203 protein-coding genes and 4 tRNA genes (2 of these 207 running past the window's edge) are annotated in these 226,255 nt (G+C 72.5%); 115 read left to right on the top strand and 92 right to left on the bottom strand.

What is annotated here, in order from left to right:
* A protein-coding gene (locus tag ACZ42A_RS04545) for an aquaporin (protein WP_468525639.1) crosses the window boundary here: on the top strand, window positions 1–662 show its 3' portion. The gene continues 136 nt to the left of window position 1, outside the view; the window shows 662 of its 798 coding nt (coding positions 137–798); its start codon lies off the left edge, out of view; it ends in the stop codon at window positions 660–662.
* Between the two features lie 77 nt (window positions 663–739).
* Window positions 740–1,984 carry an amidohydrolase gene (locus ACZ42A_RS04540; RefSeq protein WP_468525638.1) on the top strand — a complete coding sequence of 415 codons (1,245 nt, stop codon included), beginning with the start codon at window positions 740–742 and terminating at the stop codon, window positions 1,982–1,984.
* 93 nt (window positions 1,985–2,077) lie between these two features.
* On the opposite strand, the gene ACZ42A_RS04535 is transcribed toward ACZ42A_RS04540, so the two are convergent.
* From ACZ42A_RS04535 to ACZ42A_RS04515, 5 genes are all read right to left on the bottom strand, one after another.
* Window positions 2,078–2,890, bottom strand: coding sequence for an SAM-dependent methyltransferase (locus ACZ42A_RS04535; RefSeq protein ID WP_468525637.1), 813 nt, complete (start codon window positions 2,888–2,890; stop codon window positions 2,078–2,080).
* A 62-nt stretch (window positions 2,891–2,952) separates the two neighbouring features.
* Window positions 2,953–3,600, bottom strand: coding sequence for an endonuclease (locus tag ACZ42A_RS04530; RefSeq protein WP_468525636.1), 648 nt, complete (start codon window positions 3,598–3,600; stop codon window positions 2,953–2,955).
* Entirely contained in the window at window positions 3,597–3,929 is a 333-nt protein-coding gene (locus ACZ42A_RS04525) for a DUF3140 domain-containing protein (protein ID WP_468525635.1), read from the bottom strand. The genes ACZ42A_RS04530 and ACZ42A_RS04525 overlap by 4 nt, the downstream gene beginning before the upstream one ends.
* Window positions 3,930–3,968: 39 nt before the next feature.
* Window positions 3,969–4,451 (bottom strand): Dps family protein, encoded by a 483-nt coding sequence (locus ACZ42A_RS04520; RefSeq protein WP_468525634.1) that lies wholly within the window; start codon window positions 4,449–4,451, stop codon window positions 3,969–3,971.
* A gap of 155 nt (window positions 4,452–4,606) precedes the next feature.
* Window positions 4,607–5,428 carry an alpha/beta hydrolase gene (locus ACZ42A_RS04515; RefSeq protein ID WP_468525633.1) on the bottom strand — a complete coding sequence of 274 codons (822 nt, stop codon included), beginning with the start codon at window positions 5,426–5,428 and terminating at the stop codon, window positions 4,607–4,609.
* 164 nt (window positions 5,429–5,592) lie between these two features.
* Between ACZ42A_RS04515 and ACZ42A_RS04510 the strand changes: the two genes are divergently transcribed.
* The 3 genes from ACZ42A_RS04510 to ACZ42A_RS04500 all read left to right on the top strand — a co-directional run bounded on the left by ACZ42A_RS04510 (window position 5,593) and on the right by ACZ42A_RS04500 (window position 9,302).
* Window positions 5,593–6,780, top strand: coding sequence for a thiolase family protein (locus tag ACZ42A_RS04510; RefSeq protein ID WP_468525632.1), 1,188 nt, complete (start codon window positions 5,593–5,595; stop codon window positions 6,778–6,780).
* A gap of 161 nt (window positions 6,781–6,941) precedes the next feature.
* Window positions 6,942–8,447 carry a long-chain-fatty-acid--CoA ligase gene (locus ACZ42A_RS04505; RefSeq protein WP_468525631.1) on the top strand — a complete coding sequence of 502 codons (1,506 nt, stop codon included), beginning with the start codon at window positions 6,942–6,944 and terminating at the stop codon, window positions 8,445–8,447.
* An 81-nt stretch (window positions 8,448–8,528) separates the two neighbouring features.
* Window positions 8,529–9,302, top strand: coding sequence for a sulfite exporter TauE/SafE family protein (locus ACZ42A_RS04500; protein ID WP_468525630.1), 774 nt, complete (start codon window positions 8,529–8,531; stop codon window positions 9,300–9,302).
* On the opposite strand, the gene ACZ42A_RS04495 is transcribed toward ACZ42A_RS04500, so the two are convergent.
* Together ACZ42A_RS04495 and ACZ42A_RS04490 are read right to left on the bottom strand one after the other, a co-directional pair.
* Window positions 9,299–10,105 (bottom strand): HAD-IIA family hydrolase, encoded by an 807-nt coding sequence (locus ACZ42A_RS04495; protein ID WP_468525629.1) that lies wholly within the window; start codon window positions 10,103–10,105, stop codon window positions 9,299–9,301. The two genes, ACZ42A_RS04500 and ACZ42A_RS04495, sit on opposite strands and share 4 nt — an antisense overlap.
* 40 nt (window positions 10,106–10,145) lie before the next feature.
* Window positions 10,146–10,595, bottom strand: coding sequence for a MarR family winged helix-turn-helix transcriptional regulator (locus tag ACZ42A_RS04490; RefSeq protein ID WP_468525628.1), 450 nt, complete (start codon window positions 10,593–10,595; stop codon window positions 10,146–10,148).
* Window positions 10,596–10,674: 79 nt separating this feature from the next.
* Here ACZ42A_RS04490 and ACZ42A_RS04485 point away from each other — a divergent pair, with 79 nt between their 5' ends.
* Window positions 10,675–11,097: a PaaI family thioesterase gene (locus ACZ42A_RS04485; RefSeq protein ID WP_468526135.1), complete on the top strand. Its 423-nt coding sequence runs from the start codon at window positions 10,675–10,677 to the stop codon at window positions 11,095–11,097.
* Window positions 11,098–11,259: 162 nt separating this feature from the next.
* On the opposite strand, the gene ACZ42A_RS04480 is transcribed toward ACZ42A_RS04485, so the two are convergent.
* Window positions 11,260–11,736: a DUF6174 domain-containing protein gene (locus tag ACZ42A_RS04480; RefSeq protein ID WP_468525627.1), complete on the bottom strand. Its 477-nt coding sequence runs from the start codon at window positions 11,734–11,736 to the stop codon at window positions 11,260–11,262.
* Between the two features lie 107 nt (window positions 11,737–11,843).
* Between ACZ42A_RS04480 and ACZ42A_RS04475 the strand changes: the two genes are divergently transcribed.
* Entirely contained in the window at window positions 11,844–12,605 is a 762-nt protein-coding gene (locus ACZ42A_RS04475; RefSeq protein ID WP_468525626.1) for a cobalt-precorrin-6A reductase, read from the top strand.
* Here ACZ42A_RS04475 and ACZ42A_RS04470 read toward each other — a convergent pair.
* From ACZ42A_RS04470 to ACZ42A_RS04445, 6 genes are all read right to left on the bottom strand, one after another.
* Window positions 12,577–13,431 (bottom strand): hypothetical protein, encoded by an 855-nt coding sequence (locus ACZ42A_RS04470; protein ID WP_468525625.1) that lies wholly within the window; start codon window positions 13,429–13,431, stop codon window positions 12,577–12,579. The two genes, ACZ42A_RS04475 and ACZ42A_RS04470, sit on opposite strands and share 29 nt — an antisense overlap.
* 57 nt (window positions 13,432–13,488) lie before the next feature.
* Window positions 13,489–14,121: a hypothetical protein gene (locus ACZ42A_RS04465; RefSeq protein WP_468525624.1), complete on the bottom strand. Its 633-nt coding sequence runs from the start codon at window positions 14,119–14,121 to the stop codon at window positions 13,489–13,491.
* A gap of 14 nt (window positions 14,122–14,135) precedes the next feature.
* Window positions 14,136–15,566: an ATP-binding protein gene (locus ACZ42A_RS04460; RefSeq protein ID WP_468526134.1), complete on the bottom strand. Its 1,431-nt coding sequence runs from the start codon at window positions 15,564–15,566 to the stop codon at window positions 14,136–14,138.
* A 206-nt stretch (window positions 15,567–15,772) separates the two neighbouring features.
* Window positions 15,773–16,456 carry a response regulator gene (locus ACZ42A_RS04455; protein ID WP_468525623.1) on the bottom strand — a complete coding sequence of 228 codons (684 nt, stop codon included), beginning with the start codon at window positions 16,454–16,456 and terminating at the stop codon, window positions 15,773–15,775.
* 21 nt (window positions 16,457–16,477) lie between these two features.
* Entirely contained in the window at window positions 16,478–18,217 is a 1,740-nt protein-coding gene (murJ, locus tag ACZ42A_RS04450) for a murein biosynthesis integral membrane protein MurJ (protein WP_468525622.1), read from the bottom strand.
* Window positions 18,142–19,329 (bottom strand): lipid II:glycine glycyltransferase FemX, encoded by a 1,188-nt coding sequence (locus tag ACZ42A_RS04445; RefSeq protein WP_468525621.1) that lies wholly within the window; start codon window positions 19,327–19,329, stop codon window positions 18,142–18,144. The genes murJ and ACZ42A_RS04445 overlap by 76 nt, the downstream gene beginning before the upstream one ends.
* A 246-nt stretch (window positions 19,330–19,575) precedes the next feature.
* Here ACZ42A_RS04445 and ACZ42A_RS04440 point away from each other — a divergent pair, with 246 nt between their 5' ends.
* Window positions 19,576–20,778: a L,D-transpeptidase gene (locus tag ACZ42A_RS04440; protein WP_468525620.1), complete on the top strand. Its 1,203-nt coding sequence runs from the start codon at window positions 19,576–19,578 to the stop codon at window positions 20,776–20,778.
* A gap of 26 nt (window positions 20,779–20,804) precedes the next feature.
* Here the strand turns inward: ACZ42A_RS04440 and cobF are convergent, their stop codons facing one another.
* Window positions 20,805–21,578: a precorrin-6A synthase (deacetylating) gene (gene cobF, locus ACZ42A_RS04435; RefSeq protein ID WP_468525619.1), complete on the bottom strand. Its 774-nt coding sequence runs from the start codon at window positions 21,576–21,578 to the stop codon at window positions 20,805–20,807.
* Between the two features lie 63 nt (window positions 21,579–21,641).
* Window positions 21,642–22,184 (bottom strand): DUF309 domain-containing protein, encoded by a 543-nt coding sequence (locus ACZ42A_RS04430; RefSeq protein ID WP_468525618.1) that lies wholly within the window; start codon window positions 22,182–22,184, stop codon window positions 21,642–21,644.
* Window positions 22,185–22,282: 98 nt separating this feature from the next.
* On the opposite strand from ACZ42A_RS04430, the gene ACZ42A_RS04425 reads away from it, so the two are divergent.
* From ACZ42A_RS04425 to ACZ42A_RS04390, 8 genes are all read left to right on the top strand, one after another.
* Window positions 22,283–22,356, top strand: a tRNA-Pro gene (locus tag ACZ42A_RS04425).
* Between the two features lie 153 nt (window positions 22,357–22,509).
* A complete protein-coding gene (locus tag ACZ42A_RS04420; RefSeq protein ID WP_468526133.1) occupies window positions 22,510–23,190 on the top strand; it encodes a class I SAM-dependent methyltransferase in 681 nt (226 codons plus the stop codon).
* Window positions 23,191–23,698: 508 nt separating this feature from the next.
* On the top strand, window positions 23,699–24,931 hold the full coding sequence (locus ACZ42A_RS04415) for a CynX/NimT family MFS transporter (RefSeq protein WP_468525617.1): 1,233 nt from the start codon (window positions 23,699–23,701) through the stop codon (window positions 24,929–24,931).
* Between the two features lie 196 nt (window positions 24,932–25,127).
* Window positions 25,128–26,369, top strand: a complete 1,242-nt coding sequence (locus ACZ42A_RS04410; protein ID WP_468525616.1) for an aminotransferase class III-fold pyridoxal phosphate-dependent enzyme — start codon at window positions 25,128–25,130, stop codon at window positions 26,367–26,369.
* Window positions 26,366–27,748: an aspartate aminotransferase family protein gene (locus tag ACZ42A_RS04405; RefSeq protein WP_468525615.1), complete on the top strand. Its 1,383-nt coding sequence runs from the start codon at window positions 26,366–26,368 to the stop codon at window positions 27,746–27,748. Before ACZ42A_RS04410 ends, ACZ42A_RS04405 begins: the two co-directional genes overlap by 4 nt.
* Window positions 27,749–27,771: 23 nt before the next feature.
* Window positions 27,772–28,410 carry a thermostable hemolysin gene (locus ACZ42A_RS04400; protein ID WP_468525614.1) on the top strand — a complete coding sequence of 213 codons (639 nt, stop codon included), beginning with the start codon at window positions 27,772–27,774 and terminating at the stop codon, window positions 28,408–28,410.
* Window positions 28,397–29,983: an AMP-binding protein gene (locus tag ACZ42A_RS04395; RefSeq protein ID WP_468525613.1), complete on the top strand. Its 1,587-nt coding sequence runs from the start codon at window positions 28,397–28,399 to the stop codon at window positions 29,981–29,983. Before ACZ42A_RS04400 ends, ACZ42A_RS04395 begins: the two co-directional genes overlap by 14 nt.
* A gap of 97 nt (window positions 29,984–30,080) precedes the next feature.
* Window positions 30,081–30,998, top strand: coding sequence for a TauD/TfdA family dioxygenase (locus ACZ42A_RS04390; protein WP_468525612.1), 918 nt, complete (start codon window positions 30,081–30,083; stop codon window positions 30,996–30,998).
* Window positions 30,999–31,054: 56 nt separating this feature from the next.
* Here the strand turns inward: ACZ42A_RS04390 and ACZ42A_RS04385 are convergent, their stop codons facing one another.
* The 13 genes from ACZ42A_RS04385 to ACZ42A_RS04325 all read right to left on the bottom strand — a co-directional run bounded on the left by ACZ42A_RS04385 (window position 31,055) and on the right by ACZ42A_RS04325 (window position 48,205).
* Complete coding sequence (locus ACZ42A_RS04385; RefSeq protein WP_468525611.1) at window positions 31,055–32,626, bottom strand: carboxylesterase/lipase family protein; 1,572 nt, start codon at window positions 32,624–32,626, stop codon at window positions 31,055–31,057.
* A gap of 31 nt (window positions 32,627–32,657) precedes the next feature.
* On the bottom strand, window positions 32,658–35,549 hold the full coding sequence (locus tag ACZ42A_RS04380) for a helix-turn-helix transcriptional regulator (protein ID WP_468525610.1): 2,892 nt from the start codon (window positions 35,547–35,549) through the stop codon (window positions 32,658–32,660).
* Window positions 35,550–35,613: 64 nt separating this feature from the next.
* Window positions 35,614–36,363, bottom strand: a complete 750-nt coding sequence (locus ACZ42A_RS04375) for a FadR/GntR family transcriptional regulator (protein WP_468525609.1) — start codon at window positions 36,361–36,363, stop codon at window positions 35,614–35,616.
* 96 nt (window positions 36,364–36,459) lie between these two features.
* Window positions 36,460–37,548, bottom strand: coding sequence for a 3-dehydroquinate synthase (gene aroB, locus ACZ42A_RS04370; protein WP_468525608.1), 1,089 nt, complete (start codon window positions 37,546–37,548; stop codon window positions 36,460–36,462).
* The gene (locus ACZ42A_RS04365; protein WP_468525607.1) at window positions 37,545–38,060 is read right to left on the bottom strand and encodes a shikimate kinase; all 516 of its coding nucleotides are present in this window, start codon (window positions 38,058–38,060) and stop codon (window positions 37,545–37,547) included. Before ACZ42A_RS04365 ends, aroB begins: the two co-directional genes overlap by 4 nt.
* Window positions 38,057–39,241 carry a chorismate synthase gene (gene aroC, locus ACZ42A_RS04360; protein WP_468525606.1) on the bottom strand — a complete coding sequence of 395 codons (1,185 nt, stop codon included), beginning with the start codon at window positions 39,239–39,241 and terminating at the stop codon, window positions 38,057–38,059. Before aroC ends, ACZ42A_RS04365 begins: the two co-directional genes overlap by 4 nt.
* The gene (aroA, locus tag ACZ42A_RS04355) at window positions 39,238–40,518 is read right to left on the bottom strand and encodes a 3-phosphoshikimate 1-carboxyvinyltransferase (RefSeq protein WP_468525605.1); all 1,281 of its coding nucleotides are present in this window, start codon (window positions 40,516–40,518) and stop codon (window positions 39,238–39,240) included. Before aroA ends, aroC begins: the two co-directional genes overlap by 4 nt.
* Before the next feature lie 94 nt (window positions 40,519–40,612).
* A complete protein-coding gene (locus tag ACZ42A_RS04350) occupies window positions 40,613–42,523 on the bottom strand; it encodes an anthranilate synthase family protein (RefSeq protein WP_468525604.1) in 1,911 nt (636 codons plus the stop codon).
* A complete protein-coding gene (locus ACZ42A_RS04345; protein WP_468525603.1) occupies window positions 42,520–43,179 on the bottom strand; it encodes an isochorismatase family protein in 660 nt (219 codons plus the stop codon). Before ACZ42A_RS04345 ends, ACZ42A_RS04350 begins: the two co-directional genes overlap by 4 nt.
* 191 nt (window positions 43,180–43,370) lie before the next feature.
* On the bottom strand, window positions 43,371–44,573 hold the full coding sequence (locus tag ACZ42A_RS04340) for a 3-deoxy-7-phosphoheptulonate synthase (RefSeq protein ID WP_468525602.1): 1,203 nt from the start codon (window positions 44,571–44,573) through the stop codon (window positions 43,371–43,373).
* 337 nt (window positions 44,574–44,910) lie between these two features.
* Window positions 44,911–46,131, bottom strand: a complete 1,221-nt coding sequence (locus ACZ42A_RS04335; RefSeq protein ID WP_468525601.1) for an IS701 family transposase — start codon at window positions 46,129–46,131, stop codon at window positions 44,911–44,913.
* A 168-nt stretch (window positions 46,132–46,299) separates the two neighbouring features.
* Window positions 46,300–47,448 carry an IS701 family transposase gene (locus tag ACZ42A_RS04330; RefSeq protein WP_468525600.1) on the bottom strand — a complete coding sequence of 383 codons (1,149 nt, stop codon included), beginning with the start codon at window positions 47,446–47,448 and terminating at the stop codon, window positions 46,300–46,302.
* Between the two features lie 106 nt (window positions 47,449–47,554).
* A complete protein-coding gene (locus tag ACZ42A_RS04325; RefSeq protein ID WP_468525599.1) occupies window positions 47,555–48,205 on the bottom strand; it encodes a ScbR family autoregulator-binding transcription factor in 651 nt (216 codons plus the stop codon).
* A gap of 130 nt (window positions 48,206–48,335) precedes the next feature.
* Here ACZ42A_RS04325 and ACZ42A_RS04320 point away from each other — a divergent pair, with 130 nt between their 5' ends.
* Window positions 48,336–49,241 (top strand): ScbA/BarX family gamma-butyrolactone biosynthesis protein, encoded by a 906-nt coding sequence (locus tag ACZ42A_RS04320; protein ID WP_468525598.1) that lies wholly within the window; start codon window positions 48,336–48,338, stop codon window positions 49,239–49,241.
* A gap of 107 nt (window positions 49,242–49,348) precedes the next feature.
* Here the strand turns inward: ACZ42A_RS04320 and ACZ42A_RS04315 are convergent, their stop codons facing one another.
* Window positions 49,349–50,845 carry an MFS transporter gene (locus tag ACZ42A_RS04315; protein WP_468525597.1) on the bottom strand — a complete coding sequence of 499 codons (1,497 nt, stop codon included), beginning with the start codon at window positions 50,843–50,845 and terminating at the stop codon, window positions 49,349–49,351.
* 203 nt (window positions 50,846–51,048) lie between these two features.
* Between ACZ42A_RS04315 and ACZ42A_RS04310 the strand changes: the two genes are divergently transcribed.
* A complete protein-coding gene (locus ACZ42A_RS04310) occupies window positions 51,049–51,675 on the top strand; it encodes a TetR/AcrR family transcriptional regulator (protein WP_468525596.1) in 627 nt (208 codons plus the stop codon).
* Window positions 51,676–51,758: 83 nt separating this feature from the next.
* The gene (locus tag ACZ42A_RS04305) at window positions 51,759–52,553 is read left to right on the top strand and encodes an aminotransferase class IV family protein (protein ID WP_468525595.1); all 795 of its coding nucleotides are present in this window, start codon (window positions 51,759–51,761) and stop codon (window positions 52,551–52,553) included.
* A gap of 470 nt (window positions 52,554–53,023) precedes the next feature.
* On the opposite strand, the gene ACZ42A_RS04300 is transcribed toward ACZ42A_RS04305, so the two are convergent.
* Window positions 53,024–53,740: a ScbR family autoregulator-binding transcription factor gene (locus ACZ42A_RS04300; RefSeq protein ID WP_468525594.1), complete on the bottom strand. Its 717-nt coding sequence runs from the start codon at window positions 53,738–53,740 to the stop codon at window positions 53,024–53,026.
* Between the two features lie 206 nt (window positions 53,741–53,946).
* Here ACZ42A_RS04300 and ACZ42A_RS04295 point away from each other — a divergent pair, with 206 nt between their 5' ends.
* The 4 genes from ACZ42A_RS04295 to ACZ42A_RS04280 all read left to right on the top strand — a co-directional run bounded on the left by ACZ42A_RS04295 (window position 53,947) and on the right by ACZ42A_RS04280 (window position 60,115).
* Complete coding sequence (locus ACZ42A_RS04295) at window positions 53,947–54,855, top strand: quinone oxidoreductase family protein (protein WP_468525593.1); 909 nt, start codon at window positions 53,947–53,949, stop codon at window positions 54,853–54,855.
* 149 nt (window positions 54,856–55,004) lie between these two features.
* On the top strand, window positions 55,005–58,556 hold the full coding sequence (gene car, locus ACZ42A_RS04290) for a carboxylic acid reductase (protein ID WP_468526132.1): 3,552 nt from the start codon (window positions 55,005–55,007) through the stop codon (window positions 58,554–58,556).
* Entirely contained in the window at window positions 58,546–59,310 is a 765-nt protein-coding gene (locus ACZ42A_RS04285; protein ID WP_468525592.1) for a glucose 1-dehydrogenase, read from the top strand. Before car ends, ACZ42A_RS04285 begins: the two co-directional genes overlap by 11 nt.
* Window positions 59,311–59,467: 157 nt before the next feature.
* Window positions 59,468–60,115 carry a ScbR family autoregulator-binding transcription factor gene (locus ACZ42A_RS04280; RefSeq protein WP_468525591.1) on the top strand — a complete coding sequence of 216 codons (648 nt, stop codon included), beginning with the start codon at window positions 59,468–59,470 and terminating at the stop codon, window positions 60,113–60,115.
* 21 nt (window positions 60,116–60,136) lie between these two features.
* Here ACZ42A_RS04280 and ACZ42A_RS04275 read toward each other — a convergent pair whose 3' ends face one another.
* Complete coding sequence (locus ACZ42A_RS04275) at window positions 60,137–60,898, bottom strand: GntR family transcriptional regulator (RefSeq protein WP_468525590.1); 762 nt, start codon at window positions 60,896–60,898, stop codon at window positions 60,137–60,139.
* Window positions 60,899–61,108: 210 nt separating this feature from the next.
* On the opposite strand from ACZ42A_RS04275, the gene ACZ42A_RS04270 reads away from it, so the two are divergent.
* Genes ACZ42A_RS04270 through ACZ42A_RS04255 form a run of 4 tightly spaced genes read left to right on the top strand, consistent with a single transcriptional unit; the run spans window position 61,109 to window position 64,997 of the window.
* Window positions 61,109–62,143 (top strand): sugar ABC transporter substrate-binding protein, encoded by a 1,035-nt coding sequence (locus tag ACZ42A_RS04270; RefSeq protein ID WP_468525589.1) that lies wholly within the window; start codon window positions 61,109–61,111, stop codon window positions 62,141–62,143.
* Window positions 62,143–63,219 carry an ABC transporter permease gene (locus ACZ42A_RS04265; protein WP_468525588.1) on the top strand — a complete coding sequence of 359 codons (1,077 nt, stop codon included), beginning with the start codon at window positions 62,143–62,145 and terminating at the stop codon, window positions 63,217–63,219. The genes ACZ42A_RS04270 and ACZ42A_RS04265 overlap by 1 nt, the downstream gene beginning before the upstream one ends.
* A gap of 7 nt (window positions 63,220–63,226) precedes the next feature.
* On the top strand, window positions 63,227–64,093 hold the full coding sequence (locus ACZ42A_RS04260) for an ATP-binding cassette domain-containing protein (protein WP_468525587.1): 867 nt from the start codon (window positions 63,227–63,229) through the stop codon (window positions 64,091–64,093).
* Between the two features lies 1 nt (window position 64,094).
* Entirely contained in the window at window positions 64,095–64,997 is a 903-nt protein-coding gene (locus tag ACZ42A_RS04255) for a sugar phosphate isomerase/epimerase family protein (RefSeq protein ID WP_468525586.1), read from the top strand.
* A gap of 82 nt (window positions 64,998–65,079) precedes the next feature.
* Here the strand turns inward: ACZ42A_RS04255 and pgfA are convergent, their stop codons facing one another.
* Both pgfA and ACZ42A_RS04245 read right to left on the bottom strand, forming a co-directional pair.
* Entirely contained in the window at window positions 65,080–66,042 is a 963-nt protein-coding gene (pgfA, locus tag ACZ42A_RS04250; RefSeq protein WP_468525585.1) for a cell envelope lipid trafficking protein PgfA, read from the bottom strand.
* A gap of 142 nt (window positions 66,043–66,184) precedes the next feature.
* Window positions 66,185–66,814, bottom strand: coding sequence for a TetR/AcrR family transcriptional regulator (locus ACZ42A_RS04245; protein WP_468525584.1), 630 nt, complete (start codon window positions 66,812–66,814; stop codon window positions 66,185–66,187).
* Between the two features lie 118 nt (window positions 66,815–66,932).
* Here ACZ42A_RS04245 and ACZ42A_RS04240 point away from each other — a divergent pair, with 118 nt between their 5' ends.
* Genes ACZ42A_RS04240 through ACZ42A_RS04225 form a run of 4 tightly spaced genes read left to right on the top strand, consistent with a single transcriptional unit; the run spans window position 66,933 to window position 73,262 of the window.
* Window positions 66,933–69,206, top strand: a complete 2,274-nt coding sequence (locus ACZ42A_RS04240; protein WP_468525583.1) for an MFS transporter — start codon at window positions 66,933–66,935, stop codon at window positions 69,204–69,206.
* A gap of 32 nt (window positions 69,207–69,238) precedes the next feature.
* A complete protein-coding gene (locus tag ACZ42A_RS04235; protein ID WP_468525582.1) occupies window positions 69,239–70,444 on the top strand; it encodes a thiolase family protein in 1,206 nt (401 codons plus the stop codon).
* A complete protein-coding gene (locus ACZ42A_RS04230) occupies window positions 70,441–72,354 on the top strand; it encodes an AMP-binding protein (RefSeq protein ID WP_468525581.1) in 1,914 nt (637 codons plus the stop codon). The genes ACZ42A_RS04235 and ACZ42A_RS04230 overlap by 4 nt, the downstream gene beginning before the upstream one ends.
* Before the next feature lie 26 nt (window positions 72,355–72,380).
* Complete coding sequence (locus tag ACZ42A_RS04225) at window positions 72,381–73,262, top strand: MBL fold metallo-hydrolase (RefSeq protein ID WP_468525580.1); 882 nt, start codon at window positions 72,381–72,383, stop codon at window positions 73,260–73,262.
* Here ACZ42A_RS04225 and ACZ42A_RS04220 read toward each other — a convergent pair.
* From ACZ42A_RS04220 to ACZ42A_RS04180, 9 genes are read right to left on the bottom strand one after another with little or no spacing between them, the layout of a single operon-like run.
* Window positions 73,198–74,007: a thioesterase II family protein gene (locus ACZ42A_RS04220; protein WP_468525579.1), complete on the bottom strand. Its 810-nt coding sequence runs from the start codon at window positions 74,005–74,007 to the stop codon at window positions 73,198–73,200. The genes ACZ42A_RS04225 and ACZ42A_RS04220 overlap by 65 nt on opposite strands.
* The gene (locus ACZ42A_RS04215) at window positions 74,004–75,104 is read right to left on the bottom strand and encodes an alpha/beta fold hydrolase (protein ID WP_468525578.1); all 1,101 of its coding nucleotides are present in this window, start codon (window positions 75,102–75,104) and stop codon (window positions 74,004–74,006) included. The genes ACZ42A_RS04220 and ACZ42A_RS04215 overlap by 4 nt, the downstream gene beginning before the upstream one ends.
* A complete protein-coding gene (locus tag ACZ42A_RS04210) occupies window positions 75,101–75,292 on the bottom strand; it encodes a hypothetical protein (RefSeq protein WP_468525577.1) in 192 nt (63 codons plus the stop codon). Before ACZ42A_RS04210 ends, ACZ42A_RS04215 begins: the two co-directional genes overlap by 4 nt.
* On the bottom strand, window positions 75,289–75,528 hold the full coding sequence (locus tag ACZ42A_RS04205; RefSeq protein ID WP_468525576.1) for a phosphopantetheine-binding protein: 240 nt from the start codon (window positions 75,526–75,528) through the stop codon (window positions 75,289–75,291). The genes ACZ42A_RS04210 and ACZ42A_RS04205 overlap by 4 nt, the downstream gene beginning before the upstream one ends.
* Entirely contained in the window at window positions 75,525–77,474 is a 1,950-nt protein-coding gene (locus ACZ42A_RS04200) for an HAD-IIIC family phosphatase (RefSeq protein ID WP_468525575.1), read from the bottom strand. Before ACZ42A_RS04200 ends, ACZ42A_RS04205 begins: the two co-directional genes overlap by 4 nt.
* Window positions 77,471–78,496, bottom strand: coding sequence for a 3-oxoacyl-ACP synthase III family protein (locus ACZ42A_RS04195; RefSeq protein WP_468525574.1), 1,026 nt, complete (start codon window positions 78,494–78,496; stop codon window positions 77,471–77,473). The genes ACZ42A_RS04200 and ACZ42A_RS04195 overlap by 4 nt, the downstream gene beginning before the upstream one ends.
* A complete protein-coding gene (locus ACZ42A_RS04190; protein ID WP_468525573.1) occupies window positions 78,493–81,639 on the bottom strand; it encodes a type I polyketide synthase in 3,147 nt (1,048 codons plus the stop codon). Before ACZ42A_RS04190 ends, ACZ42A_RS04195 begins: the two co-directional genes overlap by 4 nt.
* Window positions 81,636–81,929 carry an acyl carrier protein gene (locus tag ACZ42A_RS04185; protein ID WP_468525572.1) on the bottom strand — a complete coding sequence of 98 codons (294 nt, stop codon included), beginning with the start codon at window positions 81,927–81,929 and terminating at the stop codon, window positions 81,636–81,638. Before ACZ42A_RS04185 ends, ACZ42A_RS04190 begins: the two co-directional genes overlap by 4 nt.
* A gap of 35 nt (window positions 81,930–81,964) precedes the next feature.
* On the bottom strand, window positions 81,965–83,776 hold the full coding sequence (locus ACZ42A_RS04180) for a fatty acyl-AMP ligase (protein ID WP_468525571.1): 1,812 nt from the start codon (window positions 83,774–83,776) through the stop codon (window positions 81,965–81,967).
* 209 nt (window positions 83,777–83,985) lie between these two features.
* On the opposite strand from ACZ42A_RS04180, the gene ACZ42A_RS04175 reads away from it, so the two are divergent.
* The 4 genes from ACZ42A_RS04175 (at window position 83,986) to ACZ42A_RS04160 (ending at window position 87,850) form a co-directional block, all read left to right on the top strand.
* Complete coding sequence (locus tag ACZ42A_RS04175; protein ID WP_468525570.1) at window positions 83,986–84,690, top strand: 4'-phosphopantetheinyl transferase family protein; 705 nt, start codon at window positions 83,986–83,988, stop codon at window positions 84,688–84,690.
* 132 nt (window positions 84,691–84,822) lie between these two features.
* Window positions 84,823–85,458, top strand: a complete 636-nt coding sequence (locus tag ACZ42A_RS04170; RefSeq protein ID WP_468525569.1) for a TetR/AcrR family transcriptional regulator — start codon at window positions 84,823–84,825, stop codon at window positions 85,456–85,458.
* 33 nt (window positions 85,459–85,491) lie between these two features.
* Window positions 85,492–86,709 (top strand): alpha/beta hydrolase family protein, encoded by a 1,218-nt coding sequence (locus ACZ42A_RS04165; RefSeq protein WP_468525568.1) that lies wholly within the window; start codon window positions 85,492–85,494, stop codon window positions 86,707–86,709.
* Between the two features lie 322 nt (window positions 86,710–87,031).
* A complete protein-coding gene (locus ACZ42A_RS04160) occupies window positions 87,032–87,850 on the top strand; it encodes an AfsR/SARP family transcriptional regulator (protein ID WP_468525567.1) in 819 nt (272 codons plus the stop codon).
* Between the two features lie 129 nt (window positions 87,851–87,979).
* Here ACZ42A_RS04160 and ACZ42A_RS04155 read toward each other — a convergent pair whose 3' ends face one another.
* Complete coding sequence (locus tag ACZ42A_RS04155; protein WP_468525566.1) at window positions 87,980–88,552, bottom strand: CGNR zinc finger domain-containing protein; 573 nt, start codon at window positions 88,550–88,552, stop codon at window positions 87,980–87,982.
* A 60-nt stretch (window positions 88,553–88,612) separates the two neighbouring features.
* On the opposite strand from ACZ42A_RS04155, the gene ACZ42A_RS04150 reads away from it, so the two are divergent.
* Window positions 88,613–89,542 (top strand): alpha/beta fold hydrolase, encoded by a 930-nt coding sequence (locus tag ACZ42A_RS04150; protein WP_468525565.1) that lies wholly within the window; start codon window positions 88,613–88,615, stop codon window positions 89,540–89,542.
* A complete protein-coding gene (locus ACZ42A_RS04145) occupies window positions 89,539–90,495 on the top strand; it encodes a GNAT family N-acetyltransferase (RefSeq protein WP_468525564.1) in 957 nt (318 codons plus the stop codon). Before ACZ42A_RS04150 ends, ACZ42A_RS04145 begins: the two co-directional genes overlap by 4 nt.
* Before the next feature lie 153 nt (window positions 90,496–90,648).
* Here the strand turns inward: ACZ42A_RS04145 and ACZ42A_RS04140 are convergent, their stop codons facing one another.
* From ACZ42A_RS04140 to ACZ42A_RS04130, 3 genes are read right to left on the bottom strand one after another with little or no spacing between them, the layout of a single operon-like run.
* A complete protein-coding gene (locus ACZ42A_RS04140) occupies window positions 90,649–91,653 on the bottom strand; it encodes a Gfo/Idh/MocA family protein (protein WP_468525563.1) in 1,005 nt (334 codons plus the stop codon).
* 35 nt (window positions 91,654–91,688) lie between these two features.
* Entirely contained in the window at window positions 91,689–92,456 is a 768-nt protein-coding gene (locus tag ACZ42A_RS04135) for an SDR family oxidoreductase (RefSeq protein ID WP_468525562.1), read from the bottom strand.
* A gap of 15 nt (window positions 92,457–92,471) precedes the next feature.
* Window positions 92,472–93,614 (bottom strand): phytanoyl-CoA dioxygenase family protein, encoded by a 1,143-nt coding sequence (locus ACZ42A_RS04130; RefSeq protein ID WP_468525561.1) that lies wholly within the window; start codon window positions 93,612–93,614, stop codon window positions 92,472–92,474.
* A gap of 106 nt (window positions 93,615–93,720) precedes the next feature.
* Here ACZ42A_RS04130 and ACZ42A_RS04125 point away from each other — a divergent pair, with 106 nt between their 5' ends.
* Window positions 93,721–94,752, top strand: a complete 1,032-nt coding sequence (locus ACZ42A_RS04125; RefSeq protein WP_468525560.1) for a LacI family DNA-binding transcriptional regulator — start codon at window positions 93,721–93,723, stop codon at window positions 94,750–94,752.
* On the opposite strand, the gene ACZ42A_RS04120 is transcribed toward ACZ42A_RS04125, so the two are convergent.
* Window positions 94,733–95,893 carry a Gfo/Idh/MocA family protein gene (locus ACZ42A_RS04120; protein WP_468525559.1) on the bottom strand — a complete coding sequence of 387 codons (1,161 nt, stop codon included), beginning with the start codon at window positions 95,891–95,893 and terminating at the stop codon, window positions 94,733–94,735. The two genes, ACZ42A_RS04125 and ACZ42A_RS04120, sit on opposite strands and share 20 nt — an antisense overlap.
* A 141-nt stretch (window positions 95,894–96,034) precedes the next feature.
* On the opposite strand from ACZ42A_RS04120, the gene ACZ42A_RS04115 reads away from it, so the two are divergent.
* Entirely contained in the window at window positions 96,035–97,039 is a 1,005-nt protein-coding gene (locus tag ACZ42A_RS04115; RefSeq protein WP_468525558.1) for a LacI family DNA-binding transcriptional regulator, read from the top strand.
* Here ACZ42A_RS04115 and ACZ42A_RS04110 read toward each other — a convergent pair.
* Together ACZ42A_RS04110 and ACZ42A_RS04105 are read right to left on the bottom strand one after the other, a co-directional pair.
* Complete coding sequence (locus ACZ42A_RS04110; protein ID WP_468525557.1) at window positions 97,029–97,373, bottom strand: cupin domain-containing protein; 345 nt, start codon at window positions 97,371–97,373, stop codon at window positions 97,029–97,031. The two genes, ACZ42A_RS04115 and ACZ42A_RS04110, sit on opposite strands and share 11 nt — an antisense overlap.
* Window positions 97,374–97,461: 88 nt before the next feature.
* Window positions 97,462–98,355 carry an EamA family transporter gene (locus ACZ42A_RS04105; RefSeq protein ID WP_468525556.1) on the bottom strand — a complete coding sequence of 298 codons (894 nt, stop codon included), beginning with the start codon at window positions 98,353–98,355 and terminating at the stop codon, window positions 97,462–97,464.
* Window positions 98,356–98,439: 84 nt separating this feature from the next.
* Here ACZ42A_RS04105 and ACZ42A_RS04100 point away from each other — a divergent pair, with 84 nt between their 5' ends.
* Window positions 98,440–99,294 carry a LysR family transcriptional regulator gene (locus ACZ42A_RS04100; RefSeq protein ID WP_468525555.1) on the top strand — a complete coding sequence of 285 codons (855 nt, stop codon included), beginning with the start codon at window positions 98,440–98,442 and terminating at the stop codon, window positions 99,292–99,294.
* Window positions 99,295–99,330: 36 nt separating this feature from the next.
* On the opposite strand, the gene ACZ42A_RS04095 is transcribed toward ACZ42A_RS04100, so the two are convergent.
* Together ACZ42A_RS04095 and ACZ42A_RS04090 are read right to left on the bottom strand one after the other, a co-directional pair.
* Window positions 99,331–100,962, bottom strand: a complete 1,632-nt coding sequence (locus ACZ42A_RS04095) for an ABC transporter substrate-binding protein (RefSeq protein WP_468525554.1) — start codon at window positions 100,960–100,962, stop codon at window positions 99,331–99,333.
* 1 nt (window position 100,963) lies between these two features.
* Window positions 100,964–103,141 (bottom strand): hypothetical protein, encoded by a 2,178-nt coding sequence (locus tag ACZ42A_RS04090; RefSeq protein ID WP_468525553.1) that lies wholly within the window; start codon window positions 103,139–103,141, stop codon window positions 100,964–100,966.
* 168 nt (window positions 103,142–103,309) lie between these two features.
* Between ACZ42A_RS04090 and ACZ42A_RS04085 the strand changes: the two genes are divergently transcribed.
* On the top strand, window positions 103,310–104,032 hold the full coding sequence (locus tag ACZ42A_RS04085) for an NAD(P)-dependent oxidoreductase (protein ID WP_468525552.1): 723 nt from the start codon (window positions 103,310–103,312) through the stop codon (window positions 104,030–104,032).
* Window positions 104,033–104,095: 63 nt separating this feature from the next.
* Window positions 104,096–104,169: transfer RNA gene (locus tag ACZ42A_RS04080), tRNA-Pro, on the top strand.
* A 164-nt stretch (window positions 104,170–104,333) separates the two neighbouring features.
* On the opposite strand, the gene absR1 is transcribed toward ACZ42A_RS04080, so the two are convergent.
* Entirely contained in the window at window positions 104,334–105,419 is a 1,086-nt protein-coding gene (gene absR1 / locus ACZ42A_RS04075; protein ID WP_468525551.1) for a beta-glucuronidase AbsR1, read from the bottom strand.
* Between the two features lie 98 nt (window positions 105,420–105,517).
* Here absR1 and ACZ42A_RS04070 point away from each other — a divergent pair, with 98 nt between their 5' ends.
* From ACZ42A_RS04070 to ACZ42A_RS04020, 11 genes are all read left to right on the top strand, one after another.
* Window positions 105,518–107,344, top strand: a complete 1,827-nt coding sequence (locus tag ACZ42A_RS04070; RefSeq protein ID WP_468525550.1) for a LuxR family transcriptional regulator AbsR2 — start codon at window positions 105,518–105,520, stop codon at window positions 107,342–107,344.
* A 404-nt stretch (window positions 107,345–107,748) separates the two neighbouring features.
* Window positions 107,749–108,069, top strand: coding sequence for a 50S ribosomal protein L21 (rplU, locus tag ACZ42A_RS04065; RefSeq protein WP_003990208.1), 321 nt, complete (start codon window positions 107,749–107,751; stop codon window positions 108,067–108,069).
* A gap of 14 nt (window positions 108,070–108,083) precedes the next feature.
* A complete protein-coding gene (gene rpmA, locus ACZ42A_RS04060) occupies window positions 108,084–108,338 on the top strand; it encodes a 50S ribosomal protein L27 (RefSeq protein ID WP_073938528.1) in 255 nt (84 codons plus the stop codon).
* A 149-nt stretch (window positions 108,339–108,487) separates the two neighbouring features.
* The gene (gene obgE / locus ACZ42A_RS04055) at window positions 108,488–109,933 is read left to right on the top strand and encodes a GTPase ObgE (protein WP_468525549.1); all 1,446 of its coding nucleotides are present in this window, start codon (window positions 108,488–108,490) and stop codon (window positions 109,931–109,933) included.
* A 145-nt stretch (window positions 109,934–110,078) separates the two neighbouring features.
* Entirely contained in the window at window positions 110,079–111,509 is a 1,431-nt protein-coding gene (locus tag ACZ42A_RS04050) for an FG-GAP repeat domain-containing protein (protein ID WP_468525548.1), read from the top strand.
* 54 nt (window positions 111,510–111,563) lie between these two features.
* A complete protein-coding gene (locus tag ACZ42A_RS04045; RefSeq protein ID WP_468525547.1) occupies window positions 111,564–113,075 on the top strand; it encodes an FG-GAP-like repeat-containing protein in 1,512 nt (503 codons plus the stop codon).
* Window positions 113,076–113,125: 50 nt separating this feature from the next.
* Window positions 113,126–114,607: an FG-GAP-like repeat-containing protein gene (locus ACZ42A_RS04040; RefSeq protein WP_468525546.1), complete on the top strand. Its 1,482-nt coding sequence runs from the start codon at window positions 113,126–113,128 to the stop codon at window positions 114,605–114,607.
* Window positions 114,608–114,812: 205 nt separating this feature from the next.
* Window positions 114,813–116,378 carry an alkaline phosphatase D family protein gene (locus tag ACZ42A_RS04035; RefSeq protein WP_468525545.1) on the top strand — a complete coding sequence of 522 codons (1,566 nt, stop codon included), beginning with the start codon at window positions 114,813–114,815 and terminating at the stop codon, window positions 116,376–116,378.
* 341 nt (window positions 116,379–116,719) lie between these two features.
* Entirely contained in the window at window positions 116,720–118,216 is a 1,497-nt protein-coding gene (locus tag ACZ42A_RS04030; protein WP_468525544.1) for a D-ribitol-5-phosphate cytidylyltransferase, read from the top strand.
* A 152-nt stretch (window positions 118,217–118,368) separates the two neighbouring features.
* A complete protein-coding gene (locus ACZ42A_RS04025; RefSeq protein ID WP_468526131.1) occupies window positions 118,369–120,447 on the top strand; it encodes a hypothetical protein in 2,079 nt (692 codons plus the stop codon).
* A 193-nt stretch (window positions 120,448–120,640) separates the two neighbouring features.
* Entirely contained in the window at window positions 120,641–121,867 is a 1,227-nt protein-coding gene (locus ACZ42A_RS04020; RefSeq protein WP_468525543.1) for a glycosyltransferase family 2 protein, read from the top strand.
* A gap of 61 nt (window positions 121,868–121,928) precedes the next feature.
* On the opposite strand, the gene ACZ42A_RS04015 is transcribed toward ACZ42A_RS04020, so the two are convergent.
* Window positions 121,929–123,341: a polysaccharide pyruvyl transferase family protein gene (locus tag ACZ42A_RS04015; RefSeq protein ID WP_468525542.1), complete on the bottom strand. Its 1,413-nt coding sequence runs from the start codon at window positions 123,339–123,341 to the stop codon at window positions 121,929–121,931.
* A 222-nt stretch (window positions 123,342–123,563) separates the two neighbouring features.
* On the opposite strand from ACZ42A_RS04015, the gene proB reads away from it, so the two are divergent.
* The 5 genes from proB to ACZ42A_RS03990 all read left to right on the top strand — a co-directional run bounded on the left by proB (window position 123,564) and on the right by ACZ42A_RS03990 (window position 128,607).
* Window positions 123,564–124,670, top strand: a complete 1,107-nt coding sequence (gene proB / locus ACZ42A_RS04010; protein ID WP_468526130.1) for a glutamate 5-kinase — start codon at window positions 123,564–123,566, stop codon at window positions 124,668–124,670.
* Window positions 124,671–124,941: 271 nt separating this feature from the next.
* Window positions 124,942–125,412, top strand: a complete 471-nt coding sequence (locus ACZ42A_RS04005; protein ID WP_468525541.1) for a hypothetical protein — start codon at window positions 124,942–124,944, stop codon at window positions 125,410–125,412.
* 60 nt (window positions 125,413–125,472) lie between these two features.
* Window positions 125,473–126,759: a glutamate-5-semialdehyde dehydrogenase gene (locus tag ACZ42A_RS04000; protein ID WP_468525540.1), complete on the top strand. Its 1,287-nt coding sequence runs from the start codon at window positions 125,473–125,475 to the stop codon at window positions 126,757–126,759.
* Between the two features lie 90 nt (window positions 126,760–126,849).
* Entirely contained in the window at window positions 126,850–127,419 is a 570-nt protein-coding gene (locus ACZ42A_RS03995; protein ID WP_468525539.1) for an SCO2584 family spore wall biosynthesis protein, read from the top strand.
* A gap of 111 nt (window positions 127,420–127,530) precedes the next feature.
* Window positions 127,531–128,607 (top strand): SCO2583 family membrane protein, encoded by a 1,077-nt coding sequence (locus tag ACZ42A_RS03990; RefSeq protein WP_468525538.1) that lies wholly within the window; start codon window positions 127,531–127,533, stop codon window positions 128,605–128,607.
* On the opposite strand, the gene ACZ42A_RS03985 is transcribed toward ACZ42A_RS03990, so the two are convergent.
* Window positions 128,604–129,692, bottom strand: coding sequence for a M48 family metallopeptidase (locus tag ACZ42A_RS03985; RefSeq protein WP_468525537.1), 1,089 nt, complete (start codon window positions 129,690–129,692; stop codon window positions 128,604–128,606). The two genes, ACZ42A_RS03990 and ACZ42A_RS03985, sit on opposite strands and share 4 nt — an antisense overlap.
* A 132-nt stretch (window positions 129,693–129,824) precedes the next feature.
* Here ACZ42A_RS03985 and ACZ42A_RS03980 point away from each other — a divergent pair, with 132 nt between their 5' ends.
* From ACZ42A_RS03980 to ACZ42A_RS03940, 9 genes are all read left to right on the top strand, one after another.
* Complete coding sequence (locus ACZ42A_RS03980) at window positions 129,825–129,974, top strand: hypothetical protein (RefSeq protein ID WP_468525536.1); 150 nt, start codon at window positions 129,825–129,827, stop codon at window positions 129,972–129,974.
* Window positions 129,975–130,084: 110 nt separating this feature from the next.
* Window positions 130,085–130,249, top strand: coding sequence for a hypothetical protein (locus ACZ42A_RS03975; protein WP_468525535.1), 165 nt, complete (start codon window positions 130,085–130,087; stop codon window positions 130,247–130,249).
* Between the two features lie 57 nt (window positions 130,250–130,306).
* Window positions 130,307–130,957, top strand: a complete 651-nt coding sequence (gene nadD, locus ACZ42A_RS03970; protein ID WP_468525534.1) for a nicotinate-nucleotide adenylyltransferase — start codon at window positions 130,307–130,309, stop codon at window positions 130,955–130,957.
* Window positions 130,958–130,973: 16 nt separating this feature from the next.
* The gene (locus ACZ42A_RS03965) at window positions 130,974–132,656 is read left to right on the top strand and encodes an LCP family protein (protein WP_468525533.1); all 1,683 of its coding nucleotides are present in this window, start codon (window positions 130,974–130,976) and stop codon (window positions 132,654–132,656) included.
* Between the two features lie 90 nt (window positions 132,657–132,746).
* On the top strand, window positions 132,747–133,190 hold the full coding sequence (gene rsfS / locus ACZ42A_RS03960) for a ribosome silencing factor (protein WP_468525532.1): 444 nt from the start codon (window positions 132,747–132,749) through the stop codon (window positions 133,188–133,190).
* Window positions 133,181–133,858 carry a histidine phosphatase family protein gene (locus tag ACZ42A_RS03955; protein WP_468525531.1) on the top strand — a complete coding sequence of 226 codons (678 nt, stop codon included), beginning with the start codon at window positions 133,181–133,183 and terminating at the stop codon, window positions 133,856–133,858. The genes rsfS and ACZ42A_RS03955 overlap by 10 nt, the downstream gene beginning before the upstream one ends.
* Window positions 133,859–133,978: 120 nt before the next feature.
* Window positions 133,979–134,051 (top strand) — tRNA-Ala (locus ACZ42A_RS03950).
* A 209-nt stretch (window positions 134,052–134,260) separates the two neighbouring features.
* On the top strand, window positions 134,261–134,437 hold the full coding sequence (locus tag ACZ42A_RS03945; protein WP_365758847.1) for a hypothetical protein: 177 nt from the start codon (window positions 134,261–134,263) through the stop codon (window positions 134,435–134,437).
* Between the two features lie 3 nt (window positions 134,438–134,440).
* Entirely contained in the window at window positions 134,441–134,674 is a 234-nt protein-coding gene (locus ACZ42A_RS03940) for a hypothetical protein (RefSeq protein WP_003976229.1), read from the top strand.
* On the opposite strand, the gene ACZ42A_RS03935 is transcribed toward ACZ42A_RS03940, so the two are convergent.
* Window positions 134,643–135,830 carry a glycosyltransferase 87 family protein gene (locus tag ACZ42A_RS03935; RefSeq protein ID WP_468525530.1) on the bottom strand — a complete coding sequence of 396 codons (1,188 nt, stop codon included), beginning with the start codon at window positions 135,828–135,830 and terminating at the stop codon, window positions 134,643–134,645. The two genes, ACZ42A_RS03940 and ACZ42A_RS03935, sit on opposite strands and share 32 nt — an antisense overlap.
* A 134-nt stretch (window positions 135,831–135,964) precedes the next feature.
* Between ACZ42A_RS03935 and ACZ42A_RS03930 the strand changes: the two genes are divergently transcribed.
* A tRNA-Ala gene (locus ACZ42A_RS03930) sits at window positions 135,965–136,037 on the top strand.
* A 57-nt stretch (window positions 136,038–136,094) separates the two neighbouring features.
* On the opposite strand, the gene ACZ42A_RS03925 is transcribed toward ACZ42A_RS03930, so the two are convergent.
* Both ACZ42A_RS03925 and ACZ42A_RS03920 read right to left on the bottom strand, forming a co-directional pair.
* On the bottom strand, window positions 136,095–137,708 hold the full coding sequence (locus ACZ42A_RS03925) for an NADH-ubiquinone oxidoreductase-F iron-sulfur binding region domain-containing protein (protein WP_468525529.1): 1,614 nt from the start codon (window positions 137,706–137,708) through the stop codon (window positions 136,095–136,097).
* Window positions 137,705–138,937, bottom strand: coding sequence for a cytochrome b/b6 domain-containing protein (locus ACZ42A_RS03920; protein ID WP_468525528.1), 1,233 nt, complete (start codon window positions 138,935–138,937; stop codon window positions 137,705–137,707). Before ACZ42A_RS03920 ends, ACZ42A_RS03925 begins: the two co-directional genes overlap by 4 nt.
* A gap of 408 nt (window positions 138,938–139,345) precedes the next feature.
* On the opposite strand from ACZ42A_RS03920, the gene leuS reads away from it, so the two are divergent.
* The 10 genes from leuS to ACZ42A_RS03870 all read left to right on the top strand — a co-directional run bounded on the left by leuS (window position 139,346) and on the right by ACZ42A_RS03870 (window position 151,836).
* Window positions 139,346–142,216 (top strand): leucine--tRNA ligase, encoded by a 2,871-nt coding sequence (gene leuS, locus ACZ42A_RS03915; RefSeq protein WP_468525527.1) that lies wholly within the window; start codon window positions 139,346–139,348, stop codon window positions 142,214–142,216.
* 293 nt (window positions 142,217–142,509) lie between these two features.
* Entirely contained in the window at window positions 142,510–143,256 is a 747-nt protein-coding gene (locus ACZ42A_RS03910; protein WP_468525526.1) for a hypothetical protein, read from the top strand.
* A gap of 82 nt (window positions 143,257–143,338) precedes the next feature.
* Window positions 143,339–144,184: a DegV family protein gene (locus ACZ42A_RS03905; protein WP_468525525.1), complete on the top strand. Its 846-nt coding sequence runs from the start codon at window positions 143,339–143,341 to the stop codon at window positions 144,182–144,184.
* A gap of 104 nt (window positions 144,185–144,288) precedes the next feature.
* Window positions 144,289–145,302: a ComEA family DNA-binding protein gene (locus ACZ42A_RS03900; RefSeq protein ID WP_468525524.1), complete on the top strand. Its 1,014-nt coding sequence runs from the start codon at window positions 144,289–144,291 to the stop codon at window positions 145,300–145,302.
* Between the two features lie 146 nt (window positions 145,303–145,448).
* On the top strand, window positions 145,449–147,965 hold the full coding sequence (locus tag ACZ42A_RS03895) for a ComEC/Rec2 family competence protein (protein ID WP_468526129.1): 2,517 nt from the start codon (window positions 145,449–145,451) through the stop codon (window positions 147,963–147,965).
* A 4-nt stretch (window positions 147,966–147,969) separates the two neighbouring features.
* Window positions 147,970–148,815, top strand: a complete 846-nt coding sequence (locus ACZ42A_RS03890; protein ID WP_468525523.1) for an arylamine N-acetyltransferase family protein — start codon at window positions 147,970–147,972, stop codon at window positions 148,813–148,815.
* Window positions 148,816–148,961: 146 nt separating this feature from the next.
* Window positions 148,962–149,861, top strand: a complete 900-nt coding sequence (locus tag ACZ42A_RS03885; RefSeq protein WP_468525522.1) for a YceI family protein — start codon at window positions 148,962–148,964, stop codon at window positions 149,859–149,861.
* 20 nt (window positions 149,862–149,881) lie between these two features.
* Window positions 149,882–150,127, top strand: a complete 246-nt coding sequence (locus tag ACZ42A_RS03880; protein WP_468525521.1) for a hypothetical protein — start codon at window positions 149,882–149,884, stop codon at window positions 150,125–150,127.
* 203 nt (window positions 150,128–150,330) lie between these two features.
* Complete coding sequence (holA, locus tag ACZ42A_RS03875; protein ID WP_468525520.1) at window positions 150,331–151,320, top strand: DNA polymerase III subunit delta; 990 nt, start codon at window positions 150,331–150,333, stop codon at window positions 151,318–151,320.
* A gap of 120 nt (window positions 151,321–151,440) precedes the next feature.
* Window positions 151,441–151,836, top strand: coding sequence for a nuclear transport factor 2 family protein (locus tag ACZ42A_RS03870; RefSeq protein WP_468525519.1), 396 nt, complete (start codon window positions 151,441–151,443; stop codon window positions 151,834–151,836).
* Between the two features lie 204 nt (window positions 151,837–152,040).
* On the opposite strand, the gene rpsT is transcribed toward ACZ42A_RS03870, so the two are convergent.
* Window positions 152,041–152,307: a 30S ribosomal protein S20 gene (gene rpsT, locus ACZ42A_RS03865; RefSeq protein WP_086168781.1), complete on the bottom strand. Its 267-nt coding sequence runs from the start codon at window positions 152,305–152,307 to the stop codon at window positions 152,041–152,043.
* A 239-nt stretch (window positions 152,308–152,546) separates the two neighbouring features.
* On the opposite strand from rpsT, the gene lepA reads away from it, so the two are divergent.
* The 4 genes from lepA to hemW all read left to right on the top strand — a co-directional run bounded on the left by lepA (window position 152,547) and on the right by hemW (window position 160,078).
* Window positions 152,547–154,415 (top strand): translation elongation factor 4, encoded by a 1,869-nt coding sequence (lepA, locus tag ACZ42A_RS03860; RefSeq protein WP_468525518.1) that lies wholly within the window; start codon window positions 152,547–152,549, stop codon window positions 154,413–154,415.
* 288 nt (window positions 154,416–154,703) lie between these two features.
* On the top strand, window positions 154,704–156,578 hold the full coding sequence (locus ACZ42A_RS03855) for an AMP-dependent synthetase/ligase (protein WP_468525517.1): 1,875 nt from the start codon (window positions 154,704–154,706) through the stop codon (window positions 156,576–156,578).
* Window positions 156,579–156,798: 220 nt separating this feature from the next.
* Window positions 156,799–158,799 (top strand): SpoIIE family protein phosphatase, encoded by a 2,001-nt coding sequence (locus ACZ42A_RS03850; protein WP_468525516.1) that lies wholly within the window; start codon window positions 156,799–156,801, stop codon window positions 158,797–158,799.
* A gap of 46 nt (window positions 158,800–158,845) precedes the next feature.
* The gene (hemW, locus tag ACZ42A_RS03845; RefSeq protein WP_468525515.1) at window positions 158,846–160,078 is read left to right on the top strand and encodes a radical SAM family heme chaperone HemW; all 1,233 of its coding nucleotides are present in this window, start codon (window positions 158,846–158,848) and stop codon (window positions 160,076–160,078) included.
* Window positions 160,079–160,098: 20 nt separating this feature from the next.
* Here the strand turns inward: hemW and ACZ42A_RS03840 are convergent, their stop codons facing one another.
* Complete coding sequence (locus ACZ42A_RS03840; protein ID WP_468525514.1) at window positions 160,099–160,902, bottom strand: DUF3097 domain-containing protein; 804 nt, start codon at window positions 160,900–160,902, stop codon at window positions 160,099–160,101.
* 32 nt (window positions 160,903–160,934) lie between these two features.
* Window positions 160,935–161,666 carry an MBL fold metallo-hydrolase gene (locus ACZ42A_RS03835; protein ID WP_468525513.1) on the bottom strand — a complete coding sequence of 244 codons (732 nt, stop codon included), beginning with the start codon at window positions 161,664–161,666 and terminating at the stop codon, window positions 160,935–160,937.
* A 163-nt stretch (window positions 161,667–161,829) separates the two neighbouring features.
* On the opposite strand from ACZ42A_RS03835, the gene hrcA reads away from it, so the two are divergent.
* From hrcA to ACZ42A_RS03810, 5 genes are all read left to right on the top strand, one after another.
* Window positions 161,830–162,846 carry a heat-inducible transcriptional repressor HrcA gene (hrcA, locus tag ACZ42A_RS03830; protein WP_468525512.1) on the top strand — a complete coding sequence of 339 codons (1,017 nt, stop codon included), beginning with the start codon at window positions 161,830–161,832 and terminating at the stop codon, window positions 162,844–162,846.
* Window positions 162,847–163,983 (top strand): molecular chaperone DnaJ, encoded by a 1,137-nt coding sequence (dnaJ, locus tag ACZ42A_RS03825; protein ID WP_468525511.1) that lies wholly within the window; start codon window positions 162,847–162,849, stop codon window positions 163,981–163,983.
* A gap of 100 nt (window positions 163,984–164,083) precedes the next feature.
* Window positions 164,084–165,157: a nitronate monooxygenase gene (locus ACZ42A_RS03820; protein WP_468525510.1), complete on the top strand. Its 1,074-nt coding sequence runs from the start codon at window positions 164,084–164,086 to the stop codon at window positions 165,155–165,157.
* Window positions 165,154–165,903: a 16S rRNA (uracil(1498)-N(3))-methyltransferase gene (locus ACZ42A_RS03815; protein ID WP_468525509.1), complete on the top strand. Its 750-nt coding sequence runs from the start codon at window positions 165,154–165,156 to the stop codon at window positions 165,901–165,903. The genes ACZ42A_RS03820 and ACZ42A_RS03815 overlap by 4 nt, the downstream gene beginning before the upstream one ends.
* Window positions 165,904–165,920: 17 nt before the next feature.
* A complete protein-coding gene (locus tag ACZ42A_RS03810) occupies window positions 165,921–166,313 on the top strand; it encodes a VOC family protein (protein WP_468525508.1) in 393 nt (130 codons plus the stop codon).
* Here ACZ42A_RS03810 and ACZ42A_RS03805 read toward each other — a convergent pair.
* Window positions 166,255–166,650 carry a hypothetical protein gene (locus ACZ42A_RS03805; protein ID WP_468525507.1) on the bottom strand — a complete coding sequence of 132 codons (396 nt, stop codon included), beginning with the start codon at window positions 166,648–166,650 and terminating at the stop codon, window positions 166,255–166,257. The genes ACZ42A_RS03810 and ACZ42A_RS03805 overlap by 59 nt on opposite strands.
* A 75-nt stretch (window positions 166,651–166,725) precedes the next feature.
* Between ACZ42A_RS03805 and ACZ42A_RS03800 the strand changes: the two genes are divergently transcribed.
* Complete coding sequence (locus ACZ42A_RS03800) at window positions 166,726–167,346, top strand: dihydrofolate reductase family protein (RefSeq protein WP_468525506.1); 621 nt, start codon at window positions 166,726–166,728, stop codon at window positions 167,344–167,346.
* Here the strand turns inward: ACZ42A_RS03800 and ACZ42A_RS03795 are convergent.
* Window positions 167,302–169,842, bottom strand: coding sequence for a SpoIIE family protein phosphatase (locus tag ACZ42A_RS03795; protein WP_468525505.1), 2,541 nt, complete (start codon window positions 169,840–169,842; stop codon window positions 167,302–167,304). The two genes, ACZ42A_RS03800 and ACZ42A_RS03795, sit on opposite strands and share 45 nt — an antisense overlap.
* 124 nt (window positions 169,843–169,966) lie before the next feature.
* The gene (locus tag ACZ42A_RS03790) at window positions 169,967–171,616 is read right to left on the bottom strand and encodes a hypothetical protein (RefSeq protein WP_468525504.1); all 1,650 of its coding nucleotides are present in this window, start codon (window positions 171,614–171,616) and stop codon (window positions 169,967–169,969) included.
* A 111-nt stretch (window positions 171,617–171,727) separates the two neighbouring features.
* Here ACZ42A_RS03790 and ACZ42A_RS03785 point away from each other — a divergent pair, with 111 nt between their 5' ends.
* From ACZ42A_RS03785 to ACZ42A_RS03765, 5 genes are all read left to right on the top strand, one after another.
* Window positions 171,728–172,267, top strand: a complete 540-nt coding sequence (locus tag ACZ42A_RS03785; protein WP_468525503.1) for a hypothetical protein — start codon at window positions 171,728–171,730, stop codon at window positions 172,265–172,267.
* Between the two features lie 45 nt (window positions 172,268–172,312).
* On the top strand, window positions 172,313–175,507 hold the full coding sequence (locus ACZ42A_RS03780; RefSeq protein WP_468525502.1) for a S41 family peptidase: 3,195 nt from the start codon (window positions 172,313–172,315) through the stop codon (window positions 175,505–175,507).
* A 255-nt stretch (window positions 175,508–175,762) separates the two neighbouring features.
* Window positions 175,763–176,116, top strand: coding sequence for a histidine triad nucleotide-binding protein (locus tag ACZ42A_RS03775; RefSeq protein WP_468525501.1), 354 nt, complete (start codon window positions 175,763–175,765; stop codon window positions 176,114–176,116).
* 20 nt (window positions 176,117–176,136) lie between these two features.
* A complete protein-coding gene (locus tag ACZ42A_RS03770) occupies window positions 176,137–177,042 on the top strand; it encodes a ribonuclease Z (RefSeq protein ID WP_468525500.1) in 906 nt (301 codons plus the stop codon).
* 33 nt (window positions 177,043–177,075) lie between these two features.
* Window positions 177,076–178,068 carry an adenosine deaminase gene (locus tag ACZ42A_RS03765; protein WP_468525499.1) on the top strand — a complete coding sequence of 331 codons (993 nt, stop codon included), beginning with the start codon at window positions 177,076–177,078 and terminating at the stop codon, window positions 178,066–178,068.
* Window positions 178,069–178,078: 10 nt separating this feature from the next.
* On the opposite strand, the gene ACZ42A_RS03760 is transcribed toward ACZ42A_RS03765, so the two are convergent.
* Window positions 178,079–179,329, bottom strand: a complete 1,251-nt coding sequence (locus tag ACZ42A_RS03760; protein WP_468525498.1) for an MFS transporter — start codon at window positions 179,327–179,329, stop codon at window positions 178,079–178,081.
* A 193-nt stretch (window positions 179,330–179,522) separates the two neighbouring features.
* Window positions 179,523–180,314, bottom strand: coding sequence for an IclR family transcriptional regulator (locus tag ACZ42A_RS03755; protein WP_468525497.1), 792 nt, complete (start codon window positions 180,312–180,314; stop codon window positions 179,523–179,525).
* Between the two features lie 105 nt (window positions 180,315–180,419).
* Here ACZ42A_RS03755 and ACZ42A_RS03750 point away from each other — a divergent pair, with 105 nt between their 5' ends.
* Window positions 180,420–181,730 (top strand): glucarate dehydratase family protein, encoded by a 1,311-nt coding sequence (locus ACZ42A_RS03750; RefSeq protein WP_468526128.1) that lies wholly within the window; start codon window positions 180,420–180,422, stop codon window positions 181,728–181,730.
* Window positions 181,731–181,881: 151 nt separating this feature from the next.
* Window positions 181,882–183,024, top strand: a complete 1,143-nt coding sequence (locus tag ACZ42A_RS03745; protein ID WP_468525496.1) for a carbohydrate kinase family protein — start codon at window positions 181,882–181,884, stop codon at window positions 183,022–183,024.
* Between the two features lie 31 nt (window positions 183,025–183,055).
* Here the strand turns inward: ACZ42A_RS03745 and ACZ42A_RS03740 are convergent, their stop codons facing one another.
* Genes ACZ42A_RS03740 through ACZ42A_RS03725 form a run of 4 tightly spaced genes read right to left on the bottom strand, consistent with a single transcriptional unit; the run spans window position 183,056 to window position 186,299 of the window.
* Window positions 183,056–183,415 (bottom strand): MmcQ/YjbR family DNA-binding protein, encoded by a 360-nt coding sequence (locus ACZ42A_RS03740; protein ID WP_468525495.1) that lies wholly within the window; start codon window positions 183,413–183,415, stop codon window positions 183,056–183,058.
* Window positions 183,412–184,716 (bottom strand): hemolysin family protein, encoded by a 1,305-nt coding sequence (locus tag ACZ42A_RS03735; protein ID WP_468525494.1) that lies wholly within the window; start codon window positions 184,714–184,716, stop codon window positions 183,412–183,414. Before ACZ42A_RS03735 ends, ACZ42A_RS03740 begins: the two co-directional genes overlap by 4 nt.
* A complete protein-coding gene (gene ybeY, locus ACZ42A_RS03730; protein ID WP_468525493.1) occupies window positions 184,713–185,210 on the bottom strand; it encodes an rRNA maturation RNase YbeY in 498 nt (165 codons plus the stop codon). The genes ACZ42A_RS03735 and ybeY overlap by 4 nt, the downstream gene beginning before the upstream one ends.
* A gap of 12 nt (window positions 185,211–185,222) precedes the next feature.
* Window positions 185,223–186,299, bottom strand: a complete 1,077-nt coding sequence (locus ACZ42A_RS03725; protein WP_468525492.1) for a PhoH family protein — start codon at window positions 186,297–186,299, stop codon at window positions 185,223–185,225.
* 127 nt (window positions 186,300–186,426) lie between these two features.
* Between ACZ42A_RS03725 and ACZ42A_RS03720 the strand changes: the two genes are divergently transcribed.
* Window positions 186,427–187,233: an alpha/beta fold hydrolase gene (locus ACZ42A_RS03720; protein WP_468525491.1), complete on the top strand. Its 807-nt coding sequence runs from the start codon at window positions 186,427–186,429 to the stop codon at window positions 187,231–187,233.
* 61 nt (window positions 187,234–187,294) lie between these two features.
* Here the strand turns inward: ACZ42A_RS03720 and ACZ42A_RS03715 are convergent, their stop codons facing one another.
* Complete coding sequence (locus ACZ42A_RS03715; protein ID WP_468525490.1) at window positions 187,295–188,734, bottom strand: MFS transporter; 1,440 nt, start codon at window positions 188,732–188,734, stop codon at window positions 187,295–187,297.
* A 155-nt stretch (window positions 188,735–188,889) separates the two neighbouring features.
* On the opposite strand from ACZ42A_RS03715, the gene ACZ42A_RS03710 reads away from it, so the two are divergent.
* The 3 genes from ACZ42A_RS03710 (at window position 188,890) to ACZ42A_RS03700 (ending at window position 190,836) form a co-directional block, all read left to right on the top strand.
* A complete protein-coding gene (locus ACZ42A_RS03710; protein WP_468526127.1) occupies window positions 188,890–189,711 on the top strand; it encodes a helix-turn-helix transcriptional regulator in 822 nt (273 codons plus the stop codon).
* Window positions 189,712–189,739: 28 nt separating this feature from the next.
* Window positions 189,740–190,093 carry a cytidine deaminase gene (locus ACZ42A_RS03705; RefSeq protein WP_468525489.1) on the top strand — a complete coding sequence of 118 codons (354 nt, stop codon included), beginning with the start codon at window positions 189,740–189,742 and terminating at the stop codon, window positions 190,091–190,093.
* Between the two features lie 266 nt (window positions 190,094–190,359).
* The gene (locus ACZ42A_RS03700) at window positions 190,360–190,836 is read left to right on the top strand and encodes a hypothetical protein (RefSeq protein ID WP_468525488.1); all 477 of its coding nucleotides are present in this window, start codon (window positions 190,360–190,362) and stop codon (window positions 190,834–190,836) included.
* A 33-nt stretch (window positions 190,837–190,869) separates the two neighbouring features.
* On the opposite strand, the gene ACZ42A_RS03695 is transcribed toward ACZ42A_RS03700, so the two are convergent.
* Window positions 190,870–191,208, bottom strand: coding sequence for a P-II family nitrogen regulator (locus ACZ42A_RS03695; protein WP_468525487.1), 339 nt, complete (start codon window positions 191,206–191,208; stop codon window positions 190,870–190,872).
* Entirely contained in the window at window positions 191,205–192,515 is a 1,311-nt protein-coding gene (locus tag ACZ42A_RS03690; protein WP_468525486.1) for an ammonium transporter, read from the bottom strand. Before ACZ42A_RS03690 ends, ACZ42A_RS03695 begins: the two co-directional genes overlap by 4 nt.
* A 174-nt stretch (window positions 192,516–192,689) precedes the next feature.
* Between ACZ42A_RS03690 and era the strand changes: the two genes are divergently transcribed.
* Window positions 192,690–193,643, top strand: coding sequence for a GTPase Era (era, locus tag ACZ42A_RS03685; protein WP_468525485.1), 954 nt, complete (start codon window positions 192,690–192,692; stop codon window positions 193,641–193,643).
* 27 nt (window positions 193,644–193,670) lie between these two features.
* Here era and ACZ42A_RS03680 read toward each other — a convergent pair whose 3' ends face one another.
* Window positions 193,671–194,384 (bottom strand): SGNH/GDSL hydrolase family protein, encoded by a 714-nt coding sequence (locus ACZ42A_RS03680; protein ID WP_468525484.1) that lies wholly within the window; start codon window positions 194,382–194,384, stop codon window positions 193,671–193,673.
* A 72-nt stretch (window positions 194,385–194,456) separates the two neighbouring features.
* Between ACZ42A_RS03680 and ACZ42A_RS03675 the strand changes: the two genes are divergently transcribed.
* Window positions 194,457–195,095, top strand: a complete 639-nt coding sequence (locus ACZ42A_RS03675) for a TetR/AcrR family transcriptional regulator (protein WP_468525483.1) — start codon at window positions 194,457–194,459, stop codon at window positions 195,093–195,095.
* 4 nt (window positions 195,096–195,099) lie between these two features.
* Here ACZ42A_RS03675 and ACZ42A_RS03670 read toward each other — a convergent pair whose 3' ends face one another.
* From ACZ42A_RS03670 to ACZ42A_RS03660, 3 genes are read right to left on the bottom strand one after another with little or no spacing between them, the layout of a single operon-like run.
* A complete protein-coding gene (locus ACZ42A_RS03670; protein ID WP_468525482.1) occupies window positions 195,100–196,419 on the bottom strand; it encodes a GH1 family beta-glucosidase in 1,320 nt (439 codons plus the stop codon).
* A 46-nt stretch (window positions 196,420–196,465) separates the two neighbouring features.
* Window positions 196,466–196,732, bottom strand: a complete 267-nt coding sequence (locus ACZ42A_RS03665) for a protealysin inhibitor emfourin (protein ID WP_468525481.1) — start codon at window positions 196,730–196,732, stop codon at window positions 196,466–196,468.
* Window positions 196,733–196,753: 21 nt separating this feature from the next.
* A complete protein-coding gene (locus tag ACZ42A_RS03660; RefSeq protein ID WP_468525480.1) occupies window positions 196,754–197,806 on the bottom strand; it encodes a M4 family metallopeptidase in 1,053 nt (350 codons plus the stop codon).
* Between the two features lie 345 nt (window positions 197,807–198,151).
* Between ACZ42A_RS03660 and leuA the strand changes: the two genes are divergently transcribed.
* From leuA to ACZ42A_RS03630, 6 genes are all read left to right on the top strand, one after another.
* The gene (gene leuA / locus ACZ42A_RS03655) at window positions 198,152–199,873 is read left to right on the top strand and encodes a 2-isopropylmalate synthase (protein ID WP_468525479.1); all 1,722 of its coding nucleotides are present in this window, start codon (window positions 198,152–198,154) and stop codon (window positions 199,871–199,873) included.
* A gap of 200 nt (window positions 199,874–200,073) precedes the next feature.
* Complete coding sequence (locus tag ACZ42A_RS03650; protein ID WP_468525478.1) at window positions 200,074–200,769, top strand: TerB family tellurite resistance protein; 696 nt, start codon at window positions 200,074–200,076, stop codon at window positions 200,767–200,769.
* 148 nt (window positions 200,770–200,917) lie between these two features.
* Window positions 200,918–202,993, top strand: a complete 2,076-nt coding sequence (locus ACZ42A_RS03645; RefSeq protein WP_468525477.1) for an MMPL family transporter — start codon at window positions 200,918–200,920, stop codon at window positions 202,991–202,993.
* Window positions 202,994–203,147: 154 nt separating this feature from the next.
* Window positions 203,148–204,320, top strand: coding sequence for a sensor histidine kinase (locus ACZ42A_RS03640; protein ID WP_468526126.1), 1,173 nt, complete (start codon window positions 203,148–203,150; stop codon window positions 204,318–204,320).
* A 16-nt stretch (window positions 204,321–204,336) separates the two neighbouring features.
* Entirely contained in the window at window positions 204,337–205,002 is a 666-nt protein-coding gene (locus ACZ42A_RS03635; RefSeq protein WP_468525476.1) for a response regulator, read from the top strand.
* 37 nt (window positions 205,003–205,039) lie between these two features.
* Window positions 205,040–206,230, top strand: a complete 1,191-nt coding sequence (locus ACZ42A_RS03630) for a sialidase family protein (protein WP_468525475.1) — start codon at window positions 205,040–205,042, stop codon at window positions 206,228–206,230.
* A 10-nt stretch (window positions 206,231–206,240) separates the two neighbouring features.
* Here the strand turns inward: ACZ42A_RS03630 and ACZ42A_RS03625 are convergent, their stop codons facing one another.
* The 10 genes from ACZ42A_RS03625 to ACZ42A_RS03580 all read right to left on the bottom strand — a co-directional run bounded on the left by ACZ42A_RS03625 (window position 206,241) and on the right by ACZ42A_RS03580 (window position 216,425).
* On the bottom strand, window positions 206,241–207,167 hold the full coding sequence (locus tag ACZ42A_RS03625) for a dihydrodipicolinate synthase family protein (protein WP_468525474.1): 927 nt from the start codon (window positions 207,165–207,167) through the stop codon (window positions 206,241–206,243).
* Complete coding sequence (locus ACZ42A_RS03620; RefSeq protein WP_468525473.1) at window positions 207,164–208,186, bottom strand: oligopeptide/dipeptide ABC transporter ATP-binding protein; 1,023 nt, start codon at window positions 208,184–208,186, stop codon at window positions 207,164–207,166. Before ACZ42A_RS03620 ends, ACZ42A_RS03625 begins: the two co-directional genes overlap by 4 nt.
* Window positions 208,183–210,111 (bottom strand): dipeptide/oligopeptide/nickel ABC transporter permease/ATP-binding protein, encoded by a 1,929-nt coding sequence (locus ACZ42A_RS03615; RefSeq protein WP_468525472.1) that lies wholly within the window; start codon window positions 210,109–210,111, stop codon window positions 208,183–208,185. Before ACZ42A_RS03615 ends, ACZ42A_RS03620 begins: the two co-directional genes overlap by 4 nt.
* Window positions 210,108–211,070 (bottom strand): ABC transporter permease, encoded by a 963-nt coding sequence (locus ACZ42A_RS03610; RefSeq protein ID WP_468525471.1) that lies wholly within the window; start codon window positions 211,068–211,070, stop codon window positions 210,108–210,110. The genes ACZ42A_RS03615 and ACZ42A_RS03610 overlap by 4 nt, the downstream gene beginning before the upstream one ends.
* 43 nt (window positions 211,071–211,113) lie before the next feature.
* The gene (locus tag ACZ42A_RS03605) at window positions 211,114–212,733 is read right to left on the bottom strand and encodes an ABC transporter substrate-binding protein (protein WP_468525470.1); all 1,620 of its coding nucleotides are present in this window, start codon (window positions 212,731–212,733) and stop codon (window positions 211,114–211,116) included.
* A gap of 169 nt (window positions 212,734–212,902) precedes the next feature.
* Window positions 212,903–213,787 (bottom strand): class A beta-lactamase, encoded by an 885-nt coding sequence (gene bla, locus ACZ42A_RS03600; RefSeq protein WP_468525469.1) that lies wholly within the window; start codon window positions 213,785–213,787, stop codon window positions 212,903–212,905.
* Window positions 213,788–213,868: 81 nt separating this feature from the next.
* Complete coding sequence (locus ACZ42A_RS03595; RefSeq protein ID WP_468525468.1) at window positions 213,869–214,348, bottom strand: cupin domain-containing protein; 480 nt, start codon at window positions 214,346–214,348, stop codon at window positions 213,869–213,871.
* Between the two features lie 101 nt (window positions 214,349–214,449).
* Complete coding sequence (locus ACZ42A_RS03590) at window positions 214,450–214,989, bottom strand: hypothetical protein (protein WP_468525467.1); 540 nt, start codon at window positions 214,987–214,989, stop codon at window positions 214,450–214,452.
* Window positions 214,990–215,316: 327 nt separating this feature from the next.
* On the bottom strand, window positions 215,317–215,610 hold the full coding sequence (locus tag ACZ42A_RS03585) for a DUF397 domain-containing protein (RefSeq protein WP_468525466.1): 294 nt from the start codon (window positions 215,608–215,610) through the stop codon (window positions 215,317–215,319).
* Window positions 215,592–216,425: a helix-turn-helix domain-containing protein gene (locus ACZ42A_RS03580; protein ID WP_468525465.1), complete on the bottom strand. Its 834-nt coding sequence runs from the start codon at window positions 216,423–216,425 to the stop codon at window positions 215,592–215,594. Before ACZ42A_RS03580 ends, ACZ42A_RS03585 begins: the two co-directional genes overlap by 19 nt.
* Window positions 216,426–216,597: 172 nt before the next feature.
* On the opposite strand from ACZ42A_RS03580, the gene ACZ42A_RS03575 reads away from it, so the two are divergent.
* From ACZ42A_RS03575 to ACZ42A_RS03560, 4 genes are read left to right on the top strand one after another with little or no spacing between them, the layout of a single operon-like run.
* Window positions 216,598–216,822, top strand: a complete 225-nt coding sequence (locus ACZ42A_RS03575; protein ID WP_365758959.1) for a hypothetical protein — start codon at window positions 216,598–216,600, stop codon at window positions 216,820–216,822.
* 43 nt (window positions 216,823–216,865) lie between these two features.
* A complete protein-coding gene (recO, locus tag ACZ42A_RS03570; RefSeq protein WP_365758962.1) occupies window positions 216,866–217,612 on the top strand; it encodes a DNA repair protein RecO in 747 nt (248 codons plus the stop codon).
* A gap of 26 nt (window positions 217,613–217,638) precedes the next feature.
* Window positions 217,639–218,472, top strand: a complete 834-nt coding sequence (locus ACZ42A_RS03565; RefSeq protein ID WP_468525464.1) for an isoprenyl transferase — start codon at window positions 217,639–217,641, stop codon at window positions 218,470–218,472.
* A complete protein-coding gene (locus ACZ42A_RS03560; RefSeq protein ID WP_468525463.1) occupies window positions 218,469–218,840 on the top strand; it encodes a hypothetical protein in 372 nt (123 codons plus the stop codon). Before ACZ42A_RS03565 ends, ACZ42A_RS03560 begins: the two co-directional genes overlap by 4 nt.
* A 13-nt stretch (window positions 218,841–218,853) precedes the next feature.
* Here the strand turns inward: ACZ42A_RS03560 and ACZ42A_RS03555 are convergent, their stop codons facing one another.
* The 4 genes from ACZ42A_RS03555 to ACZ42A_RS03540 form a co-directional block, all read right to left on the bottom strand.
* A complete protein-coding gene (locus tag ACZ42A_RS03555; protein ID WP_468525462.1) occupies window positions 218,854–219,276 on the bottom strand; it encodes a Fur family transcriptional regulator in 423 nt (140 codons plus the stop codon).
* Between the two features lie 61 nt (window positions 219,277–219,337).
* Window positions 219,338–220,240: a metal ABC transporter permease gene (locus ACZ42A_RS03550; RefSeq protein WP_468525461.1), complete on the bottom strand. Its 903-nt coding sequence runs from the start codon at window positions 220,238–220,240 to the stop codon at window positions 219,338–219,340.
* On the bottom strand, window positions 220,240–221,010 hold the full coding sequence (locus tag ACZ42A_RS03545; RefSeq protein WP_468526125.1) for a metal ABC transporter ATP-binding protein: 771 nt from the start codon (window positions 221,008–221,010) through the stop codon (window positions 220,240–220,242). Before ACZ42A_RS03545 ends, ACZ42A_RS03550 begins: the two co-directional genes overlap by 1 nt.
* Window positions 221,011–221,026: 16 nt before the next feature.
* Window positions 221,027–221,989, bottom strand: a complete 963-nt coding sequence (locus ACZ42A_RS03540; protein WP_468525460.1) for a zinc ABC transporter substrate-binding protein — start codon at window positions 221,987–221,989, stop codon at window positions 221,027–221,029.
* Between the two features lie 159 nt (window positions 221,990–222,148).
* On the opposite strand from ACZ42A_RS03540, the gene ACZ42A_RS03535 reads away from it, so the two are divergent.
* The 4 genes from ACZ42A_RS03535 to ACZ42A_RS03520 all read left to right on the top strand — a co-directional run bounded on the left by ACZ42A_RS03535 (window position 222,149) and on the right by ACZ42A_RS03520 (window position 225,973).
* Complete coding sequence (locus ACZ42A_RS03535) at window positions 222,149–223,531, top strand: glycine--tRNA ligase (RefSeq protein WP_468525459.1); 1,383 nt, start codon at window positions 222,149–222,151, stop codon at window positions 223,529–223,531.
* 83 nt (window positions 223,532–223,614) lie between these two features.
* Window positions 223,615–224,226 (top strand): LysE family translocator, encoded by a 612-nt coding sequence (locus tag ACZ42A_RS03530; RefSeq protein ID WP_468525458.1) that lies wholly within the window; start codon window positions 223,615–223,617, stop codon window positions 224,224–224,226.
* A 114-nt stretch (window positions 224,227–224,340) separates the two neighbouring features.
* Window positions 224,341–225,351 (top strand): aldo/keto reductase, encoded by a 1,011-nt coding sequence (locus tag ACZ42A_RS03525; protein ID WP_468525457.1) that lies wholly within the window; start codon window positions 224,341–224,343, stop codon window positions 225,349–225,351.
* Between the two features lie 25 nt (window positions 225,352–225,376).
* Entirely contained in the window at window positions 225,377–225,973 is a 597-nt protein-coding gene (locus ACZ42A_RS03520; protein ID WP_468525456.1) for a TetR/AcrR family transcriptional regulator, read from the top strand.
* Here the strand turns inward: ACZ42A_RS03520 and ACZ42A_RS03515 are convergent.
* Window positions 225,970–226,255, bottom strand: partial view of an MFS transporter gene (locus tag ACZ42A_RS03515; RefSeq protein WP_468525455.1) — the end only. It continues 1,175 nt past the right edge of the window; the window shows 286 of its 1,461 coding nt (coding positions 1,176–1,461); the start codon falls outside the window, past its right edge — the gene reads right to left on this strand; the stop codon is at window positions 225,970–225,972. The two genes, ACZ42A_RS03520 and ACZ42A_RS03515, sit on opposite strands and share 4 nt — an antisense overlap.

The raw sequence follows: 226,255 nt of genomic DNA, 5'->3' as shown, positions 1-226,255 counted from the left end.
CCCTGGTGGCCGTCGTCGTCGGCTCCGGGATCCAGGCCACCGACCTGACCCGGGACGTCGGCGTCCAGCTGCTGGCCAACTGCCTCGCCACGGTGTTCGGCCTCGGCGTGCTGATCACCCTGCTCGGCCCGGTCTCCGGCGCCCACTTCAACCCCGTCGTGACGCTGGCCGAGTGGTGGACCGCCCGACGGGACGGCACCGGCGTCACCCTCCGCGAGGCAGCGGCGTACGTCCCCGCGCAGACCGCCGGCGCGATCGCGGGCGCCGTGCTCGCGGACGCGATGTTCGGCGAGCCCCTGGTGCGCTGGTCCACGCACGACCGCTCGGCCGGGCCGCTGCTGCTCGGCGAGGTCGTCGCCACGGCCGGTCTGATCCTGCTGATCTTCGGTCTGGCACGCACCGACCGGCTGCGGTTCGCCCCGGTCGCGGTCGCCTCCTACATCGGCGCCGCCTACTGGTTCACCTCGTCCACCTCCTTCGCCAACCCCGCGGTCACGGTCGGCCGCGCCTTCAGCGACACCTTCGCGGGCATCGCGCCGGGCTCGGTCCCCGGGTTCGTCGGGGCGCAGCTGGCGGGCGCGGTGATCGGCCTGGGGCTGGTCGCGCTGCTCTTCGGGTGGACCTCCGTGCCGCAGCGGGCCGGCGGCGGCTCCTCCGCGTAGGCGACGGGCGGACGAGCGGGCAGGATGGTGCGCGAACCGCCGCAGCACCCGCCCGCCTGCCAGGGGAAGGAAGCAGCATGCGTGATTCGGTCGCCGTCGCCCGCCTCGCCCAGGAGCTGACCGCCGGGCTGAAGGCCGCCGAACTGGAGGACTTCTACCGGGACCTGCACCGCCACCCCGAGCTGTCCTTCCAGGAGCACCGCACTGCCGCCGTCCTCGCCGCCCGGCTGCGCGCGGCGGGTTGCGAGGTGACCGAAGGCGTCGGCAGGACCGGCGTGGTCGGCGTGCTGGCGAACGGGGACGGGCCGGTCGTGTGGCTGCGCGCGGACATGGACGCGCTGCCCGTGCGGGAGGCGACGGGCCTGCCGTACGCCTCCACCGTCGACGGTGTGATGCACGCCTGCGGCCACGATCTGCACGTCACCTGGCTCGCGGGCGCCGCCGAAGCGCTCGCCGCAGGCCGGGACGCCTGGTCCGGCACCCTCGTCGTGGTCGGGCAGCCCGCCGAGGAGTCCGGCGGGGGAGCGGCGGCGATGGTCGCGGACGGGGTGCACGAGCGCTTCCCGCGCCCCGACGTGCTCTTCGGCCAGCATGCCGCGCCCGGACTCGTCGGGTTCTACGCGCACACGCCGGGGCTGATCCTGTCGGCCTCCGACGACCTGGACGTCGTCGTGCACGGCCGCGGCGGCCACGGCTCACGTCCCGAGGCGGCCGTCGACCCGATCGTCACCGCCGCGCACGTCGTCACCCGGCTCCAGACCGTGGTCTCCCGGGAGGTCGCCGCGAAGGACTCGGTGGTGCTGACGGTGGGTCGGTTCCATGCGGGCGCACGGCACAACATCATCCCCGCCGAGGCCCGGCTGGGGCTGAACCTGCGCACCCAGGACGCCGGAGTGCGCGACCGGGTCCTCGCGGCGATCCGGCGCATCGTGGAGGGCGAGTGCGCCGCCGCCGGCTGCCCGGCCCCGCCCGACCTCGCCCTCGCCGGGGACGGCTTCCCGGTCACCGTCAACGACGCCGCCCTCGACGCCGAGATCGCCGCCGTCCACCGCGCGCTCCTCGGCGCGGACACCGTGCTGGACTTCGGCCGGGCCACCGGCAGCGAGGACTTCTCCCGCCTCGCCCCGGACGGGGTGCCGTACGACTACTGGTTCGTCACCACGACCCCGCCCGACGTGTGGGAGGCGGCGCCCGGCGAGGAGCTGGGGCAGAAGATCGCCGCCGTACCCGCGAACCACAGCCCGCTGTTCGCCCCCGATCCCGCCGCGCTCGTGCCGGGCGTACGGACCCTCGTCTCCGCGGCCCTCGCCCGGCTTGCCTGATTACCGAGCCCGGCTCTCCTGGTCACCTCGCCCGGCTTGCCTGATTACCGAGCCCGGCTCTCCTGGTCACCGCCGACGCCCGGTTGGCCGGAATCAGACCTTGCGCCCCACCGCGCCGTACAGCGACACCGGACCCGGGCCGAGGTCCGACTCGCCTTCCGCCAGATCCGGCCGCCAGTCGGCGACGGACACGATGCCCGGGTCCAGCAGTTCGAGGCCCTTGAAGAAACGGCCCACTTCGGCCTGCGAGCGGGCCACCAGGGTCATCCCGCCCGCGGTGTACGCCGCGATGCCGCGCCGCACGTTCTCCGGCTCGAAGTCGGCGGTCATCGCGGACAGCACCAGACAACTGCCCGGCGCGAGCGCGTCGACGAGGGTGTCCACCAGCTCGTACGCGCCGTCCTCGTCCGCGATGAAGTGCAGCAGCGCGATCAGGGAGAGCGCGACCGGCCGCTCGAAGTCGATGACCTGGGCGGCCTGTTCGAGAATGCGCTCCGGTTCCCGCGCGTCCGCCTGGACGTAGTCCGTGGCGCCCTCGCGGGTGCCGCGCAGCAGGGCCTCGGCGTGGGCGAGGACGATCGGGTCGTTGTCGACGTAGACGACCCGGGACTCCGGCGCGGCCGACTGGGCGATCTGATGGAGGTTGGGCTCGGTCGGTATGCCGGAGCCGATGTCGAGGAACTGGCGGATGCCCGGCTCCCGGACCAGCAGCCGGGTGGCCCGCTGCATGAACCAGCGGTTGGCGCGGGCGGCCCGCGGGGCGCCGTCGTCGATCGCCATGATCTGGCGGCCGAGTTCCTCGTCGACCGGGTAGTTGTCCTTGCCGCCGAGATACCAGTCGTAGACCCGGGCCGGATGAGGCCGGGTCGTGTCGATTCTCCGTACGGCCGGTCCGGTCCCGGTCACACGCTGCTCCTCAAGCTCGGCGGGCCCCGCGGACGCCCGGGGCTGCGAGCAGTCTGACACGATCACGCGGCGCGGCGGAGCGTGTCTTCGGCCACCTCCTTCTCCAGCGCCGCCCGCACCAACGCGGCGGCCAGCACGGCCGGTTCGGTGTCTCCGGCGGCCTTGACCAGCCGGTCCGGGTCCTTCGGCAGCCCGAGCCGCTGGGCGCCGGACAGCGCCTTGTCGTCGAGGTAGGGCGCCACTTCCGGCCAGACCCGCTGCACCTCGCGCAGGAAGATGTCCGCGCCGGCCGGGCCCAGGCCGGGCACCTCCTGGAGCAGCCGCCGCAGCTCCTTCGGATCGCCGTCGGCCTCCTTGCGCAGCCGGCGCAGATCCCCGCCCCAGCGCTCGGTCAGCAGCTCCGCGCCGTCGCCGAGCATGGTGGCCGTGCGCTCGTCGTAGCGCCGGTAGCCGCCCTCGCCCAGCGCGTCGACGCGCCGCTGCCAGTCGGCGTCGGCCATCCGGCGCGGGTCGCGCATCCCCGCCTCGTGCAGCTCGCGCGCCGCCGCGACGGCGACCGATGCCCGGATCCGCGCGCTGAGCAGTACCGACAGCACCAGCAGCCGGTACAGCGGCTGCGGGGTGTCCCGCAGCCGGATGCCCGCCTCCTCGGCGTATGTGCGCCCGTGCGCGCGCACCAGCTCGCGCACCACCCGCCGTTCGTCGCTCATGGCTTCAGCGGGTCATGGCCGATCGACATCAGCGCGTGGCGGCGACGCGTCTGCTCGGCATCGGGCTCGTTCGCGATGTCCGTCTGACCGGACACCATGTCCACGACCTTCGACATCACCCGGATGTCCTCGTCCGTGAGGTCCATGCGCCGCTTGCGCAGGATGGCGAGCACCTGCCGCCCGAGCGGCGGGCCCGCCTGGTCCGGCAGCGGCTCGGTGGCCTCGCCCGCGTCGCGGACCCGCAGCCAGGAGTCCAGCTCCTCGGAGGTCATGTTCACCACGCGGTGGAAGTTCTCCCACAGGGTGTCGAGTTCGGCGGAGTCCGTCATGGCCTGCCCCTTCTCGAAAAGTGGTGCCCGCGCGGTGGATCAGTCGTCGCGCGGGAAGTTCTCGGCGTCGAACATCCAGCGCTGCTTCTCCAGGTCGGCCGTGATGCCGATCAGCAGATCCTGGGTGACCGGATCCGGACGGTCGGTCGCCTCGATGCGTTCCCGCAGCCGTCCGATCGCCGCCTCCAGCGACTCCACCAGTACCTGGACCACCTCGGTGTCCCGCACCCAGCCCTCCTTCGGCCCGGGCAGCGTGAACCGCGCGGCGATGGTCTCCGGCCGCCCGTCCGGCGGTACGCCCAGTGCGGCGCACCGTTCCGCCACCGTGTCGGAGTGGGCACGGGCGATGGCGACCACCTCGTCCAGCTGGAGGTGGATCGAGCGGAAGCGGGGGCCGACGATGTTCCAGTGCGCCTGCTTCCCGATCAGTGACAGCCCGAGCAGATCCACCAGTGTCTCCTGGAGCGCGTCACAGGCGACCCGGCGGGCGTCGTCGGGCAGGGTGCTCTTCACGACGGTCATGGGGGCGCTTCTCCTTCTCACTCGTCCTCACTCGGGCTCGGTCGTCCGTGGGTGTCCTGGACGTACGGGGCGCGGGTGCCCCAGGCGTACCGGTACAAACCCGGCGTGTCTCAGGGGGTGAGAGGAGGTTCCGGTGGGTGAAGGGACCTGCCCGGTCAGTCCCCGAGCACCCGGTCCACGAACGCCGTCACCTCGGCGAAAGCCTCCGCGCGGTTCGTCTCGTGGAACACCTCGTGTCGCGCACCCCGGAAGATCCGCTCGGTCGGCGCCCCGCCGCTCAGCCGCTCCACGCCGGTGCGGCTGCCCGCGAGCGGCACCAGCCGGTCGTCGTCGCCGTGCAGCCACAGCAGCGGCAGCCGCCCCACGTCACCGCCCTTGGCGACGTCCTCCAGGGTCCGGACGAACGCCCGGAGCGTCGGCCGCTTCATCGGGCCGTGCCAGACCAGCGGATCCGCCGCGTACGCCGCCCCGACCGCCGGGTCGCGGGAGAGCGCGGCCGGGTTGATCGGGATGTCGGGGATCTCGCCGTGCGCCGCCTCGTGGGCGAGCAGCCGCCCCGGCGTCTCCCAGGCGCCGATCACCGGCCCGGACAGCACCAGCGCGGCGAGTTCACCGCCGTAGCGCTGGGCGTACCGGGCGGCGATCAGGCCGCCCATGGAGTGCCCGATCATCACCATCGGTACGTCCGGATGCGCGGACCGGGCCAGCGCCGCCACGGTGTGCACATCGCCGACCACGTCCTCGAAGTCCTCGATCACCACCCGCTCGCCCGCCGACCGGCCATGGCCCATGTGGTCGGGCCCGAACACGGCCGCGCCGTGCTCCGTCAGTACGCCGGCCACCTCGTCGTACCGGCCGATGTGCTCGCCGTAGCCGTGCACCACGAGAGCGGTGTACCGGGGCCGCGGGTGCGGCCACTCGCGGGCGGCGATCGTGCCCCGCGTTCCGGTGAGGGCGTGCTCGCGGGCGTCGGTCATGGCTCCTCCAGCCGCGTCGGGGAAGGATGCGAAGGGTTGGATCTTCCCAGGGAGCCGTCCGGAGGTCTATAGTCGAAAACTAGCAGTGCTAATTAATGCGGGCGCTCCACATCGCCCCCGGTACTGCCCTTGTCCGCTGAGCGATGACGGTCAGGAGTCCACTCGTGCGTCCCGTCCACTTCGCGGCCGCCCGCCGCACCCCCATCGGCAAGCTGCGCGGAGCCCTGTCCTCGGTACGGCCCGACGACCTCGCCGCCGCCGTGATCCGCGGCCTCGTCGCCGACGTGCCCGCGCTGGACCCGGCGCGCATCGACGACGTCTACTGGGGCGCCGCCAACCAGGCCGGCGAGGACAACCGCAACGTCGCCCGCATGGCCGCCCTGCTCGCCGGACTGCCCGACTCCGTGCCCGGCGCCACGGTCAACCGGCTGTGCGCCTCCGGCCTGGAGGCCGTCACCACCGCCGCCCGCACCATCGCCGCCGGAGAGGCGGACATCGTCCTCGCGGGCGGCTCCGAGTCCATGAGCCGCGCCCCCTTCGTGCTGCCCCGCCCCGACGAGGCGCTGCCCCACCGCATCGAGACGGCCGACACCCGGCTCGGCTGGCGCCTGGTCAACCCGGCGATGCGGGAGCTGCACGGCCTGCTCTCCATGGGCGAGACCGCCGAGGAGGTCGCGGCGCGGTACGGCATCACCCGCGAACGCCAGGACGAGTTCGCCCTGCGCAGTCACCAGCGGGCCGCCCTCGCCCGCAAGAACGGCCAGTTCGACGACGAACTCCTGCCCGTCACCCGCCCCGACGGGGTCGTCGTCGACAGCGACGAGTGCGTCCGCGAGGACACCTCCTACGAGAAGCTGTCCCGCCTCAAGCCGGTCTTCCGTGACGGCGGCACCGTCACCGCCGGAAACGCCTCGCCGATGAACGACGGCGCCGCGGGCCTCCTCCTGGTCAGCGAGGAAGCTCTGAACGAGCTGGGCCTCGAATCCCTGGGCCGCTATGTCGCCGGCGGCTCGGCCGGTGTCCACCCCGACGTCATGGGCATCGGCCCGGTCCCCGCCACCCGCAAGGTCCTCGCCCGGGCGGGCTGGAGCATCGGCGACGTCCAGGAGGCCGAGTTCAACGAGGCGTTCGCCGCGCAGGCCCTCGCCTGCGTCGACCAGCTCGGCATCGACCCCGACCTGGTCAACCCCACCGGCGGCGCGATCGCCCTCGGTCACCCGCTCGGCTGCTCCGGCGCCCGCATCCTGACCACCCTGCTGCACCGGATGCGCCGCACGGGGGCGGAGCGGGGCCTGGCGACGATGTGCGTGGGGGTCGGGCAGGGGAGCGCGGTGCTGGTCGAGAGGCACTGATCGCACCCCCACGGGGCGCCGATTCGCACCCCGGCGGGGCGCCGATTCGCACCCCGGCGGGGTGCCGACTCGCATCCCCGAGGGGCGCCGACTCGCTTCGCAACGGGCCCCGAGCCGGGCATTCGGAACCAGAGCCGCAACGAAACGGAGCAACCCTCTCCATGGCAACCCTGTCCGTCGCGAGCATCCTTGCCGAGAACGCGCGCCGCCGGCCCGCCAGGACCGCCCTCGTCGAAGGCGATCTGCGCCTCACCTTCGCCGAGGTCTGGCAGCGGGCCCTCGCCCGGGCCGGTGCCCTCGCCGGGCTCGGCATACGCCCCGGGGACCGGGTCGCCCTGATGGCGCCCAACGTGGCCGAGTTCCCGACGGCGTACTACGCGATCGCGGCGGCCGGCGGCGTGGTCGTCCCCGTCCATCTGCTGCTCTCGGCGCCGGAGGTCGAGCATGTGCTGAGGGACAGCGGCGCGACCCTGCTGCTGTGCCACCCGGCGCAGGCCGAGACGGGCACCGCCGCGGCACGGGCCGCCGGGGTACGGGTCGTGGTGCTGGGCGCCGAGTTCGACAAACTCGCCGCGGACGCCGAGCCGTTGCCGTCGTACGTCACCCGCGACGCCGACGACCCGGCCGTCGTCTTCTACACCAGCGGCACCACCGGCGTCCCCAAGGGCGCCGTCCTCACTCACCTCAACCTGGTGATGAACGCTACGGTCAACGCCTTTGACGCCAACGACATCCGCCCCGACGACATCGCCCTCGGCGCGCTGCCGCTGTTCCACGCCTTCGGCCAGACGGTGTCTCTGAACTCCACCTGGCGGGCCGGCGCGACGCTCGTCCTGATGCCCCGCTTCGACGCGGCGCGCGCGATCGAGCTGATGGTACGGGAGAGGGTGAACACCTTCCACGGCGTGCCCACCATGTACGTCGCCCTGGTCGCCGCGGCGGCCGAGGCGGCGGCCCTGCCCGCGCTGCGGGTGTGTATCTCCGGCGGGGCATCGCTGCCGGTAGCGGTCCTCGAACGGTTCGAGGAGACCTTCGGGGGACCGGTCTACGAGGGTTACGGGCTGTCGGAGACCTCGCCGACGGCGACCGTGAACCAGCCGGTGTTCGGCACCAAGGCCGGGACCATCGGGCATCCCCTGTGGGGCGTGGACGTGGAGATCGCCCGCGCCGACGTCGAGGACCGGATCGATCTGCTGCCGGCGGACGAGCTGGGCGAGGTCGTCATCCGTGGCCACAACGTCTTCTCCGGCTACCTCGGCCGACCGGAGGCCACCGCCGAGGCGCTGGTCGACGGCTGGTTCCGCACCGGCGACCTCGGCACCAAGGACGCGGACGGGTTCCTGCGGATCGTCGACCGGAAGAAGGACGTCATCATCCGCGGCGGCTACAACGTCTACCCGCGCGAGGTCGAGGAGGTCCTGATGCGCCACCCGGGCATCGCCCAGGTCGCGGTCATCGGCCTGCCGGACGAGCTGCACGGGGAGGAGATCTGCGCCGTGGTCGTCCCGGCGCAGGGCACCGCACCGGCCGCGGACGCCCTCACCGACTGGGCCAAGGAGCGCCTGGGCCGCCACAAGTACCCGCGGCGCGTGGAGTTCACGGACACGCTGCCGCTGGGGCCGAGCATGAAGGTGCTGAAGCGGGAGCTGCGCGCGCGGTACGCCTGACCGCGGCGCGGGGCGCCCGGTGTCACCAGGCGAGACAGCGCTTACCGCGGCCGGTTGCGTGCGCTTAGCATCGGTGCCCGCATGGACACGATGACGCTCTGGCACATCACCGGCTGGGAGTTCGCCGCCCTCGCCCTCGCGGCGCTGCTCGTCGGCTTCTCCAAGACAGCGGTGAGCGGTGCCAACACGATCAGCCTCGCCGTCTTCGCGGCGGTGCTGCCCGCCCGCGCCTCCACCGGGGTGCTGCTCCCACTGCTCATCGCCGGGGACGTCCTCGCCGTCCTCATCTACCGGCGGCACGCCCACTGGCCCACGCTGTGGCGGCTGTTCCCGGCGGTCGCGGCCGGAGTCGTCGTCGGCACGGTGTTCCTCATGTGGGCCGACGACGAGATCGTCCGCACCTCGATCGGCGCGATCCTGCTGCTGATGGCCGCGCTGACAGTATGGCGACGGCGTACGGCGGAGAGGGCGGCGGAGCCGGACTCGGTCAGCACCCGGGCGGGCCGGATCAAGGCCCGCTCGTACGGCGTGCTCGGCGGCTTCACGACCATGGTCGCGAACGCCGGTGGACCGGTGATGGCGATGTACCTGCTGTCGGCGGGCTTCCGGAAGCTGGGCTTCCTGGGCACGTCGGCCTTCTTCTTCCTGATCGTGAACGTCTCCAAGGTGCCCTTCAGCGCGGGCCTCGGCCTGATCGACGGACCCTCGCTGCTCCTCGACGCGGCGCTCGTGCTGTTCGTCGTACCCGGGGCGGTGCTCGGCACATGGGCCGTGAGCCGGATCAACCAGCGGCTCTTCGAGCAACTCGTGATCGCCGCGACGGTGCTCGGTGCCCTGCAACTCCTGCTGCGCTAGCGCGCCTTGCCGCCGTCGCGCAGCCCGAGCAGAGCGGGAAGATCCGCGAACGAGTCGACGACATGGTCGGGCTCGCCGCTCGCCGCCCGATGCGTCTCCGGCAGGTACTTCCCGGTCCGCACCAGCACCCCTGTGAGACCGGCGCGCTGGGCCGCGAGCACATCGGACTCGATGTCGTCCCCCACCATCACCGCCTCGCCCGCCCCGGCCCCGAGCCGCCCCAGCGCCGCCTCGAAGAACGCCGCCGACGGCTTCCCGGTCACCTCCGCCTCGGTACGCGCGGCCTGCTCGAGCCCGGCCAGGAACGCCCCCGCGTCCAGCCGCAGTCCCTGATCGGTACGCCAGTACAGATTGCGGTGCATGGCCACAAGCCGGGCCCCGCGCTGGAGATACCCGAAGGCCCGGTCGAGGGACGCGTACCCGAACTCGGGCCCGGCACCGCCGACGAGCACGACATCCACGCCCTCCGCGGTGTCCTCGCCGACCAGGGGCACCCCCTCCAGATCCGCCGCGATGTCCCCGCTGTTCAGCAGGAAGCAGCGCGCGCCCGGATACCGCTCGGCGAGATACGCGGCGGTGACGGCCGGAGCGGTGAGGATGTCCTCGGCGGTCACCGGAAACCCGGCGTCCGCGAGCGTCCCGGCGATCGACGCGCGGGTACGGGACGTCGTGTTGGTCACCAGCGCGAACGGCAGCCCTGCCTCCCGGACCTCCCGCAGCGCCTCGACCGCACCCGGCAGCGGCTGCCAGGAGACGGTCAGGACGCCGTCGATGTCGATGAGGGCGGCACGCACCGAGTCCATGACAGGACGATAACCACGCCGCGGCCGCTCCGGGGAGCCGTCACGACTCCCACTGGGCGAGGAGGTGCAGCGCGGCGGCCGTCCGGGTGAACCCCTGCTCGCCGAGCAGCGCGCGCAGCTCCCCGTTGAAACGGTCGATCTCCGGCCGCGCGGCGCGCAACGCGGCGACACCGTCCTCGGTCAGCTCCAGCACCACGGCCCGGTGCTCCCGCGGATGCGCCCGCTTCACGAGCAGCCCCGCCCTGACCAGCCGGGCGACCAGCCCCGTCACCGCAGACTCCCGCAGCCCGAGGACCCCCGCGAGCCGCTGCTGGGTGAGCCCCGGCTCGTCCTGTACGGCGAACAGCGCGCCGAGCTGCGCCGTGGTGACCCCGGCGGCGGCCACACAGCGCCGGTCGGCGTCCGTCCGCAGCCGGTGCGCGGCACGTTGCAGCAGAAAGAACAGACGCGGATCGGACGGATCGGCGGGGGGTTCGGCGGGCCGGCTCATGGAAGGGATCTTGACAGAAGACACGGCCGCGCGGGAGCCTCACTTCACTAGTGAAGTGAGCCTGACGGTGAGGTGGGAAGTGAACGGCACCCCGGATCTCGCGGCCGCCCAACAGGTGCTCGCCGACCAGCCCTTCAGCAAGCTCCTCGGCGCCCGCCTGGTGGCCTTCGGCGACGGCGCGGCCACCCTCGAGCTGGACGTCCGCGAGGACCTGCGGCAGCAGTACGGCTTCCTGCACGGCGGCGTCCTCGGCTACGCCGCCGACAACGCCCTCACCTTCGCCGCAGGCACCGTCGCCGGCCCCCGCCTCATCACCTCCGGCTACACCATCGACTACCTGCGCCCCGCCGTCGGCACCCTGCTGCGCGCCGAGGCCCGGGTGATCCGCGCCGGCCGCACCCGCGTCGTCTGCCGCTGCGACCTGACCACCGTCGACGACACCGGCACCGAGACCCTGTGCGCGGTCGCCCAGGGCACCATCGCCGTGCCGAACGGCACCTGACGGCGACTCAGGCGAACCGTCTAAGTTGTGAGCGCCGTAAGCCTCGATGAAGCCCTGAATCGCCTCCAGGTCGCCGGAGAAGGTGGCGGACCGCCACTTCGCCCTTCTCCGCTCCATGCCGGGCGCACGCCACTCCACCCTGCTGCCGGGGCTCCAATGCCGTCAGTCGGCGGCGGGGTCAGGCTCGTACTCGCTGATCACGTACTCCGCCTCGTCGTCCAGGGCGTTGGCGTCCCAGTCCAGTGAGATGCGTACGGGGTGGCCGTCGGTGGCGTAGTCCGCCTCCGCCGTGTCCGCGTCGTCCTGTCGGGCCTTGTCGAGTTCGCGCAGCAGGTCGCCCAGGGTGGGTATCTGGTCGGGGAGTCGGTCGACCACGCGTCGGGCGCTGTCGTCGAGGCCGACGGCGTCGGTCACCTTGCCGTCGCGGACGGTCACTCGGAAGGTACCGATGAGGGCCCGCTCTCCTTCGCCGGACGTCAGGGTGTAGGTGTAGGCGGCGGGTTCCGTCCAGGCGGGGGGTTTCGGCTTGGCGGCCGCGGTGGCGGCGGGGGTGTCGTCGCCGCAGGCGGTGGCCAGGGTGAGCAGGCCGCCGGCCAGGAGGAGCGCGGCGGTGCGGCGGAGGAGGGCCGGCGTGGGCATGGTGGTTCCTTTCGACGGACGGGCCGTGTGCTCGTGGCCACGGCGGGCGTGACGGCGGCACCACTGTGACGCCGCCGGGCCGTCAGACGTTCGATACGCTCGGCGCCATGTCCCGCCACGTCCTGGTCCTCGGCGGCACCACCGAGGCCCGTCGCCTCGCCGCCGAGCTGGCGGCGCGCCACGGGACACGGGTGACCACCTCGCTGGCGGGGCGGGTGACCCGGCCGGGAGCGATCGCCGGGGACGTGCGGGTCGGGGGCTTCGGCGGCGCCGAGGGGCTGGCCGACTGGCTGCGCGCCCACGACGTGGCCGCCGTCGTCGACGCCACCCACCCGTTCGCCGAGACGATCACGGCCAACGCGGCGCGGGCCGCGGCCGCGACCGGGCTGCCGCTGGCGGTGCTGCGCCGGCCGGGCTGGCGCCCCGGCCCCCTCGACCGCTGGCATCTGGTCGGCTCACTGACCGCGGCCGCGGACCTGTTGCCGAACCTGGGCCGCCGGGTCTTCCTCACCACCGGCCGTATGGACCTCGCGGCCTTCGCGCACCTGGACCGGCTGCACTTCGTCGTACGGTCCGTGGAGCCCGCCGAGCCGCCGATGCCGTCCGACATGACCCAGCTGCTGGCGCGCGGGCCGTTCACCGTGGCCGACGAGCTGGCACTGCTGCGCGAGCACCGGGTCGACGTACTCGTGACGAAGGACAGCGGGGGAGAGGCAACCGCCGCCAAGCTCACGGCGGCGCGTGAACTGGGGCTGCCCGTCCTGGTCGTACGGCGGCCGCCGTTGCCCGAGGGTGTGACCGTGGTCCCCGGCGTACCGGAAGCGCTCGCCTGGCTGGGGCTCAGTCCAGGTGACGGTACGCGGGGTTAGGTATCTCCTCGATCTCCCTCAGGGGCGCCTCCTGCGCCCGACTCTCGTCGCAGCGCTCGCAGACCACCAGGGACGCGCCGGGTCCCCACTCGGCGGAGGCGAGCCGCATGGTGCCGCCGCAGTGGGCACAGGGCGCGTACGGGCCGGGGGCCGGGTCGTAGCGGGGGATGCGCAGCAGGCGCGGCTCGGTGAACACGGCGGGCAGCACCTCGTCGCGCAGGGCGTCCGTCGGGAGGCGCAGGCCGAAGTACTCCGCCAGGATCCGGAAGAGCCGCGGCTCCCGGTCGACGTACTCCTCCTCATCGGCCGCCCAGTCGGAATCCCCCTCCTCCGGCACCGCCACACGCGCCTCGACCAGCCGCGCGTCGAGCCGTTCCGTATGACCGGGCACGTAGGTGTAGGTGACGCCCTCGTGGTACTGCCACACCGTGGTGCCGTCGACCGCGTAGACGATCTGGGGCGGGTCCATCGTGGTGTCGAGGATCGTCATGGAGCGGGTGCCCACCGGCATCCGGGGAGCCTCCTCCCCGAGGCGGTCGGGGCGGACCGGCGCCGTCGGCGGCTCCAGGGCGAACGCCCAGCCGCCGCACTCGCCGAACGTGGCGAGGTCCGGCGGGGTGTCCTGCCAGGGCACCTTCTCGTGCAGCAGCCGGCGCATCTCCGCCGTGCTGCGCGGCGCGTCGGCCTCCTCGGGCCGGGCGCCCAGACGGACGACCAGGTCCCGCGCCGACATGCCCTGCGCGAACGTCAGGTGATACCCCTCCACCGCGCCGTACTTCTCGATCCACTCCAGGCCGTCGCCCATCGCCGGACCCCCCTCGCGCACCGCTCCTCGAGCCGTTGGATCAAGTGAAGCACCCCCCACTGACAACGCCCCTCCCGTTCACCGCGCCCCGGTCAGCGCCGGCCCCTCGCTCCGGTTCAGGGGTTCGACGGCCACGGGAGCGGAGTCCGCGTTGACGTCCAGGTCGCAGGTGCCGGACGCCGACACGCCGTCCGTGCCCGTCATCCGTACCGTGGCCCGGCCGTCGCGGTCCTGGCTGTAGGCGGCCGTGCAGATCAACTGGCGCAGAGCGGTTTCGTCAAGTCCGTCCAGGGCCACGGGAAGTCCCATCAGGACCTCCCCGTTCCGGGAGGCCTTGACCCCGACGGTGCCGGCGGACACCCGGGGGAGCGAGGTGCTCAGCCCGGCGGCCTTGTCGGTCTTCCCCGGTCCGATGAGCAGCTCGGCGATCACGTGCTCCGTCGGGGCCGGCCGAGCCGGGCCCTCGGCCTCCTGGTAACCGGCCCCGAACGAGCCCGACGGCTCGAAGGTCCGGATCACGGGACTCAGGTCTCCGTCGGGCGAGCGGAAGAACAGCAGCGCGTCGTAGCCGGGATTGACGAAGGCCTGGACGGTGGCGGGGCCGCCCGCCTCGATCACGTCGGTCTCCTGGATGCCGCAGCCGCCGAGCAGCAGGGTCGCCGCCGGCAGCGCGGCGGCGACCGCCGGGAGGCGCCTCCGCCCCGGTCTCATCCGCCGCCCCCGCCTCATCCGCCGTCCCCCTCCGCGTGCAGCGGTATCTCGACGGTGAAGACGGCACCGCCACGGGGCAGGTTCCCCGCGCGGATCGTCCCGCCGTGCAGCCTGACGTTCTCCAGGGTGATCGCCAGTCCCAGTCCGCTGCCCGCCGAGCGGGTACGGGCCGCGTCGGCCTTGTAGAAGCGGTCGAAGATGTGCGGCAGCACCTCGGGCCGGATGCCGGGTCCGCTGTCGGCGACCTCGGTGACCAGCACCGGCACACCGTGGGAGCGCGCCTCGACGCGCAGTCGTACGGTCACGGGCGCGCCGCCGTGCCGCAGCGCGTTGCCGACCAGGTTGGCGACGACGATGTCGAAGCGGCGCGGGTCGAGCCGGGCGCGGATGCCCTCGGGCAGTTCGGTGCGGACCCGGCCGTCCGTCCAGTGCCGGCTCTCCAGGGTCTTGCGGATGGCCTCGGCCGCGTCGATCTCGTCGGTGTGCAGCTCGGCCGCGCGCGCGTCGAAGCGGGAGATCTCCATCAGGTCCTCGACGAGCACGGCGAGCTTTCCGGTCTCGGCGCTGATCAGCCGGACAGCCCGGGCCGTGTCGGGGTCCAGCCCGCCCGCGTCCTCGTCGAGGACCTCGGTGACCGCCAGCATCCCGGCCAGCGGGGTGCGCAGTTCGTGGGAGACGTCGGAGGCGAAGCGGCGGGCGCGCTGCTCGGCCCGGCGCAGTTCCCGCACGGAGTGCTGGAGCTTGCCCGCGGACTCGTTGAAGGTGTGGGCGAGTTCGGCCAGCTCGTCGCCGCCCCGCACCTGGATGCGGGTGTCGAGCCTGCCGCTGCCCATGCTCTGGGCGGCCTGGCGCAGTTCCCGCACCGGACGCAGCACGCTGCGCGCGGCGAGCAGGCCGGGCAGCAGGGCGATGGCCAGGCCGGGCAGGGCGCCGTCGCGGGCGGCGGTGAGCAGCGCGTCCACGTTGACCTGCTCGTCGGTCATCCGCATGACGGCGTAGAGGATCAGCCGGGTGGGCAGGACGCCCTCCGGGCCGGTCCGGAAGACCGTGGGCATGGCGATGGTCAGGTAGGGGACGCCGTCCTTGACGACCCGCTCGAAGCTGCCGTGCGGATTCGCCCGGGCGGCGCGGCGCAGCTCCGGGGTGATGACGGTGGAGACGGGGCTGGTGCCGGAGGAGGCGCGGATCGAACCGTACTCGGCGAACACCACCCAGGGATGCGGCTTGCCCTTGCGGGCGATGTCGCGCAGGACCTCCTCCAGCCCCTCCTCCTGCACGGGCAGCACGAAGCCGGTCTGCTGGACCTGGTCGCGGAACGACGAGACCGCGGTGTCCTGCGCGGTCTTCAGCAGGGCGTTGCGTGCCTCGCGGTAGGTCAGCGCGGCGGTGGTGCCGGCGCTGACCGCGGCGACCAGCAGGAACGCCAGGACCAGCCGGGTGCGCAGCCCGAAGGCCCGGGCTCGCCGCGCCGACCGCCGTCGGCTCGCGGCCCGGCGCCGGGCGGCGGAGGGCCGCCCGCCGTCGTGCTCCGGCGCGTGGCCGTCGGGAGCCGGGGCCCCGTCGGCCTCGCCGCCGCGGTCGGCCGGGTCGCCGTACGCCTCGGCCGCCGTGGTCGTGCCGCGGCGCACCCCACCGACGTCGATCCCCCCGCTCACAGCGGCCCGAAGCGGTAACCGAAGCCCCGCAGGGTCTGGACGTAGCGGGGAGTGCCGGACTCGTCCTCGATCTTGTTGCGGAGGCGGCGGACGCAGGCGTCGACCAGGCGCGCGTCGGCGTGGTAGCTGTGCTCCCAGACGTGCTCGAGGAGTTGCTGGCGGCTGAACACCTGCTCCGGGGCGGCGGAGAGATGGAGCAGGAGCTTCAGCTCGGAGGGCGCGAGCGCGAGGCGCCTGCCGGCCTTGGTGACCGTCAGTCCGACCCGGTCGATGGTGAGGTCGCCGTGGACCTCCGTGGCCGGCCGTCCCGGTCCGACGTCCTCGATACGGCGCAGCACGGCGCGGATACGGGCCTCGATCACCTCGGGACGCGCGGGCTTGACGATGTAGTCGTCGGCGCCCGCCTCCAGGCCCACGATCACGTCGAAGTCGTCGCCGCGCGCGGTGAGCATGATGATCGGCAGCTGGCTGTCCTCGCGGACGCGCCGGCAGACCTGGACGCCGTTCATCCCGGGCAGCATCAGGTCCAGCAGCAACAGATCGGGGCGGAACTCGCCGAGCGCGGCGAGTCCGGCCTCGCCGGTCGCGGCCGACCGCACCTCGTGGCCGCGGCGGCGCAGACCGAGCTCGACTCCTTCGCGCACGGCTGGGTCGTCCTCTATGAGGAGTACGCGGGGCATCAACATTCTCCTTGGTGGTGGTCAGCGCCGGGCCACTCGCCGGCGTACACCCGAGATGAGCGCGTCGAGTTCGGTGAGCCGCAGCGGACGGGCGAGCAGCGCGAAGGTCAGCACGACGACGGCCGCTCCGGCGGCCGCGGCGGCCAGGTCTCCCGCCCTCGCGGCGCCCGAGGCCGCCAGATGGCCCAGCAGGGTGGCGGGTACGGCGGCCAGCAGCAGCCGGGCGTGCGCCGCGACGGCGGACGACCGCCACGGCCGGGCGACGGCCAGCCGGCGGCTCAGCACCCGGCCCGTCACCGCCCAGCCCGCGCACAGCGCCAGCGAGTACGCCGCCGCCATCCCCGTCACGGCCCAGCGGGCCGGCAGCAGCTGCGCGGCGGCCACGGACAGGCCCGCGTTGACGGCGACGATCACCAGGTTGAGCAGGAAGGGCGTACGGGTGTCGGAGAGCGCGTAGAAGGTCCGGGACAGCACGTACTGGCCCGACAGGGCGACAAGACCGGGCGCGAAGGCCATGAGGATCCCGGCCATGGCTGCCGTGTCGTCCGCGCTGGTCCTGCCATGACCGAAGACGAGGGCCGTCACCGGCCCGGCGAGGGCGAACAGCATGCAGGCGGCGGGTACGACGGCGGCGGCCGAGGCGCGCAGGGCGTGCGAGACGTCGCGCCGCACGGCCGCGGTGTCCGCGTCGGCGGCCGCCGCGCTCATCCGCGGCAGCAGCGCGGTCACCAGGGAGACCGTGATGATGCCGTGCGGGACGACCCACAGGGCGTAGGCGTTGTTGTACGCGCTGAAGCCGGGACCGCCGTCGAGGCCCGCGGTGGTGGCCAGCCGGGTCGTGACCCAGTAGGCGGCCTGGTTGGCGAGGACCAGCAGCACCAGCCAGCCGGCCGACCGCAGCGGGCGGGTCAGTCCGCTGCCCCGCCAGTCGAACCGCGGCCGCCAGCGGAAACCGGCCGCGCGCAGGGCGGGGACGAGGGCGAGTGCCTGCACGGCGATGCCGGCGGTCGTGCCCCAGCCGAGCAGCGCGGTCTCGCCCGCGGTGAGCGTGTCCCCGCCGCCCGGGGCCAGGCCCAGATAGAGACCGAAGACGGTCATCACGACGACGTTGTTGAGGACCGGCGCCCACATCATCGCGCCGAACCGGCCCCGCGCGTTGAGCACCTGCCCGAGCAGCGTGAACAGTCCGAGGAAGAAGATCTGGGGCAGGCAGTAGCGGGCGAACGCGGTCGTCATCGCCGCCTGTTCACCGCCGTAGTCGGTGTACGCGTCGACGATCGCGGGCGCCGCCCACACCGCGGCGGCGGTGATCGCCAGCAGGGCGACGACGCAGACCGTGACGAGCCGGTCGGTGTAGGCGGTGCCGCCGTCGGCGTGCTCCTTGGCGGCCTTGACCAGCTCGGGCACGAAGACGGCGTTCAGCGCGCCGCCGAGGAGCAGCATGTAGACGATGGTGGGCAGGGAGTTGCCGACCGCGTAGCCGTCGGCGGTCGGCCCGATGGTGCCGATCGCCGCGGCGACCACGGCCGACCGGGCGAAACCGGTGCCCCGGGACACGAGCGAGCCGGCGGCCATGACGGCACTGCTGCGCGCCGCGGACACCGGCTTCCCGGCCTCGCCGGCAACGGCACGCGCGCCCGCGGCACCGGCACCCTCACGCTCCGCGGCCGTCTCCGTCGTCGGCCTCACCGGCGGTTCAGGTACGCCTGGAAGGCGCGGTACAGCGTCTGGTTGGCGGTGCCGCCCAACGGTTTCTCCCATTCCCCCAACGTCTCGACGACCTGTCCGCCGGTGCCGAGCTTCCACCGCAGCAGTCCGTACGCACGTTCGTCAGGATCGAGAGTGGAGGGTACCCCGCGCATGTCGTAGACGTCAGCGCCGAGGGCGTGGGCGTCCAGCAGCATCCGCCACTGCAGGGCGTTGGAGGGCCGGACCTCGCGGCGGTGGTCGGCCGAGGCGCCGGTCTGGTACCAGACCCTGCGGCCCACCGTGATCATCGTGTGGGCGGCGAGGATCTCCCCGCCGTGGCGGGCGAGATAGAGCTTCATCCGGCCCGGCTCCTCCGCGTTGAGCGCCGCGTACTGACGCTCGTAGTAGGCGAGCGAGCGGCCGAGCCGGAAACCGTCGCGCTCCTCGGTGATGCGCAGCAGCCGGTAGAACTCGGGCAGTTCGGCCGCGCTGCCCACCACGACCTCCACACCCTCCCTCTGGGCGCGCCGGACATTGCGCCGCCACTCCTGGTTGAGCCCGGACCACAGGTCCTTGGTGCCGCGTCCGGCGAGCGGCACCCGGAAGACGTGGCGCGGCTGGGCGTCCCCGTCGTCCCCCGTCCCGTCACCGCCGCAGCGGCGCCAGCCACGGGCCCGCAGCCGTTCGGCGACGGCGGTGCCGAGCGGGTCGACCTCGCTGGCCAGGACGTCGGCCAGCCGTCTGCCCGGGCCGGTGAGCGACTTCAGCAGGGCGGCGTCCCAGCGCCGGTACGCGGGCGAGGGGCCGATGCGTACGGCGAAGGCGCCCGCGCGGCGCAGATGCTCCAGCAGCGGGGCGAGCCAGCGGTCGATGTCCGGGTCCGCCCAGTCGGCGACGGGCCCTTCGGGAAGGTAGGCGAAGTACTTGCGGGTGCCGGGAAACTGACGCAGCAGCACCAGGGCGACGCCCGTCAGCTCGCCGGCTTCCGGATCCGGTCCCCAGCCGAGCAACCGGGCGCGCCAGCCCTCCTTGACGTCGGCCCAGGACGGGCACTGCAGAAAGCCGGCGCCGAGCGCCGCGCCGCCGGGGGAGGCGAGGAAGGCGCGGTAGGCCCCGGCGGTGACGGGTCCCAGCCGGATGTGCTTCTCACGAGGGCGGCCGGGCGGAACGAGCAGCGCTGACACGGTGTGAGCCTCTCCTTCTCCCCGGGCTGTCGCGGGGACGCGGAGGATGCTCACAGCCGCCCATGACCGTCCCGAGCGGCGAATGTGACAGGACCATGACCGTTCCTCACCAGTCGCCGTCACATTGGCCCTGACTCCGCTGACCTGGGCTTCCGCGGTTCTAGAGTCATGACATCGGCGGTCCGGTCCTTCTTTGCCGGGAACGCCCCCATCAGCCTCTTCCGCCTGTTCCTCACGGAGGTTCTGTTGCCTCGCACACCCGTACGCGCCCGCACCCTGGTCCGTACCGCCGTCGCCGCGGCCCTGCTGGCGCCGCTCGCCGCCTGTTCCGCGAACTCCGCTCCCGCCGGCACGGCGGACGCGGGCAAGGGCGAGAAGGACGGGGGCCGTCCCGTCACCGTCAAGGTCACCCCCACGGGACGACAGGCCACCGCCGGGGAGCCGGTGAAGGTCACCGCGGCGGGCGGCACTCTCACCTCGGTGACCGTCACCGACGCCAAGGGCCGCGGACTCGGCGGCAAGATCGCTCCCGACGGCAGGACGTGGATCTCGGACCGCAAGGCCGTCCCCGGCACGGAGTACGCGGTCACGGCGGCGACCCGGACGGAGGGCGGCACCGCCGGCACCGCCAGGGCCTCCTTCGCCACGGCCCCGGCGGACAAGGTCAACAAGGTCGACTGGCGACCCGGCACCGACACCACCGTCGGGATCGCCCAGCCGATCTCGCTCGTCTTCGACAACCCGGTCAAGAACCGGGCCGAGGTCGAGAAGCAGCTCAAGATCACCACCTCGAACGGCACCGAGGGCTCCTGGGGCTGGATGCGCGACTGGTCGGGCCGGGACCGGGTGGACTGGCGGCCCAAGACGTACTGGAAGCCCGGGACCAAGGTCACCCTGAACGCCGAACTGAACGGCACCGACTCGGGCGACGGCGGCTGGTTCGTCCGCGACTACACGACCACCTTCACCATCGGCGCACAGCAGGTCGTCAAGGTCGACCTCGACCGCCACCGGCTGACGCTCGTCCGCGACGGCAAGACCGTCCGGAACATCCCCATCTCCGGCGGCACGCCCGGCGGCGACAAGCGCTCCTGGCGCGGGACCGCCGTCCTCATGGCCAAGGAGGGAACCATCAACATGAACTCCGAGACCGTCGGTCTCGGCGACGCCTACGACAAGATGGTCGACTACTCGATGCGGCTGACCTGGTCGGGCATGTACGCGCACGCCGCCCCGTGGAACGCCGCCTACTTCGGCAAGGCCAACCGCAGTTCGGGCTGCATAGGGATGAGCGACGCGGACGCGGCCTGGTTCTACGACCAGGTGCGGCCCGGCGACCCGTTCGAGATCACCGGCAAGGACACCAAGGGCGTCGTCGCGCCGGAGAACGGCTTCGGCGAGTGGAACCTGTCGTGGAGCGAGTGGCAGCAGCGGAGCGCACTGCGCTGAGCGCGAGCGCGCCCGACGGGTCCCGACTAGCCCTGTGCCGGATTGCGACGCAGCAGATAGGTGTCCATGATCCAGCCCTTGCGCTCCCGGGCCTCGGCCCGCAGGCGCTCGATGCGCGGGGCGGCCTCGGCGATCGGTCCGGAGACGGTGATCTCGTCCGGGGTGCCGAGGTAGGCGCCCCAGTAGATGTGGATGTCCTGGTCGGCGTACTTCCGGAAGGTCTGGTGGGCGTCGAGCATCACGACCACGTCGTCCACCCCCTCCGGGAAGCCCTCGGCCAGCCGCCGCCCGGTGGTGATCTGCACCGAACCGGCCACCCGGTTCAGCCCGGTGCGATGCCGGGCGACCAGCGAGGAGACACTGCTGATCCCGGGCACGACGTCGCTCTCGAAGGCGACCGCACCCCGCCCCAGCACCTCCTCCAGAATGCCCAGCGTGCTGTCGTACAACGACGGGTCGCCCCACACCAGGAACGCGCCGGTCTCGTCCTCGCCCAGCTCGTCGAGGATGAGCCGCTCGTAGATGTCGGCGCGGGCGCTGCGCCAGTCGCCGACGGCCGGCGAGTACCCGGCACCGCCCGCGCGGCGGTCCCGCTCGGGGTCGCGGGCCTCCACAACCCGGTACGTGCCCTCCGGTATGTGCGTCTCCAGCATGTCCCGGCGCAGCCGGGTGAGGTCCGACTTCACCTCGCCCTTGTCCAGCAGGAAGAACACATCCGTGCCGCGCAGCGCCCGGACCGCCTGGAGGGTCAGCTGCTCGGGGTCGCCCGCGCCGATACCGATGACATGAATCTTTCGCACGCCCCGAGTCTGCCGTACGCCACTGACAACGGGATCACCGCCCGGGCGATCACGGCCCGTCCGTCACTGTCCGTACAGCCGAGGCGCCCGCGCCCGCGCGTCCACCACCGCGGCGCCGCCGACCCCGTCGGACCCGTCGGCCCCGGCCTCCACGACATCCGCCAGCTCCCGCGCCCATGCCACGACGCCCGCGAGATCCATGCCGTACGCCCCCGGCCGCCCGGACGCCGCGGCCCATTCCTCCACGGCTCCGGCGCCCCGCCGCAGCAGCCGCGCACCGCCGGTCACATTGCCGCGGGCCGCGTGCGTGAGCCCCACGGCGAGCTGGGCCAGGCCCCGCCACAGCGCGCGCTCCTCGTCAGGCCCCGACTTCCAGGCGTCCTCGAACACCTCGTGCGCGTGGAACGGCTTCCCCGCGTCCAGCAGCGCCTGCGCCTCGGCCACGGACTCCTCGGGCGTCCGTACGACCCCCTCGGGCTGCCGCTTCACCCCCTCGGCCCCGTACGGCAACGGCCGCCCGAGCCCGTCCCGCGGCCGCGCATTCCGCGCGCGCCCCTCCACGTCCCGATCCCGCGACGTGCTGCTTCCGCGTCCCGTTCCACCCATACGACGATTGTCCCGCCCGGTGCCCCCTTCGGCGTCGCCGGGCCGGTGGGGTAAAGTTCTGTCCGCGCGATCACGCGGGTCACCGCGGGACGGCGCATCGGGACGTGGCGCAGCTTGGTAGCGCACTTGACTGGGGGTCAAGGGGTCGCAGGTTCAAATCCTGTCGTCCCGACAGAGTGCCTGGGATGTCTTCCCAGGTCAGGGCCTTGTTCCACTTCGGTGGAGCGGGGCCCTCCGTCGTTTCGGAGCGTCGGTCCCCGCCGCCGACTGCGTGATCCTCGAGACCATGAGGCCGGCAGGCGGATTCCGAAGGGACTCGGACGACATGGTGGAGGACGGGCGGGATCTCGGGGAGGCGCAGCAGCGTCACTGGCAGGACACGTACGCCACGCATCCGGCCATGTACGGCGGGGAGCCCTCCGCTCCGGCCGTCCACGCCGCCGGCGTCTTTCGAAGGGCGGGCGCCGAAGAGATCCTGGAACTGGGCGCCGGCCACGGCCGCGACACGCTCTACTTCGCCCGCGAGGGCTTCACCGTCCAGGCCACCGACTTCAGCCGCGTCGGCCTGGATCAGCTGCGCGAAGCCGCTCGTGCCCAGGGTGTGGCGGAGCGGGTGACCACCGCTGTGCACGACGTCCGTGAGCCACTGCCGCTGCCGGACGCCTCGGTGGACGCGGTCTTCGCGCACATGCTGTTGTGCATGGCCCTGTCCACCGAGGAGATCCACGCGGCGGTCGCCGAGGTCCGCCGCGTCCTGCGCCCCGGTGGCGTGTTGGTGTACACCGCCCGGCACACCGGCGATGCCCACTACAACACAGGCATCGCCCATGGAGACGACATCTTCGAGCACGGTGGCTTCGCCGTGCACTTCTTCCCCCGCGACCTGGTCGACGCCCTCGCCGAGGGCTGGGTCCTGGACGAGATCCATGCCTTCGAGGAGGGAGATCTGCCCCGCCGCCTGTGGCGCGTCACCCAGCACCTGCCGAGAGGGGAGACAGGGCTGTGACTCCGTTCGCGCCGCTTCCGGCTCAGCTTTCCTGAGGACAAAGCGGCGCGTGAGGGCCCTTCTGCGGTCGCGTTGCGCCGCGGACCAGGGCACAGCGGTCGTGGTGGACACGGGGGACGCGCCAACCCGTGTGCGACGCGGGGGCGAGGCTGTGGTCGACACCGCCTTAGCGATGAGTCGTCCTCGGGGCGACCGACGCCGCTGTGGGCCAACGGCACGCTCCAGGAAGCGGCCCGGGCCTGCAGGGCCGCGATGAAGTCGAGTTCGCCCGCGTCGAAGTCCCAGGGCTCCTCGCCGTCCTCCTGAGGGTCCTCGACGACGAACCACTGGTTGTTGTCCACGGGGCGACTCCAGAACTGTTCGGGTCGGCGGATCACGTACTTACGGGATGCCCCGCACCGTATACGCGTTCACGGGATGGGCGCGCCCACACCGCCCGCGATGATCGTTGAGTCGGCAATGAGAGAGCGCTATCAGGCCCTCGCCAGCGAGGGAAGGAAGAAGTTCGGTGACTCAACAATCAAGCCCTGTACCAGGTCTCGCGCCGGTCCTCCCGGCGCCCGGGGCGCGCACCGCGCGCAAGGCCGGTCTGATCGCCGGAATCATCCTTGTCTCGCTCAACCTGCGCCCGGCGATCACGAGTCTGGGGCCGTTGCTTCCGCAGATCGAGGAGGATCTGCGGCTGTCCGGTACCGGGGCGGGGCTGCTGACCATGCTGCCGGTGCTGTGTCTGGGGGTGTTCGCGGGGCTGGGGCCGGCGCTGCGGCACCGGTTCGGCGAGGACCGGGTGCTGCTCGGGTGTCTGCCCGTGCTGCTGGCCGGGATTCTGGTGCGGCTGCTCGATCCGACCGCGCTGCTGTACGTCGGCACGGTGGTGATCGGCGGTGCGATCGCCGTGGCCAATGTCGTACTGCCCAGTCTGATCAAGCGTGAGTTCCCCGACAAAGTCCCGTTGATGATGGCCACTTACACGATGGCCCTCACCTTCGGCGGTGCCGCCGCGGCCGGTGCGGTGATCCCGCTGGAGGACGTCGTCGACACGGACTGGCGGGGATCGCTGGGGTTGCTCGCCGTGCCCGTCGTGGTGGGCATCGTCGCCTGGCTGCCGTTCGGGATGCGCCGGGTCGCCGGCAGCGAGGGACGGCGGGCTTCCGTCGGGCCCCTGCTGCGGGACCGGCTCGCCTGGCTCGTCACCGCCTTCGTGGGGCTGGAGGCGTTGCTCGCCTATGTGATCTTCGGGTGGCTGCCCGCCATCTGCGTCGACCGCGGGATGAGTGAAGAGGCCGCCGGGTACATGATGTCGGCGATCACCTTCCTGCAGGCCGCCGGATCGATGGTCGTCCCGTTCTTCGTCGACCGGGGCGGGCGCGGGCAGCGGGGCTTCTGTGTGGTCGTCTCGCTCGGCACCGCGGTGGGGCTGATCGGCGTGGTCGTCGCGCCGATGTGGACCATCTGGCTGTGGGCGCTGGTCCTCGGCATCATCGGCGGCGCCGCGTTCAGTCTGGCGCTGACCCTCATCGGGTTGCGCGCCGGTGACGGCGACAGTGCCGCCGGGCTGTCCAGCATGTCGCAGGGCGTCGGCTACGCGCTGGCCGCGGCCGGGCCGTTCGGCGTCGGTGCGCTGCACCAGCTGTCGGGCGGCTGGGGCGTGCCCCTGGCGGTCCTCGTCGGGCTCTGTGTGCTCATGGCCGTCATCGGGCTCGGCGCGGGGCGTGACGCGACCCTCTCCCTCAAGCGCTGATTCTGTCCCTCGAGCGCTGATGCCGTCCCTCAAGCGCTGAGCCTGGCCCGCAGCGTCAAGCCGCACCGCCGCTCGCCTCACCACCTGCACGTCTTCACACCCCTTAGACCCGTCCCGGCCGTGCACCACGCCGACCCGACCCAGGAACTCGTGCTGCCCGGCACCCGCTTGGTAACCGTCCGATGGGAAAGAGAAGATGAAACAAGCAGATCTACCCGATGTGGGCGTGGCCGGCCCGGCCGATCCCGTGGCCGTCGTCCACCGGCACCTGATCCGGGACTCGGCCCCCACCGCGTCCTCCGGCCGGCCGGTGCCCGTCGTGGCCCGGCAGCAGGGTGCCCGGATCGAGACGCGGGACGGCAGGGTGCTGCTGGACGCCGCGAGCGGCGGGTTCGGCGGCGCCCACCCGAGGGTCCGGGCCGCCATCGCCGACCAGGCCCGCCGGGTCGCGCTGTCCAGCCGGATCCTGGTCAGCCGTCCGCTGGCCGGGGCGGTGGCGGCGCTCGCGGAGTTCTGCCCGGGGCCGCTGTCCGTGTCGTATCTCTGCAACAGCGGTGACGAGGCGCTGGACTCGGCGTTCAAGCTGGCCAAGGGCACCCATCCGGACCGCCCGTACGCGCTCGGCATCCGCGGCGAGGACTTCGGTGCCCTCAGCCACGGCCGGTCGCTCGGCCGGGGGAGCGCCGTGCTGCCGGGGGCGCCGCTGCGGCCCCGTACGGTCTCCGCGGACGCGCCGGAGGAACTGCTGGAGCAGGTCGACGAGTCGGTGGCGGCGGTGGTGATCGCCCCGGCGGCGCCCGGCCGTCCGCTCCGCCGGCTGACCCACGACTGGTGGGTGGCGCTGCGGGAGCGCTGTCACCGCACCGGCGCGCTGCTCGTCCTCGACGAGCGCCGCACCGCCCCGGCACGGCTCGGCCGCCCGCTCGGCACCGGGGCACTGGGCATCTTCCCGGACGTTCTGGTGCTGGGCGAGACGCTGGGCGCCGATGCCGTCCCCGTGGGGGTCTCGGTGATGACCCGGGCCGCCTACGACCGGGTCTACGGCCGCCGCAACCCCAGCCTGCACGGCTCCACCTTCGGCGCGAACCCGCTCTCCGCGACGGCCGTGAGCGCCGTACTGGACGCCGTGGTCAGCGACGATCTCGCCGCCCGGCAGCGGGAGTTCGAGCAGGCGGCGCTCCGGCTGCGCGAGCAGTTGCCGGGGTCGCTCGAGCTGCACGCGGACGGGTCCCTGCTGTGGGTTCGCACCCCGGACACCGGTGCCGCCCGGCGGCTCGCCGACGAGCTGGCCGCCCGGGACGTGCTCGTTCGCGAGCCGGCCGACGGGCTGGTCACCCTCACTCCGCCGCTGACCGCCGACCGGGAGGACACCGACCAGATCCTGCAGCGGCTCGCCGAGGCGCTGAAGGCACTCGACACCGAGGAGGCCGGACGATGAGCACCGCGACCGCGGTGGCGGCCCTGGACCGGCAGCAGGTCCTCACCACGCTGGGCCGCCACTGGAACCCCACCGCCGCGCTGATGATGGCCGCGGCGGGTCGGCAGCTGGAGTCGCACGCCCGCGGCACCGAGGTGTTCGCCGAGGACGGCTCCCGAGCCCTGGACTTCGCCGGCAGCTACGGCGTCTTCCTCGTCGGCCACCAGAACGACGCGGTTCGTACGGCCGTCCTGGACGCCCTGGACACCGCGCCGGCCCTGGTGCCGGGCACCGTCCACCCGGCGACCGCCGACCTGTTCGGCCTGCTGACGGAGATCCTGCCCGCCGGGCTCACCGAGTTCTCGCTGGGCTGCTCCGGAGCCGAGATCTCCGAGATCGCCCTGCGCGCCGCCTACCTGGCCCGGCCCGGCCGACGGAAGATCGTCATCGTGGAGGGCGGCTACCACGGCAAGACCCTCGGCGCCCTCACCGTGCTCGGCCAGCACGAGCACCGGGACGACTTCACGCCCGCCGACGAGGACCTGGTGATCGTGGCGCCGGGCGACGCCCGGGCCGTACGCGAGGCAGTCCAGGGTGGTGACGTCGCCGCCGTCTACGTCGAACCGGTGCTTGGCGGCGCGTACTTGCGGGTGCCGCCCGCCGACTTCCTGCCCGAGGTGGCCAAGGCCTGCCGCGACACCGGCACCCTGCTCGTCGCCGACGAGATCCAGACCGGGTTCGGGCGGACCGGGACGATGTTCGCCGTCGAGCACTCCGGTGTGCGGCCCGACATCATGCTGCTGTCCAAGGCGCTCACCGGCGGTTTCGTGCCCGTCGCCGTCGTCGCCATGACCGAGGAGGTGCTGGGGGAGGCCCGGCGGTCCCCGCAGTGGTATCCGGGTGTTCTGGACGGTACGGCCGTGTCCGCGCTGTCCATGGCCGCCGCCGCGGCCACCATCCGCGAGGTCCGGGAGAAGAACCTGCCCGAGCGCGCCGAGACCGTCGGACGGGCGCTGCGCGAAGGCCTGAGGCGGGCGGTGCGCAAGCATCCGCGGCACCTGGTCGACGCCCCCGGCATCGGTCTGATGACCGGGCTGCGCACCCGCAACCCGTCCGTGGAGAACCTGATCTCCATGCAGATGGCGGCCCGGGGCATCCACCTCGGCCACTCGCTCAACGAGCAGATGGACCAGCCCGTGCTGCGCTTCTACCCCCCGCTGACGGTCTCGGAAGCGGACATCGAGCGCGTCCTGGCCGCGCTGGAGGAGTCGCTGGCGTGGCTGGACCGGCGGCCGGCCTGGCTGATGCGCCGGATCACCTGGCTGCTGCGCCGTCAGTACCGGCTGCCGCCGCCGCTGGTGCTGAGGCTGATGCACTCCGACCTCGAAGTGAACTGGTGACCGCGCCGACAGGGGGGATTCACATGGAGATAGCCATCGCGGAGTCCGGCACGTCCGAGTGGTTCGAGGCGCGGACGTTCGCCCAGAACAGCTACCGGAAGGCGTACGGCGCGACGACCGCGCCCAGCCCGGACCGCTTCGTGACGGTCCGTGAGAGCGCCGGCGGCCCGATCGTCGCCTGCGCCGGCCTGACCGGGCCGCGCCCGGAGGGCTTCTTCTCGGAGAACTACCTCGGGGATCCCGTGGAGCGGGTGCTGGCGTCGGTGGCGGAGGTCGCCCCGGAGCGCGGCGAGGTCGTCGAGGTGGGCCCGCTGGCGGGCTCCGGCGGCGCCGGGGGCGAGCTGATCCGGCTGCTGCCGATCATCGCCTGGTGCCAGGGGAAACGTTTCATCCTGGCCACGGTCACCGACAAGGTGGAGCGGTCCATGGCCGGCGCGGGTGTGCCCTTCCTGCCGCTGCTGCAGGCCACCACCGACTGGATGGACGATGCCGCGCGGGCGAGCTGGGGCACGTACTACGACCGGTCGCCCACCACCGGCGTGGTGCCGCTGGACAGCATCGGACACCTGATCAACAGCCTGACCGGCCGCTACAACTTCGTCGAACTCGCCGTGCGGACCCTCGTCGGCACGGCCCAGGAGGTGTCCGGTGCGCACGCTTAAGAAGAGCCTGACCTCCCTGGCCGAGGACGACCGCCCGCTGGTCGACGTCCTCGCCCCCGACGGCTCGGTCGCCCGCTCCTACTCCTACCGGCGCGTCGTCGGCGCCGCCGCGGCCGTCGCCGGCGACCTGCGCGAGCACGCCGTACGACCGCGTGGGCCCCGCCCGGACGGCGATCCCACCGACCCCGGCCAGCTCCAGGTCGGCGTGGTGACCGCCAACGGGCCGGAGTTCCTCGTCGCCGACTTCGCGATCCTCGGCGCGGGCGGCGCCGAGGTGGTGGTGCCGCTGGCGTTCACGGCCGAACAGGCGGCCTCCCTGCTCGCGGACATCGATGTCTGCCTCGCCGACGCGGCGGGCGCGGCGCGGCTGGCCGAGTGGGGTCTTGAGCAGGTGCTGCCCCCGGACGCCGAGCTGCGCCTGCTCGACATCGACCAGGTGCCGGACGGCGACGACCCGCTCTTCACGGACCTCGACGCCGGCGAACGCCTCTGCAAGATCATCCACACCTCGGGCACCACCTCACGGCCCAAGGGCGTGTGCATCCGCGAGGCCGCCCTGGAGGAGCTGATCGGCTCGCTGCGCACGGCGATGCCGGACGGCGCCTACCGCCGCTATCTCTCGCTGGTGCCGATGAGCCTGCTCATCGAACAGGTCACCGCCGTCTACCTGGTGGTGTGCGACGGCGGCACGGTCGTCCTGCTGCCGCCCGAGGTCCCGCTGGTCGGCACCTCCTCGTTCGCCCCGCAGGCGGTGCTGCCGCACATCCGCGCCGCCAACCCCACCGCGCTCGTCGTCACCCCCGCCCTCGCCGAGGCCATGCTGACCGCGGCGGACGCGGCCCGCGCCGACCGGCGCGACCCCGTCACCGCCCTGTTCGGGCGGCCCGAGGCCCCGCTGGTGTGCTGCGGCGGCGCCCCCGTCGACGCCGACACCCTGCGCCGCCTCGACGCCCACGGCATCACCGTGTACGAGGGGTACGGGCTCAGCGAGAACAGCTCCGTGGTCAGCTGGAACACCCCGGCCGCCCGCAGGCTCGGCAGCGTCGGCACCCCGCTCGCCCACGTCCGGGTACGCACCGCGCCCGACGGTGAACTGCTGGTCAGGAGCACCTCGTTGTTCGCGGGCTACAAGGGCGGCGACGATCCGTCCGGGTGCGAGGTCGACGAGGACGGCTGGCTGCACACCGGCGACCTCGCCGACATCGAGGACGGCTACATCTGGATCAAGGGCCGCAAGAAGAGCGTCATCATCACGGCCGCGGGCCGCAACGTGGCGCCCGAGTGGGTCGAGGCCCAGTACCGCTCCCACCCCGCCGTCCTGGCCGTCGCGGTCGTCGGCGACGGACTGCCCGCCCTGCACGGCCTGTTCCTCGTCGACCCGAAGGCCCCGCTCGACTCCGTGCGGGCCGAACTCGACGCGCTGGGCCGCGAACGGCTCTCGGACGTGGAACGCGTCGAGGTCGCTCATCTGGTCCCGGCGGACGAGTCCCTGCACGCCGAGTTCTTCACCGTCACCGGACGGCCCCGCCGCTCCGCCGTGCAGACGGCGGTCACGGCCGGCCGCTTCGGCTGACGGTTCCCCGCCGCGCCGCTCACGGCGACCGACGCGGCAGCGCATATCCGGCAGCTCCCCCTGTTGTGACACGTTTCCGACACTCCGAGGAGAAACCATGATCGACCATGCGCGTGTGACCTCCTACGGCTCCGGCACCGGCCTGCTCCTGACCCCGGCCGAGCCGGGCACGACCCTCGGCAGCCTGCGGCCCGGGCAGGTGACCGGTGCTCTTCGCGAAGCGGGCTTCCTGCTGCTGCGCGGCTTCCGGCCGGACCTCGAACAGTTCTCGGCGTTCGTCGGCGCCCACTCCGAGCGGGTCACCCTCGACCCGGCCCGCTCCTTCCACGGCGGCTCCACGGCGCAGAAGGTGGACGCCGGATACGACGCGGTCGGCCTGCACCTGGAGAACGGCAACAGCCCGTTCGCGCCCACCCTCACCTGGTTCTTCTGCGAGAAGGCCGCCACGTCCGGCTCGCAGACGACCGTGTGCGACGGCTACCGGGTGTGGGACGCGCTCAGCGAGGAGGCCCGCGGCCTGTTCCGGGAGCACGAGATCGTCTACAGCCGGCGGGTCGAGGAGGCCAAGTGGAAGGCCTTCGCCGCCTTCCACCTCGGCGCCTCCGACGCGGCCTCGGTCACCGTCGACCAGCTGCGCGAGCTGGCCGGCGGGCCCGGCGAGACCACCATCGACCTGCTCGACGACGGCTCGATCCACTACGCGTACCGGGTCTCCGCGGCGCACGGCACCCTCTTCGACGAGCGGCTGGCCTTCGCCAACAGCATCCTCGGCCCCTCCAACCACTACGAGAAGCCGCGCATCACCTTCGCCGACGGCCGGGACATCCCCGTCCACATCCTCAAGGAGGTGGAGAGCGTCACCGAGGACCTCACCGAGGAACTCGACTGGACCGACGGCGACGTCGCGCTGATCGACAACACCCGGGTCATGCACGGCCGCCGCGCCATCACCGACCCCGAGCGCACCATCTACAACGCCCAGAGCGACCTCGACCGCGTCCTGCTGACCGTCTGACGACGCCTCAGCGACCAGGTGCCGCCGGGATTCCCCGGCGGCACCTTCGTGTGCCGTCAGTCCCAGAAGCGCTGCCGCCCCGGCTCCAGCAGCGAGACCAGCAGCTCGCCGTCGCGCTCGCCGCCGACCACCCGGACCGCGGGCCGTTCCCGGCGGGACGGCGGCCAGTCGGCAGCCGGCGCCCCGGACCGTACGAACTCTCCCCACAGGCGCCGCACCCGGGCCCGCAGCGCCGCCAGCTCCTCCTGGTCCGCGTCGGCGAAGAACGGAGCCTCGCGGGCCTCCGGGCGGCCCAGCAGGAACGGGATCTCCGCACAGTGGCAGGCCCGCAGGCCCGCGTTGCGGCCGGGCACCCGCCAGTCGAAGCGGAACAGCCGTACGGCCGCCCCCCAGTCGTCGGCCAGGCCGGCGAACTCCTCGGCGGGAGCGGTGAAGAACGCGTCGGTCTTCAGCTCCTCGAAGGCCACCGGCAGCGCGGCACCGGACGCGTAGTGCGGCAGCGCCTCCTCGGCACGGGCGCCGAACACGGCGGCGAACTCCGTCGCGATCTCGTCCGGCGTCATCGCCGCCGTCGCCGGGTCCATCCCGTACCACAGGGCGCACTCGTGCCGGGTGACGCCCACGAGCAGGTCCAGACCGTCCGGCGGGGGCGCGTGGCGCAGGGCGCGCGGCAGATCGGCCGGGACCACCGTGCCGTCGGCGACGAGCTGGAACGGCGGCCGTACGTCCCCGCGCGGCCGGGGCCGGGTGAGGAGGTGCCGCTGGGCGCGCAGCAGCCGTTCGCCGGACGCCGACCGGGGGTCGTCGCCGTCCAGCGCGGCGAGGAAGTCGTCGGCGGTGCGCGCCGCCTCCTCGCGGGTCAGCGGCGGCATGCCGAGGGGCGCGCTGTGCAGGGCGGCGCGCCGGAACAGCGGGCGCACCGGGGGCAGCGTGAGCAGCGCCGCGAGGGACTGGCCGCCCGCCGACTGGCCGACCACGGTGATACGGTCCGGGTCGCCGCCGAAGGCGTGGATCTCCCGCTTGACCCAGCTCAGGGCCGCGATCTGATCGAGGAGCCCGGCGTTGGTGACATGGGTCGTCCCCGGGGGCGTACGGAAGGACAGGGAGGTGCCCGTGCCCTCGACCGTGGCCGGCTCCGCCCACGACGGGGAGAGGAAACCCAGCGCACCGAGGCGGTAGTTGACGAGGACGACGACGATCCCCTCCTGCGCCGCCAGCTCCGCGCCGTCGTAGCGTGGCAGGTCCGCGCCACCGGTGAGGAAGCTGCCGCCGGGCAGCCACACCAGCACCGGGCGGGGCCCCTCACCGCGGGCGGGGGCCCACACGTTGACCGTCAGACAGGCCTCCGTCTGCGGCGGGTCGACCGGGTCGCCCATCAACGCGGCGAAGGGGGAGGGAAGCTGTAACGGCGCGGTGCCCACCGGGCCGTCCGCGCGCAGGGGTTCGGTCCAGCCGGGGTGGGGGCGGGGCGGGGCGAAGCGGTCCGGGCCGACGGGCGGGGCCGCGTACGGAACGCCGCGGTACGCCGCCACGCCGCCGTCCGGTCCCTCCAGCCGGCCCACGACGGGACCGTCCGACACCTCCGTCTCGATCCGGGTGGTCGCCGGGGCGGCGTCAGCAGCGCGCATGGATCCTCTGTCTCCTGTCGGTCGGGTGGCGTCACTTCGAGGTGGGCGCCGGAACCTGCCCGGACGGGCTGTGCGCCAGCACATAGCGGGCCAGCTCCACCCGCCGCGACACGCCCAACTTGGCGAAGGCGCGGCGCAGATGGGAGTCCACCGTGTGCGCGGACACCGCGAGCCGCTGGGCGGTCTCCCGGTTGGTCAGCCCTTCGGCGACCAGGCGTACGACCCGTACCTCGGACGGCGTGAGGCTGTCCCAGTCGGCCGCCGTGCCGTCCACCGGCTGCGGCGCGGGCCGCGCGGCCGGTCCGGGCAGCGCCCGCGCACCGCCGGGCACGTCCCGGACGATCCCACCGGGCGAGAACCGGGCGCGGCGGCGGACGCGCTCCGCGCCCAGCCCGGCCCCGGCCGCCACGTAGATGCGCTGCGCCTCCTGGAGCATCTCGGTCGCGCGCAGCGGCTCGCCCTGCGCCCGGGTGGCGTCGGCCGCGTCCTCCAGCGCGGAGGCCAGCGCCAGCGGGTGCGACCCGCCGCGGAAGGCCCGTACCGCCCGGTGGAGCGGGGCGGCGAGGCCGCGGTACAGGCCCTGGGCGTGCAGGGCGGCCCCGGCCAGCGGGGTGACGGCGGGGTTCCGCCGGGCGAGCCGGCGGGCCAGGTCGACCGCCTCCGCGGCCTGCTCGTGCGCGCCGGTCCGCAGCGCGATCCGCACCAGGTGCGGCAGGGCCAGCGGATCGGCGGCGAGGAACCAGGTGTGCCGCCCCGGATCGGACCACACGTCCGCCAACTGCCGTACGGCCGCCTCCGGATCGCCCGACGCGTCGAGGTGCAGCGCGGCGGCGAACGCGGCGAAGCCGCCCGCGAGACCGGACGGCGCGCCGGCGGGCGGCTCCAGGTGCGCGGCGGCCCGCTCCAGGTCCCCGCGCACGGTCGCCAGCAGCACCAGCATGGCCTTGAGCGCCGTACGGGTGCCGGGGTCCGCGAACCGCTCGCAGGCCTCCACACCGGCCCGCGCCTCGTGCTCGGCGTCCTCCAGCCGTCCGCAGTGCCACAGCTGCACGGACCGGGCGAGATGCCAGCGCGCGGCCGCCCACACCCAGCCCTGTTCACTGGTGCCGTCCCGCCAGGCCTTCAGCACCTCGGCGGCGTCGAGCGGGCGCCCCGCCGAGCTGAGGATCAGCGCCGGCACCGCCCGTTCCCAGCCGAAGCTGCGCTCCGTGCCGGACGGCCCGGCCGCCACCGCCTCGCCGGCCAGCCGCAGCGCCTCGGTGACATCGCCGGCGCGCTGGGCGCACACGGCGAGCAGCGCCGTGCCCAGGGAGGCCGAAGCCCGGTCGTCCGTGCGCCGGGCCACGCCCACGGCGGACCGGGCCAGGGCGGCGACCCGGGCGGTGTCGTCCCCGGAGTACGCCAGCAGACAGCGGGCCTCCAGCAGCGTGAACCAGGCCCGGCGGCGGGCGGGCGGCGGCGCGCCCTTCGCCGCCCGCCGGAGATGCCGCAGCGCGTCATGCGCGTGCCCCAGGCGCAGCAGCACCTCCACGAGCTCGGCGAACGCGGCGGCCTCGGCGTCGGTCTCCCGGCCCGCCGAGGCGAGCGCCGCGTCGAGCAGCCGGTGGGCCGGGCCGGTCTGCCCGGTGGCCAGCAGCAGCCGTACCGCCGTCTTCACCGGCCCGGCCGCCAGCGGTTCGTACCGGCGCAGATGTGCCAGCAGCGTCCGGGGCAGCTCCTCCTGCTCCCGGCGCGGCACGGCGTCCTCGTGCTGCCGCAGCCACTCCAGGTGGGCCACGCCCTGCTCCAGGTCCTCCTCCGTGCCGGAGAGGATCAGATGCGCGATGCTCTCCGGGCAGGGGCGGCCCTCCGCGTCGCACAGCCGCGCCGCCTCCGCGTGCAGCGCGCGGCGCACGGGGCCGAGCAGGCCGTCGTGCAGGGCCTGGTGAACGAGCGGGGCCCGGAAGCGGAACGCGGTGCCGTCGTCCTCCAGCAGGCCCGCCGCCGCTGCCTCCTGCGCGGCCGTCGCCAGCTCCATCGTCGACCTGCCGGTCAGCGCCGCCGCCTCGCGCAGCGAGAAACGCCGCCCCAGCACCGCGCCGACCTGTAACAGCTCCCGCGTCTGCTGGGAGACCCCGGACAGCACCGGGGCGGCCGCCCGCGCCAGATCGGCGGGCGGATGCGCGCCCAGCACCCGCACCGCACCGTCCTCGGCCCGGATCCGCCCCTCCTCACGGAGCAGGTGCACCAGGCGCTCGATGAGGGAGGGGACGCCGCCCGTCGCGGCCACCACCCGCCGTACGTCCTCGGGCCGCGCCGCGCCCAGGAGTCCGGCCGCCAGCTCCCCGGCCGCCGTCTCGTCCAGCGCGGACAGCGGCACCACCTCGGCGTGCGCGGCGAGCAGCCGGTCCAGGGCTTCGCGGGTGGGCCGTACGACGGGAAAGTCGGTGTACGCGGCCAGCCACAGCACCGGCAGCCCGGCGAGCCGGGGCAGCAGGGTCTCCAGGGCGGCGAGGGTCAGCTGGTCCGCCCACTGCAGATCGTCCAGGACGATCACCAGCGGGGAGCCGGCGGCCCGCCGCTCGATCAGCCGCTGCAGCAGGTCGATCAGCCGGCTCCAGTGCGTCGGCCGGTCGGCGAACGCGGCCAGCGACTCCGCCTGGACGGCACTGACGACCGGACGCGGCCCCGCGCTCAGCGCGGCGAGCAGCGGGGCCATCGCCGAGTGCTGGTCGAGCCGGGCGAGCCGGGCGGTCGACACGGTCATGCCGCGCCGCGCGGCCTGCTCCCCGGCCGTGCGCAGCAGCAGGGACTTGCCCGACCCGGACGGACCGTGGAACACCAGCAGGGAACCCCTCCCCGCCGCCGTCGCGTCCAGCGCGGACCGCAAGGCCGCCCGTTCCCGCTCGCGCCCGACGAGACGCTGGTCCCCAGGTGCCGGCATGGAGTGTTTCCTCCCTGTCTTGCCGCCTCACATCTGCACGCCGCCGCTACCGCCGCGCGAGCGGTCAGCCACCGGGCCGCGCCCGACCGCGGGCCCGGGGCACCGGCTGCGGCTCCGGCTCGGCCGCGCGCACCGCCAGCAGCCCCTCCAGGGCGTGCAGACTCGTCTGGACGACATACCGCGCCGCCGCGGCGGCGGCCTCGGAATCCTGGTCCTCGATGGCCTGGACGAGCGCCGCGTGGGCCTCGATGCCGCACTCCAGGTGCGTGTCCTCACCGGCGAACAGATCCAGGCTCTCCTGCAGCCGCCCGACGAAGAAGCGGTAGCACTCGGCGAGCGTCACATTGTGCGCCGCCTCCACGACGGCCAGGTGCAGCGCGGCGTCCCGCTTGCCGAACTCGGAGTCGTCCCGCCCGGCCGCCTCCCGTCGCGCCTCCAGCAGCTCCCAGAGGCGTGCCATGTCCTCCGGGGTACGGCGCCGGGCCGCCGAGTGGGCCGCCTGGACGTCGAAGCAGAGCTGCACCTCGAACACATCGCGCACATCGGCGAGTTCGATGCTCTGGAGCATCGGCGCCGGGTCGGACACCGAGCGCACGAAGACACCCTTGCCGCGCTGCGCCTGAAGCATCCCGGTGTGCACCAGCGCGCTGATGGCCTCCCGGATGGTGGGGCGGCTCACGCCCAGCTCGGCCGCCAGCTCCGTCTCGGAGGGGATGCGGGAACCGATGGGCCAGGCGCCGTCGGCCAGCTCCTTGTGGAGCAGCGCGATGACCTCGCGGGCCGTCGAGGGCCGGGCGATCGGGCGCAGAGCCATAGGGCAGTCCCCTTGGTGATGTCATGTGTTGTCGTGTTGTCATTGGTTGTCTGACAACTGACATCAGGCTAGTCAATGTCGTCGGGCACGACAAGTTCACGTCCGGCCAATGGGGTTGGCGATCGCGCCATAGGCGGCGAGGAGGTCCGCCGGGTCCGGTCCTTCCAGGACTGCGGGCTTGGCGAGTCCGTGCAGGACGATGAAGCGCAGCAGGTCGCCGCGGGACTTCTTGTCGACCTTCATGGCCTGGAGGAGGCTGGGCCACTGGTCGTGGTGGTAGTGCAGAGGAAGTCCGACCGACTCCAGGATGGTGCGGTGGCGGTCGGCGGTGGCGTCGTCCAAGTGGCCGGTGATTCGCCCGAGTTCGGCGGCGAAGTGCATGCCGACGGCCACGGCGGCGCCGTGCCGCCACGTGTACCGCTCGTTCTTCTCGATCGCGTGGCCCAGCGTGTGGCCGTAGTTGAGGATCTCCCGCAGACCGGTCTCCTTCAGATCCGAGGAGACCACCTCCGCCTTCACCCGGATCGACCGCTCGATCAGCTCGGCGGTGTGCGGACCGGCCGGGGTGCGCGCCGCCTCCGGGTCGGCCTCGATCAGGTCCAGGATCACCGGGTCGGCGATGAACCCGGCCTTGATCACCTCCGCGAGCCCCGAGACGTAGTCGTGCACCGGGAGAGAGTCCAGCGCGGCCAGGTCGCACAGGACGCCGGCCGGGGGGTGGAAGGAGCCGACGAGGTTCTTGCCCTCGGCGGTGTTGATGCCGGTCTTGCCGCCCACCGCCGCGTCGACCATCGCCAGCACGGTGGTCGGGATGGCGATCCAGCGCACCCCGCGCAGCCAGGTCGCGGCCACGAACCCGGCCAGGTCGGTGGTGGAACCGCCGCCCACGCCGACGATCACATCGGTGCGGGTGAACCCGGACTGGCCCAGCGCCTTCCAGCAGTAGGCGGCGACCTCCGCGGTCTTGGCCTCCTCCGCGTTCGGCACCTGGATCGCCACCGCCTCGAAGCCCTGCCCGGCCAGATCGGCGCGCAGCGCCTCCCCCGTCTCGGCCAGCGCCTCAGGATGGATCACGGCCACGCGAGTCGCTTTTACGCCGATCAACTGGCGGAGCCGGCCCGTCAGCTGGCGACCGATCAGGACGTCGTAGGGATCGGTGCCGCCGACGTGGATGCGTGTCGTCATACGTGTTTCAGCTCCAGTGCGTCCAGGACTGCTCGGGCGACCCCGGCGGGGGTGAGACCGTCGGTGGCGACCAGGGCGCGGGCGACCTCGGTGTAGAGCGGCCTGCGGGCCTCCATCAGCCTCCGCCACTGGTCTTGCGGGTTGACCGCCAGCAGGGGGCGGTCGGCGTTCAGCGCGATGCGCCGGGCCGCCTCCTCGGGCTCCATCGACAGACAGACGACGGGGTGTTCGGTGAGCAGCACGCGGGTGTCCGGGTCGAGGATCGCGCCGCCGCCCAGCGCCAGGACGCCGTCGTGCTCGGCGAGGGCCGACCGTACGGCCCGCTTCTCGATGGCGCGGAAACGGGGCTCGCCGTGCGCGGCGAAGATGTCGGCGATCGCTCGGCCCTCGGCGGCGACGATGTCGTCGTCGGTGTCCCGGTAGCCGACCCCGAGCCGCTCGGCGAGCAGCTGCCCGACGGTGGACTTGCCCACCCCCATCGGGCCGACGAGCACGACCAGCGGGCCGGTCATCGGATCGGGAGATGGTCGAGGTACGCGGTGATGTTGCGGCGGGTCTCGGTGACGCTGTCGCCACCGAACTTCTCCGCCACCGCGTCCGCGAGGACCAGCGCCACCATCGCCTCCGCCACGATCCCCGCGGCCGGCACGGCACACACGTCCGAACGCTGGTGATGTGCCGCCGCGGCCTCGCCGGTGACGACATCCACCGTCCGCAACGCCCGCGGCACGGTCGCGATCGGCTTCATCGCCGCCCGCACCCGCAGCAGCTCACCCGTCGTCAGACCGCCCTCGGTGCCGCCGGAACGCCCCGTGACCCGCCTGATGCCCTCATCCGTGGAAACGATCTCGTCGTGCGCCTTCGACCCCGGCACCCGGGCCAGCTCGAAACCGTCCCCGACCTCGACACCCTTGATCGCCTGAATGCCCATCAGGGCGGCCGCGAGACGGGCGTCCAGGCGCCGGTCCCAGTGCACGTGCGAGCCCAGGCCCACCGGCACGCCGTAGGCCAGCACCTCGACCACACCACCGAGCGTGTCACCGTCCTTGTGCGCCTGGTCGATCTCCGCGACCATCGCCTTCGACGCATCCGCGTCCAGACACCGCACCGGATCCGCGTCCAGCTTCTCCACGTCGGCCGGGGTGGGGTAAACGCCGTAGGGGGCCTTCGCGGAGGCCAGCTCGACCACGTGGCTGACGATCTCGATCCCGGCCGTCTCCCTTAGGTACGACCGCGCGACCGCGCCCAGCGCCACCCGCGCCGCCGTCTCCCGCGCCGACGCACGCTCCAGGATCGGCCGCGCCTCGTCGAAGCCGTACTTCTGCATCCCCGCCAGGTCGGCGTGACCGGGGCGCGGCCGGGTCAGCGGCGCGTTGCGCGCCAGGCCCGCCAGCACCTCCGGATCCACCGGATCGGCCGCCATGACCTGCTCCCACTTCGGCCACTCGGTGTTTCCCACCATGACCGCCACCGGCGAACCCAGAGTCAGCCCGTGCCGGACACCACCGAGGAAGGTGACCTCGTCCCGCTCGAACTTCATCCGCGCGCCGCGCCCATAGCCGAGCCGCCGCCGCGCCAGGTGATCCGCCACCATCTCCGTGCTGACCGGCACGCCCGCCGGCAGGCCCTCCAGGACCGCCACCAGCGCCGGACCGTGGGACTCTCCTCCGGTCAGCCACCGCAACCTGCTCACTGCCGCTCCTCACTGCTCGCGGGGATGTCGGGAAACAGCCGGTGCAACTCGGCGTGGAACCCGGGGAACGTCTTGGCCACACAGCCCGGATCGTCCAGCTCCAGCGGCACCCCCGAGCCGAGCGCCAGCACCGAGAACGACATGGCGATGCGGTGGTCGCGGCGGCAGGAGATCCGGGCCGGGGCCGGGCGGCCGGGGTGGACGGTGATCCAGTCGGGGCCCTCCGCCACCCGGATTCCGCAGGCGCGCAGGTTGGACGCCACCGCCTCGATCCGGTCCGACTCCTTCAGCCGGGCGTGACCGATGCCCCGGATGGTGAGGGGGGCGTCGGCGAGGGGTGCGATCGCCGCCAGGGTCATGAAGGTGTCCGAGATCTCGCCCATGTCCACGTCGAAGCCGCCGCGCAGCAGTCCGTCGCCGCTGACGGTGGTGGCGCCCGCCTCGACCCGCACGCGCGCCCCGGTCTTCGCCAGCACGTCCACGAAGCGCAGATCCCCCTGGAGGCTGCCGGTGCCCAGGCCGGGCACGGTGACGGCGCGCCCGGTGACCGCGGCGGCCGCGAAGAAGTACGACGCGGTGGAAGCGTCCGGCTCGATGGCCAGGTCCGTGGGGCGGTAGTGGCCGGGGCGGACGCTGATACGGTCCGCCGACGCCTCGACCTGCGCGCCGTAGCGCCGCATCAGGGCGAGGGTCATGTCGACGTACGGGCGGCTGACCAGCGAGCGGGCGTCGGCCTCGAGGCCGTGCCGCATCAGCGGGGCCGCCATCAGCAGTCCGGACAGGTACTGACTGCTCATCGACGACTCGACCACGATCCGGCCGCCGTCCAGCCCGGCCGCGGTCACCTCCACCGGCAGGGTGCCGTCCGCCGTGCCGACCGTGGCGCCGAGCAGGCCGAGGGCGTCCAGCAGGGGCCGCAGCGGTCGGGCGCGCAGCTGCTCGGAGCCGTCGAAGAGGAAGGTGCCGTCGCCGGTGGCCGCGAACGGCGGCAGGAAGCGCGCCGCCGTCCCGGCGTCGGCGCACCACACCCGGGTCGCCCGCCCGGTCGGGCCGCGGCCGGTTCCCGTGACGTCCCAGTAGACGTCCTCCGGCCCGGCGTCCACCGGGAGGCCGAGGTCGGTGAGGGCGGTGCGGAAGGCCACGGTGTCGTCGCTGACCAGCGGGGCCCACAGCCGGCTGGTGCCGGGCGCCGCCGCGGCGAGCAGCAGCGCACGGTTGGTCAGACTCTTCGAGCCGGGGATACGGGCGGTGCGGGGGAGCGGATCGTCCGCGTGCATGGGCTAGTCGTCCTATCAAGCGAACTGTCAGGCGAACTGTCAGGCGAATCGTGCCGAGGGCGGCCGGCGCGTACGGCGGCCGCCCCCGCGTGATTCACAGCCGGGCGCCCAGCACCTCGGTCATCAGGGCGCCGACGAGGCGTACGCCGTCCTCGGTGAGCACCGACTCGGCGTGGAACTGCATCGAGGCGAAGTGCGGACCGCGCAGGGCGTGCACCTCACCGGTCTCCTGGTCGCGGCTCACCTCCACCACGCCCACGCCCTCGCAGTCGGCCTTGTCCTCGGTGCTGCGCGCGGCGAACGTGTTGTAGAAGCCGACCCGTTCGCGGGTGCCGAAGAGGTCGATCTCCTGCTGCACGCCCTGGTTGGGCACCTCCCGCCGGACCAGCGGGAAGCCGAGCCGCATGCTCAGCACCTGGTGGCTGAGGCAGACGGCGAGGAACGGCCGCCGCTCGGCCAGCAGGGTGTCGACCGCCGAGCGCAGATGGGCGATCTTGGGGTGGGCGATGTCGCGCGGATCGCCGGGACCCGGGCCCATGACGACGAGGTCGTGGCCGTCGAAGGAGTAGGGCTCGTCGAAGCGACGGACCGTCACCTCGAGTCCCAGCGAGCGGAGCTGGTGGTCGATCATCGAGGTGAAGGTGTCCTCGGCGTCCACCACCAGCACCCGGCTGCCCGCCAGATCCGGCGCGGGCCGGGTCCGGCCGGTGTCCGCGGCCAGCCAGAAGCCGGCGAGCGTGGCGTTGCGCCGCTCGAGGGCCGCCCGTACGTCCGGGTGGTCGCCGAAGCGCACGGCGGCGGACGCCGTCCCGGCCGCCGGGGCATCGGTCTGGAGTGCCGCGAGCAGCCCGGCCGCCTTCGCCCGGGTCTCGGCCACCTCGGAGGCCGGGTCGGAGTGGCGGACGAGGGTGGCGCCCACGCCGATCCGTACGCGGCCCGTGGCGTCGATGTCGGCGGTGCGGATCAGGATGGACGAGTCCAGGGCACGGCCGCCGTCGGCGTCGCGGCCGATGAGGGCCACCACGCCGCTGTAGTAGCCGCGGCCCTCGGGCTCGTAGCGGCTGATGACCCGGCAGGCGCTCTCCAGCGGGCTGCCGGTGACCGTCGGGGCGAACATCGACTCGCGCAGGATCTCGCGCGGGTCGCGGGTGCTGTGGCCCTCGATGAAGTACTCGGTGTGCGCGAGCCGCGCCATCTCCTTGAGATACGGTCCCACGACCCGGCCGCCGTCCTCGCAGATCCGGGCCATCATCTTCAGCTCTTCGTCGACGACCATGTACAGCTCGTCGGATTCCTTGCGGTCGGCGAGGAAGTCCAGCACCTCGGGCAGGGCGGGCCCGGCGGGCGGGTAGCGGTAGGTGCCGCTGATCGGGTTCATCACGGCGGTGCCGCCGGAGAGGCTGAGGTGCCGTTCGGGGGTCGCCCCGACGAAGGTCCGGTCGCCGGTGTGCACGACGAACGTCCAGTAGGCGCCCGATTCGCCGCGCAGCAGCCGGCGGAAGAACGACAGCGCGCTGTGCGGGGTGTAGCCGGTGATGTCGGCGACGAAAGAGCGCTTGACGACGAAGTTCGCGCCCTCGCCGGTGCCGATCTCGTCGGCGATGACCCGGCGGACCGTGTCGGCGTAGGTGTCGTCGTCCACGTCGAAGTGGCCGCCGGAGAGCTCGATCGGCACGTCCGGGAGCCGGCGCAGCACCTCGTCGAGGGGGAGTGGGGCCTGCTCGGTGACGGTCATCGCGATCAGCGGTTCGCCGTCGTCGGGGGCGGCGAACCCGCGCTCGGCGATCTGCCGGTAGGGGATGAGCGTCAGCAGCTCGTGCCGGGGGCCGCCGGCGGGCTGCGCCTGCCCGGGGAGCGGCACGTCGGCCAGGGTCGCCGGGGTGGAGATGTCGCCGAGCAGGACGTCCACGGTGTCCGCGCCGCCGGCTTCCGGGCGGTGCAGCAGGGCGAAGGCGGGCGGGTGTGGGGCCAGCACCCGGGCGAGGAGGTCGGCGGGCGCGGTCATACGGTGGCTCCCGCCGTGGTGGGGGCGCCCAGCTGGGCGAGGACGGTGTCGGTGGTGGCGACGACGGCGCAGCGCTGGGCGGCGTACTCGACGGCCTGCCGGTGGTGCTCGGCGGAGAAGTCCGCGACCGCGTCCGCGACGAGGAACGGCCGGATGTCGTGGGTGAAGGCCTCGACGGCGGTCATCAGCACGCCGACGTGGGCGTACACACCGCACACGATCAGCTGGTCGCGGCCCTGCTCGCGCATCCAGTCCAGCAGCCCGGAGCGGAAGAAGGCGCTGTAGCGCCACTTGGTGAAGACCCGGTCGTCCGGCCCCGGCGTCAGCGGCTCGACCACCTCGCGGTCCGCGGGGTCGACGCGCATGCCGGGACCCCAGAAGTCCTTCAGCAGACCGCGCTGTTCGTCGGTCATGCCGCCGGGCTGCGCGGTGTACGCGACCGGCATGCCCGTCGCGACGGCGCGCTCGCGCAGCAGGGCGGCGTTGCGCACGAGCGGGTCGCGCAGGGACGCGGGCAACGGGCGCAGGAAGTAGCGCTGCATGTCGTGGACGAGCAGCACCGCGCGGTCCGGATCGGCGGACCACCGGGCGGTGTTGCCGGGCAGATCGTCCGCCGACGGCAGCGGATACGGCTCGATGGGGGGTATGCCCGCCATGACTTTCCTCTCCTCGGGCGAAGGGCTGTGGGCCCTGGGCGAAGGCTGTGGGGGTGGGCGTGGGGCCTGAGTGGCGGCCCCTGGGACCGACGTACGGCCTCGGTGGCCGCCCGTGCGGCAGCCGTGCGGCCTGTGCGGCTTGTGCCGGCCTGTGCGGCCTGGCGGCCGCCCGCGTGCGGCGGTGTGCCGGTCTACGCCGCGGCCGGCTGCGGTCGGCGGCCCGTCATCCACCAGGCCGAGACCACGGACAGGGCCTGGGCCGGGTTGAGGCGCGGGTCGCAGAAGCTCGTGTAGCGGGTGCCGACGAGGCCGACCTCGGAGGTGTCGCGGACGCACTCGGTGACGTCGTCGGGGGTGGTCTCCAGGTGGAGTCCGCCCGCGACACCGCCCGCCGCGGCGACCGCGTGCTGGAACTCGTCCACCTCGCGCGTGACCGTCTCGACGAAGCGGGACTTGAGGCCGTCCGGTGTGCTGACGGTGTTGCCGTGCATGGGGTCGGTCAGCCAGATCACCGGGTGCCCGGCGGCGCGTACGGCCGCCACCAGCGAGGGCAGTCGCTCGGCGACCGTCCCGGCGCCCATCCGGGCGATGAGGGTGAGCCTGCCCGCCTCCCGCCCGGGGTCGAGCCGTTCGCACAGGGCCAGCAGCTCGTCGACCGTCATACCGGGGCCGACCTTGCAGGCCACCGGGTTGATCACCTCGGCGAGCAGGGCGACATGGGCACCGTCGAGCTGCCGGGTCCGCTCGCCGATCCACGGCCAGTGCGTGGAGGTGAGCAGCAGCCGCCCGTCGGCCTGCCGGCGCAGCATCGGCACCTCGTAGTCCAGCAGCAGCGCCTCATGGCTGGTCCAGACGGGAGCGCCGATACGGGCCGCTCCGGGGGCGCCGAGCCAGCCGAGGTATCCCATGACGTCGCGGGCGGCCTCGTAACCGGACAGCAGCCGCAGCGGGTCGGGGCGGCGCAGCTCCGGGTCGGGCTCCGGGCTGTTCACCATGTGGCCGCGGTAGACCGGCAGTTCAAGGTCGCCGACCCGCTCGGTCGGCCGGGACCGGGGCTTGCCGAACTGGCCGGCCATCCGGCCGACGCGCACCACCGGCCGGGAGGTGTCCATCTCCAGCGACCCGGCGAGCATGTTCAGCAGGCCCGCCTTGCGCGCGACATAGCCCGGGGTGCACTCGGCGGTGTCCTCCGCGCAGTCGCCCGCCTGCACCACATGGGCCTCGCCCGCGGCCACCCGGGCCAGCATGGAGTGCAGTGTGCGCACGTCCTCGGCGTCGACGAGCGCGGGCCGCGCGGCGAGTTCCTTCCGCACCCGCAGCACCTGCGCCTCGTCCTCCCACGGTGGCTGCTGCAACGCCTGTTCATATCGAATATCGAGCAGAGCGTTGTCCACTGGTTTCTCCAATCGCGATGAGGCGTACGGCGATACGGGACGCAAAAGGGGGAAGAAGAATGAGGGGGAGGGGGTCGGAAGAGCGGACCGAAAGCCGGAATCCCCCGGTGGCGACACTGATCGTCCGATGGAATCCGCGACGCCACCAACAAGGTGGGCGGTACTCCGTCAGGTGACGCGGAATCCGTCAAGTGGTCGTCGATATGTCAGGTCGGGGCGGACACAATGACGTCGGCCGGCCGCAGTGTGCCGGTCGATTTCCCGCAATGTTCCCGGTACACAGGTGCGCGTACGAGCGCACACGAAAGGACCGGCGGAACGGACGCTCAGGCTCGGTTCACCGAGCGTTCTGCGCGAGGGCGACGACCGCGTGCGCGGCCGAGGCCAGGGTCACATGACGGTGCCAGCCGCTGAAGGACCGCCCGGAGTAGTCCCGGATGCCCACCCGGTCGGCGATCTCCGTGAAGTCCCGGTCGACCCGGTCGGCCAGCATGCTCAGCCGCACCAGGGAGGCCGGCGGCGCGGTGCTGAGGTTGGTCAGCCACAGCTTGGCGGGCCAGTGCCCGCCCTCGTCGCCGACCCCGAGCAGCAGCACCTCGCCAGGTCCCGAGGACGGCCCCGGGGACGACGCCGGGGACGACCCCGGCAGGTTCGGCAGCCCGGCGACCCGCACGGTGGCGGCCCAGTGGGTCCGTGGCGCCGTGCCCGGAGCGTGGCCCCCGGCCACCACGGGCCGGCGCAGGCCCCTGGCCATGATCATGATCTGCTCGGCGGTCAGCGGCCCCCGGCCGGAGCCGGGCACGGCCGGGTCGGCCACGGTGAGCGGCTGGTCCTCGCAGACGCTCACCAGCAGCGGCAGGCCCGCGGCGTGCAGCCGCTCGAAGATGGGGACGGCGTGCACCTCGCAGGAGTCGAGCACGAGCGGCCGTACCGGCAGCCGCCAGCGCGTCACCGCCTCCTGGCAGGCCTCGACCACGCATTCGCTCATCGTCTCCACGGGCACCCCGTCGGGGATGGACACCTGGCTGCGTCGCAGCTCGTCCTGGAGCCAGGTCTGCGGCAGATGGAGACGCCAGTTGACCGGGGCGCTCGTGTGGTCCGAGGCGGCCCACACACCGATCGCGCGCTGGGCGTTCAGGACCTGGCCCAGGGTGGGGAAGAAGTGCTTGTCGACGCCCACCGAATGCCGCCCGGTCTTGGGGATGATGACCGGCTGGACCACCCACGCCCGCGGTGGGGCGACGCCGATCCAATGGCGGGCGAGCGCCTGGCGGACGGGTTTCCAGTCCCAGGTGGAGGCCGAGATGAAGTGGTGGAGGTTCTGTTCGGAGACCTGCTCGCCGAGCAGCGCGGCGATGTTGCGTATGGACTTGCGGCCCTGCGTCTCGAGCAGACCGCGTAAGTACTGCATGGCCTTTCTGCACTGGTCGCTTCGCGACAGTGAGGTGAAGAGGACCGAGGAGATCTCGGTGAGGACGGCGTCATGGGAGCCGGACGGAAGGGGGGTGGGGGGTGTCCCTCGTGCTGCGGTCGTGGGACGCAGGTCGAGGCTGAGCATGAATCTCCTAACTACCGGTCCTACCCGTGCTGTGGCACATCCGTGGTGAACACATGGGTGCTGGGTGAAGCCCGGGCCGAGAGTAAGGGGCGAAGGGGTGAGTGAGTCATCACCGGCCGGGTGAGAGTGTCAAGTTACCGAACGGTAGTCCCGTTGATGTGGGTGACATCACTCCGGAACCCCGACGCGGGCGCACCGGGCGTCTCCCCGCGCGCTGGCGGCGACCAGATGGGCCACGGAGGCCAGCGTGATGTGCCGGTGCCAGCCGGGGAACGACCGCCCCGCGAAGTCCCGCAGGCCCACGGCGTCGGATATCTCGGCGAAGTCCCGGGCGACCACGCCGGGCAGCCGGGTGAGCCGCAGTGCCGGCACCAGACCGGAGGCGTCGAGGTTGGTCAGCCACAGCCGGCGGTCGGCGCGCCGCCCGGCACGCCACTCCGCCAGCAGGGTCATCGCGTCCTGCCGCGACGGCGACATCAGCACGGGCACCGCCACGGCCGTCGTGCCCCCGTCACCGGGGTTCACCTGCTGCCGCAGCTGCGGCAGGGACTCGGCCAGCTCCCCCGCGCTGCGCAGCAGGTCGCCGTAGTTGGGCAGCTCCGACCGGTCGATCCGCACCGGCGCCGCCGGGCTGATCCGCACCACGAACGGCAGCCCGGTGGACAACAGGAAGCGCGCGACCGAGACGCCGTCCAGCTCCGCGACGTCCACCACCACCGGCAGCCGCGACATCTCCCCGATGTCCATCAGCCCGGCGACGGCCCGCCGCACGCACTCCTCGACGGTGCCGAGCCCGGCGTCCGCGGGGACACCGGCCCGCTGCCGGAGCGGATCGGCCGTCCAGCGGGTGGACAGGCGCAGCTGCCAGTCGACCGGCACCGCCGACCGCTCCGAGGCCAGCCAGGTCCCCACCGCCTGCTGGCCGTAGACGGTTCCCATCGGGGTGGCCTGCGGATCGGTGCCGACGGAGTGCGGACCGGCCTTGGGGATCAGCGTCGCGCCGATCACCCACGCCTCCGGTGCCAGGGCCCGCTGTGCCTGCCGGGCCAGGGCGTGCCGGATCGGCAGCCACTCCCAGGGCGAGGTGCTGATGAAGTGGTGCACGCTCTGCTGCGCCGCCGGGCCGTCGAACTGCGCCGCGAGGTTGCGCAGCGTCTTGCGCCCCCGCACGGACAGCAGCCCGCGCACGTACTGCTCGGCCTTCAGTCGCTGGCCGTTGCGGTGCAGCGATCCGAACAGCCGTCGGCAGGCCTCCGCGTCCAGGGCCGCCGCCGGGCCTGCTCCCGCCCCGTCCCCATGCTCCCGAAAGTTCCCCAAAGTCGCCCCCCGAGCCAGCGAAAAAGGACTGACGTCCTGTTTCTTTATACGGGGTTGGCCAGGGGGAACCGCACATTTGCGCCATCCGTGCCGGGGTGGACCGGCCTCAGGGCGATGGACGGGCGTCGTCGTCCCGGCGGCCGGAGAGCAGGAGTTCGGCCCGGTGAGGGGAGGTGTCCAGCTTGGCCAGCACGCCCGAGCGGGCGACGTTGGGGAGGATCAACTCCAGGAAGGCCGACACCTCTTCGGACAGATCGCCGCCGGGCAGCGTCTCGGTGATCAGCTGGATGCCGGTCCAGGCCCCGGCGAGCAACCGCGCCACCTCCGACGGCTCGACGTGGCGCAGCAGTTCGCCCCGCTCCTTGGCCTCGGTCAGCAACGTCTCGCCCGCGCACACCCATTGGGGCCACCGGCTGCCGAACAACCGGCGCGCCCGGAGGTCGACCGACAGCCGGACGGTGGCCCCGAGCAGCGGGTCCCTGGGCAGCCGGTAGGCGAGCAGCAGCGCCAGGTCCACCCATTCCTGGAGCTTGAGGGCCTGCGCCGGCACCCGGTCCAGCGCCGCCGCCTCGTCGAGGATGGCCCGCGCCAGCTGCTCCTTCGAGGCGAAGTGGAAGTACAGGCCGCCGCGGGTGAGCCGGGTCCGCTCGATGAGCCCGCCGATGGTGGTGGCGTCGTACCCGAACTCGTTGAACATCTCGGCGGCGGTCTCGAGGATCACCCTCCGGGTGTGGACCGCCCGTTCCTGCCTCCCCACGCAGCGCCTCCCACGACAACGCCCTTGACCCGTGCTTGGGTTCACACTTGCTCATGGCCAAAACCGAACGGAGATCCGGTACTTTAACAGCGTACTGAGTGTGATCTGACCCATTGACTCAGGGGGAACGTTGTACGACGTCGCTGTCGACCCGGCTCCGTCCGCTCCGGCGCTGCTGGGCGCCTACGCCCATCTGAAGCGGGAGGAGTACTTACTCGTCACCGGCTGGGAACGCCTGACCGCGCACGAGATCTCGCTCGGCGTCAGGTGGCCGGCCGTACAGGGGGATCTGCCGTACGACCCGCGCATCCTCGCGCAGACGGTCCGCCAGACCGGCCTGATCGTCGCGCACGCCGCCTACGACGTGCCGCTCGGCCACCAGACCATGCTGAGCACCCTGGGCATCACCGTCGCCCCCGGCCTGCGCATACCCAGAGGCAGCGCGACGGCCCTGGAGGTGCGGGTCACCGTGTCGGAGAGCGGGGGCCGACGCCGTACGACGAACGCGCTGCACATGACCTTCCACGTGCTCCGGGACGGGGTCACCGTGGCCCGTGCCGAGAGCGAGTTCGCCTGGATCTCGGAGCGGGTGTACGAGCGGGTCCGCGGCGCCCGCCGCGGCGTCGACTGGGGGGCCTGGCCGCTGCCGGAGCCGGTGGACGCCCGGCTGGCCGGCCGCCCCTGCGCCGCGGACGTGGTGCTGGCCGCCGGGGACCGGCCGAACCGCTGGCTGCTGCGCAACGACCCCGGCAACCATCTGCTCTTCGACCATCCCGTCGACCATGTGCCGGGCCTGGTCCTGCTGGAGGCCGCCGACCAGGCGGCGCGCGCCCTGACGTCTCCGGCGGCCTTCACACCCGGCCGTCTCGACGCCGTGTACCGGCGGTACGTCGAGTTCGACCAGCCCTGCTGGATCGAGGCCGAGCCGCTGCCCGAGCCCGGCTCCGTGCGGGTCACCGGAACGCAGGGCGGGGAAGCCGCCTTCCGGGTCGACTTCCGGGCGGACGGGCTGAAGCCGGGTCGAGTCGTCGGCTGACACCGCGTGTGCCGTCCCTCGCGGCGGTCGCCGGCGGCAACGACACGGCCCCGCGGGCCGCCCCTGGGGGAAGGGGCCGGACCGCGAGGCGGGGGAGTGTCCGTGTGTTACTGCGTGACCGCGACCTTCTCGGCCTCCGCCGGCTGTTCCTTCGGCACCCAGCGCAGGGCGAGCACGCCCAGGGCCAGGCAGAGCAGGCTCGCCACACCGATCGCCACGTGCATACCGGTGAGGAAGGCGTCCTTGGCCTCGGCGACCGTGCCGGCGGCCAGACCGGGCGTGTCCAGCGTCTCGTTGAGCGTGCCCGCGACGTCGGGCCCGGTCAGCCGGAACCACAGGGCCGCGAGCGAACCGAGGAGTGAGATGCCCAGGGCGTTGCCCAGCTCGTTGCTCATCTCGGCGAGCGACGCGGCCGAGCCGGCGCGCTCGGCCGGCACCGCCGCGACGGCGGTGTCCGCGACCAGGCTGAAGGAGAAGCCGTAGCCGACGCCGGTGACGACCGAGGAGGCGATGAACGCCGCCACACCGTGCTCGGTGGTCGTCAGCAGCAGAAGCAGCAGACCGACTCCCATGAAGAAGTGCGAGGCGATCAGCGCCGACCGCATGCCGATCCGCTCGACCACACCGCTGGCCCCGATGCACGCGGCGGTGAGGACGGCCGCGCCCGGGAGCACCAGCAGGGCCGCCGTCAGCACGGTGTAGCCGAGAACCGACTGGAGGTACACACCGGTGAGATAGCCGGCGGCCGCCCACGCGACCAGCGACAGCAGGCCGGTGAGGATCGCCACGGTGAACACATGGTCCTTGAAGAGCCGCAGATCGAGGAGCGGGTACTCCAGCGTGAGCTGCCGCCGCACGAACCACACCAGGACCGCCAGGCCGACGACGCCGGTGACGGCCTGCGTCGAGGAGAAGCCCTCCGCCGCGGCCGACTTGACCGAGTACACGGCCAGCAGGATGCCGACGGCGGACAGGGCGACGCTGAGGGCGTCGACGCGGCCGGGGTTGGTGGTGCGCACCTCCTTCAGCAGCACCGGCGCGAAGGCGAGGAACAGCACGACGACGGGGATGTTGATGAGGAAGACCACACCCCAGTCGAACCGGCTGAGCAGCAGACCGCCGAGCACCGGTCCGACGGCGAATCCGGCGGCGAAGGTCGCCGCGAAGATGCCGATGGCCTGGGAGCGTTGCCTCGGGTTGTGGAAGAGGCTGCTGATGATCGCCAGACCGGAGGGCAGCAGCGTCGCGCCGCCGAGGCCCATCAGCGCGCGGCAGGCGATGAGCACTTCGGGGTTCGGCGAGAAGGCGGCACCGACCGAGCCGAGACCGAAGACGATCGCGCCGCTCAGCAGGAACTTGAGCCGGCCGTAGCGGTCGCCGAGGTTACCGAAGGCGATGAGCAGGGAGGAGACCACGAATCCGTAGATGTCCAGGATCCACAGTGCCTGATCGGTACTTGGCGTGATCGCGGACGTGATGCTCGGCATCGCGAGATAGAGGACGGAGCCGTCCATCGCGACGAGTGCGACCGGGCCGAGCACGATGACGAGGCCCAGCCAGGCCCGTCGGTCGGCACGCTCCGCGACTAAGTCGAGGGAAGTCACGGGGGCAACCTTTCAGGAGAAGGTGCGAAGAAGTTCGAACGCTGCATACGGCGTACGCGAAATGCCCGGCGTACGTCGTACGCGATCAGGGTGCGTACATAGTACGCGAGACGTGGCGTACATCGTACGCGAAATGGGTGCGTACGTTGTACGCAAGCTGCTGGGTATACTACCCCATGGCCATCAAGACACAAGGCAGGCACGTGAGTTCACCAGGCCTGTCACGGGGCGCGATCGTGGCGGCCGCCGTGCGCATCGCCGACGCCGAGGGTGTCGCCGCGCTCTCGATGCGACGCCTTGCGACCGAGCTCGACTCGGGCGTCATGTCGCTCTATCGGCACGTGGCGAACAAGGACGCGCTGCTCACCGCGATCACCCAGGCGGCATGTGACGAACACCCCTATCCCGAACCCGCGCCGCCGGACTGGCGGGAAGCGATGCGGCTCGCGGCGCGGCTCGACTGGGAGGTGTACTGCAAACACCCCTGGGCGCTGGTGACATCGAGCTCCGCCCGGCACTTCTCGGACACCTCGTGCCTCGACTGGATGGTGGACGCGCTCGCCGGCCTCACCGACGACCCCGACCTGGCGCGGTCCTTCTCGATCGCCGTGTGGTCGTATGTGCAGGGCGTGTGCATCCAGCATGTGGCGCAGCAACTGCTGCCCGGCGGGGACAAGCCGGAACAGTCCCCGCTGAGGGCCACGGAAGAGGATTTCGAGATGGGGCTGGAGACTCTGCTCGACGGTATGGAGCAGCGTGCGCTGCGGGCCAAGTCGGGCCACGCGGAGCCCCGTTCCGTGCGGACCTTTCCGGCCGTGGCGCGCGGCTGAACCGAACACCCGGCTGCCGGGCGGTATTTGGGTGTCTGTCCGGGAGCCGGGTCGTTTGGCACGGTATGACGACCACGCATTCGATGAACACCAGGCGCAACGAGCGGCCGGCCACCGCGGCCGACCTGGCCCCGCTCGCCTTCGCCGGATACGCCCACTTCACCGCGATGCAGGTGCGCGACGGCCGGGTGCGCGGCCTCGACCTGCATCTGGAACGGCTGCGGCACGGCTCGGCCGAACTCTTCGGCCGGGCCCTGCCCGACGACCGGGTACGGTCCTGGCTGCGCGCCGCCCTGGCCGACGGCCCGGCCGATCTCTCGCTGACGGCGACCGTCTATTCACCGTCCGGCGAGTTCACCGTGTCCGCGCCCGACGAGGAACCCGAACTGCTCATCCGTACCGCCCCGCCCGCCTCCGGCCCGCGGGGTCCGCTGGCCTTGGCGGTGGTGGAGCACGAGCGGTTCCTGCCGTGGGTGAAGCACGTCGGCGAACCGGCCAAGACGTACTTCCTGCGGCGCGCCGTCGACGAGGGCCACGACGACGTCGCCTTCACCGACCGCCGGGGCCGGCTGAGCGAGGCCTCGATCTGGAACCTGGCCTTCTGGGACGGTTCTTCCGTGGTGTGGCCGGCGGCCGGCATGCTCGGCGGGGTCACCATGGGCGTCGTCCGCAGGCGGCTGGAGCACCTCGGCGTCGGCCAGCGCGTCCGGGAGGTCCGGGTCGCGGATCTGCCGGAGCTGGCGGGCGCGGCCGTGATGAACTCCTGGACGCCCGGCGTCGCGGTGCACCGGATCGGCGCGGTGCCCCTGCCCGAGGCCCCCGACTTCGTGGCCCTCCTGCACCGCGCCTACGAGGCCGAGCCGCTCGTCGCCCTGTAGCACCCGCCCGCCGGGCCGGGCCGACCGCGAGCGACGGCACCTGAGGGGCACGGGGGAGTGGCCTGCCGCGTCTCGACCACCTGGAAACCTGGAGGGCGGACGAAGGCGGCAGCGACCTCAGCCGCCTCCGCAGCGGGCCCGCGACCTCAGTCGCCGCCGCGGCGGGCCCGTGACCTGAGCCGCCTCCGCAGCGGGCCCGTGACCTGAGCCGCCGCCGTTGCGGATCCGCGACCTGAGCCGCCGCCGCAGCGGGCCCGCGACCTCAGTCGCCGCCGCTGCGGGCCCGTGACCTGAGCCGCCTCCGCTGCGGGCCCGTGACCTGAGCCGCCTCCGCTGCGGGCCCGTGACCTGAGCCGCCGCCGCTGCGGACCCGTGACCTCAGTCGCCGCCGCAGCGGGCCCGCGACGGTGATCCGTGAACCGCAGGCCCCCCGCGACGCCGGCCCGATCCCGATCCGGACCACAGGCGCCCTAGGGGACGCAGCAGATCTCCCGCTCGGTCGGCGCGGTGGCACAGCCATCGGGGACCGGCCAGCCGTCGAACCGCCAGGTCTCCACCGGCGGTTCGCCGGCCAGGGTGACGCGGCTGCCGGACGCGTCGATCCGGCCACGTACCCCCTCCGCGGAGAGCTGCGGCAGCACCAGACGCCAGAACGGGGTGACCGGCGACCGGGACGGCGCGGAGGCCCGGTCCCGTTCCAGCCCTGCCACTCCCGCCAGCACCGCCGTGACGGCGGAGACCGCGTCGTCGAGATCCACGCCGGGGGCCAGACTGCCCTGCCGCCGGGCGACCGTGAGCAGCCCGCGCACCCAGTCCCGCCACAGCGGCCACAGGATCGACCCGCTGTGCCAGGCCGCGTCGTGCGCGAGGCCGAAACCGGCTCTCAGCACCGGGTCCTGGGAGACCCGCCGGGCCAGCCGGTGCGAGGTGTCGACGAGCAGCTGGAGCGGGGCGGGGTGAAGGGCCGGATCCTGCGCGATGAGACAGCGCAGGATCTCGGCCGCGGCCGACTCCACCGCCTCACCGAGGGCCTGCTTGTTGCGGAAATGGAAGTGCAGGGCGCCCTGGCTGACCCCGGCCAGGGCACAGATCTGTCCGATGGATGATCCCGCGAAGCCCGCCCGGTCGAAGACCTCGGCGGCGGACTGGATCAGTAGTCGACGTGTCTTTGCGGCACGGTCCTGCATGACGATGCGCACTCCGGTTGAGGGAGGGAGGGGGGAGTGGTGGGCGAGGATCGGTGACCCGCACGCGGGCGTGCCGGGCGGCGACGCCGGGCACCGGCCACGGCGGAATCGCGGGCGCACATCCCCGTGCACCGCTCCACTCTTACCACGTCGGCAACGGGAGATGGACGGCACGTTACCGACCCTGGCGGGATATCGTGCCTGTCATGATCGCCATACGGTTCGACCGCTTCGGCGGTCCCGAAGTACTCACCGTCGTCGACGTCCCCGCCCCGCTGCCCGGCCCGGACGAGGTCCTGATCACCGTCGAGGCCGCCGGGGTGAACTACGCCGACACCCATCAGGTGGACGGCTCCTACCTCGCCGCCGACCAGCTGCCGCACATCCCCGGCAGCGAGGTCGTCGGCCGCACCGAGGACGGGAGGCGGGTGCTGGCCAAGGTCTCCCACGGCTACGCGGAACAGGCGGTGGCCAAGCGGTCCGCGCTCGTGGAGATCCCCGAGGAGCTGGACGCGGGGGCGGCTCTCGCCCTGCTGGTGCAGGGTCTGACCGCCTGGCATCTGCTGCGGACGGCGGCCCGGCTGCGCTCCGGCGAGACCGTGGTCGTGCACTCCGCGGCCGGCGGCGTCGGCAGTCTCGCCGTACAGCTGGCCAAGGAGTTCGGGGCCGGGCGGGTGTGGGCGCAGGCCTCCTCGCCCGAGAAGCGGCAGCTCGCCCTGGATCTCGGCGCGGACGCCGCCGTCGACCACCCGCTGCCCGAGCGGGCCGACGTGATCCTCGACGCGGTCGGCGGTGAGCTGTTCGACCGCGCCCTGGACTCCCTGGCCTCCGGCGGACGCCTGGTCAGCTACGGCAACTCCGCGCGCACCGGCTTCACCCCCGTCGACCCGGCCCGGCTCAGCCGGCTGAACGCCGCCGTCGTCGGCTTCTGGCTGCGTCCCACCCTGGCCGAGCCCGGCGCCTTCACCGAGCCCCTGAAGGAACTCCTCGACCTGACCGCGCGAGGCCGGCTGCGGCCGGTGGTGCACCCGGCGTATCCGCTGGCCGAGGCCCGCCGTGCCCACGAGGACCTGCTGGCCCGGCGCACGACCGGCAAGGTCGTGCTGCGCCCCTGATCACAGCGGGTCTCCCGACCGACCTGACGGATCCCGCGGCCGACCTGACGGATCGTCCCGGCGACCTGACAGATCGTCGGTCGCGTGCTCGGGGATCCCGTTCGGCTGTGCCTAGCATCGGGTGACGAGCTGGAAACGGCACGGGGCCGATCCGCACCGGCGGCGGCCCCCGAGACGCGCGGCGCCGCCCCGACGGGCAGACATGGGCGCGCGCACCCCGGCCGTCCGATTCCCCAGCCCTGAAGTCGGCCAATCATGCGACGCGGAGACCCAGAATGCGACTTGCGCAAGTGGTGGAATCTGTCATGGAGCGCCACGCGGACCGGCCCGCCATCGGCGAACGTGTGAAGGAGTTCACCCGGGACGCCGAGACGGGCCGGACCGCGATCCGGCTGCTGCCCCGCTACGAGACGACCAGCTACCGCGACCTGTGGGCGCGGGTCCGGGCCGTGGCGAGCGAGTGGCACCACCACCCGAGGCATCCGCTGAGCGCGGGCGCGCGCGTCGCCCTCCTCGGCTTCACCAGCCGCGACTACACCACGATCGACCTCGCGTGCGTCCATCTCGGCGCCGTGGCCGTGCCGTTGCAGACCAGCGCCGCGCCGGCCCAGCTGAGGTCGATCGTCGCGGAGACCGAGCCGTTCGTCGTGGCGACGAGCCTGGAGCGGCTGGACGCCGCCGTCGACCTGTTACGCGACAACGCGTCGGTGCGGCGGCTGGTGGTCTTCGACTTCCACCCGGAGGCCGACGACCATCGCGAGACCTTCGCCGCGGCCTGCGCACGCCTGGCCGAGACCCGCCCCGACGTCGTCGTGGACCCCCTCGCCGCCCTCGTCGAGCGGGGCACCATCCTGCCCGAGGCCCCGCTGTTCACCGCGCCCGAGGGCGAGGATCCGCTGGCGATGCTCATCTACACGTCCGGCAGCACCGGCACCCCGAAGGGCGCCATGTACACCGAGCGGCTGGCCGGCGCCATGTGGGGCGGCGCCTGGGCGAAGCTGTTCGACGAGACCTACGCGGTCACCTTCCACTACATGCCGATGAGCCATGTCGCCGGGCACTCCTCGCTGAAGGCCACCATGGTCCGCGGCGGCACCAGTTACTTCACGGCGAGCAGCGATCTGTCGACGTTCTTCGAGGACATCGCCCTGGCCCGGCCCACCGAACTCTCCCTGGTGCCCCGGGTGTGCGAGATGCTCCACCAGCGGTTCCGCAGCGAGGTCGACCGGCGCGTCGCCGCCGGAGCCGGCCGGGAGGCGGCCGAGGCCGAGGTGCGCGCGGACATCCGGGAGAACGTCCTCGGCGGGCGGGTCACCTGGGCCAGTTGCGCCTCCGCCCCGCTCTCCGCCGAACTGACCGCGTTCACCGAGTCGTTGCTGGGCCTGGAGCTGCACAACGTCTACGGCTCCACGGAGGCCGCCGGGGTCTCCGTCGACGGGGTGCTGCTGCGCCCGCCGGTCGTCGACTACAAGCTCGCCGACGTGCCCGAACTCGGCTACTTCCGCACCGACTCGCCCCACCCGCGCGGCGAACTCCTGCTGAAGACCGACGCCATCATCCCCGGCTACTACAAGCAGCCGGAGCTGACCGCGGAACTCTTCGACGAGGACGGCTACTACAAGACCGGTGACATCGTCGCGGAGCTGGGCCCCGACCGGATCGCGATCGTGGACCGCCGCAAGAACGTCCTGAAGCTGTCCCAGGGGGAGTTCGTGGCCACCTCCCGGCTGGAGGCCGTCTTCGCCGCGAGCCCGCTGGTCCGGCAGATCTTCGTGTACGGCAACAGCGAGCGGTCGTATCTCCTCGCCGTGGTCGTCCCCACCCCCGACGCGCGGCGCGAGTTCGGCGCGGACGAGCAGGAGCTGAAGCGGCGGCTGAGCGAGTCGTTCCAGGAGCTGGCCAAGGAGGCCGGGCTCAACTCGTACGAGATTCCCCGCGACGTCCTCCTGGAGACCGAACCGTTCAGCCAGGCCAACGGCCTGCTCTCGGACCACCGCAAGCTGCTGTGGCCCCGGCTGGTGGAGCGGTACGGCGAGCGGCTGGAACGGCTCTACGCCGACACCGCCCGCCGTGAGGACGAGGAGCTGCGGGAGATCCGCCGCGCGGGCGCCGACCGGCCGGTGCTGGAGACGGTGCAGCGGGCCGCGCGGGCGCTGCTGGCCGGATCGGCCGCCGAGGTGAGCCCCGGCGCCCACTTCCGTGACCTGGGCGGGGACTCGCTGTCCGCGGTGTCCTTCGCCACCCTGCTGGAGGAGACCTTCGGCGTGCGGGTGCCGGTCGACATGGTCATCAGCCCCGCCTACGACCTGCGGCATCTCGCCGAGCACATCGAGGCAAGGCGCGGGGAGTCCGCCGACCGGCCCGCGTTCGCCTCGGTGCACGGCGCGGGCGTCACCGAGGTGCAGGCCAAGGACCTCACCCTGGACAAGTTCATCGACGCGCGCATCCTCACCGACGCGCCGGCGCTGCCCCGTGCGCACGGCGCGCCGCGGACCGTGCTGCTGACCGGGGCGAGCGGCTACCTCGGCCGGTTCCTCGCTCTCCGGTGGCTGGAGGAGCTGGCTCCGGCCGGCGGCCGGCTGATCGCCCTGGTGCGCGGGAAGGACGCTGCCGCGGCCCGGCGCCGCCTGGACGCGGCCTTCGACAGCGGCGACCCGGAGCTGGTCCGCACCTACGAGAAGCTCGCCGCGGGCCGTCTGGAGGTGCTGGCCGGCGACATGGCCGAGCCGCGGCTCGGGCTGGACGAGGCGACCTGGGACCGGCTGGCCGACGAGGTCGACCTGATCGTCCACGCGGGCGCCCTGGTCAACCATGTGCTGCCCTACCCGCACCTGTTCGACGCCAACGTGGTCGGCACCGCCGAACTGATCCAGCTGGCGCTCACCCGCCGGATGAAGCCGTTCACCTACATCTCCAGCGTCGCCGTCGCCAACGCCCGCCCGGGGCAGCCCGCCCTCGACGAGGACTCCGACGTCCGCGAGGCCATGCCGGCGCTGCCGGTCGACGGGGGCTACGCCGGCGGGTACGCCACCAGCAAGTGGGCCGGTGAGGTGCTGCTGCGGGAGGCGCACGACCTGTGCGGGCTGCCGGTGACCACCTTCCGGTCCAACATGATCCTGGCGCACAGCCGGTACGGCGGACAGCTGAACGTCCCCGACATGTTCAGCCGTCTGCTGTTCAGCGTCCTCGCCACCGGCATCGCGCCGCGCAGCTTCTACCGCGCCGACGGCGCCCGGGCCCACTACGACGGTCTGCCCGTCGACTTCACCGCCGCGGCCGTCGTCGCCCTGGGCGGCCGCGGCGGGGCCGGCGCCGGGTACCGGACGTTCAGCCTGGTGAACCCGAACGACGACGGTGTCTCCCTCGACACCTTCGTCGACTGGCTGACGGAAACCGGGCACCGCATCGAACGGGTCGACGACTACGCCGACTGGTACATCCGGTTCGAGGCCGCGATGCGCGCCCTGCCCGAGGACCGGCGGCAGTACGCCGCGCTGCCCATCCTGCACGGCTTCAAGGAGCCCGAGGAGCCGGTGCCCGGATCCGTCATCCCCTCCGAGCGCTTCCGCGCCGCCGTCCGGGCCGGCGGGATCGGCGCCCACCGGGACATCCCGAGCCTCACCCGCGATCTTGTCGCGAAGTATGCGGCGGACCTCAAGGCCCTGCTGCGGCCTGTGGTAGGCACACGGCATGAACAGTGATCTTCTCGCCGGGAAAGTCGTCCTGATCACCGGAGCGAGCAGCGGCATAGGCGCCGCCGCGGCCAGGGTGTTCACCCAGGAGGGCGCGACGGTGGTGCTCGCCGCCCGCAGGGCGGACCGACTGGCGCGGCTGACCGAGGAGTTGCGGGCGAAGGGCGCCGAGGCCGCGCACGTCGTCTGCGACGTCGCCGTCGCGGACGACGCGGCCCGGGCCGTCGAGTTCGCCGTCACCGAGTACGGGCGGCTGGACGGGGCGTTCAACAACGCCGGCATCGGCGGGGACCGCACTCCGCTGCACCTGATGACCGACGACGTGTACGACACCGTCATGGACGTCAACGTCCGCGGCGTCTGGAACTGTCTGCGCCATGAGATCGCCGCCATGCTGCGGCACGGCGGGGGCGCCGTCGTCAACAACTCCAGTGTGGCGGGGCTGGTGGCGATCCCCGCCGCCGCGCCGTACATCGCCGCCAAGCACGCGGTGGTCGGCCTGACCAGGGCGGCGGCCGACGAGTACGCCCAGCAGGGCATCCGGGTGAACGCGGTGGCCCCGGGCACCACCCGCAGCGAGATCACCGAGGACTGGTTCCGGCGCAACCCGGGCCTGGAGCAGACGGTCAACTCGATGACACCGCAGGGCCGTACGGCCGAGCCGGAGGAGATAGCCGCCGCGGCGGCCTGGCTGCTGAGCGACCGCTGCCCGTTCCTGACCGGAACGGTGCTGCCCGTGGACGGCGGCTTCGTCAACCAGTGACGGACACCGCTCCAGGACGCGGAGCCGGACGAATCCCGTCTCCGGCTCCGCCGTCCCGGCCGAGTTCGGGCCTTGGTAACATACCGAACCTTCGGTAGGACGTGGTTGATCGATCAACGTTCCCTCGGGGCGTGGGGGCGAGTCTGGGGGCGGCCGAGTGGCGCGGCAGGAGCGTGCGATCCGTACGCGTGAGTCCATTCTGGAGGCCATGGCGAGCCTCTTCATCGAGGTCGGTTACGAAGCCGCCACCATCGCGGCGCTCGTCGAGCGGACCGGACTGACCCGCGGCGCCCTCTACTTCCACTTCCCGACCAAGGAGGCCATGGCGCGTGGGGTGCTCGCCCGGGCGGTGACCCGCGAGGGGATCATCCCGCAGACGTACAAGCTCCAGGAGTGGGTCGACCTCGGACTGCTGCTCGCCCACCGGCTGCCCCGGGAGCCGATGCTGCGGGCCGCCGTCCAGCTGTCCGTCGACCCCCGGGCGCGCAGCCTGTTCGGCACCCGCTGGCCGGACTGGATCGACCTGGGCCGGGATCTGCTCGTCGAGGCCAAGGAGCGCGGCGAACTGCTGCCGCACGCGGTCCCCGAGGAGATCGCACGGCTGGCCGTCGGCGCCTGGACCGGGGTGCAGCTGGTCACCGAGGCCCTGCCGGACGGGCCCGGCCTGGGCGAGGAGATCGCCCGCCTCTACCAGCTGATCCTGCCCAACGTCGCCAGTGTCGGCGTCCTCGCCAAACTGGACATGTCCCCGTACCGCGCCGAACGGCTGCTGGCATCGCGGGAGCAGGCGTCGCCGACTCCTTGACCCTAGGGGGCGTCTCGTCGATCAGGGCCGGACCAGCAGCTGGAAGTCGAAGGCGTAGCGCGAGGCGCGGTAGATGTGGGTGCCGTACTCGACGGGGCGGCCGGTGTCGTCGTAGGCGGTGCGCTGCATGGTGAGCAGGGCGGCGCCCTCGTGCTCGTCCAGGCGGGCCGCCTCCTCGGCGGTGGCGGAGCGGGCGCCGACGGTCTGGCGGGCGCTGTGCAGGGTGAAGCCGGCCGCGCGCAGCATGCGGTACAGGCCGGTCGTCTCCAGCCGGCCCGTGTCCAGGGCGAGCAGGTCCGGCGGCAGGTAGTTGCACAGGAACGCCACCGGCTGGCCGTGGGTGAGGCGCAGCCGCTCCAGGACGACGACGTCGCCGCCCTCCGGGACGCCGAGCGCGGCGGCCACGTCGGCTGGCGCCGGGATCCGTTCGTTGTGCAGCACCCGGGTGGCCGGGCTCTGTCCGGCGGCCTGCAGGTCGTCGTAGAGACTGCTCAGTTCCAGCGGACGCCGGACCTGGCTGTGCACCACCTGGGTGCCGACGCCGCGGCGGCGCACCAGCAGGCCCTTGTCGACGAGGGACTGGATGGCCTGCCGGACGGTCGGCCGGGACAGCCCGAGGCGGGCGGAGAGGTCGACCTCGTTGCCCAGCAGGTTCCCGGGGGCCAGCACCCCGTGCTCGATGGCCTCTTCCAGTTGGCGCGCGAGCTGGTAGTACAGAGGCACCGGGCTGGTGCGGTCGAGGGTGAAGCGCACGGCATCGAGTGCGGAGACGGTCGTCGCCACGGGGACACCTCCTGTGGGCGGTCGGTCACCAGGTGTAGGCCGGGGAGCGCCGCCTTGTCAATCGTTTGTACTTACATTCGGACCTGCTTGTGAAATGATGTCTTAACAAAGTATTGACAGCGGGCGCGCCAAGGGATGGAATCCGGTCTCAACGCAACAGCCGCAAGGCAGAGCCGTGCTTCCCCCGTCGCACAGTGAGGTGCAGGAAAGATGGACCGCACTCCTCGGGACCGCTCGTCCCGCTCCCGCTCCCGCAGCATCACCTCAGCCCTGGCCGTGGCAGCGGCAGCGGCCCTGGTCCTCGCGGGCTGCTCCAGCAGCTCCGGCGGCAAGAAGGCCGAGGAGTCCCCGGAGGGCGCCGCCGCGGGCAAGGCCTCCACACCGCGGATGACGGTCGCCCTGATCACCCACCAGTCGCCCGGAGACACCTTCTGGGACATCGTCCGCAAGGGCGCCCAGACCGCCGCCGACAAGGACAACGTCAAGCTGGTCTACTCGGCCGACCCCAACGCCGGCAACCAGGCCAACCTGGTGCAGAACGCGATCGACCAGAAGGTCGACGGCATCGCCATCACCCTCGCCAAGCCGGACGCCCTCAAGGACGTGATCAGCAAGGCGAACGCGGCCGGGATACCCGTGGTCGGCCTCAACTCCGGGGTGAGCGAGTGGCAGAAGCTCGGCCTCATGGAGTTCTTCGGCCAGGACGAGACCGTGGCCGGCGAGGCGCTCGGCAAGCGGCTGAACGAGTCCGGCGCCAAGAAGGCCGTCTGCGTCATCCAGGAACAGGGCAACATCGGCCTCACCCAGCGCTGCGACGGCGTGAAGAAGACCTTCTCCGGCGACACCGAGACCCTGTACGTCAACGGCACCGACATGCCCTCGGTGAAGTCGACGATCAGCGCCAAGCTCAAGGAGGACGACGCCATCGACTACGTCGTCACCCTCGGCGCCCCGTTCGCGCTGACCGCGGCGCAGTCGGTCTCCGAGTCCGGCAGCAAGGCGAAGGTCGCCACCTTCGACCTCAACAAGCAGCTGACCGGCGCCATCAGCGACGGCTCCATCGAGTTCGCCGTCGACCAGCAGCCCTACCTCCAGGGCTACCTCGCGGTCGACTCCCTGTGGCTCTACAAGAACAACGGCAACTACAGCGGCGGCGGCGAGGAGCCCGTGCTGACCGGCCCGGCCTTCGTCGACAAGTCCAACGTCGACCGGATCGCCGAGTTCGCCGCGAAGGGCACCCGGTGATGAGCATGACCCAGCAGGCTGCGCCGGCGGTGACCACACCGCCGGCCCCCGGCCCCAAGGAGACCGACGGGCGCACTGCCCGGCGCCCGCTGGCGCTGCGGCTGCTCGCCCGCCCCGAGGTGGGCGTCTTCCTCGGTGCCGTCGCGGTGTTCGTGTTCTTCCTGGTCACCGCCCCACCGGTGCGCGACGGCAGCTCGATGGCGAACATCCTCTACCAGTCGTCGACCATCGGGATCATGGCCCTGCCGGTGGCGTTGCTGATGATCGGCGGCGAGTTCGACCTGTCGTCCGGCGTCGCGGTGGTCACCTCCGCGCTCACCGCCAGCATGATCAGCTACCAGCTGACGATGAACGTCTGGGTCGGTGTGATCGCCGCGCTGATCACCTCCCTCGCGATCGGCCTGTTCAACGGCTGGATGCTGGTGAAGACGGGACTGCCGAGCTTCCTGGTCACCCTCGGCACCTTCCTGATCCTCCAGGGCGTCAACCTCGCCGTCACCAAGCTGATCACCGGCAACGTCGCCACCGACGACATCAGCGACATGGACGGCTTCGACCAGGCCAAGGCGATCTTCGCCTCGTCCTTCGACGTCGGCGGCGTCCAGGTGAAGATCACCGTGGTGTGGTGGCTGGTCTTCGCCGCTCTCGCCACCTGGGTGCTGCTGCGCACCAAGTACGGCAACTGGATCTTCGCGGTCGGCGGCAACAAGGAGAGCGCGCGAGCGGTCGGCGTCCCCGTCACCTTCACCAAGATCTCGCTGTTCATGCTGGTCGGTTTCGGCGCCTGGTTCGTCGGCATGCACCAGCTGTTCTCCTTCAACACCGTGCAGTCCGGCGAGGGCGTCGGCCAGGAGCTGATCTACATCGCCGCGGCGGTGATCGGCGGCTGTCTGCTCACCGGCGGCTACGGCTCCGCGATCGGCCCGGTCTTCGGTGCTTTCATGTTCGGCATGGTGCAGCAGGGCATCGTCTACGCGGGCTGGAACCCCGACTGGTTCAAGGCCTTCCTCGGCGTGATGCTGCTCGGCGCCACCCTGATCAATCTGTGGGTCCGCAGGACCGCGACCCGGAGGTGACCCACCCATGACCACCGTGACCGAGACACCTCTCGTCGAACTCCGCGCGGCCGGCAAGTCGTACGGCAACATCCGCGCCCTGCACGGCGTCGACCTGACCGTCCGCCCAGGCAAGGTGACCTGCGTGCTCGGCGACAACGGCGCCGGAAAATCCACCCTCATCAAGATCGTCTCCGGGCTGCACCAGCACACCGAGGGCGAGTTCCTGGTCGACGGCGAGCCGGTCCGCTTCTCCACCCCGCGCGAAGCCCTCGACCGGGGCATCGCCACCGTCTACCAGGACCTGGCGACCGTCCCGCTGATGCCGGTGTGGCGGAACTTCTTCCTCGGCTCCGAGATCACCAAGGGGCCGTGGCCGGTCCGCCGCCTCGACATCGAGACGATGAAGCGGACCGCCGACGAGGAACTGCGCGCCATGGGCATCGTCCTCGACGACCTCGAACAGCCCATCGGCACCCTCTCCGGCGGCCAGCGCCAGTGCGTCGCCATCGCCCGCGCGGTCCACTTCGGCGCCCGGGTGCTGATCCTCGACGAGCCGACCGCCGCGCTCGGCGTCAAGCAGTCCGGGGTGGTGCTGAAATACATCGCCGCCGCCCGCGACCGCGGCCTCGGCGTCATCTTCATCACCCACAACCCCCACCACGCCTACATGGTCGGCGACCACTTCAGCGTGCTGCGCCTCGGCACCCTCGAACTCTCCGCCGACCGCAGCGAGGTCAGCCTCGAGGAGCTGACCAACCACATGGCCGGCGGCGCCGAACTGGCCGCCCTCAAGCACGAACTCGCACAGGTCCGCGGTGTCGACGTGGAGGAACTCCCCGACGAGCAGGACCTCCAGACCCCCGCCGCGACCCCCTCGGAAGGAAACACCTGACATGGCCCCTGTGCTCGACCGCATCCGGGTCGGCTCCGCCCCCGACTCCTGGGGCGTCTGGTTCCCCGACGACCCGCAGCAGGTGCCCTGGGAACGCTTCCTCGACGAGGTCGCCGAGGCCGGCTACTCCTGGATCGAACTGGGCCCGTACGGCTATCTGCCGACCGACCCGGCACGCCTCACCGACGAGGTGACCAAGCGGAACCTGAAGGTCTCCGCGGGCACCGTCTTCACCGGCCTGCACCGCGGCCCCGCCGTCTGGGACGCCACCTGGGAGCACGTCAGCCAGGTCGCCGCCCTCACCCAGGCCATGGGCGCGAGGCATCTCGTCGTCATCCCCTCCTTCTGGCGGGACGACAAGACCGCCGAGATCCTGGAGCCGCCGGAGCTGACCGGTGCGCAGTGGGCGTACCTGACCAAGGGCATGGAGCGGCTCGGGTACGAGGTGAAGGAGACCTACGGCCTGGACATCGTCGTCCACCCGCACGCCGACACCCACATCGACACCGAGGCGCACGTCGAGCGCTTCCTCGACTCCACCGACTCCGAGCTGGTCAACCTCTGCCTGGACACCGGGCACTACGCCTACTGCGGCGGCGACAGCGTCAAGCTGATCGAGACCTACGGCGAGCGCATCGGCTATCTGCACCTCAAGCAGGTCGACCCCGAGATCCTCGCCGATGTGGTGGCGAACGGCGTGCCGTTCGGCCCGGCAGTCCAGCGCGGCGTGATGTGCGAGCCGCCCGGCGGCGTGCCGGAACTGGAGCCCGTCCTGGCGGCGGCGCAGCGTCTCGGCGTCGAGCTGTTCGCGATCGTCGAGCAGGACATGTACCCGTGCGAGCCGGACAAGCCCCTGCCGATCGCGGTGCGCACGCGGAAGTTCCTGCGGTCCTGCGGGGCGTGAGGGCTGTTCGGCGACGCGGGTTCGTGCCCGCGCTCACCGTCGCGGCCGCTTCAGCCGCTCCGCGCCCGACCCGGAGGCCGGTTCAGGAGCCGTCGTCCGCCTCGGCGCTCCGCCGGCCGCCCCGGGCCAGCAGCACCGCGCCGCCGGCCGCGAGCACGGACCCCGTCGCCGCCGCGGCGACCGGCACGGTCGAACCCACCGCGCGCAACCGGGCGTTGTCCTCCTTGGCGCGGCTCACCGCGAACTCCTGTGTGGCGGTGGTGTGGGTGAGCTTCGGGACGTCGAGCAGCACCACGGCGTCCTTGTCGCCGTCCGGGGCGCGCAGCGTACGGCGCGGGCCGAGCTGGGCGTACAGGGTGCGGCCGGTGGCCTGGTCGACGACCAGCTTGATGCCGTGGTTCGCGTACCACTCCTCCGCGAGCACCTGCTCGGCGCCGGGCCGCCCGACCAGCGCGCCGGGCACCTGACGGGTGCCGACCTTCGTCGGTGGGACGGTGCCCGTGAAGACGTAGCCCCGGTGGCCGCGGATCTTCTCGGTGCCCCGGTAGGAGAGCGTGATCGTCGAACCCAGCTGGCTGTCCCACCAGCTGTAGGAGCGCTTCTCCACACCGAAGGGGAACTTCAGATACGCCTCGCCCTCGTGGTACGGCTGCTCCTCGCAGCAGTGCGCGGGCCGGTTGGTGCGGCGCTCGGTCACCCAGCGGTCGGTGGAGAAGTCCAGCGCGTCGTGCGGGTCGGCCGCGGGCAGCGAGTCGTCGGTGTCGACCGTGGTCACCACGTCCCAGACCGCCTTGCCGCTGCGCTCGCTGTCGGCGACGTCGCCGCGCACCCGCTGGGTGACGGTGATCCGCCGGTCGTGGACCGTCTCGGCCTCGCCGACGTCGAAGTAGCTGCCCGTTCCGGTGTAGACGGCGGTGACGTCGATGTCGATCGGGTTCACCGCCGCGCGCGGCTTGACGTACCAGACCAGCAGCGGCGCGAGGACCAGCAGGAAGACGCCCAGGCCCAGCAGGACCAGGGAGAGGGGCGAGGTGCTACGGCGCATCGGCACTCCGGCACTTCAGGGCTCCGGGGCAGCGGCGGCCCCGCTGCCCGGAGACCGTACGGGCGGCCGTCGCGGCGCGTCTACGCACGCGCGTGACAAAAGCGGCGGGGTCAGTGGGATCAGCGGCTCGCGGTCAGTGGGATCAGCGGCTCGCGTCGAGCGCCGCCAGGACCGCGTGGGTGAGCCGGGTGACGTAGGCCTCGTCGGTGGGACCGCCGACCGCCAGCATCCGGAAGTACAGCGGTGCGCCGAACAGGTCGACGGCCAGGCCCATGTCGATGTCGGCGGGCAGCTCACCGCGCTCCACCGCCTGCCGCAGCAGCGCGGCGACCGCGGCGCGGCGGGGCGCGAGGACGGCCGTGTGCAGCGCCTCGCGCAGCGACGGGTTGCGGGCCGACTCGGCGACCAGATCGGGGATGATCCGCCCGACCAGCGGGTGGCTCAGGTCGGCCACGGTGTCCCGGACGAACCGGGTGACGTCCGCGCGGAGCGAGCCGGAGCCGGCCGGGGCGGGCAGATGGGCGGCGGCGGCCTCGGAGACCAGCTCCACCACCATCGCCTCCTTCGACGGCCAGCGGCGGTACAGGGCCGCCTTGCCGACCCGGGCGCGGCGGGTGACGGCCTCCATCGACATCCGGGCGTACCCGGTCTCGGCCAGTTCCTCGAAGACCGCCCGCCTGATCGTCTCGGTCACGGATTCGCGGAGCACGGCGGAGCCCGTGGGGCGGCGGTCGAGGGCGCCGTGGCCGGTCGCGTCGCTGGTCGAGTCCATCGCCGGAGACTAACACCGGACGGAACGGTTGCGTTCCGTCTCGGGCGGGTGTACGTTCCCGGCCACACGGAACGGCTCCGTTCCGTTCCGTTGGAGGCGCCGGCCGAAGGGGGCCCGGATGAAGTTCCTCTCCACCGAAGCGGTCCGGCCCGGGCCCCGGCCCCGCACGGTGCTGGCGCTGCTCGCCCTGTTCGTCGTGATCAACGCCGCCGACAAGGCGGTGCTCGGACTGACCGCGGGGCCCGTGAAGGACGAACTGGGACTGACCGCCACCGAGTTCGGCACGATCGCCAGCAGCTTCTACCTGCTCTTCAGCCTCTCCGCCGTCTCGGTCGGCTTCCTCGGCGACCACATCCGCCCCCGGCCCCTGCTCGCCGCGCTCGCCCTGGTGTGGGCCGCCGCTCAACTGCCGATCCTGCTCCCCGCGGCCGGCTACGGCGCGCTGATCGCCACCCGGGTGGTGCTCGGGGCGGGCGAGGGGCCGGGCTATCCACTCGCCAACTACACCGCGTTCACCTGGTTCCCGGAGAAGCGGCGCGCCCTGCCCTCCGCCGTCGTCGTCGCGGGTGGCGCGGGCGGCACCATCGTCGCCGCCCCGCTCGTCCTGCTGGTCACCGACACCCTCGGCTGGCGCGCCGCGTTCGGCCTCCTCGGCGCAGCGGGGCTGCTGTGGACCGCCGCATGGCTACGACTCGGCGGCGGAGGCCCGTACCGGGCACACCCCGGACCGGCCGCGTCCGAGAAGCGTCTGGCCCCGACCGACGTGGATACGCGGGTGGCGGGCGCCGACATGGACCCGCACCTGGCGCCCGCCGGCGGAAAGCCGGGCCTGGCGCCCATCGATGCGGTCCCGCCTCCGGCTTCCGCCGAGGCGGCGCTCATCGATGCGGTGCCGCCTCCGGCTTCCGCCGATGCGGAGCCGCAGCCGGCACCTGCCGACGCGATACCGCGCCTGGTGCCCGCCGATGGGAGGCCGCGCCCGGCATCCATCGATGCGGTCCTGCCCCCGGCTTCCGCCGATGCGGAGCCGCAGCCGGCACCTGCCGACGCGATATCGCGCCCGGCGTCCATTGATGCGGTGCCGCCTCCGGCTTCCGCCGAGGCGGAGCCGCAGTCGGCATGTGGCGACGCGATACCGCGCCTGGCACCCGCCGATGGGAGGCCGTGCCCGGCATCCATTGACGCGGTCCTGCCCCCGGCTTCCGCCGACGGGGATCAGAAGCCGGGGGACGCCGACGTGGACCTGCGCCTGGCGCCCGCCGATGGGAGGCCGCGCCCGGCGTCCATTGATGCGGTGCCGCCTCCGGCTTCCGCCGATGCGGAGCCGCGGCCGGCGTGTGCCGACGCGGACCTGCGCCTGGCACCCGCTGACGGGAAGCCGCGTCCGGTGCCCATCGATGCGGCCTTGCCCCCGGCCCCCGCCGACGCGGACCCGCAGCCGGCACGCGCCGATGCGTCACCGCGCCTGGCGCCCGCCGACGAGAGGCCGCGCCCGGTGCCCATTGACGCGGCCGTGCCCCCGGCTTCCGCCGACGGGACCCCGCCCCCGGCTTCCGCCCCGGTCCCGCACTCGGCCTCTGCCGACGCGGCCGCGCAGCAGGCACGCGCCGGCGCGGGACCGCGCTCGGCGGCCATCGACGCGGGCCTGGCCCCGGACTCCGGCGACGCGGTACCGATCCCGGCCCTCGCCGACGCGAAGCCGCCCCCGCCCCCCGCCACCCCAGAGCCCCGCCCCTCGGCCGTGCCCTTCCGGCGGATCGTCGGTACCGGTACCTGGCTCGGTGCGACCCTCTCCACCTTCGCCGTGATGTGGACGCTCGCCCTCGGCTTCGCCTGGCTGCCGCTCTATCTGGAGGAGCAGGCCGGGTTCGGTGACGCGGCGATCGGGGTGATCGTCGGTCTGCCGGCCCTGGCGATGGCCGTGCTGGTGCTCACCGCCGGGGCCGTCGCGCACCGGCTGCTGCACGGCGGGACCAGTGCCCGCGTCGCCCAGGGACTGCTCGGCGCCGCGCTGCCGCTGCTCGCCGGGGTGTGCCTGCTGCTCACGACCCGCGTCGGGCCCGCACCGCTGCTGCTGCCGCTGCTGGTCCTGGCGTTCAGCGCGGGCAACGGACAGACCCCGCTCACCAACGCGGCCGTCGCCGACATCTGCCCGCCCGCCCGGCGCAGCGCCGCGCTGGGCCTGTCGTACGCCCTGGCCGCCCTCTCCAGCCTGCTCGCCCCCTACGTCACCGGCCGGATCATCGACGCCGCGCCGACCGAGGCCATCGGCTACGGCCGTGCCTTCGACCTGGCCGGCTGGCTGCTGATCGGCGGCGCGCTGCTCGCGGCGCTGCTGATACGCCCCGACCGCGACGCCCGCGCGCTGGGCACCGGCGGTCCCGCCACCTGATGCGCATCCACATGAACGCGAAGGAGTGACCGATGCCCGTGGACATCGCCGTCGTCGCCGGGGCCCGTACCCCGATCGGCCGGTACAAGGGTGCCCTCGCCTCGGCGCCCGCCCACCGCCTCGCCGCCCTCGTCGTCCGGGAGGCCGTGGTCCGCTCCGGGACACCGCTCGGCGCGGTGGACGAGGTGGTGCTCGGCTGTGTGGGCCAGGTCGGCCCCGAGGCGTTCAACGCCCGCCGTGCCACCCTGGCCGCCGGGCTGCCGGTGCGGACCACCGCCCACAACGTCAACCGGCTGTGCGGCTCGGGCCTGCAGGCGGTGTGGTCGGCCGCGCAGACCCTCGCCGTCGGTGCCGCGGACGTGGTCGTGGCGGGCGGTACCGAGTCGATGACCCGTCAGCCGCTGCTGGACTACAGCGAGCGCGCGCCCGACGAACTCGGCGGGCCGTCCTCCATCGACGGGACCGTCTCCCTCGTCACCGACCCCTTCGGCCGTTACCCCATGGGCATGACCGGCGAGATCGTCGCGGACCGGTACGGCATCTCCCGCGAGCGGCAGGACCGCTGGGCCGCGGAGAGCCAGCGGCGGACCGCCGAGGCCGTCGACGCCGGGCGGTTCGACGCGCAGATCGTGCCCGTCGCCACCCCGGGCGGCGTCGTCGAGCGCGACGAACACCCCCGGCCCGGCACCACGGTGGAGAAGCTCGCCACGCTGCCCACCGTCTTCGCCGACGACGGCACCATCACCGCGGGGAACTCCGCCGGCCTCAACGACGGCGCGGCGGCGGTCCTGCTCACCCGCGCCCGCGACCTGCCCCGCGGCACCACCCCGCTGTGCCTGCTGCGCGACGCGGCCGTCACGGCCCTCGAACCGGAGATCATGGGCGTCGCCCCCGCAGAGACCATCCGCACCCTGCTGCGCCGCAACGACCTCACCCTCGACGACATCGACCTGCTCGAACTCAACGAGGCGTTCGCGGCCCAGGTGCTGGCCGTCCTCGACACCCTCAAACTCGACCCGGACCGGGTCAACCCCAACGGCGGCGCCATAGCCCTCGGCCATCCCATCGGCGCCACCGGCGCGGTGCTGCTGCTGAAGGCGGCCCACGAACTGCGCCGCACCGGCGGCCGACTGGCGGTGGTCGCGCTGTGCATCGGCGGCGGCCAGGGCATTGCCGCGCTGATCGAGAACCCGGACGCCGAGAGCCCGGACGCCGAGAAGCCGGGCGGCACCCGGTGACGGCGTACGCCTGGCACCCGTCGCCGGAGTTCACCGAGCGGAGCAACATCGCCGCCTTCTGCCGCGCCCACGGCGTCGACGGCGGCTACCGCGCGCTCCAGGCCCGCTCCGCCGCCGACCCGGAGTGGTACTGGACGCGCGCGGTCGCCGACATCGGCATCGTCTGGCACCGCCCGCCCGACCGGATCCTCGACGACAGCGGCGGCATCGCCGCGACCCGCTGGTTCCCCGGCGCCCGCACCAACCTCGCCGACTCCTGCCTGGACCGCCACGTCCGGCAGGGGCGCGGGGCGGCGCCCGTACTGCGCTGGGAGCGGGAGGACGGCCGGCGCGGAGCGCTGACGTACGCGCAGGCCGCCGCGGGCAGCGCACGGGTGGCGGGCGGGCTGCGCGCGCTCGGGGTGGGGGAGGGGGACCGGGTGGCCTGCTGTCTGCCACCCGGTCCCGAAGCCTTCCTGCTGCTCTTCGCCTGCGCCCGGCTCGGCGCGCTGCTCGTGCCCCTCTTCTCCGGCTTCGGCGCGGAGGCCATCGCCCTCCGGCTCGCCGACGCCGGGGCACGGGTCCTGGTGACCGCCCGCTCCACGCTGCGGCACGGACGGGCGTACGACCTGGAGGCGGTGGCGCGGACGGCGGTCGCGGGCGTGCCGGGCGTACGGCACATGGTCGTCGTCCCCGACGACTGGGAGGGGCTCGCCGCCGCCGAGCCCTTCCCCGCGCGGTCCCTCGACGCCGACGCGCCCTTCCTGCTGCTGCACACCTCCGGCACCACCGGCCGCCCCAAGGGCGCGGTCCACACCCACGGCGGCTTCGCCGCGCAGGTCGGCAGCGAGACCCGCTACCACCTCGATCTCCGCCCGGACGACGTGGTGTTCTGGGTGACCGACCCCGGCTGGATCATGTTCCCGCTCGTCCTCGTCGGCACCACCCTCGCGGGCGGCTGCGTGGTGGCGTACGAGGGCGCGGTGGACCATCCGGACACCGGGCGGCTGTGGCGGCTGCTGGAGGTGCACCGGGTCACCGTGTTCGGCAGCTCGCCGAGTCTGTCGCGGATGCTGCGGGCCCGCGCGGTGCCGACCCCGGCGGTCCCCGACCGGCTGCGGGTTCTCGCCTCCACCGGGGAGCCGTGGACCGAGGAGGCCTGGCGCTGGTACTCCGCCGAGTTCGGCGGCGGCCGCTGCCCGGTGATCAACATCTGCGGCGGCACCGAGGTCGGCGGCTCCCTGCTCGCCTCCGCGCCGGTGGTGCCGCAGTCACCGTGCGGCTTCGCCGGGCCGTGCCTCGGCATCGACGCGGTCGTGGCCGACGAGTGCGGCGCGGAGCTGCCCGAGGGACAGGTCGGCGAGCTGGTCGTCCGGCGGCCCTGGCCGGGGATGACCCAGGGGCTGTGGCAGGCGCCGGAGCGGTTCCGGGAGGCCTACTTCAGCCGTCGGCCGGGGAGTTGGTCGCACGGCGACCTGGTGTCCCGGGTGGGGGACGAGTGGTTCGTGCACGGGCGCGCCGACGACGTCATCAAGGTGGCCGGCAAACGGCTCGGGCCCGCCGAGGCGGAGGACGCCGTCGTCGCCGACCCGGCGGTCACGGAGGCCGCCGCCGTCGGCGTCCCGCACCCCGTCAAGGGCGAGACGCTCTGGTGCTTCGCGGTCCCCGCCCCAGGCCGCGCCCTCGGCCCGGCCGACACCGAACGGCTCCGCGCCCGCGTCGCCGACGCCCTGGGCCCCGCCTTCCGCCCCGACCGCGTGCTGGCCGTCCCCGACCTGCCCCGGACCCGCAACGGCAAGGTCATGCGCCGCCTGCTGCGCGCCCTCGTCACCGGCGACCCGCCGGGCGACACCTCCACCCTCGTCGACCCGGCCGTGCTCGACCCGATCCGCACGGCGGTCCTCGCCTCCACCGGCACACCGACCCAGTGAACATCCTCGATCCGCAAGGGAGTTCCATGCCGACGATCGACATCCTGCTGCCCGGCTTCGCCGTCGACACCGACCAGGGATACCCGGCCTTCTGCGGGGTCTTCCTGGTGCGCGGCCCGGACGCCGCCGGGCGGCCGCGGAACATCCTGGTCGACGCCGCGCACGTCGGCCGCCGCCCCTTCCTGTGGGACGCGCTGGCCGCGCACGGGCTGACCGCGGCCGACATCGACACCGTCGTCCTCACCCACGCCCACTGGGACCACGTCCAGAACATCGACCTGTTCCCGCACGCCACCCTGGTCCTGCACGCCGACGAACGGCGCTACGCCCACACCCCGCACACCAACGACTGGGCGACACCCGCCTGGACGGGCCTGCTCCTGGAACAGCTGCCCGTGCGGGAGGTCGCGGACGGCGAGGACATCATCCCCGGCGTCGAGGCGATCGCCCTGCCCGGCCACTCGCCCGGCAGCATCGGCGTGGTCGTGGAGACCGAGGCGGGCCGCGCCACCATCACCGGCGACGCCCTCCATTTCGCGTACGTCGCCCAGACCCGCCGCAACCCGCTGGTGTTCTGGGACGCCGACGCCGCCGCCCGCAGCATCGACCGGGTGCTGGCCGTGTCCGACGTCATCTACCCCGGCCACGACCGCCCCTTCCGGCTCACCCAGGACGGCGGCATCGACTACCTGGCGGACTTCTCCCTCACCCTCACCGGACTGCGCCCCGACACCCCGGGCCTCGTCTTCGCGGACGGCACCTCCCGGCGGCTGTGGACCATGCCCGGCATCCAGGACCAGCGCGGCCTGTACGAGAAGAACGCCGACGAGATCGAGCGGCGGATCAGCCGGGTGCCTCGGGTGGTGCGCCCGGCAGGGCCGCCGTCAGCCGGGCCAGGGACCGGTTGAGCAGCGCGAAGAACGGCTCCGGGGCCTCGCGCGGAAAGAAGTGACCGCCGGGGACGGACGTCAGATTGAAGTCCCGTACGTACCGCCCCCAGGCCCGCACGCCCTCCGGGTCGACCAGCGTGTCACCGGTGCCGGCGAAGGCCTCGGCCCGCACCGGCAGCCGGGCCCGCGCGTCCCGCGGGTCCGGCAGGCCCGCGCGGTGATGGCTGGCGCAGATCCGCAGATCGTCCCGGACCACGGGCAGCAGCGCCCGCAGCCAGTCCTCCCGCTCCAGGAACACCGGGTCGAGACCCCCGAAGTCCACCAGCGCCCGGGCCAGCCCGACGTCGTCGTAGGCGTCGGGCTGTGGCAGCGTCGGCGTGCGGTGCGGGGCCGCGTACGCCCCCAGGAACAGCGCCTCGGGACCGCGCCCGCCCGCCCGCAGCCGGGCCGCCGTCAGCCCGGCGGCGAGCAGCGCGCCCATGCTGTGCCCGTACGCCGCCCAGGGCCCCGCGTCGAGCAGCGGCCCCAGCTCCCGGTCCAGGGCCGCCACCACCTCCCCGGCGTCCTGGAAGCGGCGCTCCCGGAAGCGGGCCTCCCGGCCCGGCAGCTGCACCGGCAGCACGTCGACGCCGGGCGGCACCCGGGCGGGCCACGAGGCGAAGAACGAGGCCCCGCCACCCGCGTGATGGAAACAGAACAGCCGCAGCCGGGCGTCCGCGCGGGGCGCCCGGACCAGGCTCGGGGCCGTCGTGCTGGTCGTCATGCCCGCCCTCCGGCCGGCGTACGGGCGAGCCGGTGCCGGGCCCGCAGCACCCGGGCCCGGCACGCGGCGGACCGCCGTACCGCCCCCGCCGCGCCGCTCATCCGCAGCGCCTGCGCCAGCAGCCACAGCCGGGTCTCGGCCGCGCGCTCGGGCGACCCGCCGAGCACGTCGCTCTCCACCAGCCGCAGCCGGGGCACGCTGCGCCCCAGCAGTTCGGCGTCGGAGTGCGGCACCACCGCGTCGCCGCGGCTCGCCACATACGCCACCGGCGTGCGCAGTCCGGCCAGTTCCTCCTCGTCCAGCGCCCAGTCGGCCAGTGTGCGCGGCAGCCGGTCCACCGGCGTGCGCAGCAGATGGGACAGCGTCAGGCTCACCAGGTGCGGCACCGGGCCGCCGCGCGCGGCGCGCACGAAGAAGTCGCGCACCGGCGCGCCGACCGCGGCCACCCCCCGGATCCGCTCGTCGCGCAGGGCCTGCCGCAGGGCCAGATGCCCGCCGAAACTCAGCCCCACCACACAGGTGCGCGAGGTGTCGGCGGCCCGGCCGAGCAGATCCAGCAGATGCGTCAGCATGCGGCTGCCGTCCTCCCCGGCGGTGAGCCCGTTCTCGCCCACGCCGGGCAGCTCGGTCACCACGACCGCCGCGCCCAGCCGCCCGGCGTCGGCGAGCACCGGCGCCCACTGTTCCTTGACGCCGGTGATCCCGCCGACGACGAGGACCAGCGGCAGCGGCTCGCGCCGGGACAGCCCGGCCGCCCAGCAGGCGAACCCCGTGTCGTCGAACGGCAGATCGAGCCGGGAGATCCCGCGGACCCGGGTGCGCCAGCGGTCGAAGGCCGCCACACAGGCGTCCTGCGCCGCCTGCCGCGCCGGGCCGTCGACGTACGGGAAGCGGGCCAGCGCGTAGGCGCGGACGGCGTCCAGGTCCCGGCCGCGGGCCTCGGCCGCCCGGCCCAGCGAGGACCAGGTGTGGGTCCAGGCGCCGGGATCCGCGTTCTCCCTCAGGCTCCCGAGCACCCGGTGCAGGACGTCGCCGGGGACGCCCTGGGCGTGCGCGTGCGGCAGGGCGAACCGGCACAGCTCTGCGGTGCTGATCATCGGGCCGCTCCCTGCTGCCGCACCGGCGGGTCGGGGACGGGCGGTACGGCCTTGCGGCGGCCGGTGAGCAGCCGTGTCAGGCCGGGCGGGCAGACGAGTTCCAGCTGGGTGTCGAGGAACAGGGCGTGGAAGCGCAGGCACGGCCGGGTGTCGTCGGCGGGCGGGGGCGGGGGCGGGGGAGTCGTCATCGGCCCGCCACCGCCTCGTACAGCTGCCGGAACGTCCGGGCCTCCAGCAGATCCACCACGGGGATCCGCCGGCCGACGGCGCTCTCCGCGACGGTCACCAGCCGCAGCAGCAGCACCGAGTCCCACTCGGGGAAGTCGTCCAGCGGACGGTCGAGGTCGTCGGGGCCGACGAGCAGGCCCAGCTCCTCCTCCAGCAGCGTGCGGAACCCGGTGGTGCCGTCGAGGGCGGTGGTCATGGGCGGTCTCCGTCCGTGGTCGGGTCGAGCGATTCGAACGTGGCGTCCAGCCGCAGATGAGCCGGGGCGGGGGCGATGTCCTTCAGGTCGTGGCGGAAACGCACGGCGTCCGGGTCGTCCGGACCGGCTGCGACGGCGGTGAACCCGTGCTCGGCGTAGAAGGCCGCGAAGGCGGTGTTGCGCGGCGAGGGCACATAGCGGCCCGTCACCCACCGGGCCCCTGCCGAGCGCGCGAAGTCCAGCACGGCCGCCACGCAGCCCGCCTCGATGCCCCGGGCGAACACCCGGCAGCTGAGCACGAAGTTGTCGATGCTCAGTTCGTCGCCGTCGCGACGCAGGAACAGCGCGCCGATCAGCCCGTGGTCGCCGAACCGGTCCCGGGCGCGGACCGCGATCACCTGCCGGCCGGGCCGTTCCCGCCAGGCGGCGACTTCCGGCACCTGAAGGCGTTCGGTGGCCAGATGGAACTGGTTGGTGCGCAGGGTCAGCTGGGAGACCCGGGCCAGCTCCGCCTCGTGCGGCGGGCGCAGCTCCAGCTCGATGCCCAGACCGTCCAGATACTCCTGGTAGGAGCCGGTGTCCTCGCGGAACTCCTGGCGCAGCGCCTCGGTGCGATAGCGGCCGGACCGCTCCAGGTCGGCCTCGGTCAGCTCGAACAGGTCGAACCAGCCGTCCGTCAGCAGCGCCGACGGATGCAGCGCCGGTTCCTCGTCGACCCGCACCACCGCGACCTCCGGCAGCCGCTCGGCGACCAGCCCGCACTCGAAGAGGCTGTCGTCGACGAAGACGAAGCTGTCCAGGCCGAGCCCGAGCCGGTCGGCGATGTCCCGCAGATTGTCGTGCTTGGCCTTCCAGTTGGCGTTGACGCGCACGAAGTCGTCCTCGCGCAGCAGCATCCCGGGGTGGGTGCGCAGGGCCTCCCGCACCAGGGCGTCGTCGTTCTTGCTGCTGACGGCCAGCAGCACGCCCTGCGCGCCCAGCTGTTTCACCGTCCGCTGGAACTCCTGGAAGGCCTCGCCGCGCAGCCCCGCGCCCAGCTCGATCCCGCCGGGCCCGGCCTCGCCGAGCACCCCGCCCCACAGCGTGCCGTCCAGATCCAGCACCAGCACCTTGCGGGTGCGGCCGAGCCGGGCCCGTACGACATGTCCGGCCTCCCGGGCGTAGGCGGCGAGCAGCGGACCGGACAGCCGGGCGCGGGCGTACTGCGCGGTGCGCGGCTCGACCGCCGGGACGCCTTCCGCGACCAGCGGATCGAGATCCACGGTCACCACGCCCGGGTGGCGATCCGCCAGCTCCAGCAGCCCGCTGTTGAACTCCCGCCACACCGCGCCGAGCCGGGCCCGGGACCGCAGATCCACCAGCTGATGGCTGAAGCGGCGGGGCAGCGGCACGGTGTTGAGGACGAGCAGCCCGCGCCCGGCCTCCTGATGGGCGCGCACCGCCCCGGCGAGCAGCGCCAGCCGGGCCCGCGCGGCGGCCTCGACGTCCGTGGCCCGCCAGGGCACGGTGACCTCGTCGAAGACCGTGTGCGCGTCGAGCAGACAGAGCGTGATCTGCGGCTGCCCGTCGTCGTCGGCGGGGCGCGCCAGATCCTGGAGGTACGACCCGTACGGCGCGACCCGCGCAGCCAACAGCAGCCCGTGCCGGGCCAGTTCGGCGGTGAGCGGTGCCACCAGCGGCGCCACCGTGGAGTGGCCGGTGAGCGCGACCGGCACGACGGTGACATCGGGGGCGTGCCGCCGTACCTCCTGCGGGTCGAGCCGGGCCAGCAGCTGCCCGGCGGCCGGCAGGTCGGCCGGGGGCATCCGCGTCAGCAGCCCGCGTACGGCGCCGTACTCGGCGGCGAGCCTCCCGGACCGGTGCAGGGTGCGCACGGTGTTCAGGGCGCCGGGGTCGTGCCAGGCGCCGGTGGCCTCCTCGGCCGGTGAGACGGACGTCTGGGTCATGACCGCTCCAATGCGATACCGGACTTGATCCACTTGCTGGACTCCACGGCCACCGCGACGGCCCGCCCCGGCGCGTCCCACTGCCGCAGCAACTCGTCGAGCTGGAGGAACGGCAGCGCGTTGCCGTTGTTGCCGACGTGCCGGACCACGTTGATCCGGCGGGCGTCCGGCGCGGGCATTCCCGCGGAGATCCGGTCGCTCATCCGCCCGGACAGCTGTGGCGGCAGCAGGAAGTCCACCTCGTCGGCGCCCCAGCCCAGGTCCTCCAGCAGCTCCCAGAACATCTGCTGGGCCAGCACCGGGACCGTCTCCTCGATCGCCTTGTAGTCCTCGGAGACCGCCGTGCGGTCGCTGTGCCGGTCGCCCAGACCGAACCAGTCGATGACCTGGCCGGGCTCCCGGCCCAGGCCCACCAGCCGGTTGAGCACCTGGCGGACCGCGATGCCCTGCCCGGCCGGCTCCGCGGTGAGCACGGCGGCTCCGGCCCCGTCGCCGAACAGCACGTAGTTCACGAGCTCGGCAGAGGTGCGGGTGCCCGGGTCGAAGTCGGTCTCCAGATGCTTGGCGCACACGTCGCCGCCGATCACCAGCACGGTCCGGCAGCGCCCCGCCAGCAGCAGGGTGCGGGCCATGTCCAGGGCCTGCACGGCGCCCGCGCAGCCCGACTGGAGCTGATAGGTGGGCACGTTGTCGATGCCCAGCCGGTCCGCGACGAGGTTCACGGTCGCCGGCATCAGCTGGTCCGGGGTGGCCGTGCCCATGACGATGCCGTCGATGTCGTACGGCTCCAGACCGGCGTCCGCCAGCGCCCGGTCGGCGGCGGTCGCCGCGAGGTCGGCCAGGGTGTGCCGGACCTGGCCGGTCGCCAGGTCGACGGCGAAGTAGCGGCTGGTGTTGCCGATGAACATCTCGGCCCATGTCTCGTCGACGCCGACGAGCTTGGCGAGGGTGGCGTTGTCCACCGGTTCGCCGGGCAGACAGGTGCCCACGGAGGCGAGATGGACAGTGGGGGCGTCGGTCATGGGGTTCCCTCCAGGGCGGTGTGGCGGTCGCGCAGATATCCGACGAGGTCGCCCACCGTGCGCAGACTGGCGAGCAGTTCCTCGACCGGGAGCGTGCCGAGCCGCGGCAGCTCGTGCTCGATACGGGCCTTCAGCTCCATCACGCGGATCGAGTCGAAACCGAGGTCCTCGTGGAGCCGCGCGTCGTCGCGCACCCGCTCCGGCTCGTGCCCGCCGATCCGGCAGACCAGCCGGCGGGTCAGCGTGCCGAGCGCGTCGGGCGCCTCGGCGGAGCCGCGCGGCGCGGCCGGTTCGCGGAGGTCCGAGGGCGCGTCCGTGCCCTGCTGCGGGGCCTGTTCGCCGACGTCCGAAGCCCCGGCCGTACCCAGCCGCGCGGCCGGTTCGCCGATGTCCGAAGCCCCGTCCGCGCCCAGCCGCGCGGCCGGTTCGCCGATGTCCGAACCCCCGGCCGTGCCCAGCCGAGCGGCCGGTTCGCCCAGGTCCGCTCCGGACGGCCCGGGTACCTCCGTCCGGACGGGCGCCCCGCCGGAGCGCCATGCCCGGAAGGTGTCGTCGAAGACGTACGGCGGCAGCCGCCGCGGCACCCGGTCCGCCTCCGCGTACAGCACGTCCCACTCCGGGGCGAGCCCGGCGCACCACAGCTCGCCGAGCAGCTGCTGGGGCCGGAACGCGGGGGCCTGCTCGCCGGGGTGCGCGGCGTGCAGGCTCGCCGGATGCCCGGCGTCCGCCGCCAGCCGGGCCAGCAGCGGGGTGAGCACCGCACGCGGCCCGATCTCCACCACGTGCGTGACCCCGCCGCCCAGCAGGTCCCCGGCGGCCTCCGCGAACCGGACCGGCGCGGTGATCTGCCGCGCCCAGTAGTCGGCGTCCAGGCTCTCCACGCCGCTCAGCGCCCGGCCGTACACCGTCGAGTACACCGGCAGCACCGGCCGCCGGGCGGCCACCTCGGCGCACTCGGCGCGGAACTCCGCCACCACGGGTCGCATCAGCGGCGAGTGGAAGGCGTGCGAGACGTCGAGCCGCCGCACACCCACCCCGCGCCCGCGCAACTCCTCCTCCACGGCGGCCAGTTCCCCCAGATCTCCGGCGATCACCGTGCTGCGCGGCCCGTTCACGACGGCCACGGAGAGCCGTGGCCGGCCCGCCACCAGCTCCTCGGCCGACGCCGCGTCCAGTGCCGCCGCGAGCATCCCGCCGTCCGCCGGCAGCTCCTCCATCAGCGCCCCGCGCCGGGCGACCAGCCGGGCCGCGTCCGCCGGATCGAGCGCCCCGGCGACCGCGGCGGCGGCGAACTCCCCGATGCTGTGCCCGAGGACGGAGGCCGGCCGGATCCCGGCCTCCGCCAGCGTCGCGGCCATCGCGTACCCGACCGCGAACAGCGCCGGCTGGGCGAACCGCGCCCGGTGCACGGCCGGGTCCCCGTCGAGCACCACCTCGCGCACCGAGCGCTCGGTGTACGGGGCGAGCACCTTGTCGATCTCGTCGAAGTGGCGTGCGTAGGCGGGACACGAGGCGTACCAGGAGGCGGCCATCCGCGGGTGCTGGGAGCCCTGCCCGGTGAACGCGAACGCCACCGACGGCACCGCCCGCCGTCCGCCCTCCGCCGCCTCACGCTCCCCGGCCCGCTCGGCCGCCGCGCGCAACCCGTCGACCAGCGCGGGCAGATCGCCCGCGGCCACGGCCGCCCGGTGCGGCAGCCGGGACTTGACCCGGTTGCTCGTCCAGCACAGCTGTGCCAGCCGGCCCTCCGGACGGCGGGCCAGCCCCTCCGCCTGTGCCAGCAGATTGGCGCGCAGCCGCTCCGGGGTGCGCGCGGAGACGGTGAACACGCCCGGCGCGCCCGGGGTGCCGCGGTGCACCGTGCGGGGCGCGCTGCCCAGTACCGCGTGGGCGTTGGTGCCGCCCATGCCGAAGCTGCTGACCGCCGCGTGCACGGGGCCGGGCGGCAGCCGCAACGGCGCCTTGAGCAGCGTCAGCCGGCGCCCGGAGAGGTCCAGCTTCGGGTTCTCCCGGTCGGCGAACCGGCTCGGCGGCACCGTGCGGTGGTGCAGTGCCAGCACCGCCTTGATCAGCCCCGCGATGCCGGCGGCGCCCTCCGCGTGCCCGATGTTGCTCTTGACCGAGCCCAGCGCCACCGTGCCCGCGGCGCGCCCGGCGGTCAGCTCGCCCAGCGCCTGCGCCTCGATGAAGTCGCCGAGCAGGGTGCCGGTGCCGTGCGCCTCGACGAACCGGATGTCGTCGGCCGTCACCCCGGCCCGCCGCCACACCGACTCGACGAGCCGCTGCTGCGCCCACCGGTTGGGCGCGGTGATGCCGTTGCTGCGGCCGTCCTGGTTGGTGCCGGTCTCCTTCAGCACCGCGTACACCGGCTGACGGTCCGCCAGCGCGTCCCGCAGCCGGCGCAGCACCAGCACGGCCACGCCCTCCGCCCGGCCGATGCCGTCGGCGTCGGCGCTGAACGGCTTGCAGCGGCCGTCCGGCGCCGAGAGCCCGGCCTGGGCGTAGAAGATGTTCAGCACCGGTGTCATGATCAGGTTCGTTCCGGCGGCCAGCGCGTGGTCGCACTCGCCCGAGCGCAGCGCGTTCACCGCCAGGTGCACGGCGACCAGCGAGGACGAGCAGGCGGTGTCCACGGCGAGGCTCGGGCCCCTCAGGTCGAGGTGGTACGAGACCCGGTTGGCGCCCATGAAGTAGCCGTTGCCGGAGCCGTGCCGGGCGGTGATCCGGTCGTAGTCGGCGAGCTGGAGGAACGCCCACTCGTTGGCCATCACCCCGACGAACACCCCGGTGTCGGTGCCCGCCAGGTCCTGCGGCGCGATCGCGGCGTCCTCCAGGGCGCGCCACGCGCACTGGAGCAGCAGCCGCTGCTGGGGGTCCATCGCCTGCGCCTCGCGCGGGGCGATGCCGAAGAAGCCCGGGTCGAAGGCGTCCGGGTCGTCGATGAACCCACCGCGGGTGGTGTTCGTGCGGCCCGGGGAGCCGGTCGAGGGCGCGTGCCAGCGGTCGGCGTCCCACCGCTGGGCGGGCACCCGGCCGGTGCCGTCCCGGCCGTCCCGCAGCAGCGACCAGTACTCCTGTGCGTCGCGGGCGCCCGGGAAGCGGCAGTCGAGACCGACGACCGCGATCGGTTCGCGCTCGGTCATGACCGGGCTCCGCCGTCCAGCAGGTCGACGAGGTGGCCGGTGAGCGCCCGTACGGTCGGGAAGTCGTAGGCGACGGTCGGCGCGACCGCGATCCGGTGGCGTTCCTCGATCTCGCCGCAGATGCTGATGGCCGCGACCGAGTCGATCCCGTAGTCCGCGAGCGGGGTGTCCGGGTCGATCTCCTCGGGCGCCTGGTGGAGGTGGAAGGCGACCCGCTCGGTCAGCCAGGCCTCCAGTCCGGCGGCCGAACGCGGGTCCAGGGTCGTACGGGTGTCAGGGGCGATGCTCATGGCGTGCTTCTCTCTTCGCGGGTCGGCATCGGTGGTCAGAGGTGCGAGGGCTCCGCGGCCGGGACCGCACCCCGCGTCGCCGGGAGGAGTCCGGCGACCGGCGGGGTCAGGCGCTGGTGCAGCACGGGCAGGGCGCCGTCGAGGAAGAGCCGGCGCATCAGGACGCGCTGGGTCTTGCCGCTGGTGGTCTTGCGGATGACGCCCTGCCGCACCAGCACCACGCTCACCGCGGGCAGCTGGAACCGGCGGCTCAGCAGCGCCTGCACCCCGGTGGCCAGCCGGGGCAGGTCGACCTCGTCCGCGACCCGGTTGCGCAGCTCCTGCACGACGACGACATGGGACCGGTCGTCGTCCCCGGCGACGGTGAAGACCGCGCCGCCGCCGCGCCGGAAGGCCTCCTCCGTGTCCTGCACGGCCTGTTCGATGTCCTGCGGGTAGAGGTTGCGGCCGTGCTGGATCAGCATCTCCTTGATCCGGCCGGTGACGTACAGCTCGCCGTCGAGCAGGGCGCCGAGGTCGCCGGTGCGGAAGTAGCCGGTGCGGCCGTCGGCCGTCGCCGCCCGGAAGGTCTCGGTGGTCAGTTCCTCCCGGTTCCAGTAGCCGGCGGCCACCGACGGGCCGCGCAGCCAGATCTCGCCGATCCGGCCGTCCGGCAGCACCTCCAGCGAGACCGGGTCCGCGATCAGCACCTCGGTGTCCCTCGGCCGGCCGCAGCCGACCAGGGTGCGGGCCGGGCGGTCGCTGCGCGCGGGCCGCACTTCGTCGCGCTCCAGCGCGTGCGCGTCCACGGTGAGTTCGAGGTGCGGGGCCTCGGTGTCGCCGCTGGAGACCAGCAGGGTGTTCTCCGCCAGCCCGTAGCACGGCAGGATCGCCTCGGGGCGCAGCCCGTGGCCGGAGAACCGCCGGACGAACGCGCGCACGGTCTCCGCGCGCACCGGCTCGGCCCCGTTGAGCGCCACCCGCAGACAGGACAGGTCGAGTCCGGCGGCCTGCTCCTCGGTGACCCGGCGGACGCACAGCTCGTAGCCGAAGTCGGGCGAGGCGGTGCCCTCCACCCGGTAGTCGTGGATCATCCGCAGCCAGCGGTGCGGCTGTTTGACGAACGCGATCGGCGACATCTGCACACTGGTGCCGCCCACCCACAGCGGCTGGAGCGTCATCCCGATGAGCCCCATGTCGTGGTAGAGCGGCAGCCAGCTGCCCGCCACCACCCCGTCCGGGGTCTGCATGGCCGCGCGGATGGCCTCCTCGTTGGCGGCGAGATTGGCGTGGGTGACCATCACGCCCTTCGGCCGGCTGGTCGAGCCCGAGCTGTACTGGAGGAACGCCACATCGGTGTCCCGGACCGCGGGCGGCGTCCACAGGTCCGGATCGGCGTCCCGGTCCTCGTCCCCGACGGCCCCTGACAGGCACACCACGTCCCGCTCGCCGGAGGCGGCCAGCCAGGCGCCGATCGGCTGCCGGTACTCGGGGAGTGTCAGCACGGCTCCCACTCGCGCGTCCCGCAGGATGCCGCCGACCCGGGCCAGCCGTTCGCCCGGCTCGTCGGGCAGCGGCGCGGGGATGGCCGTACGGCCGGCGTAGAAGCAGCCCAGGAACGCGGTGACGAAGTCGAGGGTGGGCGGAAACAGCAGCAGGACCGGGCGGGCGGGATCGCCCTGGGACGACTGGCGCAGCCGGGTCGCCACCACGCGGGCCCGCCGGTCCAGTTCGGCGTAGGTGATCCGCTCCGGCCGCAGGTCGGGGCCGTCCTCGTGCAGATACACGAACGCGGCGCGCTCGGGGTGACGGTCGACGCCGTGGCGTACGGCGTCCGTCAACGTTCGGTGCTGGGGCTGGTGCGGCACAGGCTGTCCTCTCACGGTCGGGTCGGCACCGAGTGCCATCCGGTGGGTTCAGCCTTGGGGAGAGGTGAAAAGCCCGCGTAAAGCGAAAATTGCAGCGCACGTCACGGGTGGCGGGTTCGCCTGACGGCCGCCGGCCGCGCCGGTACAACGGTGGGTGTCCACGGGGGCACGGTCCGTGCTGGCACGCGGTGCCGGAGAAGGAGGCGTACATGGGTGACGCACCGTCACTCGTCGGGCCCGTGACGCCGGGTGACGCCGGCGCCCGGCGGGCGGTCCGGGAGGCCGTACGGCGGCACGGGCACGTGGTGTGTCACGGGCGGTCGGCGGACTGGGCGCGGGCCGCCGGGCCGGACGTCGCCGCGCTGCTCGGCGCGGACTGGCCGCGCTACCGGGCCGCGCGCCAACCCGTCGTACGGGAGCGCCTGGTGGGCTCCCGGACGCTGCTGCGGTGGGCCGTGGCCGCGGCGGACGGCAGCGCGCCGGAGCGGGTGCGGCTGGGGCGGGACGGGCGGGGGCGGCCGGTGGTGTACGCGCCCGCCGGACTGGACGCGGGGCTCAGCCACACCGCGGACGCGCTGGTCGTCGGGGTGGCCCGCGGGCGGCTGATCGGTGTCGACGCCGAGGCCCGGGACCGCTCGCTGCTCGCGCTGGCCGGAAAGATCTGCCACCCCCGGGAACGGGCGGAGCTGCGTGGGCTGCCGCCCGGGGAGCGCAACGTGCGCCTGGTACGGCTGTGGACGCTGAAGGAGGCCTACACCAAGGCGCTCGGCGTGGGACTGGCCTGGGACTTCACCCGCGTCGACACCGAACACCCCGGCGACGGCTGGCAGTTGCGCTGCGCCGAGACCGCCGGGGGCCTTCTGGTCGCCGTCGCGGTGGGGCCGGAGGCGCCGCCCCGAGATTCGAGTCAATGATGTTTCGATACACCGTTGACTCGTTTACCCGCCGGGTCTAGCGTCGAACGCGGGCCGCCCCGCACCGCGCGCGCCGCCTCGTCTCCCGCCCGTCCGACGCCTCTTGGCGTGGCCCCACCCCACGGAGGCCCCATGCCCACCCCGCCTCGCACCGACCGGACGCACCGGGGCGGCCGGCGGCGCGACCCCGCCGCCGACCGGGCCATCCTCGACAGCACCCTCGGCCTGCTCGGCGAGGGGTGCAGCTTCGCCGAGCTGTCCATGGACCTGGTCGCCCAGCGGGCCGGGGTCGCCCGCGCCACCGTCTACCGGCGCTGGCGCAACAAGGAGGAACTGGTGCTCGCCGCGCTGGGCTCCCTCGACCTGCCCGTGCCCCCGCTGGACGGGCTCGGGCTGCGGGAGAAACTGGTGACCCTCGTGGACCAGCTGCGCCACCGCGGCCAGGACACCCCGCTGCACCGGCTGATCGGCAGCCTCCTCGGGGAGGCCGTACGCCGGCCGCACCTGGTCGCGCGCTTCGAGGAGACCGTCGTCGCCGCCCGGCGCGAGGCTCTGGTCCGGGTCCTGCGCGAGGGCGTCGAGAGCGGTGAACTGCGCCCCGGACTCGACCCGGACGACGCCGTCGAACTGCTCGTCGGACCGATGGCCGTCCGGCTGATCCTCCGCCAGCGTCCCGTCGAGTCCGCCGCCTTCGCCGAGACCATCGTCGACACCTTCCTGAACGGAACCCGTGCACACCCCGCCGGGACGGACCCCGGCACGCCGTAGAAGCACCTCCCCGACGCTTCAGGAGCCGCTGCCATGAGCTTCCTCTTCGACGACCCCGCCTTCGACTACCAGGCCCTGCGCACCGCCGGCTACGCCGACTACGGCGGTGCGCAGCTCGGGGAGGTCGTCGCGGTCGCCTCCCGGATCCCCGACGGCGACACCGAGGCCTGGCGGCGGTCCTGGGCCGCGCTCGCCGAACGCGTCCACCGCCTCGGCACCACGGCCCGCGGCGAGGGCCGCACCGTGGACGCCCGGGCGGCCCTGCTGCGCGCCCACAACTACTACCGCACCGCCGAGTTCTTCCAGCGCGACGACCCGCACGACGCGGAGGCCCTGCGGCTGATGCGGCTGTCCCGGGAGACCTTCGCCGACGCGGCCGAACTCATGGACCGGCCGCCCGAGTTCGTCCGCATTCCCTACGAGGACACCTCGCTGCCCGGCTACCTCTACCGCGCCGCCGGCGACTCCGGCGCGCCCCGCCCGCTCGTCATCCACCACGGCGGCATCGACTCCACCCTGGAGGAGGGCTGGTTCTTCGTCGCCGCGGCGGCCCTGGCCCGCGGCTACGACTGCCTGTGCTTCGAGGGCCCCGGCCAGGGCTCGGTCCTCCGCGACCAGGGGCTGGTGTTCCGGCCGGACTGGGAGAAGGTGGTCACCCCGGTGGTGGACTACGCCCTGGACCTGCCCGGCGTCGACCCCGACCGCGTCGTCCTGGTCGGCACCAGCCTCGGCGGACTGCTCGCGGTGCGGGCCGCCGCGTTCGAGCACCGGCTGGCCGGCTGCGTCGCCCACGACGCCGTCTGGCAGCTCGGCGACGTGGTGGCGCTGCCGCCGTTCGTGCTGGAGTGGGTCGAGCAGGGATGCGACGACTTCGCCGACCCGGTGATGTGGGGCATCGCCGCGCAGCAGACGTTCACCCGCTGGCTGCTGCGCCAGGCGCTGTGGACCTTCGGCGCGGCCACCCCCTCCCAACTCCTGCGGGTGCTCCCCGCGTTCGGCCTGTCCGAGGTGATCGGCCGGGTCCGCTGCCCGGTACTGGTGCTCGACGCCGAAGAGGACATGTTCTTCGCCGGACTCGAGCACGCGAAGAAGGTCTACACCGGCCTGAACGCGCCGAAGACCCTGTACGTCTTCACGGCCGACGAGGGCGGCGGCGCGCACTGCCACTCCGGCGCGATGCACCTCTTCCACGACCGGCTGTTCGCCTGGCTGGACCGCACGCTCGGCGGGGAGCGGCCCGTCGCGGCGTGACCCGCGGCGGCCCGCCGCATCGACTGGAAACACCCTCCCGAAACGGCCCGGACAGCCCGGCCCGCCCTCCGGCGGTCCGGGCTGTCGGCGTTTCCCCACCGCCCTCGGAAATGGCTGAATTCTTTACGGCCGTGGGGGTCGGAACCGGGCAAGTTCCGTTCGCTTTAATGCCGGTGTAACGAGGCGGGACTGGTAACGGGCAACGAGCTGACATAGGCTTCCGGCGAAAGCAGATACCATCGAGTAATAGACGTCCCGACCTGGGGACGGACGGGGGAACCGGACTTTAGTTGAATGCGCACCGCGCATTCGGGGGGTAGTTGTGTCCCTGTCCTCTGTACCGGCCGACCATCCGCTGCGCTACGAACTGCTGGGCCGGCTGCGGGTCACCCGCGGCGGCGTCGAGCTGACGCCCGAGGCGCCCAAACTCGCCAAACTGCTCGCCCTTCTGCTGGTCAGGGCCGGGGAGGCGGTACCCGGCGAGAAGCTCGTGGCGGAGCTGTGGGACCAGGAGCCGCCACGCTGTGCCTTCGCCAGCCTGCGGGTGTACGTCTCGCAGTTGCGCAAACTCCTGAGCGGACCGCGAGGCGGGTCCCCGATCGTCACCACATCGCCCGGATACATTCTCGACGTGAGCGGCGCGATGACCGATTTCCAGGAATTCGAGGCGCTGTACGAGCATGGCCGGGAGCGCTACTTCGCGGCCGATTTCCGGCAGGCGTGCGAACTGCTCCGGCGGGCGCTGACCCGTTGGCACGGCCCGGTTCTGGAAGGCCTGCCGGGCTCTGTGGCGATCGAGTCGTTCGCCGCGGTCCAGGAGGAGAAACGGCTGAACTGCACCGAGCTGGCAATGGACGCGGCCCTGGCGATCGGCCGCCACCACGAGGTGATCGAGGAACTCAAGGGCCTCCTCGTCCAACACCCCCTGCGCGAGCCGTTCTACCGCCAGCTGATGGCCGCGCTGTACCGGGCGGGCCGCCAGGGCGACGCCCTCGGCGTCTATCACCACGCCCGCCGGGTCATCCGGGAGGAACTGGGCGTCGAACCCGGCCCGTCCCTGCGCCTGGCCCAGGAAGCCATCCTCCGCGCAGACCCGTCCCGCCTCCAGGCAGCGGGCGTCCTCCCGGCGGCGACGCCCTGACGAGCGGGCGGGGCGCCCTGACGAGCGGACGGGGTGCCCTGGCGTGCGGGCGGGCGTCCTGACGTGCGGGCGGCGAAGGGCGGACCGCAGGTCGCCGACCGGGCCTGTGCACCGCTGTGAGCTCCCCCGTCAGGACTCCTTGTGCCGCCGGTAATGCCGCGCCACCCGGGACCGATTGCCGCAGCGGGTGGGTGAGCACCAGCGGCGGCGGGGGTGCGCGGGCAGGAACAGCAGGACGCAGTCCTCGGCCGCGCACTCCCTGACCCGGGCGACCGCCGGATCGGCCAGCAGGGCGGCGGCGGACTCCGCGAGCAGCGCGGCCAGCCGGACGCCGAGCGGGCCCGTGCGGCGCACCGGCGCGATCACCGCCGTACCGTCCCAGACGGGTGCGCGGACGGCCGGTGCGGCGCGCTGGGCGTCGGCGAGTCCGCGCAACGCGGACCCCGGCGGCCGCCGTCCGTCCAGCAGGGCGCGCAGCGCCGCCTCCGTATGAGCGCGTACGGCGTGCACGGGGGCCAGGTCGGCCGCGGTGGGGGCGGGGCCGACCGCCTCCGCGCCCAGCCGGTCCGCCTGGCGGGCCAGCCAGGCGGCGAGCCGGTCGGGGGTGCCGAGCAGATCCGTACGGCTTCCGCCGCTCAACGGGCGGGTGTTGACGAGATCGAGCGGCAGGGGCTCGCCGGTCGGCGGTTCGCTGGCGTACACGAAAACTAATGCTACATATATCGATTGACGCATTAGAAGGCGGCCACGTATGACTGACGCATGACAGCCTCGGTCACCGCACCGCGCATCAGCCCACCCGCCCCCACCGCACACCGGCACCTGGACGTCGACGGAGTGGACGTCTTCTACCGCGAGTCCCTGCCCGACCGCCCCGACGCCCCCGTGCTGCTGCTCCTGCACGGCTTCCCGTCCGCCTCGCACCAGTTCCGGCGGCTCATCGACACCCTCGGCCGGCACTACCGGCTGATCGCCCCGGACTACCCGGGCTTCGGGCACACCCGCGCCCCGGACGGCTTCACCTACTCCTTCGAGCGCCTGGCCGACGTCGTCGAGGGCTTCACCGAACGGCTCGGACTGACCCGATACACGATGTATCTCTTCGACTTCGGCGCCCCGGTCGGCCTGCGCCTGGCTCTGCGTCACCCCGAGCGGGTCGCCGGACTCGTGGTGCAGAACGGCAACGCCTACCTGGACGGACTGTCCGACGCAGCCCGCGAGTTCACCGCGCTCACCCCGGACACCCCGGGCGCCGAGCAGACCATCCTGGACCTGTTCACCCTCGCCGCCACCCGCGCCCAGTACGAGGGCGGCACGGCCGATCCGGCGCTCGTCGCCCCCGAGGGCTGGCTGCTCGACCAGTACTTCCTCGATCAGCCCGGCCGCAAGCAGGCCCAACTGGCCCTCGCCTACGACTACCGGAGCAACCTCGCCGCCTACCCGGACTGGCAGGCCTGGCTGCGCGCCCACCGCCCGCCGACCCTCATCACCTGGGGCACCGGCGACCCCTTCTTCACCCCCGACGGCGCCCGCGCGTATCTGCGCGACCTGCCCGACGCCGAGCTGCACCTGTTCGACACCGGGCACTTCGCGCTGGAGGACCACCTGCACCGGATCGCCCCGCTGATCGCCGGCTTCCTCGACCACACCTGGGACCGATCCGCCACTCCGACCGGCCGGGAGGCCTCGTGATCATCCGCACCCTGACCGACGCCGACATCGACCGCGTGCTGCCCCTGCTGCCCGCCGGCCGGATCGGCGTCTGGGCCGACCCCGACACCTTCCGCGAACGGCTCGGCACGGGCGAGTACCGGCCCGAGCACACCTGGCTGGCCGAGGACGGCGGCGAGCCGCAGGCCCTCGCCGCCTGGTGGGGCGGACCGCACGACACCCTGCCCGCCGCGCTCGACGTCCTCAACGTCCGCGACCTCGACGGCTCCGACGACACCCGTACGGACCTCGCGACCCGGCTGCTCACCGCAGCGCACACCGCCTTCGCCGAGGCCGGCCGGACCACCCCGCCGGACTACCACGTGCTGCTGCCCGGCGACTGGCGCGAGCGGCCCGAGGCCGTCGCCGAGCTGGGCTGGCGCCGGGAGGCGGCCCGCCGCGCCGGACTCACCACCTCCGTCGAACGGCTCCGCTTCGAGTGGACGCCCGAGACCGGCGTCCCCCAGCCCTCCGGCCGGCTGCGCTTCCGGACCGAGCCGGACGACGAGGTCTTCGTCGACCTGTTCCGCCGGGTCCTGGAGGGCACCCTCGACGCCGAGTCCCGCACCGGCGCCGAGACCGTGGGCGCCGAGCGGCAGGCCCGGAACGACGTCGCCTTCTACCGCGACGAGATGCCCGGCGACCGCGCCTGGTGGCGGATCGCCGAGACCCCGCAGGGCCGTCCGGTCGGCTTCGCGCTGCCCTCCCGCAACACCAGCGTCCATGTCGTCGGCTACCTCGGCGTCCTGCCCGAGCACCGCGGCCAGGGCTACGCGGACGACCTCCTCGCCGAGATCACCCGCTTCCTCGCCGAGGACGCCGGCGCGGACGTCGTACGCGCCGACACCGACCTGGCGAACGCCCCGATGGCCGTTGCGTTCACCCGTCTCGGCTACCGCAACTTCGCCCGCCGCCTGGTCCTTTCGGCGCCCTGACATCCGGCGCGCCCCTCGGTGACCGCCGTCCGGACGCGCTCGGCGGGCGGACGGACGGCGGGTGTGGAAGATTGCGGACTGAGGGAAGCCGGGTGCGGGCTCGCTGTCCCCCACAAAAGTGCTGCTCGGGTGCTCGCCCCCGGCCTCCCTCGGTCAGGCGGTGCGCACCTCCTCGATCGTCACCGGGCGGTGCTCGGCCAGCGACAGCGTGCACGCCTCCGCGATCCAGCCCGCCTCCAGCGCGTCCGCGATCGTGCACGGCGAGGGCCGGGAACCGGCCACGACCTCGGTGAACGCGGTCAGTTCGGCGCGGTAGGCGGCGGCGAAGCGGTCCATGAAGAAGTCGTGCGGGGTGCCCGCCGGGAAGGTCACGCCGGGCTCGACCGAGCGCAGCGGCAGCTTGTCCTCCAGCCCGACCGCGATCGAGTCCCGGAAGCCGTGCAGCTCCATCCGCACGTCGTGCCCCCGCCCGTTGTGGCGGGAGTTGGAGACGACCGCGATCGTGCCGTCGTCCAGGGTGAGGACCGCGCCGGTGGTGTCGGCGTCGCCCGCCTCCCGGATGTGGTCGGCGCCCCGGTTGCCGCCGACGGCGTACACCTCGGTCACCTCTCGGCCCGTCACCCAGCGGATGATGTCGAAGTCGTGCACCGAGCAGTCCCGGAAGATGCCGCCGGAGGCGGCGATGTACGCGGCGGGCGGCGGCGCCGGGTCCAGCGTGGTGGAGCGCACGGTGTGCAGCGTGCCCAGCTCGCCGCCGCGCACGGCGGCGCGGGCGGCGACGAAACCGGCGTCGAAGCGGCGGTTGTAGCCGATCTGGACCGGCACGCCCGTGCCCTCGACGGCCTTCAGCACCGCGACGCCCTCGCTCATCGTCCTGGCGACGGGCTTCTCGCAGAAGACGGGCACGCCGGCCTCGACCCCGGCCCGGATCAGCGCGGGATGGGCGTCCGTCGCGGCCGCGATCACGATGCCGTCCACCCCGGCGGCCAACAGGGCCTCCGGCGAGTCCACGACCTCGCCGCCGAACCGCTCCGCGGCGGCCTTCGCGGCGTCCGCGAACGGGTCGGTGAGCACGAGCGACTCGACCGCGTCGAGTCCGGAGAGGGTCTCGGCGTGGAAGGCGCCGATGCGGCCGAGGCCGAGGATTCCGATACGCATGGGTGTTGCTCCTAGGGGGTTTCGCGGGGAGGGGGCTAGTCGAGGGCGCCGAGGACGTTCTGGTCCCAGTCGATCACCGATCCGGTGACCACCCCGGACCGCTCGGACAGCAGGAACACCACGAAGTCGGCGATCTCCTCCGGCTGGCCCAGCTTGCCCATCGGCAGCCGCGCGGCGGCCTGCTTCCGCCAGTCGTCTCCGGCGCCGTGAAAGGCCTTCTGGGTCGCGTCCTCGCCCTCGGTCGCCGTCCAGCCGATGTTCAGGCCGTTGATCCGGATCCGGTCCCAGCGGTGCGCGTGCGCCGCGTTGCGGGTGAGGCCCACGAGCCCGGCCTTGGCGGCGACGTACGGGGCGAGGAACGGCTGCCCGCCGTGCGCCGACGACGTGATGATGTTGACGATCGTGCCGGGCGCCTTGCGCGCGACCATGTCCTGGACGGCGGCCTGCATGGCGAAGAACGGCGCCCTCAGGTTGATCGCGATGTGCTGGTCGAACAGCTCGGGCGTGGTGTCGAGGAGCGTGCCCCGGGAGGTGAGGCCCGCCGCGTTGACCAGGCAGTCGATCCGGCCGTACGCGTTCACGACCTCCGCCACGGCCGACGTCGCCCGCTCGGCGTCGGCGAGGTCGGCCCGGATGAACATCGCCTTGCCGCCCAGCTCCGCCACCAGCGCCTCACCGGGCCCGGTGCGCCGCCCGGTGACGGCCACGACGGCGCCCTCGCGCACGGCGGCCCGCGCCACGGCCGCGCCCACGCCCTGGCTGCCGCCGTTGACCAGGACGACCTTGTCGTCGAGAAGTCCCATGGAACCGTGGTCCTTTCAGCTCTGACGCCGCTCGGCGCCGGCCCGCAGCGCGTCCCGCAGCGCCTCGGGGGTCCAGGTCTCGCGCAGCGCCCGCCGTACGACGTCCGCCTGCGAGGGCGGGGCGAGCCCGGCGACCGGCGGATCGCTGTCGAGGTTGGTGGGGAAGGGATAGCCCTCGGCGCTCGCCGCGATCACCCGCTCCAGCCACGCCTGGTCCGCGCCGTCGGCCTGTCGCTTCAGCAGCACCGGATAGACGGCGTTGGTGACGGCCTCCCGGTCCACGGTCTCCATCGCCCGCCCGAACGCCGAGGACACCTGGAGCAGATTGGCCATCCGCCGGACGCCGGCGGAGCGGTTGCTCCCGGCGGCGTGGAACAGCGCGGGGTTGAAGAAGACGGCGTCGCCCTGGGCGAGGGGCAGCTGCACGTGGTGCGCGTCGAAGTACTCCTGGAACTCCGGGCGCCGCCAGGCCAGATAGCCGGGCTCGTAGCGCTGCGAGTACGGCAGGTACATCGTCGGACCGGACTCGACCGGCATGTCGCAGTGGGCGACCGCGCCCTGGAGGGTGAGCACGGGGGAGAGGCGGTGGACGTGCGCCGGGTAGGCGGCGGCGGTCTCGTCGGAGAGGAAGCCCAGGTGGTAGTCGCGGTGCGCGGTCTGCGCCGTGCCGCCCGGATTGACCACGTTCACCTGCGAGGTGACCTGGTAGCCCGGCCCCAGCCAGGCCTCCGCGACCAGCGCCAGGACGTCGTTCGCGTAGTAGTCGGCGAACGCCTCCGGGTCGTACAGCGCCGTCTTCTCCAGCGCGTTCCACACCCGGTCGTTGGCGCCCGGCGCGGCGAAGTGGTCCCCGGCCGCGGCGCCCGAGGCGCGCTGCCCGGCGATCAGCGCGTCGAACACCTCGCTGACCCGGTCCACGACCGCCCGGTCCGGGAAGGCACCGCGGAAGACCACGATGCCGGGACCGTCGGTGAGCGCGTGCACCAGCTCGGCCCGCAGCGCGCGGCGGTCCGGGAGGCGTCCGGCGTCGTAGACCGGCACGTTCTGCTCGACGGCGGCGGCATACGGGTGGTCGGCCGGGTCGGCGGTCCGCTCGACCAGTGCGCGGAACGCGTCGAGATCGCAGTCCCGCGCGGACAGCCAGGGGGTCGGGACCATCGTCGTCCTTTCGGTGACAGAGGCGACGGAGTGCTGTCATTCTTGTCAGTACAAACCCCTCGAACAACCAGCAGGAAGCCATCAAAAACCCCTCAAGGAGCCGTGCGTGGGCCATCCCTTCCCCATCCGGGAGATCGCACGTCAGGCCGGGCTGAGCGAGGCCACCGTCGACCGCGTCCTCAACGGGCGCGGCGGGGTGCGCCCGAGCACCGCGCAGGAAGTGCACCGGGCCATCGCCGACCTGGACCGGCAGCGCACCCAGGTCCGGCTCGTCGGCCGCACCTTCATGATCGACATCGTGATGCAGGCGCCGGAGCGGTTCTCCACCGCCGTCCGCACCGCCCTGGAGGCCGAACTGCCCGGACTGCACCCGGCCGTGGTGCGCTCCCGCTTCCACTTCCGCGAGACCGGCCCGGCCGAGGAGCAGGTCGCCATCCTGGACCGGATCGCCCGGCGCGGCTCGCAGGGCGTCATCCTCAAGGCGCCGGACGTCCCCGAGGTCACCGCCGCCGTCGGCCGGCTGGCCGCCGCGGGCATCCCGGTGGTCACCCTGGTCACCGATCTGCCGGCCGGCGCCCGGGTCGGCTACGTCGGCATCGACAACCGGGCGGCGGGCGCGACCGCCGCCTATCTCGTGGGCCAGTGGCTGGGCGACCGGCCGGCGCATGTGCTCACCAGCCTCAGCAGCGGCTTCTTCCGCAACGAGGAGGAGCGCGAGATGGGCTTCCGCGCCACCATGCGCGCCCTCCACCCGGGCCGCACCCTGGTGGAGATCGCCGAGGGGCAGGGCCTCGACGCCACCCAGTACGACCTGGTCCGCGCCGCCCTGGAACGCGACCCGGAGATCCGCGCCGTCTACTCGATCGGCGGCGGCAACATCGCCACGCTCCAGGCGTTCGCCGACCTCGGCCGGGAGTGCGCCGTCTTCGTCGCGCACGATCTCGACCACGACAACACCCGGCTGCTGCGCGAGCACCGGCTGTCCGCCGTCCTCCACCACGATCTGCGGCACGACCTGCGCGAAGCCTGCCATCTGGTGATGCGCGCGCACGGCGCGCTGCCGCCCGCCGGACCGACCCTGCCGTCCCCGATCCAGGTCGTGACGCCGTACAACATGCCTACGACAGCGCCGGGCTGACCCAGGCGCCGCTCGCGGCCGACCGGGTCATCGCGTCGAGCACGGCCGCGCTGTGCACGGCGTCCGTGAGCGTGGCGCCGTACGGCGTGCCCTCGGCGATCGAACGCAGGAAGCGGTACGCCTCGACGACCTTCAGATCGTCGTAGCCCATGGCGTTCGCGGAGCCCGGCTGGAAGGCCGCGTACTCGCCGTCGCCCGGACCCACGTACACCGTGCTGACCGGCATGTCCTGGTAACGGTCGCCGTGGCAGACGCCCAGCTCGTTCATCCGGCGGAAGTCCCAGAACAGCGCGCCCTTGGTGCCGTGCACCTCGAAGCCGTAGTTGTTCTGCTCGCCGACCGAGACCCGGCAGGCCTCCAGGACCCCGCGTGCGCCGGAGGTGAAGCGCAGCAGGCAGCTGACGTAGTCCTCGTTCTCGACCGGGCCCGGTTCCCCGCCGGCGGCCCGGCTGTGACCGGCCGTGGCGCCGGTCGGGCGGGCCCGCTCCGGCACGAACACCGCCGTGTCGGAGGTCACCGACGCGATCTCGCCGAGCAGGTACCGGGCCAGGTCCACCCCGTGCGAGGCGAGGTCGCCGAGCACCCCGCTGCCGCCCCGCTCCCGCTCGTACCGCCAGGTCAGCGCGCCGTCGGGGTGGGCCGCGTAGTCGCTGAACAGCCGGACGCGGACATGGGTGGGCGTGCCGATCCGGCCCTCCGTGATCATCCGGCGGGCCGTCTCCACGGCGGGCGCGTTGCGGTAGTTGAAGCCGACCGCGCCCTGCACCCCGGCCGCCGCGACCGCGTCCGCCACCGCGCGGGCGTCCCCGGCGGTCAGGCCCACCGGCTTCTCGATCCAGATGTGCTTGCCCGCCTCGGCCATCGCCACGCCGATCTCGCGGTGCAGGAAGTTCGGGGCGGTGATGCTGACGGCCCGGACGCGCGGGTCCGCGGCCACCTCGCGCCAGTCGCGGGCCGTGCCGGCGAACCCGAACTGCTCGGCGGCCCGCTCGGCCCGGCCGGGCACCTCCTCGGCGACCGTCACCAGCTCGGGTCGCAGGGGCAGCTGCGGATAGTGGTGCCGGACCCGGGCGTAGGCCTGGGTGTGCACCCGCCCCATCCAGCCGAACCCGACGACGGCGACGCCCAGCGTGTCCACCATGACAGCCCCTCTCAGCCCTTTTTGGACCGGTCCATTTCCTTTCCGGCCCACCTTGGGTGGCACTTTCGGCCGGTGTCAACCCTCTCCGAGCCCTGAGTGAGCCTTTGACAAGGCGGCACGGCCCGTGGAACGGTCCATCCCATGAGACCGCCGACGATCCGCGACGTGGCCGAACGGGCCGGGGTGTCCAAGTCGCTGGTCTCGCTGGTGCTGCGCGGCTCGGGACAGGTGCGGCCCGAGAAGCGGGACGCCGTGCTGCGGGCCGTCCGGGAGCTGGGCTACCGCCCGAACGCCGCCGCGCGCAGCCTCAGCGAGCAGCGCTCCCGCACGATCGGCGTCCTCCTGCACGATCTGCGCAACCCCTGGTACGTCGACCTGCTCGACGGCCTCAACTCCCTGCTGCACACCGCCGGTCTGCGCACCGTCCTCGCCGACGCCCGGCTCAACCGCCGCACCGGCCAGGACCCGGCGGGCCCCTTCCTGGACCTCGGCGTGGACGGCCTCGTCGTGGTCGGCACCCTGCCCGACCCGGCCGCGCTCGGCCCCATCGCCGCGCGCATACCCGTCGTGGTCGCCGGGGCCCGCGAGGAGGTGCCGCCCGGCGTGGACCTGGTCGCCGGTGACGACACCCAGGGCGCGCGGCTGGTCACCGACCACCTCGTCGGGCTCGGCCACCGCCGGATCGCGCACATCGCGGGCTACGGCGCCGTCGGCGAGCTGCGCCGGCGCAGCTTCGAGGCGACCATGCGGGCCCACGGCCTCGCGGCCGGCGCGCTGGTCGAGCCCGGCGACATGACGGAGGAGGGCGGCTACCGGGCGACCGTACGGCTGCTCGGCCGCGCCGACCGGCCCACCGCCGTGCTCGCCGTCAACGACATCACCGCCGTGGGCGCCCTGTCGGCGGCGGCCGAACTCGGCCTGCGTGTCCCGCACGACCTTTCCGTGACCGGGTACGACAACACGGCCATCGCCCGGCTGCGCCACCTGTGGCTCACCACCGTCGACCACGCCGGGCACGAGGTCGGCCGCCGCGCGGCCCGCTGCCTGCTGGACCGCTTCGAACGGCCGGGCGGCGAGGGCAGGACCCATCTCGCCGCGCCGACGCTGGAGATCAGGGGCACGACCGCCCCGCCGCTCACAGACTGATCGCGTACGCCTTGCGCAGCGTCTCGTGCACCGTCCAGGTCGTACGGTCGCCCTCGCGCAGCACCGCCATGTCGCCCGGCCCGACCGTCAGCGTCGGCCCGCCGTCCACCTCGATCGTCGCCGACCCGCTGATCACCACGAACAGCTCGTCCGCCTCGGTGTCGGTCACCACGCCCGGCGTGATCTGCCAGATCCCGCGCACCTGACGGCCGTCCGCCGACTCCCACACCACCTTCCCGGTCACCTCGGGCGATCCGGAGAGGATCTGCTCGGGCTCCAGCGGCTCCGGTTCGAGCTCGGCGTCGGGGACGTGGACAACGAAACTGTGGGTCATACGGCCGACCCTAGCCAGCCGTACCCCCGGCCCGGCGCCGACAGAGTGTGCGGGATCGGCCCCGGCGGACGGACACTTCGTCGCGCGTTCACGGCCGCCGGGTCAGCATGCTCACCGCGTTGGCGGTGACGACGGCTCCGATGCCGGCCCACTCCCACACCCCCAGGCCCTCCCCGAGGACGATCCAGCCCACCACCGCGGCCAGCACCGGGTTGACACTCATGAAGAGCCCGAACGTGTGCGCCGGGACATGCCGCAGGGTGAGCAGATCGGCGAGGTAGGGCACGGCGGAGGACAGCACCCCGGCCGCCACCGCACAGCCGACCGCCCAGGCGCTCGGCGGCCGGTGCAGCGCCACCAGCAGTCCGACCGGCACGAACAGCACCGCCGACACCCCCGCCGCGGCGGCCGCTCCCTGCGCGCCGGGGAGCCGGGTGCCGATCGTGCGGTTGAGCAGGATGTACGACGCCCAGCAGGCGGCGGCCAGCAGCCCGAGCCCCATCCCGACGTAGTCGGCGGAGGGCCGCGGACGCATCAGCACGACCACGCCCGCCGCGGCGAGCACCGCACAGCAGGCGTCCAGCCGACGGCGTACGGCGGCCAGCGCGATGGTCAGCGGGCCCAGGAACTCCAGGGTCACCGCGAGCCCGAGGCCGATCCGGTCGACGGCGCTGTACAGGCTGAGGTTCATGGTGCCGAACACCACGGCCAGCAGCAGCACCGGCCACCACTGCCGCCAGGTGAACTCCCGCAGCCGGGGCCGGGTGAGGGGGAGCAGGACGGCCGCGGCGACGTACTGCCGTACCGCGACCACCCCGACCGGGCCGAGGACGGGAAAGGCGAGGGCACCGACGGCGGCGCCCGTCTGGTTGGACAGACCGCTGCCGAGCATGGTGGCGACGCCGGCCAGCCGATGCCCGGCCGACGGAGCGTCAGGGGTGATGCGGGAACGCCGCGATGCGGGAGCTTGAGCTGTGCGCATGAGCCGCATCGTGCGCGCACCCGAGGCTTACGAAAAATGCATGCCCTGCTCGATCTATACGCTGAGCGTATGAATGTGGGCCGGATGGATGTGGACCTTCGCCACCTGCGCTGTCTCGTCGCCATCGTCGACGAGGGCACCTTCACCGACGCCGCGATCGCGCTCGGCGTCTCCCAGGCGGCCGTCTCCCGGACGCTCGCCGCGCTGGAACGCGCCCTCGGCGTCCGGCTGCTGCGGCGCACCTCCCGCGCGGTGACGCCGACGGCGACCGGACAGCGGGTGGTGGCGCACGCCCGGCGGGTGCTGGCCGAGGTGGACGAGCTGGTCCGGGGCGCCGCCCTGGGCCGGGACGAGCTGCGGATCGGCTACGCCTGGGCGGCGCTCGGCCGGCACACCCTGCCCTTCCAGCGCCGCTGGGGCGCCGCGCACCCGGAGACCGGACTGCATCTGGTGCGCGTCAACTCGCCCACGGCCGGACTGCTGGAGGGGATGTGCGACCTCGCCGTGGTGCGCCGGACGCTCGACGACCGGCGCTTCGACTCCGCGATCGTCGGCCTGGAGCGGAGGCTGTGCGCGATGGCCGCCGACGACCCGCTGGCCCGGCGCCGCTCGGTGCGGCTGGCCGACCTCAGCGGGCGGATCCTGCTGGTGGACCGCCGTACCGGCACCACCACTCCGGAGCTGTGGCCGCCGGACGCCCGCCCGGCGACCGAGGAGATCCACGACGTCGACGACTGGCTCACCGTCATCGCCACCGGCCGGTGCATCGGCATGACCGCCGAGTCCACCGCGAACCAGTACCGGCGGCCCGGCGTCGTCTACCGCCCGGTGCGCGACGCCGAACCGGTCGCCGTACGCCTGGCCTGGTGGCGGGACGATCCGCAGCCGGCCGGCCAGGCGGTGCTGGAACTGCTCACCGAGCTGTACCGCGAGCACTGAGCGCGGCACGGAGGAGCACCGACCGGGGGCGGCGGCTCACTCGGGCACGTCCCGGCAAGTCCTCTCGGTCAGCGGGACACCCGTGGGCCAGGCGATGCCCTGGAAGGCGAGGTGTTTCTCCCCGGGCACCAGCCGGACGATGGCCACCGCCTTGTCGTACGGGGTGCCGTTGCTGTTCAGACAGATCCAGCCGCTCGCCCCGCGCACCTTGCCCCGGCCGTGCAGCCGGTTCCAGGTCTCCGGGATGGACTTCAGGTCGGGTACCTGGCCCGGCCTGGTCACCCGGTTCTCGATGCCGGTGATGGCGGTGAGCGCCGAGTCGTACATGGTGATGGTGCGTCCGTCGGAGAGGTCGGTGGGGCCGATGTCCCCCGGCCGGTGCGGGGAGTCCTTCGCCAGCAGGCCGGTGAGGGCCGCGAGGTCCTCGGGGGATCCGCCGGTGGCGGGAGGGGTGCGGTCGCCTGCCTTCCGTGGGGCCCTCCAGGCGTCGGGGTGGGTGATCGTGGCGTACTCGACGGTCAGCCCCTTGCCCCGGGTGAGCGCCGACCAGTCCAGCTGTGGGTCCAGGGCGATCGTCGACGCGCCCGAGACGGTGACGAGCCGGAGGGGCCGGTCCTCCCGGCAGCCGCGGCTGCCGAGCGCGTTGATGAGCTGGGCGAGGGCGGGCGGCCGTCCCGCGAAGTACAGGGTGGTGGCCTCGGAGTCGCAGATGTTGTTGACCATCAGCTTGAAGTCGTTCTTCGTCACCTGCGTCGAGTCGTAGCGCTCCGGGCCGCTGGCCGCGCCCTTGGTCACCTCGCGGAAGGCGGCGCGCAGGGAGCGGGAGTACAGGTCGGTGCCGCTGATGTCCTCGATGAGGAAGGTCTTCTCGTCGTCGGCCTTGAGATAGTGCTGGAGGGCCCTGGCCTGGTCGAGGTTGGACGGGACGACCTTCGCCAGGCCGGGATACGAGTCCTGCCGGTCGTTGGCGAGATCGGTGGCGGTGATCGGGCCGCCGACGACGGGGATGCCCTTCTCCTTCGTCAGGTCTTCGATGGTCCTGGCGGTCTCCTCGACGCTGTAGTTGAACCCGAAGACCACCCGCAGCCGGTCCTCGGGGGAGTCGGCCAGCTCGGCGAGCCAGTCGGCGACCTCGTCGCCGTGGTCCAGGTCGCGGCCGGGGTTGGCGAGGACGAGCCGGACGGGCACGTCGTTCTTCTCGACCTCGTTGGCCCGGTACTGGGCGAGGTAGGCGCCCTGCACCTCGCGCAGGAGCTGGGCCCGGTGGGCCTTGTCGTCCTCGTCCGGGGTCATGGGGATCATCAGGGCGATGGTGGCGTACGGCGTGTCGCCCTCGGTGACCCGGTCGTTGAGCTTCTTGATCCGCTCGGAGACCGGGCCGAGTTCGTCGATGAACACATGGCCGCCGTCGCTGATGCCGACGCACTGGCCGTCCTTCCTCACCAGCCGCTCGTTGCCGCTCTGGCAGTAGTCGGGAAGCTTCGCGGCCCACACGATGCCTCCGACCGCGCCGACGGCTACGACGGCACAGGCGCCGATCAGGGCATTGCGGACCGCGTGCCGGAGACCGGCGCGCCAGGCCAGCCATGCCGCGATGCCGAGGACCACGAGGAGGGCGAACAGTCCGCCGAACAGGACCGGCGCGGGCCAGAACTTGGGTGCCGGCACGTCAGTGATCCCTTCTGCCGAGGGGGAGTTCGGGAACGCGCCGCCCACGGGAGAGCAGCGTCGGCCAGTTTCCGGCGGCCGCCCGCGTGGCGGCGTCGAAGCCGTTGACGAGCTGGCGCAGGGGGTTGGTCTCGCTCTCCGGGTCGTCCGTGTAGAGCGAGGAGAGCGTCGACAGCCTCCACAGCGCGTCCACCAGTTCGCCGATGCGATGGTGTTTGTCGTCGGGGCCCGGGCCGGGGCAGGCGAGGCAGGCCACGGGCGGCTCCGGGTGGCGTTCGAGGTAGCCGTCCGGCGGCTGCGGGGCCGCGCAGACCCACTGCACCGCGGCCAGCCAGGCGTGCCGGTCCTGGTGGCCGAACGCCGCGTGCAGCCCGGCCACGGCCGTCTCGCGCAGCCCGAGCGCGAGGCAGTGGTGCAGGTGGGCGGCGTACACACCGAGGTCCCCGTCGGGGGCGGGGCGGCCGTACCGGTCCCGGGCGGCCGAGTGCAGCTCGGTCCAGGTCACGAAGGTGTCGGCCAGGCCGGACGGGCCCGCCGCCGGGGTGCGCAGGCGGTGCAGCAGCAGTTCCCGGAGCGTCCGGTCGGCCACCACGGGGAGGAGCCCCTCGTCGCCCGCCCACGGGCTCAGGACCCAGTGATCCGCGTCCAGGAAGGTTTCCGCGCGGTCGCGCACCGCGTCCGGCTCCGCCCGCAGCGGCGGCAGGGCCTCCGCTTCCTCCGGGCGCAGCGCGACGGCCCGCGGCAGCAGGGCGTCGAGCAGCCCCTGCTGGGGCACGAGGTAGCTCAGCAGCGCCCCGGCGACGGTCGGCTCCTGCGCGGCGCCGGCCGGCGGCAGGTCGAGCAGCGCACGGCCGAGTTGCTCCGGTGCGCATCGGCGCAGCGTGCTGTGCGTCCTGCGCAGGTCCCGCCGGGCCGCCTCGATCAACGGCCGGGCACAGCCCGCACGTCCGGCGCTGATCTGCTCGATCACGGCGGCCAGTCCCTGCGGGGCGAGCGAGCCGAGGGCGGTGGCGATGCTCTCGGCGCGCAGGGCCGGAGCCCTGAGCCACAGCTGCCAGTCGGCGGGCGAGGTGCTGCCCGGGCTCGTCCATTCCAGCGCGTCGAGCTGCGTCACACCGGCCGGATGCCCGTGCTGGGTGCTCGCCGGGCGGCGCACCGCGCCGAGCCGGGTGGCGACGATCACCGGCCGCTTCGCGTCCCCGGCCTGGGCGTAGGCCGCCAGGAGCAGGTCGAGCAGACGGCTGCCGGTGGGGGTGTGCGTGTCGTCCAGGAGGATCAGCGGCAGCGGGCGTACGAAGAGGTGCCGGCGTGCCTGGTGCGCGTCGATGTCCGCGAGGAACGCGGCGGTCAGATGCTCTTCGAGCTGGCGGCGGGCCTGCGCCGGGACCAGCAGGCCCAGGCTCAGGAACATGTAGTCCAGCAGCTTTCCGACGCCGTTGCCCGCGATGCCGGGGACGCGGTCGTCCCACCAGCGCAGTGCGGCCCGGTGGAGGTCCTTGCCGCCGCGTTCCGTGGCCTGGCGGACGAACAGCTGGAACAGGTCCGTGAGCGGGGCCAGCCCGGGGGCGATCCAGCCCAGGAGCGGAATCGCCGCCTCGGCCCAGGAACCCAGCAGGTCCCGCAGCCGGCCCTCCTGGCCGCCGTCGCCCTGAAGGGCCGCCTCCAGCTCCTGCCGCATCTCCTCCAGCCGTCGCAGGTCCGCCAGGCCCGGGCCGTCCCCGTCGCCGTCCGGGCCGCCGGGGACCGGGCCGTGGTCGTCCGGGCGGTCGTCGTCCGGTGGCTGGTACAGGGTCGTGGCGGCGATCAGGCCGTAGGTGAAGCGGGGGAACTCGACGCGCCCGAACCTGCCGAGGTCCACGTTCAGTTCGTGCACCAGCCAGGCCAGAGCCGCCAGCGGACGGGAGGCCAGCGGGTCCGCCTGGTCGGGCGGCGGGCCCGGCGGCACCGGACGCGCGCCGGTCATGGGCCACTTGGCGACGTGCAGCCGATTGACGTACGTCTCGTGCAGCCGCTCGCACACGGCCGTCTTGCCGGTGCCGCGCGCCCCGTAGACCGTGACGACCGGCGCCCCTCCGGGATACGCGGAGGGGGTGCCCTTGCCGCGGGAGTCCAGCCCGACCGCCTTCGGCACGAAGGACTCCAGGAGCTTCTCGTACCCGTGGAGTACGCGGTCCGCCATCCATGCCCCCGTGAAGAACGATCAACTGTGCAAGGAATGTGCCGGAAGACGACAAGCGAGTTCGTCATCTCCCCATCCCCACAATGACGTTGAGGCAATCCTGACGCCTGAGGCTGGTGTTCGGGCCCGTGACGACGCGCCGACGCCCCGGGATGCGACCCTGAGGCCATGACAGCACCCTTACCGACGAGCAAGCCCCTGCGGATCGTCATCTTCGGCGCGAACGGGCCCACCGGCCGACAGGCCACCGAACAGGCCCTCGCCGCAGGTCACTTCGTCACCGCCGTCACCCGGCGCCCGGACGGCTTCCCGGTCTCCGGCCCCGGCCTGCGCGTGGTCGGCGCGGACGTGCTCGACCCCGCGTCGGTCGAACACGCCGTCGCCGGGCAGGACGCGGTCGTCTCGTCCCTGGGCGCGCCGTTCGGCCGTCGGCCCGTCACCGTCTACTCGGCCGGCCTCACCCACATCACCCAGGCCATGACCAAGCACGGCGTGAGCCGCCTGGTCGCCGTGACGTCCACCATCCTCTTCGACACGGCGGCACCGGGGGAGGGGTTCCTCTTCGGCAAGGTCATGGAACCCCTCATCGCCCGCTTCCTGGGCCGCACCGTCTACGACGACATGCGGCGCATGGAAGACGTCGTACGCCGCTGCGACCTCGCCTGGACGGTGCTGCGCCCCGGCGGCCTCTTCGACGCCGGCACCGTCAGCGACTACCGGCTCGCCACGCGACGCCTCCCCGGCCGCTACACCTCCCGCGCCGACCTCGCCCACGCCCTGCTGTACCACGCCGTCGAGGAACGGCATGTGCACGCCTTCGTCGACGTACGCACCACCGAGGGCACCCCCACCCTCCTCGACCTGCTGCGCAAGGAGGCGCTGGGGAAGTGACCGGTCCGGTGGATGAGGTAGGGTTGACCTGCACGATCACGCGGGAGACCGCGTGTCGGCCGCCGGGACGTGGCGCAGCTTGGTAGCGCACTTGACTGGGGGTCAAGGGGTCGCAGGTTCAAATCCTGTCGTCCCGACACGGCGAAGGGCCCTCACAGGCGAACCTGTGAGGGCCCTTTTCGATCCCCCCTCGTGGACCTGACGCGGTCGAACGCGTCACCCTCCCCCGAAGGTGACGCGTTCGACCACTCCCCCGGTGCCGGACCATGGTCATCGCGTCCGCGTGCGGCGGGTCATGCCGTCACCAGCACATGACGGCCGTCCCGCCCGAACCCCACGCGGAGTACAGGCGCACTCGGACGAAGTAGCGGCGGCCCTTGACGAGCCGGGCCCGGACGGTGGCGTTGGCGGAGGTGCCGCCGTCGTCCTGGGCGGTGAGATAGCGGGGTTCGCCGTCGCGTTCCTCGAAGACCACGACGACGGAGTCGGCGGCGCCGAAGGTGCCCACGGTGTACTCGCGGGTCTCCGGCGGTTCCACGGTGAAGTCGGCCTGCTCGCCGGGGGCGAGGCGCAGGGGCGCCGAGTGGAAGGGGACCAGGGCGGGCGGCTGCGGAGCGGCGGCCGGCGGGTACCAGCGCAGGGCGAACTCCTTGTCCGCGGCGGACAGCGTGCCCGGCGGACGCAGGCCCGCGCGGTACTGCTCCGGCTCCAGGATCAGCCCCGACGGGAACGGATACTCCATGATCGACTGCGGGTCCCAGACCGAGCCGTTGACCTCGTCCCGGTGCAGCTTGGCCAGGATGTTGGCGTATGTCCGGTCCCGGCTCCAGAAGTTCGGCGGGCCGGACAGCTCCTCGTACACGGCCTCGTCGTCCCAGTGGATCCCGGCGTACGGGCTCTGGTGCTCGTGCAGCATGCCCAGCGCGTGCCCGATCTCGTGCAGGGCCGTCGCGCGCTCACCGGGCGCGGTCAGGTCCCAGCCGAAGTTCATGGTGCGCTCGTGCAGACCGACCCGGAGGGCGTCCCGGCCCACCAGCGACCAGGAGCCGCCCCCGAGCTGGAAGCCGATGCGCAGCTCCGCCTCCGACCGGTCGCCGACCTCGGTGAAGGTCAGGCCGATGCCGAGGCCCTGCCATTCGTCGAAGCACTCCCGGACGACGTCCTGCTGCTCCTTGGTGCCCGCCCACGACACCCGCCGGGTCTCCCCGGTCCCCGGCACGGGGATGACGGAGCCGTCGGCGTCGTCGTCGAAGAAGCAGTAGTGCAGCACGGTGCCGTTGACCCACATCCGGTGCCCCCGGACGAGCGCACCGATCCGCTCGGCGGCCAGCCCCGGCGCGAAGGCGGGGGCGGGCTGCTGCGCGAGCGAGCAGTAGCGTCCGGTCATGGGCCCAGAGTGCCGTCGGACACCCCCAGGGCGCCTGAGTCGGGGTCTACTCAAGTGCCCCTGTATCAGGACTGAGTAGCGCGGCTCCTGTTCACGTGATGACTTACGAACAGGATGCGAAGACCCTTCGGCTGCCCTGGCCGTTCACCGGGCGGGAGGACGAACTGGAGCTGGTCCGCCGCTCGCTGGCGGCCGGCCGGCACGGCATCGTGGTCACCGGACCGGCGGGCGTGGGCAAGACGCGGCTGGTCACCGAGGCCGTGCGCGGGACCGAGTGCGTCCGCGCCGCCGGCACCCCGGAGTCCCGGGACATCCCCTTCGCCGCGTTCGCGCACCTGCTGCCCGAGTCCGTCACCCTGCACCGCGCGGTGCGCCTGCTCTCCGGCGTACGGCTGCTGCTGGTCGACGACGCCCACTGGCTGGACGACGCCTCCGCCGCCCTCGTCCACCAGCTGGCCGTGCACGGCCGCACCCGGCTGGTGGTCGTCGCCGGCGACGGCACCCCGGCGCCCGGGGCGGTGTCCCGGCTGTGGACCGGCGAACTGCTGCCCCGGCTCGCCCTGGAGCCGCTGCCCGCCGAGGAGACCGCGCAGCTCGTCGCGGCGGGCGCGGGCCGCGCGTTGGAACCGCTCACCGTACGGAGGCTGCACCGGCTGTGCCACGGCGATCTGCGGCTGCTGCGCGATCTGCTGGGCGCGGTGCGCGACGGCGGGCCGCTCACCCGGGTGCCGGGCACCGACGAGTGGGCCTGGCGGGGCCCGGTGCCGGTGACCCCGGCCGTCCGCGAACACACGGCGCCGGTCCTCGACCGCACCGATCCCGACGAGCGGGAGACCCTCGACCGGCTGGCCTTCGCCGAGCCCTTGGCGGCGGACTCCGACGCCTTCGACCTGTGCGTCCTCGAACGCCTGGAGGCGGCCGGGCTGATCCGCCTCGACGAGCACCACCACGTCCGGCTCGCCCACCCCCTGTACGGCCCGGCCCTGCGCGCCACGGCCGGCCGGCTGCGGGCCCGCCGGCTGGCCGGCACCCCCGACCGCCACGGCCCCGTCCTGGCCGCCGAGGCGGCCACGCTGGCCCGGCGGATCGCCGACGCCGACGTCCGGGCGCTGCCCGCCCCCGTGGGGGAGTGGCTGGCGGCGGAGGGACATCCGGTGCCGTCCGGATACGCCGCCGTACGGGCCCGGTACGCCCGCCTGCGGGGCGAGCTGCCGGAGGCCGCGGCGTGGGCCCGCGAGGGGCTGCGGGACGACGCGGACGACCCGGCCTGCCGTACCGAACTCGCCCTCGCCGTCGCGCAGTCGGGAGAGGCCGAGGCGGCGCGGGACGCCCTCGGCGGGCGTATGGCGACGGGGCCGGTGGCGGTGTGGCTGGCCGCCGCGCGAGGGGACGCCGAGGCCGGGGACCTCGCCGGGAGAGAGCCGGGCACGGAGCCGTACGACGCCGTGCGCCTCGGCGCCCCCGAGGCGGTGCTCGGCCGGCTCCCCGCGGGCAGCGTCTTCGCCGAGCACGCCGCCGCCCTCGCCCGCCGGGACGGACTGGCCCTGGACCGGGTGGCCGCCCGCCTGGAAGAGCGCGGCTTCCTGCTGTTCGCCGCCGAGGCGTACGCCCAGGCCGTCCCCGTGCACCGCGACCCGAGCGCCGCGCGGACGGCCCGTACCCGCGCGGTCGCCCTGGCCCGCCGCTGCCCCGGGGCGCGCACCCCGGCGCTGTCCGGGCTGGTGCTCGGCGAACTCACCGCCCGGCAGCGCCAGATCGTCACCCTGGCCGCCGCCGGGCTCAGCAACCGGCAGATCGCCGAACGGCTCACCCTCTCCGTCCGCACCGTCGGCAACCACCTCTACAGCGCCTACGCCCGCCTCGGCGCGAGCGACCGAGGCTCGCTGCCGTGGCTGGTGGAGCTGCCGGAGGTCCGGACCGCCTGACCGCCCGGGAGCGGGGGGGGGGGGGGGGGGGGAAGGGGGGGGGGGGGGGGGGGGGCCCATGTCCCCCAGAGAAAGAAAGAAGACGAAGAAAGGTATTCCCAAAACCGCCCCCCCCCCCCCCCCCCCCCCCCCCCCCCCCCCCCCCCCCCCCCCCCCCCTCCCTTCCCCCCCCCCCCCCCCCCCCCCCCCCCCCCCCCCCCCCCCCCCCCCCCCGGGGGCCCGGTTTGACCCCCTCGGCCGAGGCCCCGTAACCTTGACCGTCGGCGTGTCCACTGCACACGCCACATCCCCGTAAACCTCTTCCTTCCGGGCACGGGCTGTGACCGGGAGAGGCCGTCCGCGCGTCGGTGCGCCGGTTGGCTGGCCTGCGGGGGTGCCGTTCTCCGAGCGAAAGAGAGATCCGCGTGTACGCCATCGTGCGCAGCGGTGGTCGCCAGCACAAGGTTGCTGTCGGCGACATCGTTGAGGTTGACAAGATTTCCACCGCCAAGGTTGGCGACACGGTCGAGCTCTCGACCCTGCTCGTTGTCGACGGCGACGCTGTGACCAGCGACCCGTGGGTGCTGGCCGGCATCAAGGTCCAGGCCGAGGTCGTGGACCACCACAAGGGCCAGAAGATCGACATTCTGCGCTACAAGAACAAGACCGGCTACCGCCGTCGTCAGGGCCACCGCCAGCAGTACACGGCGATCAAGGTCACTGAGATTCCCACGGCTGCGAAGTAAGGGACTGAGGAGAGATGGCACACAAGAAGGGCGCATCGTCCACTCGGAACGGTCGCGACTCGAATGCCCAGCGGCTCGGCGTGAAGCGCTTCGGCGGTCAGGTCGTCAACGCGGGTGAGATCCTGGTTCGCCAGCGCGGCACCCACTTCCACCCGGGCGCCGGTGTCGGCCGTGGCGGCGACGACACGCTGTTCGCGCTGCAGGCCGGTGCGGTGCAGTTCGGCACCAGCCGTGGCCGCAAGGTCGTGAACATCGTTCCGGTCGCCTGAATCGCCTGATTCAGCACCGAACACCTTCGCGAGGCGGACCTCACTTCCCGGGCGGGAAGCGGGTCCGCCTTTCGCGTGTTGACACGAAGACATACGTGCAACACAACGGCACACCGTACTTTTTGTACTTTTTCTGGAGGCACTGAACCATGACCACCTTCGTGGACCGCGTCGAACTGCATGTCGCCGCGGGTAACGGAGGTCACGGCTGTGCCTCCGTCCACCGCGAGAAGTTCAAGCCGCTCGGCGGCCCGGACGGCGGCAACGGCGGACGCGGCGGCGATGTCATCCTGACCGTCGACCAGTCCGTGACCACGCTGCTCGACTACCACCACTCCCCGCACCGCAAGGCCACCAACGGCAAGCCCGGCGAGGGCGGCAACCGCTCCGGCAAGGACGGCCAGGACCTGATCCTGCCCGTGCCGGACGGCACCGTCGTCCTCGACAAGGCGGGCAACGTGCTCGCCGACCTCGTCGGCCACGGCACCTCCTACGTCGCCGCGCAGGGCGGCCGGGGCGGGCTCGGCAACGCCGCTCTCGCCTCCGCCCGCCGCAAGGCGCCCGGCTTCGCGCTGCTGGGCGAGCCCGGTGACCTGCGGGACATCGTGCTGGAGCTGAAGACCGTCGCCGACGTGGCGCTGGTCGGCTACCCGAGCGCGGGCAAGTCCTCGCTGATCTCGGTGCTCTCCGCGGCCAAGCCGAAGATCGCCGACTACCCGTTCACCACGCTCGTGCCGAACCTCGGCGTCGTCACCGCCGGCTCGACCGTCTACACCATCGCCGACGTGCCCGGCCTCATCCCCGGCGCCAGCCAGGGCAAGGGCCTCGGCCTGGAGTTCCTGCGGCACGTGGAGCGGTGCAGTGTGCTGGTGCACGTGCTGGACACCGCGACCCTGGAGTCCGACCGCGACCCGGTCTCCGACCTCGACGTCATCGAGGAGGAGCTGCGGCAGTACGGCGGGCTCGACAACCGGCCGCGGATGGTCGTGCTCAACAAGATCGACGTGCCGGACGGCAAGGACCTCGCCGAGATGGTGCGACCGGACCTGGAGGCGCGCGGCTACCGCGTCTTCGAGGTGTCGGCGGTCGCCCACATCGGGCTGAAGGAGCTGTCGTACGCCCTCGCCGACCTGGTCGCGAAGGCGCGCGCGGCGAAGCCGAAGGAAGAGGCGACGCGGATCGTCATCCGGCCGAAGGCGGTGGACGACGCGGGCTTCACCGTCACCCGTGAGGAGGTCGGCGGCGAGCCGCTGTTCCGGGTGCGCGGCGAGAAGCCGGAGCGCTGGGTGCGGCAGACCGACTTCAACAACGACGAGGCCGTCGGCTATCTCGCCGACCGGCTCAACCGCCTCGGTGTCGAGGAGCAGCTGATGAAGGCGGGCGCCCGCACGGGCGACGGCGTGGCCATCGGCCCCGAGGAGAACGCGGTCGTCTTCGACTGGGAGCCGTCCGTCATGGCGGGCGCCGAGATGCTGGGCCGGCGCGGCGAGGACCACCGCCTGGAGGAGCAGCGTCCCGCGGCGCAGCGCCGGCGCGACCGCCAGGCCGAACGCGACGAGGTGCAGCGCGAGTTCGACGACTTCGAGCCGTTCTAGGCCTGCTCGTCTCTTGGTGAACTCCGGGGAAAATCACGGCGCACTCCAGGGCAACCAACCCGAGAGTCCGTGAGTCGAACTGGGCGTGCGAAGAGGATCTTGGTCCTCTTCGCGGTCAACCGCCCGTTCGATCCCCGGAGTCGACGTGTCCGAGCCCGTAGCGCCCCGCCTGAGGCGCACCGTCGTGGTCGCGCTCGCCCTGCTCGCCGCCGGTACGGCCATCGGCCTGCCCTCGGCCCAGGCCGCTGACTCCGTGACCGTACGCCAGGACTTCAACGGCGACGGATACGAGGACGTGGCCGTCGGCGCGCCGAACGCCACGGTGGACGGCCGGGCCAAGGCCGGGTACATCGCCGTGCTGTACGGGGCGCCGGAAGGTTTCGGCGCCGGCAAGAAGGTGTTCACCCAGACCTCGCCCGGCGTGCCCGGCACCCCCGAGGCGAACGACGGCTTCGGTGAGTCCCTGACCGGCGCCGACCTCGACGGCGACGGCTACACCGATCTCGTGGTCGAGTCCTCCGGCGAGCAGTGGGAGTCCGGCGGTGCGCCCCGGACCGGCAACCGGACGGTGCTGTGGGGCGGCCCGAACGGGTTCGCCTCGGGCAGTGTGCTGCCCGCCGTCGGGGACTTCCGCTACCAGGAGGGCAAGAGCGTCGCCGGCGACTTCGACGGTGACGGGCACCAGGACCTGGTCCACCGCGATCGCGTGGCGTACGGCCCGCTGGGCCGGGACGGCGTTCCGGCCCGTACCCAGGGCATCACGCTGGTCGAGGGCGACATGGCCTTCGCCGGGATGGCCGCCGGTGACACGGACGGCGACGGCATCACCGACCTCGTCACCATCGCCCGTGGCCATGACCGGGACGACGAGGGCGACTACGGCTACCGCGTCGACCACCTCCGCGGCGGTCGTGACGGCCTGAGCGCGCCGCGCAGCGTGCTCGACGCCCAGGGCCGCCCGGTCCACCCCGTGGGTGACGTCTCCGCCGTGGCCCTCGGCGACCTCGACGGCGACGGCCGGGACGACATCGTCACCGGCGGCGAGACGCTGACCGTCGTGCCCGGCACCGCCGACGGTACGGCGGCCGCCGACCCGCGCGTCATCACCCAGGACAGCCCCGGCGTGCCCGGCGTGCAGGAGAGCGGCGACGGCCTCGGCCGCGGCCTCGCGATCGGCGACGTCGACGGTGACGGCTACGACGACATCCTCGCCGGGATCCCGTTCGAGGACTTCTCGGGACGGGACAGGGCGGGCACCTTCGCCGTCGTACCCGGCGGATCCCGGGGGCCGACCGGCGCCGGGACCAAGGTGATCAGCCAGAACACCGCCGGGGTGCCGGGCACCGCGGAGTCGTCCGACCGGTTCGGGCAGTACGCCGCGCTCGTCGACAGCGACGCCGACGGCCGGGCCGAGCCGGTCGTGACGGCGGTCGGCGAGGACGGGAACGCCGGTGCCGTCTGGGTGTTCCGGGCCTCCTCCGCCGGTGTCCGGACCGACGGCTCCTTCTCCTTCGGCGCGCGGACCCTCGGCACCGTCAAGGCCGGGGCATGGCTGGGCGATTCGCTCACCCTCTGAGCCCGCGCGCAGGCTTCAGGCCCTTCACTTCATCGACGTATCGACAGGATTCCCATGTCTTCTCACTTCCACCGCCGCACCCTCGGCTCGCGTCGCGGCCGGCTGGCCCTCGCCACCGGTGTCGCGCTCCTCGCGGGCGCCCTGACGGTTCCCGTGGCCCAGGCGGCGCCCGCCGAGGCCGCCACCACCCCGAGCAGCAAGCGGCTGCACGACGACTTCAACGGCGACGGCTTCCCCGACCTGGCGATCGGCGCCCCCGACAGCACGGTGGGCACGCAGTCCAAGGCGGGCGCGGTCAGCGTGCTCTACGGCTCGTCGAGCGGCCTCGCGACGAGCTCCCGCAAGCAGGTACTGACCTGGGCGGACCGGTCGGCGTCGCCGGCGAAGTCGCGCTACGGCAGCGGGCTGCAGAGCGGTGACCTCGACCGGGACGGCTACGCCGACCTGCTGTCGCTCGTGGACGTCAATCCGGCCCACCCCTACGACGGGCGTCGCCTGGTGGTCAACTGGGGCGGCCCCGAGGGCCTGTCGGCCACGCCGACCGTGCTGAACGACGCGCTGGTGAACTGGAGCGGCGGCTTCGCGGTCGCCGATGTCGACGGGGACGGGAACCCGGACCTCGCGACGGGTTCCGACAGCGACGAGCAGACGTCGGGCGGCGGCACGGTGCTGCACGGCCCGTTCACGCGGGACGGCGGCACCGCGCGGACGACGGGGTTCACCATCGTCCCGGACGAGCCCTGGTACTCCACCACCTTCGCCGCCGGTGACGTGAACGGCGACGGCTACGCCGACGTGGTCACCCAGGCGGAGTTCATGGACGGCGACAGCGGCTCCCCCTCGATCGCCCTGCTGCTCGGCGGCCCGTCCGGGCTGACGTACAAGGGCCTGGTCAAGGACTCCACGGGCCGGGGCGTGACCGGTGAGGACGCCGAGATCGGCGACGTGAACAAGGACGGCTACGGCGACATCGTCGTCGGCCACGTGCAGGACAACAGCGACTCCGACATCGGCCTCCCGGTCAAGGGCGGCGCCGTCATCGTCGTCTACGGTGGCCCGAACGGCGAGTCCACCACCCACAAGTCGGTCTGGATCAACCAGGAGACCGCGGGTGTGCCGGGCGTGGGCGAGTACGGCGACGGCATGGGCTCGGCCCTGTCGATCGCCGACACCGACGGCGACGGCTACCAGGACGTCGTCACCGGTCTGCCCGGCGAGGACTTCGACGGCCTCACCGACGCGGGCACCGTCCTGGTGCTGCGCGGCAGCGCGAACGGCCTGACCACCACAGGGCTGAAGTCGTTCAGCCAGAACACCGCCGGGGTGCCCGGCACCGCCGAGCAGGGCGACCGGTTCGGTGCGGAGTCCGCGCTGGTCGACGCCGACCAGGACAAGCGGCACAGCCTCGTCGTCGGCGACCCGGCGGAGAACGCGAACAACGGCTCCGTCTGGCACTTCTCCGCCTCCTCCACCGGCATCACCGAGAGCGGGTCCTTCACGTTCGGCGGGGCCACGATGGGCGCGCCGTCGACCGGGGCCCGGTTCGGGGCGTCGCTGGCGGAGTGACGGCCGCGCGGCACGCGACTTTTCGTACGGGATTCAGGGGAGTGGAACAGATGAACAAGCGCAGCATGAGCCGGCGCGCCGGCCTCGCCGTCGTCCTGGCGGTGACCGGCGCGGTCGCGGTCCCGGCGGCCCAGGCCTCGGCGGCCGAGCCGTCGGCCGCCGTCGAACTCCGGGACGACTTCAACGGCGACGGCTACGCCGACCTCGCGGTCGCGGCGCCGGAGGCCACCGTCGACGGCAAGACGAAGGCCGGGTTCGTGGCCGTGCTGTACGGCACGCCGAGCGGGCTGAGCACGACGAGCAAGCAGGTGTTCACCCAGAACACCGCGGGCATACCGGACGACGCCGAGGTCAACGACCTGTTCGGCGCCGCCGTGACCACGGCCGACCTCGACCGGGACGGGTACACCGACCTGGTCGTCGGCGCGCCCGGCGAGGACACCGCCGCCGGCGTCGACGCCGGGGCCGCGCAGGTCGTCTGGGGCGGTGCCCAGGGCCTGGCGGGCGGTGCCACGCTGGTGACCGGCGACTCCGCGTACGACCAGGTGGGCGCCGAGGCCCGGCTGGCCGCCGGGGACTTCGACGGCGACGGCGTGCCCGAGCTGGCGACCGTGGACAACTACTGGAAGCTGGTGCAGACCGAGGGCCCCTTCCAGCGGGACGGTTCGACGACCGGCGAAGCGCGGTTCGTCACGGACGACTCCGACCCCCGTTACCTGGACATGGAGACGGGCGACGTGAACGGTGACGGCCTCCTCGACGTGGTCGCGACCGCGCACCACGGCGACGAGTACGACGCCCGCCACATCAAGGTCTGGAAGGGCACCCCGAACGGGCTGGCGGCGCCCCAGGTGGTGCTCAACACCAAGGGATACGCGCTGCAGGGCGGGGAGTCCCTCGGTCTCGGCGACGTCAACCGCGACGGCATCGACGACGTGGTCGTCGGCCGCCCCGTCGACGGCTATGACAGCGACGTCGACCTCCCGCTCGCCAACGGCGGCATGGTCACCTTCGTGCCGGGCACGGCGAACGGGCCCGACGGTACCAAGGCCCAGAGCCTCAACCAGGACAGCGCCGGAGTCCCCGGCGCCGCCGAGAACGACGACGCCTTCGGCAGCGATGTCTCGGTCGCCGACGTCAACGGCGACGGCTACGCGGACGTCTCCACGGGTGTGTTCGGCGAGGACTACGACGGCCTCACCGACCCGGGCTCCGTGGTCGTGCTGCGCGGCGGCTCCGGCGGTCTGACCGGCACCGGTGCCGTGTCGTACAGCCAGGACACCGAGGGCGTGCCGGGCGCGGCGGAGAGCGGCGACCGGTTCGGCTGGGCCACCCGGCTGCTCGACGTCACCGGCGACGGCCGCGCCGAACTGGCCGTGGGCGCGCCGGGGGAGAACACCAACTCCGGGTCGGTGTGGGTGTTCAGGTCCACCTCCGCCGGGGTCACTCCGACCGGCTCGATCACCTTCGGCCACGGCACCCTGGGCACGGTGGCGACGAACGCCAGGCTGGGTTCGGAGTTCGCCCACTGATCGACCGTCATATCGCCTGATCCGGTGGGCGGACCCGCGGCGGCGAGGGCTTTCTCCCTTGCCGCCGCGGGTTTTTCCGTGTCCTCACCATCCATTTGTCTCCCCATTTGTCATGCACGCGCATCCTCGCGTTCAGCCCGCCGACCGACCGGACAGAGAGCTTCCGGAGTGTCCAAGAGGCCGCTGTGGCAAGGGAGTTCCCGCGATGACCGGAGTGACCGGACCCGGACCTGTATCACCCGATCGACGCCGTTTTCTGACGGCGGGCGCCGCCGTGCTCGGCGCCGCCGCGTCCGCCCAGCTGTGGCTGCCGGCCGCCGCCCGGGCGGCCGAGACCCCGCTGCCCGACGGCGTGTTCAGCCTCGGTGTCGCCTCCGGCGACCCCCTGCCCGACGGCGTGGTGCTGTGGACCCGGCTCGCCCCGGATCCGCTCAACGGCGGCGGCATGCCCGACCGGGTGGTGGGCGTGGAGTGGGAGATCGCCGAGGACGAGCGGTTCACGAGAGCCGTGCGCCGGGGCGTCGCCCAGGCCCGGCCCGAGTACGGGCACAGCGTGCACGTGGACGTCCGGGACCTGCGCCCGGGCCGGACGTACTGGTACCGCTTCCGGGCCGGCGGGCAGCTCTCGCCCACCGGCCGCACCCGCACCGCCCCGCACCGCCACAGCGCCGGCGGCACCGTGCGGCTCGCCCTCGCCTCCTGCCAGAACTGGCAGCACGGGTACTTCACGCCGTACGCCGACATGCTCGCCCAGGACCCCGACGTGGTGCTCTTCGTCGGCGACTACATCTACGAGTCGGTCCCGTCGGCGACGGCCCTGCGCCGCCACGAGGGCACCGGGGAGCCGTACAGCCTCACCCAGTACCGCAACCGCTACGCCCAGTACCGCACCGATCCGGACCTCGCGGCCATGCACGCGAACGCCCCGTTCGTGGTGACCTTCGACGACCACGAGGTCGACAACGACTTCGCCGGCGAGATCCCGCAGGACCCCGCCAAGCAGCCGCACGACGCCTTCGTGGCCCGCCTGACGGCCGCCTACCAGGCGTACTACGAGCACATGCCGGTCCGCGCGACCGCCATCCCCACGGGCGCGCACATCCGGATGTACCGCCGCCTGGAGTTCGGCCGCCTCGCCCGGCTGAACGTGCTCGACACCCGGCAGTACCGCAGCGACCAGGCCACCAGCCAGGCCGGTGCCATGGACCCGTCGCTCACCATGCTCGGCGCCGACCAGAAGCAGTGGCTGCTGGACTCCCTGCACCGCTCGCCAGCCCGCTGGAACCTGATCGCCTCGCAGATCATGATGGCCGAGACCGATCTGCTGGTCGGCGAGGGCAAGCAGTGGTTCTACGACGCCTGGGACGGCTACCAGGCCGAACGCAACCAGTTCCTGAAGGAGTTCCGGAGCGTGCGCAACCCGGTGGTGCTCACCGGCGACCGCCATCTGACGATGATCAGCGACCTCAAGGAGGACTTCGCGACCCCGGACTCCGCGGTCGTCGGCGCCGAGTTCGTCGGCACCTCCATCTCCAGCAACGGCGACCAGGACCAGGCCGCCTTCCATCGCGAGTGGGACCCGCGGGTGCCGGACAACCCGCACTGGAAGCTGCTCGACGCCCACCGCGGCTACCACCTCTTCGACATCCGCCGCGACGGCATCGACGCCCAGGTGCGCGTCGTCGACACCGTACGGCAGCCGAAGGCGACCCCGAGCACGCTGGCGCGCCTGCGGGTGGAGGCCGGACGCCCCGGCGTCCACCTGGTCTGAGAAAACTCCGCGAACGCCCTGGGACCACGAGTCCCAGGGCGTTCTCCGTTGCTCGCCGGAATCTCCCGGACACCGAAATGCTGCGGAATCTTGATCTGGAATTCCGTACCAATCGGCTGCCTGAGGAGCTGCTGTGAAGATCCGCCGCTCGTGCTGTGGACCTTCTCACAGCAATTCCCCGGGCCGTGGCGCCCTTCGCGGGAACCGCTCGCCAATCACCAGGCGTGCAAGGTGAATGACAGGTTGCGCGCACATATGCGTCGGCGGTCGCTCACCTTGCATCGCGGTAACCACAAGTGGGAGCATTTCCAGGTTCCCAGTCGCCACAAGGTAGGTCACCTGTGTCCCAGCACATAGCCAAGCCCCGTACCACCGCAGTGATCCTGGCCGGTGGAACCGGTCAGCGTGTGGGTCTGTCGATCCCGAAGCAGCTGCTGAAGATCGCCGGCAAGGCCGTCATCGAGCACACCCTGACCACCTTCGAGAAGGCCGACTCCATCGACAACGTCATCGTGCTGATGGCGCCGGGCTATGTGCCGGACGTCGAGAAGATCGTCGCCAAGGCCGGGTTCACCAAGGTATCGAAGATCATCGAGGGTGGCTCGACGCGGAACGAGACCACCGAGCGCGCCATCGCCGCCCTGGGGGAGGGCCTGGCCGAGGGCGAGGACCTCAACGTCCTCTTCCACGACGCCGTCCGCCCGCTGCTGTCGCAGCGCGTCATCGACGACTGCGTCGCCGCCCTGGAGCGCTACCAGGCCGTCGACGTCGCCATCCCGTCCGCGGACACCATCATCGTGACCCGCACCCACGGCGAGGACGGCGAGTTCATCACCGAGATCCCGGACCGCTCCCGGCTGCGCCGCGGCCAGACGCCGCAGGCCTTCAAGCTGTCCACGATCAAGCGGGCCTACGAGGTCGCCGCCGGTGACCCCAACTTCCAGGCCACCGACGACTGCTCGGTCGTGCTGAAGTACCTGCCGGACGTGCCGATCCACGTCGTCGCGGGTGACGAGTACAATATGAAGGTCACCCAGCCCGTCGACGTCTTCATCGCCGACAAGCTCTTCCAGCTCGCCTCCACCGCCGCGCCCGAGCAGAACGGCGAGGAAGACTACCGCGAGCTGCTGACCGGCAAGACCGTCGTGATCTTCGGCGGCTCCTACGGCATCGGCAAGGACATCGCCGAACTCGCCGAGTCCTACGGCGCGAACGTCTACGCCCTGGGCCGCTCCACCACCGGCACCCACGTGGAGAACCCGGAGGAGGTCGACGACGCGCTGTCCAAGGCCTACGCCGAGACCGGCCGGATCGACTACGTCGTCAACACCGCGGGTGTCCTGCGCATCGGCAAGCTGGCCGAGACCGACAACGCCACCATCGAGGAGGCGCTGAAGGTCAACTACCTGGCACCGGTGCAGATCGCCCGGTCCTCGTACAAGTACCTGGCCGAGACCAAGGGTCAGTTGCTGCTGTACACCTCCAGCAGCTACACCCGCGGCCGCGCCGAGTACAGCCTGTACTCCTCCACCAAGGCCGCCATGGTGAACCTCACCCAGGCGCTTTCCGACGAGTGGGCCGGCGACGGCATCCGGGTCAACTGCATCAACCCGGAGCGCACCGCCACCCCGATGCGCACCAAGGCCTTCGGCCAGGAGCCCGCGGGCAGCCTGCTCTCCTCCGAGGCCGTGGCCCGTACCTCGCTCGACGTGCTGCTCTCCGAGCTGACCGGCCATGTCATCGACGTCCGCCAGCAGGACCCGACGGCCGCCGCCGGCAAGGCCTCCGGCTTCGAGCAGGCCCTGGCCTCGGTCCTGGACCGCCAGAGCGGCATGTAATATTCATCAGCAAATACTCGCGGAATTCAGGCCTCTGTGCGCTTCCCTTTGTGGAGCATTCACAGAGGCCTGAATCCGTAGTCGACAAAACCGGCATCCCCTCCCAGAGCAGGTTTTTCTTCGTGATTTCCACCGCTATACGCGTCGCCCGCGTGGGCAGCGCGGCCGAGCTGGCCGCGGCGGTCCTCGTGCTGCTGGGCTTCCCGGCGCTCATGCTGGCCGCGCTCGTCCCGAGCGTTCCCGCCTTCGCGGCCGCGGCGGCCGTGACGTACCTGGCGGACCACTATCTGCACCGCAAGGGCAGCTACCTGATCAACCGCCTCAGCAAGGTGCGCGCGGGCCTGTCGATCCGCTTCCTGATCCGGCAGCTGCTGCTCATCCTGCTGCTGGCCCGGCTGTCCCTCTCGGACGACCTGATCTTCTACGGCGCGGTCGCCTGCTTCATCGCCTTCTACGGCCTCCAGGCCCCGCACGGCGCGCTGGTCACCCTGATCCGCAGCCGCCGCAAGATGCCGGTCGCCACCCGCAACATCGACCTGAAGTCCCGCATCCGCATCCCGGACGCCCCGCCGCGCAGACTGCTGCACCGCTCCGCGGAGAAGATGCTCCACCTGGACCTCGCCGCGGTCGTGGGTGTGCTGGTCGCCGCCGCCTTCCACGTGCCCGCCGCCGGGTTCGCCGGCGCCGGCGTCACCCTGGCGCTGGGCGTCGGCTACGTCCTCGTGCTCATGCCGTACGTGCGCGGCCGGAAGATCCCGCCGCGCGCCGACGTGGTGCTGGCCGCCGTCGACGACTGGCTGCGCGAGTACCGGCCGGAGACGGTGCTGTACTTCTCCGGCTCCAGGGACTCGGCGTACCAGGTCAACATGTGGCTGGAGACCATGGAGAACCTGGACTCCAAGCCGCTGATCATCCTGCGTGAGCGGGCCATCCTGAACAACCTGGCGCCCACCACGGTCCCCGTCATCTGCGTGCCCGGAGGGGTGCACCTGATGAACATGGACCTGTCCACGGTGCGGGTCGCGCTGTACGCCGCGAACGTCGGCAAGAACATCCACATGCTGCGCGTGCCCACCATGAAGCACGTCTTCATCGGCCACGGCGACAGCGACAAGCTGGCCAGCGTCAACCCGTTCAGCAAGGTCTACGACGAGGTGTGGACCGCGGGCCGCGCGGGCCGCGACCGCTACGCCATCGCCGACGTCGGCGTCCGCGACGACGACATCGTCGAGGTCGGCCGCCCGCAGCTCGCCCCGATCCAGACCTGGCAGGGCGTGCCCGAGGGCCCCCGCGGCGGAGCCGCTGATGGGCGCTGCCCCACGGTGCTCTACGCGCCCACCTGGGAGGGCTGGGACGGCAACCCGGGCAACACCTCGCTCGTGCTCGCCGGTGAGAACATCGTGACCAGGCTGGTGACTGCCGACCCGCCGGTCCGCGTGCTGTACAAGCCGCACCCGTTCACCGGCACCGTCAGCAAGGACGCCAAGGCCGCCCACCAGCGCATCGCCGCGCTGGTCGAGAAGGCCGCCGCCGAGCGTGCCGCCGACGCCCGGTTCACCGCCGACAGCGCCGCGCAGGCCGCCGCCAAGGCCGAGCTGGCCCGGATCGAGGCGCGGCTCGCCGAGCTGTCCGGCAGCGGCGGCGAGAAGCGCGACGAGGCCGAGGCGACCCGCGACGGGCTCGTCGACGTCGCGAAGCACGAGGAGATCGCCCGGCTGCGCGCCGAGTGGAACGACGCCTACTGGCGGTCCTTCCCGAGCTGGGAGCACCGGGTCATCACCGGCGCCGAGCCGCGGCTGTACGACTGCTTCAACGTCTCCGCCGCGATGGTCTCCGACATCTCGTCCGTGGTCTCCGACTTCATCGCGAGCGGCAAGCCGTACGCGGTCACGGACTCCGCCGAGGTGGGCGCGGAGGAGTTCAAGCGGCAGAACACCGCGGTGCGCGCGGCCGTGATCCTCTCCAACAGCGCGGCCGAGCTGGGCGAGCTGCTGGACGCGGTGCGCGACCCGGCCGCCGACCCGCTGGCGGAGGACCGCAAGGAGCTGAAGGAGTACCTGCTCGGCCCGGACGAGCCGAAGTCCATCGACCAGTTCAACACCGCGGTGGCGAACCTGGCGCTGAAGGCCGAGACGCGCAACCTCGGCCAGCAGTCGCGGCTGCTGACGGAGTCGGTGCCCGGGCAGCGGGTGGCGACCAGCGGTGAGACGGACGGCGTGACGACCGGCTAGGCCATCAGCTCCACCGATTCTGATTCGGCCCCCGAGGGATCCCCTCGGGGGCCGAACCCGTTTCATGCGTCATACGTACTGTGAGGTGAATCACGAATGGGCCGATGTAACGCAACCGCTTGCTCCCACCATCCGTCTAGTAGATAGCCAATAAGGAGATACGGGAGAAATTTCCCGTTGACGAGGGGGAAATGTGCCCGTGACGCAGCCTGATGTCACCGTGATCATCGGGGCGTACGAAGCCATGCCGTACCTGGTCGAATGCCTCGCGTCGGTCGAGGCCCAGACCATCGACCCGCAGCGCGTCGAGGTCATCGCCGTGGACGACGGCTCCACCGACGGCACGGGGGAGTGTCTGGAGGAGTTCGCCGCCCGCGCACCCATGGCGGTCACCGTGATCCGGCAGGAGAACTCCGGCGGCCCCAGCGGCCCGCGCAACGTCGGCCTCGCCAAGGCGGCCGGGCGGTACGTCTTCTTCCTCGACGCCGACGACCGGCTGGGCCCGGAGGCGCTGGAGCGGATGGTCGCCATGGCCGACAAGAACGGCACGGACGTGGTCCTCGGCCGGGTCGAGGGCATCAACCGCACCCCGCCCAAGTCGATGTGGGGTAGGACGCTGGACCGCACCGACGTCTTCTCGTCCAACATCAAGTTCACGCTCAGCGCGCAGAAGCTGTTCCGGCGTGAGCTGCTGACCCGGCACGACATGCGGTTCGACGAGTCGCTGTGGACCGGTGAGGACGCGCTGTTCACCATGGAGGCGTATCTGCGGGCGAACGGCGTCTCCGTCATCGCCGACTACACCTGCTACTACCTGGTGGGCCGCGAGGACGGCAAGCACGTCACCAAGAGCGGCGGTTACACCCTGCGCTTCGACTCCGCCCGCGCGCTGATGAAGCTGATCGCGGACATGGTGCCGCCGGGGGAGCGGCGTGACACGCTGATGGTGCGGCCGTTCCTCATCACGCTGCTGCCGCAGTTCGGGCCGAAGTTCCTCAAGGACGGCGACAAGGTGCGGCGGCACAAGTTCGAGCTGGCGAAGCCGCTGATGGACGCCTACTGGACCGAGAGCGTCGCCCGCCGCCTGAAGGTCAACGAGCGGCTGCGGCTGCACATGGTGGCCGAGGGGCGCCCCGACCTCCTGGTGGGCATGCTGGAGTTCCTCAAGTCCAAGAAGCAGGTCCCGGCCGTCCTGGAGAACAAGGGCCGCCGCGTCTACCTGGTCTACCCGTACTTCCGGGACCGCGAGGCCGGCCTGCCCGACTCCCTCTACCTCGCCGAACCCCGCGAGGCCCGCGACTACCAGGGCTACCGCGAACCCACCGCCACCGCCTCCTTCCTGCGCCGCGCGGTCCGCAAGGCCCGGCGTATCGTCCGGGGCTCACGGCGCCCGGGCGGGAAGAAGACGGCAGCCGCCTGAACGAGACAGGGCCGGCCCCGCGAGGCGGGAGCCGGCCCTGGTGTCGTCCGGAGGGGGGCGGTCAGCCGCGACCCGAACCCAGCGCCCGCCGCAGCGGGCGGCCCACCGCCCGGCGGGCGCGGCGGTAGACGGAGGTGGCGCCGGTGGCGGTCGCCTTACCGCCGGCCCGGGCCAGGTCCTTCTTCAACCGGGCGTTCTCCGTGGCCAGTTCCGTCATACGGCTCTGCAGCCAGCCGAAGCGGACGCCCAGGGCAGCCGGGTCGGCGTCGTTCCACGGGCGGACGCCGGGCGGGAAGGACAGCTCGCCCATCCGGGCGTCGAAGGCCGCACCGCCGTCGCCGTGGGTGAAGGTGTTCTCCAGGCCGTTGCGGGTGAGGAACCCCGTGAAGCGCTCGAACCGCTCCTGGTGACCGCCCGTCAGCGCCGAGAAGTCGGCCTCCTCGTAGAGCGTCGCCGGGTCCAGGTCGTTCGGCAGTTTGTCGATCCGCCGGTGCGGGATCTCGAAGTACCGGCACAGCTCCAGCGTCCGGGAGTCACCGCACAGCACGGTCGCCGGCGTCCCCGCCAGCAGCGCGGCGATGTTGCCGTGGATCCGGGAGCCGAAGGAGAAGTCGAACCCGCGCAGATCGTCGATCCAGGTGACCGGGTCGACGTAGACCCGCACCTTGTCCTCCCGGTACATGGGGTGGTCGGGATGCGTCGGCATCGCCGTCACCAGCGCGTTGGGGTCGGACAGGTCCCGCCAGTGCAGCTGCCGGGCGTCGCTGAGGTTCTGCCCGACGAACCGCAGGTTCGGGTAGCGGGCGTGGGTGCGGTCGATGATCCGGTCCAGGCCCTGCGACCTCACCGCGCTGTGCGAGCCGTTGATCGCGATCCGGGACGCGGGCGTCAGTTCCGGCTCCCGCTTCTGTACGGCGAGGTCCTTGCCGTACAGGAACAGCGACGGGCAGCCGATGACCTCGACGTCCCGGAAGCCCAGCTCCTTCAGGTACTTCTCGGTGCACTCGCCGCGCACCCCGATGGACGCGCTGCGGTCGAGCACCGCCGAGACGAACTCGCGGACCACGGGCTCCATCGGCTTCAGCCGCGCGGTGTTGTAGTTCAGCCCGGCCTGCGCGCCGACGCCCAGCACCACCACGGGGATCTTCAGCCTGCTGATCAGCCGGGTGAGCTGCTTCAGCCCGGACTCCCAGGAGGGGCGGAACGCGTTGGCGAGCGGGACGACGAAGGCGTCGTACTCCTCGTTGATCCGCCCGGCCTCGGACGCCACCATCCGCATGCCGTTCGACACGACCTCGGTCCCGGGTGTCTCGAGGATCTTGTGGGCGGCGTCGCTGAAGATGAGGTTCCCGGAGTTCGTCGCGATGACGTTCCGGTGGAGGGCCTCCTCGATGGAGAGGACGTCGTACGGGCTCTTCCCGGATCGGAGGAGGATGCGCCTGGGGCGCTGCGGGCGATGGTCTACTGCTGGCACGTTAGTCAACTTATGTTTGCCGATTCGTTTATTTCTATAAGCAACCAGTACAACCTTTTTCTCGTACGCGGGACGTGAGGGCGGCCTCACTCACCGTCCCGGCCGCCCGTCCGTCTGCTGGACCGATGCGCGCCGGCCGATCCGCTTCGCGTAGATTGCCGGGCGGGGCAGCCGAACCTACGCGAGGGGACAGAGAGCAAGGTGGCAGGGGCAAGGCAGGCCGTGCGCGAGGCCCGCAGGATCGTCGTCAAGGTGGGTTCCTCGTCGCTGACCACCGCCTCGGGCGGACTGGACGCCGACCGGGTCGACGCGCTCGTCGACGTCCTCGCCAAGGTGCGCAGCGGCGGAGAGAAGGAGATCGTGCTGGTCTCCTCCGGTGCCATCGCGGCGGGGCTCGCCCCGCTGGGGCTGCGCCGTCGGCCGAAGGACCTGGCCCGCCAGCAGGCCGCCGCCAGCGTCGGCCAGGGCCTCCTGGTCGCCCGCTACACCGCCTCCTTCGCCCGCTACGGCGTCCGCGTCGGCCAGGTGCTGCTGACCAGCGACGACATGAGCCGGCGGGCCCACCACCGCAACGCCTCCCGCACCCTCGACAAGCTGCTCGCGATGGGTGCGTTCCCGATCGTGAACGAGAACGACACGGTCGCCACGGACGAGATCCGCTTCGGCGACAACGACCGGCTCGCCGCCCTCGTCGCCCATCTCGTCCGCGCCGACCTGCTGGTCCTGCTCTCCGACGTGGACGGCGTCTACGACGGCGACCCCAGCAAGCCCGGCACCTCGCGGATCGCGGAGGTGCGCGGGCCCGAGGACCTGGCGGACGTGGAGATCGGCAGCGCCGGCAAGGCCGGGGTCGGCACCGGCGGCATGGTCACCAAGGTCGAGGCGGCCCGGATCGCCGCCGCCGCGGGCGTCCCGGTGGTGCTGACCAGCGCGATCCACGCGGCCGACGCCCTCACCGGCCAGGACACCGGCACCTACTTCCACCCCACCGGCAAGCGCTCCGCCGACCGGCTGCTGTGGCTGCAGCACGCCTCCACCCCGCAGGGCGCGCTGACCTTGGACGACGGTGCGGTGCGGGCCGTGGTGGAGCGCCGTACGTCGCTGCTGCCGGCCGGGATCGCCGGTGTCGAGGGCGAGTTCAGCGCGGGCGACCCGGTCGAACTGCGCGACGGCACCGGCCGGGCGGTGGCCCGCGGCCTGGTCAACTTCGACGCCAAGGAGATCCCCCGGCTGATCGGGCGATCGACCCGGGAGCTGGCCCGCGAGCTGGGTCCGGCGTACGAACGCGAGGTCGTGCACCGGGACGATCTGGTGCTCCTGCATCCGTAGGGGTGCCGCGCGCATCCGTGAGAGTGCCCCACGCATCCCTGAGGGTGCCGCGCGCATCCGTAAGGGTGTCCGCATCGAATCCGTAAGGGCATCCGCACAGAGCGTAAAGACATCCGCACGGGAGCCCGGATTGCGGTGAATCGTCCGCCTCGGGTGGTGGACGTTCCGCAAAAGTGCCACACGATCACCCGTGGGCTGCTCAACTTTGACTCAAGGCACGACGCGAACGCGCGACCCGAGGCAGAGTTCCGCACCCGTGAAGGAGGCCGTCGTGAGACGAGTACGCCCTGGGGCGACGGCGTCCCGCGGTGGTGCCGGCTCCCGTGCGGCCGGTGCGGACCGGACTCCGCTGACCAGCGTGGCCGCCGGGGACCGCTTCGAGGGCGAGGAGCCCGCCGACCTGCCCCGGCTGTGGCACGTCACCCTCAGCGTCTCCGGCGAGGCCGCCCCGCTGGCGGAGGTCCGGCGCGCCCTGGAGCAGCTCGCCCACGACCACCCGTTCCTGCTGACCAGCCGCTACGCGCCCGACCACGCCGAGATCCGCTACTGGGAAGAGGCCCGCGACCTGCACGACGCGGCGGCCGTGGCGCTGCGGCTGTGGGGCGAGCACCGGCAGACCGCCGGGCTGCCGCCCTGGGAGATCGTCGGCCTGGAGGTCATCGACCGGGCCACCTACCACCAGCGGATCGCCGAGGGCTACGGCCCGCCCCCGGCGAGCCCTGTCGGAGTTCACCCCTTTTGATCCGTCTCGGGGTGTGGAACAGGCGGTGAGCGCGCCCGTCCGGCGCACTACCCTTCCCTCATGACCACGCTCTCGCCGTACGACTCGATGTCCCCGGTCACCCAGGCCGCCTACCGCGCCAAGGCCGCCGCCGCCGACCTCGCGCCGCTGCCGCGGTCCGTGAAGGACGACGCGCTGCTCGCCATCGCGGACGCGCTGGAGGTGCGGACGAGCGAGATCGTCGAGGCCAACGCCAAGGACGTGGCCAAGGCCCGCGAGAACGGCACCAGCGAGGGCATGATCGACCGGCTCACCCTCACCCCCGAGCGGGTCCGCGCCATCGCCTCCGACGTCCGCGACGTGGCCGCGCTGCCCGACCCGGTCGGCGAGGTCGTCCGCGGCTCCACCCTGCCCAACGGCATCGACCTCCGGCAGATCCGGGTGCCGCTCGGTGTCGTCGGAATCATCTACGAGGGCCGGCCGAACGTCACGGTCGACGCCGCCGCCCTCTGCCTGAAGTCCGGCAACGCGGTGCTGCTGCGCGGCTCGTCCTCGGCGTACCAGTCGAACACCGCGCTGGTCCGCGTGCTGCGCGACGCCGTGGGCGGCGCCGGGCTGCCCGCCGACGCCATCCAGCTGGTGCCCGGCGAGAGCCGCGACAGCGTGCGCGAGCTGATGCGCGCCCGCGGCCTGGTCGACGTGCTCATCCCGCGCGGCGGCGCCTCGCTGATCAACACGGTCGTCCAGGAGTCCACCGTCCCGGTCATCGAGACCGGCACCGGCAACTGCCACGTCTACGTCGACGCGCAGGCCGACCTCGACATGGCCGTCGAGATCCTGATCAACTCCAAGGCCCAGCGGGTCGGCGTCTGCAACGCCGCCGAGACCCTGCTGGTCCACCAGGACATCGCCGCCGAGTTCCTGCCGCGCGCCCTGGACGCCCTCGCGGACGCCGGGGTGACCGTGCACGCCGACGAGCGCGTGATGGCGTACGCCAAGGACTCCAGTGCGACCGTCGTGGAGGCCACGCCGGAGGACTGGGAGACCGAGTACCTGTCGTACGACATCGCCGCCGCCGTCGTCGACTCGCTCGACAAGGCCGTGGAGCACATCCGGCTGTGGACCTCCGGCCACACCGAGGCCATCGTCACCACCTCGCAGCAGGCCGCCCGCCGGTTCACCCAGCTGGTCGACTCCACCACCGTCGCCGTGAACGCCTCCACCCGGTTCACCGACGGCGGCCAGTTCGGCTTCGGCGCCGAGATCGGCATCTCCACGCAGAAGCTGCACGCCCGCGGCCCGATGGGCCTGCCCGAGCTGACCAGCACGAAGTACATCGTCACCGGCGACGGGCACGTACGGCGCTGAGGCGCGCGACCCCGGCGCGCGCATCCGGGGTACGCGGTTGAATTTCCATACCGTCTGCCCAAATTGACCCCCCAGGTCTACTCTGGATCCGTGCCGGAGGACGTGGGGGGTTCGCCGTTCCCTGACGGCTGGGAGCCCGACGACGACCACGACCGCGGGGTGTCGGACGAAGAGTTCGCCTCCGTGGTCTTCGACGAGGCCTTCGTACGAGCGGCCGTGGTGCACGAGCCGACCGCTGTGGAGCGCCTCCTGGCCGCGGCCCAGGCCAGAGCGGAGGCCTCCGAGGCGGAGGCCCGCCGGGCGCACGGCCGCGGCGAGCGCTATGACGACGGGTACGGCGGCGACGAGCCGGGCGCTTTCGGTCATGATCCGGACTTCGACGCCCTCGACGACACCGACGTCCTCGACGGCCCGCAGCCCGGCACCTACGGCAAGCACGGCCGCTGGCACCGCCCTGTCGCCTGGCTGCTCGCCCTGGTGATGGGCGTGGGCATGGTCGCCCTGGCCTTCGCCGCCGTCTACCGGGGCGCCTCCTCGGGCCGCCAGGACCAGGTGCCGCCGCCCGCCTCCACCGGCCTGGAGCAGGGCGGCACGGCCGGCCCGTCGGCCTCCGCGGACTACTCCCGGCCGGCCGTCTCGGCGGTCCCGCGCACCCCCTGACGAGCGGCCGCGCACGCCCCGCGCAGACGGCTTCCCACCTGGTGAGCAACTGTCAGAAGTTGTCCAGTGACAGGGCGTTTACCGGGGCGCCGCGAGACCTACCCTGAAGATATGGGCGGGCCTGGAGACCCACCTGAGGGGACACCCGACGGCGCCCCCAACGGTGCAGACGACGAGTACCGATCCGTCGTGTTCGACGAGTCGTTCGTCCGCGCTGCCCGGCTCCAGGAGTACTCCGCGCAGGAGCGGATGGGCGACCACGCGCCCGCCGTCCGCCGCCGCCCCCCGACCCGCCGCGGGCTGCCCCGGCAGGCCCTGGTCCTGGTGCTGCTGATCGCCGTCGCCTTCGGCACCGCCGTCTACATGGGCGTACGCCATCCCTACCAGGCCGAGCGCACCGCCCGGCCGCCCGCCGTCGAGGCGCTGCGGATGACCGTCATCCCGCTCGCTCCCCAGGGCCCGGTCCCCGGCACCACCAACCTCGAACAGCTGTACGCCGAGAGTCCCGCCGCCCAGTTCCGCGTCGGCGCCGAGGGCATACCGCTGCCCGCCGCCCGGCGCACCGCGCACTTCTCCGACGGCCAGGTGCTCACCGCCCTCAGCACGGCCAAGGACTACGTCGTCCGCTCCTCGCTCTACCCCGAGGTGCTCTCCGGCGGGCAGGTCCGCCCCGTGCGGGTGCTCCTCGACCCTGACCAACAGGAGCAGTTCGACCGGAGCTTCGACCACCCGACGGCCGACGGACAGCACGCCGCGACCGGCTGGCTGGTCCGCTTCGACCCGGCCGTCGCCGAACTCGCCGACCCCAAGATCCGCGTCCAGGGCAGCCTGCACGCCGAGGAGGCCGACGCCTCCACGCTGGAGGTCACCGCGGACCACACCTTCGTGTACGCGCTGCGGCCCGCCGGGGGCGACGGCGCCGACGAGGCGTCCCTGTTCACCGTCCGCCGCGAGCTGCACTTCCGCTTCGACCGCGACGACCTGCGGCTGCACCAGGCCCAGCTGGTCGGCGCCCAGGTCCAGGCCGGGCCGCTGTCCTGCGCCGAGGACACCGCCGACCGGCTGCACCCGCTGCTCGCCGGCCAGACCGCCAAGGAGGGCGGCCCGGCCGGCACCGACCCCTACGCCTCCGACGGCGCCACGGCCCTGTGCGGCACGCTGGCGGACAGCGCCCAGCCGAAGGTCTAGTTCTCCTCCGGCACGTCGTCGGCGGGCCCGTCCTTGCGTGGCGGTGTGCCGGTGAAGCCGCCCCAGCCGCGGCGCACCCGGCCGCCCAGGTCCCCGGCGCCCCCGGCGATGTCCGTGACCAGCTTCATCAGCGGGTCCTTGGAGCCGCGCACCTCCGACGCGTAGTGCGCCGCCGACTCGCGCAGCGACTCGGAGACCTTGGTCTCCTTGTCCTCGTCCCGCTTCGGGTAGTGGCCGTCCATGAGCCGCTGGTAGTCCCGGGAGGCGGCCCACTTCTTCAGCTCGGCCGCGCGGACGGTGGCGAAGGGGTGGGAGCGGGGCAGCACGTTGAGGATCTTCAGCACCGAGTCGCGCAGATCGCCGCCCGCCTCGTACTCCTCGGCCTGCTCCAGGAACGCGTCCACGTTCATCTCGTGCAGATGGTTGCCGCCCGCCAGCTTCATCAGGCCGCGCAGCGAGGCCTGGAGGTCCTGCCCGACCAGCAGGCCCGCGCGGTCGGCGGACAGCTCCGACTTGCGGAACCACTCGCGCAGCGCGGTCACGATCGCCATGATCGCGACATTGCCGAGGGGTATCCAGGCGACCCGGAGGGCGAGGTTGGTCAGGAACAGCAGGATCGTGCGGTAGACGGCGTGGCCGGACAGGGCGTGACCGACCTCGTGGCCGACCACCGCCCGCATCTCCTCCTCGTCCAGCAGCTCGACCAGACCGGTGGAGACCACGATGATCGGCTCGTCCATGCCGACGCACATCGCGTTCGGCTGCGGGTCCTGCTGGACGTACATCGGCGGGACCTTCTCCACGTCCAGGATGTAGCAGGCGTCCAGCAGCATCGCGTGCAGATGCGGGAACTGCCGGTCCGAGACCCGTACCGAGTCGGACAGGAACAGCAGCCTCAGGCTCCGCTCGGGCAGCAGACCGCTGAGCGTCTTGAAGACGGTGTCGAAGCCGCTGAGCCGGCGCAGCGCGACCAGGGCCGAGCGGTCCGCCGGGTGCTCGTAGGCGCGCGAGGAGATCTCCGGGAAGCGCCGGCGCCGCCTGCCGGGCAGCTGCTCGGATCCGGTCTGCGGGTGGTCGTAGGACATCGGTCCCCCAGGTGCGTCGGTGTGCCGGTCCGGACGCCGTGCCCGGACCGCTGCCGGTCCGTGCCCCCGAGGCAAGGCCCAGCCTAGGCGGAGTTACCGTGGACGGGCAGCACAGCGAAGGAGTCCCACGTCATGGAGTACAACGCCGCGTCCGCCTGGCTCATGGCCGCCGAGCAGCAGGGGGCCGGGAATCTCCTCCGGGTCGTGCTGATCGTGATGGTGGTGGGCTGTGTGCTGACCGCCTGGTTCCTGCTCCGGGGGTACAGGCGGAAGGACGACTGATCGCGCGCGAAGGTTGCCCGGGAAGGGAGTCGGGGTGATCGCGGCGCGGTCGCCCGCATACGATGGGCCGACATCTTTATCCCGCCCACACGCGATAGGTCCTGACGACGATGAGCCTCCACACCACCGCCGCCCAGCTGGTCACCCTCGCCTCCGAGGGCGGGGAGCACGGCGGCAACCACGACAGCATCAACCCGCTGGTCACCGGGGGCGGTGCCTTCGTCATCCTGATGCTCCTGCTGTGGGTGACCACCCGCTTCAACCGGGACCGCTGACCCGGCTCCGACTCCGGCCGTCGGGCTCCACAGACCGGGCCGGTAGGGTCTGCACGCATGGGGAAGCAGGACATGCCTACCGGTCCGGTGAACGACACACCGCAGGACAAGAGCGGTGGCGGCAAGCGCCGCCTCGGCGTCATGGGCGGAACGTTCGACCCGATCCACCACGGCCACCTGGTGGCCGCGAGCGAGGTCGCCGCGCAGTTTCACCTGGACGAGGTCGTCTTCGTGCCGACCGGCCAGCCGTGGCAGAAGAGCCACCGCACCGTCTCGCCGGCCGAGGACCGCTACCTCATGACGGTCATCGCGACCGCCGAGAACCCGCAGTTCTCGGTCAGCCGTATCGACATCGACCGCGGCGGTCCCACCTACACCGTGGACACCCTGCGCGACCTGCGCGCGCTCAACCCTGACACGGACCTGTTCTTCATCACCGGCGCCGACGCCCTCGCCCAGATCCTCACCTGGCGGGACACGGAGGAGCTGTTCTCCCTGGCGCACTTCATCGGGGTCACCCGCCCGGGACACCACCTGAACGACCCCGGACTCCCCGAGGGCATCGTCTCGCTCGTCGAGGTGCCCGCCCTCGCCATCTCGTCCACGGACTGCCGTGCGCGAGTCGCCAAGGGCGACCCCATCTGGTATCTGGTGCCGGACGGAGTCGTGCGCTACATCGCCAAGCGCGAGCTGTACCGCGGCGAGTGAGCCGAGAGGGGCACCGGTGAACGACCGATACGACGCGGGCTACGGCGGCGAGGGCCAGTACGAGCTGGTCGGCTACGACGAGTACGGCCGACCCGTGTACCAGCAGGCGCAGCAGCCGTACGACCCCTACGCGCAGCAGCAGGCCCCCCAGGGCTACGGCTACGACCCGTACGCCACCGGCCAGCAGCCGCCCGTCCCGTCGTACGACCCCTACGGGACCGGTCAGCAGCCGCCGGTGCCCTCCGCGCCCACCGCACCCTCCGGGCCCTCCGCGCACGAGGGCTATGACGCCTACGACCCCTACGGGCAGCAGCACGCCCCCGCCGCCCCGCAGCCCCGGGTCGCCGAGCAGACGGCCTACATCCCGCAGCAGGCCGGGCCGGCGGACCACGAGGGCACCCGGCCCGCCTCCGCGCGGGACGACGACCGCGACTACCGCACCGAGCAGTTCGCGTTCGTCGAGGAGCCCGACGGCGACTCCGAGGACGTCATCGACTGGCTGAAGTTCACCGAGAACCGCACCGAGCGCCGCGAGGAGGCCCGGCGCCGGGCCCGCAGCCGGCTCATCGCCCTGGTCGTCGTCCTCGCCCTGGTCGCGGTGGGCGGCGTCGGCTACCTCTGGTACGCCGGGAAGCTGCCCGGTCTGTCCACCTCGGACGACAAGACGGGCACCACCGCGACCGGCGGCGCCCAGAAGCGGGACGTGATCGTCCTCCACCTGCACGACACCAAGGGCGGCGGCACCTCCACCGCCCTGCTGGTCGACAACACCACGACCAAGCAGGGCACCACCGTCCTGCTGCCGAACTCCCTCGCCCTGACCGGCGACGACGGCTCCACCACCACCCTCGCCAAGTCCGTCGAGGACGACGGCTCCTCCGGCACCCGCGAGGCCCTGGACACCGTCCTCGGCACCTCCATCCAGGGCACCTGGCGGCTGGACACCCCCTACCTGCAGAACCTCGTCGACCTCGTCGGCAACATCGAGATCGACACCAACACCGACGTGCCCGACCCGGACGCCAAGAAGAAGGGCGAGACCCCGCTGGTCAACCAGGGCCGGAAGCAGACCCTCAGCGGCAAGATGGCCGTCGCCTACGCCACCTACCGCGCCCCCGGCGAGGCCCAGAACGACCAGCTGGACCGGTTCGGGCAGGTCATGCAGGGCGTGCTGCGCAAGCTGACCTCGGACGCGCAGGGCGCGACCGTCACGGTGCAGACACTCGGGATGATCATCGAGCCGCCGCTCACCGACAAGGACCTCGGCGCCTTCCTCGCCGCCCTCTCCGACCTCGCCAAGAGCGGCGACTACAAGACCGCCATGCTGCCCGTCGAGACCGACGGCACCCTGACCGCGCAGGCCGCCGACAGCGTGGTCAAGAACGTCCTCGGCGGCACCGCCAAGAGCCCCGACCAGGGCGCGGCCGTCCGGGTCTCGGTGCGCAACGCCAGCGGGGTGAGGGACAACACCGAGAAGGCCCGCGTGGTCCTCCTCAACGGCGGCTTCACCTTCCTGGAGGGCGGTACGGCGGGCAGCGCCGAGGCGACCTCCAAGGTCACCTACGCCGAGGCCGCCGACAAGCAGAACGCCACCGAGGTCGCCAAGACCCTCGGCCTGCCCGCGAGCGCGGTCGCCAAGGGCCAGGTGTCGTCCAACGCGAACGTGTCGGTGGTCCTCGGCCAGGACTACGAAGGGTAGCCCCGCGCGGGCCCCGCGTAATGGCGTGGGGCCCGGTCGGTGGTCCGTGAGACCCTGGATGACAAACGCCCGCCGACGGAAAGCCGTGTAGTGACCGCAACCGACCGCTCCCTCGAGCTCATCACCACCGCCGCGCAGGCGGCCGCCGACAAGCTCGCGCACGACGTCATCGCCTACGACGTGAGCGACGTGCTGTCGATCACGGATGCCTTCCTGCTGGCGTCCGCACCCAACGACCGCCAGGTCAAGTCGATCGTCGACGAGATCGAGGAACGGCTCCTGAAGGAACTCGGCGTCAAGCCGGTGCGCCGCGAGGGCGACCGCGAGTCCCGCTGGATCCTGCTCGACTACGTCGACATCGTCGTCCACGTCCAGCACAGCGAGGAGCGCGTCTTCTACGCCCTGGAGCGGCTGTGGAAGGACTGCCCCGAGATCGAGCTGCCCGAGGACGCCAAGGCGACCCGCGGCAAGGCCGAGGAGCACGCCAAGCTCCAGGCCGCCGAGGAGGCCGCCCAGGCGGGTGAGTGGCGGTGAGCGCCACCGGTGAGGTGACCGCCGGTGGCAGAGGCCGGGGCCGCCGCGTCATCCTGTGGCGGCACGGACAGACCTCGTGGAACGTGGAGCGCCGCTTCCAGGGCACCACGGACGTCGAGCTGACCGAGATCGGCCGCGCCCAGGCCCGCCGCGCCGCCCGGCTGCTGGCCTCGCTGCGGCCGGACGCGATCGTCGCCTCCGACCTGACGCGGGCCGCGCACACCGCCGCCGAGCTGGCCGCGCTCACCGGCCTCGAGGTGGCCCACGACGAGGGGCTCCGCGAGACCTACGCGGGCGTCTGGCAGGGCCTGACGCACGACGAGATCATCGCCCGGTACGGCGACGAGTACGCCGCGTGGAAGCGCGGCGAGGCGGTGCGCCGCGGCGGCGGCGAACTGGAGACCGAGGTCGCCGACCGCGCGGCCCCCGTGGTGCTCCGGCACGCCGAGAAGCTGCCCGAGGACGGCACCCTCGTCGTGGTGAGCCACGGTGGCACGATCCGCACCACCATCGGCCGGCTGCTCGGCCTGGAGGCCCGTCACTGGGAGAGCCTGGGCGGCCTGTCCAACTGCTGCTGGTCCGTCCTCGGCGAGGGCGCACGCGGCTGGCGGCTGCTGGAGCACAACGCCGGCACCCTGCCGGAGCCGGTCCTCGGCGACGACGACTGAGCGTCGCGGGGCGCCCCGGGACCCGGATTTCACTTTCCGGCGGGTCGCAGGCTAAAGTTCTTCTTGTTCGCCCCGCCGAGCGGGGCGAATGAGAACATGCGGCTCCGCCGCGTGGCGCAAGGGGCTATAGCTCAGTTGGTAGAGCACCTGCATGGCATGCAGGGGGTCAGGAGTTCAAATCTCCTTAGCTCCACAGGACGGATCCCGTCCCCCACAGGGGGGCGGGATTTTTCGTGTGCGGTCTTGAACGAAGGTGACCGAAGAGGCGTATACCTCTGTGGTGGGTGGCGCGTCGGTGGTGCCGTGTCCGGACCGGTACCAAGGCGTCGCTGACCGTGTCGGTCCGGTCGTGGCAGAATCAAACGGCCGGAAGGGGGCGCGGCCCGACGGGAGGGAGTAGCGATGCCTTCGAGCATCCTCGAGGAGGTCGGCCACCTCCTCGGCGAAGCAGCGTTGATACGGAACACGGCCACCCGGCTCAGCTGCCCTTCCTGCGGTTCCGCGCACGTCGCCCAAGTCCTCGGCGACAACGGCGGAATCTCCTACGTGTGCACGGCCTGCGGCCACAGCTGGAGCTGATCGATGGGTGCACACAGGCGGAAGTGCGACTGGTGCGGCAGCGGTACGCCGATCGTCCGGGACATGGAACCGGTGAACCCCGACTACCAGTACTGGTGCGAGGAATGCGCGCGGGCGCTGATCATAAAGGGCGACCCCATCGAGACGTACCGCGAACTGGAGGGCGAACCGATCTACGGCCGCCTCCTGGAGGAGCACTGCACCCTCAAGCGGTTCTACTCGTTCGTGACAGCCTGAGCGCGGCGCACGCCAGGAAGGCGCAGCCGGTCGCCGCGTAGAGGCCGGAGAGCAGGAACTCGGGCCCGTTCTGGTGCAGTTCCGGCCGGGCTTCGCCGTGCGGCACCCACCACAGGGCGTACGAGCAGAAGACCAGCAGCGTGCCCGCCGCGGCCGCGCGGTGCCCCCGGGCGCCGAGCAGCAGCACCAGGGGCACACACCACACCCAGTGGTGCGACCAGGACACCGGGCAGATCAGCAGCGCCGTCACCGCGCACCCGAGCACCGCCCACGCCCGCTGTCCGCGCAGCTCCGCCGCGACCGCCGCGGCCAGCCCGGCGGCGCCGACGAGGGCCGCCGCGACCACCCAGGCGGCCCCCGGCTCCGGGGTGTGCAGCGCACGGGCCAGGACCCCGCGCAGCGCCTGGTTGGCGGTCTCCTCGGCGTGTCCGACCCGGCCCGCGCGGAACACCATGCAGCTCCAGAACCGCCAGGAGTCGTACGGCAGCAGGGCCGCCGCGAGCAGGGTGGCGCCGGCGAACGCGGTCACCGCCCCGCGCGCGTGCCGCAGCCAGGGCGCGCCGGTACGGCCCCTCCGGTGCGCGGCGACACCGGTGGCGAGCAGGAACACCGCGAACAGCGCCGGCGTCAGCTTCACCGCCGCGGCGAGGCCGATGCCGAGGCCGGCCAGGCGGTCGCCGGGGCGGCGGGTGAGGTCCCACAGGACGAGCACGGCCAGCAGCAGGTTGATCTGCCCGTACCGCACTGTCGTCCACACCGGCTCGCACCACACGGCCGCCGCCGCGACCCACCAGACGGTGTCCACGCGCGCGTGCCCGGCGAGCCGCAGCGACAGCCGGACGAACACGACCAGCAGGACGAGGTTCCCGGCCGTCGCCAGGGTGCGCAGGCCCGCGGTGTCGAACAGCGTCAGCGGGGTGAAGAGCAGGGCCGCGAAGGGCGGGTAGGTGGTGGGCAGTTGCGCCGCCGTGGTGCGCAGGGCGTACAGATCGCCGCCCGCGCGGACGGTCGCGCCCTCCGCGCGGTACACCATCACGTCGATCATCGACACCTGCGCGGCCCGCTGCGCGACCCAGAACGCGGCGAAGGACAACAGGCAGACCCCGAGGGCGGTCGGCACACGGCGGCGGACTCCGGAGAACGCGATCACGGTCACGGGGGCCGACGATAGCGCTCATATTCGGGCAGAACGGAAACGATTTGGTGTTCCGCCGGGGGGACCGTGTAATGTTCTCTGTGTCGCCGCGAGGGAAACCCGCAAGGGAAACCGAGGCGGACGGCACACCGCAAGGGGCTATAGCTCAGTTGGTAGAGCGCTTGCATGGCATGCAAGAGGTCAGGAGTTCAATTCTCCTTAGCTCCACAGCAGATCCCGCCGGGTCAGGACCGACCCGGCGGGATCTTTTTCGTCGGGGCCCACTCAGCGGCCGAGCGCGCGGCGCCCGCGGCCCTGGGACAGCACCGGCAGGTTGCGGGACGAGGTCCGCTCCCGCGGCGTCTCCTCCTCGATCCGCAGGGCGAGCGCCGGACAGCGGCGGACCGCGCGCAGCGCCTTCGCCTCGGCGTAGCGGGGCACGGCCGCCTGGGCGACGGTCGGGAAGCCGTCGGCGCCCAGCTCGAAGACCTCCGGGAGGATGTCGGCGCACAGGCCGTGCCCCCGGCACAGGGTCCAGTCGACGTAGATCTTCTGGCGGCTGGGGCCGTTCTCCTCGGCCGCTCCGCCGCCGGGGACGCCCGTAGGGGCCCCGCCCCCCTCGAAGAGTGGCAGAACGCCCTCCACGGGCCGTCCGCAGCCGTTGCCGAGGACGTGGGCGGCGAGGTCGTCGGTGAACGCCTTGATGGTCGACTCCAGGAACATCGCCGAGCCGTCCGGGTGCGAGCAGGCGCCGCGCCGCTTGACGTTCTTCGCGACCTGCTTCAGCGCCTCCAGGGCGGCCGGTCCGCCGCCGTTCAGGATGTCCTCCATGCCGCGCGCGGCGGCCGGCAGCCCGAGGTAGCAGGGGCCGCACTGGCCGGCGCTCTCCTCCGCCAGCCACTGCGCCACCCGCAGCGACTCGCCGAGCGGGCAGGTCTCCTGGCTGATCGGCAGGATCGCCCCGGCGCCCAGCGAACCGCCCACCGCGTCCAGCGAGTTGCGGGAGACGATCGCCTCGTTCACCGTCGCCGCGTCGATCCACTTGCCGTGGTAGCCGCCGGTCAGCACGCCCTGCGGGACCGGTGGGGCGCCGGCGAGCTGGAGGACGTAGCGCAGCGGCACCCCGGTGGGCACCTCGATCACCATCGGGCGGGCGACCGCCCCGGAGACCGTGAGCAGCACGGTGCCCGGCTCGTCGTACAGGCCGGTGTTGCCGTACCGCTCCGGGCCGATCCGCGCGGCGATGGCCAGCTGGGCGAAGGTCTCGGCGTTCGACAGGAGGGTCGGGGCGCCGCCGACTCCGCTGACCGACGCACTGATCTTGCGGCCGGGCGGGATCGCCGGGCCGCCGTCGATCGAGCGGATCAGGGAGGCGGCGGCGCCGGTGACCATGCGGACGGGATTGCGCTGCACGCGCGCGCGGAGCGCCGACCTTCGTCCGTTGCTCAGGCCGCGCTCGGCGAGCGCGGCCTCCATGGAGCGCTGGGTGGACTCCCGGGTGACCCCCACCACGAGCGTGCGGGCGCCCAGGGCCTCGGCGCACAGCAGGGCGCCGTCCAGGATCAGGTGCGGGGCGCGGTTGATCAGCACCGTGTCCTTGCGGCAGGCGGGTTCGTCCTCGCTTCCGTTGACCACCACCACCGGCCGTACGCCGCGGCGGATCGCCGACTCGGCGACCGACCGCAGCTTCTTGTGGAAGGGGAAGCCCGCGCCGCCGCGGCCCCTGAGATTGATGCGTTCGGCGAGCTGCGCGAGCTGCTCGCCGCCCAGGGGTTCGAGCGGCCCGTGCACCTTCAGGTGCATGGGCAGATCGAGTCTTTCGACAAGGTCGAAGCCCGACGTGAGCTGAGGAAGTCCGACCACGCGGACTTCGGGTACGTCGGGCAGGGCCTCGTTCACTTAAAGCCTCCGGAAGGCGTGTTCCAAGGTTCGCCCGAACCCGGTGCGTCGAAGTCGTAGGACGCACCGGGGAGTGTTTCTGTGGCGGGACCGCTGTTGTCGTACGTGTCGTTCGGGTTGTACGTGCCGTAGAGGGTGTTCGACTCAACCGTGTCGTACGCCGTGTCGTACGCCGTGTCGTACGCATCACCGCCGGCGTAGCCGCCGACGCCCGGATTGCCATAGGCGGGGATGGTGTGTCCGGTGTCCTGGAGGGGGTCGTACGCCGACGGGGGCGCCTCGCCGACCGGCGGCGGGGACGGGATCGGCCAGGAGCTGTCCACGCGGGGCAGCGATTCGGTGGGCTGGAGGTCCGGGGCGGGCCGCTGGGCCCTGCGGGGGCGGGACACCGCGCGGTAGGCGGCCGCGAAGCCGCCGGCCGGCTCGGCGGGGCGGTCGGCGCGTTCGAACGGCGGGAGCGGGTTCTCGTAGCCCGGCAGTGCCGTGGTGTCCGCGCCCGCCCGCGCGCGGCTCGCGTCCAGGTCCTCGCGGCCCGGCTGCTCCTGGCCGCCTATCAGGGCGGCGATCCGGTCGGCGACCTGGCGCTTGACCGGGCGGGGCGCCGAGCGCAGCGCCAGGGCCGCGATGACGGCGACCAGGGACAGGCCGTAGAGGAAGACGAAGACCGGCTTGGCCTGGCGGCCCGCGAACAGGCCGTGCAGCAGCGCCGCGCACCAGGCCGGGTAGGCCAGCATGTGCATGGTCCGCCAGCGGGCGGCGATCGGGGCCGGGGAGGCGAAGGCGCTGCGCAGGGCGCCGGTGAGGCCCACGAAGATCATGAGCAGTCCGGCCAGCGAGCCCAGCCCGATCAGTCCCGCGCTGCCGGTGACGCCGAGCGAGAACGGGATCAGCGCGGCGATCACGCCGACGTGGTCCAGCGCCACCTTGGTGATGATGTGCAGCAGCAGGAACGCGATCGAGGCGACCGCCGTCGTCCGGTGCACCGCCTGTCCGACGATCCGCTGGCGCGCGTTGAGGAAGATCCGGTCCTGGGCCACCAGGCCCCAGATCACCGAGCAGGTCAGGGAGACCAGGCAGAGCACGCCCGCGCCGAAGTTCAGGAACTCGCGGAGGGTGTCACCTCCGGCGAGCACGAGCACGGGTATGAGGACCAGCACGGCAGCCGACGCCGCGCCATAGGCCGACCGGCCCTGTTTGGCGAGCGAGCTGTTACTGCGACGAGGGTTCATGGGGGCGACTCCGAGCGGTTCGGTAAAGCGGTCCCGGGCCGCACTCTAGGTCGCGCCATACCCGTCGGTACGAGGTTTGAGTTATTGCGCTGTTATCAAATGACAATGCGGTTGTTGTGATGCCCCTTAGTGGCTGTTACGCGAAGTAATCCTTGACCTTGGTTCAGCTTTGGGCCGGGTCCGGTTCGGGTTCGGTGGGCCGTGGAACGTCGTCGCGGCCCCGTCCGGGCCTGCGGTACCCTGACGCCATGCGTGCCGTACGCCTTCTGCTTAGCGGGCCGCGCTGATCAGTCCCGGCCACCGGACGAGTCGAGTGGCCGGAATCGGCGCGGCGTCCCCTCCTGTGCGAGGGGATTTTTCGTTTCTCGACAGCCGTAGGCAGAGACGATCGATGGAGCTTTGAGGATCATGAGCGAGACGAACCCCGCTGCCGCCGCCGAGGTGGTGGCGCCGCACCGCTACACGGCCGCCATGGCAGCCGAGATCGAGGCACGCTGGCAGGACTTCTGGGACGCCGAGGGCACCTACGCGGCGCCGAACCCCAGCGGTGACCTGGCCGGCGACCCGGGGCTGGTCGCCAAGCCCAAGAAGTTCATCATGGACATGTTCCCGTACCCCTCCGGTGCGGGCCTGCACGTCGGCCACCCGCTGGGCTACATCGCCACCGACGTCTTCGCGCGCTTCCAGCGCATGACCGGCCACAACGTCCTGCACACCCTGGGCTTCGACGCCTTCGGCCTGCCCGCCGAGCAGTACGCCGTGCAGACCGGCACGCACCCGCGCGTGTCCACCGAGGCGAACATCGAGAACATGAAGGCCCAGCTGCGCCGGCTGGGTCTGGGCCACGACAAGCGCCGGTCGTTCGCCACGATCGACCCGGACTACTACAAGTGGACCCAGTGGATCTTCCTGCAGATCTTCAACTCCTGGTACGACGACGAGGCGAAGAAGGCCCGCCCGATCTCCGAGCTGGTCGCCCAGTTCGAGTCCGGTGAGCGCGAGGTGCCCGGCGGACGCTCCTGGAGCGAGCTGAACGCCGTCCAGAAGGCCGACGTCCTGGGCGAGTACCGGCTGGCCTACGCCTCCGACGCGCCGGTCAACTGGTGCCCCGGCCTGGGCACCGTACTGGCCAACGAAGAGGTCACCGCCGAGGGCCGCTCCGAGCGCGGCAACTTCCCGGTCTTCAAGGCCAAGCTGCGCCAGTGGAACATGCGCATCACCGCCTACGCCGACCGGCTGCTGGAGGACCTGGACGCGCTGGACTGGCCCGAGGCCATCAAGCTGCAGCAGCGCAACTGGATCGGCCGCTCCGAGGGCGCCCGCGTCGACTTCCCCGTCGACGGCGAGCACATCACCGTCTTCACCACCCGCCAGGACACCCTGTTCGGCGCCACCTACATGGTGCTGGCGCCCGAGCACCCGCTGGTCGACAAGGTCGTCCCGGCCGCCTGGCCCGAGGGCACCCACCAGGTGTGGACCGGCGGGCACGCCACCCCGGCCGAGGCCGTCGCCGCCTACCGCGCGCAGGCCGCCTCCAAGTCCGACGTCGAGCGGCAGGCCGAGGCCAAGGACAAGACCGGCGTCTTCACCGGCGCGTACGCCGTCAACCCGGTCAACGGCGAGCAGGTCCCCGTCTTCATCGCCGACTACGTCCTGATGGGCTACGGCACCGGCGCCATCATGGCCGTCCCGGCGCACGACACCCGTGACTTCGCCTTCGCGCGCGCCTTCGAGCTGCCGATGCGGTGCGTGGTCGAGCCGTCGGACGACCGTGGCACGGACCCGTCGACCTGGGACGACGCCTTCGCCTCCTACGACGCGCGGATCGTCAACTCGGCGAGCGACGAGGTCTCCCTGGACGGCCTGGGCGTCGTCGAGGCCAAGGCGCGCATCACCCAGTGGCTGGAGTCCAAGGGCATCGGCGAGGGCACCGTCAACTTCCGGCTGCGCGACTGGCTGTTCAGCCGTCAGCGCTACTGGGGCGAGCCCTTCCCGATCGTCTACGACGAGGACGGCGTCGCCCACGCGCTGCCCGAGTCGATGCTGCCGCTGGAGCTGCCGGAGGTCGAGGACTACTCGCCGCGCACCTTCGACCCGGACGACGCGAACACCCAGCCCGAGACGCCGCTGTCGCGCAACGAGGAGTGGGTCAACGTCACCCTGGACCTGGGCGACGGGCCGAAGCAGTACCGGCGTGAGACCAACACCATGCCCAACTGGGCCGGTTCGTGCTGGTACGAGCTGCGTTACCTGGACCCGCACAACTCCGAGAAGCTGGTCGACCCGCAGATCGAGCAGTACTGGATGGGCCCGCGCGAGGGGCAGCCGCACGGCGGTGTCGACCTGTACGTCGGCGGCGCCGAGCACGCCGTGCTGCACCTGCTGTACGCCCGCTTCTGGTCCAAGGTGCTGTACGACCTGGGGCACGTCTCGTCGGCCGAACCGTTCCACAAGCTGTTCAACCAGGGCATGATCCAGGCTTACGTCTACCGCGACAGCCGGGGCATCGCGGTGCCGGCCGCCGAGGTGGAGGAGCGTGACGGCGCGTACTACTACCAGGGCGAGAAGGTCTCCCGGCTGCTGGGCAAGATGGGCAAGTCCCTGAAGAACGCGGTCACTCCGGACGAGATCGCCGCCGAGTACGGCGCCGACACGCTGCGGCTGTACGAGATGGCGATGGGTCCGCTGGACGTGTCGCGGCCGTGGGACACGCGCGCGGTGGTGGGCCAGTTCCGCCTGCTGCAGCGGCTGTGGCGCAACATCGTCGACGAGACGACCGGTGAGGTCACCGTCGTCGACGGCGAGCCCGACGAGGAGACGCTGCGCGCCCTGCACAAGGCGATCGACGGGGTGCGCGGGGACCTGGAGGGCATGCGGTTCAACACCGCCATCGCCAAGGTCACCGAGCTGAACAACCACCTGACCAAGTCGGGTGGTGCCGTGCCGCGCTCGGTCGCCGAGGCGCTGGTGCTGCTGGTCGCGCCGCTGGCCCCGCACATCGCCGAGGAGCTGTGGCGCAAGCTGGGGCACACCGACTCCGTGGTGCACCAGGACTTCCCCGTCGCCGACCCGGCCTACGTGGTGGACGAGACCGTCACCTGTGTCGTCCAGATCAAGGGCAAGGTCAAGGCGCGGCTGGAGGTCGCCCCGGGCATCTCCGAGGAGGAGCTGGAGAAGGTCGCGCTGGCCGACGAGAAGGTCGTGGCGGCGCTGGACGGGGCCGGGATCCGCAAGGTGATCGTGCGGGCGCCGAAGCTGGTGAACATCGTTCCGGCGTGATCGGACGGTGAGTATCGTTCCGGCGTGATCGGACGGTGAGTATCGCTCCGGCGTTATCGGACGGTGAGCATCGCTCCGGCGTTATCGGACGGTGAGCATCGCTCCGGCGTGATCGGACGGTGAGCGCGGCTCTGGTGGGGCTGGTCCCCTAGGGGGTGTGCTCGGGGTTCGATGCGGGCAGGTTCGGGGTTGTCGTGGAACTCCGGGCCTGCCCGTTGCGTTTACCGTGGAAGAGCGTCGCGGTGGCTGCCGCGACGGGCACAGGGCGGCCGACCGGCCGGAGGAGGAGCGTCGTGGAAGCAGTGATCGCAGTGGTGGCCCTGCTCTTCGTGCTCTTCGTCGCGCTCGGGGCCTACGCCACGGTGAAGGTCGTCGGCGCCGCCAAACGCGGCGTGGACCGCACGATCACGCAGGCCCGGCGCACGGTCGAGGACCACACTCTGCGCGCCAAGTCCTTCGCCCAGCCCGGCCCGGTCGGCGAGATCGCCCAGCTGCGCCTGCGACTGCGCACCTCCATGCGCGCCACCCAGGACGCCCTGCACGCGGGCGCGGCCGAGGACGAGTCCCTCAAGGAGTCGCTGGGCCTCTTCCAGCGGCTCAGCGCCCACGGCCACGAACTCGACGCCGAACTGCGGCGCCTGGAGTCCGAACCGGACCGGACCGCGCTCGCCGAGCGGCTGCCCGCCCTGCGCGAACGCACCGAGCGCATCACGCGCTCGGCGGACGCCCTGCGCTGGGCCGCCCGCGACCGCGCCCGTCACTTCGCCGACGACGAGCTGGATTCCCTGAGCGCCCAGATCGACGTCGAGACCGGCGCCCTGCGGCACTGGACGACCGAGGACACCTCGGCGCCCGCCAACGCGACCCCGCCGCCCTGGCCGGAGGCCCCCGCCGCCGACTCCGCGGCGCAGCAGCAGACCTGGTCGGACACCCCGCAGGCGCGGACCGCCGAGGAGCCGGCCCGCCCCGCCATCACCCCGCCGGACCCGCGCCCCGCCTACCCGTGGCAGAAGAAGCCCCGCCCGGAGAGCACCACCTGAACCCGTCGGACGCGTCCCCGTTCCGGCACAGGTGAGAGGGCCGGGCTGCCGTCCGGGCGGTACGCCAGGTAACCTCCAGCTCATGTCCCGCCATGTCGCGATCGTCACCGATTCAACGGCCTACCTGCCGCCGCGGACGATGGAGCGCCACGGCATCACAGCGGTGCCCCTGACCGTGGTCCTCGGCGACCGGGCACTCGAAGAGGGCACCGAGATCTCGACCCGCTCGCTGGCCCAGGCGCTCCAGAAGCGACGCCCCGTCACCACCTCGCGTCCCAGCCCCGAGCTCTTCGCGGAGACCTATCGCAAGGTCGCCGAGTCGGGCGCCTCCGGGATCGTCTCCCTCCATCTCTCCGCCGAGCTGTCCGGCACCTACGACGCGGCGGTGCTCGCGGCGAAGGAGGCGCCGGTGCCGGTGCGGGTGGTGGACACCGGCATGGTCGCGATGGCACTGGGCTTCTGCGCGGTGGCCGCGGCCGAGGCGGCGGAGTCCGGCGGTTCCGTGGATGAGGCCGTTACGGCGGCGGAGAAGCGCGCCGCCGACACCTCCGCCTACTTCTACGTCGACACCCTGGAGTACCTGCGCCGCGGTGGCCGGATCGGCACCGCGCAGGCCCTGTTCGGCTCCGCGCTCGCGGTGAAGCCGCTGCTGCAGCTGGACGGCGGCCGGATCGACCTGCTGGAGAAGGTGCGGACGGCGTCCCGGGCGATCGCCCGGCTGGAGGAGATCGTCGCCGAGCGGGCGGCTTCCGCGCCGGTCGACATCGCCGTCCACCATCTCGCGGCGGCGGACCGCGCATCGGCGCTGGCGGAGCGGTTGCGGGCGCGGGTGCCCGGGCTGGCGGAGCTGCATGTGAGTGAGGTCGGAGCGGTGATCGGGGCGCACACGGGGCCCGGATTGCTGGGGGTCGTGGTCTCGTCGCGTTGACGGCTTCACGCGTGTGGGTGGCGGCGTTTTCCACAACTGGGTGGTAATCCCCGGGATTTGACCAAGATCATCGCGAGGGTGGCGGGCTGCCCGATCCTCGTCGCATGGCACTTCGATCACGCACACGCAGCACGTCCGCGACGAGTGGGCCGGGGCGGGGTCCTGCCTCGGACGGCCGTCTCCGGCACCGTCGTCCGCCCCTGCGCGGCAGGTCCGCCGCCCGGCAGCGGCACGCGTCCGCCGATGAACTCCGGCGGCGTGCGGAGCTGTTGTTCGGGGCGCGGGCCGTGGAAGGCGCCGAGGAGCGGCGGGAGTCGCGGGCGGGGCCGCCAGGGGAGGAGGAGCGGGCGCCGACCGAGGAGCGGGAGCGGGTCGAGGACCCGGGGCTGGCTGAGGAGCGGGGGCGGGCTGAGGAGCGGGAGCCCGCCGGGGACTGGCGCGATCAGGCAGGACTGGCCCTGCGCGAGCGGCTGCCGCTGTGGTTGCAGGCCCGGGCGGGGCTGGAGCGGCGGAGCGTACTGGCCCTGACGATGCTGCTCGTCGTGGCCGCGGGGTTCGCCGTGCAGCACTTCTGGAGCGGGCGGACCGAGCCGGTGAGGGCGCCGGAGGTGGTCGAGGCGGCGGCTCCGCAGCCGGAGCCGGCGGGTGACCCGGCTCCGTCCGGCGTCCCGACGGCTGTGCCGGGCGCCGAGATCGTGGTGGACGTCAGCGGAAAGGTGCGGGAGCCCGGGATCCACCGGCTGCCCCCGGGGTCGCGGGTCGTGGACGCGCTGGAGGCCGCGGGCGGGGTACGGCCGGGCACGGACCTCGCCGGGCTGAACCGGGCGCGGTTCCTGGTGGACGGTGAGCAGGTGGTCGTGGGCGGTCCCGCCCCCGCTCCGGCGGCGGGAACCGCCGGGGGAGGCCCGCCGGGTGCGGCAGCGGCGGGCCCCGTCTCCCTCAACACGGCCACCGTGGAGCAGCTCGACACCCTCCCGGGCGTCGGCCCGGTGCTGGCCCAGCACATCGTCGACTACCGCACCCGGCACGGTGGCTTCCGCTCGGTGGACGAGCTGCGGGAGGTCAACGGCATCGGCGACCGACGATTCGCCGATCTGCGGAATCTCGTACGGCCATGAGGGACGGGGAGGAGGCATCGGCCCGAGGCCGGGGCGAGGAGAGCGAGGGCCGGGTTCAGCGGCAGGAGAGCCACGGCCGGGTTCAGCACGAGGAGAGTCAGGGCCGCACGCAGCGGCAGGAGGGCCCGGGGCGAGTCCGGCAGGCCGTGCACGTGGCGTCCGGGAAGCGGTTGGGTGCGGCCCATCCACGTCAGGAGGGGCCCGCGGATCTGCGGCTCGTGGCGCCGGCGCTCGCGGCCTGGGCGACGGCCGCGCTGACGCTGGGGGCGCCGCCCGGCTGGACCGTCGGGGTGGTGGCGGGGTGCTCGGTCGTGGCGGCCGTGCTCCTGCTGGGCGGGGGCCGCCGGATCCGCCCGGCCCGCGCCCGGCCGACGGCATGGCCGCGGGTGTCGGTCGCGGCCGTCCTGCTCTGTGCCGCCGGGGCCGCCGCCTCGGCCGGATTGCACGGCGCGGATCTGCGCCGGGGCCCGGTACCGGCGCTCGCGCGGACGTACGCGACGGTGACCGCCGAGGTCGAGATCACGGCGGACCCTCGGATCTCCCGGCCGCGTGTCACGGGGAACCACCTGGCCAGAGCGTCCGTGCTGGTGCGGGGAGAGGTGCGTGGTGTGGTGGAGCCGACCGCCGCCGGGGCGACCCGGGGACAGCCGGGCCTGACGGCGACCCGGGCGCCGGTGCTGTTGATCGTGGACGCGGGACCCGGCACCGCGGCGGCATCCCGGGCCGGGCGGCCGCCGGCCTGGCTCGGCCTGCTGCCCTCCACACGGGTGCGGGTGACCGGGCGGCTGGCGCCGGCGGTGGTCGGCGGGGACCGGATCGCGGCGGTGCTCCGGGTGCGGGAGCGGGCGGCGCCGGTGGTCGTGGAGGAGCCGTCACGCGTCCAGCGGTTCGCGGGGCGGTTGCGGGCCGGGCTGCGGGAGGCCACCGACGGTCTGCCGGCCGATGCGCGGGCGCTGCTGCCCGGGCTGGTGGTGGGGGACACCTCGCGGATCGGCCCGGAGCTGGACCGGGCGTTCAAGGAGACCGACCTGGCCCACACGCTCGCCGTGTCCGGCAGCAACCTCACCATCGTCCTCGCCCTGCTGCTGGGTCCGCCCGGACTGGCCCAGCGGGCCGAGCGGCGCGGACTGGCCCCGCGGCTGGGCGTCTCGCTGCGGGGGACCGCGCTGCTGGGCGGGGTGCTCACCCTGGGGTTCATCGTGGTGTGCCGCCCGGACCCGAGCGTGCTGCGGGCCGCGGCCTGCGGGGCGGTCACTCTGCTCGCCCTGGCCACGGGACGCCGCAGGTCCCTGATCCCGGCGCTGGCGACGGCGGTGCTGCTGCTGGTGCTGTACGACCCGTGGCTGTCGCGGAGTTACGGCTTCCTGCTGTCGGTGCTGGCCACCGGGGCGCTGCTCACGCTCGCGCCGGCCTGGAGCGCGGCGCTGCGTCGGCGCCGGATGCCGCCGCGGGTGGCGGAGGCGCTGGCGGCCGCGGCGGCGGCGCAGGCTGTGTGCGCGCCCGTCGTGGCGGTGCTGTCGGCGCGGGTGAGTCTGGTGGCGGTGCCGTGCAATCTGCTCGCGGAGTGCGCGCTGGCCCCGGCGACGGTGCTGGGGTTCGCGGCGCTGGCGGCGGCGCCGGTGGCGATGCCGGTGGCCGAGGCACTGGCGTGGTGCGCGAGCTGGCCCGCCGGGTGGATCGCGGGGATCGCCCGCACCGGGGCGGCCCTGCCCGGCGCGGGCGTGGACTGGCCGGGGAGCTGGGCGGGCGCCGGGCTGCTGCTGTGCGTCACGGTGGCCGTCGCCGTGGCCGGGCGACGGCTGGTGCGGCACCCCTGGCTGTGCGTGGCGGGCGGGCTGCTGCTGGTGCTGGCGGTGGTGCAGCCGCCGCCGCTGACCCGGGTGATCACCGGGTGGCCGCCGCCGGGCTGGCGGCTGGCCCTGTGCGACGTGGGGCAGGGCGACGCGACCGTGCTCGCGGCGGGCGAGGGCACCGGCGTGGTCGTGGACGCCGGACCGGACCCGGCGCTGGTGGACCGGTGTCTGCGCGGGCTGGGCATCACCCGGATCCCGCTCGTCGTGCTCACCCACTTCCACGCCGACCATGTCGCCGGACTGCCCGGGGTACTGCGCGGGCGCACGGTCGGCGCGATCCAGACGACGGGGTACGCAGAGCCCGCGGACCAGGCGGAGTTCGTGCGAAGAGCGGCCGCCGCGCGGCGTATCCCGGTGACCCGGGCCGTCGCCGGGGAGCGGCGGCGCACCGGCGACCTCTCCTGGCAGGTGGTGTGGCCGCCGCCCGCGGCACCCGTGCCGGAGGGGCCGAACGACGCCAGCGTCGCCCTGCTCGTCCGGACGGCCGGGCTGCGGATGCTGCTGCTCGGCGACCTGGAACCGCCGGCCCAGCAGGCCCTGTTGCGAACCCCGGCGGCGGCGCTGCTGGGCCGCGTGGACGTCCTCAAGGTCGCCCACCACGGATCCGCCTACCAGGACCCGGAGCTGATACGCCGGACGGCACCGCGCCTGGCGCTGATCTCCGCGGGCGCGGACAACCCCTACGGGCACCCCGCGCCCAGCACGCTGGCGGCGCTGCGGGCCGGGGGCGCGGCGGTGCTGCGGACGGACCGGGACGGGGCGGTCGCGGTGGTCGGTGCGGGCGGGGAGATACGCGTGGCGCGAGACTGAGGGCATGAACTCGGCAGAGGTTGACGCGTATCTCCGCCGGCTGGGCGTCGCCCGCCCGGCTCGGCCCACCCTCGACGTCCTGCGCGAGCTCCAGCTGCGCCACTTGCAGACCGTGCCCTTCGAGAACCTGTCGATCCATCTCGGCGAGGAGATCGTGCTCGACGAGAAGCGGCTGCTGGACAAGGTGGTGGGCGCGCGGCGGGGCGGGTTCTGCTACGAACTGAACGGCGTGTTCGCCGCGTTGCTGGGCGCGCTGGGCTTCGATGTGACCTTGCTGGCGGCTCGGGTGTACGGCGAGGAGGGGCGGCTCGGGGTCCCGTACGACCATCTCGCGCTGCGGGTGCGGACGGTGGACGCGGGGGAGTGGCTGGCCGACGTCGGGTTCGGGGCGCACAGCCACTATCCGCTGTCGCTGGAGGACCGGCAGGAACAGGCCGACCCCGGGGGCTCGTTCCGGATCGTCGAGGCGGGGCCGGACGCGGCGGGGGTCCGGGGCGGCTCCGGCGCGGCGGACGCGGTCGACCTGGACCTGCTGAAGGACGGCGAGCCGGAGTACCGGTTGGAGCCCCGGCCGCGGGTGCTCGCCGACTTCGTGACCGGGGCCTGGTGGCACAGCACCTCGCCGGAGTCGCACTTCACGCGGAAGCTGGTGTGCTCCCGGGTCACGGAGGACGGCGGGCGGATCACGCTCAGCGGACGCAGGCTCAAGGTGACGGCGGCGGACGGCACGCGGGAGGAGCACGAGTACGGCGAGGGGGAGGACGAGGCGGTGCTGGCGGTGTACCGGGAGCGGTTCGGGATCGTGCTGGAGAGGGTGCCGACGGTGCGTAAAGCAGACGGGAGGGACTGATTCCGGCGGTAACCGGCAGTACACGACCGTACGGCTCGAAGAGGCCGTATCCCGCTGATCTGCCCCTGTGTTGCCTCGAAAACCTCACAAGTGATCGAATGGATCTTCGGTAACGAGTGATGTCAAGGCGCGCAGAGGTGTCGTGGATGATCGGCCGCTGGCTGGGAAGCCGGAGGAACCGGATACAACGGACGAGTCCCCTGGCGGCGGTGCGGACTCCGCCGCGGGCGGGGGTGCTCAGCTGCCGGGTGCTCGATCCGGTCCATGAGCCGGTTCCGCGCGCGGAGTTCGTGGTCAGCGACCACATGGGGCGCAGGGTGGTCGGCGGGGGCACGGACCCCTTCGGCTCGTTCGTGACGGCGGTGCCGGCGGGTGAGTACCGGCTGGCGGTCTCGGCCGAGGGGTACGCCCCGTTCCGGGCGGCCCTGACGGTGGAGGAGGGCACGCTCGCCTCGCTGGGGGACGTGACGCTTCAGACGGCCGAGCCGCCGGAGCCGCCCGCCCCGGGGGACTGGGAGATCGAGCCCATGCACTCCTCGATCGGGTTCACCGCCCGGCACATCGGGCTGGCGCGGATCCACGGGCGGTTCAACCACTTCGCGGGAGTGGTGCGGATCGCCGATCGGATGGAGCGCTCCGCGATGCACGTGGTGATCGACGCGGCGTCGATCGACACGAATGTGCGGATGCGGGACGACCATCTGCGGTCGGCGGACTTCCTCGACGTGGAGCGTTTCCCGACGATCGAGTTCTACAGCGACCGGTTCGTGCACAGGGGCGGCAGCCGGTGGGCGGTGACCGGGGCGCTGTCGCTGCACGGGGTGACCCGGACGGTCACGCTGGACACGGAGTATCTGGGGCTGGGCAACGGGATGGAGGGCGAGGTGCGGGCGGCCTGCCGGGCGACCACGGAGCTGCACCGGGACGACTTCACCGTCAGCTGGCAGACGATGCTGGCGCGGGGGATCGCGGTGGTCGGGCCCAGTGTCCGGATCGAGCTGGACGTGCAGGTCGTACCGAAGGCGGTCGGTGGGGTGGCGGCATAGCCGTGGCGGAGAATGTTGCCGTGAGTGATGTGAGACATGTGCTGGTGCTGCCCGACCGTGACGCGGCGGAGGAGGTGGCCGAGGCGCTGGGGGAGCGGTTCGGGATCGACGAGGAGCCGCGGCTGGTACGGGATGCGTTGGCCGGGGAGGACGACGCGGAGGACGCGCAGTGGCTGGTGGTGCTGCGGGATGAGGGCGGGGCGCTCGATCCTCGGGAGCTGGATGAGTTCGCGGGGGAGTGGGATGGGTGGCGTGAGGAGCCGTAGGTTGTGACGTGGCCGCCATGGGGCCGGCCGGGGGTGGGTACGCAGCCCGGCGTGACGGGGTGCCCCCGCGCCCACCCTCCCCCAAGCTCTCGGCTTCGCTCGAGCAGGGGGGACCCCCATCGCCCCAGGCGGCACGCATGCCCGCGGCTTGTGCGAGCCCAGCCCGCACCGCGTTGTCAGTCCCCCATGCCATCCTTGTCCCAATGGCCAGGAAGACTGCGAATGACGACCCTCTCGCCCCGGTGACGCTTGCCGTGGGCCAGGAGGACCTTCTGCTCGACCGTGCCGTGCAGGAGGTGGTGGCCGCCGCCAAGGCCGCCGACGCCGACACGGACGTACGTGACCTGACCCCCGATCAGCTGCAGCCCGGCACCCTCGCCGAGCTGACCAGCCCGTCGCTCTTCGCGGAGCGCAAGGTCGTGGTCGTACGCAACGCGCAGGACCTGTCCGCGGACACGGTCAAGGACGTGAAGGCCTACCTCGGCGCCCCCGCCGAGGAGATCACGCTCGTGCTGCTGCACGCGGGCGGCGCCAAGGGCAAGGGGCTGCTGGACGCCGCGCGCAAGGCGGGGGCGCGGGAGGTGGCCTGCCCGAAGATGACGAAGCCGGCGGACCGGCTGGCGTTCGTGCGGCAGGAGTTCCGGGCGGCCGGGCGGTCCGCCACCCCGGAGGCCTGCCAGGCGCTCGTCGACGCCATCGGCAGTGATCTGCGGGAGCTGGCGTCCGCCGTGTCGCAGCTCGTCGCCGATGTCGAGGGGACGATCGACGAGGCCGTCGTCGGGCGGTACTACACCGGCCGCGCCGAGGCCTCCAGCTTCACCGTCGCCGACCGGGCGGTCGAGGGACGGACGGCCGAGGCGCTGGAGGCGCTGCGCTGGTCGCTGGCCACCGGTGTCGCGCCGGTGATGATCACCAGCGCGCTCGCCCAGGGCGTCCGGGCGATCGGCAAGCTGTCCTCCGCGCGCGGCGGCCGGCCCGCCGACCTCGCGCGGGAGCTGGGCATGCCGCCGTGGAAGATCGACCGCGTGCGCCAGCAGATGCGGGGCTGGACCCCCGACGGGGTCGCCGTCGCGCTGCGGGCGGTCGCCGAGGCCGACGCCGGGGTGAAGGGCGGCGGGGACGACCCCGAATACGCCCTGGAGAAGGCCGTCGTGACGATCGCGCGGGCGGCGCGGTCCAGGGGCCGAAGCTGACAGGGGCCGAAGACGTGCCCCGGCCGTGATCCACTGGCCGCCGTGGCGGCCGCGAGGACAATCGTATGTGCAGCCTGAAATCGCCGTACATGGCCGACATGACGGAAGGTGGCGATCTGGATGGCTGAACACCCGCATGCAGCACTCGTCCGCAAGGGCTACGAGGCCTTCTCGCGCGGTGACATGGACACCCTGCGCACCCTGCTGACAGGGGACGCCACGCATCACTTCCCGGGCGATCACCCGCTGGCGGGCGACTACAAGGGCCAGGATGCGTGTGTCCAGATATACCAGCGGCTCTTCGAGGAGTCGGGCGGGACCTTGAACGTCGAACTGCGTCAGCTCTTCGTCGACGGCCGTGGGCACGTGATGTCCATGCACCATTCCACGGCCCAGCGTCAGGGCAAGCACCTGGAGCTGGACGGAGGCATCGTCTTCCGGATCGTCGGCGACAAGGTCAGCGACCTCGACGAGTGTGTCGACGACCTCGACAAGTTCAACGACTTCTGGTCCTGAACCGGCAACCACGGCAGTCCCCGCACGCCGAAGACCCCGCCGCCGGCCCTGGGGAAGGGCGAGGCGACGGGGTCCTCGGATCAAGCTGTTGAGTCCGTTCCCGCGTGGCGAACGCAGGCCGCGAACGGACTCGGGGTGCCGGCCGGGAGCGGATGAGAGAGGGCCCGCTCTGGGTCCTGCCGGCGGTCAGACCAGATAAGGGGTTCAGCCCTTGAGGGACGCGACCTTGGCAGCCAGGGCCGACTTCTTGTTGGCGGCCTGGTTCTTGTGGATGACGCCCTTCGAGACGGCCTTGTCGAGCTGACGCGCGGCGGCGCGCTGGTACTCGGTGGCCTTCTCGACGTCACCCGCGGCAGCGGCCTCACGGGCCTTGCGGATCGCGGTCTTCAGGGAGGACTTGACGGCCTTGTTGCGCAGCCGAGCCTTCTCGTTGGTCTTGATCCGCTTGATCTGGGACTTGATGTTCGCCACGAATGAGCCTTTTCAGGTTCAGGCACGGGGCCAGAGGGATCCCAGGGGATCCCGAGTCCCGTGCCAGGTGATTTCTTGGGGTCGTGCCTCGCGCTGAGAGGGCATGAGACACAGCCCCCTACACTACCAGCGGCCCTCCGAGCGGCCCAAACCGGTCGCCGCGCCCCACCCGTGGGACCATGGAAGCTACGTATCGATCCGACCCGAGGCATAAGGCGCCTCAAGAGACAGGACCCTGCGTGCCCGCGACCCCTAACAATGTGCCCGAGCCGAGCCGTACCGACCCGGCTCTGATCCGCAATTTCTGCATCATCGCGCACATCGACCACGGCAAGTCCACGCTCGCCGACCGGATGCTCCAGCTGACCGGTGTGGTCGAGCAGCGGCAGATGCGTGCCCAGTACCTCGACCGCATGGACATCGAGCGCGAGCGCGGCATCACGATCAAGTCCCAGGCGGTGCGTCTGCCGTGGGCCCCGACCCACGACAAGAGCAACACGCACATCCTCAACATGATCGACACCCCGGGGCACGTCGACTTCACCTACGAGGTCTCGCGGTCGCTCGCCGCCTGCGAGGGGACCATCCTCCTCGTCGACGCCGCCCAGGGCATCGAGGCCCAGACCCTCGCCAACCTCTACCTGGCGATGGAGAACGACCTCACGATCATCCCCGTGCTGAACAAGATCGACCTGCCGGCCGCGCAGCCCGAGAAGTTCGCCGAGGAGCTGGCCAACCTGGTCGGCTGCGACCCGAGCGACGTGCTGAAGGTCTCCGCGAAGACCGGTCTGGGCGTCGAGGCGCTGCTCGACAAGGTCGTCGCCGAGATCCCGCCGCCGGTCGGCGTCAAGGACGCCCCCGCCCGCGCGATGATCTTCGACTCGGTCTACGACTCGTACCGCGGCGTCGTGACGTACGTCCGTGTCATCGACGGCCAGCTCAACAAGCGCGAGCGCATCAGGATGATGTCGACCGGCGCCACCCACGAGCTGCTGGAGATCGGCACCAACTCGCCCGAGATGCTCCCGGCCGACGGCCTCGGCGTCGGCGAGGTGGGCTACCTGATCACGGGTGTGAAGGACGTCCGCCAGTCGAAGGTCGGTGACACCGTCACCAGCCAGCACAAGGGGGCCACGGAGGCGCTCGGCGGCTACAAGGACCCGAAGCCGATGGTCTTCTCGGGTCTGTATCCGCTGGACGGGTCCGACTACCCCGAGCTGCGCGAGGCCCTCGACAAGCTCCAGCTCAACGACGCCGCGCTCGTCTACGAGCCGGAGACCTCCGCGGCCCTCGGCTTCGGCTTCCGCGTCGGCTTCCTCGGCCTGCTCCACCTGGACGTGATCCGGGAGCGGCTGGAGCGCGAGTTCGGCCTGGACCTGATCGCCACCGCGCCCAACGTGGTCTACCGCGTGATCATGGAGGACGGCACCGAGGTCGTCGTGACCAACCCGAGCGAGTTCCCCGAGGGGAAGATCGCCGAGGTGTACGAGCCGGTCGTCCGGGCCACGATCCTCGCGCCCACCGAGTTCATCGGCGCGATCATGGAGCTGTGCCAGACCCGCCGCGGCACCCTGCTCGGCATGGACTACCTCTCCGAGGACCGCGTCGAGATCCGCTACACGCTCCCCCTCGCGGAGATCGTCTTCGACTTCTTCGACCAGCTGAAGTCCAAGACCCGCGGCTATGCCTCGCTGGACTACGAGCCCACCGGCGAGCAGAGCAGCTCCCTGGTCAAGGTCGACATCCTGCTGCACGGCGACAAGGTCGACGCCTTCTCGGCGATCACGCACAAGGACCAGGCGTACGCGTACGGCGTGCGGCTCGTCGCCAAGCTGAAGGAGCTGATCCCGCGGCAGAACTTCGAGGTGCCGGTGCAGGCCGCCATCGGCTCCCGGGTGATCGCCCGCGAGACCATCCGCGCCATCCGCAAGGACGTCCTCGCCAAGTGCTACGGCGGTGACATCTCCCGTAAGCGGAAGCTGCTGGAGAAGCAGAAGGAGGGCAAGAAGCGGATGAAGATGGTGGGTTCCGTGGAGGTTCCGCAGGAGGCCTTCATCGCGGTGCTCTCCAGCGACGACAGCGCGGCATCGGCCAAGGGCAAGAAGTAACCGCGGGTTACGCCGCCGAACACCGCCGGTCACCGGAAAAACGGACGCCTCGGGGCCCGTCGTACGAAAGTACGGCGGGCCCCGGCGTATGCGGCGGGGGTCTCTCTGGAATCCCTCTGGAGAAAGTGACAGGGCGCGGAGTCTTACGCAGCGGCCGGTCGGGCTCTACCCTGTCCCTGCTCGCTGGTTACTCGCGAGTTAAACAACGTCCTGTGAGTGAAAAAGCCGCACAGAGCCACACCGTAGCCACACTGATCCAGCCGCACCGCCGCGGGCCCGGAGGATGTCGTGACCGACACACAAACCCTGATCGAGAACCGTCCGCCGTCCGTCGCGGGCCTCTTCCTGGAGCGCGTGACCGCCACCCCGGATGCCGAGGCCTACCGCTACCCGGTGCCCCCGGCCTCCGGTGAGGGCCCCGACGACTGGAAGTCGCTGAGCTGGGCGCAGGCCGCCGAGCGGGTGCACGCCATCGCGGCCGGACTGATCGAACTGGGCGTCCAGCCGGAGCAGCGGGTCGCGCTGGCCTCCGCCACCCGGATCGAGTGGATCCTCGCCGACCTCGGCATCATGTGCGCGGGCGCGGCCACCACCACGATCTATCCGCAGACCAACGCCGACGAGTCGGCGTTCATCCTCGCCGACTCCGGCAGCCGGGTGCTGATCGCGGAGAACGCCGAGCAGCTGGCCAAGGCGCAGGAGAAGCGCGCCGAGCTGCCCGAGCTGACGCACGTCGTGGTCATCGACGGCACCGGCGTCGAGACCGGCGACTGGGTGCTCACCCTCGACGAGCTCCAGGCCCGCGGCGCCGCCCGGCTGGAGAAGGACCCCGGGCTGATCAAGCAGCGGGTCGGCGCGATCACCAAGGACCAGCTGGCCACCCTCATCTACACCTCCGGCACCACCGGCCGCCCCAAGGGCGTGCGGCTGCCGCACGACAACTGGTCGTACATGGCCAAGGCGATCGCCGCGACCGGCCTGGTCGGCCCCGACGACGTGCAGTACCTGTGGCTGCCGCTCGCCCATGTCTTCGGCAAGGTGCTCACGTCCGGGCAGATCGAGGTCGGCCACGTCACCGCCGTCGACGGGCGGGTCGACAAGATCATCGAGAATCTGCCGGTCGTCCAGCCGACGTACATGGCGGCCGTCCCCCGCATCTTCGAGAAGGTTTACAACGGCGTCGCCGCCAAGGCCCGTGCGGGCGGCGGGGCCAAGTACAAGATCTTCCAGTGGGCCGCCGGGGTCGCCCGCGAGTACGCCAAGGTCACCCAGGACAACTTCCGGCGCACCGGCACCGCCTCCGCCCCGTTCGGACTGTCCGCCAAGCACAAGGTCGCCGACACCCTCGTCTACTCCAAGCTGCGCGAGGCCTTCGGCGGCCGGCTGCGGGCCTGCGTCTCCGGCTCGGTCGCCCTCGCCCCCGAGATCGGCTACTTCTTCTCCGGCGCCGGCATCCACATCCTCGAGGGGTACGGCCTCACCGAGTCCTCCGCCGCCTCCTTCGTCAACCCCGGCGAGGCCTACCGCACCGGCACGGTCGGCAAGCCGCTGCCCGGCACCGAGGTCCGGATCGCCGAGGACGGCGAGATCCTGCTGCGCGGCCCCGGCATCATGGAGGGCTACCACGGCCTGCCCGAGAAGACCGCCGAGGTGCTGGAGCCGGACGGCTGGTTCCACACCGGCGACATCGGCGAGCTGTCCGCCGACGGCTATCTGCGCATCACCGACCGCAAGAAGGACCTGTTCAAGACCTCGGGCGGCAAGTACATCGCGCCGACCGAGATCGAGGGCTCGTTCAAGGCGGTCTGCCCGTACGTCTCCAACATCCTGGTCCACGGCGCCGACCGGAACTACTGCACCGCGCTGATCGCCCTCGACGAGGCGGCGATCCTGGGCTGGGCGAAGGAGAACGGCCTGGAGGGCAAGTCGTACGCCGAGGTGGTCGCCGCGCCCGTGACCGTCGAGATGGTCGACGGATACGTCAAGCAGCTCAACGCCGGGCTCCAGCGCTGGCAGACCATCAAGAAGTTCCGCCTGCTGCCGCGCGACCTCGACGTCGAGCACGGCGAGATCACCCCGAGCCTGAAGCTGAAGCGGCCGGTCGTGGAGCGGGAGTACAAGCACCTCATCGAGGAGATGTACGAGGGCACGCGCGAGGCGTGATCGTGGCAGTCGCTCAGTGGCCCGGTGCCCGGCCCAGTGCCTGGCCTGGGCCACGGGCATAGGTCAAACACTCGAATCCGTACGTCTACTGTCCGGATTCGACCAGGTGCGTAGCACGCTCCTCACTTATCGTGGCCCACTTCGGTAACTCGGCGCGTTCGGGCCGGGTCGGTCTGTCACCCTGTCGGGGCGACATGTCCGACTGCCCGGGGAGCTGGAGATGGGGGCCATACCGACGCAACGGGAGTCTCCGACGCACCCGGAGACCGAGCCCGTCGCCGCGCATCCGCCCGCCGCGCCGTGTGCCCAGGTACGGGCCACACTCGTCGGCGGCCCTCTCGCGCCGGGCGCCGCCCGCAGGCTGCTGCGCACCGCCTTACGCGAGTGGACCGACCTCGGGCTGCCCGGCGCGGACCGGACCGGCGAGGACGCGGCGGTCGTCGTCAGCGAACTGGTCACCAACGCCGTCGTACACGCCGGCACCGATGTGGACATCACCTGTCGGCTGGAGCCGGACACCGGCGCGCTCGTCGTCGAGGTCACCGACCGGCACCCCTCGCGCGCCCCACGCGACGGCGCCCCCGATCCCGGCCACGGCACGCCCGAGTACGGCCGTGGACTGCGCCTCGTCGCCGCTCTCTGCGAGTCCTGGGGCGTCACCTACCGCCGGGGCGCCAAGACGGTGTGGGCGCGGATGACCGGCGACGAACACCCGGACCAGGAGGACACCGGCGGCGACTCGCTGTCCGTCGCCGGACTGCTCGCCCCCGAGCCCCGGCGGGCCGAACGGGACCGGGAATGGCTCGGGCGCGGCGCGCTGTCGTTCCTCGCCGAGGCGTCCGACCTGCTCGCCGGGCAGCTCGACGAGGACCTGGTCGCCGCGCTCACCGGCCAGCTGCTCGTGCCCCGGCTCGCCGACTGGTGCGCGATCTGGCTGGAGGACGAGGCGATGGGCCGCGGCCGCCGGACCGACGGCGGCATCGGCGCCCCCGGCCCCCGGCTGGCCCGCGTCTGGCACACCGCCGAGGACCGCATGGAGGAACTGCGCCGGGTCCTGGAGAAGGAACCGCCCCAGCCCGGCGAGGAACCGGACGGCGGACCGGTGCCGTATCCGTGGCCGGGAGAGGCGCTGGGCGACGCGGAGTGGGAGGACCCCGTGGCCTACGGGTCCGAAGGGGCCTACGGAGCCGGAGGGGCGCAGGGGGCCGGAGGGGCCCACGGGGCCGAAGAGGTCGCCGGCACGTCCTGCGGGCCCGCCCCGGGCGCCGCCCTCGCCTTCCGGCTCGTCGCCGGCGGCCGGCCCCTCGGCACGCTCGTCCTCGGCCGCGCCGGGACCGCGCGCTTCCCCGACGAGGTCACCGGGCTGGTGGAGGACCTGAGCCGGAGGGTGGCGCTGGCCATCGGGGCGGCGCGGCAGTACGCCCGGCAGGCCACCATCAGCGCCGTACTCCAGCGCGGACTGCTGCCCGGCGCGGTCGCCGAGATCCCCGGCATGCGCAGCGCGCTCGTCCACGAGCCCTGCGACAAGGGCGGACCGAGCGGCGACTTCTACGACCTCTTCCCGGCCGGTGACGGCCGCTGGTGCTTCGCCGTCGGCGACGTCCAGGGCAAGGGGCCCGAGGCCGCCGTCGTCATCGGCCTGGCCCGCCCCTGGCTGCGGCTGCTGGCCCGCGAGGGCTACCGCGTCGCCGACGTCCTCGACCGCCTCAACCAGCTCCTCCTCGACGACGCCACCGAGGCCGCCGACGCCGCCGCCCGCGCCCTCGTCGGCCCCGTCGGCCCCGGCGACGGCCCGCAGACCCGCTTCCTGTCCCTGCTGTACGGCGAACTCGTGCCCCTGGAAGGCGGCGGCGTCCGCTGCACCCTCGCCTCCGCCGGGCACCCGCTGCCGCTGCTCCTCGGCCCCGACGGCGGCGTCCGCACCGTCGCCCGCCCGCAGACCCTGCTCGGTGTCGTCGAGGACGAGACGTACATCAGCGAGACCTTCGAGCTGGACCCCGGCGACACCCTGCTCTGTGTCACCGACGGCGTCACCGAGCGGCGCTGCGGCACTCGCCAGTTCGACGACGGCGACGGGCTGGCGGCGGCGCTGGCCGGCTGCGCGGGCCTGAGCGCGGAGCTGATCGCCGAGCGGATCCGGCAGCAGGTGCACGACTTCGGCGGTACGCCGCCGGAGGACGATCTCGCGCTGCTGGTGCTCCAGGCGGAGCGGCCGTCGTAGGACGGACAGTCGTAGGACGGGTCAGCGGTGCGGGACAATGGAGGACATGCCTTCCGCACTCCCCGACGGCGAGCCCGTCCCCGCCGACGGCGCGCTGCCCGCGTCCGCGCTCGCCGGGGCGGCCGACCGCCCCCTCGGGTTCTATCTGCACGTCCCCTACTGCGCGACCCGCTGCGGCTACTGCGACTTCAACACCTACACCGCCACCGAGCTGCGCGGCACCGGCGGCGTGCTCGCCTCCCGCGACAACTACGCCGACACCCTGATCGACGAGATCCGCCTCTCCCGCAAGGTCCTCGGCGACGACCCACGCGAGGTCCGCACGGTCTTCGTCGGCGGCGGTACGCCGACGCTGCTGGCCGCCAGTGATCTCGTACGGATGCTGGGGGCGATCCGCGAGGAGTTCGGGCTGGCGGCGGACGCGGAGGTGACGACGGAGGCGAACCCGGAGTCCGTGGACCCCGCCTACCTGGCGGAACTGCGGGAGGGCGGCTTCAACCGGATCTCCTTCGGCATGCAGAGCGCGAAGCAGCACGTCCTGAAGGTGCTGGACCGCACGCACACCCCCGGCCGCCCGGAGGCGTGCGTCGCGGAGGCCCGCGCGGCGGGCTTCGAGCACGTCAACCTGGACCTGATCTACGGCACCCCGGGCGAGTCCGACGACGACTGGCGGGCTTCCCTGGACGCGGCGCTGGGCGCCGGGCCGGACCACATCAGCGCGTATGCCCTGATCGTGGAGGAGGGCACGCAGCTGGCGCGGCGGATTCGCCGTGGCGAGGTGCCGATGACCGACGACGACGTCCACGCCGATCGCTACCTGATCGCCGAGGAGCGGCTCTCGGAGGCGGGCTACGACTGGTACGAGGTGTCCAACTGGGCCACCTCCGAGTCGGGCCGCTGCCTGCACAACGAGCTGTACTGGCGCGGCGCCGACTGGTGGGGCGCGGGCCCCGGTGCGCACAGCCACGTGGGCGGGGTGCGGTGGTGGAACGTCAAGCATCCGGGCGCGTACGCGGCGGCGCTGGCGGAGGGGCGTTCGCCGGGGGCCGGGCGTGAGGTGCTCTCGGAGGAGGACCGGCGGGTCGAGCGCATCCTGCTGGAGCTGCGGCTGCGGGACGGCGTACCGCTGAGCCTGCTTCGGGAGGAAGGGCTCCAGGCCTCCCGCCGGGCGCTGTCCGAGGGACTGCTTCAGGAGGGGCCGTACGAGGAGGGGCGTGCGGTGCTGACGCTGCGGGGGCGGTTGCTGGCGGATGCGGTGGTACGGGAACTGGTGGACTGAAGGTCAACGAGCGGCAGCCTTCAGGGCACGGTCACGTGATCGATGAGACGCTCGACACACCCCAGCAGCTCCGGCTCCAAGTCCTTGTAAGACCCCACCCGCTTCAGAATCGCCTGCCACACCGCCCCGGTGTTCTCCGACGGCCACCCCAGCGCCCGGCACACCCCCGTCTTCCAGTCCTGTCCGCGAGGGACCTCCGGCCACCCGGCGATCCCCAGGGACGACGGCTTCACCGCCTGCCAGATGTCGATGTAGGGGTGGCCGACCACCAGCGCGTGCTCGCTGGTCACCGAGTGCGCGATACGCCACTCCTTCGAACCCGGCACCAGGTGGTCCACCAGCACCCCCAGCCGCGCGTCCGGGCCCGGAGCGAAGTCCTCCACGATCCTCGGCAGGTCGTCCACGCCCTCCAGGTACTCCACGACCACGCCCTCGATGCGCAGATCGTCGCCCCACACCTTCTCGACCAGCTCGGCGTCGTGGCGGCCCTCGACGTAGATACGGCCGGCGCGGGCCACGCGGGCGCGGGCGCCGGGGACGGCCACCGAGCCGGAGGCGGTACGGGTGGGACGCAGCGGCCCGGAAGACGGTCGCACCAGCGTCACCACCCTCCCCTCCAGCAGGAACCCGCGCGGCTCCAGCGGAAACACCCGGTGCTTGCCGAAGCGGTCCTCCAGGGTGACCGTGCCCGCCTCGCAGCGGATCACCGCGCCGCAGAAGCCGGTCCCGGGCTCCTCGACCACCAGGCCGGGCTCCGCCGGGACCTCCGGGACGGGCTGGGGCTTCTTCCAGGGCGGGGTCAGGTCCGGAGAGTACTGGCGCATTCGAATGACGATATGGACAGCCCCGTACGCGTTCAGCGCGACACGCCGAAACGGGTCGCCAGGGCGTCGCGCTGGCGTCGTACGAAGGCCGCGTCGACCACCGCCCCGTGCCCGGGGACGTAGACCGCGTCCTCGCCGCCCAGCGCCAGCAGCCGGTCCAGGGCGTCCGGCCAGCGGGACGGGACGGAGTCCGGGCCCGCCTGCGGTTCGCCGGACTCCTCCACCAGGTCGCCGCAGAAGACGACCTCCGTCTCGCCGGGGACGAGGACCGCGAGGTCGTGGGCCGTGTGGCCGGGGCCGACGTTGGCGAGCAGGACCTGCCGGCCGCCGCCGAGGTCGAGGGTCCACTCGCCCGAGACGTGGTGGCGCGGGGCCACCAGGGTGTCGGCCGCCTCCGTGGCCGTCGCGAAGTCCAGACCGTTGCGGACCGCGTCCGACCGCAGCTCCTCCCGGGCCCGCCGGGAGGTCAGCGCCGCGTCCACGCCGACCGCCCCGAAGACCTCCGCGCCCGCCAGTGCCGCCGCCCCGAAGACATGGTCGAAGTGGGGATGGGTGAGCGCGAGATGGGTCACACGGTGCCCGGCCAGCTCCTCCGCCTCCGCGCGCAGCCGGGCGCCCTCCGCGAGGCTGGAACCCGCGTCGATCAGCAGCGCCGTGCCCTGCCCGAGGACCAGTCCCGCCGTGCAGTCCCAGCCGGGCAGACGGCACCGGCCGACCCCGGTCGCCAGCCGTTCCCATCCCAGCTCTTCCCAAGTCAGCGTCATACCGCGACGCTAACCGTGACGCCCCCGAGGTCACGACCTCGCAGGACCGGCCTTGCCCGGGGCGTACCCGACGGCCGTACACTGGGCCGGGTAAGGCTGGCACTCGCATGCGCCGAGTGCCAGGGGGAGCGCCAAGGGGACGAACCGCTGGAGGTGTGCGCGGATGCTCAGTGAACGACGGCTGCAGGTATTGCGCGCCATCGTCCAGGACTACGTCGGTACCGAGGAGCCGGTCGGCTCCAAGGCGCTCACCGAGCGGCACAACCTCGGCGTCTCGCCGGCCACGGTCCGCAACGACATGGCCGCCCTGGAGGACGAGGGGTACATCGCCCAGCCGCACACCAGCGCCGGGCGCATCCCCACCGACAAGGGCTACCGGCTCTTCGTCGACAAGCTCGCCGAGGTCAAGCCGCTCACCGCGCCCGAGCGGCGCGCGATCCAGAACTTCCTCGACGGCGCCGTCGACCTCGACGACGTCGTGGCCCGCACGGTGCGGCTGCTGGCGCAGCTGACCCGGCAGGTCGCGGTCGTGCAGTACCCGTCGCTGACCCGGTCCACGGTGCGGCACGTGGAACTGCTGTCGATGGCACCCGCGCGGGTGATGCTGGTCCTGATCACCGACACCGGACGGGTCGAGCAGCGGATGATCGACTGCCCGGCGCCGTTCGGCGAGACGTCCCTGGCGGATCTGCGGGCGCGGCTGAACAGCCGGGTCGCCGGCCGCCGTTTCACGGATGTGCCGCAGCTGGTGCAGGATCTCCCCGAGGGCTTCGAGCTGGAGGATCGCGGCACCGTGCAGACGGTGCTCTCCACCCTGCTGGAGACGCTGGTCGAGCAGACCGAGGAGCGGCTGATGATCGGCGGCACCGCCAATCTGACCCGCTTCGGACATGACTTCCCCCTCACCATCCGGCCCGTCCTGGAGGCGCTGGAGGAGCAGGTGGTGCTCCTCAAGTTGCTGGGCGAGGCGAAGGATTCGGGCATGACCGTGCGCATCGGTCACGAGAACGCCCATGAGGGACTCAACTCCACGTCGGTGGTGTCGGTCGGCTACGGTTCGGGCGGCGAGGCAGTCGCCAAGCTCGGCGTGGTCGGACCGACCCGCATGGATTACCCGGGAACGATGGGAGCGGTACGAGCGGTGGCACGGTACGTCGGACAGATCCTGGCGGAGTCGTAGGTGGCCACGGACTATTACGCCGTTCTCGGCGTGCGCCGCGACGCGTCGCAGGAGGAGATCAAGAAGGCCTTCCGGCGGCTCGCTCGCGAGCTGCACCCTGACGTCAACCCCGATCCGAAGACGCAGGAGCGGTTCAAGGAGATCAACGCCGCCTACGAGGTGCTGTCGGACCCGCAGAAGAAGCAGGTCTACGACCTCGGCGGCGACCCTCTCTCGCAGAGCGGCGCCGCGGGTGCCGGTGGCTTCGGCGCGGGCGGCTTCGGGAACTTCTCCGACATCATGGACGCGTTCTTCGGCACGGCGTCGCAGCGCGGGCCGCGCTCGCGGACGCGCCGCGGCCAGGACGCGATGATCCGGATCGAGGTCGAGCTCGACGAGGCGGCCTTCGGCACCACCAAGGACATCCAGGTCGACACCGCGATCGTCTGCTCCACGTGCAGCGGCGAGGGCGCGGCGCCGGGCACCTCGGCGCAGACGTGTGACATGTGCCGCGGCCGGGGTGAGGTCTCGCAGGTCACCCGGTCCTTCCTGGGCCAGGTCATGACCTCGCGGCCGTGCCCGCAGTGCCAGGGCTTCGGCACGGTCGTGCCGAACCCATGCCCGGAGTGCGCCGGCGACGGCCGCGTCCGCTCCCGCCGGACCCTGACGGTGAAGATCCCGGCCGGTGTCGACAACGGCACGCGGATCCAGCTCGCGGGTGAGGGCGAGGTCGGCCCGGGCGGCGGTCCTGCCGGTGACCTGTACGTGGAGATCCACGAACTCCCGCACCCGGTCTTCCAGCGCCGCGGCGACGACCTGCACTGCACGGTCACCATCCCCATGACGGCGGCGGCCCTCGGCACCAAGGTGCCGCTGGAGACGCTGGACGGCATGGAGGAGGTCGACATCCGCCCGGGCACCCAGTCCGGCCAGTCGATCCCGCTGCACGGCCGGGGCGTCACGCATCTGCGCGGCGGCGGCCGGGGCGACCTCGTCGTGCACGTCGAGGTGCAGACCCCGAGCAAGCTCGACCCCGAGCAGGAGCGCCTGCTGCGCGAGCTGGCGAAACTGCGCGGCGAGGAGCGCCCGCAGGGGCAGTTCCAGCCGGGGCAGCAGGGCTTGTTCTCGCGGTTGAAGGATGCCTTCAACGGGCGCTGAGGCTCGGTCGGGCCGGGGCGGAGCCGAGCGGGTGCCGGTGGTCTATGCCAGTTGGGCGCCCGGTTTCGGACTTGTTCGGAGGACGTGACACCATGCCGTCATGTCCTCCGCACTGACCGATCTCTTCCCCCACCCGATCGTGCAGGCCCCCATGGCGGGCGGCGTCTCCGTGCCGCAGCTCGCCGCGGCCGTGTCCGAGGCCGGGGGGCTCGGCTTCCTGGCCGCCGGGTACAAGACGGCCGACGGCATGTACCAGGAGATCAAGCAGCTGCGGGGGCTGACGAGCCGCCCCTTCGGCGTGAACCTGTTCATGCCGCAGCCGGAGTATGCCGAGCCCGCCGCCGTGGACGTCTACGCCCATCAGCTGGCCGGCGAGGCCGCCTGGTACGAGACCGAGCTGGGCGACCCGGACAGCGGCCGGGACGACGGTTACGACGCCAAGCTCGCGGTGTTGCTGGACAACCCGGTGCCGGTCGTCTCCTTCCACTTCGGGGTGCCCAGCCGGGACGTCCTGGACGCCCTGCGCCGGGCCGGAACGTTCACCCTCGTCACCGCCACCACCGCCGACGAGGCCCGCGCCGTCGAGCAGGCCGGGGCCGACGCGGTGATCGTGCAGGGCGTGGAGGCGGGCGGCCACCAGGGCACCCACCGGGACATCCCCGAGAACGACGGCTCCGGCATCGGGCTGCTGTCGCTGATCGCCCAGGTCCGCGAGGCGGTCCGGCTGCCCTTGGTCGCCGCGGGCGGCATCATGCGCGGCAGCCAGATCGCCGCCGCCCTCGCCGCGGGCGCGAGCGCCGCCCAGCTCGGCACCGCCTTCCTCGCCACCCCCGAGTCGGGCGCCCAGGCCGTGCACAAGCAGGCGCTGACCAACCCGCTGTTCACCCGCACCGAACTCACCCGCGCCTTCTCCGGCCGTCCCGCGCGCGGTCTCGTCAACCGGTTCATGCGCGAGCACGGGCCCTACGCCCCCGCCGCCTACCCGGAGATCCACCACCTCACCTCCCCGCTGCGCAAGGCCGCCGCCAAGGCCGGTGACGCGCAGGGCATGGCGCTGTGGGCGGGGCAGGGCCACCGCATGGCGCGCGACCTGCCCGCCGGTCAGCTGGTGGAGGTGCTGGCGGCCGAACTGGCGGCGGCCCGGACAGCGTTGTCGGCCGGAGGTGCGGCATGACGGCACCGGTGTTCGTGGTCGACCACTTCGACGCGGGCGGCGGCGGCCGCTACGTCCTCGACGGCCCCGAAGGACGGCACGCCGTCTCCGTGAAGCGGCTGCGGCCCGGCGAGGACGTCATCCTCACCGACGGCGCCGGACGCTGGGCGGAGTGCGTGGTGCTCGACACCGAGGGCAAGGACCGCCTCATCGTCCACATGGACTCCTACTCCGAGGAGCCCCCGCCGCAGCCCCGCATCACCGTCGTCCAGGCCCTGCCCAAGGGCGACCGCGGTGAACTCGCCGTCGAGACCATGACCGAGGTCGGCGTCGACGCGATCGTGCCCTGGCAGGCCGCCCGCTGCATCACCCAGTGGAAGGGCGACCGGGGCCAGAAGTCCCTCGCCAAGTGGCGCGCCACCGCCCGCGAGGCCGGCAAACAGTCCCGCCGGGTCCGCTTCCCCGAGGTCGCCGACGCGGCCACGACCAAGCAGGTCGCCGCGCTGCTCGCGAAGGCCGACTTCGCCGCCGTACTGCACTCGGACTTCGAGTACGGCAGCGAGCCGCTGGCCACCGCCGAACTGCCCACCGAGGGCGAGATCGTGCTGGTCGTCGGCCCCGAAGGAGGCGTCGCCTCCGACGAGTTGGCGCTGTTCCGGGAGGCCGGCGCCAATGCGTACGTCCTCGGCCCCACCGTGCTGCGCACCTCCACCGCGGGCACGGCGGCCGCCGCCCTGATCCTCGGCCGTACCGGCCGCTGGTCCTGACCCGCCCGGGAGGCACCGTGGAACTCGCCCAAGTCCGCCTGCTGGTCACCGACTTCGCCGCCTGCTACCGCTTCTACGCCGACGTCCTCGGCCTGAAGCCGCAGTCCGGGGCGGTGGACGGGCCGTACGAGAAGTTCAGTCCCGCCACGGGCTCGGCGGGCATCGCGCTCCAGGACCGGGCCGTGATGGCGGAGGTGCTGGACGAGCTGGGCGAGGCGGCGAACGGGCACCGGTCGCTGGTGGTGCTGCGGGTGGACGACCTCGACGCCTACTGCGAGGAGATCGTCTCGCGCGGCGCGACCCTGCTGCACGGCCCCGCCCCCATGACCGACCGGATGCGGGTCGCCCACCTCAAGGACCCGGAGGGGAACCTGGTGGAGCTTCAGGAGTGGCTGCTGCTGCGCGGTTAGCGGCGACGGCCCGCAGCAGCTCCCAGCCGTCCACCTCCCCGGCCCCGGGCAGCAGTCCGCGCCGCGTGGCCTCGTCGACGAGCGCGCGCACACTTCCCGGCTCGTTCAGGTTGAGACCGTTGTGGTGCTCGTCGATCACATATCCGCCGGGCTGGTAGCCGCCCGCGACGGGCCGGCCGGGCCCTTCCCGGAAGACGATCCGCGTGCGCACCCCGTCCCGGTGCAGGCTGACCACCTCCTCGCACGGCCGCCCGTCCCCGTGCCGGTGCCGGACGGTCCACAGATAGGTGGTCGCCTCGTCCACCACGAGCTTTCGCAGGCTGCCCTTCTTGCGCATACCGCCAGGCTAAGGGCTGTCCCGTCACCGGTCAGGCAAGTCGACAGCCCCCCGTCGAAGGGCGACGATGTGGGGATGGCCGAACGAATGGGCAGGGTGATCTGCGACATCACGATCTCGGCCGACGGGTACTCGGCCGGGCTCAACCAGACCGAGGAACGCCCGTTCGGCGACGACGGCGGCGACGGCACCGGCGACAGGCTGCACGCCTGGATGTTCGACACTCCCGACGAGAGCCGAGCCGAGGTCGAGCAGATCACCGCCGCGAAGGCATTCATCATGGGGCGCAACATGTTCGGCCCCGTGCGCGGCGAGTGGGATCGGCAGTGGAACGGCTGGTGGGGTGACGATCCGCCGTTCCACGCGCCGGTGTTCGTGCTCACCCACCACGCGCGCGAGCCGCAGCCGATGGACGGCGGCACCACGTACCACTTCGTCACCGACGGAATCGCCTCGGCACTGGCACAGGCACGCGCGGCGGCCGGCGACGGCGATGTCTCGGTCCTCGGCGGCGCGACCACCATCAACCAGTACCTCGCCGCCGGCCTGATCGACGAGCTGCGGCTGCACATCGTGCCGCTCACGCTCGGCGCCGGCACGCGGCTCTTCGAGGGCGTCCCGCCGCTGAGACTGGAGCAGGTGCGGTCGCGGTCAGCGAGTCTGGTCACGCACGTCACCTACCGCGTGCTGTCCTGAGCCGGACGGCGGGGAATACTGGGTGAGAAGCAGTGCGATGTCGTCGGTGCGGTTCGCCGAGTGGATGGCGCGGTGCAGGAGGGTGTCGGCGAGGTCGTCCAGTGATCCGGCACTCGCGTGGGCCAGTTGGGTGCGCACGTGGTCGATGCCGACGGTGATGTCCGTGTCACGGGCTTCGACCAGTCCGTCGGTGTAGAGGGCGAGGACGCAGCCGGGCGACAGTGTCAGCCGGGACTCCGGGAAGTCGGCGGTGTCGTCGATGCCCAGGAGCGGACCACCCGGCACTTCCAGGATCTCGGTGGTGCCTTCCGGCCGCCGCAGCAGCGGTGGGCAGTGGCCGGCGCGGACCAGGTGCGCGGTGGCCGCCTCGGGGTCGAGCAGGATGTAGCAGCAGCTGGCGAGCTGGTCGGGGCCGAGGTCGATGAGCACCCGGTTGGTCCCGGCCATCACCTCCGCGGGCCGGTGTCCGGCAGTGGCGAAGGCCCGTACCGCGCTGCGCAGTTGGCCCATGGTGGCCGCGGCGGCGACATTATGGCCCTCGACGTCGCCGACGACCAGGGCAAGGCCCCGATCGGTGCGGATGACGTCGTACCAGTCGCCGCCGATGTCCATCCAGTCCGTGCCGGGCAGGTAGCGGCCGGTGACCTGGACCCCGGGCTGGGCGGGCAGCCGGTGCGGGAGCAGCGCGTTCTGCAGCCCCAGGGCGAGGGCGGACCTGGCGTCGTACAGCCGGGCCCGCTCCAGCGCCTGTGCGATCAGACCGCTGAGCGCGGTCAGCATGCTGCGTTCTTCACCGGGGAAGGGGTGGGCCTGGTTGAAACCGAGGACGCAGACCCCGACCGGCCGGCTGGAGGCGATCAGCGGCAGGAACGCCAGGGAGCGGGAGGCGGCCTCGAACTCGGGGTAGGCCCGCGCGAACTCTTCGGGCGTTTCGATGAACAGCGGGCCGCCGCCGGCCAGTGCTCCGCTCAACGGTCCCCGGGAGTGCTGCAGGGGCGTGCCCTCGAACCGTTCCAGGAAGCTCTCGCGGTAGCCGCGCTGCGCCAGCAGGTGCAGGCGGCGCTCACGCACCACGTAGATCGCCATGCGATGCCCGCCGACGGCAGGCAGGAGCTGGTCGGCGACCACCTCGCACACCTCGCGCGCGGTCACCGCTTCGGTGAGCGCACCGCTCATCTGCAGGACGCGGTAAAGGGCGCCGGGACGCGTCGGCACGGAGCTCGCGGCGGCCGGGGCGGGTGAGGCCGTGGCGGCGGGTCCGGTGCCCGCCGGGCGGGGTTCCGCGGCCGGAGACACCCATCCGGTCATGTCCTGACCGTCCGGGCGCAGGGAGAACTCGAGCCATCCGTCCGGGCCCCGGGCCAGGAAGGAGACGGGCTGCTGGGAGATCCGGGCGGCCCGGAACCGATCCTCGCAGGCGGGATCGGACAGCCCCGGCAGGACCTCCCACGGGCGGTGTCCCACCAGGTCGCCCCGGCCGATGTGGACCAGCCGCACCAGGCGGTGGTTGGCGTAGGTGATCCGCCCGTCCCGGTCCAGTGCGAAGAAGCCGTCCGCGAGTCGCTCCAGGGCGGCGGCAGCGGCCATGCCGGAGCCGAGCTCGAAAACCCCGCCCACCAGATGGTCGCGCGCCTCCTGGCCGGCGCCGTGCTCCGGCAGCCGGCCCCACAGCTCGATGGTGCGGTGCCCGCCCCCTGTCTGCGGGATGCGCAGGCGTCGGGCCAGGACGCGGCCCTCCTTCCCCGCGGTACGCGCGGCGGCGTGGAAGGAGGGGCGGTCGCTCGGGTGCACCCGTGCCGCCAGCGTGGCCGCCCTTCCGTCGTACTCGTCCGGGGGCACGCCGAAGACCGCGCACACGGTGGTGTCCGCGGCGAGGGCGCCGGTGGAGAGGTTCCAGTCGAACAGGCCCACCCGCACCGCCGGGGCGGCCGGGGCTGCCACCTCCAGCGGAGCCTGTTCCCCGGCGGGCCCTGTCCCGACGCCGTGGGCCCGCAGGCGGATCAGTTCCGCGGCCAGGCGGCCGGCCGTGATGCGCAGGTGGCGCCGCCGTGCCTTGGACAGCCCGTGTCCGCCCTCCCGGACGGCCCACACCACGGCCATGGCCCCCAGGGTCTCCCGCCCCGTCGCGACCGGCACGGAGGCCGAGCCGAAGGGGTAGGGCACGGCGACAGAGAGCTGGGGAAATCTCCGCATGGTCGCCTCGGCGTCCGGCAGGTGGACCGTCCGCCCGGTACGGAACGCCTGCGCCACCGGGATGGCGCTGCTCACCGGGATACGACGCCAGCCGCCCAGCAACGACGGCGGCATCCCGGCCGCCGCGGCGAGGACCAGCGTGCTGCCGTCGGCCGAGGCCAGGAACACGCTCCCCGCGTGGGCCCCGGTCACCTCCACCGCCTTCAGGACCGCGTCCACCAGCGCATCGTCACGTTCGGCCGCCGCTTCGACGCTCGTCGTACCGATGGGGTGGGCACCAGGGGTGGTGCCGGTGGACGCCATGCTGACCCCGATCGCCGCACTGGTGGCGCAAGATACCCAGCCAGGTCATTTGTCCAATTCTCGTACGGATCGGGTCCCGGTCAAAGGTGGGGCCCCGCTCCGGCCGTCCGGAAGCCGAACAGCGTCATCCGCACCGTTCGGTCGGATCTCCACCGAGCGCGGGGTTTTCCGTGGGCACGAGCTGGACGTCCTCGCGGCGGACGGCGAACGCCTCCGGGACGTCCTTGCCGTAGCGGGCCGGGTCCCAGAGCCAGATCCAGTCGCCGGTGGTGCCGAAGGAAAGGACGGGGTAGGCGGTGGGGGCCGGGCCGTTCTCCACCGGGACCCGTTCGCCGGGGTCCACGGGCCGGAGGCACACCAGGCGGCCCCGCAGGCCGTAGTAGCCGGGCGGGTTGGTGCCGTCGAGGGCGGTCGTCTCGGCCGCCAGGCCCGCCGCCTTCGTCGCGCCGTACACGCTCAGGGTGACGGCGGTCAGCGTGTAGACCACCGCCAGGAGGGTGGCCAGGACCACCGCGAACAGCCGGAAGCCGCCGTCCCGGCCCAGCACATGGAAGTGCCGCAGCCACCCCACGACCGCCACGAAGAACAGCACGCTGCCCAGTGCCAGCGCCATCGGCTTGCCCGCGGCCAGATACGTGCCGAGCGTCGGCGCGGGCACCGTGGCGGCCCGGATGTCGAAGCGGTCCAGATACGCGTCGTGCATCTGCCCGCCCAGCCATCGCACCATCGACCACACCACCGGCACCGACAGCGGGATCAGCCAGGCGGCGTGCCGGGTGAAGAACGTCCGGCGCAGGGCCAGCACCACGCCGGTCCCGGTGAAGGCGGCGGCCGTCACGATCAGCAGCCCCGCCCACAGGGCCCCCGGGCCGCTGTCCCGGCCCACGAGAGCCCCGAACGCGGCCAGCGCCGTCGTGCCCGCCAGGCCCGCCGCCCACTGCGCCGGGAGCCCGCGGTCCCGGGTCTCCTTGGCGACCCGTCCCAGCGGCAGCGCGCCCGCCGTGCTGAGGACGGCGGGCAGCGGCTTCCACACCCCGTCCGCCCACACCACGTACATCCCGCAGACGATCGCCACCACGATCCCCACCGCGCCCGCGACCTGCCACGCCAGCCGGATCCGCCGCTCCTGCGCGGTCTCGCCGCGCGGCGGGTTCGCGTCGGAGTGGCCCGGCACACGCAGCCCGTGCCGTGCGGGGTCGTACGCGCGTCCGCCGAGCGCGCGGGCGGTCAGCTCGGCCTCGGCCGCCTGCCGGGAATGCGGGCCCGCCGGTACCGTCACGGCCCGCTGCTCGTCGGCGAGGCCGGACCAGGTCCAGGCCCGGCGCAGCCGGCCGCCGGACGGCAGCGCGCGGTGCAGGTGGTACGTCGTCCGGGGAGGCCGCTCGTGCTCGACCAGAGCCGCGTCCCGCACCCAGGCGCCCAACTCCGCCTGCTTCAGCAGGCGTTCCACTTCCGCCACGGCCGTACGGACCGCGCCCAGCCGTGCCCCGTGCAGCCGTACCTCCACGACGAGCGCGGTGCGCCGCGGGTCGGCGGCCGTGGCCCGCTCGGCGGGTTCCGCGGGGCGTACCGCCCAGGCCCGTTCCTCGAACAGGGCGGTGGCGTACGCGACTTCGTCGGGATGGTCGACGACGTCGACCAGGATCCGCACCCGGCGCCGGCGTGGCGGTGCGGGCGGTGCGGCGGCCGGGTCCGCGGCCGCCGGGACACCTTCGCCGGGTGGGTCCGGTGCGGGCGGCGCGGGCAGTCGGCGGGGCCGGATGCGGGGCGGCAACGGTCCTCCAGGGCGCGGCGGTTGGGACGACACCCGATTGTGACGCGGAGCGGTCACGCGTGGCCGTATGCGCCCTACCGCGCCCCGCGAGACAGTGGCAGCATGCCCTCCATGGGGGCATTGAGACGGTTTTGGGGTCGACCGAGAGGGCGCCGGGTGGCGGCGGTCGCGTCGCTCGCGGTGGTGGCCGTGGGTGGTGCCGTGGCCTGTGATCCGGGCGGGCTGAGCTCGGCGACCGTGGCGTACACCACCGACGAGACCGTGACCCGGGAGCTGGAGCGGCAGAAGGCGGACGTGCGGTGGCTCAGCTGCACCGCGGACTTCGGGGGCGACGGCCGCTCGACGCCCACCGCGAGCGAGGACACGGTCGCCGACGTCGAGTGCCAGGGGGAGACCACCGACGGGAAGGAGATCACCGTCAGCGGCAAGGTGACCCGCGCCGTGAACGGGCGCTGTATCCGCGGGGACATCGTGGCCAAGGTGGACGGCAAGGAGTGGTTCCACGTCAAGGGCCTCGGTGACTGCTCCGCCCCGAGCACCCCGCCCGCGAACCAGCCGCCCGGTGCCGACCCCGACCCGGACGTCACGGTGACCGTCACCAAGACCATCTGGTGCCAGCGCAGTCCCCAGTGCTGGCCCGAGGGCAAGTGATCGAAACCGCTGTCCAGGGGCGTCGCCGCTGCATAGGGTGATCGGGTGACACAGCCGACGCCGGGATACCTCCGATTTCCGCATCCGCACGGCGAGTTGGTGGCCTTCACCGCCGAGGACGACGTGTGGCTCGCCCCGCTCGACGGCGGGCGGGCCTGGCGGGTCAGCGCCGACAACGTGCCGGTGAACCATCCGCGCATCTCGCCCGACGGCTCCACCGTCGCCTGGACCTCCACCCGCGACGGCGCCCCCGAGGTGCACATCGCGCCGGTCGACGGCGGCCCGTCCAAGCGGCTGACCCACTGGGGCAGTTGGCGCACCCAGGCGCGCGGCTGGACCCCCGACGGGCGGGTCCTCGCCCTCACCACCCACGGCCAGGCGAGCCTGCGCCGCAGCTGGGCGCACGCCGTCCCGCTGGACGGCGGCCCGGCCACCCGGCTGCCGTACGGCCCCGTCGGCGAGGTCGCCCACGGCCCGCACACCGTGCTGCTGTCCGCGCCGATGGGCCGCGAGGCCGCCTGGTGGAAGCGGTACCGGGGTGGTACGGCGGGCAAGCTGTGGATCGACCGGGAGGGCGACGGCGAGTTCGTACGGCTCCACGAGGAGCTGGACGGGAACATCGAGTACCCGTTCTGGGTGGGGGAGAGGATCGCCTTTCTCTCCGACCACGAGGGGACGGGGGCTGTGTACTCCTCCCTCGCCGACGGGTCCGACCTGCGCCGCCACACCCCCCTCGACGGCTTCTACGCCCGGCACGCCGCGAGCGACGGCACCCGTGTCGTCTACTCCTGCGCCGGTGAACTGTGGCTGCTCGACGACCTCGACGGCGCCGAGCCGCGCCGCCTCGACATCCGGCTCGGCGGCCAGCGCACCGACCGGCAGCCGTACCAGGTGGACGCCGCCCGCTGGTTCGGGGCCGCCGCGCCCGACCACACCGCGCGGGGCAGCGCCGTCGCGGTGCGCGGCGCCGTGCACTGGGTCACCCACCGCTCCGGCCCCGCCCGCGCGCTCGCCGCCACGCCCGGCGTACGGGCCCGGCTGCCGCGCACCTTCCGGGTGGAGGGCGAGGAGTGGGTGGTGTGGGTGACGGACGCCGAGGGCGAGGACGCCCTGGAGTTCGCGCCCGCCACCGGCCTGGCGCCCGGCGCCACCCCGCGCCGGCTGGCCGCCGGGCGGCTCGGCCGGGTGCTGGGCCTGGCGATGGCCCCGGACGGCAGCCGGGCCGCGGTCGCCGCGCACGACGGGCGGGTGCTGCTCGTCGAGCGGGAGACCGGCGAGGTCCGCGAGGTGGACCGCAGCGAGCACGGCGATGTCTCCGGACTGACGTTCTCGCCGGACTCGGCCTGGCTGGCCTGGTCGCACCCCGGGCCCAGCCCGCTGTGCCAGATCAGGCTCGCCCACACCACCGACCTGACCGTCACCGAGGCGACCCCCCTCCGCTTCCAGGACTACGCGCCCGCCTTCACCCTCGACGGCAAGCACCTCGCGTTCCTCTCCACCCGCTCCTTCGACCCGGTCTACGACGAGCACGTCTTCGACCTGGCGTTCGTCACCGGCGACCGCCCGCACCTGATCACCCTCGCCGCCACCACGCCGTCCCCGTTCGGACCGCAGCGGCACGGCCGGCCCTTCGAGGCGCCGGACAAGGACGAGACCCCGGACAGCGAGGGCACCCCGGCCACCCGCATCGACCTCGAAGGGCTCGCCGACCGGATCGTGCCGTTCCCCGTCGAGGCCGGCCGCTACTCCAACCTGTGCGCCGCCAAGGACGGCGTGCTGTGGCTGCGCCACCCCGTGCAGGGGGTCCTCGGCGTCTCCCGGGCCACCCCCGACGACCCCGACCCGCACACCGAGCTGGAGCGCTACGACCTCGCCCAGCAGCGCCTGGAACACCTCGCCGCCGACGCCGACCACTTCCGGGTCAGCGGGGACGGCAAGCGGGTGCTGCTGTGGACCGACGGGCGGCTGAAGGTCGTCCCGAGCGACCGGCGGGCCTCCGGCGACGACGACAGCGACACCAACATCACCGTCGACCTGTCCCGCGTACGGCAGACGATCGACCCGGCCGCCGAGTGGCGGCAGATGTACGACGAGACCGGCCGGATCATGCGGGACCACTTCTGGCGGCCGGACATGAGCGGCGTCGACTGGGACGGCGTCCTCGACCGCTACCGGCCCGTCCTGGACCGCGTCGCCACCCACGACGACCTGGTCGACCTGCTCTGGGAGGTGCAGGGCGAACTGGGCACCTCGCACGCCTACGTCGTCCCGCGCGGCGGACACGGCCACGGCGACCGGCAGGGCCTGCTGGGCGCGGACCTCTCCCGGCACGCGGACGGCACCTGGCGTATCGACCGGGTGCTGCCCTCGGAGACCTCCGACCCCGAGGCCCGCTCCCCGCTCGCCGCGCCCGGCGTCGCGGTGCGCGCCGGGGACGCGATCGTCGCCGTCGGCGGGCAGCCGGTGGACCCGGTGACCGGGCCCGGGCCGCTGCTCGTCGGCACGGCGGGTAAGCCGGTCGAGCTGACCGTCTCGCCGGCCGGCGGGGGCGAGCCGCGGCACACCGTGGTCGTGCCGGTCGCCGACGAGGAGCCGCTGCGGTACCACGCGTGGGTCGCCGACCGGCGGGCGTACGTCCACGAGCGGTCCGGCGGGCGGCTCGGCTACCTCCACGTCCCGGACATGCAGGCCCCCGGCTGGGCGCAGATCCACCGCGACCTGCGGGTCGAGGTCGCCCGCGAGGGGCTCATCGTGGACGTCCGGGAGAACCGCGGCGGGCACACCTCCCAGCTCGTCGTGGAGAAGCTGGCCCGGCGGATCGTCGGCTGGGGCGTGCCGCGCGGGATGCGGCCGTACAGCTATCCGGAGGACGCGCCACGCGGGCCCGTCGTCGCCGTCGCCAACGAGTTCTCCGGGTCCGACGGGGACATCGTCAACGCGGCGATCAAGGCACTCGGGATCGGCCCGGTGGTCGGCACCCGGACCTGGGGCGGCGTCATCGGCATCGACAGCCGCTACCGGCTGGTCGACGGGACGCTCGTCACCCAGCCGAAGTACGCGTTCTGGCTGGAGGGTTACGGCTGGGGCGTGGAGAACCACGGGGTGGATCCGGACGTGGAGGTGGTCCAGCGGCCGCAGGACTACGCGGCGGGCCGGGATGTCCAGCTGGACGAGGCGATAACGCTGGCGCTGGCCGGGCTGGAGGAACGGGGAGCGAAGGTACCGCCGGCTTTGCCGTGACCGGAGTGGGGGCTGGCCGGGGGTGGGATGCGCAGCCCGGCGGAGCGGGGCGCCGCCCGCGCCCACCCTCCCCCAAGCTCTCGGCTTCGCTCGAGCAGGGGGGACCCCCATCGCCCCAGGCGGCACGCATGCCCGCGGCTTGAGCGAAACTCCCCAAGGGGCGCGGGGAACTGCGCGACCAGCCACGAACGACCCGCACCCGGCGACGATACGATGCCCCCAGAGACGATCACCCGCTCAACCCCCGGAGGGACCATGGCAGGGGAGCCACAGGACGACTGCCTGTTCTGCAAGATCGTCGCGGGTACCATCCCGGCGACGATCGTCCGCGAGACCGAGACGACCGTCGCCTTCCGGGACATCAACCCCCAGGCACCCACCCACGTCCTGGTGATCCCCAAGGCGCACTACCCGAACGCCGCCGAACTCGCCGCCGCGGCCCCGCAGCTCGCCGCCGACCTGCTGCGCGAGACGCAGACGGTCGCCGACGAGGACAAGCTGGAGAGCTACCGCATCGTCTTCAACACGGGCAGCGGCGCCGGCCAGACCGTCTGGCACGCCCACGCGCACGTCCTCGGCGGCCGCGGCCTGGAATGGCCCCCCGGGTAAGCGGTAACCGGTAAACCATCGTGTCCGTCCGTGAATTGGTGGTCCTCGGCACCGCCAGCCAGGTCCCGACCCGGCACCGCAACCACAACGGCTATCTGCTCCGCTGGGACGGCGAGGGCCTGCTCTTCGACCCCGGCGAGGGCACCCAGCGCCAGATGCTGCGCGCCGGCGTCGCCGCCCACGACCTGAACCGGATCTGCGTCACGCACTTCCACGGGGACCACTCGCTGGGCCTGCCGGGCGTCATCCAGCGGATCAACCTGGACCAGGTGCCGCACCCGGTCACCGCCCACTACCCGCGCTCCGGGCAGCGCTTCTTCGACCGGATGCGGTACGCCACCGCCTACCGGGAGACGGTGAAGCTGACGGAGGCCGCCGTCGACGCCGACGGTGTTCTCGCCCGCACCCCCTCCTACACACTGGAGGCCCGCAAGCTCTCCCACCCCGTCGAGTCCTACGGCTACCGCCTCATCGAGCCGGACGGGCGGCGGATGCTGCCCGAGCGGCTGGCCGCGCATGGCATCAAGGGCCCCGACGTGGGCCGCATCCAGCGCGAGGGCGCGCTCGGCGGGGTCACCCTCGAGGACGTCAGCGAGGTGCGGCGCGGGCAGCGGTTCGCGTTCGTCATGGACACCCGGCTGTGCGACGGGGTGTACGCGCTGGCGGACGGCTGCGACATGCTCGTCATCGAGTCGACCTTCCTGGACGACGACGAACACCTCGCCAACGAGCACGGCCATCTGACGGCCGGTCAGGCCGCCCGCGTCGCCAGGGCCAGCGACGTACGGCATCTCGTCCTCACTCACTTCAGTCAGCGCTACACCGAGCCCGAGGAGTTCGAGCGTCAGGCGCGGGCCGCCGGGTTCGAGGGGGAGCTGACCGTGGCGCACGATCTCCAGCGCATCCCCGTCCCGAAACGTAGATAAAGAACCCAGGTACAAGGGGCGTACGATTCCCGGATGCCCCTCCCCAAAGCAGAACTGCACCTGCACATCGAAGGCACCCTGGAACCGGAGCTGGCGTTCGAGCTGGCCGCGCGCAACGGGGCGTGGCTGCCGTACGAGACCACGGACGAGATGCGTAAGGCGTACCGGTTCGACGATCTGCCGTCCTTCCTGGACCTGTACTACGCGCTGATGACCGTCCTGCAGACCGAGCGGGACTTCGAGGACCTGGCCGACGCCTATCTCGCGCGCGCCGCCGCGCAGGGCGTCCGGCACGCGGAGATCTTCTTCGACCCGCAGGCCCATCTGATGCGGGGCGTGGCGATGGGCACCGTCGTCGAGGGCCTGTGGCGCGCGCTGGCCCGCAGCGAGGCGGACCACGGGGTCTCCACCCGGCTCATCATGTGCTTCCTGCGCGACGAGTCCGCCGAGTCGGCCCTCGCCACCCTGGAGCAGGCCAAGCCGTACCTGGACCGGATCACCGGCATCGGCCTGGACTCCGCCGAGGTCGGGCATCCGCCGGTGAAGTTCCGCGAGGTGTACGAGGCCGCCGCCGCGCTCGGGCTGCGCCGGGTCGCGCACGCGGGCGAGGAGGGGCCGCCGGAGTACATCAGCCAGGCCCTGGACGTGCTCGGCGTCGAGCGCGTCGACCACGGTCTGCGCTGCATGGAGGACCCGGCGCTGGTCGAGCGGCTGGTCCGGGAGCGGATCCCGCTGACCCTCTGCCCGCTGTCGAACGTCCGGCTGCGCGCCGTGCGCACCCTCGCGGACCATCCGCTGCCCGCGATGCTCGACGCCGGGCTGCTGTGCACGGTCAACTCCGACGACCCGGCCTACTTCGGCGGCTACGCCGGCGACAACTTCGACGCCGTACGACGCGAACTCGGCCTCACCGACGAGCGGCTGCGGGAGCTGGCCCGCAACTCCTTCCTCGCGTCCTTCCTGGAGGACGACGAGGAGCGGCGGGCGCGCTACCTCGCCGAGGTGGAGGCGTACGAGTTCCGGTAGGCCGGTGGCGTCAGCGGGACCCCGGTGTGGCCGTCGCCTGCCGGGGTCCCGCCGTGTCGTAGGCGGCCTGCCCGGCGGGGACGGCCGGGGTCTCGACGGGGATCTCGACGACCGGGATGTCCGCCGCGCCGGTCTGCCGCCGGCCCGCGCGCAGCGCGACGGCCGTCATCGGTACCGCGATCGCCAGCAGCCCGCAGGCCAGCACCAGGCCCATCCCCGGGAAGCCCGCCCGCTCGGACAGCAGACTGCCGGTCAGCGGGCCCGCCGCCGTGCCCAGCGAGGACGCCGAGCCGACCAGCACCGCCCAGCGGCCGCGCGGATCGAGGGAGGCGGCGAGGCCGATCACGTACGACAGCACCACCGGGTAGCAGGCGTTCCAGGCGATCTCGCCCGCCGCGAAGGCGGGCAGCGTGGTCGCGGAGGAGCTGAGTGCGATGCACCCGGCGATGAGCGTGGTGCCGGCGCCGATCGGCAGCGCCCGCCCGAACCGCACGCCGAGCGCGCCCGCGCCCAGCACGCCCAGCAGCCCCGCGCCGAGCGCCACGGCGAAGACCACGCCGACGGCCGCCTCCGACAGCTGCGCCTGGGTCAGTCCGATGCGGCCGCTGACGCCCCACAGGGCGTTCTGTGCGAGCGACCAGCAGGGCATGGCGGCGGCGAGGACGAGACCGGACCGCAGGTGGGGCAGCGGGGCCCGCTCACGCCGGGCGACGGGAGTGGCCGTGCCGGCCGGCAGCCGACCGGTCAAAGGCCACACGGCGAGCGCGGTCAGCGCGATCGCGGCGAGCGGCAGGCCATGGCCGGGACCCAGGTGCGGGATCGTCAGATACAGCGCGCCCGCGAGCGCGGAGACGCCGAGCAGACCGGCGGTGGAGGCGCGGTGCGGATCCCGCTGGGCGGCGATGCCGGAGGCGGCGACCGCGGTGATCGTGCCCGAGCCGAACCCGCCGAGGACCGCGCCCGCGACGACGGCCGGGACGGTGGTGGTCAGCGCGGCGCCGCCGTAACCGAGGGCGGCCACGGCGAGTCCGGCACGGGCCAGGGCACGGGCCCCGATCCGCTCCACGCGCACGGCCAGCGAGAACCCCGCCGACGCGGAGGCGAGCAGCAGCGCGCTGCCGACGGCGCCCGCCTGGGTGGCGGTCAGCGCGAGGCCCGCGTCCAGGCGGCCGACGGTGGTCGGCAGCAGATAGGGCGCGAGGTACCCGGCCGTGAACAGGGCGACGAGGGGCCAGGGGAGGGTGGTGCGAGGGGCGGACACGGGCGTTCCCGGGGCATGCGAAAGAAGCTGAGAAGGGGGGAGGGGCGCAGGCCGTCGACGGACAGGAACGCGCGGGCAATTTGTATCAAGCACGCGGATACGCGAACAGCGCGGGGGGCGTGATCCGGGTCACCTCTGGTTTGGGGTGGCGGGAGGCGGGTAGATGAGCGCGACTCCGCGGGTGAACGAGCGGCTAGCGCCAGTGCACGGCGCCCCCGGCCGCCGGTGCCGTCGCCTCGATCTTCGCCCGGATCTCCCGCATCACGGCGACGATCCGCTCCTCGTGCCCCGGCGTCAGCCGGGCCACTGGCACCGAGCAGCTGATCGCGTCCTGGGCGGGCGCGTCGTAGCGCAGCGCGAACCCGAAGCCGACGATCCCGGGCACGCCTTCCTCGCGGTCGACGGAGTAGCCGCGCGCCCGTACCTCGGCGAGGTCGGCCGCCAGGGACGCCCGGGTGGTGTGGGTGTTGGGGGTCAGCGCCTGGTACGGCTCCTCGGGGAGCCGGTCGTCGGGGCGCTCGGCGAGCAACGCCTTGCCGAGAGCGCCCGCGTGCGCCGGGAGCCGGCGTCCGACCCGGCTGATCGTGCGCAGGTACTCGTGCGACTCCCGCGTCGCCAGGTACGCCACGTCCCGGCCGTCCAGCCGGCCCATGTGGATGGTCTCGCCCAGCGCATCCGACGCCTCGTCGAGATACGGCCGGACGAGCCGCACGCGGGGGTCGGAGTCGAGGTAGCTGGTGCCGGTCAGCAGGGCGTGGATGCCGATGCCGTAGAGCGAGCCGGTGATGTCGGTGCGCACCCAGCCGCGCGAGATCAGCGTCTGGAGCAGGGCGTACATCGAACTGCGCGGGACGCCGAGCGCGTCCGCCAGCTCCTGGAGCCGCGCCGGACGGTCGCCGCGCGCGGCGAGCAGTTCCAGCAACTCGACCGTACGCGCGGCCGACTTCACCTCGCGGACACCACCGCCGCCGCCTGACTCGGACATGGGGCGATGGTAATGCGGCGGGGTCCCATCGCCGCTATCTTCATACGAGAACGTCGTCTACGTGGGGAGATGACCGTGCCCAGTGACTCCGTGACCAGTGGTCCCGTGCCCAGCCACCTCGCGCCTCGTGACCTCCGGATCGCCGATGTGACGCTGACCCCCGTGCTGGTCGCCGACCCGCCGCTGCTCAACACCCAGGGCGTGCACCAGCCGTACACGCCCCGGCTGATCGTGGAGGTGGTCACGGAGGACGGGATCGCCGGGCTCGGAGAGACCTACGGCGACACGAAGTACCTGGAGCTGGCCCGGCCGCTCGCCGCCCTGCTGAAGGGGCACCAGGTAGCCGACCTCAACGGGCTGTTCACCCTCGCCGGGCGGCTCGCCGTGGACGCCGCGCGGGTCGACGGCGCCGTCGACGTCGGCGGACTGCGCGGTGTCCAGACCGCCGACAAGCTGCGCCTGTCCGTCGTCTCCGCCTTCGAGGTCGCCTGTCTCGACGCGCTCGGCAAGGCGCTCGGCCTGCCGGTGCACGCCCTGCTCGGCGGCAAGGTGCGGGACGCCGTCGAGTACAGCGCCTATCTCTTCTACCGGTGGGCGGACCACCCCGCGGGCGTCGCCGCCGAGCCGGACGACTGGGGCGCCGCCCTCGACCCGCCCGGGATCGTGGCACAGGCGCGCCGGTTCCGGGAGCGGTACGGATTCGGTTCCTTCAAGCTCAAGGGCGGTGTCTTCCCGCCGGACGAGGAGATCGCCGCCGTACGGGCCCTCGCGGAGGCCTTCCCCGGGCATCCGCTGCGGCTCGACCCCAACGGCGCCTGGTCCGTCGCGACCTCGCTGAAGGTGGCCCGGGAACTGGAGGACGTCCTGGAGTACCTGGAGGACCCCACGTCCGGCACGGCCGCCATGGCCGAGGTCGCCGCCGGGACGCCGGTGCCGCTCGCCACCAACATGTGCGTGACGACGTTCGCCGAGATCAAGGAGGCCTTCACGCGGGACGCCGTCCAGGTGGTGCTCTCCGACCACCACTACTGGGGCGGGCTGCGCCGGACCCAGCAGCTCGCCGCCGTCTGCCGGGCCTTCGGCGTCGGCGTGTCCATGCACTCCAACACCCACCTCGGCATCTCCCTCGCCGCGATGACCCACGTGGCCGCCACCGTGCCCGGCCCGCTGCACGCCTGTGACTCCCACTACCCCTGGCAGTCCGAGGACGTCCTCACCGAACGGCTGACGTTCCACGACGGCGCCGTACGCGTCTCCGACGCCCCCGGCCTGGGCGTGGAACTCGACCGCGACCGGCTGGCCTTCCTGCACCGGCGCTGGGCGGAGGACGACGGCGCGCTGCGGGACCGGGACGACGCGGCGGCGATGCGGGCGGCGGAGCCGGGGTGGACGACTCCGGAGACGCCGCGGTGGTAGGCGCGAGGGCGATGAGCCCTCCGGTCCCCCTCTGGGGGGCACGCGGCGTGGTCACTTGACGTAGGCGGGTGGTGTCCGGGTGACCGGAGACACACTGTCAGTGGCGTGGTGCACACTGGCCTGACCCGCACCACGTTCAGGGAGTGCCACCGTGAACGCGTCCGCCGTATCCACCGCCTCCACCGTGTCGACCACGCCCGCCGCACCGGGCTGCCCGCCCCAGGTCGACCCCCTCGCCGCCCTGCGCGCCCCCGGCGACCCGCCGTGGGACGTCTATCTCACCGGCACCGTCTTCCTCGACATCATCTTCACCGGCCTCGACTCCGCGCCGGTGCGGGGGACGGAGTCCTGGGCGCGCGGCATGGGCTCCAGCCCGGGCGGTGTGGCGAACATGGCGACGGCGCTGGCGCGGCTCGGCCTGAAGACCTCCCTGGCGGCCGCCTTCGGCGACGACCACTACGGCGACTACTGCTGGGACGCGCTGGAACAGGGCGAGGGCATCGACCTCACCCCGTCCCGCACGGTCCCCGGCTGGCACTCCCCGGTCACCGTCTCCATGGCCTACGAGGGCGAGCGCACGATGGTGTCCCACGGCCACGAACCGCCTCCCGAGGAGCCGGCCCCCGACTGCCCGCCGCGCGCGCGTGCCGCCGTCGCCTCGCTCGTGCCCGGCACCTCGGCGCCCTGGATCGCCCAGGCCGCCGCCCAGGGCACCCGGATCTTCGCCGACGTCGGCTGGGACGACACCGGCGCCTGGGACCTGGCCGCCCTGCCCGACCTGGCGCACTGCGAGGCGTTCCTGCCCAACGCCGAGGAGGCGATGCGGTACACCGGCTCGACCTGCCCGCGCGCCGCCGCCCACGCGCTCACCGCGTTCGTACCGCTGGCCGTCGTGACCCTCGGCGCGGAGGGCGCGTATGCCGTGGACCGGCGCACCGGCGAGAGCGCGGAGGTCCCGGCCATCGAGGTCGAGGCGCTCGACCCGACCGGCGCCGGGGACGTCTTCGTGGCCGGCTTCGTCACCGGCACCCTGGCCGGCTGGCGGCTCGCCGAGCGGCTCGCCTTCGCCGGCCTCACCGCCGCCCTCTCCGTCCAGGAGTTCGGCGGCTCGCTCTCCGCGCCCGGCTGGTCGGAGATCGCCGCCTGGTGGCGCAAGGTCCGCTCCCTCGACGACCAGGACCCGGCTGCCCTGGAGCGGTACGCCTTCCTGGCGGACCTGGTCTCCGAGGAGCAGGTGCGGCCATGGCCGCTGCGGCGGGCGGTGCCGACGATCGGCTTCCGGCGCTCGGCCTGAGGCCCGCCGGACACGGCCTGGGCCGGGTGGCCTAGGCCCGGTCCAGCCGCAGCCGGTCCGCGCGCGGCAGACCGGCCACCACCAGGTCGTACGAGTCCTCGATGAGCTCCCGGACCAGCCGGTCCGGGAGTTCGCCGTCGACCGTGACGGTGTTCCAGTGCCGCTTGTTCATGTGGTAGCCCGGAGTGATCAGGCCGGGGTGCTCGGCGCGCAGCCGGATCGCGTCCTCCGGGTCGCACTTGAGATTGACCTTCAGGGGCCTGTCGTCGATCCAGCTCAGCGCGAACATCTTGCCCTGGACCTTGAAGACCGAGATCTCCGGGGCGAACGGGAAGTCCTCCACGGCCGCGTTGAAGGACAGACAGAAGGCGCGCAGCTCCCGCGGGGTCACTCCGGTTTCTCCTCCTCGGCCGGCTCGGCCGGGGGCACCGGCTCCACCAGCACCGTCACGATCTTGTTCCGGCGGCCGGCGGCGGCCTCGGCGGTCAGCCGCAGATCGCGGCCGTCCGGGAGGGGCACCCGGGCGGACGCCCCGGCGATCGGGACCCGGCCGAGGGCCTTGGCGAGCAGGCCGCCTACGGTCTCCACGTCCTCGTCGTCGTACTCGTCGAGGCCGTACAGCTCGCCGAGGTCGGTGATGTCGAGGCGGGCGGTGACCCGGTAGCGCTCCTCGCCCAGCTCCTCCACCGGCGGCAGCTCGCGGTCGTACTCGTCGGTGATCTCCCCGACGATCTCCTCGAGGATGTCCTCGATGGTGACGATGCCGGCCGTGCCGCCGTACTCGTCGATGACGACGGCGACGTGGTTGCGTTCCTTCTGCATCTCCCTCAGGAGGTCGCCCGCGTTCTTGGTGTCCGGGACGAAGAAGGCGGGCCGCATCGCCGTGGACACCAGTTCGCTCTCCGCGTCCCGGCTGATGTGCGTCTTGCGGGCCAGGTCCTTCAGATACACGATCCCGACGATGTCGTCCTCGCTCTCCCCGGTCACCGGGATCCGGGAGAACCCGGAGCGCAGGGCGAGGGTGAGGGCCTGGCGGATCGTCTTGTACCGCTCGATGACGATCAGGTCGGTGCGCGGCACCATCACCTCGCGGACCAGGGTGTCGCCGAGTTCGAAGACGGAGTGCACCATGCGGCGCTCCTCGTCCTCGATCAGCGACTCCCGCTCCGCGTAGTCGACCAGCGCCCGCAGCTCCGCCTCGGAGGCGAACGGGCCGTGCCGGAAGCCCTTGCCGGGGGTGAGCGCGTTGCCGATGAGGATCAGCAGCCACGGGATCGGGCCCATCACCCGGGCCAGCGGCAGCAGTACGTACGCCGCCGCCGTCGCCGTGTGCACGGGGTGCTGACGGCCGATGGTGCGCGGCGAGACCCCGACGGCGACGTACGACAGCAGGACCATCACCGCGATGGCGATGACCAGCGCCTGGGCGGTGCTGTCGAACTCCCGCAGACACCCGTAGGTGATCAGCGCGGCGGCGGCCATCTCGCAGGCCACGCGGACCAGCAGCGCCACATTGAGATACCGGGTGGGGTCGGCGGCGACCTGGGCGAGCTTGTCGCTGCCCCGCCGCCCGGACCGTACGGCCTCCTCGGCGCGGAAGCTGGAGACGCGGGCCAGGCCCGCCTCCGCGCAGGCGGCGAGCCAGGCCACGATCACCAGGGCGATCGCGCCGGAGACGAGCGGGAGAGTCATGACACGGTGGGCGCCGGGGACGGGCCGGTCAGGCCCTTCTCCGCACGCCAGCCGTCCACGATGGCGGCCTGGAGGCCGAACATCTCGGCCTTCTCGTCCGGTTCCTCGTGGTCGTAGCCGAGCAGGTGCAGCACACCGTGGACGGTGAGCAGCTGCAGCTCCTCGTCCATGGTGTGCTTCGTCGGCGCCTCGGCGCCCTGCTTGGCGGCGACCTCCGGGCAGAGCACGATGTCGCCGAGGAGGCCCTGCGGGGGCTCGTCGTCGTCCTTCGACGGCGGACGCAGCTCGTCCATCGGGAAGGACATGACGTCCGTGGGCCCCGGCAGGTCCATCCACTGCATGTGCAGCTGCTCCATGGCGTCGGCGTCCACGACGATCACCGAGAGCTCGGAGAGCGGGTGGATGCGCATCCGCGCGAGCGCGTAGCGGGCGATGTCGAGGATCGCCTGCTCGTCGACCTCGGTTCCGGATTCGTTGTTGACGTCGATCGACATGGTCGTGCTGGTCTACTTCCCCTTGGAGCCCTTGGCGCCGGACTTGCCACGGCTCTTGTGCGCGCCGTTCTCCGTGCCGTGCTTGCTGTCGTACTTCTCGTACGCGTCGACGATACGGCCCACCAGCTTGTGCCGTACGACGTCGTGGGAGGACAGCCGGGAGAAGTGGACGTCCTCGACGCCCTCCAGGATCTCCTGGACCTGACGGAGACCGGACCTGGTGCCGTCGGGCAGGTCGACCTGGGTCACGTCACCCGTGATCACGATCTTCGAGTCGAAGCCGAGGCGGGTGAGGAACATCTTCATCTGTTCGGGGCTCGTGTTCTGGGCCTCGTCCAGGATGATGAAGGCGTCGTTGAGGGTGCGGCCGCGCATGTAGGCGAGCGGCGCGACCTCGATCGTCCCGGCCGCCATCAGACGGGGGATGGAGTCGGGGTCGAGCATGTCGTGCAGCGCGTCGTACAGCGGGCGCAGATAGGGGTCGATCTTCTCGTAGAGCGTGCCGGGCAGGAAGCCCAGGCGCTCGCCGGCCTCGACCGCGGGGCGGGTCAGGATGATGCGGTTGACCTGCTTGGACTGCAGGGCCTGCACCGCCTTCGCCATCGCCAGATACGTCTTGCCGGTACCGGCGGGGCCGATGCCGAAGACGATCGTGTGCTTGTCGATCGCGTCGACGTACCGCTTCTGGTTGAGGGTCTTGGGGCGGATCGTGCGGCCGCGCGAGGACAGGATGTTCTGCGTCAGCACCTGGGCCGGGGTCTCCAGGCCGTCGCTCGTACCGGCCTCGCTCGCTTTCAGCATGGCGATCGAGCGTTCCACTGCGTCCTCCGTCATCGGCTGTCCGGTGCGGAGCACCAGCATCATCTCGTCGAACACGCGCGAAATGAGGGCGACGTCCACGGGGTCGCCGACCGCGCTGATCTCATTGCCCCGGACGTGGATGTCGGCCGCCGGGAAGGCCTTCTCGATCACACGCAGAAGAGAGTCGCCGGAACCCAGCACGGTCACCATGGGGTGCTGGGCGGGGACGGTGAACTGTGCTCTCGCCTGCCCCTGCGCGGGGGTGTGGGCTGTGGGTGTCTGAGTCATGGGCCGGCGCTTAAGGCCTGCGGTTCCTCCTCATCACGGCCGCGTAGCTGAGGGCGGCCTCGCGATTCCCAGGGTACGACGGAGCACCGACAACGCCGTAGGGCTTTTCGTATGAGCCGGACGCGTGATGCCGCGGCCACGGGCGGCTGGAGGCGGGGCGGACGGCGATCCGCTCGTCCTGGTTCACGGCTCCTGGGGTGACCACGACAACTGGGCCCCGGTCCTGCCCGCCCGCGCGGCGCGATTCCGCGTCCTCGTCTACGACCGGCGCGGACACAGCCTCAGCGAACGCCCGCCGGGGCAGGGGTCACGGTCCGAGGACGAGGACGACCTGGCCGAGCTGATGGAGACCCTGGGGTTCGCGCCGGCGTATGTGGCGGGCAACTCGTTCGGTGCCTCGATCATCCTCGGCCTGGCCGGCCGGCGCCCGGAGCTCTTCAGCGGGATCGTCGCCCACGAGCCCCCGCTCATGGGCGTCGTGAGCGACGACGCCGAGCTGGTGCCACTGATGGCGGCCACCGACGACAGGATCGCCGCCGTCCTGGCACGCCTTCGGGCAGGTGACGCGCACGGGGGAGCGCGGCAGTTCGTGGAAGAGGTCGCGCTCGGGCCCGGTATGTGGGAGCGGCTGCCGGACCGGCTCCGCGAGACGTTCCTCACCAACGCCCCCACCTTCGTGGACGAGCAGGCCGACCCGCACTGGGCCGACCTCGACCTCGCCGCCCTGCCGGGCTACACGGGACCGGCCCTGCTGACGAGGGGCACGGAGAGCCCGCCGTGGTTCGGTGCGATCACCGCGCGGCTGTCAGGGGCTCTGCGCCAGGCGGAGACGCATACCTTCGAGGGGGCGGGGCACGTTCCGCACATCACCCATCCCGACCTCTACAGCCGGCGGGTGCTCGCCTTCCTGGAGGCGGCCCGCCACCACGCGTAGGGCGGCGGGCCGAGCCGGGACGTCAGCCTCAGTCGTCCGGGTGAGCAGTCCGGGTGGCCCGTCAGGAGGTCCGGGCCGGGTGTGGCGCACGGCGCGCCGCTCGCAGCCCCACTCCGGCCACCACCGCCGTCACCAGCACGATCCCCGTGTCCAGCGCGATCACCGTGCGGACGCCGGAGAGCAGGTCGTCCGTGGTCGTGGCGAGAACGCCCAGCAGCGGGATGCCGACGGTGATGCCGACCTGCTGGGTGGAGGTGACCAGGCCGGTGGCCAGGCCCTGCTCCTCGTCGGGGACGCCGGAGGTGACGGTCAGGCCGTAGGAGATGATCGCGCCCAGGTGGCACATGCTGGCCAGGGACACGGCGGCCGTGGCGAGCCACACCGACCAGCCGCCCGCGCCGAGGCCGAGCAGCGTCGCGGTCAGCAGGCCCTGGCCGGCGAGGGAGACGACCAGCGTGCGGCGGGCGCCGAGGCGGGCGATCACCCTCGGGGTGTACGAGCCCGCCACCACCGACACCACACCCTGCACCCCGAAGACCAGACCGGTCTGGAAGGCGGACAGCCGCAGGACCTCCTGGAGGTACAGGGTCAGCACGAAGACCACCGTCGACATCATCGAGAAGGTGACCAGGCCGCCCAGGTTGCCCCACGCCACCGTGCGCCGCCGCAGCATCGGCAGCGAGACCAGCGGCGCGTCGCTGCGGGACTCGACGACGGCGAACACGGTGAGCAACACGAGCCCCGCGACCAGGGTGACCAGGACGTCCGCGCGGCCGAAGCCGTGGTCGGCGGCCGTGGACAGGGCGTAGATCAGGGCCAGCAGACCGCCGGTGACGGTGACCGCGCCGGGCACGTCCAGCCGGGGGCGCTCCGGGGTCCGCGACTCGGGCAGCAGCGCGGGCGCCAGCGGCAGCACGACCACGGCGAACAATGCGAGCAGGCCCATCGTGGAGCGCCAGCCGAGCAGATCGGTCAGCACGCCGCCCGCGATCATGCCGACGGTGAAGCCGAGCGACATCAGCGTGCCGGAGATCCCGAGGGCGCGGTCGCGGGCCGGGCCCTCCGCGAAGGTGGTGGTCAGCAGGGACATGCCGGTCGGCACGATCGCCGCCGCGCCCAGCCCCTGCAAGGCCCGCCCGGCCAGGAACGACGCCGGGTCCCAGGCGACGGTGGCGAGCACCGAGGCCGCGGCGAACAGGGCGAGACCGCTCAGGAACAGTTTCCGGCGGCCGTACAGGTCGCCGATCCGGCCGAACAGCAGCAGGAACCCGCCGGACGGCAGCGCGAACGCGGTCACCGCCCACTGCAGCGCGGACGGGCTCATGCCCAGGTCGGCGCCGAGCACCGGCAGGGCGACGTTCAGTACGGAGAAGTCCAGCGCGACCATGAACTGGGCCGCGCAGAGCACGAAGAGGACGAGTCTGTCGCGCGTCGGCATCCGGGAGGTGCCGGGTGCGCGGTCGACGGACGGGGTGGTGGAAGGTGGGGTGTCGATCGCCATGGGCACGAGCCTGCGGCGATCGGAATACGCCTGGGGAGTCGCTGCTTATGGTGGTGGTGGCACCACCAGCCAACAGCCAGTGGTACGAGGGGGATCCGTACGTGTCGGTGGACGCGTTGAACAGACATCGGCGGCACGAGCTGCGCGAGTTCCTGATGAGCCGGCGGGCCCGGGTCACCCCGGCCGAGGCGGGCCTGCCGGACGGCGGCGCCCGGCGCCGCACGCCCGGACTGCGGCGCGAGGAGGTCGCCGTGCTCGCCGGGGTGGGCGCCTCCTGGTACCAGTGGCTGGAGCAGGGCCGGGACATCTCCGTCTCGCCGCAGGTCCTCGACGCGGTCGCCCGGGTGCTGCGGCTGAGCAACGCCGAACGCCGGCATCTGTACGTGCTCGCCGGGCTCAATCCGCCCGCGCCCGAAGTGGCCCCGGAGAAGCGGGACATGTGCGACGGGCTGCGGCGGCTGATCGACACCTGGATGCCGTATCCGGCGCACATCATGGACATGTACTACAACGCCGTCCTGTACAACGACGCGGCCGCGACGGTGCTCGGCATGCGCCCGGACCAGACGCAGAACTGTGTCGTCGACTTCTTCACCGACCCGATGTACCGCTCCCGCGACCGCAGTTGGGAGCGCAACGCGCGCCCGGTCGTCGCCCAGTTCCGGGCCGCCTGCTCGGCCTGCCCCGACGACGAGGGGTTCCAGGAGGTGCTGGCGCGGGTGAAGGAGGCCAGCCCGGAGTTCACCCGGCTGTGGGAGGAACGGGACATCGAGGACGCCGGGCAGATCCGCAAGGAGCTGGACCACCCGGTGGTCGGCCTGCTGGCCCTGGAGTCCACCGCGATGAAGGTCCCCGCCCGGCCCGATCTGACGATCGTGCTGCACACCCCGCTGGACGAGGCGAACACCGCGGCCAAGCTGGAGTGGCTGTCCTCGCCGGAGGGGCGGCGCGGGGCGATGTACCCCGTGGCGGGCTGACGGCCGTACGTCTACGTATGCTCAGGTCATGACCGACAGCAGCGCGCTCGACCCCGAGGACCGCAAGATCGTCACCCTGGCCCGTTCCGCGCGGGCCCGCAACGGTGTGCCCGAGGGGGCGGCCGTACGCGACGAGACGGGCCGTACGTACACCGCCGGGACCGTGGCCCTGGACTCGCTGAAGCTGAGCGCCCTGCAGACGGCGGTGGCCATGGCGGTGGCGTCCGGGGCGACGTCGCTGGAGGCCGCGGCCGTGGTGACGGAGGCGGAGTCGGCGTCCGAGGCGGACCGGGCGGCCGTCCGGGATCTGGGCGGACCGGGGACGCCGGTGCTGGTCGCGGGTCCGGACGGGACGGTCCGGGCGACGGTGACGGCCGGCTGACCGTCCGTCGGGTACGGCTTTCGGCCGTTGGTCGAAGGCCGCCGGCTGAAGTCCGTTGGGTGAAGGCCGTTGATGGAAAGCCGTTGCTTGAAGGCTGGAAACACCCCTTGCCGTCGGCGGCTCCCCGGGGCATCAATGAATCCGTAAGCCCTGACGAACCGTCAGGAAACCGCTTGCGTGGCGCGTCCGCACCCGCGCCCGCGGCGGTCGTCTCTCCCGTCCAGCCCCACATGGCATTCCCCACGAGGGAAGGGAGCCCGAAGAAGATGAGAGGCAAGCGAACCGGAACAGGTGCGGCACTCGCGGTCGGGGCCCTCGCGGTCACCGGTCTGGCCTTCGCCCCCGCCGCCCACGCCGTGACCCCGCAGTCGGCGACGCTCACCGCGGACTGCGGCAGCTTCGGCGGCGGCCCGGCCACCCTCACCGCCACGCAGAGCGGCACCACCGCCACCATGACCCTGAAGTCCACCGCGATCACCGCGCCCATCGCGCTCTCGGCGGACTCCATCACCTCGACGCTCACCCTGGTGAAGGCGGGCGGCGGCACCACCGCCTTCACCGGCAAGAAGAACCCGGCGATGGCCGCCGGCGACCCCGTCACCGTCGGACCGCTCACCGGCACCGTCGCCTCCGGCGACCGGCTGGAGGCCTACGGCGGCTCGCTGAAGATGACGGTCTGGGGCATCACCATCACCTGCACGGCGACCGGACCGCAGTCACCGGGTCCGTTCGTGTTCGACTGAGCCCCCTGAGGGACTCGGCGGGCCGGGCGAGTGCTACAGAGCGTCCGGCCCGCGCTCACCCGTCCGGACGCGGACGACCGTGTCGACCGGCAGCGCCCAGACCTTGCCGTCGCCGATCTTCCCGGTCTGCGCGGCCTTCACGATCGCGTCGATCACGGCGTCGGAGTCCGCGTCCTCGACGACGACCTCGATACGGACCTTCGGCACCAGGTCGACCTGGTACTCGGCGCCCCGGTAGACCTCGGTGTGGCCGCGCTGGCGGCCGTAGCCGCTGGCCTCGCTGACGGTCAGGCCCTGGATGCCGAGTTCCTGGAGGGCGTTCTTCACCTCGTCGAGGCGGTACGGCTTCACGATCGCGGTGATGAGCTTCATGCCTGGGGCCTGACCTTCTGGGCGGTGGGGACGACGGAGTGGGCGACCGGGGCGCCGTGGCCCAGGACGCCGTGATCGTATGCGGTCTCCGCGTGCACCGTAAGGTCGAGACCGGTGTGCTCCTGATCCTCGCTCGCCCGGAAGCCCATCACCTTGTCGATGACCTTGCCGATGCCGTAGGTGACGGCGAAGGCGTACGCCCCGACGGCGACGACGGCCACCAGCTGCTTGCCGAGCTGGCCGAGCCCGCCGCCGTACAGCAGCCCCTCGGTGCCGCCGGTCATGGACTCCACCGCGAAGACGCCGATGAGCAGCGTGCCGATCACGCCACCGACCAGGTGGACGCCGACGACGTCGAGGGAGTCGTCGTAGTTCAGCTTGAACTTCCAGCTCACGGCGTACGAGCAGACCACACCCGCGGCGAGGCCCACGACGAGCGCGCCGAGCAGGGACACCGAGCCGCAGGACGGGGTGATGGCGACCAGGCCCGCGACCGCGCCGGAGGCGGCGCCCAGGGTGGTGGGGTGGCCGTCGCGCTTCTGCTCGACGAACAGCCAGCCCAGCAGGCCGGTGCAGCCGGCGGCGAGGGTGTTGAGGAACGCGGCCGCGGCGAGGCCGTTGGCGCCGAGGGCCGAGCCCGCGTTGAAGCCGAACCAGCCGAACCAGAGCAGACCGGCGCCGAGCATGACCATGGGGAGGTTGTGCGGGCGCATGGCGTCCTTCTTGAAGCCCAGGCGCGGGCCCAGGACCAGGCACAGGGCCAGGCCGGAGGCACCCGAGGTGATCTCGACGGGCAGACCGCCCGCGAAGTCCAGCGCGCCGAGCCTGTCGAGGATCCAGCCGCCCGGGCCCCAGGTCCAGTGCGCGACCGGAACGTATACGAGCAGCGTCCAGACGGGCACGAACACCAGCCACGCCCCGAACTTCGCCCGGTCCGCGATCGCGCCGCTGATCAGCGCGGCCGTGATGACCGCGAAGGTGAGCTGGAAGGTGGCGAAGAGGAAGGTGGGGACCGTGCCCTGGACGCTGTCGGGGGTGATGCCGCTCATGCCGAGGTGGTCGAGGCCGCCGATGAGTCCCCCGGCCGCGTCCTCGCCGAAGGCGAGGGAGTAGCCGGCCGCCAGCCACACGACCGTGACCAGGGCGATCGACACGAAGCTCATCATCAGCATGTTGAGGACGCTCTTCGTGCGGACCATGCCGCCGTAGAACAGGGCCAGGCCCGGGGTCATCAGGAGCACCAGGGCGGTGGCGGCGAGCAGCCAGGCGGTGTCGCCGGTGTCGACGCTTGCGGCGGCGAGGGTCACGGTCGTCTCCAACGGGGTGGGGGCTCGTCAGAGATTCACCGCTGTGCGTTTCCGGTTGTGTACCGGTGTGTTTCGGGGGCGTTTCATTGCGTGAGGGTTTCCGGAAGCTCACGGTGACGGGGGTGTGCGGACGGTTGTGCGGCGGGGGCTTGTCGATCAGGGAGAATGGGCGCCATGAGCGTTCGTAGCCAGTCATCCGAGCAGCCGGCAGAGGGATCCCACCGAGCCGGCTTCGCCTGCTTCGTGGGCCGTCCCAACGCGGGCAAGTCCACTCTCACGAACGCGCTGGTCGGGCAGAAGGTGGCGATCACCGCGAACCAGCCGCAGACGACCCGGCACACGGTACGAGGGATCGTGCACCGCCCGGACGCCCAGCTGATCCTGGTGGACACCCCTGGTCTGCACAAGCCGCGCACGCTGCTGGGCGAGCGGCTGAACGACGTGGTCCGGACGACCTGGGCGGAGGTCGACGTGATCGGCTTCTGTCTCCCGGCGAACGAGAAGATCGGTCCCGGTGACCGCTTCATCGCCAAGGAGCTGGCGGGGATCAAGAAGTCCCCGAAGGTCGCCATCGTCACGAAGACGGACCTCGTCGACTCCAAGGCCCTCGCCGAGCAGCTGATCGCGATCGACCAGCTGGGCAAGGAGCTGGGCATCGAGTGGGCGCAGATCGTTCCGGTCTCGGCGACCGCGAACAAGCAGGTCGACCTGCTGGCGGACCTGCTGATCCCGATGCTGCCCGAGGGCCCGGCCCTCTACCCCGAGGGTGACCTCACCGACGAACCCGAACAGGTCATGATCGCGGAGCTGATCCGCGAGGCGGCCCTGGAGGGCGTCCGCGACGAGCTGCCGCACTCCATCGCCGTGGTCGTCGAGGAGATGCTGCCCCGCGAGGACCGCCCGGCCGACAAGCCCCTCCTCGACATCCACGCCAACGTCTACATCGAACGCCCCAGCCAGAAGGGCATCATCATCGGCCCCAAGGGCAAGCGCCTGAAGGAGGTCGGCATCAAGTCCCGCAAGCACATCGAGGCGCTGCTGGGCACGCCGGTCTTCCTCGACCTCCACGTGAAGGTCGCCAAGGACTGGCAGCGCGACCCGAAGCAGCTGCGCAAGCTGGGCTTCTGACGTCAGCCCGGTGATGGGCTTCCGGCGTCAGCCCGGTGACGGCACCACCGTCTCCGTCAGCGTCGCCAGGCGGGACGCCAGGATCCTCGCCCAGGCGCGATAGCCGTCGGGTGAGGGATGGAAGCGGTCGGCGGCGAACCACGGGCCCGGGTACTCCGGCGGGGCACCCGAGGGAAGGTGGAAGACGGCGGCTCCCCTCGTGGCCGCCGTCTTCAGCTGGTGGTCCAGGAACCGGACGTAGAGGGCGAGCGGGAGCCTGACCCGGCGCGGGACGGAGTCCAGCGCCGTCAGGGTCGGCAGGCCCGCGAAGACCACCGGCACGTCCTCGCCCAGACGCAGGCGGATGTCGCGCACCAGCGCCTCCGCGTCCCGGCGGACGGCGCGCGGCCGGCGCAGCCGCATGGCGTCGTTCGTGCCCGCGACGATCAGGACCACGTCGGGGCGCCAGCGGGTCATCGGGTCGGTGAGACCGGACAGCAGGGCGCGGCGGGCGGTCGCCAGCGTCGCTCCGGCCTTCGCCGTCACCCGCCAGTCCACCGCCCGGCCCGTCAGCTGGGTCACCGCCCGGGCCAGGTGCCCGGCCATCGCCTCCCTGTGGTGCGCGGCCCCCACACCCGCCGCCACCGAGTCGCCGAGCACCGCCAGCCGCAGGGCCGGTTCCTTGCCCTCCGTGCTGCCCGTGCCGTCCCCCGCCGCCTCGGGCAGCAGTGTCAGCCGCTTGCGCAGGGCGTTCGCGAACATTCCGTGGACCTCCCCCGTCCTCGCCCCGTTCCCATAACGGTGTTATGGCTATAACAGCGTTATGCTCCCTCCGTGTCAAGCCTCACCGTCCGCCGCCGGCTCCTCGACGAAACCGCCCGCGTCCTCGCCGAGGAGGGTCCCGCCGCGCTCAGCGCCCGCCGGCTCTGCACCGCCGTCGGCGCCTCGACCATGGCCGTCTACACCCACTTCGGGTCCATGGCGGGGCTGGTGCGCGAGGTGATCCGGGAGGGGTTCGACCGGTTCCAGGCACGTGCGAAGGCCGTCGAGGCGGGGGCGGATCCCGTGTGTGAGCTGGCCCGGCTCTGCCGCGTCTACCAGGAGTTCGCCCGCGCCGAACCCGACGTGTACGCCGTGATGTTCGGCGGCTCCGCCATCGCCGGGTTCGAACTGACCGAGGAGGACCGGCAGATGGGGGTGCGGCTGCTGCGGTATCCGCGCGACGCCATCCGGCGGTGCGTGGGCGCCGGGCGGTTCCGGGCCGACGCCGACGCCGATCTCCTCGTACGGCAGTTGTTCGCTTCCATGCACGGCCTGGCGCAGCTCGCCCACGCGGGCTACGTCATCGGCGTGTACGGGCCCGACGACGTCCTCGCGGGCACGCTGCGGGACTTCGCCGTCGCCGCCGGGGACGAGGCGGGGCGGGCCGAGGAGTCCGTGCGCTCGGGCCTCGGGGGCGACTCCGCCGGATGACACGTCATCGCCGGTCCCGCAGCACCTCCCGGAACCAGTGGTACGACGCCTTCGGGGTGCGGGCCAGGGTCTCGTGGTCCACGTGGACCAGGCCGAAGCGGCGGGCGTACCCCTCCGCCCACTCGAAGTTGTCCAGCAAGGACCAGACGAAGTAGCCGCGGACGTCCACGCCCGCCGTCATCGCGTCGTGCAGCGCCCGGATGTGGCCGTCCAGGTAGGCGATGCGGTCCTGGTCGTCGAGCCCGTCGTACGAGCAGCCGTTCTCGGTGATGATCACTGGCGGGAGCCGGTCGCCGTAGCGGTCCCGGAAGGTGGTCAGCAGCTCGGTCAGGCCCTCCGGGACGACCGGCCAGCCGAAGTCCGTCGTCGGCCGGCCCTCGATCGCGCGGACCGAGAAGGGGAGTTCGGCGGGCATCCGCACCCCGCCGAAGTCGGTCTCCGTGCCCTGCGGGGCGCCCACCCTGCTCGGCGCGTAGTAGTTGACCCCGTACCAGTCGAGCGGCTCGGCGATCACCTTGAGGTCGGCCTCGACGTCCCCCGGCATCAGCTCGCCGAGACCGGCGGGGTAGGTGCCCAGCAGCAGGGGGTCGGCGAAGAGGCGGTTCAGCAGGATGTCGTAGAAGTCCGCCGCCTCCACGTCCGCGCTCTCCTCCGACGCCGGCCAGGTCGGGCCGTGCGAGTTGGCGATCCCGATGTCCGTGGCGCCTGCCGCGCGCAGGGCGCGGACCGCCAGTCCGTGGGCCAGCAGCTGGTGGTGGGCCACCGGCAGCGCGTCGAACAGCAGCCGCTGTCCCGGCGCGTGGACGCCCAGGGCGTGGCCCAGCAGGGTGTGTTCCGCCGGTTCGTTCAGGGTGATCCACTTCTTGACGCGGTCGCCCAGCCGGTCGGCGACGACGGAGACGTACTCGGCGAAGCGGGCGGCCGTGTCCCGGTCCAGCCAGTCCATGCCGAGGGGCAGGTCCCAGTGGAACAGGGTCGGGACCGGGCGGACGCCCGCCGCGCACAGGTCGTCCACGAGCCGGTCGTAGAAGCCGAGGCCCTTCGGGGACCGCACGCGCGGCCAGGAGATCGAGAAGCGGTACGCGTCCACGCCCAGGTCGGCCAGGAGGGCGACGTCCTCGCCGTGGCGGTGGTAGTGGTCGCAGGCCACCGCCGCCGTCGAGCCGTCCTTCACCCGCCCCGGCTCGGCCGTGAACGCGTCCCACACGGACGGCTCGCGCTCGTCCGCCGCGCCCTCGATCTGGTGGGCCGAGGTCGACGCGCCCCACAGGAAGCCGGCGGGGAACTGCGGTATCGGGTTCGTCGTCGCCATGGGCCGGATCATCCGTACCGTCGGTAACGGAAGTCAACGGCCCTGCGGGAAGCCGCGGTTACGCGCCCTCCTTCAGCACCCGAGTGATCAGAGCCCGCTGCTCGTCCGTCAGCCGTGGATCGCTCGCGTACACCGTCGTCCCGTCCACCGTGATCTGGTAGCTGAAGCCGTCCGGCACCCCGACCGGGGGCGTGCCCCGGCCGGCGGCCAGCGCCCGCTCGGCCAGGGCCTGCCACTCGGCGGCGTCCGGGCGGCCCGCGGTGTCGATCTCGGCGAACCGCTCGATGCCCGCGAACCCGCCCGTCCGCCTCACCTGAATTCGCATGGGTCCCTGTCTAGTACGGAACTACAGCGTGCGCACCCCGACCTGCTCCCAGGCCTTGCGCACCGCCTCGTGCTCGTCTCCGCCGTCGCCGTAGCGCTCCCGCGCCGCCTTGACGGTGAGGGTGGCGAAGTCCGTGAACATCGCCCGCTCGGCCAGCTCGCCGCCGGTCAGCACGTCGTACCAGATCTGGCCCGCCTTCTCCCAGGCGTAGCCGCCGATGGCGGTGGCGGCCAGGTAGAACGCGTGGTTGGGGATGCCGGAGTTGATGTGCACGCCGCCGTTGTCGCGGCCGGTGCGGACGTACTCGTCCATCGTCGCGGGCTGCGGGTCCTTGCCGAGCACGTCGTCGTCGTACGCGCTGCCCGGCTCCTTCATGGAGCGCAGCGCGTTGCCGGTGACGCCCGGGGCGAGCAGACCGGCGCCGATCAGCCAGTCGGCCTCGGCCGCGGTCTGGCCGAGCGTGTACTGCTTGATGAGCGAGCCGAAGACGTCGGACATCGACTCGTTCAGGGCGCCCGGCTGGCCGTAGTAGGTGAGGTTCGCCGTGTACTGGGTGACGCCGTGGGTGAGTTCGTGGCCGATGACGTCGATGGGGAGGGTGAAGTCGAGGAAGATCTCGCCGTCGCCGTCGCCGAACACCATCTGCTCGCCGTTCCAGAAGGCGTTGCCGTACTTCTCGTCGTAGTGGACGGTCGCGTCCAGCGGCAGTCCGTCGCCGTCGATCGAGTGGCGGCCGTAGATCTTGAGGAAGAGGTCGAAGGTGGCGCCGAGGCCGGAGTAGGCGCGGTTGACGGTGGCGTCCTGGCCGGGGTCGTCGCCCTCGCCGCGCACCTTCGTACCGGGCAGGTCGGTCTTGTGCTCGGCGTCGTAGATGGTGCGCAGCGGCTGGTCGGACGGGGCTTTCGCCTGCGGCGCGGCGGCGAGGCGGAACTCGGTCGTCACCCGGCGCCGGCCGCGGAGTTCGCTGTCGCGGACCAGTGTGCGGTGTGCCTGGTCGGCGACTGCGGGGTTGTCGGAGCGGGCCAGTTTGTCGAGGAGGTGGGGTGGGACGACGGTGCAGAAGACAGCGGTCATGCTCCGCACGATTGCACTCCGTTAGCTGTGTGTCACTGGGTGCAACCATGATTGGTGAAAATGTGGTCCGCGGGGCGTGGGGGGTGGTCCTGTGTGCTAGCGGCTGTCCGTTGTGTGTGGTTTCTCGCGCAGTTCCCCGCGCCCCTAAAGACCTCACAGTCCCGCATACTGATACAGGACCCCGCGTCTCGGAGTCGCTCGGCTAGCATGCTGCGCATCATGCGTTTCGGGCTGCTTCTTCTTAGCTGCCGCGGCGAGGGCCTGTAGTCCAGGTCGACTCCCTCCCCGCGGAGCTTGGCGTTGCCGTCGGCCGTCCTTCCGGACACCCCTAGGAGCCCCCGCATCATGGCCAACCGCCAGCAGCCCAGTTCCATGCCGATCCACAAGTACGGCCGCTACGAGCAGGTCGACATCCCGGACCGCACCTGGCCGAACCAGCGGATCACCAAGGCCCCCCGATGGCTGTCGACCGATCTGCGTGACGGCAACCAGGCCCTGATCGACCCGATGTCGCCGGTCCGCAAGCGGGCGATGTTCGATCTGCTGGTCAAGATGGGCTACAAGGAGATCGAGGTCGGCTTCCCCGCCTCCGGGCAGACCGACTTCGACTTCGTGCGCTCGATCATCGAGGAGCCCGGCGCCATCCCGGAGGACGTGACGATCTCCGTCCTCACCCAGGCCCGCGAGGACCTGATCGAGCGGACCGTGGAGTCCCTGAAGGGTGCCCGGCGCGCGACCGTGCATCTGTACAACGCCACCGCCCCGGTCTTCCGCCGGGTCGTCTTCCGCGGCTCCAAGGACGACATCAAGCAGATCGCCGTGGACGGGACGCGGCTGGTCATGGAGTACGCCGAGAAGCTGCTGGGGCCGGAGACCGAGTTCGGATTCCAGTACAGCCCGGAGATCTTCACCGACACCGAGCTGGACTTCGCGCTGGAGGTCTGCGAGAGCGTCATGGACGTCTGGCAGCCCGGTCCGGACCGCGAGATCATCCTGAACCTGCCGGCGACCGTGGAGCGGTCCACCCCGTCCACGCACGCGGACCGCTTCGAGTGGATGCACCGCAATCTGTCGCGCCGCGAGTTCGTGTGTCTGTCCGTGCACCCGCACAACGACCGCGGTACGGCGGTCGCCGCCGCCGAGCTGGCGCTGATGGCCGGTGCCGACCGCGTCGAGGGCTGTCTGTTCGGGCAGGGCGAGCGCACCGGCAACGTCGACCTGGTCACCCTGGGCATGAACCTGTTCTCGCAGGGTGTCGACCCGCAGATCGACTTCTCCGACATCGACGAGATCCGTCGTACGTGGGAGTACTGCAACCAGATGGAGGTCCACCCGCGCCACCCGTACGTGGGCGACCTGGTCTACACGTCCTTCTCCGGCTCCCACCAGGACGCCATCAAGAAGGGCTTCGACGCCATGGAGGCCGAGGCCAAGGCCAAGGGCGTCACCGTCGACGACATCGAGTGGGCGGTGCCGTACCTGCCGATCGACCCGAAGGACGTCGGCCGCTCCTACGAGGCGGTCATCCGGGTGAACTCGCAGTCCGGCAAGGGCGGCGTGGCGTACGTGCTGAAGAACGAGCACAAGCTGGACCTGCCGCGCCGGATGCAGATCGAGTTCTCCAAGATCATCCAGGCCAAGACCGACGCCGACGGCGGCGAGGTCACGCCCAAGGACATCTGGGCGATCTTCGAGGACGAGTACCTGCCGAACCCGGAGAACCCGTGGGGTCGGATTCAGGTCAAGAACGGGCAGTCCACGACCGACCGCGACGGCGTCGACACGCTCACCGTGGAGGCCACCGTCGACGGCGCGGACACCGTGCTGACCGGCCAGGGCAACGGTCCGATCTCGGCCTTCTTCGACGCCCTGCAGTCCATCGGGATCGACGTACGCCTGCTGGACTACCAGGAGCACACGATGAGCGAGGGCGCGTCCGCGCAGGCCGCCTCCTACATCGAATGCGCGATCGACGGCAAGGTGCTGTGGGGCATCGGCATCGACGCCAACACCACCCGCGCCTCGCTCAAGGCGGTCGTCTCGGCCGTCAACCGGGCCGCGCGCTGAACCGTCCCCACCGGGGGTTTGAGGGTCCCGTCCGCTGTTTTCCGGCGTTCGCCGGGCGGGCGGGACCCCGTCGTTTACCGGCCACCCACCCGTTCAGGTCACGGAGAGGTCTCGTCCTGGGTGCTGACTAGCCCTCATGGATGTGGCTAACATCACGCCAGCGCGGCGATGTTGCCGCGGGGTTACGGAGGTGCTGCGACGTGCTGCCAGGACGGGGACGAGACGGCCGTGTCACCGGGCTTTCGCGCATTCTGGGCACCCGTACCGCGTGGACGCCCGTGGGCGACGGGGACTTCTTCTGCCCCGGCTGCGGCGGCGACCGCAACTACCAGCGGCTCACCGGACGCCGCCGCTTCACCCTGCTGGGCCTGCCCGTGCTGCCGCGCGGCGCGAGCGCGCCCGTGGTCGAGTGCGCGGCCTGCCGCCGGCACTACGGCACCGAGGTCCTCGACCACCCCACCACCACCCGCTTCTCCGCGATGCTCCGCGACGCCGTGCACACCGTCGCCCTCGCGCTGCTCGCGGCGGGCGGCGCCGGATCCCGTACGGCGCTGGAGGCCGCCGCGACGGCGGTGCGCGCGGCCGGATTCGACGACTGCACGGAGGAGCAGCTGGCCGCCCTCGTCGAGGCGCTGGAGGCGGACACCGGCCGGATCACCGGCGAGCCCTGCGGGCCCGGGCTGGCCATAGAGCTGCACGAGGCGCTGGACCCGCTGGCCCCGCACCTCGCCCCCGCGGGACGTGAGTCGATCCTGCTCCAGGGCGCGCGGATCGCCCTGGCCGACGGGCCGTACACCACCGCCGAACGCGAGGTGCTGGCCACCGTGGGTGCCGCGCTCACCATCACGAGCGACGAGGTGAACCGGCTGCTCGCGGCGGCGCGGACGCCGTCCTGACACCCCCGTACTCCCCGGGGAGTAATCCGGCCGTCGGGTCACCCCTCGTCGTACCCCCGAACTCGCCCTCGCGCGCGACGAATCCGCCCTCCCGCGCCGGGAGTCTGGAACCGCATCCAGACATCCGCTCCGGAGGGAGGGCCCGTTCATGGGGGCCGGAGAGAAGACAAGCAGGCGGCGGGCCGTGCCCTGGCTCGTGCTCGCGCTGTGGATCGGCGTGCTGGCGATCGCCTCGCCGTTCGCCGCGAAACTCGGCGACGTCACGCACGACCGCGTCACCGACTATCTGCCCGCGAACGCCGACTCCACCCAGGTGGCCAAGCTCCAGGAGCGGCTGCCGGGCGGCGAGACCACCCAGCTCGTCCTCGTCTACACGCGGGACGGCGGTCTCACCCCCGCCGACCAGGCGACCGCCGAGCAGCAGATCGGCAGGATCGCCGACGAGCACAAGCTGCTCGACACCCCGCAGGGCGTGCCCTCCAAGGACGGCACGACGCTCATGTACCCGGTCACCAGCAACGAACCCGGTACCGACGAGAAGCTGCGGGACGAGTTCGTCAACGACATCCGCGACATCGCCAACTCCTCCGGCGGCCTCGACGTCGAGGTCGGCGGCCCCAGCGCGGTCCAGACCGACTCCGCCGAGGTGTACAACTCCCTCGGCGGCCCCCTGCTCTACACCACCGTCGGCGTCGTCGCCGTCCTGCTGATCCTCATCTACCGCAGCCCCGTGCTATGGCTGATCCCGCTCGTCGTCGCCGGCATGGCCGACTACCTGTCCATGGGCGTCGCCTACGGCCTCAACCAGGCGTTCGGCACCTCCATCACCGGCGCGGGCACCGGCATCATGACCGTCCTCGTCCTCGGCGCCGGAACCGACTATGCCCTGCTCATCGTCTCCCGCTACCGCGAGGAACTGCGCCGCGTCGAGCGGCCCTACGACGCCATGGTCGCCGCCCTGCGCGGCTGCGGCCCCGCCGTCATCGCCTCCTCCGGCACCGTCGCCGCGGGTCTGCTCTGCCTGCTCGCCGCCGACCTCAACTCCAACCGCGGCATGGGCCCCCTCGGCACCGTCGGCGTGCTGTGCGCGCTGATCGCCATGCTCACCCTGCTGCCCGCGATCCTCGTCCTGCTCGGCCGCCGCGTGTTCTGGCCGTTCATCCCGGCCTTCGGCAGCAAGGCCAAGGAAAGCCGCTCGCTGTTCGCCGCGATGGGCAGCTCCGCGGGCCGCCGCCCGATCACCGTCCTGGTCGCCGGCGCCGTCGCGCTCGGCGCGCTCGCCCTCGGCATGCTCAACCTGCCCGGCACCATCAAGCAGGAGGACTCCTTCGTCGACAAGCCGGAGTCCATCTCCGCGATGCAGACCCTGGCCAAGTCCTACCCCGAGATCTCCAGCCAGCCCATCACCATCATGACCCCGGCCGACCGCGCCGAGGCCACCGTGCGGGCCGCCTCCGGCACCGACGGCGTCGAGTCCGCCCGTATCGGCCGGACCGGCGAAGGCTGGACCGAGGTCTCCGTGATCGCCGCTGCCCCGCCGCAGTCGGACGCCGAGAACCGCACCATCGAGACGCTGCGCGACAAGCTCGACGGCTCCTACGTCGGCGGACCCAGCGCCCAGCAGATCGACCTGAAGGACACCCACGCCCGCGACCAGAAGGTCGTCGTACCGATCGTCCTCGTCTCCGTCCTGCTCATCCTGATCGTCCTGCTGCGCTCCCTGGTCGCCCCGCTGATTCTGATGTCCGCCGTGGTCGCGGTCTGGGCGGCGGCCCTCGGCATCGGCGGCATGGTGTTCGGGCCGGTGCTCGGCTTCGAGGGCACCGACGGCGGTCTCGGCCTGCTGTCCTTCGTGTTCCTGGTCGCCCTCGGCGTGGACTACGGCATCTTCCTGATGCACCGGATGCGCGAGGAGTCCCTGAACGGCGCCGAACCCGCCGCGGCCGCGCTCACCGCGCTGCGCACCACCGGCGGGGTCATCGCCTCCGCGGGCCTGGTCCTCGCCGCCACCTTCGCGGTGCTGATGAACATGGGCCTTGTCCAGCTCGTCGAACTCGGCTTCGTCATCGCGGTCGGTGTTCTCCTGGACACCTTCCTCGTCCGCACCTACCTGGTCACCAGCGCCAGCGTCGCTCTCGGCCGGAAGGTGTGGTGGCCGGGGCGGATGTCGCGGGCGCCGGAGCCCGGGCCGGAGCCGGTGGTCCGGGAGCCGGAGCGCGTCTGACGCGCGGGTCCTGAACGCCCCTCGACCCCCGCTCGACCCCATGGGCGCCCCTCTCTCCCGGAGGGGCGCCCTCCTCACGGAAGATGAGCCCGTGCCCGTGCCCGAAGCAGCCCTGCCCGACGCAGCCCGCAAACCCCGCATCGGCGAGCGGATCATGGCGGCGATCAACCGCGACCCGCGCACCGCCCCGCACGCCACCCGCAACGACATCCTGCTCGTCCTCGCCACCACCGCCCACGCCGTCGTCGTCGCCCTGGCCACGGACCCGGCCCGGCGTCCCGACGCGCTCGGCTGGGCCCTGCTGCTCGCCGGGCAGGTGCCGAACGTGTGGCGGCGGCGCCGTCCGCTGCTGGTGCTGGCCGCGATGGTCGCGCTGCTGCTGCCCTACCACGCCCTGGACAACAACCACACCGCCCCCGTCCCGGCCTCGTACGTCGCGCTGTACACCGTCGCCGTCACCTGCCGGCCCCTGTACACCCTGCTCACCAGCGGCGCGGCCCTGGCCCTGGCGATGGGCGTCATGATGGTCGTCAACAAGCACCAGGCCCTGGAGGCGCTCAGGATCTCCGGCTGGGCGATCGCCGTGATCTTCGTCGGCATCGACGTCCGCTACTACCGCCAGTACGTCGCCGCCATCGTCGAACGCGCCGAACGCGCCGAACGCACCCGCGAGGAGGAGGCCCGCCGCCGGGTCGCCGAGGAACGTCTGCGCATCGCCCGCGACCTGCACGACCTGCTGGCGCACAGCATCACGCTGATCGGCGTGCAGACGTCCGTCGCCGCGCACGTGCTGCACGCCGACCCCGACCGCCTCGACCGGGCCGCCGTCGCCAAGGCCCTCGACGACATAGCCGAGACCTGCCGCACCGCCCGCGGCGAACTGCGCACCACCCTGGAGGTGCTGCGCGACCACGGCGGACCGGAGGTGCGCGGCCCGCTGCCCGGACTGCACGGGCTGCCCGGCCTCGCGGACACCGCGCGGGCCGCGGGCGCCGAGGTCGAACTGTCGGTGCGCGCCGACGATGTGCCGCCCGCGGTCGGCGCCGCCGTCTACCGGATCGTGCAGGAGGCGCTGACGAACGCGGTACGGCACGGCGGACGCGGCGATCTCGCCGTGGGCGTGCAGGTGTACGACGACCAGGACGCCCTGCACGTCCGGGTCACCGACGACGGGGCGGGCGCGGGGTCGGGCACCCCCGGCTTCGGACTCGTCGGCATGCGGGAGCGGGCCCGCAGCGTGGGTGGCACCCTGGACGCCGGGCCCGGCGAGGAGCGGGGCTTCGAGGTGAGGGCCGTACTGCCGTTGAGAACCGGGGGAAACCGTTGAGAACCGGGGGAAACCGATGATCCGCGTCCTGCTCGCCGACGACCAGACCCTCGTACGGGCCGCGTTCGCGATGCTCGTCGAGTCCGCGCGGGACATGGAGGTCGTCGGCCAGGCCGGCACCGGCCGGGAGGCGGTGGAACTGGCCCGCGCCGCCCGCGCCGACCTGGTGGTCATGGACATCCGGATGCCGGAACTCGACGGCATCGAGGCGACCCGGCTGATCGCCGCCGACGAGGACCTGGCGGGCGTGAAGGTGCTCGTCCTGACCACGTACGACACCGACGAGCACGTGGTCGAGGCGCTGCGCGCCGGGGCCTCCGGCTTCCTGGTGAAGGACACGAAACCCGCCGAACTGCTGGACGCCATCCGCACGGTGGCGGCCGGCGAGGCGCTGCTGTCGCCCGGCCCGACCTCCCGGCTCATCGCCCGCTTCCTGCGCAGCCCCACGGCCACCCCGGCGGCGACGGCGGGTCCCGAGTGCCTCTCCGAGCGGGAGAGGGAGGTGCTCACCCTGGTGGCCCGCGGCCTGAACAACACCGAGATAGCCGAAGCCCTCGGACTGAGCCCGCTGACCGCGAAGACGCACGTCAGCCGCATCATGGGCAAGCTGGGGGCGCGGGACCGGGCGCAGCTGGTCATCGTGGCGTACGAGTCGGGGCTGGTGACGCCGGGGAGCATGTGACGGACAGTCATGTCCGCCGGCCCCCTTTCGGAGAGCGATGACTCCGCTGCGACCGATCCGCACCCTCCTCGCCACCGCCGTCCTCCTCACCGTCCCGCTCGCCCCGCCGAAGGCCGCGGCCGCCGCCCCCGGCTGCACCTCCTCCGTCCCCTATGTCTCCGGCCGTGGCGGCTACGCCACCTACCGCGTCCCCGCCGTCCTCACCACCCGGCACGGCACCGTCCTCGCCTTCGCGGAGGGCCGGCGCACCGGCGCCGGGGACAGCGGGGACATCGACGTCGTCCTGCGCCGCTCCACCGACGGCGGCTGCACCTGGGGCCCGCTGGCCGTGGTGGCCGCCGGGCGCGGCGACACCCGGGGCAATCCGGCCCCGGTCGTCGACTCCCGCACCGGCGCGATCGTGCTGCTGACCTCCTACAACGGCGGGGGAGTGACGGAGGCGCAGATCATGCGGGGCGAGGTGCCGCCGGAGCGCGGCCGCCGGGTGTTCGTGCAGCGGAGTACGGACGACGGACGCCGCTTCTCACCGACGTACGAGATCACGGCGGCGGTGAAACCGGCGCGCTGGCGCTGGTACGCCACCGGCCCGGGCCACGCCCTCGCGCTCACCCACGGCCCCCGCGCGGGCCGCCTGGTGATCCCGGCCAACCACTCGTCCGCCCCGCCCGCCGGCTCCCCCGACACCGGCCGGGAACCCCGCTACTACGGCGCCCACGCCCTCCTCAGCGACGACGGCGGCCACACCTGGCGGCTCGGCTTCGTCGACGACTCCTACGACGGCCACGCCAACGCCAACGAGAGCACGGCCGCGCAACTCCCCGACGGCCGCGTCTACTTCAACGCCCGCGACCAGCACGGCACCGTCCCCGGCAACCGCCTCGACACCCACTCCGCCGACGGCGGCGAAACCCTCACCCGCCCCTACACCGCCCAGCCCACCCTCGACGACGTCCCCGTCGTCCAGTCGTCCGTCCTCCACCTGCGCGACGGCCTGCGCCTGTTGTTCTCCGGCCCGTCCGACCCCACCGCCCGCCGCGCCCTCACCCTCTGGCGCAGCACCGACGGCGGCACCACCTTCACCAGGTCCCTGACCCTCTCCCCACACCGGGCCGCCTACTCCGACCTGACCCAGCTCGACCGTTCCACGGTCGGCGTCCTCTACGAGACGGGGCTGAACGGGCCGTACGAGACGATCGAGTTCCGGCGGGTGCCGGTGGCCGTGCTCTAGAGGAGTCCGGCTAGAGGAGTCCGGCCGCCGCCAGGAACTTCCCCACCCGTTCGACCTCCGCCTCCGACAGCGGCACCTGGGGCTGTGCCGTCGCCGGGCAGGCGATGACGCCGCGTAGGTGGAGGGCCGCCTTGAAGGCGCCGAGGGCGGAGGAGGACGGGCCCATGCGGGTGGGGTCGCCGACGTGGATCATGCCGAACAGGGCGCACAGGCGCTCCTGTTCGGTGCGGGCGCGTTCCGTGTCGCCGGTGCGGCAGAGGCGGTCGAGGCGGACGTAGCCGTGCGGGTCGACGTTGGCGAGGCCGGGGACGGCGCCGTGCGCGCCGAGGGCGAGGGCGGCGTCGACGAGGAGTTCGGAGCCGGTGAGGACGGTGAAGCCGGGGTGGGCGCGGGCGGCGGTGACGACCTCGCGGAAGGCGGCCAGGTCGCCGCTGGAGTCCTTCAGTCCGGCGAGGACTCCCTCGGCGGCCAGGTCCAGGACGAGGTCTGCGGGGAGCTTGGTGTGGACGGCGGGCGGGATGTCGTAGGCGAGGACCGGGACGGGGGAGGCGGCGGCGACCAGGCGGTAGTGGCGGGCGATCTCCGCCGGATGGGTGCGGGCGTAGAAGGGGGCCGTGACGACGACCGCGTCGGCGCCCGCCGCCGTCACCGAGGTCACGTGCTCCAGGACCCGGGGGGTCGTCATGTCGATCGCGCCTGCCAGGACCGGCAGTCGTCCGGCGGCGTGCCGTACCGTCTCCGACACCACCAGGGCGCGCTGGCGGTCCGTCAGGTACGCCGCCTCCGAGGTGGAGCCCAGCACGAACAGGCCGTGCACCCCGGCGTCCATCAGATGGTCGAGCAGCCGGTGCAGCGAGTCCACATCCACCTCGCGGTCCGGTGTCAGAGGCGTGCAGACGGGCGGGACGACACCGGTCAGCGGGGCGGGGATCGTCATGGCAGCTCCCTCGGCTGGCGGGACCGGCGGGCGAGCGCGCCGGTCGACTCAGTCTCCTCCACCGGATGGTGACAGCGGAAGCGGTGTCCCGGCAGGGCGCCCGGAGTGAAACCGGGCATCCGGGCCGCGCACTCCGCGACGGCCTTCCAGCAGCGGGTGCGGAACGGGCAGCCGCTCGGCGGCCGGGTCGCCGACGGCACCGGCCCGGTCAGCGGGATGGGCTCGACGGGGTGCAGCAGGCCGGGGGTCGCGGAGAACAGGGCGCGGGTGTACGGGTGCCGGGCGTGGTCGGTGACGGCGTGGGCGGGGGTCTCCTCGACGATCCGGCCCAGGTACATGGTGATCACGCGGTCGCTCATCCGCCGTACCGTCTGGATGTCGTGCGAGACGAACACCAGCGCGAGGCCCAGGCGGTCCTTCAGGTCCAGCAGGAGATTGAGGATCTGGGCGCGCACCGAGACGTCGAGCGCGCTCGTCGGCTCGTCCGCCACCACCAGGTCGGGGTCGAGGGCCAGCGCCCGGGCGATGGCCACGCGCTGGCGCTGACCGCCGGAGAGCTGTCCGGGGAGTGCGTCGGCGAGGGGGCGGGGGAGGCCTACCAAGGACATCAACTCGCGGACCCGATCGTCGCGTTGGGGCTTCGTGCCGCGTGCGTGTACATCCAGCGGGTCGCGCAGGATCCGGCGGACCGCGAGGCGGCGGTTCAGTGCCGTCGACGAGTCCTGGAAGATCATGCCGATGCCGGAGCCGACGGCCCTGCGGCGCTCGGCGGGCGGCAGTGTCCACAGGTCACGGCCCCGGAACGACACCGTCCCGGACGTCGGCCGCTCCACCCCCACCAGCACCTTCGCCAGCGTCGACTTGCCGCACCCGGACTCGCCGACCACGCCCACCGTCTCGCCGGGCGCGACGGTGAGGTCGGCGCCGGTCAGGGCGTACACGCGGTCCCGCCGCAGCAGGCCGCCGGTGCGCGCCTTGTGGACGACGTGCGCGTTCCTCAGCTCGACGAGCGCTGTCATGTCACCGCCTCGAAGGAGGTCAGGGGGAGTGCCGGGTGGTGGCAGGCCGCCGTGTGGGTGCGAGTGCCGCGCAGGGCGGGGGCGGTGGTGTGGCACAGGTCGGTCGCGGAGGGGCAGCGGTCGGCGAAGCGGCAGCCCGCCGGGAAGTCCGCCGGGGCCGGGACGACGCCCCGGATCTGCGTCATCCGCTCCGCCGCCGACTCCAGCGAGAGCACGCTGCCGAGCAGTCCGCGCGTGTAGTGGTGGGCGGGGGACTGGACGAGGTCGGCGGTGACGCCGGTCTCGACGATCTGCCCGCCGTACATCACCGCCACCCGGTCGGTGACGTCCGCGACCAGCGCCAGGTCGTGCGAGACGAGGATCAGCGCGAAGTCCAGCTCCGCGCGCAGCCGCAGCAGCAGTTCCATGATCTGCGCCTGCACGGTCACGTCGAGGGCGGTGGTCGGCTCGTCGGCGACGATCAGCCTCGGCTCGCGGGACAGGGCCATGGCGATCAGTACGCGCTGCCGCTGACCGCCGGACAGCTCGTGCGGATAGCTGCGCAGGGTGCGCTCGGGGTCGAGGCCGACGAGGGCGAGCAGTTCGGCGGGGGTACGGCGGCCTCCGCGCCGTACGACCTGTTTGAGCTGGGCGCGGATGGTCATCGCGGGGTTCAGGGAGGACAGGGCGTCCTGGTAGATCATCGCCATCTCGTGGCCGAGCAGCCGGCGCCGTACCCGCATCGGCTCGGCGAGCAGGTCGCGGCCGGCGAAGCGGACCCGGCCGCGCACCCGGGCGCCCTTCGGCGGCAGGCCCATGACGGTGAGCGCGGTCAGGGACTTGCCGCAGCCGGACTCGCCGACCAGGCCGAGGACTTCACCGGCGCGCACCTCGAAGCCGATGCCGTCGACGATGTCGACGCCGTGGTGCCGGTGCTCGAACCCGATGGCCAGGTTCTCCACCGCCAGCACCGGCTGTCCGTCGGGGAGCGGCCGGGCGCGGGAGCGCAGCCGCCGGGCCGCCTCGGTCAGGTCGGGGAGCGGTACGGCCTCGCCGGTCCCGTGCTCGGGGGTCGCCGGCCGGTCCTTCTCCGGCGCCCTGACCTCCCGCGCCGCCGGGGCCGCCCAGGCGTCCGAGACGCCCTCCGAGAGGATGTTCAGCGCCAGCACGGTGACCAGCATCAGCAGCCCGGGGAACACGGTCGCCCACCAGCCGCCGGTCAGCACCATGTTCTTGCCGTCCGCGATGACACTGCCCCACGACGGGTCCGGCGGCCGTACGCCCGCCCCGATGAAGGACAGCGACGCCTCGAAGACGATCGCCTCCGCCACCTGCACCGTGCAGAACACCAGCACCGGGGCGGCGCAGTTGACCGCCACGTGCCGGACGACGATGTGCGGGGTGCGGGCGCCGATGACCCGCTCGGCGGTGACGTAGTCCTCGCCGTACTGGTCGAGCACATTGGCCCGTACGACCCGGGCGACGGGCGGGGTGAACAGGAACGCGAGCGCGCAGATCAGCACGGTGACGCCGCCGCCGAACACCGCGATCAGCACGGCGGCCAGCGCGATCCCCGGGAACGCCATCACCACGTCCAGACAGCGCATCAGCGTCTCGTCGACCGCCTTGCGGGATGTGGCAGCGACCGCACCCAGCAGGGCTCCCGCGACGAGCGCGAGCGCGGTCGCGCCGAGCCCGATCGCCAGCGACCAGCGCGCCCCGTACATCAGCCGGCTGAGGATGTCGCGGCCCAGGCTGTCCTGGCCCATCCAGTGCCCGGCGGACGGATGCCCTGTGCCGTCGACGGGCGGCTGCTGGTCGAGCGGATCGTGCGGGGCGAGCAGCGGGGCGAACACCGCCACGAGGACGACGACGGCCAGGAAGCAGACGGCGGCCTTCGACAGCGGCGGCAGCCGGCGGTGGTTCGCGCGCGGGGTGGCGGTCATGTGGTCGCGTCCCTCAGTCGTGGGTTGACCAGCAGATAGAGGATGTCGATGACGAGGTTCACCACGACGAAGCCGGTCGCCGTCGTCAGCACCACGCCCTGCACGACCGCCGGGTCGCCGTTCTTCACGGCGTCGATCATCAGCTTGCCCATGCCGGGGAGCGAGAAGATCGTCTCGATGACGACGGCGCCGCCGAGCAGATAGCCGACGCGCAGGCCCAGGACGGTCAGGGGGTTGATGAGGGCGTTCCGCAGCACGTTGCGGCCCACCACCACCCGGGGTGGCAGCCCGCTGCCGATCGCCGTGCGCACGTAGTCCTTGTCCAGCTCCTCCACCACCGCCGTCCGCACGATCCGGGTCAGCTGCGCCGCGACCGGCAGGGACAGGGCGAGCGCCGGCAGGGTCATGGTCCTCAGCCAGCCGGTGAAGGAGTCCGCCGGGTTGATGTAGCCGCCGGCCGGGAACCAGCCCAGGTCGACGGCCAGGTACTGGATCATCAGCAGCGCCAGCCAGAAGCCGGGCGCGGCGACGCCGATCAGCGACACCACCCGGATGACCTGGTCCGCGAGCCGGTCGCGGTGGAGGGCGGCGGTGACCCCGCCGAGCAGGGACAGCACCACCGCGATGCCGAGGCCGAGGAAGGTGAGCTGGACGGTGAGCGGCAGCGCGGTGGCGATCTGGTCGAGCACCGCCTCGCGGGTGAGCGCGCTGGTGCCCAGGTCGCCGTGGAGGAGATCGCCGACGAAGGCGACGTAGCGCACGGGCAGCGGGTCGAGCAGGCCGTGCTCCTCGCGGAACGCGTGCAGTTGCTCGGGGGTCGGGTTGGCGCCCTGGAAGAACGCGGACGCCGGGTCGACGTCCGAGAACCGCATGAGCAGGAACACGAAGAGCACGATGCCGAGCATCAGCGGGACGAGCAGGGCGATACGGCGGACGAGAATCCTGGCGATGGCGACCACGGGCCGGCTCCTGTGCTGGTGACGCGGTGACGCGATGAAGTGGTTACGCCCACTTGGCCTGGAGGAGGTTGATCCCGGGATACGGCTGGGCCCTTATCCCCGCGAGCCGGGCCGGGTCCCAGGCGGTGATCAGCTCGTTGTGCACGACCGGGTAGAGGACGGCCTGCTCGGCGACGGTGTCGATGTAGTCCTGGATCATCGCCCGCTTGCGGTCCGGGTCGGGTTCACGGGTCGCCCGGTCCATGTCCGTGAACAGCCGCCGGGCCACCGGGTCGTCGGCCCAGCGGGCGTAGCGCATCCACAGGTTCTGCGGGCCGTAGTTGTAGTGCATGATCAGGTCGGCGTCGAGGCCGAACTGGTTGGGGTTGGAGGCGGCGGCGACGACCTGGTAGTCCCGCATCTGGTCCATCTTCGTGAAGACCGCGGTGGTCTCCTGCGGGGACAGCGTGGTGCGCACCCCGACGGCGTCCCAGGACGCCTTGACGGTCGGCAGACAGTCCATGATCCAGCTGACGTTCACGGCGAGCAGGTCGATCCGCAGTCCGCTCACCCCGGCCGCCTTCAGCAGCGCCCTCGCCTTCCCGGGGTCGTGGTCGTAGACCGTCTTCGCGCGCCGGTAGGCCGGGTTGGCCTCGTTGAGGAAGGAGGTCGACGGCGTGCCGTGCCCCTTCAGCGCGACCTCCACCATCTGCTCGGTGTCGATCGCGTAGTGCAGCGCCTGCCGGACCCGCACGTCGTCGAACGGCTTGCGCCGGGTGTTGAACATCAGGAACAGGTTGTTCATCCCGGCCCCGCCGCCGACCGTCAGCCCGGCGCGCTCCAGCTGTCCGATGTTGGCGTACGGGATGTTGTCCGCGATCTGCGCGCCCGCGCTCGCCCCGGAGATCCGGGCGACGCGCGGGGCCGCGTCCACGATCGTCAGCCAGTTCATCTTCCTGAAGGCGGGCGGGCGCGGGCCGTTGTAGTCGTCGAAGGCCTCGAAGGTGGTGTTGGACTTCGGGTGGTGCGCGGTCTGCCGGTACGGCCCCGAGCCGATCGCCAGGCCCTTGACCGCCTCGTCCCAGCCGCCCGGCCGGGAGAACACGTGCCTCGGCATGATCTTGGCGAGAGTGAGCCGCGAAAGCCCCTCCGGGAAGGGGAACTTCAGCCGCAGTTCCACGGTCCGCGCGTCGACCTTCCGCACCTCCCGCAGCCAGGGCGCGAAGAACCCCTTGGCGAGGGTCTGGGTGCCGGGATCGAGGATCCGGTCGAACACGAAGACGACATCGTCGGCGGTGACCGGCCTGCCGTCGTGGAACCTCGCCCCCTCCCGCAACGTGAACCGCCAGGCCGTGGCCCTGGGGTCCCCCGGGACTTCCGTGCCCAGCGCGGCATACGGCTCCCGGGAGATCGGGTCGGTGTCCAGCAGCCCTTCGTAGATGTGGTGGTTCGCGGCCATGCTGAACGCGGACGCCGTCTGCGTCGGATCCCAGCTGCCGTCGTTGCCGTACCCGATCACCGCGGTCAGCGTCCGGCTCGCCCCGCCGCCCCCGCCGCCGGTGTCGATCGTGGACTCCGGCCCGGCGGAGCACGCCGCCAGTGCGCCGGAGACGGCCGCCGCGCCGGTGTACTTCAGGAACGCCCGGCGGTGGGGCACCGGAACGTCCGGGGGCACGTCGCGCACGGGTCCTCCAGCGGAAGGGTGGGGGGGATGGAGGGGAGATACGACGTCCTACGTCCTGGCGTCAGCGTGACCATAGGAGCGGTGGTGGGGGCGGTCAAGGGAACGCGCACGGATGACGCCATACGAAGCGGGCGGCGCCGTTCCCGGCGCGGCGCCGCCCGCTGACGGGCTAGCCGAGGGCCTCGGTCAGCACCTTCGCCGTCTCCGCGATCAGGGCGTTCTCCCGGACCGCGGCCGGGTCGGACTTCCGCGACAGGATGGCCAGTACGACCGGGGTGCCGTCCGGGGTCCAGGCGATGCCGACGTTGTTGTTGGTGCCGTAGGCGCCGCCACCGGTCTTGTCAGCGACTGTCCAGGTGGGCGGGACGCCGGCGCGCAGCCGGTCGCCGCTGGTGGTGTTGTTCAGCAGCCAGTGGGTGAGCAGCTCACGGTCGGCGCCGGGGAGCGCGTCGCCGAGCACGAGCCGGGCGTAGGTGCGGCCGATCGCGCGCGGGCTGGTGGTGTCGGTGACCCGCCACGGCTCCGCCGAGTTCAGCTCCGTCTCCCAGCGGTCCAGACGGGTCACCGGGTCGCCGAGCGAGCGGGCGAACCGGGTGATCGCGGTGGGCCCGCCCAGCTCGCGCAGCAGCAGATTGCCCGCGGCATTGTCGCTGAACCGGATGGTGACGTCGCAGAGCTCGGCGACGGTCATGCCCTCGGCGAGATGCTTGCGCGTCTCGTCGGAGCCGTCCACCAGGTCGGCCTCGGTGTAGTGGATCCGGCGGGCGAGGAATTCCCCGTCCTGGTCCAGGTCGCGCAGGACGGCCGCGGCGGCCAGGGTCTTGAAGACGGAGCAGATCGGGAAGAGGTCGTCGGTGTGGTGCCGGACGGTGCGCCCGGTGCGGAGGTTGTGGGCGTAGACGCCCAGCTTGGCGTCGTAGCGCCGCTCCAGGTCGCGCAGGCGTCCGGTGACGCCGTTGGCCGGTCCGCCGGTGGCGTACGCGACGGCGGGAGTCAGCAGGGCCGCGGTGCCGGCCGCGCCGGCGGTGAGGAGGGTGCGTCGGTTTAAGGACATCTCGATCTCCTTCGTGATCGTTTCTCCCCGTGATCGACGCAGCCGCCTCACGCCGTGGTTGCGGCGCGGTACGGGCCGGTGTCAGAGGAAGAAACTGTCGTGCCGCACCTGGAACTCCCGCAGCTCCTCGCCTCCGCGCGCGGCGAACTCCGCGACCCGCTCGAAGTACTCCTCACGCGGCGCGCCCGGCGTGAACAGCATCAGCATGGACAGCGGTTCCTCGGTGTCGTTCTTGAAGGCGTGCAGCCCGCCGGGCGGGACGTACAGGAAGTCACCCTGGCGCCCGGTGACCCACCGCTCGCCGTCATACAGTTCCACCTCGCCCGACAGGACGTAGAAGGACTCGGAGATCGACCGGTGGAAGTGCGTCTTCGCCCCCGGCGCCTTCGGTCCCATGTCCACCTTGTAGAGCCCGAACTCACCGTCCGTGGTGGCATGGCTCGCCAGATAGTGCGTGACGGTGCCCCCCGGCGACACCACGTCGGGCGGCGTGTCGGCGCCTCGGAACACGGCGCTGATCTCCCCGTTCTCACCGAGGTATCGCGGCTCCGGGTAGGACATGTCGGGCCTCCTTGATCGGTCTGTTCTGTTCCCGATCACTCTCGCCTGCCGGAGCCGCGTCCGTCATCCGCCGGAGGACCGTGGCGGACGGCACATGGGACCTAGGGCGCGACGGGTAGGGCGGTGGGCGGGGCGTACGGGGTGAGCCGTGCCAGTCGCTTGATCTTCTCGCGGACGATGTAGAGAGGGATGATCCCGAACACTCCGAAGGACATGTCGATCACCGTCCACCAGAAGGGGATCCCCCGGATCGGCCCGCAGATCAGGGCGAGCGGGATGATGCCGGCGCAGGCGATCATGCCGAACTCGACGACCCAGATGTTGCGGACCGGGTCGCGATACGGCCCGTAGAAGGCGACCGCGATGACCAGGTGCGCGAAGGCCAGCCAGTCGGTGCCGTAGAGGACGAACGGGTAGCGCGCGTCGACGGCGTCGAGCCCGTCCCGCACGCGTTCGATCCAGTGCATCAGGCCGGGCAGATACTCGGGCGCGGACAGTGCCCGCAACGCGCTCTCCGTCCAGCGCAGTTCGTGCACCAGGGGGAAGGCCGTGGCGCCGCTGAGCACCAGACAGACGATGAAGAGGACCAACCAGGCACGGATGCCCTTCAGCAGGGCGGCTCTGCCGCTCGCATCGCTCATGGGGGCAGCGTACGCCTGGAGTTGAACGCGTTCAAAAGTGGGGTACGAGAGTGCGGTCGTAGCCTGTTTCGGATGTGGCCGTGGGGCCGCCCGCTTCTTTGCCAGTGTCGTGCTTCCACGGCCCGCATCAAGGGCGCTCCGCTATCGCTGCGCGTCGCCTTCGGCGATGGGCCTGCGGCCCACCCTTGACCCGGTCCGCTCCAGCACGGGGAAGAAGCGAGCGGGCGGCCCGGAAGAGCGGGGTGCCCAGGTGGGTTCGGGTGCGGTGGGCTGGCCTGCTGGCCGGAATCGGGGGCGCGTCAGCGCCGCAGGGGCACGCCGGGCCGGCTAAGCGGCTTGCCGCCGGTGGGCGGCCCCCACAGTGCGGATGAACTCCGTCCAGGCGGCCGGGCTCACGACGATCACTGGTCCAACCGGAACCTTGCTGTCCCGGACGGGCACGATGCCGGGGACTCCGTCGGCGACCTCGACGCACTCGCCGCCGTTGTCGTCGCTGTAACTGCTCTTGCGCCAGCGGGCGGCTCCGGGGAAGTCGTACGCGACCTCGACGCAGTCGCCGCCTTCGCCATTGCTGTAGCTGCTCTTGCGCCAGCGAGCGTTGCTCAGGTCGAACTCGTGCATCGTCTGAAGTCCTCAGCCGCCGACTCGATCAGGGCTAGGGACGCCGACGGCGACAGTGCGGCGACCCTGAGCAGATCGTATGCTCGCTGCGCTCGCTTCACCACAGCCGGATCGTCCACCAACGTCCCCGAAAACGACGTCTCTGTATAGGCGACTGGCGGCGCGTCGTGGAAGTCCATGAGCTTCAGCGACCCGGCCATGGACGCATGCTCCCCAGCCGCATACGGGAGCACCGTCACCCACGCCTTGCGCTCACGCATCAGCCCGGCGACGTGCTTCAGTTGCTCGATCATCGCCTCTGGCCCGCCCACCGGTACGCGCAGCACGTTCTCGTGGAGGGTCACCCAATACTCGGGCCTTGTAGCGTCCTTGAGGATCTCCGCTCGTTCCAGGCGGGCCGTGACCTTCTCCTCGATGTACTCGTCGGTCACGAACGGGTTCGCGGCGACGGTGACCGCCCGCGCGTAGTCAGCCGTCTGCAGCAGGCCCGGCACCACGGTCGCCGCGAACTCGCAGATCCGCGTCGCATGCCGCTCCAGCTCCACAACCCCGGCGAAGTACTCCGCGTACCTCCGATCATTGATGAGCTGTCTGCACAACCGCTCGAAAATACCGTCGGTTTGCAGCACCTCGTCGATCCGCTGGGCGATATCAAGCTGAGGCTTTCGAATGGCCTGCTCGAACTGACCGATATACGCGCCGGAGACGAATACCCGCGCCCCCAACTCCACCTGGGTGAGGCCCGCCTCCTCGCGGCGGCGCTTCAGCTCCGCTCCGAAGAACTCCCAGGCCGCCTGCCGTGAACCATTGGCCATGGCCAACCCCTTTGCCCTGCCCCGCACTTGTAGCGCACAAGCTCCTGCCGAGTGTAGGGGCAGCCGACCATGCTGGTGAGGGAAAGAGTGAAACCCGAATACGCAGGGGAGTCACGTGGAGGCACAGCGCCGATTGCAGGAAATGCGAACCGCACGAAAAGGCCGGAATCCAATGACACCGACGAAGCCGCCGATCGGCTCGTACGTCGTCGACACCCGCACCGGGAAGGTCGGCATCGTGATGGGTCACGAGGGGCCCTACGTACAGCTGAGACCGTACGGCGGCGGCAGGGAGTGGGACGCCGACCCCCGGAACGTACGCAACGCCACCCCCGCGGAGCGGCTCCGTGCCGCCACCGCGTACGCCAACGCGCGCAGCCGCGGGGAGGTCCCTTGACGTACCCGGATGGGGAGCCGCGCGCGTAGGCGAGAATGGGGCCATGAGTCTGTTCCGCGACGACGGCATCGTGCTGCGCACCCAGAAGCTGGGTGAGGCGGACCGGATCATCACGCTGCTCACGCGCGGTCACGGACGGGTACGCGCCGTAGCCCGGGGGGTGCGGCGGACCAAGTCGAAGTTCGGCGCGCGCCTCGAACCCTTCTCCCATGTCGACGTGCAGTTCTTCGCGCGCGGCAGCGAGCTGGTGGGGCGCGGGCTGCCGCTGTGCACGCAGAGTGAGACCATCGCGCCGTACGGTGGCGCGATCGTCAGCGACTACGCCCGGTACACCGCCGGGACGGCGATGCTGGAGACCGCCGAGCGGTTCACCGACCACGAGGGCGAGCCGGCCGTGCAGCAGTATCTGCTGCTGGTCGGCGCCCTGCGCACGCTCGCGCGCGGCGAGCACGCGCCGCACCTCGTGCTCGACGCGTTCCTGCTGCGCTCCCTCGCCGTGAACGGCTACGCCCCCAGCTTCAGCGACTGTGTGAAGTGCGGGATGCCCGGGCCGAACCGGTTCTTCTCGGTGGCGTCCGGTGGCTCCGTCTGTGTGGACTGCCGGGTGCCCGGGAGTGTCGTACCCTCGCCGCGGACCCTGGAACTGCTCGCCGCGCTGCTTACGGGAGACTGGGAGACCGCGGACGCGTGCGAGCCGCGGTATGTGCGGGAGGGGAGCGGGCTGGTGTCCGCCTATCTGCACTGGCATCTGGAGCGCGGGCTGCGCTCCCTGAGGTACGTCGAGAAATAGGCACGGTAAGAGGAGACGAGAAGCTCATGGTCGTACGCGGGTTCCTGGGGCGCCAGCGCCGCGAGTACAGGACGCCGGAGCCGCACCCGTCCGGCGCGCGGCCGCCGAAGCTCCCTGGTGAGCTGGTGCCGAACCATGTGGCGATCGTCATGGACGGCAACGGCCGCTGGGCCAAGGAGCGCGGGCTGCCGCGCACCGAGGGGCACAAGGTCGGTGCCGAGCGGGTGCTGGACGTGCTCCAGGGCGCGATCGAGATGGGCGTCGGGGCTATTTCCCTGTACGCCTTCTCCACCGAGAACTGGAAGCGCTCGCCCGACGAGGTGCGCTTCCTGATGAACTTCAACCGGGACTTCATCCGCAAGACCCGGGACCAGCTCGACGAGCTGGGTGTGCGGGTGCGCTGGGTGGGGCGTATGCCCAAGCTGTGGAAGTCCGTCGCCAAGGAGCTCCAGATCGCCCAGGAGCAGACCAAGGACAACGACCGGCTGACCCTCTACTTCTGCATGAACTACGGCGGGCGCGCCGAGATCGCGGACGCGGCGAAGGCCCTCGCCGAGGACGTGAAGGCGGGGCGTCTCGACCCGTCCAAGGTCACCGAGAAGACGCTGCAGAAGTACATGTACTACCCGGACATGCCGGACGTGGACCTGTTCCTGCGGCCCAGCGGCGAGCAGCGCACCTCCAACTATCTGCTGTGGCAGAGCGCGTACGCCGAGATGGTCTTCCAGGACGTGCTGTGGCCGGACTTCGACCGCCGTGACCTGTGGCGGGCGTGTGTGGAGTTCGCCTCCCGCGACCGGCGGTTCGGCGGCGCCATCCCGAACGAGGAACTGCTGGCCATGGAGGGCAAGCAGAGTTGAGCACCGCCCCGAGGGTCGTCCGCGTCGTCCGCGGGTGCGCGGCGGGCGCGGTGTTCGCGTTCGCCGCGCTGGTCGTGGCCTTCTCCTTCGGCGGCACGGTCGAGATGGAGTCGTTCCCGGGGCTGCAGGACAACATGGCCCCGGTGGTCGTCTGGATGCTCGTGTTCGCCGCGCTGGTCGCCGCCGGCGGCGTCGCGCTGGCCGGCCTGCGGTCGTACGCGGGGTGGATCGCCGTCGTCTGTCTCGGGGCCCTCATGGCGCTGCGGATGTGGACGCTCGCGCCGATGCTGCACTGCTGGTCCTACGACAGTGTGGGACGCGAGGACGGCGCGTACTACTGCGTCAACCGCGGCGACATGCTGCGCTGAGCCGCGGGCGCGGTCAGTCCTCCGTCGCCGCTCGCGCGCAGTCCTCGCAGGTGCCGAAGATCTCCACCGTGTGCGCGACGTTCACAAAGCCGTGCTCCGAGGCGATGGCCTCCGCCCACTCCTCCACGGCCGGGCCCTCGACCTCGACCGCCTTGCCGCAGACGCGGCAGACCAGGTGGTGGTGGTGCTCGCCGGTGGAGCAGCGGCGGTAGACGGCCTCGCCGTCGGAGGTGCGCAGCACGTCGACCTCGCCGGCCTCGGCGAGGGACTGGAGGGTGCGGTAGACCGTGGTGAGTCCGACGGAGTCGCCCTTGTGCTTGAGCATGTCGTGCAGGTCCTGCGCGCTGCGGAACTCGTCGACTTCGTCGAGGGCTGCCGCCACTGCGGCACGCTGCCGGGTGGCGCGGCCCTTCACGGGCGGTCCAGCGGTCGTCACCGGTTGCCTCCTCACGTCTTGCTGTGGTCCGGGCCATTGTGCCAGCCCGGACCGGCAACGGTCAGACGCCGATCTCGTCCTCGGTCCGGCGACTGACCGGAATTGTGCACTCCGCCGGATCCCCGGAGGGATGCGCGGCGGCCAGCGCCCGGGCCCGGCGCCGGGCCAGCGGGGCCGCCAGCGCGGTCAGCACCACGAACGCGCCGATGGTCAGCAACACGATCGTCGCACCCGGCGGCACGTCCTGGTAGTACGAGGTCACCGTGCCGCCGAGGGTCACGGCCACGCCGATCGCCACCGCGATCGCGAAGGTCGCGGCGAAGCTGCGGCTGAGCTGCTGGGCGGCGGCCACCGGCACCACCATCAGCGCCGAGACCAGCAGCAGGCCGACCACGCGCATCGCGACCGTCACCGTCACGGCCGCCGTGATCGCCGTCAGCAGGTTCAGGGCACGGACCGGCAGGCCGGTGACCCGCGCGAACTCCTCGTCCTGGCTGACCGCGAACAGCTGGCGGCGCAGGCCGAGGGTGACCAGCACCACGAAGGCGGCCAGGATGCAGATCGCCGTGACGTCCGATTCCGAGACCGTCGACAGCGAACCGAAGAGGTACGAGGTCAGGTTCGCGTTGGAGCCCGTCGGCGCGAGGTTGATGAACATCACACCGCCGGCCATACCGCCGTAGAAGAGCATCGCCAGGGCGATGTCGCCGCGCGTCTTGCCGTACCAGCGGATCAGTTCCATCAGGACCGCGCCCAGCACGGAGACGAGCGTGGCCATCCAGACCGGGGACCAGGACAGCAGGAAGCCCAGGCCCACGCCGGTCATCGCCACGTGGCCGATGCCGTCGCCCATCAGGGCCTGGCGGCGCTGCACCAGGTAGATGCCGACCGCGGGCGCGGTGATGCCGACCAGGACGGCGGCGAGCAGCGCCCGCTGCATGAAGTCGTAGTTCAGGATTTCCATCAGCTCAGCAGTCCCGTCCGGATCGGTTCGGCGTCGTGAGCCGCGTGCGGATGGACGTGGTCGTGGCCGGGCAGCGCGTGCTGGCCGACGGCCTTCGGGGGCGGCCCGTCGTGCAGGACGCAGCCGTCGCGCAGGACGACCGCCCGGTCGATCAGGGGCTCCAGGGGACCGAGTTCGTGCAGGACGAGCAGGACGGTCGCGCCCTGGGAGACCTGCTCGCGCAGGGTCGCGGCGAGCACTTCCTGGCTGGCCAGGTCGACGCCGGCCATCGGCTCGTCCATGATCAGCAGTTCGGGGTCGGCGGCGAGCGCGCGGGCGATCAGCACCCGCTGGTGCTGGCCGCCGGAGAGCGCGTTGACCGAGTCGCCCGCCCGGTCCGCCATGCCGACCAGGTCCAGGGCCCGGCGTACGGCCTCGCGGTCGGCCTTGCGGAAGACGCCGAAGCGGGTGCGGGACAGGCGGCCGGAGGAGACCACCTCGTTGACCGTGGCGGGGACCCCGCCCGCGGCGGTGGTGCGCTGCGGGACGTAGCCGACCCGCGCCCAGTCTCCGAAACGCCGGCGGGGCGTGCCGAACAGCTCGATCTCGCCGGCGCTGACGGGCACCTGGCCGATGACGGTACGCACGGCCGTCGACTTGCCTGAGCCGTTCGCGCCGAGCAGCGCGACGACCTCACCGCGGGACACGGTGAGGTCGATACCGCGCAGGACGGGGCGCGAGCCCAGCTCGGCGCGTACGCCGCGCAGGGATATGACGGGCTCGCTCACAATGTGGCCTCCGTAACGATCACTTGGCGCCGAGGGCCGTCTTCAGCGCGCTGAGGTTGGACTCCATGACCTGGAAGTAGTCATCGCCCTCGGACTTGTCGGTGATGCCCTCGAGCGGGTCGAGCACGTCGGTCTTGAGGCCGGCGTCCTTCGCGAGCGTCTTCGCGGTCTTGTCGCTGACCAGTGTCTCGTAGAACACGGTGGTCACGCCGTCGGCCTTGGCCTCCTCCTGGAGCTCCTTGATCCGGGCGGGGCTCGGCTCGGACTCCGGGTCGAGGCCGGAGATGGCCTCCTGGGTCAGGCCGTAGCGCTCGGCGAGGTAGCCGAAGGCGGCGTGGTTGGTGAAGAAGACCTTCGTCTTGGTGTTCTTCAGGCCGTCCTCGAACTGGGTGTTGAGGTCGTTCAGCTTGCCGACCAGCGCGTCCGTGTTCTTCTTGTAGTCGGCCGCGTGGTCCGGGTCGGCCTTCTCGAAGGCGGCGCCGACGCCCTTGGCGACCTCGGCGTACTTCACCGGGTCCAGCCAGATGTGCGGGTCGAGGGCGTGCTCTTCCTCTTCCGAGTGTTCCTCGGCGTGCTCCTCGCCCTCGTGCCCGTGCTCGTGCTCGACGCTGCCGTGGTCCTCCAGCTTGGTGAGGGACGCGGCGTCGATCTTGTTCTTCGCGCCGGACTGGGCGACGGCCTCGTCGACGGCGGGCTGGAGGTTCTTGAGGTAGAGAACCGCGTCGGCTTCCTGGAGCTGCGCGGTCTGCTGGGTGCTGAGCTCCAGGTCGTGCGGTTCCTGACCGGGCTCGGTGAGGGTGGTGACGTTCACGTGCTCCCCGCCGATCTGCTCGGCGAGGAACTGCATCGGGTAGAACGACGCGACGACATCGAACTTGTCCGTGTTGCCCGCGTTCGCGGTGTCGCTGGAGCAGGCGGTCAGGGCAGCGAGACCGAGGGCGGTCACCGCTGCGGTGGGTATGAGGTGTCGTCGTACGTTCATGAGAGTCATTTTCAACTAAAGTGGAAACGGTTGTCAACAAACGCCCGATCGGGCTCAGGGGGATCCCGATTTGGTTAAGGGGGAGTCCGCGCCGGTAACCTGAAGCATTCGCTGGAAGCATCTCGCTTCGTCGCCCGTCGTCGTAATGAAGAGAGCACCGTGGCCGCCGACAAGATCGACACCATCGTCAGCCTGAGCAAGCGCCGTGGCTTCGTATTCCCCTGCAGTGAGATCTACGGCGGCCAGAAGGCCGCCTGGGACTACGGCCACCTGGGTGTCGAGCTCAAGGAGAACATCAAGCGCCAGTGGTGGCGCTACATGGTGACGTCGCGCGAGGACGTCGTCGGTATCGACTCGTCCGTGATCCTGGCCCCCGAGGTGTGGGTCGCCTCCGGTCACGTCGCCACCTTCACCGACCCGCTCACCGAGTGCACCTCCTGCCACAAGCGGTTCCGCGCGGACCACCTGGAAGAGGCGTACGAGGAGAAGAAGGGCCGCGCCCCCGAGAACGGCCTGGCCGACATCAACTGCCCCAACTGCGGCACCAAGGGCCAGTTCACCGAGCCCAAGCAGTTCTCGGGCCTGCTGTCGACCCACCTCGGCCCGACCCAGGACTCCGGCTCGATCGCCTACCTGCGTCCCGAGACCGCCCAGGGCATCTTCACCAACTTCGCCCAGGTGCAGACCTCTGCGCGCCGCAAGCCCCCGTTCGGCATCGCCCAGATGGGCAAGTCGTTCCGCAACGAGATCACGCCGGGCAACTTCATCTTCCGCACCCGCGAGTTCGAGCAGATGGAGATGGAGTTCTTCGTCAAGCCGGGCGAGGACGAGACGTGGCACGAGTACTGGATGGAGCAGCGCTGGAACTGGTACACCGGCCTGGGTCTCCGTGAGGAGAACATGCGCTGGTACGAGCACCCGAAGGAGAAGCTCTCCCACTACTCCAAGCGCACCGCCGACATCGAGTACCGCTTCCAGTTCGGCGGCAGCGAGTGGGGCGAGCTGGAGGGTGTCGCCAACCGCACCGACTACGACCTCAACGCCCACTCCAAGGCCTCCGGCCAGGACCTGGCCTACTACGACCAGGACGCCCAGGAGCGCTGGACGCCGTACGTCATCGAGCCCGCGGCGGGTGTCGGCCGTACGATGCTGGCCTTCCTGCTCGACGCCTACGTCGAGGACGAGGCGCCCAACGCCAAGGGCAAGATGGAGAAGCGCACGGTGCTCCGCCTGGACCACCGCCTCGCCCCGGTGAAGGTGGCCGTCCTCCCGCTCTCCCGCAACGCGGAGCTGTCCCCGAAGGCCAAGGGCCTCGCCCAGGCGCTGCGCCAGCACTGGAACATCGAGTTCGACGACGCCGGTGCCATCGGCCGCCGCTACCGCCGCCAGGACGAGATCGGCACGCCGTACTGCGTCACCGTCGACTTCGACACCCTCGAGGACAACGCGGTCACCGTCCGTGAGCGCGACACGATGAAGCAGGAGCGCGTCTCCCTCGACCAGATCGAGGGCTACCTGGCCGGCCGACTGATCGGCTGCTGACCCTCCGCGCCACTCGTTTGGCCCCCGATACAGGCTCCTGATTGGACCTGTGCCGGGGGCCATCGTGCTTCCAGGGTGGGCTCATGAGCATCGCCTTCCTCCTCACCACCCTGATCGTCGTCGCCACCCCCGGCACCGGGGTCGTCTACACCCTCGCCGCCGGGCTCTCCCGGGGCCGCCGGGCGAGCGTCGTCGCCGCGTTCGGCTGCACCCTCGGGATCGTGCCGCACATGCTGGCCACCATCACCGGCGCGGCGGCGCTGCTGCACGCCAGTGCCACCGCCTTCCAGATCCTCAAGTACGCCGGTGTCGCCTACCTCCTCTACATGGCCTGGGCCACCCTGCGGGACAAGGACGCGATCAGCGTCGAGGGCGGGGCATCGCCCGTCTCGGCGGGCCGGACGATCGTCCGGGGCGTGCTGATCAACCTCCTCAACCCCAAGCTGACGATCTTCTTCTTCGCGTTCCTGCCGCAGTTCGTGTCGCCCGACGAGTCGCACGCGCTGGTGCGGATGCTGCTGCTGAGCGGCGTCTTCATGCTGGCGACCTTCGTCGTCTTCGCCGTGTACGGGGTCCTCGCCGCGTCGGTCCGCAGGCATGTCACGTCCCGCCCACGGGTCATGGCCTGGCTGCGGCGGGGCTTCGCGGGGTCGTTCGTGGCGCTGGGGGCCGGCCTGATGACGGCTGACGGATAAGGGGTGACGGACGGGCACGTGTGACAGCCGACAGGTAACAGACAACAGGCAACAGCTTACAGATGACAGCTGACAGATATTGAAATCTGTCAGCAGTCATGTCATCGTGGAGGCATGACGACACAGACCCGCACCCTCGGAACCACCGGCCCCCAGGTCTCCGCCCTCGGTCTCGGCTGCATGGGCATGTCCGCGCTGTACGGGGACGCCGACCGCACCGAGTCGATCGCGACCATCCACGCGGCGCTCGAAGCGGGCGTCACCCTGCTCGACACCGGCGACTTCTACGGCATGGGCCACAACGAAATGCTCATCGGCGAGGCCCTGCGCACCGCCCCGGCCGCCCGCCGGGAACAGGCGCTGGTCAGCGTGAAGTTCGGCGCGCTGCGCGGCCCCGACGGCAGCTGGTTCGGCTACGACGGCCGGCCCGAAGCCGTGAAGAACTTCGCCGCCTACTCGCTCCAGCGGCTCGGCGTCGACCACATCGATGTGTACCGGATCGCCCGGCTCGACCCCTCCGTCCCGATCGAGGAGACCGTCGGCGCCATCGCCGAACTGGTCGAGCGGGGATACGTCCGGCACATCGGCCTCAGCGAGGTCGGCGCCGACACCGTCCGCAGGGCCGCCGCGACCGCGCCGATCGCGGACCTCCAGATCGAGTACTCGCTGATCTCGCGCGGCATCGAGGACGAGATCCTGCCGACCGTCCGGGACCTGGGCATCGGCATCACCGCGTACGGCGTCCTCTCGCGCGGCCTGATCTCCGGCCACTTCACCGCCGACCGGCAGCTCGCCGCGAACGACTTCCGTGCCCTCTCGCCCCGCTTCCAGGGTGAGAACCTCCAGCACAACCTGCGGCTCGTCGAGGCGCTGCGGAAGATCGCCGAGCAGAAGGGCGTATCGGTCGCGCAGATCGCCATCGCCTGGGTGCTGTCCCGGGGCGAGGACATCGTCCCGCTGGTCGGCGCCCGCCGCCGGGAGCGGCTGACCGAGGCCCTGGGCGCGCTGGACGTGACGCTGGACGCGGCCGACCTCGCGGCGATCGAGGAGGCCGTACCGGCGGACGCGGCGGCCGGTGAGCGCTACCCCGAGTCCCAGATGGCACACCTCGACAGCGAGCGGTGATCCGCCCGCCAGGTACCGTCACCTCATGGCACCGACCAGCGAGACCCTGACCGCCGAGCGCATCCTCGAGGCGACCGAGGAGGTGCTGCGCCGTCACGGCCCGGCCAAGGCCACCGTGGTGGACGTGGCCCGCGCGCTCGGCGTCAGCCATGGCAGCGTCTACCGGCACTTCCGCACCAAGGCGGCCCTGCGCGAGGCCGTGACGAAGCGCTGGCTGGACCGTACGTCCGAGGCGCTGGCCGGCATCGTCGCCGAGGCGGACCGCGATCCGGAGGAGCGGCTGCGCGCCTGGCTGCGGGCCCTGTTCGACGCCAAGCGCCGCAAGGCGGGCGACGACCCCGAGCTGTTCGCCACGTACATGGTCCTCACCGGCGAGAGCGGCGAGGCGGTCCCCGAGCACATCGCCGACCTCACCGCCCAGCTGACGGACATCATCCGCGCCGGCCTCGACGGCGGTGCCTTCACCACCCCCGACCCGGCCGCCACCGCCCGCGCCGTCTTCCACGCCACCGGCCGCTTCCACGACCCCTGCTACGCCAAGGAGTGGGAACGGCCCGGCATAGAAACGGAGTTCGAGGCCGTGGTGGAGCTGGTGGTGCGGGGGCTGCGGGCACGGAACTAGGAAAGCGGCGAGCGACCGGCCCCAGCCCCCACGGCGTTGTCCTGCCGCACCTCCAACCGCTCAGCGGCCCGTTCCGCCGTCCGTCGGGCCCACCGGCCGCTCGACAGGATCCCCACCACCAGCACCGCCGCGCCGCACGCGGTGAGGATCCACCAGCCGGGGGCGGCGGCGGAGACGAAGGACTCGCGGTACGTCGACGCCCCGATCCCGGCCGCCAGGACCGCGCCCACCACGGCGACGCCCAGCGTCTGGCCCAGCTGCCGGCTCGTCGACGCGACCGCC

The organism is Streptomyces sp. NPDC030838 (assembly GCF_055572035.1).
Note: the sequence above shows the minus strand (reverse complement) of the source record. Positions and strands in the feature narration are given on the sequence as shown.

Bases quoted from the DNA above. Each gene is read 5' to 3' on its own strand.
- ACZ42A_RS04270 (WP_468525589.1), top strand. From the start codon at position 61,109: ATGGACCGCACTCCTCGGGACCGCTCGTCCCGCTCCCGCTCCCGCAGC.
- ACZ42A_RS03755 (WP_468525497.1), bottom strand. From the start codon at position 180,314: ATGTCCGAGTCAGGCGGCGGCGGTGGTGTCCGCGAGGTGAAGTCGGCC.
- ACZ42A_RS04105 (WP_468525556.1), bottom strand. From the start codon at position 98,355: ATGCGCACAGCTCAAGCTCCCGCATCGCGGCGTTCCCGCATCACCCCT.
- ACZ42A_RS04225 (WP_468525580.1), top strand. From the start codon at position 72,381: ATGCCGACGATCGACATCCTGCTGCCCGGCTTCGCCGTCGACACCGAC.
- ACZ42A_RS04540 (WP_468525638.1), top strand. From the start codon at position 740: ATGCGTGATTCGGTCGCCGTCGCCCGCCTCGCCCAGGAGCTGACCGCC.
- aroA (WP_468525605.1), bottom strand. From the start codon at position 40,518: ATGCACGCGGACGATCCGCTCCCCCGCACCGCCCGTATCCCCGGCTCG.
- ACZ42A_RS04215 (WP_468525578.1), bottom strand. From the start codon at position 75,104: ATGATCAGCACCGCAGAGCTGTGCCGGTTCGCCCTGCCGCACGCGCAC.
- ACZ42A_RS03840 (WP_468525514.1), bottom strand. From the start codon at position 160,902: ATGCGCCAGTACTCTCCGGACCTGACCCCGCCCTGGAAGAAGCCCCAG.
- pgfA (WP_468525585.1), bottom strand. From the start codon at position 66,042: ATGCGCCGTAGCACCTCGCCCCTCTCCCTGGTCCTGCTGGGCCTGGGC.
- ACZ42A_RS03715 (WP_468525490.1), bottom strand. From the start codon at position 188,734: ATGGCGATCGACACCCCACCTTCCACCACCCCGTCCGTCGACCGCGCA.
- ACZ42A_RS03820 (WP_468525510.1), top strand. From the start codon at position 164,084: ATGTCCTCCGCACTGACCGATCTCTTCCCCCACCCGATCGTGCAGGCC.
- ACZ42A_RS03940 (WP_003976229.1), top strand. From the start codon at position 134,441: ATGGGTGCACACAGGCGGAAGTGCGACTGGTGCGGCAGCGGTACGCCG.
- ACZ42A_RS03725 (WP_468525492.1), bottom strand. From the start codon at position 186,299: ATGACTCAGACACCCACAGCCCACACCCCCGCGCAGGGGCAGGCGAGA.
- ACZ42A_RS03720 (WP_468525491.1), top strand. From the start codon at position 186,427: ATGCCGCGGCCACGGGCGGCTGGAGGCGGGGCGGACGGCGATCCGCTC.
- ACZ42A_RS04235 (WP_468525582.1), top strand. From the start codon at position 69,239: ATGCCCGTGGACATCGCCGTCGTCGCCGGGGCCCGTACCCCGATCGGC.
- ACZ42A_RS04380 (WP_468525610.1), bottom strand. From the start codon at position 35,549: ATGCCGGCACCTGGGGACCAGCGTCTCGTCGGGCGCGAGCGGGAACGG.
- ACZ42A_RS03850 (WP_468525516.1), top strand. From the start codon at position 156,799: ATGGGGGCCATACCGACGCAACGGGAGTCTCCGACGCACCCGGAGACC.
- ACZ42A_RS04115 (WP_468525558.1), top strand. From the start codon at position 96,035: ATGAGACCGCCGACGATCCGCGACGTGGCCGAACGGGCCGGGGTGTCC.
- ACZ42A_RS04300 (WP_468525594.1), bottom strand. From the start codon at position 53,740: ATGCAGGACCGTGCCGCAAAGACACGTCGACTACTGATCCAGTCCGCC.
- ACZ42A_RS03980 (WP_468525536.1), top strand. From the start codon at position 129,825: ATGGAGTACAACGCCGCGTCCGCCTGGCTCATGGCCGCCGAGCAGCAG.
- ACZ42A_RS04505 (WP_468525631.1), top strand. From the start codon at position 6,942: ATGGCAACCCTGTCCGTCGCGAGCATCCTTGCCGAGAACGCGCGCCGC.
- ACZ42A_RS04175 (WP_468525570.1), top strand. From the start codon at position 83,986: ATGGGTGACGCACCGTCACTCGTCGGGCCCGTGACGCCGGGTGACGCC.
- ACZ42A_RS04265 (WP_468525588.1), top strand. From the start codon at position 62,143: ATGAGCATGACCCAGCAGGCTGCGCCGGCGGTGACCACACCGCCGGCC.
- ACZ42A_RS04350 (WP_468525604.1), bottom strand. From the start codon at position 42,523: ATGACCGCGCCCGCCGACCTCCTCGCCCGGGTGCTGGCCCCACACCCG.
- ACZ42A_RS04410 (WP_468525616.1), top strand. From the start codon at position 25,128: ATGAAACAAGCAGATCTACCCGATGTGGGCGTGGCCGGCCCGGCCGAT.
- ACZ42A_RS04420 (WP_468526133.1), top strand. From the start codon at position 22,510: ATGGTGGAGGACGGGCGGGATCTCGGGGAGGCGCAGCAGCGTCACTGG.
- ACZ42A_RS03800 (WP_468525506.1), top strand. From the start codon at position 166,726: ATGGCCGAACGAATGGGCAGGGTGATCTGCGACATCACGATCTCGGCC.
- ACZ42A_RS04405 (WP_468525615.1), top strand. From the start codon at position 26,366: ATGAGCACCGCGACCGCGGTGGCGGCCCTGGACCGGCAGCAGGTCCTC.
- ACZ42A_RS04500 (WP_468525630.1), top strand. From the start codon at position 8,529: ATGGACACGATGACGCTCTGGCACATCACCGGCTGGGAGTTCGCCGCC.
- ACZ42A_RS04170 (WP_468525569.1), top strand. From the start codon at position 84,823: ATGCCCACCCCGCCTCGCACCGACCGGACGCACCGGGGCGGCCGGCGG.
- ACZ42A_RS03785 (WP_468525503.1), top strand. From the start codon at position 171,728: ATGGGGGCATTGAGACGGTTTTGGGGTCGACCGAGAGGGCGCCGGGTG.
- ACZ42A_RS04245 (WP_468525584.1), bottom strand. From the start codon at position 66,814: ATGGACTCGACCAGCGACGCGACCGGCCACGGCGCCCTCGACCGCCGC.
- ACZ42A_RS04120 (WP_468525559.1), bottom strand. From the start codon at position 95,893: ATGGTGGACACGCTGGGCGTCGCCGTCGTCGGGTTCGGCTGGATGGGG.
- ACZ42A_RS03700 (WP_468525488.1), top strand. From the start codon at position 190,360: ATGAGAGGCAAGCGAACCGGAACAGGTGCGGCACTCGCGGTCGGGGCC.
- ACZ42A_RS03575 (WP_365758959.1), top strand. From the start codon at position 216,598: ATGACACCGACGAAGCCGCCGATCGGCTCGTACGTCGTCGACACCCGC.
- nadD (WP_468525534.1), top strand. From the start codon at position 130,307: ATGGGGAAGCAGGACATGCCTACCGGTCCGGTGAACGACACACCGCAG.
- ACZ42A_RS04335 (WP_468525601.1), bottom strand. From the start codon at position 46,131: ATGCTCAGCCTCGACCTGCGTCCCACGACCGCAGCACGAGGGACACCC.
- ybeY (WP_468525493.1), bottom strand. From the start codon at position 185,210: ATGTCGATCGACGTCAACAACGAATCCGGAACCGAGGTCGACGAGCAG.
- ACZ42A_RS03805 (WP_468525507.1), bottom strand. From the start codon at position 166,650: ATGCGCAAGAAGGGCAGCCTGCGAAAGCTCGTGGTGGACGAGGCGACC.
- absR1 (WP_468525551.1), bottom strand. From the start codon at position 105,419: ATGACCGGACGCTACTGCTCGCTCGCGCAGCAGCCCGCCCCCGCCTTC.
- bla (WP_468525469.1), bottom strand. From the start codon at position 213,787: ATGTCCTTAAACCGACGCACCCTCCTCACCGCCGGCGCGGCCGGCACC.
- ACZ42A_RS04210 (WP_468525577.1), bottom strand. From the start codon at position 75,292: ATGACGACTCCCCCGCCCCCGCCCCCGCCCGCCGACGACACCCGGCCG.
- aroB (WP_468525608.1), bottom strand. From the start codon at position 37,548: ATGACGACACGCATCCACGTCGGCGGCACCGATCCCTACGACGTCCTG.
- ACZ42A_RS04150 (WP_468525565.1), top strand. From the start codon at position 88,613: ATGACAGCCTCGGTCACCGCACCGCGCATCAGCCCACCCGCCCCCACC.
- ACZ42A_RS03695 (WP_468525487.1), bottom strand. From the start codon at position 191,208: ATGAAGCTCATCACCGCGATCGTGAAGCCGTACCGCCTCGACGAGGTG.
- ACZ42A_RS04455 (WP_468525623.1), bottom strand. From the start codon at position 16,456: ATGCCCCGCGTACTCCTCATAGAGGACGACCCAGCCGTGCGCGAAGGA.
- ACZ42A_RS03680 (WP_468525484.1), bottom strand. From the start codon at position 194,384: ATGTTCGCGAACGCCCTGCGCAAGCGGCTGACACTGCTGCCCGAGGCG.
- ACZ42A_RS04165 (WP_468525568.1), top strand. From the start codon at position 85,492: ATGAGCTTCCTCTTCGACGACCCCGCCTTCGACTACCAGGCCCTGCGC.
- ACZ42A_RS04140 (WP_468525563.1), bottom strand. From the start codon at position 91,653: ATGCGTATCGGAATCCTCGGCCTCGGCCGCATCGGCGCCTTCCACGCC.
- ACZ42A_RS04185 (WP_468525572.1), bottom strand. From the start codon at position 81,929: ATGAGCATCGCCCCTGACACCCGTACGACCCTGGACCCGCGTTCGGCC.
- ACZ42A_RS03920 (WP_468525528.1), bottom strand. From the start codon at position 138,937: ATGAACCCTCGTCGCAGTAACAGCTCGCTCGCCAAACAGGGCCGGTCG.
- hrcA (WP_468525512.1), top strand. From the start codon at position 161,830: ATGCTCAGTGAACGACGGCTGCAGGTATTGCGCGCCATCGTCCAGGAC.
- ACZ42A_RS04000 (WP_468525540.1), top strand. From the start codon at position 125,473: ATGACCACGCTCTCGCCGTACGACTCGATGTCCCCGGTCACCCAGGCC.
- ACZ42A_RS04205 (WP_468525576.1), bottom strand. From the start codon at position 75,528: ATGACCACCGCCCTCGACGGCACCACCGGGTTCCGCACGCTGCTGGAG.
- ACZ42A_RS04345 (WP_468525603.1), bottom strand. From the start codon at position 43,179: ATGGCGGGCATACCCCCCATCGAGCCGTATCCGCTGCCGTCGGCGGAC.
- ACZ42A_RS03580 (WP_468525465.1), bottom strand. From the start codon at position 216,425: ATGGCCAATGGTTCACGGCAGGCGGCCTGGGAGTTCTTCGGAGCGGAG.
- ACZ42A_RS04285 (WP_468525592.1), top strand. From the start codon at position 58,546: ATGAACAGTGATCTTCTCGCCGGGAAAGTCGTCCTGATCACCGGAGCG.
- ACZ42A_RS04085 (WP_468525552.1), top strand. From the start codon at position 103,310: ATGACAGCACCCTTACCGACGAGCAAGCCCCTGCGGATCGTCATCTTC.
- ACZ42A_RS04480 (WP_468525627.1), bottom strand. From the start codon at position 11,736: ATGCCCACGCCGGCCCTCCTCCGCCGCACCGCCGCGCTCCTCCTGGCC.
- rpmA (WP_073938528.1), top strand. From the start codon at position 108,084: ATGGCACACAAGAAGGGCGCATCGTCCACTCGGAACGGTCGCGACTCG.
- ACZ42A_RS04305 (WP_468525595.1), top strand. From the start codon at position 51,759: ATGAACACCAGGCGCAACGAGCGGCCGGCCACCGCGGCCGACCTGGCC.
- ACZ42A_RS03540 (WP_468525460.1), bottom strand. From the start codon at position 221,989: ATGAACGTACGACGACACCTCATACCCACCGCAGCGGTGACCGCCCTC.
- ACZ42A_RS03595 (WP_468525468.1), bottom strand. From the start codon at position 214,348: ATGTCCTACCCGGAGCCGCGATACCTCGGTGAGAACGGGGAGATCAGC.
- ACZ42A_RS04490 (WP_468525628.1), bottom strand. From the start codon at position 10,595: ATGAGCCGGCCCGCCGAACCCCCCGCCGATCCGTCCGATCCGCGTCTG.
- ACZ42A_RS03660 (WP_468525480.1), bottom strand. From the start codon at position 197,806: ATGACCGCTGTCTTCTGCACCGTCGTCCCACCCCACCTCCTCGACAAA.
- ACZ42A_RS03635 (WP_468525476.1), top strand. From the start codon at position 204,337: ATGATCCGCGTCCTGCTCGCCGACGACCAGACCCTCGTACGGGCCGCG.
- ACZ42A_RS04200 (WP_468525575.1), bottom strand. From the start codon at position 77,474: ATGACCCAGACGTCCGTCTCACCGGCCGAGGAGGCCACCGGCGCCTGG.
- ACZ42A_RS04530 (WP_468525636.1), bottom strand. From the start codon at position 3,600: ATGAGCGACGAACGGCGGGTGGTGCGCGAGCTGGTGCGCGCGCACGGG.
- ACZ42A_RS03795 (WP_468525505.1), bottom strand. From the start codon at position 169,842: ATGGCGTCCACCGGCACCACCCCTGGTGCCCACCCCATCGGTACGACG.
- ACZ42A_RS03945 (WP_365758847.1), top strand. From the start codon at position 134,261: ATGCCTTCGAGCATCCTCGAGGAGGTCGGCCACCTCCTCGGCGAAGCA.
- ACZ42A_RS04430 (WP_468525618.1), bottom strand. From the start codon at position 22,184: ATGGGTGGAACGGGACGCGGAAGCAGCACGTCGCGGGATCGGGACGTG.
- ACZ42A_RS04240 (WP_468525583.1), top strand. From the start codon at position 66,933: ATGAAGTTCCTCTCCACCGAAGCGGTCCGGCCCGGGCCCCGGCCCCGC.
- ACZ42A_RS04400 (WP_468525614.1), top strand. From the start codon at position 27,772: ATGGAGATAGCCATCGCGGAGTCCGGCACGTCCGAGTGGTTCGAGGCG.
- ACZ42A_RS03615 (WP_468525472.1), bottom strand. From the start codon at position 210,111: ATGACCGCCACCCCGCGCGCGAACCACCGCCGGCTGCCGCCGCTGTCG.
- holA (WP_468525520.1), top strand. From the start codon at position 150,331: ATGGCCAGGAAGACTGCGAATGACGACCCTCTCGCCCCGGTGACGCTT.
- ACZ42A_RS03530 (WP_468525458.1), top strand. From the start codon at position 223,615: ATGAGCATCGCCTTCCTCCTCACCACCCTGATCGTCGTCGCCACCCCC.
- leuA (WP_468525479.1), top strand. From the start codon at position 198,152: ATGGCCAACCGCCAGCAGCCCAGTTCCATGCCGATCCACAAGTACGGC.
- ACZ42A_RS03890 (WP_468525523.1), top strand. From the start codon at position 147,970: ATGAACTCGGCAGAGGTTGACGCGTATCTCCGCCGGCTGGGCGTCGCC.
- hemW (WP_468525515.1), top strand. From the start codon at position 158,846: ATGCCTTCCGCACTCCCCGACGGCGAGCCCGTCCCCGCCGACGGCGCG.
- ACZ42A_RS04195 (WP_468525574.1), bottom strand. From the start codon at position 78,496: ATGACCGACGCCCCCACTGTCCATCTCGCCTCCGTGGGCACCTGTCTG.
- ACZ42A_RS03525 (WP_468525457.1), top strand. From the start codon at position 224,341: ATGACGACACAGACCCGCACCCTCGGAACCACCGGCCCCCAGGTCTCC.
- ACZ42A_RS03765 (WP_468525499.1), top strand. From the start codon at position 177,076: ATGCCCCTCCCCAAAGCAGAACTGCACCTGCACATCGAAGGCACCCTG.
- ACZ42A_RS04040 (WP_468525546.1), top strand. From the start codon at position 113,126: ATGAACAAGCGCAGCATGAGCCGGCGCGCCGGCCTCGCCGTCGTCCTG.
- ACZ42A_RS03640 (WP_468526126.1), top strand. From the start codon at position 203,148: ATGGCGGCGATCAACCGCGACCCGCGCACCGCCCCGCACGCCACCCGC.
- ACZ42A_RS03990 (WP_468525538.1), top strand. From the start codon at position 127,531: ATGGGCGGGCCTGGAGACCCACCTGAGGGGACACCCGACGGCGCCCCC.
- ACZ42A_RS04495 (WP_468525629.1), bottom strand. From the start codon at position 10,105: ATGGACTCGGTGCGTGCCGCCCTCATCGACATCGACGGCGTCCTGACC.
- ACZ42A_RS04475 (WP_468525626.1), top strand. From the start codon at position 11,844: ATGTCCCGCCACGTCCTGGTCCTCGGCGGCACCACCGAGGCCCGTCGC.
- murJ (WP_468525622.1), bottom strand. From the start codon at position 18,217: ATGGGAGAAACCGTTGGGCGGCACCGCCAACCAGACGCTGTACCGCGC.
- ACZ42A_RS04520 (WP_468525634.1), bottom strand. From the start codon at position 4,451: ATGACCGTCGTGAAGAGCACCCTGCCCGACGACGCCCGCCGGGTCGCC.
- ACZ42A_RS04295 (WP_468525593.1), top strand. From the start codon at position 53,947: ATGATCGCCATACGGTTCGACCGCTTCGGCGGTCCCGAAGTACTCACC.
- ACZ42A_RS03735 (WP_468525494.1), bottom strand. From the start codon at position 184,716: ATGACTCTCCCGCTCGTCTCCGGCGCGATCGCCCTGGTGATCGTGGCC.
- ACZ42A_RS04365 (WP_468525607.1), bottom strand. From the start codon at position 38,060: ATGACCGGCCCGCTGGTCGTGCTCGTCGGCCCGATGGGGGTGGGCAAG.
- ACZ42A_RS03630 (WP_468525475.1), top strand. From the start codon at position 205,040: ATGACTCCGCTGCGACCGATCCGCACCCTCCTCGCCACCGCCGTCCTC.
- ACZ42A_RS04035 (WP_468525545.1), top strand. From the start codon at position 114,813: ATGACCGGAGTGACCGGACCCGGACCTGTATCACCCGATCGACGCCGT.
- ACZ42A_RS03590 (WP_468525467.1), bottom strand. From the start codon at position 214,989: ATGAGCGATGCGAGCGGCAGAGCCGCCCTGCTGAAGGGCATCCGTGCC.
- ACZ42A_RS04375 (WP_468525609.1), bottom strand. From the start codon at position 36,363: ATGGCTCTGCGCCCGATCGCCCGGCCCTCGACGGCCCGCGAGGTCATC.
- ACZ42A_RS03550 (WP_468525461.1), bottom strand. From the start codon at position 220,240: ATGGAAATCCTGAACTACGACTTCATGCAGCGGGCGCTGCTCGCCGCC.
- ACZ42A_RS03665 (WP_468525481.1), bottom strand. From the start codon at position 196,732: ATGCGAATTCAGGTGAGGCGGACGGGCGGGTTCGCGGGCATCGAGCGG.
- ACZ42A_RS03885 (WP_468525522.1), top strand. From the start codon at position 148,962: ATGATCGGCCGCTGGCTGGGAAGCCGGAGGAACCGGATACAACGGACG.
- ACZ42A_RS04220 (WP_468525579.1), bottom strand. From the start codon at position 74,007: ATGACGACCAGCACGACGGCCCCGAGCCTGGTCCGGGCGCCCCGCGCG.
- ACZ42A_RS03585 (WP_468525466.1), bottom strand. From the start codon at position 215,610: ATGCACGAGTTCGACCTGAGCAACGCTCGCTGGCGCAAGAGCAGCTAC.
- ACZ42A_RS04465 (WP_468525624.1), bottom strand. From the start codon at position 14,121: ATGAGACCGGGGCGGAGGCGCCTCCCGGCGGTCGCCGCCGCGCTGCCG.
- ACZ42A_RS04100 (WP_468525555.1), top strand. From the start codon at position 98,440: ATGGATGTGGACCTTCGCCACCTGCGCTGTCTCGTCGCCATCGTCGAC.
- ACZ42A_RS03985 (WP_468525537.1), bottom strand. From the start codon at position 129,692: ATGTCCTACGACCACCCGCAGACCGGATCCGAGCAGCTGCCCGGCAGG.
- ACZ42A_RS04390 (WP_468525612.1), top strand. From the start codon at position 30,081: ATGATCGACCATGCGCGTGTGACCTCCTACGGCTCCGGCACCGGCCTG.
- ACZ42A_RS04525 (WP_468525635.1), bottom strand. From the start codon at position 3,929: ATGACGGACTCCGCCGAACTCGACACCCTGTGGGAGAACTTCCACCGC.
- ACZ42A_RS03905 (WP_468525525.1), top strand. From the start codon at position 143,339: ATGTCCCGCCATGTCGCGATCGTCACCGATTCAACGGCCTACCTGCCG.
- ACZ42A_RS04135 (WP_468525562.1), bottom strand. From the start codon at position 92,456: ATGGGACTTCTCGACGACAAGGTCGTCCTGGTCAACGGCGGCAGCCAG.
- ACZ42A_RS04130 (WP_468525561.1), bottom strand. From the start codon at position 93,614: ATGGTCCCGACCCCCTGGCTGTCCGCGCGGGACTGCGATCTCGACGCG.
- ACZ42A_RS03900 (WP_468525524.1), top strand. From the start codon at position 144,289: ATGGCACTTCGATCACGCACACGCAGCACGTCCGCGACGAGTGGGCCG.
- ACZ42A_RS03670 (WP_468525482.1), bottom strand. From the start codon at position 196,419: ATGATCCGGCCCATGGCGACGACGAACCCGATACCGCAGTTCCCCGCC.
- obgE (WP_468525549.1), top strand. From the start codon at position 108,488: ATGACCACCTTCGTGGACCGCGTCGAACTGCATGTCGCCGCGGGTAAC.
- ACZ42A_RS03710 (WP_468526127.1), top strand. From the start codon at position 188,890: ATGAGCCGGCGGGCCCGGGTCACCCCGGCCGAGGCGGGCCTGCCGGAC.
- ACZ42A_RS04070 (WP_468525550.1), top strand. From the start codon at position 105,518: ATGACTTACGAACAGGATGCGAAGACCCTTCGGCTGCCCTGGCCGTTC.
- ACZ42A_RS04515 (WP_468525633.1), bottom strand. From the start codon at position 5,428: ATGACCGACGCCCGCGAGCACGCCCTCACCGGAACGCGGGGCACGATC.
- era (WP_468525485.1), top strand. From the start codon at position 192,690: ATGAGCGTTCGTAGCCAGTCATCCGAGCAGCCGGCAGAGGGATCCCAC.
- ACZ42A_RS04260 (WP_468525587.1), top strand. From the start codon at position 63,227: ATGACCACCGTGACCGAGACACCTCTCGTCGAACTCCGCGCGGCCGGC.
- ACZ42A_RS03520 (WP_468525456.1), top strand. From the start codon at position 225,377: ATGGCACCGACCAGCGAGACCCTGACCGCCGAGCGCATCCTCGAGGCG.
- ACZ42A_RS04090 (WP_468525553.1), bottom strand. From the start codon at position 103,141: ATGGCGGACCGCGTACTCCACGGGTACGAGAAGCTCCTGGAGTCCTTC.
- ACZ42A_RS04110 (WP_468525557.1), bottom strand. From the start codon at position 97,373: ATGACCCACAGTTTCGTTGTCCACGTCCCCGACGCCGAGCTCGAACCG.
- ACZ42A_RS04385 (WP_468525611.1), bottom strand. From the start codon at position 32,626: ATGCGCGCTGCTGACGCCGCCCCGGCGACCACCCGGATCGAGACGGAG.
- ACZ42A_RS03565 (WP_468525464.1), top strand. From the start codon at position 217,639: ATGGTCGTACGCGGGTTCCTGGGGCGCCAGCGCCGCGAGTACAGGACG.
- ACZ42A_RS03835 (WP_468525513.1), bottom strand. From the start codon at position 161,666: ATGACGCTGACTTGGGAAGAGCTGGGATGGGAACGGCTGGCGACCGGG.
- leuS (WP_468525527.1), top strand. From the start codon at position 139,346: ATGAGCGAGACGAACCCCGCTGCCGCCGCCGAGGTGGTGGCGCCGCAC.
- ACZ42A_RS03625 (WP_468525474.1), bottom strand. From the start codon at position 207,167: ATGACGATCCCCGCCCCGCTGACCGGTGTCGTCCCGCCCGTCTGCACG.
- ACZ42A_RS03870 (WP_468525519.1), top strand. From the start codon at position 151,441: ATGGCTGAACACCCGCATGCAGCACTCGTCCGCAAGGGCTACGAGGCC.
- ACZ42A_RS03775 (WP_468525501.1), top strand. From the start codon at position 175,763: ATGGCAGGGGAGCCACAGGACGACTGCCTGTTCTGCAAGATCGTCGCG.
- ACZ42A_RS03645 (WP_468525477.1), top strand. From the start codon at position 200,918: ATGGGGGCCGGAGAGAAGACAAGCAGGCGGCGGGCCGTGCCCTGGCTC.
- ACZ42A_RS04255 (WP_468525586.1), top strand. From the start codon at position 64,095: ATGGCCCCTGTGCTCGACCGCATCCGGGTCGGCTCCGCCCCCGACTCC.
- recO (WP_365758962.1), top strand. From the start codon at position 216,866: ATGAGTCTGTTCCGCGACGACGGCATCGTGCTGCGCACCCAGAAGCTG.
- ACZ42A_RS03975 (WP_468525535.1), top strand. From the start codon at position 130,085: ATGAGCCTCCACACCACCGCCGCCCAGCTGGTCACCCTCGCCTCCGAG.
- ACZ42A_RS04045 (WP_468525547.1), top strand. From the start codon at position 111,564: ATGTCTTCTCACTTCCACCGCCGCACCCTCGGCTCGCGTCGCGGCCGG.
- ACZ42A_RS03620 (WP_468525473.1), bottom strand. From the start codon at position 208,186: ATGACAGCGCTCGTCGAGCTGAGGAACGCGCACGTCGTCCACAAGGCG.
- ACZ42A_RS03705 (WP_468525489.1), top strand. From the start codon at position 189,740: ATGACCGACAGCAGCGCGCTCGACCCCGAGGACCGCAAGATCGTCACC.
- ACZ42A_RS03815 (WP_468525509.1), top strand. From the start codon at position 165,154: ATGACGGCACCGGTGTTCGTGGTCGACCACTTCGACGCGGGCGGCGGC.
- ACZ42A_RS04190 (WP_468525573.1), bottom strand. From the start codon at position 81,639: ATGACCGAGCGCGAACCGATCGCGGTCGTCGGTCTCGACTGCCGCTTC.